Source organism: Mycetocola sp. CAN_C7 (genome assembly GCF_015752285.1).
Classification (GTDB): domain Bacteria; phylum Actinomycetota; class Actinomycetes; order Actinomycetales; family Microbacteriaceae; genus Mycetocola_A.
This window is the reverse complement of record NZ_JADOUY010000002.1, coordinates 460,337-631,302: the sequence shown is the minus strand read 5'-3', so window position 1 is coordinate 631,302 and position 170,966 is coordinate 460,337. Positions and strand designations below refer to the sequence as shown.

Below are 170,966 nucleotides of genomic sequence, written 5' to 3'. Positions count from 1 at the left end.
CGGCCGCCGCACTCGCCGCTTACCAAGACCGCCGCCACCTGGCTGCGGCATAGAAGAAAAACACATCGAACTGTCTCAAAAACTTGACGAGCGCATGGCGCTTCGGTGGTCTTGACTGCGAGCTGGTCCTCGGTCATCGATGCAGCGATCTGTGACCATTCCTGTTCTGCGGTGTCGCGGGCTGCTTTGCTTTCTCCGGTCATGCCGATTGCAGCGACACGGCGTGCGGCACGGTCAACGGCGCTCGAGAATGATGTGAGCGATTCGCCTTCGGGAAGGTCGGCGTTGGCGAGGATCTTGAGGTCGCCGGCTGTGAGCTTCCGGCCGCTTGCTGCCGACTCGATGAGGAATCGAACGGGGTGGTTCTTATCGATGTGGTTCATGATGTTGCCTTTCGGTTGTTGTTATTTGTGAGGGGTTTCTGCCACGCCTGGTGGAGCTGTTCGGTGAGCGCGAGGAACAAGAGGCGGGAGCCGTGGGGCTGTGGTCGGATGCGGCCGCGGGTGTAGTTACGTCGGGGCATTTGGTCAGTTCTCCTTCTTGATGGTTCGGTATCGTTTTCCTGCCCAGATGCCGCCCGTGGGCCGCTCGAGCTGCGCGTATGTGGCGCAGAGGTCGAACAGGGGGCAGCGCTGGCAGATATAGGCGAGGGATTCGATGGGCTGGTCGTCGAGGATGAACCGGCCGTCGTCGTGGCATTCGGGGGTGGTGGCGTGCATTGCGTTGTGCAGCGCGGTGTATGCGCTGGATGCGGCGCTCATGACGTGGCCTCGGATATCGGAGCGCGGTAGCCGTGGAGGATTGCCCAGATTTCATTTGCATGGGTGTCGAGGTCCTCGAGCAGTTCCGTGGGAAATGGCTCCCAGCTTGATCGGCGGGTGCTAAGCCCGATCTCGCGATGGTTGAACAGGATCTCGATGCCGTGCGCGGCGGCTTCTGCCATGAGCGAGAGCGCGTACCCGTGGGCGTTCATGCGGTCGCCCCGATGTCGCATAACGGGTGTGTTCCGTATACGGCTTGTGAGGCGTGGAGGGGCATTCTGCATGTGTCGCAGATGTAACCAGTTGTGGGCCAGCGGTGCCCAGATTCGTCCGTCACAACACGTTCAACACGTTTACCCAGTGATTCCTTGGAATCGGTTTCCGTGAGAAACTCTGGGTAAATCTGTTGTATGTGTTGTGAATCCCTGATCAAAGGCGATTTCGTCATTTTTGCTCGTCTCCTTTCATCCCAACGCCGACCCACGTTCGAGTCGCGCTAGACGGTTCCGACGCTTCAGACGGTTTCGACGGTCTGTTATGGAGGGGTTCGCTAACCGTCGAGAGTGAATTTCTAGACGGTTCCGACGGCTCAGACGGCTCAGACGGTTCACTTCTGGGGGTGATGCCAGACCGTCGCCACGCGATATCGAACTGTGAACGCTGGTACCCGCGCTGATCTTGCGAGTTCTTCGACGCACGCACTTTGACCTGCGCCAGGATGCGGCCCATACGCTGCACAGTGAGACTGCGACCGTATGCACTCGACACGTCCCAGTAATCGGGGTTCCGTTCGACGAGTCGCCTGACAAGTTCGTTCGAGCTGACGAATGTTTCATGATCGGGCCAGATCTTGTAAAGATCAGTGAGTATGACCATTTGCGGGGGCAGTTTCATGAGCCCTTCCTCTCGTTCCATTTCTGCCTCTTGGATGTCGCGCTCGATAAGTCGGTCGGTGATTTCCGGCCATGAACCGCCAGCAGCAGCGGCAACTCGTTTGAGTGGATTCCACTTCTCTTTCATGCGTCCTACACAGCCGTCGGGGAGCGGCGGGCGTACTGTCCGGATGTGCTCGCGTGCAGCTTCCATAGCGTTAGCCAGGGTCAGGCCCAGGTCGGCCGCATCCTCTTCGATCTCTTCCCAGTCGGAGGATTCGACTACTCCGTAAAGGTCAGGCATCAACAGCACGCGGATGCTGCGCGAGCGGGTGTCATCTGGCAGGTGTGGAGCGTTGCCAGCCATTGCCACGGGGGAGAACGTAGACATTTCGTCAACCTCCCACTCGCCACCTTTCGCCGGCACGAGAACAGGCCGTGTTGCGCCGCGCTTGTAGCCGCTGTTGAGGATCGCAATGAGATCTTCGACGCCGGGCTTCTTTGGGTCGAGGGATCTATCAACCTCATCAATCAAGATTGTTCGGATTCCCTTTGAGAGCATCCGGGCGAGTAGCGCGGGGGACGAGATCGACGCGGCCTGAACCGGGGCAAAGCACAGCCGCTGCATGTGTTCGAGAACGGTCGTTTTACCGCTTCCTGGCATTGTGGAGTCGAGTACCAGGCGAGGGGTTGAGTACGTCTCGAACGCAACATGAGTGTGTGCCGCCCAGAGTGCGAGCAAGTCGAGGTCGAGATCGTCGGGCACACTGACGAAACGTCCAAACCATGCCCGTACGACGGTTAATGCATCCCCCAATATCGAACCGTCGAAACCGTCTTGACTGTCTGAACTGTCGAGAGGTATGAGCTGTGCCCCTCTGTCTGAACCGTCGAAGCTGTCTGAACCGTCTGAACCGTCGAGCATCTCCACGGACATGAGATCCATCAGGCCGTGACCTGCCGCTACATGGTCGGCGGCATCATTTCCGGTTTTAGCGGTGAGCACCCCGGCAAACCTCACGCCAATCGTTTCGAGGTGTTCCGAGAGGCCGCGTGCACGGTCCATTCCGGCCTTGTCGTCGTCGGTCATGATAAACACGTCAGAGGTACCCACCAGGGCGCTGTAGTCGGCCTTCTGCCAGTTTCCAGCGCCTTGTGGCGCAGAAGTCGCGGTGACTCCGAGTGACTCGAGGGCGCGCACGTCCTCTTCGCCTTCACAGACGTAGATATCGTGTCCAGCGGCAACCGCTGCCCGTACCTTGCCGAGCTTGTAAAGTTCCGGTGCGGCGTCGGTGTGTGACTGGCTGAATCCCTTTTTGCCGTCCGGCTTGTAATACCGTTTCGCCACCCGCCCGTTGTCATACCGGTATTCCAGTTCGCGGGGCGAGTCGAACAGGTCAGGCATGGTCAGGTTCACCGCGGCGACAATTTCAGGCGGTTGGCATCCGGCGAAACAGTAGACGAGCGCGCGACCTTGCACGGCGGCGATGGACAGCGAGGGGCTTCCATCGTCGTGAGCGGGGCAACGGGCAATCCACTTATTTGAACCAGTCGATTTGACTGCTTCGAGCTTCTCGATAAGCCGGGTCGCGGCGACCCCCTGGATGGTCACGGTCATTCGATGGCCTCGCTCTGGTCGAGGTGGCGTGCATCGACTGGCACGAGCCGAACGAGAACGAGATCCGCCTTATCGCCGCGTGCGAGTGCTCGATTCACAGCGCGAGCAGCGGCCGGCAGGTTGAAGTAGAGGTGCCGGCGTATGGACTTCCCGCGAACGAGAACGGCGTAACTGTTGCGGAAGAATACGCCGGGGTCGGATTCCGGGAGAATGTCGCTGGTCTGCGGTACGATGGGATAAGAATTCAGCTCATCAGCGGAACTTCTGATTGCCCCGGTTTCCCAGCCGGGGTTTTCTTTACCCCTCACGCGGATGCACCGCCTGAGGGACGCAGCAATGCAGCGATTCGGTCGCGCTGTGCTGGCGTGAGTGGCGGCGCGGTAGCTACGACACGTGCGACATAGGCGGCAATATTCTCGGTGGCGAGGTTGCGGCGAGCTTTAGCGATTTCGGCAGGATCACCGCGACGGGCGGCGACCCCTAAAGCACTGCGGGCTTCGATGGGTGTTTGGGGCAAGAAAAAGCTCCCTAGCGAGTGCAGATTTCTCTGCTACTTGACTGGGAGCTCTACGCAATTTCCCCTATTGGGGCCCTCTGTTTGGCGGAATCCGAGGCAACCGCGACCATGTAATCGACACGCTACTACAACATGGGGTCTAAGTGTGGAGCTGGATGCCGGCGTGTCGGTTTTTGCTGGTAAGCGCGAGTGCCGCGAGGGTAAACATCTCCAAGTGGGTCATCTTCCGCGCCTTCATGCCCAAGTAACAATGGTGAAAAGTGTGCGGGACCGCGGCCGCTTCCTCGGTCAAAATGCGTGCATAGTCCATTGACGGTTCACCTGAGCCGCGGTCTGCAGTCGGCAGTCCATCTAGCAACGCAAGGTGCACAGCGCCGTCCCTGAGTAGGAACGCGACATACTCACCAGTTAGCTCCTTGCCGCACAGGATGGGGATCGACGGTGTGCGTTGGATGGACTTCTTCGTGCGACTCTTGACGAGTTCGATCAGCTCAGGCAGGTGCTGTAGGCGGGTCAGCTCCGCATGGTCGGTGCCTCGAGCAGCATTGAACTCTTCTTGTCGCTGGGAACGAGTCGCCACATCGCAGTCCCGAAGGGACAGCAGCAAGTGGTCCAGATCATTATCTTGCATTTGCGTTTCCAATCCTTCGGTGTTCTCGCGTGTGCCTCTGGCAAGAGTCGAACCTGCGGCCAGAAGGGTAGAAACCTTCTGCTCTGTCCGCTGAGCTACAGAGGCGGGTGGCAGGTGGCGCAATTGCGCCACCTGCTGGTGTTCTACTCGGCGCGGTCCATGGTCGCGCCGTACTGCACGAGTGCGTCGGCTGCGCTCACCAGTTCAGCAGCTAGACGCCGGAGCCCCTCGCGGTCGTAGCTTGCGTCGAGATTGATTTGCACTGACGCTCTCCCGCCCGGTTGGTCAGAGTCGGCTTCTTGCTGGACTCGTACAGCCGGGGGTTTTTCGTTCCGGCCGACATCGTTAGCAGTGAGGGCGCAGAGATCGTGCAACTCTCCCCAGTGGAATCGTTCGGTTTCCAGGTCGGCGAGGTGATCCGGGTGGTGCCCGGCGCACCAGAGGTATTCCGGGCACGGCGACTTTGCGTGGGCCGCGGCGTGGGCGATGGCCGCGAGTGACGGTGCGGTAATCTGGGTGGTGTTCATGATTTCCTCTTTCGGTGGGTTGTGAACTTCGCTCCCGGTGCTGCTCGAACAGTCCGGGGGCTTTCTTCTTTTTAGCGGTGGCCTATGACAGCCAATCAATCCCGACAGTTTCAGGGTTGAAGTTCCTGACGCCGCGCCCCGGTGGATAGAGCGTGACGGTAGCCAAGATGCCGATTACGGCTCTCTTGCGTGCAATGGTGAGTTCGTCCCATGCCGCGCGTACGTCGCCAGCGTTCACCAGAGGCCCTAGAACATCGACCCTGCCCGCGTCTGCGAGAGAAGCCTCAAGCTCCGTCAGGCGAGCGCGTAGCCGTCCTGTAGCGGTTCTAAGCTGCGATGCCGTCAGCGATCCGTCAGCAAAGTCCACCGCCAGCGTATCCAGGCGTTCCCGGATGCCGACAGCCTCATGTCGCAGTGCCGAACTGTCCGGTTTGGTGTGGTCAATGGTGAGGTCGCGGGCGTCCGGGCGAGACAGGCGACCAACAATGACGCTCTGCACATAAGTTTCGACAGGCTCTGAACGACGGGCGAAATGGCCCGCTGCGCCGCTGCATCGATATCCGGGGACACCTAAGCGAGCGTTGCCCCCGGCGTGCACAGTTGAGCCGCAGACGCCGCAGACAGCGAGGCCGGAAAGCAAGTAACGTCCACGCCGCGGAGAGCTTCGGCGTGCCGGGTTCCGAAGAACGGCGTTAACTGCCTGCCATGTGCTTTCATCCACAATCGCGGGCCATTCTGCATCCGCAATAATCTCGCCCAAGTGGGAGCGCTTCCCCATGTAACGCGGGTTGGTGAACACCTGTCGGACTGAGTACGCCTGCCACGGTGACGGTTCACCTCTGTGCGCTTCTGAGTACCGTTTCTGTCCGGTGACGTGTCCCGCACGGTTCCAACCTCGAGCAACGGCAGCGAGAGGGACGCCAGAGAGGAACTCACGGAAACCGGACTCTATGGCTGCGGCTTCATCTGGTCGGAGTGTAACGCCGTCTGGTTCGTACCCGAACGGTCGTCGGCCACCAGTACGCCTGCCCTTCTCCGCCGCCTGTAGCGTGGCGCGCTTCTGCCGTTCCCCTTTGCGTCGAGCCTCGAACCGGGCGATTCCTGCGAGCATCGTTGCTCGGAACTCACCATCTGCCGTTGTGAGGTCGATCTCACCATCTACCGTCAGCACCTTGGCCCCGGTGTCGGTGAGCGTGACGAGATCCCGCACCGTTCGCAGCAGCCGGTCGAGGTCCACCGCAATCACTACGTCAAACTTGCCATCGTTAGCATCCGCGACGAGACGAGCCCAGGCGGTTCCGCTGCCTCGTGCTTTCGACGCTGACGTGTCATTGTCTTCGTACTCGCCTACGACATCCCAGTCTTTCGCTGCGGCAAGAGCGCGGCACCGTTCGCGTTGGCGGTCAATGCCCTCCTGCACGTCGAGGGACTGGCGGAAGTAGAGCGCTGCGCGGGTCACAATGCCACCATTGCACAGGCAACGCGCGAGAGGTCGCGGTCTGTGATGCCGCACCAAATGCATGCACTTACCGGCTCGCCGTTGGTGTCGATGCGGTCTTCGTGCCAGTCGTGAGTGACTGGTTCGCCCGTTACATCATCGTGTCGGCAGATCTCACGGGTGGGAAGCGTGCCCCAGTCAGTTTCGCTCATGAGATAAGTATGTTGGTAACAAGTCCTCTGTGTGGCGTGGACCCTGTGCGATTTGAACGGGCTGGATCGCCCGGAGGCTGAACAGATCGGGCGGGCGTTGTTCCTGAGGAAGGGGATCTGAGATGACACGGATGTTTCGCGACCCGGTGTTCGGGCTCGATGCAGACGTCGTGAGGCGCAGTGTGGAGAACGTTGCCCCACCCGGTGCTGCGACCGACATCGTCGACCTGTTTGCCCGGGCGGCCTGGAGCGGTATTGCGGAGCCGGGCGACAGCACCGCCGGATTCCTGGTCTCAGCGGTGGGCGCATCCGCGGCGTTGGCCATGCTCGTCGAACGCTGGTCCGCCGACCGGATCGTTCGCGAGTCGATGGTGGATGTGGATACCGCGGCTTTCGCCACGCAGCTCGACCGCGCCCTGGTTCGCTGGTTGCCGAGGCTCGATTCTCGTTCGACGGTGCGTCAACTGACGCTCGCCGCCACCTGCCGGGCTGTCCTCGTCACGCCGGAACATCCGTCGTGGCCCGAGCGTCTCGATGATCTTGGCCCGCACGCACCGCTGGCGCTCTGGCTGCGGGGCCGCACGGATGCCCTTCGGGACACCGCACACTCCGTCGCCCTTGTGGGCGCCAGGGCGGCGACCGGATACGGAGAGCACGTGGCGATGGAGGCGGGCAGCGGTCTTGCCGACCGCGGATTTGTCATCGTCTCCGGTGCGGCATACGGCATCGACGGTATGGCACATCGCGCCGCGCTCGCCTCGCAGAGCACGACGGTCGCATTTCTCGCCGGGGGAGTTGATCGCCCGTACCCCAGTGGTCATTCGAACCTGATCGGACGGATCATCGACACTGGGGCGGTCGTATCCGAAGTGCCTTGTGGCGGCGCCCCGTCGAAATGGCGATTTCTGCAACGGAACCGGCTCATCGCCGCGGTGGGCGACGCCACGATCGTGCTCGAGGCCGGGTGGCGATCAGGATCTCTCAACACGGCAGGCCACGCGGCAGCACTCGGCCGGCCGCTGGGCGCGGTTCCCGGTCCGATCACGAGTGCAGCGTCGGCAGGGTGTCACCGGCTGATCCGCGAATACGGCGCCGTCTGCGTCACAACGGTCGATGAGATGGCTGAACTGGCCGGTATGAGTCCGGGCGAAACCAACGAAGACGCCGCCGCCCGCAGTTCGGAGGAAACCCGGGTCCTGGACGCCCTCAGCGTGAGGTCACCGCGGTCGCCTGGAGACATTGCCACGCGGTCGGGCCTGCCGGTCGGCACGGTGCAGTCCGTCCTCGGGCTTCTCGAGCTCGGGGATCTCGTCGCCGAGAAGCCCGAAGGGTGGGTCTTCGTGCCGCAGCGGCCGTGAGCTGGCGTTCGCCGCGCGTGCTGCATTCGAAGTGGCCGCTCCCTCATGGGAGTCGCGGCGACCCGTCGTTCGTCCGTCGCGAATGGTGGGTGTGGTGGGGCTTTGTCGTCGTTTGTGACGGTTGAGTTGCGGACGGTGGGTGATGCGTCTGTTCGTCCGTCGCGAATGGTGAGTGTGGCGGGGGCTAGTCGTCGTTTGTGACGGATGAACGCACACCCCGGCATTGCACTCGGCGAGACGCGGGTGAGTCTGCGGCAGAAGAGTTCGGGGATGGGGGATTCTGGGAGAGTGAAGATCCCACCGGCCGTCGCGAGCTACGTCGATCACGTCTCCGTGGAACGCCAGTACTCGGAGGCGACCACCCGCGCCTACGAATCGGATCTGGCCTCCTTCACCGTCTTCGCGGCTGAACGCGGAATCGACGATGTCGTCGACGTCGACCTCGAACTGCTGCGGGACTGGCTCTGGCAGTCGTCGCAGTCGGGACTCGGCGCAGCCACGATCGCTCGCCGATCGGCGTCCGTTCGCGGCTGGTGTGCCTGGCTGGCCCGCAACGGCCACATCGCCGTCGACACCTCCGCACGGTTGCGGTCGCCGAAAACCGGGCGGTCACTCCCACACGTCGTCCAGCGCCCCCAGATGGACGGGCTGCTCGACAGACTCAGCACCCAAGCTGCCACCGGCGACCCTCTCGCCCTCCGCGACTCGGCGCTGGTCGAGCTGCTCTACGCCAGCGGACTGCGCGTCTCGGAGCTCTGTGGACTCGACATCGACGACGTCGATCTCGACCGCCTCACCGTCCGCGTGCTCGGCAAAGGTTCGAAGGAACGGGTCGTCCCGTTCGGAGTTCCCGCCCACTCGGCGCTCGTCGATTACCTCAGAAAGGCGAGGCCGACCCTCGCCGCGCGTACGGGGTCACCGCCGCCGGCGGTCTTCCTCGGTGCCCGCGGCGGACGGCTGAACCCCCGCAGCGTGTACGACCTCGTCAGCCGGCTGCTCGGCTCGCTGCCCGGCGGATCGGCGTCAGGTCCGCACACGCTGCGACACACCGCAGCCACCCACCTTCTCGACGGGGGAGCCGACCTCCGCGCCGTGCAGGAGTTGCTCGGACACGCCTCACTCGGAACGACGCAGATCTACACCCACGTGTCGATGGAACGACTCAAAGAGAGCTACCGGACGGCGCATCCGCGGGCATAAAGTGCCGTCAGCGGCCGAGCGGCAGCAGCACCGCCCGCTCGATCTTCGACAGCAGCGCGAGCGGGTTCACATACTCTCCGTACAACCGCACCCCGAAATGCACACACCGGCTATCGCAGTGGCCGTCCCTGGCCACGACCCCGACCGGCTGACCGGCCGTGACAGCGTCGCCGGCCGAGACCCCAGGGGTCACGGGCTCGATGCTCGACACCAGCCCATCAGCATGACGGATGCTCAGCACGGGCCTGTCGACGACGACGCCCGCAAAGGACACCAGACCGTCGGCCGGCGACCGGACAGCCGTGCCCGGTGTTGCCGCAACATCGATTCCGCGGTGCCCTGCGGCGTACGGCGTCGGGGGCGCCTCGAACGGACGGAGGATCGGCCGAGGTGGTGCCGTCGGCCACTCCCAGGAGTCGATCGGGGTGACGCTGGTGACGAGCCCCGCGGCGGCGCCCGCTCGCTCGCCGGCCGCTGCAGGCGCAGGACCGAACACGAGAGTGGCGCTCAGCGCAACGAGCACCGCGACCCAGACGATCGGATGCCTCGAAAAATTCAGCGACGCTCGCACCCGCCACAGTCTCGCTGCGCGGTCACTGCACCGATCGCATCCCCGTCGACCTGTGGACACCGGCCGGAGAACACGGGGCCGGGGAGGACGATTGTTGCCTCCGCCGTCCTGTTATGATGGGGGAAGCATCCCGCGTGTCGGGATGACTACGCGTGCCCATTCGGCCAACACATCCACTCGGTCCTTCCTCTCCGGAGGCAGGCGGACGTGCGCCGGGCACCAGGACAAGCGGCCATTCGGCCGCCTGAGAAACCGATCGACGCCTGCCCGGGTAACGGGCGCGTCAGAACAGGAGAACGGCTCATGGCCGTCGTAACCATCCGCCAGCTGCTCGACAGCGGCGTGCACTTCGGGCACCAGACCCGCCGTTGGAACCCGAAGATGAAGCGCTTCATCTTCACCGAGCGTTCCGGCATCTACATCATCGACCTTCAGCAGTCGCTCGGCTTCATCGACAAGGCGTACGACTTCGTCAAGGAGACCGTCGCCCACGGTGGAACCATCCTCTTCGTCGGAACGAAGAAGCAGGCACAGGAAGCGATCGCCGAGCAGGCGACCCGAGTCGGCCAGCCCTACGTCAACCAGCGTTGGCTCGGTGGCCTCCTCACCAACTTCCAGACGGTGTCGAAGCGCCTCGCCCGCATGAAGGAGCTCGAAGAGCTCGACTTCGAGGACACCTCGAAGTCCGGCTTCACCAAGAAAGAGCTCCTCATCAAGAAGCGCGAGCTCGACAAGCTTCACAAGTCGCTCGGTGGTATCCGCAACCTCACCAAGACGCCGTCGGCGCTGTGGGTTGTCGACACCAAGAAGGAGCACCTCGCGATCGACGAGGCCAAGAAGCTCGGCATCCCGGTCATCGGCATCCTCGACACCAACTGCGACCCCGACGAGGTCACCTACCCGATCCCGGGTAACGACGACGCGATCCGTTCCGTCGGCCTGCTGACGCGTATCATCGCCGACGCCGCCGCTGAGGGCCTGATCCAGCGCCACCAGAAGCCCGAAGAGGGTTCAGCCCCCGTCGAGCCGCTCGCCGCCTGGGAAGCCGAGCTCCTCGGAGCCGAGGCCGAGAAGGTCGAAGCACCGGTCGAGCAGAACGATGCAGACGCTGAGGTTGCCGAGAAGAACGCCGCCATCGCCGAAGACGCACCCGTCGAGGTCGTCGAGGTCGAGAGCGACGAGAAGACCGAAGAGCGCCTCGAAGCCGAAGCGACCGACGCTGAGAAGCAGCCGGCCGCCGACAACAACTAACCCGAACGAGGAGTGCAACACACTATGGCAAATTTCAATCTTGCTGACGTCAAGGCTCTTCGTGAGCAGCTTGGCACCGGAATGGTCGACACCAAGAACGCCCTCGTCGAGGCCGATGGCGATCTGGAGAAGGCCACGGAGATCCTGCGTCTCAAGGGCGCGAAAGGCAACGCGAAACGTGCCGACCGCTCCACGAGCGAAGGCCTCGTTGCTGCCAAGGACAACGGTTCGACGACCACGCTGATCGAGCTCGCCTGCGAGACCGACTTCGTTGCGAAGAACGACAAGTTCGTCGTTCTGGCCGACAAGGTGCTCCAGGCTGTCGCAGCCTCAGGTGCCGCATCGGTCGACGAGGCGCTTGCGGCTCCGGCCGGCGACAAGACCGTCGCGCAGCTCGTCGACGACGAGGCCGCGATCCTCGGCGAAAAGGTCGAACTGCGTCGCGTGGCACTCGTCTCGGGCGAGAAGTTCGCCACGTACCTCCACAAGACGTCGAAGGATCTGCCCCCGCAGATCGGCGTCGTTGTGAGCTACACCGGAGATGATGCTGAGACGGCTCGCGCCATCGCGCAGCACATCGCCATGTTCGACCCGCAGTATCTCACTCGCGAAGACGTCCCGGCAGAGACCGTCGACAAGGAGCGGGAGATCGTCACCGAGATCTCGAAGAACGAGGGCAAGCCTGAGGCTGCACTGCCCAAGATCGTCGAGGGTCGTCTGACCGGCTTCTTCAAGCAGGTTGCCCTGCTCGAGCAGGACTATGCTCGCGACAGCAAGGTCCAGGTCAAGAAGGTTCTGGCCGATGCCAAGCTCGACGTGACGGGCTTCGCCCGCTTCAAGGTCGGCGCGTAGGTTCGCCAGAGGAGTCCGGATCACACTGTGATCCGGACTCCTTTTTCATGTGCGCGCCGTGTTCCATCTGCAGCATGAGCTCGCGCACAGTAGTTTGATCAGGAGTCCAGGAAAGGACGAGATACGGATGTCATCAGTCACCAAGAAGCGCAGGGTCCTTCTCAAACTGTCGGGGGAGTCATTCGGTGCCGGTTCGCTCGGTGTCAACCCGGATGTCGTCAGCCAGATCGCGCGCGAGATCGCTGAGGCCGCCCAAACGGTCGAGGTCGCGATCGTCGTCGGCGGTGGCAACTTCTTCCGCGGAGCCGAACTTTCCCAGCGGGGGATGGACCGTGGCCGTGCCGACTACATGGGCATGCTCGGAACCGTGATGAACGCGCTCGCCCTCCAGGACTTCCTGGAGCAGGCCGGAGCCGAAACTCGCGTCCAGTCGGCCATCTCGATGACCCAGGTCGCTGAGCCGTACATTCCCCGCCGCGCTGAGCGCCACCTCGAGAAGGGTCGCGTCGTGATCTTCGGTGCCGGGGCGGGACTGCCCTACTTCTCCACAGACACCGTCGCTGCCCAGCGTGCGCTCGAAATCGATGCGGAGATCGTGCTCGTGGCCAAGAACGGCGTCGACGGCGTGTACACCGCAGACCCGAAACTCGACTCGTCCGCGACGCGCATCGACCACATCACCTATCAGGAAGCCCTGCAGACCGGTCTCAAGGTGGTCGACTCGACCGCATTCAGCCTGTGCATGGACAACGGGATGCCCATGCAGGTCTTCGGTATGGAACCGGCGGGCAACGTCACCCAGGCGATCCTCGGTGCCAGCATCGGCACGCTCGTCAGTAACTGACCCTCAGCACGAGCCCACACCACCGGCCCGCCTAGAATGGGTGGGTACACCACGTAAGAAGAAGGAGTTGCCGTGATCGCGGATGTGTTGAGTGATGCCGGAAGTCGCATGGGCAAGGCCGTCGATGTGGCGAAAGAAGACTTCGCAACGGTGCGCACCGGTCGTGCGAACCCGCAGATGTTCCAGAAGATCCTGGTGAACTATTACGGAACCCCGACCCCTCTCGACCAGCTTGCGTCGCTGCAGAACAACGAGGCACGGACGATCATCGTCAGCCCGTACGACAAGACTGCGCTGAAAGACATCGAGCAGGCCATCCGCGACGTTCCCAACCTCGGTGCCAACCCGACGAACGACGGCACGATCGTGCGGGTCACCCTGCCTGAGCTCACCGCCGACCGTCGCAAGGAGTACGTCAAAATCGTTCGCAACAAGGGCGAAGACGCGAAGGTCTCGGTCCGCAACATCCGACGTAAGGCCAAGGATGACCTCGACGCGCTCAAGAGCGAGGTCGGAGACGATGACGTTGCCCGCGGTGAGAAAGAGCTCGAAGCTCTCACCAAGAGCCACATCGACGCCATCGACGACGCCCTCAAGCGCAAAGAATCCGAGCTGCTCGAGATCTAGGGCCGAACCTGTGTTCCGAGAAAGCGGGTGTGCCGGTGTCTGACACTGATGACAGCACGGGCGAGCCCGAATCGCGTCCCCGTCCACGACGCGGATCTCGCGACGACATCTCTGCTCAGTTGAAGTTCCGCCGGGCTGAGATCGAACGCCAGGTGCGTGCGACACGAGCTCAGTTCGACGAGGCGAACTCACGCATCGAAGAGCGCGCGGGCCGCAACCTCGTCAAAGCCACGCTGATCGGGCTCGGACTCGGACTGGTGATGCTGTTCAGCCTGATCGTCGTCAAGGAGATCTTCGTCCTGTTCGGCGCGGCGGTTGTCGCGTTCACCGTTTTCGAACTCGTCCACGCCTTCCGTCAGGCCGGTCGGGCGGTCGATGTCTGGCCCGCCGTCGTCTCGAGTGTGGCGATCGTCGCATCGGGGTATTTTCTCGACCCGGCAGCCCGCTGGTCTGTGCTCGTCGGAGCGATCGTTTTCATCGCCGCCTGGCGGCTGGTAGCGCAGATGGCGCATCCAGCACCCCGCCGCAAGCTCGACGTCGTCCGTGACCTCGCCGCAGCCGTCTTCGTGCAGGTCTACGTGTCGTTCCTCGCGAGCTTCGCGATGACTCTCGTCCGTCAGCCGGAGGGGGAGTGGTGGGCCCTCGCCTTCCTCATCATCGTCATCGCTGTTGATATCGGGGCATACGCCAGCGGTTTGAACTTCGGCAAACACCCGATGGCGCCGCTGATCAGCCCGAAGAAGACCTGGGAAGGTTTCGCTGGCGCCGCCCTGGCCGCGGTCGTGGCCGGCATCCTGTTGTCGGTTTTCATGCTCAACAACACCTGGTGGGTCGGCCTGATCCTCGGACTCGCCCTGCTGGGCACCGCAACGATGGGCGACCTCACCGAGTCCCTGATCAAACGCGACCTCGGGATCAAGGACATGAGTTCGTGGCTGCCCGGGCATGGCGGGTTCCTCGACAGGCTCGACTCGATTCTTCCGTCGGCTCCCATCGCCTTCGGCCTGTTTCTGCTCTTCAGCGGCGCACCGATCGCCGGCTGACGGCTGCAACGACCGCGCGCAAGCACCAGTGAAAGGATGACCGGGTGAGCACGATCTTCCCGACCGCCGAAGGACGCCTGCGCGGATACCACCGCGAACAGGTCGACACGTTCCTCGCGTCAGCTCGCGCCGCCTATGACGTCGACGACAGCGACAGCCCGACGATGACGTCGGGTGACATCCGAAGGACCTCCTTCGACCTGGCGCGCGGCGGCTATGCGACGCACGCAGTGGATGCCGCACTTGAGCGACTCGAAGACGCCTTCGCCCTCCGGGAACGCGAGCGGGCACTCGCGCAACAGGGCAAGGGCGAGTGGCTCACAGCCGCGCGGGAGACGGCACAGGTTCTTCTCAACCGACTGAACCGCGACCCCGGGCACCGGTTCTCGCGTGCGAACATTCTTGCGCAGGGGTACAACGTCGACGATGTCGACGCTCTTGCCGACCGTCTCAAGGACTATTTCGAGAAGGGAACACCGATCAGCGCTGACGCGGTGAGAACCGCGGTTTTCCGGGCTCAGCGGGGTGGTTACGCCGAGTCCCAGGTTGACCTGGTGCTCGACGCGGTGACCGAGGTCATGCTCGCAGTTCGGTGACTCCGGCGTGGGCAGACTCGCATCTGCCCCCGTTCTGGGCTAAAATCGACGAATCGTGGGTAAACATCTAGCGCAACTCGAGTCCTCTGCACCAGCTCCGAAGGTCAGAAGGGCTTTTGAGAGACCCCGATCGCGAAGCCCGTTCACGCTCTTCCTCGTGGCTTTCACCGCCGCAGTCGCGTTCGTGGCCGTGAACGTCGTCGACCCGTATTCGGGCGCGACCGCCTCGCCATACTTCCAGGTCGCTGAACGCTACGACGGGGCAGCCACCCAGGATCTCGCTGTGGCCGGCGCCTACGAGAACAGCTTCACCCGCGACGGTTACAGCGTCATCGCACCGCCGCCCCCCGTGGTCGTCGAACCCGTCGTCGAAGAGAGCGAAGAACCTGAAAGCGACGGCGGAGCAGCTTTGCCCCGAGTCAACGCAGATCCCGGTTCCGCCCAGGCCATCGCCCACGATATGGTTCTCTCCCGCGGCTGGGGCGAAGACCAATTCTCCTGCCTCGTTGCCCTGTGGAATAAGGAGTCCGGCTGGCGTGTGAACGCAGCCAACCCGTCAAGCGGTGCTTACGGGATCCCGCAGGCTCTGCCCGGAAGCAAAATGGGCAGCGCAGGCAGCGACTGGGCAACCAATCCCGCAACCCAGATCTCGTGGGGCCTCGGCTACATCAGCGGACGTTACGGCACTCCCTGCGGTGCGTGGGGCCATTCTCAGGCCGTCGGCTGGTACTGACCCACCTGATTCTTCAGCAGCGATGTCGCTGTCCGGAGCGACCGCCTGTCGTACCTGAGCTTGCCCCGCCTTCTCCGTAGGATGAAGTCATGCCCCGCAGCAACAGACCCCGTGGCAGACGGACGGGTCCGGAAGACGACGGCGGCGACCTCTCCCACTTGATGAGCGGCTGGAAACGGACCGAAACCAGACGGGGAGCCGAATGGAACGTGCAGCCGGTCAGCGCGGCCAGAGCTGTGAAGGATTACATCTGCCCCGCGTGCTCACTGACCGTACCCCAGGGAACAGCTCACCTCGTGGTCTGGCGTGCAGACGGAGTGCTCGGCGACGCTGCCGACCTCGCCGCACGTCGGCACTGGCACACCCACTGTTGGCGACTCGGTTAGGACGGATGCCATGACGCAGGAGATCAAGGGCGGGATGGAACTCCCGGCCGCTCGTGAAGAGATCGAACTCGAGACTGCTGACGGGCTCACCCTCGTTGGCGAGCTGGCAATGCCGATCTCCGCCGCACCGGCTGCGACGCTCGTCACGCTGCATCCCCTTCCGACGGCGGGCGGTTTCATGGACTCGCACATATTCCGCAAAGCGGCTGCCCGGCTCCCTGCGCTGGCCAACCTCGCTGTCCTGCGCTTCAACACGCGTGGAACGTCTTCCGCCAGGGGCACCAGCGACGGCGCATTCGGTGACGGGGTCTCCGAAGAGCATGATGTCGAGGCAGCGATGGCATTCGTCTCCGAGCGTGGACTCCCGCAGCCCTGGCTCGTCGGCTGGTCGTTCGGCACCGAACTCGCTCTCAAATACGGCCGTCAGCACTCCATCGCTGGCGCGATCCTGCTCTCTCCGCCGCTCCACCGGGCGAAGCCCTCCGACGTCGAAGCGTGGCACGGTGACGAACGCCCACTCATCGCCCTCATTCCGGAGTTCGACGACTACCTGCGCCCCGATGCCGCCGCAGAGAAGTTCGCTGCTGTTCCAGGCATGACTCTCATTCCTGTTGAGGGCGGTAAACACCTCTGGGTGGGCGAAAACCAGACGAGGCGGGTTCTCGACGAGATCGTCCGCGCTGTGAACCCGCAGGCCTTGCCGCTGCCGACCCATTGGGACGTCGAGCAGGGCACGCCCACAGGTGCCTGAGGAGCGTCCAGGCGCGGCGAAAACTTCGCTTCCGCCGTCGTGCTTCACAGCTCGTTGGCGCGCGGAATCACGACCTGCTTGATGATCAGCAGGGCGGCAGCGGCCGTCGGGATCGCGATCAGCGCACCGAGAAGACCCATGAGCGACCCTCCGGCGAGAGCGGCGATCACGACGACCGCGCCTGGGACGGCGACCGCTCGCTTCATGACATTCGGGCTGATGACGTACGCCTCGATCTGCATGTAGATCAGGTAGTAGATCCCGGCCACGAGGGCGGTGATCGGCGAACCGAGACCCGGGATGAGGCAGACCAGGGTGATGATGATCGAACCGGTGAGCGTTCCGACCAGCGGGATCATCGAGAAGAAGAACGCGACGCTCGCGAGCACCGGCGGGAACGGCGCGTCGATGATCGAGAGGAAGATGAAGGTCAGGATGCCGTTGCACGCGGCGATACTCACCTGGCCGATGACGTAGCGACCGACGGAGTCGGTGATCTGCTCGGCGAGGTCGGCGAAGCGCGCGCGCCGGGTGGCTGGCACAAGCTGGTACAGGCCTCGCTTGATCGAACCGAGCGACGCAGTGAAGTAGATCGTGAGAATGAGGATGATCAGGGCGCCGAAGAACGTCGAACCGATGGCGAGGACGATCTGGATAGCGCCGGAGCTGATGTTCGTGATGTTGTCGGTGAGGAAGTTGCCGGCATCCTCGATGATTGCTCGCACGTCGAGTCCGGGGAACTGGTCGGAGAGCACATCGACGAGCGGATAGTCCTGGAATTGCGCCTGGAGGCCGGGAATGATGCGGATCAGCTGCGAGATCTGCTCGATGATGATCGGCACGACCATCCAGACCAGACCGGCGAACAGCGTCAGAAGCCCGACGATGACCGTGATGAGAGCGGCCCAGCGAGGGAACCGCTTCTTCTCGAGCCACGACACGATCGGGTCGAGGCCGAGAGAGATGAAGATCGCAGCGCCGATATAGCTGAGAATCGTCTGCAGCGTGACGATCGAGAAGATGATGAGCAGCCCGAGACCAACGCCGAGTGTTCCGATCAGCCCGACTCGGAACGGGTTGGATATCTTCACTGCGGTCCCTCCGTCGCGCGATGTCAGCCAATCGTACTGGGCGTGGGGAGGGCTCACGGCACTCCGGGCCGTCCCCAGACGCATTAAGCGGCCTCACAGGGATTTCGACTACGCTGAAACGTCTGTCCTGTTGCTACCGACCCGAAATCGTCACGATTTCCGGGTGCACCGCCCCTGCGGTCGCAACCGAGAAGGAGATGTAGTGCGCTTCGTTTTCGCGATATTGGCGTTTGTGGTCGCCGCGACCATGATCGTGCTGGGCATCGCCCAACGCACGGTTTTTCTCGGCCCGTCCACCTACGCCGTAGAGACGACGGTGAAGGGCGAATTGCCGTACACCGTGATCAGCGGGGAGGAACTCGCCGCTCAACCCGGCCAGCAGTCGCTGACGGTCTCCGGCTCCGACGAGGTCTTCCTCGCATACGGTCGCACCGCAGACGTCCTTGCCTGGCTGGGGGAGTCGTCGTACAACGCCCTCTCGGTCGACACGGAAACGGCCAGCCTGACGGCATCCGTCGTGACGCCTGAGGCGGCCGAAGCCGATGACACCGACCCGCGCGTCGACACCGAACCGCTGACGGAGGAGGAGCAGGCTGCGGCCGATGCTCTCGCCGACCCGGCAGGCAGCGACCTCTGGCTCGCCGAATTCGCCGAGGAAAACGCGCTCATCGAAACGGTGAGCCTGCCGGAGGACGTCAGTGTGCTCATCGCTTCCAACGGCACCGACCCGGCCCCGGACACCGTTCAGGTCTCCTGGCCGTTGAACAACACCACCCCGTGGGCGGGGCCTCTCATCGTCGGTGGCCTCATCCTCCTGCTCGCCGGTCTCGTGCTCTATCTGCTCGGGATCCAGCACATGCGCAAATCACGCGGTCCCCGGCGCAAGAGCCTGTCCGCCGGCCCGGGTATGGAGAAAATGCCCAAGGTTCCGAAGCCGTCCAGATACAAGTCGGACAAGCAGCATGGCAGTGCTCCGAAACGCCCGCGCGCGTCCAAACGCTCGATGATCGCCGTCCTCCCGGTCGTCCTCGTGTCATCTCTTGCGCTGAGCGGGTGCTCCGCCGGTTTCTGGCCCGATTTCTCCGGCACAGGAACACCGACGGCGACGCCGAGCGCGACCGACATCGTTCCAGACGAAGACCAGCCGGCCCCTGCCGTGAGCGCGCCCCAGCTGGAACGCATCGTTGCCCGCATCTCCGCTGTCGCCCTCGAAGCGGATGCCGCGCTCGACGCCGATCTCGCCGCTACCCGTTTCGTGGGCCCCGCCCTCGCCGAACGCACCGCGAATTACGCCATCCGCGAGTCGATCACCGACTTCGCTCAGCCGACGCCGATCCCGGCCGCTCCCGGCGGTCTCACCCTGCCTCAGGCGACGGACACCTGGCCGCGCACCGTCATGACCGTTGTCCACGACGAAGCAGACGACACGGTGGCGCCGACGGCGATCGTGCTCGTCCAGGACAGCCCCCGCGCGAACTACGAAATCCAGTCAGCGGTGCGTCTCGAGCCTGACGCGCAGATTCCGGATGTCGCCCCGGCGACGATCGGAACAGCGCAGCTTCCTCCTGACTCGACGTTCCAGGTGCTGCAGCCCGACGAGCTGGCCGCCGCCTACACCGACGTGATCACGAACGGTGAAGAGAGCGAGTTCTTCGAACTGTTCGACGCCGACGGCGACTCGTTGCGAACCGCGATCGCTGCAGACCGCGCCGCGAAGAAGGAAGACCTGCCGACGACGGCAACGATCGAGTTCTCGACGGCGGCGGGAAAGATGGCGCCTGTTGCGCTGGCCACCAACGAATCCGGAGCGATCGTCGCCGTCGACATCGTCGAGACCGAAGTCGTCAAGCCGGTCGAGGCCGGAGCCAAGATCAAACTCGCCGGTGCCGTCGCGGCACTGAGCGGACTGACAGAAACGGAGAAGGGTGTGCAGTCGACGTACAGCGACCAGCTGTTGTTCTATGTCCCGCCAGCCGGCAGCACGGAGAAGATCCGATTGCTCGGGTTCAGCCAGGGCCTGACGAAGGCGGCGGAACTCTGATGAGCGGAATGCAGCCAGCAGCCGAGCACCTCCGTGGCGCGATCGACCTCTCCAGCCTGGTGAACCGCGGTCAGGCGGCAACGCCGGCTGCTCCAGCCGCTCCCGGAGCCGCTCCGGCCGGTTCCGCCGGCCCGATCGAGGTCCCTGCGCTCGTCGCCGAGGCAACGGATGCCACCTTCGGCACGTTCCTCGACCTGTCGACGTCCGTGCCGATCATCGTGGACCTGTGGGCGGGTTCGCCGACTCCCGGTCTCGAGGCGATCGTCGAAAGCTACGGAGGCCGGCTCCTGCTCGTCACCGTGGACGTGACGACCAATCTTCAGCTCCGCCAGGCCTTCCAGGTGCAGTCCGTTCCAGCGGCCGTCGCCCTGATCGGCGGGCGGCCGCTTCAGCTGTTCGCCGGCGCCCTCCCCGAAGACCAGATCCGCCAGGTATTCGACCAGGTCCTTCAGGCGGCTGCGCAGAGCGGTGTCACCGGCACGGTCACCGTGTCAGGGGTGCAGGCAGACGAGGCGGAGGTCGTTGAACCCCCGCTTCCCCCTCTGCACGTCGAAGCGTACGACGCGATCGAACAGGCCGACTATCCGCGCGCCATCCGTGCATACACGACGGCGATCGCACAGAACCCGGCAGACAAGATGGCCGTCGCCGGACTCGCCCAGGTCAGCCTGCTGCACCGGCTGCAGGGGAAGACGATCGAGTCGATCCGCGCGGCCGCCGCAGCGGACCCACAGGGGCTCGACGCCCAACTCGACGTCGCAGACCTCGACCTCTCCGGCGGGCATGTCGAGGACGCATTCGATCGCCTGCTGACGCTCTTCGAATCAGCGGATGTTGACGGCCGCAACACGATTCGCACGCGCATTCTCGACCTGTTCGAGGTCGTCGGCCTCGACGACCCTCGCGTCGGTCGCGCCCGTGCACGCCTCACCAACCTCCTCTACTGAGGTCGGGTCGAAACAGAACACCCGTTCCGGTCGCGAGCACCCGATGTGACGGGTGTCCTCGAGCCGGAACGGGTGTTCTCGTGTTCCTGGAAGCTAGCGACGGAGGCGCAGCCAGAGAGCGCCGAGCGGCGGAAGGGTCAGTTCGGCTGACGCCGGGCGCCCCGCCCACGGCTCGTCGACCGCGACGACGGAACCGTAGTTGCCGACTCCTGACCCGCCGAACTCACCGGCATCCGTGTTGAGCAGCTCGTCCCACTCGCCGGCCTCGGGGAGGCCGATCCGGTAAGGACCAACCGGCGCGCCGGAGAAGTTGAACAGGGCGGCGATCGTGTTGCCGTCGTTGTCTTTCCGGAGGAACGAGAGAACACTGTGAGCCGAGTCACCGCCGTCGATCAGTTCGAACCCGGCCGGCTCGTTGTCGAGTGCCCACAATGCCGGGTTCTCGGCGTAGACGCGGTTGAGCTGGCCGACGAGGTTGAACAGCCCCTGGTGGCTGGGCTGGTCGAGGATCCACCAGTCCAGACCCCTGGCCTCTGACCACTCGGACGGCTGGCCGAACTCCTGACCCATGAAGAGCAGCTGCTTGCCGGGGTGAGCCCACATGAACGCAAGGAACACGCGCATGTTGGCAAGCTTCTGCCAGTGATCGCCGGGCATGCGCGAGAGCAGCGAGCCCTTGCCGTGCACGACCTCGTCGTGACTGATCGGCAGCAGGAAGTTCTCGCTGAACGCGTAGACGAAACTGAACGTCAGTTCGCCGTGGTGGTGGGAGCGATACATCGGGTCGTGCTGGATGTACTGGAGCGAGTCATGCATCCAGCCCATGTTCCATTTGATGCCGAAACCAAGCCCGCCGCCGGACGTAGCCGCGGTGACGCCCGGCCAGCTGGTGGATTCCTCCGCGATCATGACGACGCCGGGGTTGCGCTTGTATGCGGTCGCGTTCGCCTCCTGGAGCAGGCTGATGGCGTGCAGGTTCTCACGACCGCCGTGCTCGTTCGGGACCCACTGGTCGGCTTCCCTCGAGTAGTCCAGGTACAGCATCGAGGCGACAGCATCGACGCGCAAACCATCGACGTGGAACTCCTCGAGCCAGTACAGCGCGTTGGCGACCAGAAAGTTGCGCACCTGGCTGTCGCCGAAGTTGAAGATGTACGTGCCCCAGTCCTTGTGCTCACCGAGGCGGGGGTCCGAGTGCTCGTAGAGGGCCTGCCCGTCGAAGCGGGCGAGTGCCCATTCATCTGTGGCGAAGTGGCCGGGGACCCAGTCCATGAGCACACCGATTCCGGCCTGGTGCAGTCGGTCGATGAGGTACTTCAGGTCATCCGGGTGGCCGAACCGGTTGGTCGGGGCGAAGTAGCCGGTGATCTGATAACCCCACGACCCGCCGTACGGATGCTCCGCCAGCGGCATGAACTCGACATGGGTGAATCCCAGCGCCCGCACGTATTCGATCAGCGGGTCCGCGAGATCGCGGTAGCCCAGGCCTGGACGCCACGAACCGAGGTGCATCTCGTAGATGCTCATCGCGGAATTGTGCGGGTTGGTGGCTGCGCGGTGCTCCATCCACGCGGCATCCGCCCACTCGTGGCTGGAGCTGCCGACGACGGATGCCGTCGCAGGGGGAGTCTCGGTGAAGCGGGCCATCGGGTCCGAGCGACGGACCCAGGTGCCGTCCGCGCTGAGCAGCTCGAACTTGTACAACGTGCCAGAAGGCAGTGCAGGAACGAAGAGCTCCCACACACCGGTCGGGCCCATGTTCCTCATCGCGTGCAGGCGACCGTCCCAACCGTTGAACTCGCCGATGATCCGAACCGCCTGGGCGTGAGGAGCCCACACGGTAAATGATGTGCCCGCGACGGCCTTCTCGGTCGCCGTGTGCTCGGTGAGACGGGCACCGAGAGCCTTCCACAGCTCTTCGTGCCGTCCTTCGCCGATGAGGTGGAGGTCGAGCTCGCCGATCGTCGGTCCGAAACGGTACGGGTCGTCGGTGTTCCACACCACGTCGTCACCGTACTCAGCTTCGATCGCGTAGTCGGGGAACCCGGCAGTGTGCTCGCCCTCCCAGATGCCGTTGAACAAGTGGTGGAGTTCGACCCGCTGGCCGTCGCCGAGCACCGCGGTGACGGTCCGTGCGAGTGGTCGCAGGGTCCGAAGGACCGTCACGGAACCGGACGGATGCTGGCCGAGTACGGAATGGGGGTCGTAGTACGAGCCGGTGGAGACCGCATCGAGCACGTTCTCCGGTGGGGTGTCGCGAACCGCTGGTGCGCTCGCGGTCTTCGGCTCGGCCGCGGGCACTGCGATGTTCCTGTCTGGTGTCGTCGCTTCCGTCGCTGGGGTGGACGGAGTCGATGTGGGTGTGGTGGGGTCGGTCACGATGTGGCCTCCTGAACGTGGAAGATGTGCACCGGTTCGGTGAAGGCGTCGAGACGAACGAAGTTGTGTTCGCTCCACGGCCAGCTGGCGCCAGTGACGAGGTCGGTGACCTGATACGTGGCGCCCGGTGCGATACCGAATGCAGAACTGTCGATATGGACGGTGGTCTCGCGGACGGAATGCGGGTCGACATTCGCAACGACGAGGATGGTGTCTGCGACGCCGGTCGGGGTGAACTCGGCGGCGAGGTGCTTGCTGTAGACGAGGATCGCGTCGTCGTCGCTCGAGTGCAGCCGCAGGTTGCGCAGCTGACCGAGCGCCGGGTGTTCGCGACGGATCCGATTGAGCGTGCCGAGGTAGAGCGAAAGTGACCGGCCAGCGGCATCCGCAGCGGCGAAATCACGGGGTTTGAACTCGAACTTCTCGTTGTCGATGTTCTCCTCCGCGCCCGTTCGGGCGACGTTCTCGAACAGCTCGAACCCGGAGTAGACGCCCCAGACCGGTGCTGCCGTCGCCGCAAGCGCGGCACGGATCGTGTAGGCGGCTGGGCCGCCGAACTGCAGGTACTCGGTGAGGATGTCCGGCGTGTTGACGAACAGGTTCGGGCGCAGGAAGTCAGCGGTCTCGGTGCTGATGCTCGTGAAGAACTCCTCGAGCTCTTCCTTCGTGTTGCGCCAGGTGAAGTAGGTGTAGCTCTGCTGGAATCCCACGCGGGCGAGGGCCTGCATCATGGCCGGGCGGGTGAACGCCTCGGCCAGGAAGATGACGTCAGGATCCTCGGCGTTGACGGTGCCGATCAGCCACTCCCAGAACTCCACCGTCTTCGTGTGCGGGTTGTCGACCCGGAAGATCTTCACACCGAGCGAGATCCAGTGCCGCACGATGCGGAGGACTTCGGCACGGATGCCCTCGGGATCGTTGTCGAAGTTGACCGGGTAGATGTCCTGGTACTTCTTCGGCGGGTTCTCTGCGTACGCGATGGTGCCGTCGGGGAGAGTCGTGAACCACTCAGGGTGTTCGGTGACCCAGGGGTGATCAGGCGACGCCTGCAGCGCGAGGTCGATGGCGATCTCGATGTCGTTTTTCGCGGCCTCGCCGAGGAAGTAGCGGAAGTCCGCCTCCGTCCCGAGTTCGGGGTGGATGGCGTCGTGGCCGCCGTCAGCCGAGCCGATCGCCCAGGGTGAGCCCGGGTCGTGGGGCCCGGGGGTGAGGGTGTTGTTCGGGCCCTTGCGGAAGGTCGTCCCGATCGGGTGGATCGGCGGCAGGTAGACGACGTCGAAGCCCATCGCGGCGACCGGAGCGAGCCGCTTCGCTGCCGTCCGGAAGGTACCGGACTGCCAGGACCCGTCAGCACGTTTCTTCGCTCCCTCCGAACGGGGGAAGAACTCGTACCAGGAGCCGAGGCCCGCCCGGGTGCGCTCGACCCGGATCTCGGCGACATCGGACGAACTCGAGATCGTCGTCATCGGATGCTCGTACGCGATCTGGTGCAGACGGCGATCGTCGAGGACCGCCGCGCGGGTCTCGAGGGAGGCATCCGTTGCTGCGAGCGTCGTCGCCTGCTGCTCGAGGTAGGCGCGCTCGTCTGCTGGACGGTTCGACTCGCCAGCCGCACGCTGGAGCAACTGGGCACCGATCGTGAACATCAGCTCGACGTCGATCCCAGCGGGAATCTTGATGGATGCGTTGTGGTGCCAGGTCTCGAAGTCGTCCGAGTATGCACGGACCGTGAACCGCCAGATGCCTGGCGCATCCACTTGCGCGAGTGCTTCGTAGTCGTCGAGCCCGACGGTGATGAGCGACATCGGATGCCGCGTGGTCACGCCGGCAGGCGAGGTGAGCAGAAGCTCCACCCCGATGGCGTCGTGACCCTCGCGGAACGCCGTCGCACGGAACGGGATCACCTCCCCGACAAAACCGCGCGCCGGCCATCGGCCACATGACACGATCGGCGAGAGGCCGAGAACCGGGATCCTGCCGATACCGGGGGTCGTTCGAACGATGGACTCTGCGGGGGCGGCCTTGAGAGGTCCGGCCGCCTTGCTCGTTGCTTTCTTCGCCACAAGTCCGACCGTACCGCGAATCGGGGGCAAGGGTTGCTGGCTTGACCAAACTCCCCGTAGCCAATATGCGCCCGCCGTTGGTGGCTGCAGACCGCCCTCGCCTAGGCTGAACACCGTGAAGGCGATTAGACGATTTACGGTCCGGCCAGCGCTCCCTGAGCGGCTCTCGGCGCTCGAGCACCTCGTGGGAAACCTCAGGTGGGCCTGGCACGAACCCACGCAGGACCTGTTCTCCGACATCGCCCCGGATGCGTGGCGGGATTTCCAGCACGACCCGATCAGCCTGTTCGGGCAGATCAGTCAGGAACGCATCGACGAACTCGCGGCGGACGACGCCTTCGTCGACCGGGCGAATGCGCTTCGCGACGATCTCACCCGCTATCTGAACGAGCCGCGCTGGTACCAGCAGCTGGAGGGTGAGAAGCCCGAATCCATCGCCTACTTCTCGCCGGAGTTCGGTATCGCTGCCGCGCTTCCGCAGTATTCCGGCGGTCTCGGCATCCTCGCCGGCGACCATCTCAAGAGTGCGTCAGACCTCGGCGTCCCGCTCGTGGCCGTCGGACTGTTCTACCGCTCCGGATACTTCAGCCAGGCCCTCTCACCAGACGGCTGGCAGCAGGAGACCTACCCGGTGCTCGACCCGGACGGCCTCCCACTTCGTGTTCTCCGGCAGCCGGACGGCAGCCCGGTGATCGTCACCCTGTGCCTGCCCGACGACCAGGTTCTCAGCGCGCGGATCTGGCAGGGCAGGGTCGGTCGGGTGACGCTGCTCCTTCTTGACTCCGACATCCCGGAGAACACCGATGAGCTCTGTCACGTCACCGACCGCCTGTACGGCGGTGCGGAGGAACACCGGCTGCAGCAGGAGCTCCTGCTCGGAATCGGTGGTGTCCGGGCAATCGGAGCCTGGGCCGAACGCACCGGAGTGCGGCCGCCGCGGGTGTTCCACACCAATGAAGGCCACGCCGGATTCCTCGGTGTCGAACGGATCGGCGACCTCATCCGCGACGGGCTGAGCTTCACCGAAGCGTTGCAGGTGGTCAGAGCCGGCACGGTGTTCACGACCCACACGCCCGTGCCCGCCGGCATCGACCGCTTCGAATCCGCCCTGGTCCGTCGCTATTTCGAGACCGATCTGCTGCCGGCAGTGCCGGTCGACGACGTTCTCTCGCTCGGTCGCGAAGCGGGGAGTCCACCGGACGGCGCGTTCAACATGGCCGTCATGGGGCTGCGTCTCGGCCAGCGTGCCAACGGGGTCTCCCAGTTGCACGGCGAGGTCAGCCGACGGATGTTCAGTGACCTCTGGCCCGGATTCGATACCGAAGACGTTCCCATCGGTTCCGTCACAAACGGGGTGCATCCCGCCAGCTGGACGGCACCGCAGCTGACAGCGCTTGCGGCACGCACCCTCGGCACCACGGACACGGCCAACGCCGACTGGGCTTCACCTGCGGTGTCTGATGCCGAGCTGTGGTCGGTGCGCAACGACATGCGTGCCGAACTGGTCGCAGACGCGCGCCGTCGTCTCGAACGCGCGTGGCTGCAGCAGAATCCCGGGGGAGTCGCCCCCGAGTGGCTCCACTCGCTGCTCGATCCGCGGGTGCTCACCATCGGATTCGCGCGGCGGGTTCCGACGTACAAGCGGCTCACGCTGATGCTGCACGACACCGACCGGTTGCGTGGCATCCTGCTCCACCCTGACCGCCCCGTGCAGATCGTCATCGCCGGCAAATCACATCCCGCCGATATCGAGGGCAAGCGACTGATCCAGAAGATCGTGGAGTTCGCGAAAGACCCGCGGGTACGCGAGCGCATCGTCTTCCTCCCGAACTACGACATCGCCATGGCACAGAAGCTCTACCCTGGCACCGACGTCTGGCTGAACAACCCGCTCAGGCCCCTGGAAGCGTGTGGGACGTCCGGGATGAAAGCCGCCCTGAACGGCGTCCTCAACCTCTCCATTCTCGATGGCTGGTGGAACGAGTTCTTCGACGGTGACAACGGCTGGGCGATCCCCTCGGCGGCGACAGCCGATGCCGAGGAGCGCGACCGGCTCGAGGCGGAGTCGATGTACGACCTGATCGAACACCAGATCGCGCCACGCTTTTATGCCCGGGACTCCGATGGGCTCCCGACCGACTGGCTGCGAAGCATCCGTCACACGTTGTCGACGCTGTCGCCGCGACTCAGCGCAGACCGGATGGTTCGCGAGTACACCGAATCGCTCTATCTGCCGGCATACTCGAGCACCACGGTGCTGCGTGGTGACGGATACAAGCCGGCCAGGCGCCTCGCCGAGTGGAAGGCGCGGGTCACCGCTGCGTGGCCGGACGTCGCCATCGCGCACGTCGAGTCCGGCGGCCTCGACCTGACGCCGCAGGTGGGCGACGAACTTCACCTTCGTGCGACGGTGAGGCTGGGCAGCCTGAGTCCTGACGATGTGTCCGTGCAGGTCGTGTACGGTCTCAGCGGTGCGAACGGCGACGATCTCCGCGACGTGCAGAGCGCTGAACTCGAAGCCGAGATCCCTGACCCGGATGCCGACTCCGGCGACGGCGGCGACTGGCTGTTCTCCGGAACGGTGAGCCTCGGCCGCCCCGGTGGCTTCGGCTACAGCGTGCGGGTGGTTCCGAAGAACGCGCTGCTCGCCAGTCCGGCAGAGCTCGGCCTCATCGCCGTCGCCTGACGGTCGTTCAGCGCCTGGCGATCGCGGCGAGCGTCGCGCCGGTCACGGTGATGAGGTCGAGAGGCGACAGTTCGATGTCGAGGCCTCGCCGGCCTCCGGAGACGAAGACGCTGGCCCATGTCGTCGCTGACCCGTCGATCACCGTGCGCAGCCGGCTTCTCTGCCCGATCGGACTGATTCCACCGACCACATAGCCGGTCCGGCGTTCGGCCAGTGCGGGTTCCGCCATGGCCGCGCGTTTGCCGCCGACAGCCATCGCCAGCAGTTTGAGGTCCAGTTGTGCCGTCACCGGGACGACACCGACGACGAGCGTTCCGTCGACGTCGGCAAGAAGCGTCTTGAAGACGCGGTCGGCGTCGACCCCCAGAGCTTCGGCCGCCTCAAGACCGAAGCTCGCCGCAGCGGGGTCGTGCAGGTACGGATGTGGGGTGAAGCTGATGCCCGTAGCGGTGAGAGCGACGGTCGCCGGCGTCGATGCCGCGTTCTTTCTGGCCACGGTCAGTCTGCTGAGATCGCTCGGAACAACTGCATGGAGGTGGCCGCGACCTCGATCGTGTCGCCCGGGACGAACGTGGACACAGCTGTGAGCGGGGTCTCGTCGTCGCTTCGCCACAGAAGTTCATAGTGCGTGACCCCGTCGTGCAGGGGGAGGGTGACGGTCACGTCGGCCTCGACGCCGTGAACGATGAGCAGGATGCGGTTGAAGTCCTCGACCTCTGGTGTGCTTGCTGCGACGTACTGCAGTGTGCGGTTGCGCGCACTCGTCCAGTCGTCTTCACTCATCGTCGCGCCGGACTGGTCGTACCAGTCCATCTGGCTGGCGCTCGGCACTGTCTCGCCGGATCGGCCGAACCGCACCGGCCGCAGCGCCGGGTTCTCACGCCGCAACTCGGTCAGCCTGCGGGCATGGGCGAACAGGTTGTGCTGCCATTTGTCGACCGGGAAGCTGAGCCAGGTGAGTTCGGAATCGTGGCAGTACGCGTTGTTGTTGCCCCGCTGTGTCCGACCGTATTCGTCGCCGGCGGTGAGCATCGGCACGCCTGCGGAGAGCAGAAGGGTGCCGAGCAGGTTCCTCATCGCCTTTCGCCTGGTCGCGAGGATCGTCTCATCGCTGGTCGGGCCCTCGGCGCCGTGGTTGAACGACCGGTTGTTGTCGGTCCCGTCGCGGTTCGACTCGCCGTTTCCGACGTTGTGTTTGACGTCGTAGGAGACGATGTCGGCGAGGGTGAAGCCGTCGTGCGCGGTGATGAGGTTGACGGATGCCAGCGGCCCCCGCTCACCGGAGAACGTGTTGCTCGATCCGGCGAGCCGTGTCGCGAACCCGCCGATGCCCACGGGCGCCGTGCTTGCCCGCCTGGCGTAGTCGACATCCGACAACCAGAAATTTCTGGTGCGGTCGCGGTACCTGTCGTTCCAGTCGATCCAGCCGGTTGGGAAGTTGCCGGTCTGCCAGCCATCGATCCCGACGTCCCACGGCTCGGAGATCATCTTGACCCCGGCGAGTGTCGGGTCGGACACGATGGCGGAGAGGAGCTCGTGATTGCGATCGAACTCGTGCTCCGCGTTTCTGCCGAGTGTCACTGCGAGGTCGAACCGGAAACCGTCGATCTGGACCTCATTGGCCCAGTACCGAAGGGAATCCATCACGAGGCGCCGAGCGGCAGGGTGCGAGGTATCGAGGCTGTTACCACAGCCGGTGACGTCGATGTAGTCGCCGGTGGCCGTCTGTCGGTAGTAGGCGTCGTTGTCGATGCCACGCAGGCTCGTGGTCGGGCCGCCGCGGCCTTCCTCAGCCGTGTGGTTGTAGACCACATCGAGGATGACCTCGATTCCAGCCTCATGCAACAACCGGACCATGCCCTTGAACTCCCGCAGGATGGCGGCAGGGCCGGCGGACTGCGCGGCGCGCGACGCGTATGGGGCGTGCGGGGTGAAGAAGTTGAGGGTGTTGTAACCCCAGTAGTTGGTCAGACCCTGACGGATGAGGCGCTGTTCTGAGACGAAGGCGTGAACGGGAAGCAACTCGACGGCGGTGACACCGAGATCGTGGAGGTAACTGATCGACGCATCGTGGGCCAGGCCGGCGTAGCTTCCGCGCAACGTCTCGGGCACGTGGCGGTTGAGCTTGGAGATGCCTTTGGCATGGGCTTCGTAGATGACGGTCCGGTCGAGAGGAACAGCAGGTTTGGCAACATCGCCCCAGTCGAAGTCGGTGTCGACGACGGCGGATCGGTACTGGCCTGCTCCGACACGCACGAGCCCGCGCGCGTACGGGTCGATGAGGTCGCGCGTCGGGTTGAAGGCCGATGTCGGCGACGACGACCCTGACACCCGCACCGAGTAGCGGGTTCCAACGCGGAGGCTTCGCGACCGTCCGACCCAGACGTCGTCTGCGCCCCTCTTCATCTGGACCGTTTTAGTCACCCAGTGCGGGTCGGTGTCGTCGAAGATCACGAGTTCCATCTGGTCGGCACTCGCCGACCACACGCGCAGCTCGCCGCCGTGCGAGGTGACTCGGACACCGAGGTCGTGAAGGGAGTCGGTCGGAGTCATGCGTTCTAGAGTAGTGAGTGCGCACAGGGCGCGAGTACACAGGGCGGGAGAGCGGAATGGTCGTGTATCTGGACCATGCGGCAACGACCCCGATGCTCCTCGAAGCGATCGATGCGTACGCGCACGCTCTCGGAACCGTCGGGAATCCGGCATCCATTCACTCGCAGGGACAGTCCGCGAAACGGATGCTCGAGGAAGCACGCGAGGAGATCGCTGCCACCCTCGGTTGCGACCCGATCGAGGTCGTCCTCACGTCGGGTGGGACCGAGGCAGTGAACCTTGCCGTGAAGGGCATCTGGTGGTTCAGGAACCGGGGAGCTTCGAGGCCTGTCATCCTCGCCCCCGGCGGTGAGCACCACGCCACCATCGACACCCTCGAATGGCTCGAACAGCATGAGGGGGCCATCGTCGACTGGCTCCCGCTCGACGAGGACGGGCTCGTCCGTCCTGACGACGTGAGGGCTGCGCTCGCCCGTCACGGCGACAGTGTCGCTCTCGTCACCCTGCTCTGGGCCAACAACGAAGTGGGCAGCATCCAGCCCGTCCGTGAGATCAGTGCACACGCTGCAGCCGCCGGGGTCCCCGTTCACCTCGACGCCGTCGCCGCATACGGTTACCTCGAAACCGATTTCGCTGCCGTCCGCTCCGCCTCGGGGAGCTCCGGCGGATCGGGACTCGTCGCGATGAGCGTGTCTGCGCACAAGATCGGGGGACCGGTGGGAGTCGGAGCGCTCGTGCTCTCCCGCTCCGCCATCGTCGAACCGTTGCTGCACGGCGGCGGCCAGCAGCGCCAAGTGCGGTCAGGCACCCAGGACGTGGCCGGGGCTGTTGCGTTCGCCGTCGCAGCCACCCACGCCGCCAGAAACCGGGAGGCCGAGGCCGTGAGACTGGGCGGGTTGCGCGACCGGCTCATCGACGGCATCCGATCGTCTGTTCCTGCTGCGACGCTCAACGGACCGTCTGGCGCCGGCAGGTTGCCGGGTAACGTCCATGTGGCCGTCGCCGGCTGCGAGGGGGACTCGCTCCTGTTCCTCCTCGACATGGCCGGGGTTTCCGTGTCAACAGGGTCAGCCTGTCAGGCCGGCATCCCGGAACCGTCACACGTGCTCCGCGCCATGGGCAGGAGTGAGATCGAGGCCAGGGGAGCACTGCGGGTGACGCTCGGCCACACGACGACAGACGCCGACGTCGACGCACTGCTCTCCGCCCTTCCTGGCGCGTACGCGCAGGCGGCCAGGGCCGGTTTCGCCGACCGCAGCACCAGCCTCGGCGCCTGACGCCGCCAAGGCGGCGCTCAGAAACAGGCGCGTAGACTGCTCGGGTGAAGGTTTTAGCAGCAATGTCCGGCGGGGTCGACTCCGCAGTAGCCGCAGCGCGCGCAGTCGAAGCGGGTCACGACGTGGTCGGTGTGCACCTTGCCCTCAGCCGGATGCCCGGCACCCTCCGCACCGGCAGCCGGGGTTGCTGCACCATTGAGGACTCAATGGATGCGCAGCGCGCCGCCAACATCATCGGAATCCCGTACTACGTCTGGGACTTCTCCGAGCGGTTCAAACTCGACGTCGTCGACGACTTCATCGCCGAGTACGCCGCCGGCCGCACTCCGAACCCGTGCATGCGCTGCAACGAGAAGATCAAGTTCGCAGCCCTCCTCGAGAAGGCGATCGACCTCGGCTTCGATGCGGTCTGCACCGGGCACTACGCGACGATCCTGACGGATGCAGACGGCAACCGGGAACTGCACCGTGCCAGCGCCTGGGCCAAAGACCAGAGCTATGTCCTTGGCGTGCTCACCACCGAGCAGATCGCCCACTCCATGTTCCCGCTCGGGGCGACGCCGTCGAAGGCAGAGGTGCGGGCCGAAGCGGCCGAACGCGGATTCAGCGTCGCGAACAAACCCGACAGCCACGACATCTGCTTCATCCCTGACGGCGACACCCGTGGCTGGCTGGCCGAGCGTGTTGGAGCGGAGAAGGGCGAGATCCTCGACCGGACAGGTTCCGTCGTCGGCTCCCACGAGGGCGCCGCCGCGTTCACCGTCGGGCAGCGCCGCGGCCTGAACCTGGGTGTTCCTGACCCTGACGGACGCCCACGGTTTGTTCTCGAGGTCCGGCCGAAGACCAATGAGGTCGTCGTCGGTCCGAAGGAAGCCCTCGCCATCGCCGAGATCGCCGGCTCACGGTTCACCTGGGCCGGGCTGGCACCCGATCAGCCGGACCTCGCATTCGCCTGCGACGTGCAGATTCGTGCCCACGCGGATCCGGTCCCCGCCGTCGCCGTCGTCCAGCCGAACGCTGCAACCGGCGAACCCGAGCTGATGATCCGACCGGAGACGCCGCTCGACGGTGTCGCTCCCGGGCAGACCGCCGTCGTCTACGTCGGAACGCGTGTGCTCGGTCAGTGCACGATCGACCGCACCGTCAGCGCCGTGCCCGCTACCGCCTGATTCCACCCGCCGAATCCTCGCCAGTATGGCCTCACCGGCACGGCAGCAGGTCGCGGGCACGAACAGGGGGTATCACATTCACCCCTGCGGGCTGGTTGCTCGGGTATCTTGACTGGCGTGTCCACGACGACCCACAGCTCTTCCACACTCTCCGAACCCACGAGGCGTGTGCCGTCGCGCTGGATCGCCCTCTTCGCCGCAGCCTGGCTGGGGATCTGGATGGCTCAGCTCACACCGATCCAGCTGCTGCTGCCGTTGCAGGTCGACGCCGCCGTCTCGCCGGACGACTGGATCGACAGCGTCGTGACGTTCGGCCTCATCTCCGGCGCCGCCGGGGTGTGTGCCCTTGTGGTGTTCCCCCTCACCGGAGCGCTGTCCGACCGGACGACGTCGCGCTTCGGCCGTCGACGGCCGTGGATCGCAGCGGGCACAGCCCTGTTCGCTGTGTCGCTCGCGCTGCTCAGTTTTCAGAGTGACATCGTCGCGATCGGGGTGTTCTGGTGCTGCGCACTCTCGGGATTCTGCATGATGACCTCTGCACTCACCGCTGTGATCTCCGACCAGGTCCCGGTGAACCAGCGAGGGCTGGTGTCCGGCTGGATGAGCGCCCCACAGGCGATCGGGATCATCCTCGGTGTCGCGCTCGTCACCCTCCTCGGGCTGGGGCAGGTGATCGGCTACCTGCTCGTCTCGATCGCACTCGTCGCGCTGGTTCTCCCGTTCCTCCTGATGCTGCGCGACGAACCACTACCGGCATCCGGGCGGCGATCACTGACAGTGACTGCTTTCGTTTCGGGACTCTGGATCGATCCGAGAAAGCACCCCGACTTCGGCTGGACGCTCCTGGGCCGGGTCCTCGTGAACATCGGCAATGCCCTCGGTACGACGTTGCTGCTCTACTTTCTTCAGTACGGCTTGCGGGTCGAACACCCCGAAGACGACCTGCTCCTGCTCACACTCGTGTACATGCTCTTCGTCATCCTTGCCTCCGTCTTCCTCGGTCGGTTGTCCGACAAACTCGGCCGGCGGAAGAGCTTCGTGTTCGCTGCCGCAGCGGCGCAGGGACTTGCGGCGCTTGTTCTCGCATTCGTGCCCAGTTTCGGAGCCACCCTCGTCGCGGCCGGTCTGCTCGGTTTGGGCTACGGCTGCTTCCTGTCTGTCGATCAGGCACTGGCCACACAGGTGCTCCCGGCGCAGGAAGATCGGGGCAAGGATCTGGGCATCATGAACATTGCCACAGCGGTGCCGCAGGCGTTCGCGCCGCTTCTCGGCGCGTTCACTGTTGCAGCATCCGGAGGATTCACGGCGTTATTCGTCGCGGCCGGGATCGCAGCGATCCTCGGGGCCCTGGCGGTGGTGCCGATCCGATCGGTGCGCTGACCAGTGCAGGGCCGCACAACCCGTGTTGGCGGTCGGCTGTCAATGGCTCCGGGCGCTGTCGGTCGCTGTCCCTAGACTGGGCTGGTGACAGAGAGCACCGACACGACGAGCACAGGCAACGACGGCACGACCGCCCAGAGCATGCCTGCGCAGAGCACTCCGAAAAACCTCGAGACGGCTGCGGCCGAGGCTGCAGCGCTGACCACACGCATCCTCGAACTTCGCGACGCCTACTACGAGCAGGATGCCTCGCTCGTCTCAGACGCCGAGTACGACGGCATGATGCACCGACTCGAACAGCTCGAGCATTTCTTCCCTGAACTGCAGGGCCAGGACAGCCCGACGCAGACCGTCGGCGGGCGGGCGCAGGCTTCTCTGTTCGACCCCGTCACCCATGCCGAACGCATGCTCAGCCTCGACAACGTCTTCTCCGCAGACGAGTTGCGTGCGTGGGGCGAGCGGGTGGAACGGGCGTCCGGCCGGTCGGTCCACTACCTCACCGAACTCAAGATCGACGGACTCGCCGTCAACCTGCGTTACGAGAACGGGCGCCTTGTCAGTGCGGCGACGAGGGGTGACGGTGTCGTCGGAGAAGACGTCACCGAGAACGTCGCCGCGATCAGATCGATCCCGACCCGGCTTGCCGGCGAGGGGCATCCTGCCCTCGTCGAGGTGCGTGGGGAGATCTTTTTCCCCGTCGAGGCGTTCCGCGAACTCAACGAACTCCAGCTCGCTGCCGGCGAGAAGGTCTTCGCGAACCCGCGCAACGCGGCCAGCGGCAGCCTGCGCCAGAAGGCAGAGAGCAAGAACGCCGCCCAGCTGAAGCTCATGGAGAATCGGCTCGGGCGACTGCAGATGCTCGTACACGGGGTGGGTGCCTGGCCAAATCCACCGGTGTCAGCGCAATCAGAGGTGTACGGCGTGCTGTCGGAGTGGGGGCTGCCCACCTCGACCCACTACCGCGTCTTCGACACGATCGACGGCGTCGTCGGTTTCATCGAGCACTACGGCGAGAATCGGGCGAGCGTCGAGCACGAGATCGACGGCATCGTCATCAAGGTCGATGAGCTGGCGCTCCACGACGAACTCGGCGCAACCAGCCGGGCTCCCCGCTGGGCGACGGCGTTCAAGTATCCGCCGGAGCAGGTCAACACGAAACTGCTCGACATCGTGGTGAGTGTCGGCCGGACAGGTCGAGCGACTCCGTTCGCGCAGGTGGAGCCGGTGCGCGTCGCCGGGTCGACCGTCAGCCAGGCGACGCTCCACAACCAGGACGTCGTCAAGGCCAAAGGTGTTCTGATCGGTGACACTGTTGTGCTGCGCAAGGCCGGAGACGTGATCCCCGAGATCCTCGGCCCGGTGGTCGAGTTGCGAGACGGGACGGAGCGCGCGTTCGTCATGCCCGAGGACTGCCCGTCGTGTGGCACGCCGCTGCGCCCGGCGAAGGAGGGCGACAAAGACCTGCGGTGCCCGAACTCCCGATCTTGTCCTGCACAGGTGCGGGGTCGGGTCGAACATGTCGGGTCGCGTGGAGCTCTCGACGTCGAAGGGCTCGGGGAGGTCGCGGCGGCAGCTCTCAGCCAGCCGCTCGAACCGTCGAAGGCACCGCTCGCAGACGAGAACGGCGATGTTTCAGAAGCCGGCCTCTTCGACCTGACCATCGAAGACCTCTTCCCGGTGACCGTGACGGTCTTCGACTTCGAAACCGGGCTGCCCAAGCTCGGTGACGATGGCGAGGTCAAGCGGGTCACACCGTTCAGACGCAAACGCAACCTTCGCAAAGACGGTGCTTTCGACCCGGACGTGACGGAATTCGCCGGAAACGAGGGCTCCGTCCCGTCGAAGAGCGCCCTCGAACTCCTGCAGAACCTGCAGTCGGCAAAGGAGAAGCCGTTGTGGCGCATCCTGGTCTCGCTCAACATCCGTCACGTCGGCCCCGTCGCTGCCCGTGCCCTCGCCGACTATTTCGGATCGCTGGATGCCATCCGAGCAGCCAGTCGCGAACAGCTCGCCGAGACCGACGGCGTCGGTTCGATCATCGCTGACGCCGTTATCGACTGGTTCGACGTCGACTGGCATCGCCAGATCGTCGACCGCTGGACCGCAGCCGGAGTGCAGTTCTCCACCCCAGGGCACCCGGGGCCTGGTGCGGCTGCCGCGGGTGGAGGGGTGCTCGCCGGGGTCACCGTCGTCGCCACCGGCTCGCTCGACGGTTTCACCCGCGAGGGAGCGCAGGAGGCGATTCTCGCGGCCGGTGGCAAGGCGGCATCGAGTGTTTCGAAGAAGACCGACTTCGTGGCCGCCGGGCCGGGGGCAGGGTCAAAGCTCGGCAAAGCCGAAGAACTCGGCTTGCGGATCATCGACGCCGAACAGTTCGCGCTCCTCGTGACCCGGGGGCCGCGTGCGCTCGACGACGCATCCGAACCGGCCGGAGACGCCGACGCCGGTTGACGGTCAGCGAAGGATGTCTGCCTGGCGACCGGTCTCCTTCTGCAGCAGAACATCACGGACCTGCTTGCGCAGAACCTTGCCGATGAGCGACGTCGGCAGCGCCTCGATGGCGACGATCCGTCTCGGCACCTTGTACGGCGTGAGGTTGTCGCGGGCGAACTGTCTGATCGATTCCCTGTCGAGCTTCTCTCCTGGGCGGAGAACGACGGCAGCGGTCACATCTTCACCGGAGTGGGCGCTCGGCATCCCGACCACGGCGACATCAAGGATCGCCGGGTGCTGACGCAGGGCGTTCTCGACTTCCGTGGGTGCCACGTTGAATCCGCCGGTGATGATCAGTTCCTTGATCCGGTCGACGATGCTCACGAACCCATCGGCGTCCATCGTCGCGATATCGCCGGTGCGGAACCAGCCACCGTCGACGAAGGCCTCGCTCGTCTCATCGGGTTTGAGGTAGTACTCGGAGAACACCTGCGGCCCGCGGACGATGAGTTCGCCTGGGGCGCCAGGCTCGACGTCAACGGCCGGATTCTCGGGGTTCACGATGCGGACCTCGGTGCTCGGCAGCGGCAAGCCGACGGTACCGGCCTTGCGGTTGTCGGCGACCGGGTTGGCCATGAGCACCGGCGAGCACTCGCTGAGTCCGTAGCCCTCGATGAGATAGCCCCCGGTTGCCTCCTCGAACGGAACGACCAGTTCGTGGGGAAGCGCCATCGCCCCGGAGATGCCGATCTCCAGTCCGCTCAGCGACACACCTTTCTCCTTCGCCCGGGCGAGGAGCCGGTCGGCGATCGGTGGAACGGCGGGGAGGAAGGTCGGCGGATGTTTCTTCGCGGCGGCGAGCACGAGGTCGGGGTCGAATTTGGGGAACAGCACCAGTCGCGCCGCGAGGCTCATCGCGAAGGTGAGGCAGAGGGTAAGACCGTAGGCATGAAACATCGGCAACACCGCATAGACGGTGCAGCCTGCATGCGTGATCGTTGGCGTCCACGCACGAGCCTGAACCGCGTTCGCGAGCAGGTTCGCGTGGGTGAGGACAGCACCCTTCGGTGCGCCGGTGGTCCCGGACGTGTACTGGATGATGGCGACGTCCGTCGACTCGGGCAGGGGATGGAACGGATCGATGGTGCGCGACGCGCTGATCTTCGACCAGGGGATCGTTCCGTGAGTCTTCGCCGTCAACGCCTCGCGTGATTCGCGGGCTTTGGTGATCGGGAGCGCCAGGGCGAGTCGCGTCGCCGCCGGCATCGAGCGCGTGATGTCGACCGAGATCAGCGAACGTACCGCGATGTCCTCGGGGAAGTCCTGCACGGTCGCCACCACTTTGTTCCAGACGATCGCAACCCGGGCTCCGTGATCCTCGAACTGGTGGCGGAGCTCCCGCGGTGTGTACAGCGGGTTGTGCTCGACGACGACGGCGCCGAGTCGGAGGACCGCGTAAAACGCGACGATGTGCTCAGGGCAGTTCGGCAGCACGAGAGCAACCGGATCGCCCGGGGAGACGCCGAGTTCGCGAAGGCCCTCGGCGACGCGGCGGATCGCGTGCTGGAGTTGCCGGTAGGTCGTGGTGGTCCCGAAGAACTCCAGGGCGACCTGGGAGGGATACCGAGCGGCGGATGCATCGACCAGGTCGACGAGACAGCCGCGCTGAACGGGAATGTCGGAGGGAACATCGGCGGCGTAGCTGGACAGCCAGGGACGCGGAGAGGTGTCGGTCACCCGCCAACTCTAATCGGGGCGCCGCTCGTCGTCGCGCGCGCCGGAGAGCACCGGCATCGCCCAATAGAATGGGAGCACACCCCAGTACTTATGTGACGGAGTCCCATGTCTGAAATTTCTGAGGAGCAGGTGGCGCATCTGGCGAACCTCGCCCGCATTGCCCTCACTCCCGATGAGATCTCGAGTCTCACCACCGAACTCGACCAGATCGTCGACAGCATCGCGAAGGTGCAGCAGGTAGCGACGCCCGATGTTCCAGCGACGAGCCACCCGGTTCCGCTGTCGAACGTTTTCCGCCCCGATGTGGTCGGCGAAACGCTGACCATCGAGCAGGCCCTCGCGAACGCACCGGAACAGGCTGACAACCGCTTCAAGGTGTCAGCGATTCTGGGGGAGGAGCAGTAATGACCGACATCATCCGTCTCACTGCCTCTGACCTGGCGCAGAAGCTGCAGAGCCGCGAGATCAGCGCCGTGGAAGCCACGCAGGCTCACCTCGACCGCATCGCCGACGTCGACACCGACGTTCACGCCTTTCTGCACGTGTCTGACCACGCACTCGGGACTGCGCAGCGCATCGACGAACGTCGTGCTGCCGGTGACGAATTGGGCCCACTCGCCGGTGTGCCGCTCGCCGTCAAGGACGTGCTCGTGACCACAGACATGCCGTCCACCTCGGGAAGCAAAATCCTCGAGGGCTACATGTCGCCGTTCGACGCCACGGTCGTCACCCGGGCACGCGCCGCCGGGCTCGTTCCGATCGGCAAGACCAACATGGACGAGTTCGCGATGGGGTCGTCCACCGAGCACTCGGCATACGGACCGACCCGCAACCCGTGGGACCTCGGCCGGATTCCTGGCGGATCGGGTGGAGGCTCCGCGGCGGCCGTTGCCGCGTTCGAAGCCCCCCTTGCGCTCGGCAGCGACACCGGCGGATCGATCCGCCAGCCCGCACACGTCACAGGAACCGTCGGTGTGAAGCCGACCTACGGTGCGGTGAGCAGGTACGGTGCGATCGCCCTCGCGTCGAGCCTCGACCAGGTCGGTCCCGTCACTCGAACGGTCCTCGACGCCGGACTTCTGCAGGACGTCATCGGCGGACACGACCCGTTCGACTCCACCTCGCTCACCGACGTGTGGCCATCAATGGCGGATGCCGCCCGTGACGGTGCCCGAGGCGATGTGCTCACTGGCCTCAAGGTCGGGGTCGTCCGCGAGCTCTCCGGTGAAGGCTTCCAGGCCGGGGTCCAGAGCCGGTTCGACGAAACGGTCGCCCTGCTGCAGGGGCAGGGCGCTGAAGTGGTCGAGGTCTCCGCTCCCCACTTCGAGTACGCCGTCTCGGCCTACTACCTCATCCTCCCGGCCGAAGCGTCCTCCAACCTGGCGAAATTCGACTCGGTCCGCTTCGGAATGCGAGTGCAGCCCGAGGGCGGCGGCACCGTAGAACAGGTGATGGCCGCAACGCGCGAGGCCGGTTTCGGCCCCGAGGTCAAGCGTCGTATCATCCTCGGCACGTACGCCCTGAGCGCCGGCTACTACGACGCGTATTACGGCAGCGCACAGAAGGTCCGCACGCTCATCCAGCGCGACTTCGAGACCGCGTTCGCGCAGGTCGACGTGCTCATCAGCCCGAGTGCTCCCACAACCGCGTTCAAGTTCGGCGAGAAACTCGAAGACCCGATGGCGATGTACCTCAACGACATCGCCACCATCCCGGCGAACCTCGCCGGGATCCCCGGCATCAGCGTCCCGATCGGCCTCGCGCCGGAAGACGGTCTGCCTGTGGGCATCCAGATCATGGCGCCTGTGCGTGAAGACGCCAGGCTCTACCGCGTCGGCGCAGCAATCGAAGCACTGCTCGAGCAGCAGTGGGGTCACACGTTGATCTCGCAGGCTCCGGCACTGGGAGGTAAATAATGGCGAAAGACGCCCTGATGGACTACGACAAGGCCCTGGAGCTGTTCGAGCCGGTGCTCGGCTTCGAGGTGCACGTCGAGCTCAACACGAAGACCAAGATGTTCTCCCACGCTCCGAACGAGTTCGGATCTCTCGCGAACACGAATGTCTCACCGGTGTGCCTCGGGCTTCCCGGCGCGCTCCCGGTGGTCAACGAGCAGGCTGTGCGCTACTCGATCAGCCTGGGTCTCGCGCTCGGCTGCTCGATCGCGCCGTCGTCACGGTTCGCCCGCAAGAACTACTTCTATCCTGACCTGGCGAAGAACTACCAGATCTCGCAGTTCGACGAACCGATCGCCTTCGGCGGATCCGTCGACGTCGAGCTGCCGAACGGCCGTCTCGTGACGGTGTCGATCGAGCGTGCGCACATGGAAGAGGATGCCGGAAAACTGACCCACGTCGGTGGTTCGACCGGCCGCATCCAGGGTGCCGAGTATTCACTGGTCGATTACAACCGGGCCGGTGTGCCTCTGGTCGAGATCGTCACCGACATCATCTACGGCGCCGAAGCGGATGCTCCTGAGCTGGCGAAGGCGTACGTTTCGACGATCCGCGACATCGTGGTGTCGCTGGGGATCTCGGACGCGAAAATGGAACGCGGCAACCTGCGTTGCGACGCCAACATCTCGCTCCGGCCACGCACGCCGGAGGGACAGCTACCTGCGCCTCTCGGCACCCGCACGGAGACGAAGAACGTGAACTCCCTGCGTTCCGTCGAACGCGCCATCCGTTACGAGATCCAGCGCCAGGCAGCCATCCTTGCGTCGGGCGGAACGATCACCCAGGAGACTCGTCACTGGCACGAAGACACCGGTCGCACCAGCGCCGGTCGTCCGAAGAGCGACGCAGACGACTACCGCTACTTCCCCGAGCCTGACCTGCTCCCTGTCGAGCCGAGCGCCGAGCTGATCGCGGAACTGCGCGCGGCGCTGCCCGAACCGCCCGCCGCCCGCCGACGCCGACTCAAGGCTGATTGGGGGTTCACCGATCTCGAGTTCCAGGATGTCGTCAACGGCGGACTTCTCGTAGAGATCAGCGAGACGGTCGCCGCCGGCGCCTCGCCCGCGGCCGCCCGGAAATGGTGGACGGGGGAGATCAGCCGGGTGGCGAACGCGAACGGCGTCGAAGCATCTTCTCTCGTCTCCGCCGAGAACGTCGCCGGTCTCGCTGTACTCGTCGACAACGGCACACTCACCGATAAACTCGCCCGCCAGGTTCTCGAGGGAGTCATCGCCGGTGAGGGGACCGCACAGGAGGTCGTCGACGCCCGCGGGCTCGCGGTCGTCTCGGACGATGGTGCCCTGATCGCCGCCATCGATCAGGCACTGGCCTCCCAGCCCGACGTCCTCGAGAAAATCCGCGACGGCAAAGTCCAGGCCGCCGGCGCCGTGATCGGCGCGGTCATGAAAGCCATGAAGGGCCAGGCCGACGCGGCCAGGGTCCGGGAACTCGTGCTCGAGCGCGCAAACAGCTGATCGTGGGGGAGGTGTTGTCCGATCATCCGGATGGCGCCTCTCCGCCTCTGTTGCGACCCGAAATGCGGCAGTACGATGCTGCCATGCTCGTCGAGGGTTCGATCCGATGGCAGATCACGGAGGACTGCCCCTGGGATCTGCTGCTCGCCCTCGCGTTCCGCGATCTCGGCGGCCTGACGGATGTCTGTGAGGAACAGATTCCGCCGGTCGACCCGCCACTGACACCCGTCGACATCGCAGGTCTTGATCGCGACGCTCTCGCCGCGCAGTGGCGTGGCTGGTGGGCCGGGATCGTGCGTCGTGCCACGCGCCCGTTCATCAGCCAGGTGAGACCGCCGCACTTCGAAGTGTTCGATCGCGCGCTCGAACTGCAGGAGTTGGTCTATCTGAGTTACGACCAGGCCATGATGTGGGCGGAGGAACGGCATGACGAATACCAGCGTGCGGTCGACGCGCGTGCACACCCGCTTGCCGATGCGTACGAACTCGTACAGCGGCGCCAGTTCGAGTTGCGGCGACAAACCGGCTCGTTCCGCCTGGACCTCGAAGTGCTCCCGGTGCGGGATGCCGGGGCGTGGGTCGTCGCTCCGGACACGGTGATCATCAGCGAGCGGCTTCGCGATAATCCGCGGGCGTTCAAGGAGTGGCTGACCCCGGTCGTGATCGCTCTCGTCTGAGTGGCGTCGATGGCGCCGAACGCGCTCGCCCAGCCCAGGGACATGCGTCCGGTCTAGGCTGGGAGCATGAGCACTCGTGACGCCGCCAGCGGTATCAGTACCCGTGCCTGGGTTCTCGCCGGGGTCTACTCCGCCGTGGTCCTGGGCGCCGGAATCTGGGTGACCGTCGCCACCGGGCAGTGGTTCGTTCTTCTGCTGGCGATCGGGCTGACCGCCCCCGTCGAAGTGCTCCTGCTGAGCAGGCACCGCCGTCGCGGAGTCTCGATCCGACCGCCCGCGAGCAAGCGAAACTAGCTTCGATTCCTCACCGACCCGGCAGGCTGCGGCATCGAACAGATGTCTGTATTCTGGAAGCAACGGCGGAAGATTCGAACAATGAGCAGGCAAGACGGCAGCGCGAGGCAGGTGACCACCGACCTCACGAACGATGAGGGTGCCCACATCCTGCACATCGACATGGATGCGTTCTTCGCGTCGGTCGAGTTGCTCGATCATCCTGAGTTGCGCGGAAAACCGGTGATCATCGGGCATGCCGAGGGGCGGTCTGTTGTCACCAGCGCCACATACGAGGCTCGGCGCTTCGGGGTCGGTGCCGCGATGCCGGTGTCCAAGGCGCTGCGGCTCTGCCCTCAGGCAATCGTGCTCCCTCCGCATCATGAGCGGTACACCGACTATTCCAGACGGGTGATGGCGATCTTCCGTGATGCGACACCCCTCGTCGAGCCGTTGAGCATCGACGAAGCGTTTCTCGACGTCTCGGGCGCGCGGAGGCTTCTCGGTACGCCCGCCACCGTCGGAGCGCTCATTCGTGAACGCGTCGAGCGCGAAACAGGCCTGACCTGCTCCGTTGGCGCCGCTGCGACGAAGTTTGTCGCGAAGGTCGCCTCCGGTCGGGCCAAACCCGACGGTCTCCTGGTCGTCCCCCCCGCCCAGACGCTGGAGTTCCTGCATCCGCTGTCGATCCGCGCGCTCTGGGGTGTTGGCGCGAAGACCGAAGAAGCGCTCCTGCGGATCGGTCTGCACACCGTCGGGGACGTCGCGGCAACCCCGCTCACGACGCTGCGCAAGGCGGTTGGAAATGCCACCGGTGTCAAATTGCACGAGCTCGCGCAGGGCCGCGACACCCGATCGGTTGTGACGTCGACGGCTGAGAAGAGCATCGGTCACGAGGTCACCTTCCACGAAGACATCACTGATCCCACTCGGTTGCGACTCGAACTGCTCAGACTGGCGGATCAGGTGGCTGTAAGGCTGCGCAAGGCGGGACTCTCGGCGCGTACGGTCGCGATCAAGATCCGGTTCGACGACTTCACGACCCTCACCCGTTCGCACACACTGGCCGAGCCGTCAAACGTCGGCCGACGACTCTACGAAGAAGCCAACGACCTCTTCACCGCGCTCGGGATCGAGGGTCGCCCCGTCCGCCTCGTCGGTGTGCGGGCCGAGCAGCTTCTCGACGGCGACGGGGTGATGGCGTCGCTGTGGGACCCGGATGAAGAATGGCGGGATGCCGAAACGACGATCGACTCGCTGCGCGCCCGTTTCGGGGGCACGGCGGTCCGCCGCGCATCGATGCTCGGCCGCGGGCGGGGCGAGACCGCCGGGGGAACCCGGGCACCGCGGGACTGACTTCCGGGCGCAACCCCTTTGCTCGGTCCGTGCGGCCCGATAGCGTTGCGGGTATGACAAAACTTGCACTCGAACTGGCCGATAAGTTCAAAGCTGTCGGAGTGACCTCCGTGTACGGAGACCCCGTCGACATCGACGGCGAGAAGCTCGTTCCCGTCGCTCTCGCCTGGTACGGCTTCGGTGCCGGAGAAGGAGAAGGCGAGGGAGACACCTCCTCGAAGACCGTGTCGGGAACCGGTTCGGGCTCCGGCGGTGGCGGTGGCGGGTTCGCGCTTCCGATCGGTGCCTACGTGAAGGGTCGCGAAGGGCTGCACTTCGAACCGAACCTGGTTTCGCTCGTCGCTGTCGGCATCCCGTTCATCTGGGTTGTCGGCAAGGCGCTGTCTTTCGTCATCAAAGCGCTGAAGAAGTAAACCCATCGGATAGACTGCACGCAGTAACACGGGAGTCCGGTGAACCGGGCTGAGAGGAAGATTCCATAATCTTCGACCGTCGAACCTGATCTGGGTCATGCCAGCGCAGGGAGGCAACTCATCTCACTACCCGTGCCCACAGAAGGGCGCGTATCGTGCATTCAACTCTTTCTCCAGCTCCGGCGACGACCACAACGGCGAAACCGAAGCGGAACCTCCGCTGGCGTGTCGTCGACATCGTCGTGGCCAGCGTCGTCGGCGTAGCCGCAGGTGTCATTTTCTGGGCCTGGGGTCTCGCCTGGGGCCCGCTGAGCTCGGCCCTCGCCTTCACCCCGGGTCTCGCCGGGCTGCTCGCGGGAGGCTGGCTCTTCGCCGGTGTGCTCGGCGGGCTGATCATCCGCAAGCCGGGTGCCGCTCTCTACACGGAACTCGTGGCTGCGGCGGTCTCGGCCCTGATCGGTACGGTGTGGGGCTTCGAGACCCTGATCTGGGGACTCGTGCAGGGGATCGGCGCCGAAATCATCTTCGCGTTGTTCTTCTACACCAACTGGCGGCTCGGCGTCGCCCTGCTCGCGGGTGCATCGACCGGGCTCGCCGTCGGACTGCTCGACACCACGTTCTCGAGCTACGCCGCCCTGGAGGTGAGCGTGAAGGTGACGTACGTCATCAGCGCCATCGTCTCGGGTGTCCTGATCGCCGGCCTCCTGTCGTGGCTCGCCGTCCGGGGTCTCGCGGCGACCGGCGCACTCAGCCGCTTTGCCTCGGGCAAACAGGCCAGAACGATCGCGGATGCCGGCGGTCGATGACCGGCGGCTCATTCGCCCGCCCGGTCCCTGGTGCGCAGGTGCGGATCAGGGACTGGGGCTGGCAGCACGCCGGGCGGCGGGCTCCGGCTGTGTCCTCTCTCTCTCTCGACATCGAACCGGGGGAGCGCGTGCTGCTGCTCGGAGCATCCGGAGCGGGTAAATCGACACTTCTCCAGGCTCTCGCCGGGGTGCTCGGTGGGGAGGAAGAAGGCGACGAAACCGGTTCGCTGCTCCTTGATGGCCGACGACCGTCCGACGTGCGAGGGCGGGCCGGTCTCGTGCTGCAGGACCCGGACTCGCAGATCGTGCTCGCCCGCATCGGCGATGACGTCGCGTTCTCCTGCGAGAACCTCGGGGTCCCGCGCGACGAGATCTGGAGCCGTGTGCGCTGGGCGCTCTCAGCTGTCGGACTCGACTTGCCGCTCAGCCATTCCTCATCGAGCCTGTCCGGTGGACAGAAGCAGCGACTGGCCCTCGCCGGGGTCCTCGCGATGCGACCCGGTCTGCTCCTGCTCGACGAACCGACGGCGAACCTCGACCCAGACGGTGTCCGCGACATCCGCAACGTCGTCGATCGCGCAGTGGCGGAGACCGGTGCGACACTCGTGGTCGTCGAGCACCGTGTCGCGGTGTGGCAGGACGTCGTCGATCGGGTCATCGTGCTCGACCCGGCAAGCGGGGTGCTCGCTGACGGACCGGCGGCCGCGGTCCTCGAATCCGAGGGCGCGCGTCTCGCCGCTGCCGGTGTCTGGGTTCCCGGGATCCCGCCTGTTGTCGCTCCACGCACGAACCGGCGTGCGTCCGGCCCACCGCTGCTCAGCACCCGAAAGCTGTCGGTCGGCCGAACCCCGTTCGGTTCGACATCGCCCACCGTTGCGGCATCCTCCATCGACCTCGTGCTCACTGCAGGCACGGGAACCGCGATCACCGGACCGAACGGAGCGGGGAAGTCGACACTCGCACTGACGCTGGCCGGACTCCTGAAACCCGTCGGAGGAACCGTTGCCGCAGACACGAGCCTGGCGAGAGGGTTGGGTCCCAGCCCGATCGACTGGAAATCACGGGACCTGCTGACGAGACTCGGCACGGTCTTCCAGGAGCCTGAACATCAGTTCCTCGCGTCCACTGTGCGCCGTGAACTGGCGATCGGTCCAGCCGCGTTGAAGCTCGGCGATCGCGAGGTAGGCTCACGGGTCGACGATCTGCTCGACCGGTTGCGCCTCGTCCATCTGGCCGACGCCAACCCGTTCACGCTGTCTGGTGGAGAGAAGCGTCGGCTCTCGGTCGCGACAGTGCTTGCAACCCGCCCCCGAATTCTCCTCCTTGACGAGCCGACTTTCGGGCAGGATTCCGTCACCTGGGGCGAACTCGTCTCACTGCTCGGTGAACTGGTCGATGAGGGAAGCTCAGTCGTCACCGTGACCCACGACCTTGCGCTCGTGGCGGCATTCGCCGACACGGAACGTGTTCTCGGACCCGGGTCCCAGGTGCGCGCATGAGTGCCCTTCTTCCCGAGATTCGGGATTCCGCGATCGCGAGAGTCAATCCAGTGGCCAAGCTTGCCGTCGCGGTATTTCTCAGCGTCACGCTGCTGCTCTCCATCGACGTCGTTTCGGCATCCGTGGCTCTCGTCCTGGTCGGGATTCTCCTGTTCTGGTCGGGGCTTGATGCCCGCCAGTTCTGGTTGCGCACCGCGCCGCTCTGGCTGGCAGCACCGTTCGCCGGCCTCACCACGGTGCTGTACGGCGAGGACAGCGGAGAGGTGCTCGCGTCCTGGGGCTTCGTCTCGGTCACCGAGGGTTCACTCACGCTGGGGCTCGCGATCACCCTCCGCGTGCTCGCAATCGGATTGCCGAGCATCGTGCTCTTCGCCACCACTGACCCGACCGATCTGGCTGACGGTCTGGCTCAGGTCCTCCGTCTGCCTGCACGGTTCGTTCTCGGCGGGCTCGCCGGGATGCGAATGATCGGGTTGTTCATCGATGACTGGCGCGCCCTGGGTCAGGCTCGTCGGGCGCGAGGGGTCGGCGACGCCAACATGCTGCGTCGGTTGGGAACCCAGGGATTCGCATTGCTCGTGCTCGCCATCCGCCGGGGCAGCAAGCTGGCGACGGCGATGGAAGCGCGCGGGTTCGGTTCAGACCTTCCCCGCACCTGGGCGCGACCGTCGCGGTTCGGCGTCGCTGAGGCAATTCTCATCGTCATCGGGGTCGCCATCGCCGTCCTCTCCGTCGCCGCTGCGGTCGTCGCAGGGAGCTGGAGCTTCGTCCTTGACTGATGACCGGAGTGCTTCCGCCGTCGAGGTCGACCTCGACGGAGCCGTCGCGCGTATTCTCCGCCGGTGTAGCGGCCCGGCAGACACGGTCGTCATCGACGGCCCGAGCGGCGCCGGAAAATCGACTCTTGCTGATGCGCTGATCGCTCAGTGGCCCGGTGCGGTCACGCTGGTGCGGATGGACAACATCTATCCAGGGTGGGGTGGACTCGCTGCGGCGAGCGAGCACGTGCACGAGCACCTGCTCGAGCCCCGAATGACCGGCGGCGATTCCCGTTGGCGTCGTCATGACTGGGAGAGTGGGTCCCCGGCCGAGTGGCATCCTGTGCCGGCGAATCGCGCGATGATCCTCGAGGGCTGTGGGGCGCTGAGCCGTCTCAGTGCCTCGCTGGCGACCGTGAGAATCTGGCTCGCGGCTGACGATGTTGTGCGCAAGCAGCGGGCGCTGGCGAGGGACGACGGGGGCTTCGATGCGCACTGGGACGACTGGCAGGAGCAGTTCGTGCGGTTCGTGACGGCAGAGAACCCGGAGGCCGTTGCAGATATCCGACTCCGCCTCGCCTGAGGCGGGTCGAGAGGGGAGTCAGAGCGACGCGATCAGGGCCCCGATGACCGGCACCGGGTTGGCGAGTCGCCACAGCACGCCAGGATCGTGGAGCGACGAACCGAGCTTGAGCGTCACGGAAGTCGGTTCGGCTGCGCCGTCGTCGATAAGGATGTTGCCTATCGTGGTCCCAGCTCCTGCGATGGTCACCGGATCGGCATTCACCGTCAGCTGTGGGGTGGCCTGCCCCCACCTCACCCGATCGGCGGAGAGCCCGGCGATGCCCTGTGCCGTCTGCCCCCATGCCGTGGTGACGGTGGCGACCGGTGTGCCTTCGGCGATGACCGGCACAGGAGAGACCCCGGCAACCGCGCTGTCGACGAGGGCGAGGACACCCGATTCAAGAGCAGCCCAGTCTGGCTGGCGCAGGAACGCGCCGTACACCCGGAACGGTTCCGTGGCGCCTTCGGGCTCGACGTCGATGGCGAACAACAGGCAGATTCCAGCGGCATCCGTGTAGCTCCGCGAAATTCCGGTGACTCCGCTCTCGGGCAGGTACGTCGTGGTGTTCGTGATGCCCCGTCTGCTCGGAAGCCCGGTCACCGGTTCAGCGAGAACACTCGAGATCACCGGGTTGTCAAGGGCAAGGCGGGAGAGAACGGCGAGGTCAGCGGCCGTTCCGACGCTGTCCACGCTCAGTCCTGTGGCGTCCACGACCGTCGTGTCCGGCATGCCCTGCTCGCTGAGCCAGGCGTTCGCCGCAGCGACGTAGTCGTCGACAGAACCGTAGGCCCAGCGGGCGAGCGTGTCTGCGTGGTTGTTGCTCGACCCGAGCAGGAGCGCCTGCAGCATCTCGCGCTCCGTCCACGCGTCGGCGGTGAACACCGATACGGTGCGCGTGCCTGCCTGGGAATAGTCGATATAGGAGAGGTAGTCGGCGCTGGTGATCGGCACGTTCGCGCCGGCCCCATCGGCGGCGATCGGATGCCGGTCGAGTACGACAAGAGCGGTGATCGTCTTGGTGATCGCCGCCATCGGAACTGCTGTCGCCTCGCCTGCCGTCGCGAGGGGAGCATCGCCAGCTGCGTCGATGACGGCGCTGGCACCCGTCGCAGGGAGCACAGGTGGAACCGCTGCGTCCGGCTCATCGAGGTCGATCGTCGAGACGGAGGCCGCGGGGAGCGGACCGAGGAGGGTGGCCGGCCCATACGCACCGAGTCCGAGGATCACCACGGTCCCGACGAGTATGCCGAGCCCGCGCCCTACGCCCACAGCACACCCCTTGAGATCGTCACGGCCTCAGGCTAACCCCGTCGGTGGTGTTTGACCGTCAGCCCCAGCCGAGGGAGTGCAATTCGTCATCATCGATACCGTAGAAGTGGGCGATCTCATGAACGAGGGTGACGTGGACCTGCTCGCGCAGTTCGGCTTCATCCTCGACGATCGTGAGAAGCGGTTCGCGGTAGACGCTGATCACGTCGGGCAGCTCGCCGAACCCGTACTGGTCCCTGTGTGTGAGGGCGACGCCATGATAGAGCCCGAGAAGATCGAGAGAGCCGTCTTCGGGTCGATCCTCGATGACAATGGCGACGTTCTCGAGGCCGTCGACCATGTTGTCTGGAAGGGCGTCGAACACGTCACCGACGAGGGCCTCGAACGTCTCGGCATCCATGTCGATCATGTCTGCACCGTTCTGCGTCGCGTGAGGCGAGGGAATTGCTCGGGGTGGCTATGGCACCACAACCAGGCGTTTGTACTTGGGGTGAGTAACGGGGCTTGAACCCGCGACCTCCTGGACCACAACCAGGCGCTCTACCAACTGAGCTATACCCACCATGCGCAACTCACGATCTGCACCGTGTGATTGCAACTAGAAGAGTCTATTACACACTTGGGGCGTAGTTGTGCACCACGGACGCCGCGACGGATTTTGCTTCGTCTGACGTCGGTCCTGGCTGCGGCACGAACGCGGCGGCGCGGTAATACGCAAGCTCACGAATCGACTCAAGGATGTCGGCAAGGGCGCGGTGGCCACCGTCTTTCGCTGGGGCGTTGAAGTAGATCCGCGGGTACCAGCGGCGAGCCAGCTCCTTGATCGACGAAACGTCGACGTTGCGGTAGTGCAGGTGGTTGTCGAGTCTCGGCATGAACTTCGCGAGGAACGCGCGGTCGGTGCCGATCGAGTTACCCGCCAGAGGCGCCTTCTGCTCGTCGGGGACGTGACTGAGGATGTACTCGAGAGCCTGGTACTCGGCGTCTGCGAGGGTCACGCCGTGTGGAATCTCGTCGAGAAGCCCGGATGATCGGTGCATGTTGGTGACGAACTCGCCCATGTTTTCGAGCGCGGAGGCATCAGGCTTGATGACGATGCTGATCCCCTCGTCGACCGGCTCGAGATCGAAGTCGGTGATCACGACGGCGATCTCGACGAGCTCGTCGACAGCAAGGTCGAGCCCGGTCATTTCGCAGTCGATCCAAACGAGGAGGTCGCTCACATTACTCATGCCCCCATGCTACTTGCGACCGGTGACCCTCCCGTGCGGGCGGACGGGGCGACTCGACGAGCCCGGGCGCTGCGGTAATCTGAACTAGCGCGCCTCCGTAGCTCAGGGGATAGAGCAGGAGCCTTCTAATCTCTTGGTCGCAGGTTCGAATCCTGCCGGGGGCACAGGTAACAGAGATCTCGTGGTGCTTCTCAGACCCGTATGGCACGGCTGTTCTCCAGCCTGCTCGATGAGGATGGGACGATGAACCCAGCACCGAGGCAACGCCGTCCCGTTCCGATCGCCGCAGGGCCCGGTCAGGAGTCGGTGTGGGACTACCCACGTCCGCCCCGGGTCGAATCCTCTCCTGACCGCATCACCATTCGTCTCGGCGGCGAGGTGATCGCGCAATCGAGTCGGGCGGTCCGCGTGCTCGAGACGAGTCATCCGCCGGTGTATTACGTGCCGATCGACGAGGTCGCCCCGGGCGTCCTCGAGCCGGTCGGTGGGTCGACGTGGTGTGAATTCAAAGGTGAGGCGCGGTACTTCAACCTCGCCGCCGGACGGTCCGTGGTGGATCGCGGTGCCTGGCACTACCCGTCGCCTCGCGGTGGCTTCGAGAACCTTGCCGGGATGGTTGCGGTCTACCCTGGCCTGATGGATTCCTGCCAGGTGGGCGACGAAACCGTCCAGCCGCAGGATGGTGACTTCTACGGCGGCTGGGTGACCTCGCGGATCGTGGGCCCGTTCAAGGGTGCGCCGGGAACGATGGGTTGGTGACGAGCGCCGTCGATCTCAGGGAGGGGACACATCCCCGTCATCTGACGGCGGTAGGTTAACGCCATGCGAGCGCTTCAGAAGCAGATCATTTCCGAATTGGACGTACAGCCGTCCATCGACGCGGCGGCCGAGGTATCGAAGAGGGTCGGTTTCCTTGTCGACTACCTGCGCACCACCGGGACGAAGGGACTCGTGCTCGGAATCAGCGGGGGTCAGGATTCGACCCTGGCCGGCCGGCTCTGCCAGCTCGCCGTCGAGCAACTGGCAGCGACAGGGTACGAGGCGACGTTCTTCGCCGTGCGACTGCCCTATCAGGTGCAGCGCGACGAAGACGATGCTCAGCTCGCGCTGGACTTCATCCGACCGTCACGGCTGATCACCTTCAACATCCACGAGGCGGTCGACGCGATCGAGGATGAATACGCCGACGAAGCAGGAGCCCAGCTCACCGACTTCCACAAGGGCAACGTGAAGGCCCGAACCCGCATGATCGCCCAGTACGCCATCGCCGGTGAGGAAGGTTGCCTCGTTGTCGGTACCGATCATGCCGCCGAAGCCGTCACCGGGTTCTTCACCAAATTCGGTGATGGCGGAGCCGACATTCTGCCACTGAGCGGATTATCGAAAAGGCAGGGGCGCGAGCTCCTGATCCACCTCGGGGCCCCCGAGCGTCTCTACGAGAAACAGCCGACCGCTGATCTGCTCGATCACAACCCCGGGCAGACTGACGAAGCCAACCTCGGGCTCGAGTACGAAGACATCGACGACTTCCTCGAAGGCAAACCCGTGAGTGATGAGATCGCGACGGCCATAGAGGTGCGGTTCATGGCCACCCGGCACAAGCGGGCGACCCCGGTGAGTCCGGCCGACACCTGGTGGCGCAACTGAGTCTGATCACGAACCGTTAAGCGACAGAAGCGGTGCCGCACTGCGGCACCGCTTCTGTGTCGGGAAGGAGGAAGCTCAGGCGAGTTTCTTGTCAGCCTCGTCGTCTGCAGCCGCACGCTTGACGTCCATGGCAGCGACATCATCGATCAGCTTCTGGGTGGTGGTGTCTGCACGGGAAAAAGCCGCGGGGGCCACAGCAGGCTCGCCGGGTTCGGTCGACGTGAACTGCTCGCGGTGCTGACGTGCAGCCCAGGCATCCTGATCGGCAAGAAGCGTCTTCTCTGAGGCGGTGTTCTCGAACTTCCAACGCTCGAGGTCGCTCTCGAACACCTTGCGGGTCCGGGATGGCCTGGCCTGCCACTCGACGAGCCGATCGCGGAACTCGGATACGGCTGGAGCGAGCTCGAAACCGAAGGTGGCCGAGTTGCGCTTCATCTCGGCGAGCTGGTGCGCTGCCCAGTTGGCGGCGACCGCAGCACTCTTGACGGGCAGGAGACGCAACTGGATGTCGGCCTGTCCGGCGGAGCGGTCGGCGACCGCCTGTTCCTGCGGGCTCAAAGAGTTCCACACGGCAGCTTCGGTCGACGCGTCGACGAGGGCAGCGATCGCGGATGCCTTCAGGTCGCGATCACGCTGGTCGATCAGTCGGCGAACAGCGGCTTTCGTCACGGCGGCGGCGATGAGAGCCGACACGAGGATGGAGACAGCGACGACGGCGGCCGTGAAAAGGACCGGTCGGGTGTCAGTTGCGGTTAGCCAGGCTACGAATTCATTCCACCATTCCATGTGCCGAAGATTACCCGGCAACCGCGCGAAACCGGCGGAATGCAGGCCGTGTCGCGCAATTCGGCCGAGAGCGCACCGTGCGAGGGGCGAGGCCCGCTCAGGTCGAAACGGGCTCAGGTTGAAGCGGGCTCACAGCGAGTGCAGGCAATCCATGGCGTCGTCGATCGTCCAGAATTCGCCGAGGGTGTGAAACCGCGCCTGGGCAGGGACCAATCTCTTGGCGATGAATGTTGTTCCAGCCGGATCGTCGCGGCGCTCGATGTGGCCGAGGATGCGCCCGTCGTCGATGGTCGCGCGCCAGAGGTCGCTGGTCACCGGCACGAGCCGGAGTCCGGTGGTGCGACGGATGCGACTTGACGCCTTCGGCGCCGGGCCCAGGGTGGCCGAACTCGCTATCGAGCTTCTCGATGGGCTGATCGGTGTGGACATCGGTGTGATCATTGTTCCTCCTCGCCTGCGGCCGGCCCCGGACTATCTGATGACTTCACGCTAGGCGCGACCACTGACATCCGATCACCGCATCAGCACCTCCGTGCAGCGCACGGGACGAGGCTCTACTTCAGGCCTGTGCCGTCGACCGCGAACGGCTCGATCGCCGCAAGCTCATCGTCCGAGAGAAGAGGCGCCTCGAGGGCAGCGACGTTCTGCTCGAGCTGTGCCACCGAGCTGGCACCGATCAGCGCTGAGGTGACCTGCGGGTGACGGAGCACCCAGGTGAGCGCAAGCTGGGCGAGGGTCTGCCCGCGGTCCTGCGCGATGCGGTTGAGCGCACGAGCCCGCTCGAGGTAGGTCTCGCTCAGCCGGTCCTCGGAGAGGAAGTGGCTGGTCGCCGCCCGTGAATCGCTCGGCACCGTCCCGTCGAGGTAGCGGTCGGTCAGCATTCCCTGAGCGAGCGGTGAGAAGACGATCGATCCGGCACCGACCTCGTCGAGCACGTCGAGCAGTCCATTCTCGACGTGACGGTTGAACATCGAGTAGCTGGGCTGGTGGATGAGGAGAGGGATGCGATGTTCAGCGAGAGCTGCGGCGGCCTGGCGGGTCTGCTCGGGGGAGTAGTTGGAAATTCCGGCGTACAGCGCGCGGCCAGAGGTGACGGCCGTGGCGAGCGCACCCATCGTCTCCTCGATCGGAGTGTCTGGGTCGGGGCGGTGGGAGTAGAAGATGTCGACGTAGTCGAGGCCGAGCCGACCGAGGCTTTGATCGAGCGACGAGAGGAGGGTCTTGCGTGAGCCCCACTCACCGTAGGGTCCTGGAGCCATGTCGTATCCGGCCTTCGAGGAGACCACGATCTCGTCTCGGTGTGCCGAGAGATCGTCGGCGAGGATGCGACCGAAGTTCCGTTCGGCAGAACCGGGCGGCGGGCCGTAGTTGTTGGCCAGGTCGAAATGGGTGATACCGAGGTCGAAGGCGCGGCGAACGATCGCGCGCTGGGTCTCCCAGTTGCGGCCATCACCGAAGTTGTGCCAGAAACCCAGGCTGACGCGGGGGAGGAGGAGCCCGCTCTTTCCGGTTCTCGCGTACTGCATCGTGTCGTATCGGTTCTCGGAGGCAACGTAGCTCATGAGGCAATGCTAGTGACTTCGCTCGTGACCGCGGTCGGCCAGACGCAGCCCGCCGACCGCCTCCACACCCCGTTCGATCCGCGGAGTTCTCCACCGATTCGGCGATCACTGCCTCCAACTACGGCGCCAGAGGAACACTCGTACCAGTGATCGCCGGATGCCGGCAGTCCGGCACGAGGGTCGGCGCCGGCGATCACGCGGCTGCGGCGCATTCACCCGCACTCACTCTTGAGAAACGGAGCATTCCATGACCGACACAATCACCCTGACGGGGCTCGTCGCCACAGTGCCTTACACCGTGGACCGCGAAGACAAGGTCCCATTCACCAGTTTTCGGCTGGCGTCGAGCCAGCGGTATTTCGATCGGCGCACCTCGCAGTGGGTCGCCGGAGACACGAACTGGTACACCGTCACGTCGTTCCGTGCACTCGCAACGAACACCGCCGCATCCGTTCACAAAGGCGACCGGGTTCTCGTCACCGGTCGGTTGAGGATCAGGCGCTGGGAGTCCGGTGAGAAGAACGGACTCGCGGTCGACGTCGAAGCAGACAGCATCGGTCACGACCTCGTCTGGGGCACGGCGAAGTACTCGCGAGTCCTGTCGCGCGAGGCGACCGCTTCCGAGTCCGGTCAGCAGACGGTCGCTGAGTCGTTGCCAGACGCCGTCGCTGCCGACCCCGCGCCCCCAGACGCCGGCGTTTCGTCGTCGAGCTGGCCCGTCACCGAACCGGGCAGACCTGACGCACAGTTCGCGGCACCCATCGCCGCGGGCGAGACCCCGTTCTGACGACCGCCCTCACTCATTCGTATTCGCGGTCACCTCCCTGTCGACCGGGTGGCCTACGATCGAAGCCTCCCGCCGTCGAAGCCGCCTACTATCGAAGAGGGGCGCATCGACCGGTGGCTCGGAGCAGACGGAGGAACACAGGGATGCGGACACGGTTCACCATGAGTGCCTGCGGCGCGATGACAGGTATCGCGCTCGTCGTTCTTCTCGCCGGCTGCTCGCCAACTCCAGCGGAGCCGAGCGCACCACCCACGTCGAGCACGCCGACAGCGACCCCGCCAGCGGCACCGAGCTTCGACCCGGATGCCCCGGCCGACGAGGCGATCCTGTTCTTCGACACCGTCAACACGGCGACGCTGGCGGCTAATGCCTCTGCAGACGGCCGCGCATTCATCGATGGGCTCGTCGCCGCCGGATTCGACAAGACGACGATGGAGGTGACGGCGGATGCCACGACGATCGGCAACGCTGCCGACTCCATCCAGTTCTCGGTGCGCTGGGGCGACTCCTGCCTGATCGGCCAGAATGGCGCGGCGGTCAACGGCTACCACTCGACGGTCGGCCCGCTGCTCGGAACAGGGACATGTCTCATCGGAAGCACGCGGCCGATAGACTGGTAGCAATATGGCTGAATACATTTATTCGATGGTTCGCGCCCGCAAAGCGGTCGGCGACAAGCTCATCCTCGACGACGTCACGATGTCGTTCTTTCCCGGCGCGAAGATCGGCGTCGTCGGCCCGAACGGTGCCGGAAAATCCACGATCCTCAAGATCATGGCCGGGCTCGACACTCCGAGCAACGGTGAAGCGAAGCTGACCCCCGGGTACACCGTCGGCATCCTCATGCAGGAGCCGGAACTCGACGAATCCAAGACGGTGCTGGAGAACGTCCAGGAGGGCGTCGGGCCGATCAAGGGCAAAGTCGACCGCTTCAATGAGATCTCCGCAGCGATGGCAGAGCCAGACGCCGACTTCGACGCGCTTCTCGCCGAGATGGGCACGTTGCAGGAAGAGATCGACCACGCAGACGCCTGGGACCTCGATTCTCAGCTCGAGCAGGCGATGGACGCTCTTCGCACGCCGCCAGGGGACCTGCCGGTCTCCAACCTCTCCGGAGGTGAGAAGCGCCGTGTCGCCCTCTGCAAGTTGCTGCTGCAGAAGCCGGACCTCCTGCTCCTCGATGAGCCCACGAACCACCTCGACGCCGAAAGCGTGCTGTGGCTCGAGCAGCACCTCGCCAAGTATTCCGGCGCCGTGCTCGCCGTCACTCACGACAGGTACTTCCTCGACCACGTGGCCGAGTGGATCGCCGAAGTCGACCGCGGACACCTGTACCCCTACGAGGGAAACTACTCGACCTACCTCGAGAAGAAGCAGGAACGTCTCCAGATCCAGGGCAAGAAAGACCAGAAACTGTCGAAGCGACTGGCTGAGGAGCTCGACTGGGTCCGATCGAACGCGAAGGGCCGCCAGGCCAAGTCCAAGGCCCGCCTGGCCCGATACGAAGAGATGGTCACCGAAGCCGAGCGCACCCGCAAACTCGACTTCGAGGAGATCGTCATCCCGGTCGGACCTCGTCTCGGCGCCCAGGTCATCGACGCGAAGAAGCTGCAGAAGGGTTTCGGCGAGCGTATCCTCATCGAGGATCTCAGCTTCACTCTGCCCCGCAACGGCATCGTCGGCGTGATCGGCCCTAACGGTGTCGGAAAGACCACGCTGTTCAAGTCGATCGTCGGCCTCGAGCCTCTCGACGGCGGCGAGTTGAAGATCGGTGAGACCGTCGACATCTCGTATGTCGACCAGAGTCGCGGCGGCATCGACCCGAACAAGAACCTCTGGGAGGTCGTTTCGGACGGCCAGGACTACATCCAGGTCGGCAAGACCGAGATCCCCTCACGGGCCTACGTCTCGCAGTTCGGATTCAAGGGTCCTGACCAGCAGAAGAAGGCCGGAGTGCTCTCCGGTGGAGAGCGCAACCGGCTCAACCTCGCACTCACGCTCAAACAGGGCGGAAACCTCCTCCTGCTCGACGAGCCCACCAACGACCTCGACGTCGAAACCCTGGGCAGTCTCGAGAACGCGCTCCTCGAATTCCCCGGTTGTGCTGTGGTCATCACTCACGACCGGTGGTTCCTCGACCGCATCGCAACGCACATCCTCTCCTACGAAGGCACCGAAGAGAAGCCGGGCAACTGGTACTGGTTCGAGGGCAACTTCGAGTCGTACGAAGAGAACAAGATCGAACGACTCGGCCCGGATGCCGCGAAGCCGCACCGTTCCGCCTACCGGAAGCTCACGAGGGACTGATGAGGGTCCACGTCCCGATCCACCTCCGCTGGGGCGACCTCGACGCATACAACCACGTGAACAACGTGGAGCTGATGCGACTGCTGGAAGAGGCGCGCGTCCGTGTGTTCTGGCGTGATGGCAGTGAAGGCGGAGACGTGGACTCGGGCATGGCCCTGATCGAGGCGGAAGCCGGGTCGAATACGATCACGCTCATCGCCAGGCACGAGGTCGAGTACCTCGCGCCGATCCCGTACCAGCGCCAGCCGCTCGACGTTCAGGTATGGATCGGCAACCTCGGCGGGGCGAGCCTCGAGGTCGACTACGAGGTCTACGGCCCGGCAGGAGGCGACCAGCCGCTGTACGCGCGTGCCACAAGCACGATCGTGCTCGTGGACGCCGAGACGTCACGGCCTCGCCGCATCACCGATGAGGAGCGCACCGCCTGGACACGCTACCTCGAAGATCCGGTGGCATTCGCCAAACGGCGTTAGTCCGATTCACCCTCTGAGAGGGCGGGCGGAACCCGGACCATGCCCTCCTGGGCGACGCTGGCCACGAGCTGCCCCTCCCGCGAATAGAAGCGACCCTGTGCCAGTCCGCGCCCGCCAGACGCGCTCGGCGACTCCTGCACATAGAGAAGCCATTGGTCGACCCGAACCGAGCGGTGCCACCACATCGCGTGATCGAGGCTCGCGACCTTGAGGTCCCGAGTCATCCATGGCAGGCCGTGCCGCCGCAGGATCGACTCGAGCAGCGGGTAGTCGCTCGCATACGCGAGTGCGGCGCGGTGCAGGTTTTCGTCGTCAGGGAGCTCGCCGATCGCCTTCACCCACACGGCGTTCGTGGCCGTGTGCTCGCCATCGACCGACAGGTAGATCGGGGAGGGCACGTGGCGGATGTCGAATGGCCGGTCGCCGGCCCAGGAGCGCGCAACGGGGTGGTCGACGTGAGCCAGGAACTCGGCGGTGGTCGGGAGGTCCTCCGGTTCCGGATAACCCTCAGGCATCGGGGTCTGGTGGTCGAGACCCTCGTCGACGTCCTGGAACGAGGCGATCATCGACAGGATCGGGAGACCGTTCTGGTAAGCCTGGGTGCGCCTGGTCGAGAACGACCGCCCGTCGTGGATACGATCGACGCTGAAAGTGATCGGCTGGTTCACATCACCCGGGCGCAGGAAGTAGCCGTGCATCGAATGGACGACCCGGTGTTCTTCGGTGGTGCGGGATGCCGCCATGACCGACTGCGCGAGAACCTGGCCACCGTACACACGACCGCCGGGCATCCACTGCGACGGTCCGGTGAAGATGTCCTCGCTGGTCCGTGCGCCGCTGTCCGACAGGTCGAGTGCGTGCAACAGGGACGCGAGGGGGTCTGTCATCGTTCTCCGATCGTGGAGGGCAGGGCACGGTCGGGATCGCACCGGCCCGTTAGGTAGTTTAGACAGCAGATGAATGACGTGATCACGCTGCAGGATGCCCACGCCGCGGCCGACCTCCGGGTCTACCTCGCGCGCGCCCGACTTCTCGATGACACCGCCGTGCGGGTGATCGCCGGAGGCGGGGTGCTCGCCGTGTACGCGGCTGTCCTGCATCCGCGCGGGCTGCTCGACACGAGCCCGACCATTTTGGGATTGCGGACCTTCGCCGAAGCATCCGGGGCCGTCTTCGACCGCGTGGTGGCCCCAGCAGCGCTGTCAGACAGGCTGGCGCTGCTCGGCGACGATGTGGTGAGCCCGTCGTTACCCCTCCCTCCCAACGACGTGCGGACCAGCTGGTCGGGTATCGCACCGCCGCGCGGGGAGTGGGAGGCGATCGGTACCGTGAGTTCCGTCGCCCTCGAACTCGTCGCCCGCGACGGAGCAGGCGAGGTCGCCCGTGCTGTTCCCGAGAACGCCGGAGACCTGATCGTGCAGAAGGTCAGATCAGAGGTCTGGGCGCGACCTCTCGCCGACATCGCAGCCCCGTCTGGTATCGCGTTCGCCGCGGCCAGCCTCGGGTTCCTTGTCGGCGAAGAGGAGATTCCGTTGTACGCGTCCGGTGGGTGGATCAGGGCGAGCCCGCGCCGCGGTCACGTGCTCGCTCGCGTCGGACGGGGCATCTGACGTCACGAGTCCCGCAACAGCTCCTGCAGCGTTTCGGCTCCGATCTGCCTGAGAACGGGTGCGTCGTCCGAGGCGACGAGCAATGCCGTGGACAGCACGAGTGCCCAGCCGGCCGCACGCCGCCAGGTCGTCAGGTCGGTCGGTCGGCCTGCGTCGACCGCGAGGCGGAATCGCGCGCGACCGGCGGGGTCGAAGACCAGCCATGCTGCGGCGAGGTCCGTCGCCGGGTCGCCGCTGGTGAGGTCGCCGAAATCGATCACGGAGCACAATGCCCCGTCTGCGGCGATCAGGTTCGCCGGGTGAAGGTCACCGTGTACCCAGAGCGGCGCACCGGACCATGTCGGCTGCGCGATGGCGTCGTTCCAGAGCCGCTCAGCGGCATCCGCGTGCGGGATCAGGCCGGAGCTGAGCCGTTCGCGCACGGAGGCATCCCTGGCTGCCAGGGGCACTCCGCGATACGGGTTGACGGGGGCGTCATGAGGGGCGTGCTGGCCGAGGGCGACGATGACCTGGCCGAGGGTCTCGGCGAAAGCCGACCGCTCCTCGCGCGGCACCGAGGCAACGGTCGCACCGGGGAACCACGGGGTGATGCTCCAGGACCACGGGTAGTACGAAGTCGGGATGCCGGTCCGCACCGGCGCAGGGACGGCCACAGGAACAAGGGCGGCGATGGTGGGCAGCCACCGCTGTTCACTGAGCAGGAGACCCGCCGCGAGTGAGCGGCGAGGAAGACGCACCGAGAGGGCGGAACCGAGGCGGTAGACGCTGTTGTCCCAGCCGGAGGCCTCAGGACGAAGCGGCTGGGACGCCAGGTCGGGGTGCTGATCTTCCAGCAGCCGGCGGACGAGTTCAGCGGTGATGTCGACCTCGGCGGGCGGTGTCGTGGCCATGCCTCCAGTATGGCGAACGGTCAGCTGAGCTGCGCGGCGATCGCTCGCCCGACCGTGCGACCGGTGAAGAGACATCCGCCGAGGAACGTGCCCTCGAGTGCCCGGTAGCCGTGCACGCCGCCGCCGCCGAACCCGCTCGCCTCGCCGGCCGCGTACAGGCCGGCAACCGGACTGCCGTTCTCGGCCAGTGCGCGCCCTGACAGGTCGGTTTGGATCCCGCCGAGGCTTTTACGGGTGAGGATGTGCAATTTCACGGCGATGAGCGGGCCGGCCTTCGGGTCGAGCAGCTTGTGTGGGCTGGCGACCCTGATCAGCTTGTCGCCGCGATACGAGCGGGCGCCGCGCACCGCGGTGATCTGGGCGTCCTTCGAGAAGTCGTTGTCGAGCTGGGCGTCGCGCCAGCGGATCTCGTTCTCCACCCGTTTCAGGTCGAGCGGAGCGCCCGCGGAGAGCCGTTGCATGCCGGCGAGCAGTTCGGTGAGGGTGTCGGCGACGACGAAGTCCTCACCCTTGTTCTTGAACGCCTCGACCGGCCCCGGTGCGCCCGGCGCGACGCGCTTGAGCAGGAGTTTCACATCCTTGCCGGTCAGATCCGGGTTCTGTTCGCTGCCGGACAGCGCGAACTCCTTCTCGATGATCTTCTGGGTCAGCACGAACCAGCTGTGGTCGTGACCGGTGGCCACGATGTGTTCGAGGGTCCCCAAGGTGTCGAACCCGGGGAACAGGGGAGCGGGAAGCCGAATCCCAGTGGCATCCAGCCACAACGATGACGGACCGGGGAGGATCCGGATGCCGTGCGCAGCCCAGACCGGATCCCAGTTCGTGATGCCTTCGGTGTAGTGCCACATCCTGTCGCCGTTGACGAGCCGGGCACCTGCGCGCTGGGCGATCCCGAGTCCCCGGCCGTCGACGTGCGCCGGGACGCCGGAGAGCATCGACGCAGGAGGGGTACCGAGTCGTTCCGGCCAGCTTGCCCGCACGAGGTCATGGTTGCCGCCGATCCCGCCGGTGGTGATGACGACGGCGTCGGCCGAGAGCTCGAAGTCTCCGACGACCTTTCGCGAGCTCGCCTCGCCGCGCCGGACGTTCGACGGTTCGAGGATCCTGCCGCCGACACCGGTCACCGCACCGTTTGTGAGGATCAGGTCGTCGACACGGTGGCGGGACAGAAGATGCACCCGACCGCTGCCCATGCCGGCCTGTACCCGCCGCAGGAACGGTTCGACGATGGCCGGGCCGGTTCCCCAGACGATGTGGAATCGGGGAACCGAGTTGCCGTGACCGAACGCGGTTCCCGCTCCTCGCTCGGCCCAGCCGACGACGGGGAAGAATCCGATGCCCTGTTCGCCCAGCCAGGAGCGTTTGTCTCCGGCCGCGAAGTCGACGTATGCCTCCGCCCAGCGGCGGCCCCACTCGTCTTCAGGGCGGTCGAACCCCGCTGAGCCCTCCCAGTCCTGCCAGGCGAGGGCGTGCGAATCCCGGATTCCCATCCGTCGTTGCTCTGGGGTGTCGACGAGGAACAGTCCACCGAACGACCAGTGCGCCTGGCCGCCGAGTGTCGCCTGCGGCTCCTGATCGACGATGATCACCCGTTTGCCGGCATCGGAGAGTTCCGCAGCGGCGACGAGTCCGGCGAGGCCGGCTCCGACGACGATCACGTCGGCGGAGGTAGGTGTTGGCGAGAGTGCAGGCATTGAGTGAGCTCCTTCAACCAGGGGCTCCATCGCCGGCCGGTGCACTCATGCTAGGAGAAGCGCGTGGCTGCCTGCAGCTACTCGTCGAACGTGTTGACCATCGCCTGCGCCGCCCGCTCGAGATAATCCCACAGGGTTGCCTCGTGGAGCGGCGAAAGCTCGAGGGTGTCGACGGCGGCGCGCATGTGCAGGAGCCAGCGATCACGAGCATCCGGGTTGACCTTGAACGGCATGTGCCTCATGCGGAGTCGAGGGTGGCCGCGCTGGTCGCTGTAGGTCGTCGGACCGCCCCAGTACTGTTCGAGGAACATTGTGAGCCGCTCGGCGGCCGGGCCGAGGTCCTCTTCCGGGTACATCGGTTTGAGGACCGGATCGTCCGCGACACCCTTGTAGAACTCGCGGCAGAGTTTCTCGAACGTCTGGCGTCCGCCGACCTCGGCGTAGAAGGTGCTCGAGAGAAGGTCGCTCATGATTGTTGCGGTGCTTTCTTCGCCTTGCGTGGCGCGGGCGGCGCCTCGTTGACGACCTTGACTGGCTTGGTGCGCGGAGGGCGTGCACCGGTGACGGATGCCGCACCGTCGAAGCCTTCGAGCACGACGCTTTTGAGCGATGGCAGCTGGACTCCGAGTTCGTCGGTCGCCGCCTTCAGCCGGGTGCGGAGTTCGCGGGCGACGTCATCCTTCGCCGGCGGGCGGGTCTTGATGACGAGCCGGATGACGAGGGCGTCCTCCGAGATCGACTCGATGCCCCACAGTTCGGGACGTTCGAGGATGCGGCTGCGCCACTTCGGGTCCTGGGCGAGTGCGGAAGCGGCGTCGAGCATCCGGTCCTGAACGGCCTCGACGTCGGTGTCGTATGGCACGGCGAGGTCGATGATGACCCGCGCCCAGCCCTGTGACATGTTGCCGACGCGCAGGATCTCACCGTTGCGCACGAACCACAGTGTGCCGTTGACGTCGCGGACCTGGGTGATGCGGATGCCGACCCGTTCGACGACACCGGTCGCGGGGCCGAGGTCGACGACGTCACCGACACCGAGCTGATCCTCCATCACCATGAACAGGCCGTTGAGCACGTCCTTGACGATGTTCTGAGCACCGAAACCCAGACCGGCACCGAGCGCGGCGGTGAGCAGCGCAAGCGACCCGATGATGTTCTGGTCGATCTGGTTCACGACGAGCACGATGGTGATGATCACCACGGTGACGTTGACGATGTTTCCGAGCACCGTGCCGAGAGTGCGTGTCCGCTGCACCAGGCGCACAGCGGCGAGCGGCGAGACGTTGAGAGCCTGGGTGTCTTCGGCACCCTGGTTCTTCTTCACACCAGACACGATCTGGTTGACGACGCGGCGGATGACGAAATGCATCAGCCAGGCCGCGATGAAAGCGCCGACGATGATGATGGCGATCGCAACGAGCCGGCCAAGGGGAGTCAGGAAGAAGGCGTCGACCATCGCCCAGAAGTCAGTCATGTTCATTGCCACGATTCTACTGAGGGGCTACTGGACGAATGCTGGACCTTTGTCGCGAGTTGCTGGGTTTGAGGGGGTGCAGCATGCGGCTGACCCTGTCAAACCCAGCAACTCGCGGGTGGTGATGTTACGCCTGCGCGTCCCGCTCCTGCGCCTTGATCGAGCGCTCGACACCGGCGAGGTTCTCGACGACGATGCGGCGAAGCGCAGGCGGCTCGACGTTCTTCTCGAGCCAGGCCACTGTTGCGTCGCGGAGTTCGGCGTTGGCGAGCGGCGCCGGGTACAGGCCCATGACGAGGTACTCGGCGATCTTGTAGCTGCGCGAGTCCCAGATGCGCTGCAACATCTCGAAGTAGTCCGGGATGAACGACGCGAGTACGTCCTTGTCACGAGCTCGCTGGAATCCGATACCCGTCCACTGCACGATCGCGTTCGGCGCCGCGTCGGTGTCGACGACGGATGCCCACGCGGCACGCTTCGCTTCGAGGGTCGGGATTGCCGCGCGGGCGAGGGCCGCAGCCTTCGCTCCGTTCGCCGTGTTGTCGCCGGCAAGCGCGGCATCCACATCATCACTCGACGCGGCGCCGCCAGCGGTGAGCGCCGTCAGCAGCTCCCAGTCGAGGTCGGTGTCGATCTCGAGTCCGTCGAGGCGGGTCGTCCCGGAGCGCAGCCCCCCGATGACGTCGAAGTGCGCGCCGGTCGATGCGACACCGGCGAAGAACTTCACGAACTGGAACTGGGCGTCGGAACCGGACTCAGCACCCTGCGCGAGTGTCCAGAGTGCGTCGCCGACCTCACGGACCACGCGGTCGCGTGCATCCGGGGTGACGTACTGCGTCGCCGCGAGCACGAGCTGGTTGAGCGTGGTCCTGATCGTCGTTGACTCGGTCTCGGTTGCGATGTTGCCCAGCACGAGACGAACGTAGTCCTGAGCGGCCGTCTCGGCGTCGCGGGTGGCGTCCCACGCCGCAGCCCAGACGAGAGAGCGGGCGAGCGGGTCCTCGATCGCGGAGAGCGACGAGGTGGCGACGGCCAGTGAGTCCTTGTCGAGTCGGATCTTCGCGTAGGCGAGGTCGTCGTCGTTCAGCAGGACGAGGTCCGGGCGTTTCCTGCCGACGAGTTGAGGAACATCCGTCCGCTCGCCGTCGACGTCGAGTTCGAGCCTGTCCTCACGGACCAACCTGTCGCCGACCCGGTTGTAGAAGCCGATCGCGAGACGGTGAGGTCGGATCGTCGGGTACTCGGCCACCGCGCTCTGCAGCACCGTGAAGCCGGTGATGACACCGTCGTCGTCCACAGCGATCTCGGGACGCAGCGTGTTCACGCCTGCGGTCTCGAGCCACAGCTTGCCCCAACCGCTGAGGTCACGACCGGATGCCGTCTCGAGCTCGGTGAGCAGGTCGACCAGTTCGGTGTTGCCCCACGCATGTTTCTTGAAGTAGGCGGATACTCCGGCGTAGAACGCGTCGATCCCGACCCAGGCGACGAGCTGCTTGAGCACCGAACCGCCCTTGGCATAGGTGATGCCGTCGAAGTTGACCTGGACGTCTTCGAGATCGTTGATAGTGGCGACGATGGGGTGGGTGGACGGAAGCTGGTCCTGACGGTATGCCCAGCTCTTCTCCATGGCGTTGAAGGTCGTCCAGGCCTCGGTCCACTCGGTGGCCTCGGCAACGGCGATCGTCGACGCCCACTCGGCGAACGACTCGTTGAGCCAGAGGTCGTTCCACCACTTCATCGTGACGAGGTCGCCGAACCACATGTGCGCCAGCTCGTGCAGGATCGTGACGACGCGACGCTCCTTGATGGCATCCGTCACCTTCGACCGGAAGATGTATGCCTCGGTGAACGTCACAGCACCTGCGTGTTCCATCGCTCCGGCGTTGTATTCGGGAACGAAGAGCTGGTCGTACTTGGGGAACGGGTACGGGTAGTCGAACTTCGACTCGAAGTATGTAAAGCCCTGGCGGGTCTTTTCGAAGATGTAGTCAGCGTCGAGGTACTGCGTGAGGCTCTTGCGGCAGAACACGCCGAGCGGGATGGTGCGTCCGTCGCTCGAGGTGAGTTCGCTGCGCACGGAGTCGTACGGTCCGGCGATGATCGCGGTGATGTAGCTCGACATCACGTCTGTGGGCTCGAACGCCCAGGTCTTGCTGCCAGCTGTGGCCCGCACTGCTTCAGGGCTGGGGGAGTTGGAGATGATCTCCCAGTGGTCAGGGGCGGTGACGGTGAACTGGAAGGTGGCCTTGAGGTCCGGCTGCTCGAAGACGGTGTACATCCGTCGGGAGTCCGGGACCTCGAACTGGCTGTAGAGGTACACCTCACCGTCGACCGGGTCGACGAAGCGGTGAAGTCCTTCTCCGGTGTTCATGTAGATCATGTCGGCGTCGACGGTGAGGACGTTCTCGGCCTGCAGGTCGTCGAGGGCGATGCGGATGCCGTCACTCACGACAGCAGGATCGAGGCTCGTGCCGTTGAGGGTCACCGCGTGGACCGTGCGGGTGATCGCGTCGATGAAGGTCGACGCCCCGGGAGTCGCGGTGAATCGCACGGTGGTCGTCGACCGGAACGTCTCCGGGCCTGTGGTGAGGTCGAGGGCGATCTCATAGCTCTGGGTGGAGACGAGCGAGGCTCGTTCCTGTGCTTCGGCGCGGGTGAGGTTTTCTCCAGGCAACGCGGAACTCCTTTGTGCGATGGGTGCTGATGGGTCGGATCGTGTCCGACTTGCAAGCGTAGTCCTTCGCTTCAGAGCGCAGCCGGAACCGCAACGGGGAATGCCATGGCGTCGATCCGTGATTACCTGAGAGTATGAACACCGATACCGTGACCCCCGCACCGACCGCCGTCGACTTCTGGTTCGACCCCTCCTGCCCGTGGGCATGGATGACCTCCCGGTGGGTGGACGAGGTCGCGAGAGTGCGCGACCTTGAGGTCACCTGGCACGTGATGAGCCTCGCGGTACTCAACGAAGACCAGGATGTCTCGGACGAGTACCGTGCCTTCTTCCCCCGTGCTCTTCGCTACACCCGACTCGTCGCAGCAGCTCAGGAGAAGTTCGGCCAGGCGATCGTGAAACCGCTCTACGACGCACTCGGCCTGCAGATTCACCCGGGCGAGTCCACCGACCCGGACACGGTGATCGCCCAGGCGCTCGCCGAGGTCGGGTTGCCGCCTGAGTTCGCCGAGTACTCGCTGACAGACGAGCACGACCCGCAGATGCGGGCGAGTCATTTCGACGGGATCGGGCGGGTCGGCCAGGAGGTCGGCACACCGGTGATCGCCGTGAACGGCGTCGCATTCTTCGGGCCGGTCATCTCACCGTCTCCGCAGGGTGACGAGGCCGCGCGGCTGTGGGACGGCGTCGTCGCCGTCGCCTCGTACCCCGGGTTCTTCGAGATCAAGCGCAGCCGCACCGTCGGGCCCCTCTTCGACTGAGAACGCCGGTGAGCGGCAGCGCCACAGGAAACGGCAGAATGGACGCATGCGCATCCACATCGCCACCGACCACGCCGGCCTCGACTTCAGTCAGCACCTGCAGCAGCACCTGAGCGACAGCGGCCATGAGGTCATCGATCATGGACCGGCCGACTATGACGCTCTCGATGACTACCCCGCTTTCTGCATCAATGCCGCGCAAGCCGTCGTGCACGACCAGACAGCAGGGGTCGATGCGCTCGGTGTGGTGTTCGGTGGTTCAGGGAACGGTGAGCAGATCGCCGCGAACAAGGTGCGCGGCGTCCGTGCTGCCCTGGTCTGGAACCTCAGCACGGCGAAGCTCGCCAGGGACCACAACGACGCCAACGTCATCTCGATCGGGGCCAGGCAGCATCCGGTCGGCGACGTGATCGCGTTCATCGACGCGTTTATCGCCGAACCGTTCACCGCTGAGGAGCGTCACGTCCGGCGGATCGCCCAGTTGGCCGAGTACGAGCGCACCGGCACGATCGCTGGCAAGGGCGTCGACTCCTACTCCGAGCGGGGTTAGCGTGCCAGAGGGCCACTCCGTCCACCGCATCGCGCGGCAGTTCCGGCAGAACTTCCAGGGCCACCGCGTGACGGCGTCGTCGCCGCAGGGGCGGTTCGTTGAAGGCGCGGCAATCCTCGATGGCCGGACAGTGACCGACGTGAAAGCCGTCGGCAAACAGATGTTCATCGATTTCGACGACAGTGTCTGGCTGCGTGTGCACCTCGGCATGTACGGAGCGTGGGACTTCGCCGGGCAGATCACCGAAGACGCCACGATCGCGTCGGCCAACGGCCGGATGGGACAGACCAACCAGCGCGGTACGGATCTCACCGACGCCATCCTCGACAGCGCCGGCGAGAACTCGCTGCACTCCATCGGAGCGCCCCGCCGCGCGCGGGTCCGGATGTCTGAACAGACGACCGGTCTCCCCGAATCATCGGAGGAGACGTTCCCGCCCGAACCGGTCGGCGCCGTGCGCGTGAGGCTGCTGACCGAGAACACCGTTGCGGACCTGCGCGGCCCGACGGCGTGCGAGGTGATCGATGACGCCCGTGTCAGTGAGGTGATCGCGAAGCTCGGTCCGGATCCCCTGCTCGACGACAGCCAGGCGGCATCCGATCGCTTCGCGACGCTCGTGCGCAGGAAGCCGACCCCGATCGGCCTGCTTCTCATGGATCAGAGCGTCGTCGCCGGCATCGGCAACGTCTACAGGGCCGAGCTGCTGTTCCGCGCGCGGCTCAACCCGCACACGCCAGCCAAACTGGTGCCTGAGGATGTTGTCCGCGCGATCTGGGAGGACTGGTCGCGACTGCTCCGCATCGGCGTCGAGACCGGTCAGATGATGACGATGGACGATCTCAACGGTGAGGAATACCGTAAAGCGATGGCATCCCGCGACGACCGGCACTGGGTCTACAAGCGTGAGGGCCTGCCGTGCCGGGTCTGCGGTACCCACATCCTGCTCGAAGAGATGGGTGCGCGAAAGCTGTACTGGTGCCCCAACTGCCAGCGCTGATCGTCGGAAGGACGTCATGAGACAGAATCCCAGTTTCGTGCTCGGGGACATCCCGGAGCTGCGGCGGCTGATCGCGGACAACCCATGGGTGACGCTCGTGAGCAACACGGAAAACGGCCTGGTCGCCTCGCACTACGCGGTGGTGCTCGACCCCGAACGTGACGACCTGACGATCCTCGGACACGTCGGGCGCCCGGACGAGGCGATCCTCGAACTCGGCTCCCATGATCTGCTCGTCATCGTGCAGGGCCCGCACGGGTACATCTCGCCCGGCTGGTACGACGCCAAGCCAGCCGTTCCGACCTGGAACTTCGTCGTCGCCCATTTGACCGGTGTTCCTGAGATCCTCGGTGACGAGGAAAACTTCCGGGTGCTCGGCCACCTTGTCGAACACTTCGAGGAACGGATGCCGACTCCGCGACTGATGGAGGGCACTCCGGCCAACGCCGAGTACGCGGCACGGATCAGCAGCGGGACCGTCGGCTTCCGGCTCACCCCGACCTCGGTCGTCGCGAAGCGCAAACTCAGTCAGAACCGACCAGCTGAGATCGTCGACCGGATCATCGACGAGCTCGAGAACGGGTCCGAGTACCCCAACCCTGCGCTCGCTGCCGAGATGCGTCGCGCCCGCCGATGACCGAGTTCCGGTTGCGTGCCGCTCGTCCTGGCCCTGGCATCCGTCGCACCCTCTGCGATGTGCGGCTCGCCGGTGCAGGGAGCGAATCCGTCGACGTCATTCTCGAAGACGGTGTCGTTGCGGGACTTCGACCGGCAGGAAGCGAGCGTGTCGCGGGGGAGAGGGTCAGCGCAGACGGCCGATGGCTGCTCCCCGGCCTCTGGGACTCGCATGTGCATTTCACGCAGTGGGCGTACACGTCGCGCCGTTTCGACCTGTCGCGCACGTCGACCGCTGCCGAGGTGCTTGCGGCGGTCGACGGCAACACGCCGCCAGGGGTCTACGGTCCTGCCGTCGGTTTCGGCTTCCGCGACGCCATGTGGCCGGATGCGGCCGATCTCGCCGCCTTTGACCGGGCGTCACACGGGCGGTCGGTCATCCTCATCGCCGCTGACCTCCACTGTGTCTGGCTGAACAGTGCCGCTCTCACCGAACACGGCCATGCCGGGCATCCGACCGGCCTCCTCAGGGAGGAAGACGCCTTCGCCGTGCACCGCTCGCTCGACACGGTCCAGGATGCAATCGTCGACGGCTGGGTGCACACGGCAGCGGATGCTGCGGCCGCCCGTGGGGTCGTCGGTATCGTCGATTTCGAGATGGCGTGGAACGTCGAAGCGTGGACGCGTCGGATCGCCGCAGGCACGATCGCCCTGCGCGTGCGATTCGGGATCTACCGCGCGAATCTCGATCGCGCCATCGCCGACGGGCTGCGCTCGGGCCAGATCCTCCCGCACACCCACGGTCTTCTCGAAGTGGGCGCGTTCAAGGTCATCACCGACGGCTCGCTCAACACCCGCACCGCATTCTGCGTCGACCCGTATCCGGGGTCGACGACATACGGACTGCTCAACGTGCCGCCGGACGAGCTCGGTCCGCTGATGGCGCGAGCCCGGTCTGCCGGGCTGGACTCGGCGATCCATGCGATCGGCGATCGCGCGAACAGTCATGCACTCGACGCATTCGAGGCCACCGGTGCGCGCGGGTCGATCGAACATGCCCAACTGCTCTCACCCGAGGACGTCGGCCGCTTCGCTGCGCTCGGCATCACCGCGAGTGTGCAGCCGGAGCATGCCATGGACGACCGCGACGTTGCTGAGCACCACTGGGCCGGCCGCACCGGCCGTGCGTTCACGCTGCGCAGCATCCTCGATGCCGGGGGCCGAATCGCCCTGGGGTCGGATGCGCCGGTCGCTCCTCTGGATCCGTGGCTGGCCATCGCGTCTGCGGTGGGGCGGGCGCGCGACGGGCGTGAGCCGTGGCATCCGGAGCAGTCGATCACCGTGCGCGAAGCGATCGCAGCATCTACCGGTTCAGGTGCAGCGGTGGTCGCCGCAGGACAGGTCGCCGATCTCGCACTCGTCGACCGCGACCCGTATGCCTCCAGCCCTGACGAGCTCAGACGGATGCCGGTGGCCGCCACGATTCTGAACGGGCGGGACACCTTCTCGCGACTGTGATTCCATCCGCGAATCGGACCTGCTAACAGCGACAGGGAGGGCCGCCGAATGGCGACCCTCCCTGTGCGCGACGTGTTGTGGCTTCTACCGGGCTACGTGAGCGACGAGGAACCAGCGGTCCTTCTCGAGGCCGCGCGCGATCTCGATGGCGACGTCCTGGCTGGTGAGATCGATCCCGTCGAGTTCGTCGACGGCGGTCTTGATCGAGACAAGGGCAGCGTCGATCTGGGCCACGTACTCGGCGATCGTGTTCTCTGACTGCTGGAATCCCGCGGTCAGCTCGCCGGTCGTGGTCTTCGCTGCGACGGTCGAGAGCCGGCCGTCGACGGGGAGGCCGAGAGCGACGATGCGCTCAGCGGCACTGTCTGCCCAGTCCTGGGCGTGGGCGACGATGGTGTCGAGCAACTCGTGGACTCCGACGAAGTTTGCTCCGCGGACGTGCCAGTGGGCCTGCTTGCCGTTGACGACGAGGGCTGTGAGGTCGATGACCACTGGGCTCAGGAACTGGGCGACTCCGGCTGCGACGTCGGGGCTGACGGAGGTGGATGAAACGGTCGTGATGTCTGTCATGGGGGTTCCCCTTCGTTTGCGCGTGAGTGTGGTGCGCTGGTGGGAACAACGCTACTCACGCTCAGACATTCCGCAAGCAAGACAAGGCTCGTCTTACCTCGTGTCTGCGGGGGTATTCCCCCCGGGAAAGCCGGTGGGATGCCTGATGCCGCGAGTGACGGATCCTCGCGAAGCTGGAAGGACACAGACGCCAGGCACTGCCCCGACCGAAGGAACCGATCATGAGCACAGACGCCATCGAACACCCCACTCGCACCGAGGCAGGATCTGCCACGCTGGGCTCCATGAACACGCATAAGCCCGCCCCGCAGGTACCGTCGCCCCCACCGGCGGCGCGGGGTTACGGCGGACTCTGGCGGAACGTTCCCCGTGAGCTCGGTTTTCTGCTCCTCACCCTGCCGATCGCCCTCACCGGATTCACCATCATGGTTTCCCTCTTTTCCGCCGGTCTCGGCATGATCGCCCTTGTCGTGGGCATTTTCGTTGTGGTCGCCTCGCTGTACGTCGCACGCGGGTTCGGGCTGCTCGAACTGCTGAGGCTCCGCGCAGCGGGTCATCCGAGCATCGCTGCCCCGGAGTGGCCGCGCGCTGGAGGCGACGCCGGGTTCTGGCGAACCGCCCTGGGCCCCGTGGCGAATGGCCACTACTGGACCTACCTGCTGCACGGACTGGTGATCAACCCGATCGTGAGCATCGTGTCGTGGACGGTGACCGTCACCTGGCTCGCGACAGGTGTCGGCGGGGTCAGCTACTGGTTCTGGGCCCGATTCATCCCCGAAGGAGACCCTGATCGGTTCTGGTTGAGTGGTGTCGTCTTCGAGTTCTTCTTCCCCGGGCGACTGCTCGGCGTGGACCGCTTCACCTCCGACGCCCTGTTCAACCTCGTCGCCGGCGTGATCTTCGTCGTCACCCTTCCGTTCATCACCCGGTGGCTCACACTCCTGCACCACGTCATCGCCCGTGGACTGCTGTCGCGGTGGCAGAGCGATGACCTCAGACGCGAGGTGGCGGCTCTCGACGCCTCGCGAGGTGCAGCGCTTCAGGCGGAAGACCAGTCCGTTCGTCGACTCGAGCGCGACATCCACGACGGTCCCCAACAGCGACTCGTTCGTCTCCAGATGGACCTCGCGGCAGCCGAACGCCGTCTCGACACCGAACCGGATGCCGCTCGCATCCTGATCGGCGAGGCTCGCCAGCAGGCGCAGGCCTCGCTTGAGGAACTCCGGGCGCTGTCTCGCGGATTCGCCCCACCGATCCTCGGTGACCGCGGGCTCGTGAGCGCAATCGAATCGCTGGCAACGGTGAGTTCGATCCCGGTGACCGTTCACAGCTCGCTCGCTCCCCGACTGCGGTTGCCGGCCGAGATCGAACGCAACGGCTACTTCGTCGCTGCCGAGTTGATCACCAACGCGTCCAAACACTCCGGAGCCAGCACCGTCACCGTCGACGTGTCGATGCACCCAGCAGAGTTCGGTCAGCTGCTCACGGTCACCGTGTCCGATGACGGTATCGGCGGAGCACACCTCACGAGCGGTCACGGCCTGCAGGGGCTGCGTGATCGACTTCACGGGTTGAGAGGCACACTGACAATCGACAGCCCGGCCGGTGCGGGAACGCGCGCCACGGCATCCGTCCCCTTTGCTTGAGTGCGCCGGAACCGCGCAGACGAGCAGCATCGGTACAGAACTGCAGCACCGGCGCGCACCCGACCTCCTAGGCTGGGCGGGTGAGCGAACAGGATGACACGGCAGCCACGATCCGGGTAGCGGTCGCAGACGACTCTGTTCTGCTCCGCGAGGGACTCGTGCGGTTGTTCGATGAAGCCGGATTCGTCACCGTCGGTTCGTACGGTGATGCAGACAGCCTTCTCGCCGGCCTTCTGGAGTCCCGCCCCGACGTCGTCGTGCTCGACGTGCGGATGCCGCCCGGCTACCGCGATGAGGGTGTGCGGGCGGCGGTGGAGATCCGCCGATCGCACCCAGGGATCGGAGTATTGCTGCTCAGCCAGTACGTCGAGTCGGCGTACGCCGATGAGCTCCTCGGCGCGGCGACCGGCGGCGTCGGCTATCTGCTCAAGGATCGTGTCGCGTCTCTTGCGGAACTGCAGGATGCGATCACCAGGGTAGCCTCCGGTGGAACGGTGCTCGACCCGCAGGTGGTGCAACAGCTGCTGGCGCAGAGACGCGACCCACTGGCGTCGCTCACTCCTCGCGAGGGAGACGTCCTGCAGCTCATGGCTGAGGGGATCACCAACCAGGGAATCGCGCAGAGACTCGTCGTCGGTGTCGGTGCTGTCGAGAAGAACGTCACGGCGATCTTCTCGAAACTCGGACTCGAGGCATCCGCATCCGACCATCGCCGGGTCCTCGCGGTACTGCGCTACCTGAGGCCGTGAGAACAGCTCAGCGCGTCAGCGGAGGGACGACACCCCGCGAGCCACGGCTTTGAGATCACGGATCCTGCTCTCGTAGGTTGCGGCGAGGACGATGAGGATCACGCCGCCGATCCCCGCCCAGAGCCACCATGGCACGCTCCCGTACAGCCCCGAGATCCACGGCCACAGCTGTGCGAGACCGTGGAGAACGACGACAACGGCGCCGACCAGGGTCGGCGCCTGCAGCCTCAGCGCCAACCCCAGACCCAGGACGGCGAGCGCCGCGACTCCGAGGGCGACGATGCGCCAGAGCTCATTCTCGACGGCGAAGTCGGCGACCAGTGACGGCAGCAGGAGCAACACCAGCCCGGGGCCGAGTTCGACCCAGGACCTGCGGTGGGCGTCACGCGCGAGCCGGATGCCACCGGCTGCGAGCAGCGCGATGGCGAGCGGCGCTGTCGCGAGCTCGAACGGGTCCGCCGAGCCGCTGGCGAGCAGCGCGCCTCCGAGAACAAGGGCACAGGCGAAGGCGACCCAGCGCACAGCCTGCGGGAATGCGTCGTACACGGATGCCACGAACACTGCGACGCAGACGGCCACGAGCACGAGTAGAGCGCGCCACGACTCGACCTCGGAGAAGAGAACCTGGCCGAACGTCGGCAAGGCGAGCACGACGACGGCCGCACCGACGACCACAGGGGCCAGCGGCACCGGTCGCCTCGCGCGGTGCTGCCAGAGCAGCCCGCCAGTCAGAAGAACAGCCGCTGCTCCGCCCGACCAGGCTTCGAACGGGATGCGCGCGTCAGAAGTGAGCACTGCCCGACCGAAACCGGCGACAAGCGCACCGGCTGATCCGGCCAGCCAGAGCGTGAGTCCGCCACTGATGCCCCACCGCACCGGTGGAGCGAGCGCGCCGGCGACGACCAGACCGGCAGCAGCGACGAGCACGACGACCGCACGGAACGGCTCGTTCCCGAGCGCCGTGACCGCGGACGGAAGCATGCCGACGGCGAGCGCTGCAGCAAGCAACACGGTTCGCCCGGTGGCGGGCCCCTCCGGCCGCGGGTGACGGACCAGCACAAGCACAAGGATCGCGAGGAGCAACCCGGCGACCGGGAGCGTGTAGAACTCCACGACCGTTCCGTCTGCGCGGAAGACGCCGAGCCAGAGTCCGGCAACAGCGAGCGGAAAGCCGACCCACGCGACGTGGCGTCTCGGAGAGCCGCCGGTGACGATGTCTCCATCGCCGCTCGATACGAGCATCGCCGCGACGGCGAGCAGAACGAGAGTGATCCAGCCGAGCTCGGGTCGGACGGCCACCGAGACGACGAGCGCACCGGCGGCGATGGCCAGCGAAACGTCCCAGGCGATCCTCGCAGGGTGGGATCCGGCCCCTGGCCGGCGAAAGAGGAACGGCGCACAGGCAGCCAGGACGACGGCGCCCGCTGCAACCGTGATTCCTGCCGCAGAGATCGGGTCGATCGAGACGGCCGGCGCGAAGCGTACCCACGCCACTCCGATGCCCCAGAGCACCGCTGCGGGCACGCAGGCAGCAGCGACGTAGCGTTCCGGCCAGGTCGAGACCCGATCACGGAGTTGCCAGGCGAGCGCGACAGCGCCGGTCAGCGCAAGAGCGATGACGAGTCGAATGGTCTCGCCCCCTGCCGCCAGCTCTGCCAGGCCGGTCCCTCCGGCGATGGCGGCGATCGTCGCGAGCACCGCTTCTTCCTGTCGACGGAACACACTCCGAACCCACACCGGAACGCTCACGAGAAGCAGCGCAGCGAGAGTCATCCAGAGAGCGGGCGTGCCCGTCGGGTACGTGGTGCCTGTGACGTTCTCGATCCAGGTGGGAACGAGCCGCGCACCGAGCGTGACTGCGATGACCGCCGAACCGACCGCGAAGGGGGTGAGGATTGCGGCGGTTCCGGACGCCATCGTGCGGAGAATCACCTCGCGAACAGCAACGAGCATGGCGACGGCGGCGAGAACGACGACGGGGAACGTGGCGGTGCTGCTGACACCGATCGTCCAGAACACGAGCAGCGAGACCGACAGTACGGTGCCGAGAGCGATCCGGATCGGCGGGGTCTTCACGAACGCAACAGCGGTGAGGAGCGCGGCAGACAGTAGCCCGACGAAGGCGGAGGAGCCCAGTGGCTGGCCGATCACCGCGCCGCAGGCGACGAGCGCGAAAGCGGCCAGCCCGATCGGTGCCCAGCCGATGCGTCTCACCGTCCCGAGGAGGGCGAGGCAGGCGAGGCTCAGAAGCGCCACGAGGAGTACGGCGACGGGCGCATCGGGATCGAGGGGAACGAGCGTGGCTTCCGGACTGCTGAACGCTGCGAGGCTGAGCGGTGTCGTCAGGGCTCCCCAGCTGGTGACCGCAACTGACGTGATCAGCGCCGGCGCCATCGTCAGAATGGCAAGAGTCAGCGGGATCACCGCAGCGACCCGGAGAGTAGAAGCGAGGCGTGCGAGCCGTGGAACGCGGACCAGCGCAGCGACAACGACGGCGGCGAGCGCTGTGGCGCTTGCCGGCAGCCAGAAGATCGCGTCGGCCAGCCCGCTCCGGAAGAACAGCGACAGCCCGGCACCCGAGACGGCGAGTCCGAGGCCGACCGCAGCGAGGGTTGCCCAGGCGTCCGGTCCTGGCTGCTGGGGAACCGCCGGGATCGCGCCGCCGGCATCCGTCCGGGGCGCGGGAACGATCGGTGCTGCGGGTGCCGGTGATGATGCCACCTGTGACGGTGCCGCGGAAGGCGACCGTGTGACGACGAGCACACAGAACCAGATCACGGCGAGACCGGCGAATGCCAGAGTCGCCCCGGCGCTGACGTCGGGGAAGGCACCGAACGCGGGGATGCCGGCGAACGTGAGCGCGAGCATCCCGCCGACGCGAATCAGCGTGCGTTCGGCCGAACGACGGATGCGCGTCGAGAGGAGGGACGCAGCACCGACGGCCGCGAGAGCCGTCCACGCGCGGGTCCAGGGATCGACGTCGATCAGGACACCCTGGGTGAGGGTGAAGACGGCGATCGGGGTGAGCACTGCGGCGGAGAGCGACAGGGTTCTCAGAGGCACGACCCGGAAGGCCAGCGCGAGAAGCCCGGCGAGTGCAGCGGTTGACACTCCCGTGTACAGCCAGCCGTCGACGCCGTCTGAACCGAACAGTCCGTTGGCGCGGATGATCCAGAGGTCGAGCAGGAACAACACGACCGCGAGCGCAGAGATCCCCTCTGCTGTGCCGGTCAGTCGCCGTTTGTAGAGCAGCACGGCGACCCCGAAGATGACGACGCTCGCCACCCCGGTGAGAACCGACCTGACCTCGAGGCTCGCGACCAGGTACGCGAGCAGCACAAAGAACAGCGCCATGATCGAGACGAGGATCACGCCCACCGTCAGCATGAGGATCTGGATGCCGCTCCGTCGCGGCCCGGAAGGCACAGCCGGCACCGGCGGCTGCGGGTATGCGGCCCCCGGGTAGCCCGGCTGAGGGTACGCCGGCTGAGGGTAGTGAGGGTGGGGAACGGGCGGAGGCGGCGCAAATGCCGGGGGAGCGGGCTCGACGGGCGAGAACGACGTCGGCGCAGCCGCAGGCCCGGGAACGGACGGTGCAGGGTTCGCGCGGAACGCAGCGGCTGCAGCCTCCTGTCGAACGCGTTCATCGGCGTCAACCCGCTCGCGCTGTTCCACCCGCATCAGGGCGACGAGATCCTGGCGCCTGTTCTCGGCGCTGACAACTTCGGTGCCGGCAGCGAGCAGTTCGGAGGCCGACGGTACAGACAGGTCGAGTCCGCAGGTGGCACATAGAGTTCCGCCGAGCGGACGGAAACAGGCGGGGCAGACCGCCGTGTTCATCAGGAGCGACGGTTCGGATGGCCACCAGCGGGGCTGACGCGGGTCCTGGGGATCGGGCATTGCCCTATTCTGTCTGAGCGGGGCACAGGGGGTGCTGCCCCGTTCGGGGCTGGGGATGCCGACAGCTGCCTGTGGACGGTCCGGTGCGCCGGGTAATGTGTCGCCATGACCAGTCCAGATCTGTCCTCCATCATCCGCCTCTCCGGAGTTCCCGGCCCGGTGGTGAACGACGCCTTCGTTGCCCCTGGTGCCCGTGTGATCGGCGATGTGACCCTGCACCCGTCGTCGAGCGTCTGGTACAACGCGGTCCTGCGCGGCGATTACGCGTCGATCGAACTCGGTGAGGGCAGCAACATCCAGGACGGCGTAGCCGTGCACGTGGACGCCGCATGGCCGGTGCGGATCGGTCGGAACGTCTCGGTCGGACACAACGCCGTCGTTCACGGCTGCACCATCGGTGACACGGTGCTCATCGGGATGGGATCGGTTGTGCTCTCCGGTTCCGTCATCGGCGACGAGAGCCTCGTCGCCGGGGGTGCGGTCGTGCTCGAGGGCACCATCGTGCCGCCACGCTCACTCGTCGCAGGGGTTCCGGCGAAAGTGCGACGTTCACTCACCGATGAGGAAGTCGACGGCATCCGTCGAAATGCGGAGAGATATGTGGTCAACGCCTCTCACCATGCGGAACCGGCGTGATCGGGCTACCTGTCGCGGTGCTTCCTGAGCCAGCGGCGGTGCGATGCCATCCCGGTGCCCAGGCAGAGGGCTGAGGCGGCGATGAGGAGGACACCGACACCGAATCGGCCGGTTCCGAGCGCGAACCCGCCGACGACGAACAGGAGCACTCCCGCTGTCGTCCACAGCGAGTAAGCGCGGAGGATTTTCATACTGGAGGGGCTGACGAGAATCGAACTCGCATCATCTGTTTGGAAGACAGAGGCTTTACCACTAAGCTACAGCCCCGAATCCGACGGTTTCCGCCGGGATTTCGGATTGAGTTGTGTGACGATCCCGTAGAACGAAGACCGGCACCCGAATATCGTAGTACACGTTCGAGGGTCGCTCGTGCCGCACCCCCCTGCGTCGGATATTTCGCCGCGCTCGTGCATTAGACTGTCTGAGGCCTTCCACCCGGCGCATTCTTTAGCTCTGGCGTGTGAGTCCACTGCCGGTAGGTGCTACCGGGGCGTAGCTCAGCTTGGTAGAGCGCCCGGTTTGGGACCGGGAGGTCGCAGGTTCGAATCCTGTCGCCCCGACAAGTCCGTCCTCCTCATTCGAGGAGAAAATCCACTACACAGGAGAACTCACCAACGTGAAATCCACGGTCGAAAAGCTCAGCCCCACCCGAGTCAAGCTCGCCATCTCGGTGACGCCAGAGGACCTGAAGCCGAGCATCACCCACGCATACGGCCACATCGCCGAGCAGGTCAACATCCCCGGTTTCCGTAAGGGCAAGGTTCCGCCGGCAATCATCGACCAGCGGATGGGCAAGGGCGCCGTCCTCGAACACGCGGTCAACGAAAGCCTCGACGGGTTCTATCGTGCTGCCGTCGAAGAGCACAGCATCCGTACCCTCGGACGCCCGGAGGCAGACATCGTCGAGTGGCCCAGCGACAAGGACTTCTCCGGAGACCTTCAGCTCGCCATCGAGGTCGACGTTCGTCCCGAGATCACTCTCCCGTCGTACGACGACATCACCATCGAGGTCGACGAGGCCGAGATCACCGACGCGGATGTCACGGAGGAGCTCGACAAGCTGCGCACCCGTTTCGGCACCCTGGTTACCGTCGATCGCCCGGCTACCACTGGTGACTTCGTTCAGATCGACCTGATCGCCACGATCAACGGCGACGAGGTCGACAACGCGTCGGGCATCTCATACGAGGTCGGCTCAGGCGACCTGATCGAGGGTATCGACGAGGCACTCGAATCGCTCACCGCCGGTGAGGTCACCACGTTCAGCGCTCCGCTGCTCGGTGGAGACCACGAGGGCGAGAACGCTGAGATCACCGTCACCGTCGGTGCCGTCAAGGAACGCGAAATGCCCGAGGCCGACGACGACTTCGCGCAGATCGCCAGCGAGTTCGACACCATCGCCGAGCTGACGGAAAGCCTCAAGGAGCAGGTCGCACGCCAGAAGGCCTTCGGCCAGGGCACCGCGGCTCGCACCAAGCTGCTCGACAAGCTCGTCGAGCTCGTCGAGATCCCTGTTCCGGAGAAGCTCGTCGAAGACGAGGTGCACCGTCACCTCGAGGGCGAAGGCCGTCTCGAAGACGCCGAGCACCGTGCAGAGGTCACCACCTCGAGCGAGGCCACGTTCAAGCAGCAGCTTCTCCTCGACACCATTGCTGAGGCCGAGAGCGTCCAGGTCAGCCAGGACGAGCTGACCCAGTACCTGATCCAGGGTGCAGCGCAGTACAACATGGAGCCTGGCGAGTTCATCAAGGTTCTCGACGAGAACGGTCAGATCCCGGCCATGGTCGGAGAGGTCGCCCGCAACAAGGCCCTCGCCGTCGTGCTCGCCAAGACCACCGTCGTCGACACGGCAGGCAAGGCCGTCGACCTCACCGGCTTCGTGCCCACCGAGGAAGACGAAGCCGCGACCGACGAGGCAGCGACCGACGAGGCCGCGACCGACGAAAACTCGGCCAAGAAGTAGTTTCACTTCTTCCAGACGGATGCCCCGGAGTCGACTCCGGGGCATCCGTCGTTAACCGGGAGCGGCGCGATATCTGCCCACGGCGAACAGGGCGGTTCCCGCGCGTTGGCTCCGATAGATTCGAAACACGCAACAACTGAAATGGAGCGCGACATGGCCGAACTGACACTGCCCAACAGTGTTTTTGACCGACTGCTGAAGGATCGCATCATCTGGCTCGGCGCGGAGGTCCGCGATGAGAATGCGAACGAGATCGCTGCGAAGCTGTTGCTGCTCGCGGCTGAGGATTCCAAGCGGGACATCTACCTGTACATCAACTCACCCGGTGGTTCGATCACGGCAGGCATGGCGATCTACGACACCATGCAGTTCGTTCCGAACGACATCGTGACCGTAGGCATCGGCATGGCCGCGTCGATGGGCCAGCTGCTCCTCACCGCCGGGACCAAGGGCAAGCGGTACATCACCCCGAACGCGCGGGTGCTTCTGCACCAGCCGCACGGCGGTTTCGGTGGAACCTCGAGCGACATCCAGACGCAGGCTCAGCTCATCCTCGACATGAAGCGCCGACTGGCCGAGATCACCGCTGCTCAGACGGGTAAGAGCGTCGAGCAGATCAACAAGGACGGCGACCGCGACCGCTGGTTCAGCGCGCAGGAAGCCCTCGAGTACGGCTTCGTCGACCACATCCGCGAGTCGGCCACTGACGTCGCCGGCGGCGGCGGAACCGAAGCCCTCTAGGCGTCGAGAGATCAAAAGGACAGAACACATGGAAACCCCCACTTTCCGCGCCGCGGGCAACTTCGCCCAGACGGCAGCAGCCATGCCCAACTCGCGCTACATCCTGCCGAGCTTCGAAGAGCGCACGGCATACGGGTACAAGCGCCAGGACCCGTACGCAAAGCTGTTCGAAGACCGCATCATCTTCCTGGGTGTCCAGGTCGACGACGCGTCTGCTGACGACGTCATGGCCCAGCTCCTCGTTCTCGAGAGCATGGACCCCGACCGCGACATCGTCATGTACATCAACTCACCGGGTGGCTCGTTCACCGCGATGACGGCGATCTACGACACGATGCAGTACATCCGTCCGCACATCCAGACGGTTGTTCTCGGTCAGGCAGCGTCCGCTGCCGCTGTGCTGACCGCTGCTGGCACGCCGGGCAAGCGTCTCGCCCTGCCGAACGCGCGTATCCTCATCCACCAGCCCGCCGTCGGCGAGGCCGGCCAGGGGCAGGCATCCGACATCGAGATCCAGGCCGCCGAGATCCTGCGTATGCGGGTCTGGCTCGAAGAGACCCTCGCTGCTCACTCCAACCGGAGTGCCGAGCAGGTCAACAAAGACATCGATCGCGACAAGATCCTGTCGGCGGAGCAGGCTCTCGAGTACGGCCTGATCGACCAGGTCCTCACGAGCCGCAAGCACGTGCCTACCCTGTCGACGACCGCGTCAGGTGCCATCGCCGCATCCTGACACTGATCGACGAGAACGGAGCCGGGGGAGACCCCGGCTCCGTTTTTCATCTGCGTTTGCATGATGGAAGTCGGATGCCTGCGGACTTTTCCGACACCCGGAGACGCTCTTGCGGCGTGATGTCGCCGGTTCGGGTTAGGCTCGAACTACGCAACCGGACAGCAAGAGGCCGGCCAGCAAAAGGAGTGTGGACTGATGGCTCGAATCGGTGAGAGTGCCGACCTGCTGAAGTGCTCCTTCTGCGGCAAAAGCCAGAAGCAGGTCCAGCAGCTCATTGCAGGCCCCGGGGTGTACATCTGTGACGAGTGCGTCGAGCTGTGCAACGAGATCATCGAGGAACGTCTCGCCGAGGCGGGCGAGGCCGCAGCCCCTGATTTCGAACTCCCGAAGCCGAAAGAGATCTTCAACTTCCTCGAGGAGTACGTCATCGGCCAGGAGCCCGCCAAGCGCGCCCTGTCGGTCGCCGTCTACAACCACTACAAGCGCACCCGTGCACGCACGTCCCTCGCCAGTGCCGATTCGATCTCTGACGACATCGAGATCGCCAAGAGCAACATCCTCCTGATCGGCCCGACCGGGTGCGGCAAGACCTACCTGGCCCAGACACTGGCCAAGCGGCTGAATGTGCCGTTCGCGGTTGCGGATGCCACGGCGCTCACCGAGGCCGGGTACGTCGGCGAGGACGTCGAGAACATCCTGCTGAAGCTCATCCAGGCCGCCGACTACGACGTCAAGCGCGCAGAGACCGGAATCATCTACATCGATGAGGTCGACAAGATCGCCCGCAAGGCCGAGAACCCGTCGATCACCCGCGATGTGTCCGGTGAGGGCGTGCAGCAGGCGCTGCTCAAGATTCTCGAGGGAACCGTCGCATCTGTTCCCCCACAGGGCGGGCGCAAGCATCCGCACCAGGAATTCATCCAGATCGACACGACGAACGTGCTCTTCATCGTTGCCGGAGCGTTTGCCGGTCTCGAGGAGATCATCTCGTCGCGCGCGGGCAAGAAGGGCATCGGCTTCGGCGCCCCGCTGCACTCCAAGGGCGACGACATGAACCTCTTCAGCGAGGTGCTGCCGGAAGACCTGCACAAGTTCGGGCTCATCCCTGAGTTCATCGGGCGCCTTCCCGTCGTCACGACGGTGACGCCGCTCGACCAGCACGCGCTGATGGAGATCCTCACAGTGCCGAAGAACGCGCTCGTGCGTCAGTACCAGCGCATGTTCGAGATCGATGGCGTCGAACTCGAGTTCGAGCAGAGTGCCCTCGAGGCAATCGCCGACCTGGCCGTTCTCCGCAAGACCGGTGCCCGTGGCCTCCGCGCGATCCTCGAAGAGGTGCTCGGCCCTGTCATGTTCGAGGTGCCGTCGACCGAAGAGGTCGCGCGGGTGGTCATCACGCGCGAGTCTGTACTGGAGAACGCCGCGCCGACGATTGTTCCTCACAAGCCGCGTCGCCAGGAGAAGTCGGCCTAGAGAAGTCGGCCTAGAGAAGTCCCTGCGCTCAGTCTGAGCGATGCGGTGAGGCTCGCCCTTCACAGTCCCATCGCTCGCGAGACGTCCCGAATCTCGTGGCGTGGACACTTGTGGCTCCAGTTCTCGCTTTTTCGTGACCGTTGTTGTCGGAGCGACCACAGCAACAGCCGCTAGTGATCGAGCAGTCGCACACAGCTCGCGCCTTACGACTCCAGCCCGCGCCTTGCCAGCAACGGCTCGATGCGGGCGTCGCGCCCTCGGAAGTTCCTGTAGGCCTCCAGCGGATCCTTGCTGCCACCGACACCCAGCAGCAGCGCACGGAAGCGGTCGCCGTTCTCGCGCGACAGCCCGCCATTCTCTGTGAACCACTCGACGGCATCCGCGTCGAGCACCTCGCTCCAGATGTACGAGTAGTAGCCGGCGTCGTAGCCACCCGAAAATGTATGGGCAAAATAGGTGCTGGAGTATCGGGTGGGTACCGCCGGGTTGTCGAGCCCGGCGGAGGTGAGCGCTTCCGCCTCGAAAGCGGCGACGTCGTCGACGACAGTACCGGCAGAGATGCGATGCCAGGCCTGGTCGAGCATCGCGGCGGCCAGATATTCGCTGGTGAGGAATCCCTCGTTGAACGAGGCCGACCTGAGCAGGTTGTCGACGAGATTCTGAGGCATCCGTTCGCCGGTCTCGTGGTGCACCGCGTAGTTGCTGAGCACCTCCGGCCAGAGCATCCACATCTCATTCACCTGGCTCGGGAACTCCACGAAGTCCCGGAACACGTTCGTCCCTGCGAACCGTGGGTAGGTGACCCGGGCGAGCAGGCCGTGCAGCGCATGCCCGAACTCATGGAAGAAGGTCGTGACCTCGTCGAAACTCAGCAGCGTCGGCTGACCGCGAGGAGGCTTCGGCACGTTGAGGTTGTTCACGACGACCGTCGGCTGGTCGAGGAGAGCATTCTGCGAGATGAGCGGGTTCATCCACGCGCCCCCGCGCTTGGTATCGCGCGTGTACAGGTCGAGCAGGTACAACCCGACCGGAACCCCGTCTCCCTCGGTCACTTCGAAGACCCGCACGTCGGGATGGTACGCCACGAGGTCGGCGCGCTCGGTGAAACGGATGCCGTACAACCGTTCGGCGGCAAAGAAGATACCGTCAGCGAGCACCCGCTCCGCTTCGAGGAAAGGACGCATGGCAGCGGTGTCGACGGCGAACCGTTTCGTCCGGAGCTGCTCGGTGAGGTACGCCCAGTCCCAGCTCTCGACGACGTGCGGGCTCTCGCCCTCATCGGCGAGCGACTGCAGGTCCGCCTGTTCCCGACGGGCGTTGCGAGCGGCGGCCGGGGCGAGGGACTCCATCATCGCCGCGACGTTCTCAGGAAGCCTCGCGGTCTGGTCGGCGGTCACGAATGCAGCATGGGACTCGAAACCCAGGAGCGACGCACGCTCGGCCCGCAGGCGGCTGATGTCGCGAACGAGCTGACGGTTGTCGTGATGCCCGCCGCGGATGCCGCGTGACCGCGACGCGCGCATGAGCCGCTCCCGAACGTCACGCCGGGTCAGGCTGGCCAGCGCCGGATGTCCGGTCGGAAGCACGAGGGTGAGGAGGTAGCACCCCTCGAGTCCGCGGTCCCAGGCCGCCTCGGCGGCTGCGGAGATCTCATCCGGCGCGAGGCCGTCGAGCTCGGCTACATCGTCGATCACGACGGCCAGCTCATTGGTGTCGGCGAGGAGATTCTTCTCGAACCGTGTCGTGAGCGTCGACAGGGCACTGTTCAGCCCGCGCAGGAGGTCCTTGTCTGCGTTGTTCAGTCCGGCTCCTGCGAGTGTGAACTCGGTTCGGTAGCGCTCGAGGAGGTACCGGGATTCGTCATCCAGGCCGAGCTCGTCGATGCGAGTGTACAGAGCGTCGATCCGGGCGTAGAGGTCGGCGTCGAGGCGGATCGCATCTGAATGGGCAGCGAGAAGCGGAGCGATCTCCTCCTCCAGCTCGGTGGTCGCCGGGCTCGAGTCCGCCGAACTCTTGTTGAAGAAGACGGAACTGACCCGGTCGAGCAGCTGTCCTGAACGTTCGAGCGGCAACAGGGTGTTCGCGAAGGTCGGGGCGTCGATGTTCGCAGTGATGGTTCTCACCTCGGCGAGCTGCTCAGCCATTCCCTGCAGGAAGGCCGGCCGGAAATGATCGTCGACGATGTCGGCGAATGGAGGCAGCTGGTACGGCAGCGTGCTCGGCGCGGAAAACGGATTCGACGTGTCAGGCATTCACCCACCATAGGGCTGACACATGGCACTGGCCGGTGTCGGCGCACACATAGGCTTGATCCATGGCATCATCCGAGCGTTACACCCTCGGGCACCACGCGAGTGTGCTCCGTACCCACAGTTGGCGAACCGTCGACAACTCCGCCGCCTATCTTGCGCCCTACCTCACACCGGGCGTCAGTGTGCTGGACGTGGGCAGCGGCCCGGGAACGATCACCATCGACATCGCGACGCGGGTGAATCCTGGCGCCGTCGTCGGAATGGATGCATCGGCTGAGGTCAGCATTCAGGCATCGACGCTCGCCAGGGACAGCGAGATCCTCAACGTCGACTTCATGGCGGGGGATGCGTACGCTCTCGACTTCGCCGACGACACGTTCGACATCGTCCACGCGCACCAGGTGCTTCAGCACGTGGCAGACCCCATCGCCGTTCTCCGGGAGATGCGCCGGGTGGTGAAGCCAGGCGGAATCGTCGCGGCGCGCGACGTGATCTATGGTGCAGCGTCGTGGTATCCGCTGCTGCCTGGTCTCGACACCTGGATGAGGGTCTACCAGTCCGTTGCACGGTCCAACACCGGCGAACCGAACGCCGGACGCTCGCTCAAGGCGTGGGCGATGGAAGCCGGGTTCACCGAGGTGGAGAGCTCGGCGTCGATCTGGTGCTTCTCCGACGAGGACGACAGGGACTGGTGGGGAAGTGCCTGGGCGGAACGCGCGCTCAAGTCGAGCTTCGCCCCCCAGTCGCTGGAGACGGGCGCTGCCACTCAGGCCGACCTCGAGGAAATCTCGGCGGCGTGGACCGAGTGGGTCAGCGATGAGCGCAGCTGGTATGCCATGCCCCACGGCGAGATTCTCGCGCGCAAGTAGCCCGAAATCCGCCGAGCACCTGACGTCAGTCGTCGTCTGTCGGTGCCTCGTCTGCATCATGCTGACGGATGGTCGCGGTGTCGGAGACCGGGTTGTAGGTGATAACGGTCCCATCGTCGAGCTCGATCACCGGGCGGCGTTCGAGCCAGGTGAGAGTCCAGCGCCAGTCCCGCGTATCGACGTCTTCGGCGGCGAGCTCATCCTCGGCGGTGCGCACGGCTGCGACGACGACGTCGGGGAGTCCGACCGGCGGCGAGTCGCCGACCGTCCACCGCGTGCCCAGCTGCATGATCGTCTCCGTCAGACGGTGAGGTCGTATGTGATCCACGACGTACGCTCAGCGAGCTTGTCGTAGAGCACCTGCGCCTCGTCGTTGTCTGGAGCAGTGACCCAGCGGACGATCCCTGCATGCTGACTGGCTGCGATCTCGGTGACCCGGCCGATCAGCGCCGTCCCGATACCGTTGCCGCGGTCGTCGGCGTTCACGAAAAGATCGTCGAGGTAGAGACCGGTACCACCGGCAAGCGGCCGGGCGAAGGTGCGATAGTGGGCGAGCCCCACGAGGGCGCCGTCGTCGTTCTGAGCGACCAGGCCGGAGACGCCGTGAGTGCCAGAGGTGAGCCAGCTCCAGACGAGGAGGGCCTTCTCGTCGGGAACCGGGGTGCCGTAGAAGTTCCCGTAGGAAGCGAACAGCGGCAGCCAGTTAAAGAAGTCGCCGTCGCGGACAGGGCGGATGTCGAACGTCATTGTTGTGCTCCTCAACTCGGGTTCGACGTGGGAACGTCGACCGGGGCGAATTCCACGTCACTCACGGCGAACTCGTCTCCGGGAGTGAACCTGAGTCTAACGATACGTCCGACCGCGGTGAGATCCCCTTGCGCGAGGGTCAGAAGAGCGATCTGATCCGGGGTTCCCGTGATGGTCGCCTCGGTCAGGGTCGCCTTTTGCGACGCCTTCGCATCGGTCTTCGCCCGGCGGATGCTTGTGAGAGCCTGGCCGGTGAGAACGAGCAGCGCCGGGTCACCCGCACCATCGAGCTCGTCGATCGTCGGCCAGGCCGCTGAGTGAACCGATCCGTCGTTCCACCATGACCACGCCTCGTCCGTCGCGAACGGGATGAACGGGGCGAACAGGCGCAGAAGAATGCTGAGTGCCTTCCGGAGAGCCGCGACGGCCGACGCCTGCCCGGGGTGTGCGGGGTCGTATGCGCGCTCCTTCACCAGCTCGAGGTAGTCGTCGCAGAAGGTCCAGAAGAATGACTCGGTGGTCTCGAGCGCCCGGGCGTGGTCGTAGGACCCGAACGCCGTGGTCGCATCCGCCACCACGGTGCGCAGGGTCGCCAGCATGCTGAGGTCGATCGCCTCGGTCACCGACGCATCCGCTGCTGACTCGAAGCTGAGAATGAACTTCGAGGCGTTGAGGACCTTGATAGCGAGACGGCGCCCGATTTTGATCTGGGTCGGGTTCTGCGGGTCGAACCCGGCGTCGGTCCCCAGACGGCTCGATGCCGCCCAGTAGCGCACCGCGTCTGAACCGTGCTTTTCGAGGATGTCGGCCGGGGTGATGACGTTGCCCTTCGACTTCGACATCTTCTTGCGGTCGGGGTCGAGGATCCAGCCCGAGAGTCCGGCGTGCTCCCACGGCTTGTCGTTGTATTCGAGAACGGAGCGGAGCATCGTGGAGAACAGCCAGGTCCTGATGATGTCCTGGCCCTGTGGCCGCAGTGAGTACGGGAACACGAGGTTCCAGAGCTCAGGGTCACGCTCCCACCCACCTGCGAGCTGCGGGGTGAGAGACGAGGTCGCCCAGGTGTCCATGATGTCGAGTTCGCCCACGAATCCGCCGGGCACGTTGCGCTGTGATTCGTCGTACCCGGGAGCGGTGTCGCTCGAGGGGTCGACGGGCAGTGTGGCGGCATCCGCCACGATCGGTGTGTCGTGTACCGGGTTGCCGTCGTCGTCGAGGGGGTACCAGATCGGGATCGGCACGCCGAAGAATCGCTGGCGCGAGATGAGCCAGTCACCGGTGAGGCCGCTCACCCAGTTTTCGTAGCGGACCCGCATGAAGTCGGGGTGCCACTGCAGCTCGTTGCCGAGTTCGAGCAGTCGGGCACGGAGGTCTTCGTCGCGCGCGCCGTTCTTGATGTACCACTGGCGCGTGGAGACGATCTCGAGTGGCTTGTCGCCCTTCTCGTAGAACTTCACCTGATGCGTGATGGGCGTGGGGTCGCCGAGGAGGTCGCCGGATTCGGCGAGCAGCTTCACGACGGCCTGCTTGGCACTGAAGACGGTCTTGCCTGCGAGCTCGGCGTATGCGGCCTGACCGGACTCCGACGTGATGACATCCGGCGCCTCGGAGATGATGCGACCGTCGCGTCCCATGATGGTTCGGTTCGGAAGGTCGAGTTCGCGCCACCAGACAACGTCGGTCACATCGCCGAATGTGCAGATCATCGCGATGCCGGCGCCCTTGTTTGGCTGAGCCAGGTGGTGGGCGAGCACCGGGACATCGACGCCGAAGACCGGGGTCGTCACCGTGGTGCCGAAGTACGGCTGGTAGCGCTCGTCATCCGGGTGGGCGACGAGCGCAACGCACGCCGGGAGGAGTTCAGGGCGGGTGGTCTCGATCTCGATCGTTCCGCCGTCTGGCTTATGGAAGGAGAGCCGGTGGTAGGCGGCCGGCTGTTCCTTGTCTTCGAGCTCGGCCTGGGCGACGGCGGTACGGAAGGTCACGTCCCACAGGGTCGGTGCCATGGCCTGGTAGGCCTCGCCACGCTCGACGTTCCTCACGAAGGCGAGCTGGCTCGATCGGATCGAATCGTCACCGATGGTGCGGTAGGTCTGGGCCCAGTCGACCGACAGGCCGAGGGTGCGCCAGAGTGCTTCGAACTGCTTCTCGTCCTCAGCGGTGAGTCTTTCGCACAGTTCGATGAAGTTGCGGCGTGAGATCGGCTTCTGATCGGCGGCCTTTGAGCTCTTGCCCTCTCCACCTTCGAACGGCGGCACGAAGCCGGCGTCGTACGGCAGGGTGGGGTCGCAGCGCACGCCGTAGTAGTTCTGCACGCGGCGTTCGGTCGGCAGCCCGTTGTCGTCCCAACCCATCGGGTAGAAGACCTGCTTGCCGATCATCCGCTGGAAGCGCGCGATGACATCCGTGTGCGTGTAACTGAAGACGTGGCCGATGTGCAGCGAGCCGGATGCCGTTGGCGGCGGGGTGTCGATGGAGTACACACAGTCGGAACCGGCTTCGACAGCTGCAGCCCGGTTGAACCGGTACGTGCCCTGGTCTTCCCAGACCGGCCCCCACTTGGCTTCGAGGCCTTCGAGCACTGGTTTGTCTGGAACGTGCGCGGTCATGGGGAACTCCGGTTTCGATATAGGCGGCACCGTGTGAACGTGCCTGAGTGTGTCTGGTCCGTTTTCCATCGTACTGGAGCACCGGAACCGCCACGGTGCCCCGGCGGAGGAGGGTCAGACGCTCAGCGTCGGGGTGTCGCGCACCAGCTGGGCGGTGTACGGATGCTGCGGGTCGTCGAGAACCGATGCCGTCGGACCGGACTCCACGATGCGCCCACGCTGCATCACAGCGATCCGGTCGCTCATGTGCCTGATCACACCCAGGTCGTGCGAGATGAACAGGTAGCCGAGCCCGCGTTCGCGTTGCAGCCCGTCGAGGAGGTCGAGGACCTGCGCCTGGATCGTCACGTCGAGCGCAGACACCGGCTCATCGCAGATCAGGACCTCTGGTGCCGCGGCCAGAGCCCGGGCGATCGCCACCCGCTGCCGCTGGCCTCCTGAGAGATGGAGAGGGCGTGATCCGGCGATGTCGCGGGGGAGTCCTACCGAGTCGAGAAGCTGGTCGACGCTTTCCCGGTGTTCTGGAGGTGCCTGCCCGATCGCATCCTCGAGGATCCGCCCGACCCTGAACCGTGGGTCGAATGAGCTCAGCGCGTCCTGGTAGATCGCCCCGATGCGCCGCCGGAGCGGGCGCCTCTCTCTTTCAGGCGCATCCAGCCAGTTCACTCCGTCCAGCGTCACCGTGCCTGCGTCCGCCGCGGTCAGAGCGAGAGCGAGGCGGGCGACGGTGGTCTTGCCTGACCCCGACTCTCCGACGAGGCCGAGGGTTTCGCCCCGGCGGATCTCGAACGAGACGTCATCGACCGCACGGAATCGGCCGGCAGGAGACGGGTAGGTCTTCACGAGTGACGTTCCGCGCAGCACTGGTGCCTGTTCGGCGGGGAAAGGTGCGCTGAGGACGGACGCCGCCCGGGAGGCGGCCTCTGTCCCCGGGTCGAGCAGGGCAACGCCGCGCGGTCGCCCGGACGGCACAGCGGCGATCAGTTCGCGCGTGTAGTCAGTGGCAGGGGAGGTGAGAACGGTCGAGGTCAGCCCGGACTCGACCACCCGTCCGTTGCGCAGCACGATCACGCGATCAGCGATCGCGCTGACGACGGCGAGGTCGTGGCTGATCAGCAGGATGCCGGTTCCTGACCGCTTCAGTTGCGTCATGAGGGCGAGGATACGAGCCTGGATGCTGACGTCGAGCGCGGTCGTCGGTTCGTCAGCGATGAGGAGCGGTGGGTCGAGGGCGATGGCGGAGGCGATGAGAGCCCGCTGGCGCAGACCTCCGCTGAGTTCACCGGCTCTCTGTCGGGCTGCGCGCGCCGGGTCGGGCATGCCGACCCGCTCGAGAAGTTCGTGCACGTGGGTGGTCGCCGCCGCAGCGGTCATCCGCCGGTGGAGTCGCAGGGTGTCGGCGATCTCCCTGCCGATCGGGCGAAGCGGGTCGAGGGACACCAGGGCGTCCTGCAGCACGAGCCCGACGTCGCGCCCGCGCACGCGGCGCCACTCCCGCTCGGTGCTGATCGATCGATCCTGACCCGCGATCCTCAGGCGGTCGGCATTCACCGTCGCCGTGCGTCCGGCCAGGCCGAGGAGCGACCGTGCTGTGACACTCTTTCCCGACCCGGATTCCCCGACGATCGCCACGCATTCGCCTCTGCCGATGCCCAGCGAGAGGTCATGGACGACCGTTGTGGACGCATCGGCCGCCCCGAACGCGACCTGCAGCCCTGCGACATCGAGAAGTTCGGTCATCTCAGGCCTCCCTGGATCGCGTCGCGAGGCTACGACCGAGCACCGTCGATGCGATGGTGGTGAGCACGATCATCAGACCGGGGAACACGGTCAGCCACCAGGCCGAGCCGATGTAGGTGCGACCGGCTGAGAGCATCGCGCCCCATTCCGCGGCCGGCGGCTGAGCGCCGAGACCGAGGTAGCTGAGTGCTGCTGCCCATACGACGGCCTGGCCGACGCCGAGCGTGGCCAGGACGAACAACGGTGCAAGGGCGTTCGGCAGGATGTGCCTGCGGAGAATCCGGGTCGGCGAATGCCCGAGGACCCGAGCGGATTCCACCCACGCTGACGAGCGGATACCGACGAGCTGACCCCGGATGATTCGAGCATATCCGGGGGCGGTCGAGAGTCCGACGGCGATGGTGGCCGTCACCGGGCCGGGGCCGGCGATGACGATCACCAGTAGGGCGAGCAGCAGGCCGGGGAAGGCGAACAGCACCTCGACCACGCGGTTGACGGTGAAGTCGAGGACCCGGCCACCGAAACCCGCGATCACCCCGAGGACCAGTCCCAGGGACAGACCGATGGCCGTGGCCGAGACTCCGATGAGAAGGGAGGTCCCGGTGCCGGCGACGACGCGGCTGTAGACATCCCGACCTGATTCGTCTGTACCGAACCAGTGGCTCGTGCTCGGTGTGCTGAACGCCGCCCGGGCGTCGATCGCGTTCGGGTCGGCCGTGCTGACCAGCCCGGGTACGAGAGTCGCTGCCAGCAGAAACAGGACGAAAAGCAGAGCGAGCAGTTCGCCGATCCCGATCCGGCGCCGCCGTCTGGCAGCGGTCGCGGTGACGGTACGGACCTCGAGTTCACTCATCGTGTCTCCTCGAGTCGCAAGCGAGGATCGGCGAGCCGGGACGCGGCATCCGTCACGACGGTCATCAGGATATAGACAACCGCGACGACGATGACGACGCCGGTGACGACGGGGACATCACGCAGGGTCACCGCCTGGAGCAGGGTTCGCCCGAGACCTGGCCTCGCGAAGATCGTCTCAACGACGACGGCTCCCGAAATGAGGTACCCGAGCGCCCAGCCCGACAAACTGATTCCGGGTATCGCCGCGTGCCGGAGTGCGTGGCGCAGGCGGATGCCGATCTCGCCCTCCCCGCGTGCGCGTGCGGACAGGATGAACGGAGAGTCGAGGGTGTCGAGCAGCGTCCCGCGCATCACCTGGGCGAGGAACCCGGAGAGTGGAAGGGCAAGGGTGACCACGGGGAGGATGAGGCCCCTGAGGTCGCCCGTCGACACCGGGGGAAACCAGCCGAGCTGTGTGCTGAACACGGCGATGAGAACCGTGGCGAGCCAGAAGTGGGGGAGTGCGGCGCTCGTGAGTTCGATGCCCTGCCCCACCGAGGCGGCGACCCGTCCGCCCGTGGTCGACCAGAGAGACAAACCGATGGCGATCAGCCACGCGAGTGCCAGCGCGACGACGGCGAGGAGGATGGTTCCACCGAGTTGTGCAGCGAGAAGTTCGCCGACGGGCACTTTGAGGGCATAGGACGACCCGAGATCGCCGGTGGCCAGTCGACCGAGGGACTGCAGATACTGCGCAACGAGCGGCTGGTCGAGGCCATAATCTCGCCTGACCTGTTCGAGGGTCTCCTCCGAGGCCTGCGACCCGGGTCCGCCGAGGACGGCCTCGGCCGGGTCGCCCGGGATGAGTCTGATCGCGAAGAAGGTGAGGGTCGCGACGGCCCACAGCACGAAGACGGATCCTGCCAGGCGGCTCAGGAGCCAGCGCGAGACGCGCCGGCTCCCCAGCGCCAGGCGGCCGGACTCAGTCCGTGAGCCAGGCGTCATAGAACGTCGGGGTGGATACCGTCGGCAGTGCACGGGTACCGGAGACGGCCGGGCCGATAAGGAAGTGGTTCTGCTGGTCGTAGAGAGGCAGAACGTAGTAACCCTCGAGGATCAGGCGCTGCGCGTCGGCGTAGAGCTCGTCTCGCTCGGTCTCATCCGTCACTTCGGATGCGCGGGTCAGCAGTTCGTCCAGTGTCGGGATGCTGACCTGTGCGTGGTTGGCGAAGTAACCACTCGGGGCAGGGGTGATCCCTGACGAGTGGAAGAGGATCCGGAGTACGTCCGGGCCGAGTTTCGTGTACGGCGCACTGACGATGTCATACTCGTTGGCGCCGAGCGCGGTGTACCAGCCGGAGAGGTCGAGCAGGCTGATCGAGACCTCGAATCCCGCGTCCTTCGCCGTTGCCTGGATCTGTTCGAACAGGGACTGCTCGGCCGGGATCGACTGGTTCGTCGAGACCGGGAAGTCGAGTGTGAGGCGCTCGCCGTCTTTCACTCGGTAACCGTCGGCATCCCGTTCGCTCCATCCCGCCTCATCGAGGAGTTCGTTCGCGCGATCAAGGTCGACGTCGAACAGGGAATCGTCGGAGTATGCGGCGACTTCGACGCTCGAGAGAGGCGAGTACGACCGGGTCGCGCTGCCGAAGAAGAGGGAGTCGATGCCGTCGTTGATGTCGACGGCGCGAACGAACGCTTCGCGCACGCGGACGTCATCGAATGGTGCCTTGCCCGAGTTGAGTTCGATCCGATTGGATGCTCCGGGGCGTGGGGCGTCGAGTTCGGTCAGGGTCCCGGCTTCCTCGGCCGCGGCGAGCGTGTCCGGCTGGGCATTGTCGATGACGTCGACCTGGCCGCTCTGGAGCGCGGCGTACCGCGAGGCGGAGTCAGGGATGAAACGCCAGTCGATGCCATCGAGGTACGCGGCACCTTCGTGTGAGGCGTCTGCCGGTGGTGAGACGTAGTCGTCGTTGCGGACGAGGCTCACGTGGTCCTGCTTGACCCACTCGTCGATCACGAACGGTCCGGTTCCGATGGGGGATTCGCAGTTCTCTTCCATCCCGCGCGCGATTCCGGCGGGTGATTCGATGCCGAGCCACGGCTGGGCAAGGGATTCGAGCAGGGCACTGTCCGGCTGGGTGAGCTCGAAGCGCGCAACGGTCTCGGAAACCGCCTCGACCGCACTCACCTTGCCGAGCGCAAGGTACCCCGTGGAGGATTCGGTCGCCGGATCCTGGAGATGGTTCATGTTCACCACAACGGCCTCGGCGTTGAACGGCGTCCCGTCGGTGAAGGTGACGTCGTCGCGGAGGGTGAACTCCCAGCTCAGCCCGTCTTCTGCCACCTCCCACGCTGTGGCGAGCCAGGGAATGATCTCTCCGTCTGCGTTGCGCGAGACGAGGGAGTCGAACACCTGGGTGGCGAGGAGGGCCTGCGGGTAGTTTCCGCCGACGTGCGGGTCGAGGCAGGTCGGCTCGGCGTCGCCGCTCGCGTAGGTCAGCGTCCCGCCGGAGGTCGGGGTGTCACTCGGGGGAGTCGGCGTCGCCTGACAGCCGGTCAGGACGAGCGCGGCAGCCGCGAGGGCGCCGACCGCGGCGAGGCCGCGGCGCGAGCGAGGGGGGAGAGCTGAATGCATGGGGGGTGTTCTTCCGGAGAATCGAGACATTATCTGGGCTCAGTCTACTAACCCGGAAGTGGCCGACCGAATTCCCGCGCGTCCGGGCAAGGCTCGCTGTGACATCCGGTGTCGATACCATTCTGTGGACAGGAATGAGCAGACATGAGTGAAGGGGTCGGCGCGGTCGGGCGCCCGAGACGATCGTCTCAGCGCATCCTCGAGGAGGCCGCAGCGGAGCTCTTCCTCGAGCAGACCTATGCAGGAACGACGATCGACCAGATCGCCGCGCGCGCCGGAGTGAGCAGAAACACCTTCTTCAACTACTTTCCGTCGAAGGGCGATCTGCTGTGGGTCGACTTCGATCAGACGATGTCCGGGCTGGCGGCGGCACTGTCAGAGGTCGACCCAGACCGGCCCCCGATGGATGCCGTGCGTGCTGCGATCACCGCGGTGGCCGCATCGCATCCTGCCGACAGCGTGCCGTGGGCGCTCACCCAGTACGAACTCATGGGCACCCAGGACGAACTCCAGGCGTCAGGACTGGCTCGTTTCATGAAACAGGCGGCTGTCCTCGACCGATATCTCGTGGAACGCCTGGGAACGTCCGTCGAGTCGACACAGGCGATCGCATTCGCCGTGCTCGCGGCCGCAGCAGCAGCTGCAGGAGTCTGGGCCAGGGCCGGGGTCCGACGTCGCCCCCTCGCCGACTACGTCGACGCGGCCATCGCGCCCATCTGCGACGGGTTCACCCGCGCGTTATGACAGTGGTCAGTCGAGCAGGTGGCGCAGGTAACGGTCTGGAGCGTCGAGGTATGTCTTCCAGTGCGACACGATGTCGAGGTCGCGCCACTCGGACCGACGGATGCCATGCTCGCCGAGTTCGTAGATCGTCGCCCCCGGCAGCGATGCCAGGACGGGGGAGTGCGTCGCGCAGAGCACCTGTGACCCGTTGGCGGCGAGGTCGGCAAGCACTCTCATCATGGCGAGCGTTGAGCTGAACGACAGGGCCGCCTCCGGTTCATCGAGGCAATAGAACCCTGGACTGGTCAGGTAGGACTCGGCGATCGCCAGGAACGATTCCCCGTGGCTCATGCTGTGGAAGTCGTTGCCGCCCGCCAGCTCTTTCTGGAACGTGTAATAGCCGTGCATGGTCTCGGCCCTGAGAAAGAAGCCCCAGGTTCGAGCGCCGGGGCGGCGAACGAGGCTGATCCAGTCAGCGAGCGGCGACTCGGTCGGTGTGGTCGTGTGCGCGGAGTGGATTGTTCCGCCCTCAGGTCCGAGCCCGTATGCGGCTGCGGCGGCTTCGATGATGGTGGATTTGCCGCTGCCGTTCTCGCCGATGAGAAAAGTGACGCCCTCGCCGAGGTGGAGTCCGGATTCCAGCAGCGCTCCGACAGCGGGAATGGATGCCGGCCACTCGCCGCCCGACATGATTGCATCACTCGAGCGTCGGATCTCGCGCACCAGGCGTTGGTCGGCGAAGGGTTCCTGGTTGTCCATTCCGACAGTGTCGCAGCCGCGCCTGACAGGGGTCGATCCCTACTTGTTCTAGAGGAACTAGAACTATGAAATCGAGCCATGCTCCTTCGCATCGACCCAGGCTCCGCGGTTCCGCTGTTCGATCAGCTGGCCGGCAGTATCCGGGGCGCCGTTCTCTCTGGCGGGGTGAAGGCCGGCGAGCGGCTGCCGACCGCTCGCGACCTCGCCGGATCCCTCGACATCAACGTTCACACCGTGTTCCGCGCGTATCAGCTGCTGCGCGATGAGGGACTTGTCGAACTCCGCAGGGGCCGGGGAGCAATCATCACCGACAGCGCCCAGCGCTACAGCCAGCTCAGCGCCGCGATCGACACGGTCGTCACCGAGGCTCGAAACCTCGGCATCGGCCCAGAGACCGTCAATTCACTGCTCCGGGAGACATTCAGATGACCGACGACCAGCGCACGATTCGCGGCCGCAAACGGCACCTGATCATCGGCGCCGTCCTTCCGATGCTCATCGCACTCTGCGGAGCCCTCCTCGCCATCACCTGGCTGCCCGAGCTTCCGGATCCTGTCGCGATCCACTGGGGCGGCAAGGGTGCTGACGGCTTTGGGAGCGCCTGGACGCTGATCCTCCTTCCGATCGGGATCACCCTCGTCTTCACCATTTTCACCGAGCTCGCTCTCAGCAGCGCACGTCGGCGGGGCCGTCTCACGGCGAACGACAAGATCCTCTTCGTTGGACGCCACTTCCTGAGCGTTCTGCTCACCGTGGGGACCATCGGTTCGCTCGCTGCCCAGCGAAGTCTCGACGATGCGGCCGATGCCCCCGACATCGCCGGTCCGATGCTCGCCGGCGTTCTCGGGGGACTTCTCTTGGCTACCCTTGTGTGGTTCGTCCTCCCGAAAGCGGTTTCGCCGAGCTTCGACGAAGAGGCTGAGGCCCAGCCGATCGAGCTCGCCCCGGACGAGCGGGTGTTCTGGCAACGCACCGTCCGCATCTCCGGTGCGGTGGTCGCCCTGATCGTCGGGGTCCTCGTGTTCGCGGGGGGAGCCGGCATCCTCGCTTCCCTGGGTTCTGCGAGCGGTCTGCCGTTCGCCATCGGAATCTCCGTGTGTGTGATCCTGACCTACACGGGCATGTCGTTCTGGCGGGTGAGGGCGGACCGCCGTGGATTTCTCGTGCGGGGCGCCCTCGGATGGCCGCGGATCAGCATCCCGAACGCCGAGATCGCCGAGGTTCGTGTGATCGAGGTGAACCCCACGGCCGACTTCGGCGGCTGGGGTTGGCGGATGGCGTCCGGTCGCCGATCCGGGATCATCATGCGCAAAGGACCCGCAATCGAGATCACCCGGACGGATGGCCGCCGTCTCGTCGTCACGGTCGACGATGCCGAGGTCGGGGCGGGAGTTCTCACCTCCCTGACCCGATCGTCATGACCGCGAGTTGCTGACTTTGGGGTGGTGCGGCTGTCTGCTCACCCCCACAAACCCGGCAACTCGCGTGAGAGGTCGACCGACCCGCTATCCTTGAAGCAACGACTGCGAACCGGCCATCACCGGGGAGTCTCCGGAAGAACAGCGGCATGCACCATCGCCGCCCAGTAGAACCGGGCGGGTCTGGCCCGTCACAGCCAATGAACGAGCGGCCGACATGCGCGGCAAGCGAGGTGGTACCGCGGATCGATCCTGATCCGCCCTCGCAGGTGAAAATCGAAACCTGCCGGGAGAAAAATGCCGTACCCCAAGTTCCACGACGAAACGCCTCGATCAGGGGCCGCATTCGGCGTGACGCCGTCGCCGAGCTTCCCCGAGATCGAGCAGGACGTCCTCGCCTTCTGGAAGAGCGACGCAACATTCGAGGCATCCGTCGACCAGCGTGAAGGCAACGACGAGTGGGTCTTCTACGACGGTCCGCCATTCGCGAACGGCCTTCCGCACTACGGTCATCTACTCACCGGGTACGCGAAGGATGTCTTTCCGCGGTTCCAGACGATGCGAGGCAAACAAGTGCACCGCCGCTTCGGCTGGGACACCCACGGGCTCCCCGCCGAGCTCGAGGCCGAGCGTCAGCTCGGAATCACCGATAAGAGCCAGATCGAAGAGATGGGCATCGCGGCCTTCAACCAGGCGGCGAAAGACTCCGTCCTGACGTACACCGAGGACTGGGAACGCTATGTCACCCGCCAGGCGCGGTGGGTCGACTTCGAGAACGACTACAAAACGCTCGACATCACCTTCATGGAGAGCGTCATCTGGGCGTTCAAGCAGCTGCACTCGAAGGGCCTCGCCTATGAGGGCTACCGGGTGCTGCCGTACTGCTGGCGCGACCAGACCCCGCTCTCCAACCACGAGCTGCGGATGGACGACGACGTCTACAAGATGCGCCAGGACCAGACGGTCACCGTCACCTTCCCGCTCGTCGGCATGAAGGCCGAGTCGCTCGGCCTCACCGGTGTCCGAGCGCTGGCCTGGACGACGACCCCGTGGACCTTGCCGACGAACTTCGCCCTCGCGGTCGGTCCGGACATCGAGTACGCGGTCGTTCCCGCCGGCCCCAATGGAACCCCGGATGCCACGGTGTTGCGCGAAAAGCACGAGAACGGCGGCACCACAGAGGTGCTCGGCGGCGAATACCTGCTCGCAACCGCCCTCGTCGGCAACTACGCCAAGGACCTCGGCTACGAGTCCGCCGCTGACGCCGTCGCCGCAATCTCCCGAAGCGTCGTCGGTTCCGAGCTGCAGGACGTCACCTACGATCGGCTGTTCGACTACTACTCCGACGTCGACGAGTTCGGACTGCAGGATGCCTGGCGCATCCTCGTGGCCGACTACGTCACCGTCGAAGACGGAACCGGCATCGTGCACCAGGCTCCCGCATACGGTGAAGAAGACCAGAAGATCTGCGAGGCGGCAGGAATCCCCGTCGTCATCTCACTCGACGACGGCGGCCGTTTCCTTCCCGAGGTCACAGACGTTGCCGGTCAGCTCTGGTCAGACGCCAACAAGCCGCTTACTCAGCTGATCAAAGCGGAGGGCCGCCTTCTCCGGCAGGCCAGCTACGAACACAGCTACCCGCATTGCTGGCGTTGCCGCAACCCGCTGATCTACAAGGCGGTGTCGAGCTGGTTCATCCGCGTGCCCGAGTTCCGCGACCGGATGGTCGACCTCAACGAACAGATCAACTGGGTGCCTGAGAACGTCAAGCACGGCCAGTTCGGCAAGTGGATCGGCAACGCCCGCGACTGGTCGATCAGCCGCAACCGGTACTGGGGCTCCCCGATCCCGGTCTGGAAGAGCGACAACCCCGACTACCCGCGGGTCGACGTCTATGGTTCCCTCGACGAGCTCGAGCAGGACTTCGGTGTGCGACCGACCGACCTTCACCGTCCGTTCATCGACGAGCTGACCCGGCCGAACCCCGACGACCCCACCGGTCAGTCGACGATGCGGCGCATCACCGATGTTCTCGATGTCTGGTTCGACTCCGGATCGATGCCGTTCGCGCAGGTGCACTACCCGTTCGAGAACCGCGAATGGTTCGACTCTCACAACCCGGCGGACTTCATCGTCGAGTACATCGGCCAGACCCGCGGCTGGTTCTACACGCTGCACGTGCTCTCCACTGCACTGTTCGACCGCCCCGCGTACAAGAACGTGGTCAGCCACGGCATCGTGCTCGGCAGCGACGGTCAGAAGATGTCGAAGTCGCTCCGCAACTACCCCGACGTCAACGAGGTCTTCGACCGTGACGGGTCGGATGCCATGCGCTGGTTCCTCATGTCGAGTTCCGTTCTGCGCGGCGGCAACCTCGTCGTCACCGAGGAAGGCATCCGTGAGGGTGTTCGCCAGATGCTCTTACCTCTCTGGAACACCTGGTACTTCTTCAGCCTCTACGCCAACTCCGCGCGCGATGGCGGCTATGACGCCCAACGACGCACCGATTCAACCGACGTGCTCGACCGGTACATCCTCGCCAAGAGCCGGGTGATGCTCACCGAGGTCACCGAACATCTCGAGGGCCTGGATTCCACCATGGCAGCTGCAACGCTCAGGGATTTTGCCGACGTTCTCACCAACTGGTACGTGCGCCGTTCGCGCGACCGCTTCTGGGCCGGCGTGAGCGACGACGGCACGGGCAGCGAAGCTTTCGACACTCTGTACACCGTGCTCGAGACGCTGACCCGCGCCGCTGCACCGCTCCTGCCTCTCGTCTCCGAAAAAATCTGGAAGGATCTCACCGGAGGGCGGAGCATCCACCTCGCCGACTGGCCGGATGCTTCTGAGCTGCCAGAAGACGACGTCCTCGTCACCGCGATGGACTCGATCCGGGTGATCAGTTCGACTGTGCTGTCTCTGCGTAAGCAGGCAGGACGCCGCGTGCGGTTGCCGCTCGGCAGCCTGACCGTCGTCGCACCGGACCCCGCAGCCCTTGCGCCGTTCGACGACATCCTCCGCGACGAACTCAACGTCAAGGAGGTGCGATTCGTCCAGCTCTCCGATTCGAGCGCTGCGGACTACGGCATCACCTCCAGGCTCACTGTCAAAGCCCGCGCGGCAGGACCGCGTCTCGGCAAGAACGTGCAGACCGTGATCAAGGCAGCGCGAGCGGGAGACTGGTCTGAATCCGACGGCGTCGTCAAAGCGGGCGGAATCGCCCTCGAAGCAGGAGAGTACGACCTCGTGCTCGAGACCGGGTCGAGCGAGGGCGGCTCAGACAACGCACTCGCACTTCTCGCAGGTGGAGGCTTCGTGCTTCTCGACACCGCCCTCACCCCGGCGCTCGAAGCCGAGGGACTCGCGCGCGACGTCGTGCGGTCGGTGCAGGACACCCGCAAGGCCGCCGGATTCGATGTCAGCGACCGGATCAGGCTCGGCCTGGTCTTCGCAGACCCCAGAGACGCGGATGCCATCTCGTTCGTCACCGGCGTCGACATCGCCGCCGAGACCCTCGCCCCGTCATCCACCATCCACGTCCTCGACGAAGTCCCGGAGGCATCCCGAGCCGGAACCCCGGCGGAGTGGCTGCCTGGGCTTCTCGGCGGCCCCGTCGAGTTCTACCAGGAGTTCGCCGCAGGCGCGTTTGCGAACGCCGGATCATTCACCGTGGCTGTGAGCCGCGCGGTCAGGAGCATCAATGTCTGAGATCGACGACGAATTCAGTGAGCAGGGTCGCGCCGTCTATGAAGCGCTGCTGAGCCGCACCGGTGAGGGAGCGCCGCAGCCACGGCTTGAGCCGACGCGTCGTGCGCTGGATCTGCTCGGAGACCCGCAGCGGGCATTCCCGATCATCCAGCTCGCCGGAACCAACGGCAAGACGAGCACCAGCCGCATGATCGAGGGCATCCTTCGGGCGTACGGGCTGCGCACCGGTCTGTTCACCAGCCCCCACCTCGTGCATTTCAACGAACGGATCGTCGTCGACGGCGAGCCGGTCTCCAACGAGACGCTCGTGCGCAACTGGGATGACATCCAGCCCTACGTCAACATGGTGGATCTCGAACTGGAGGAGGCGGGCGAACCGACCCTGACCTTCTTCGAAGTGCTCACCGTGCTCGGCTTCGCAATCTTTGCGGATGCCCCCATCGATGTCGCCGTCGTCGAGGTGGGTATGGGCGGTGAGTGGGATTCCACGAACGTCGCTGATGCCCAGATCGCCGTCTTCACGCCGATCGATCTCGACCACACCAACCGTCTGGGCACGACGGTCGCCGAGATCGCACGGACGAAGGCCGGGATCATCAAGCCGGCGGCCACCGTGGTGACCGCGGCGCAGCATCCGGATGCCATGGCTCAGATCGTGAACGCCGCCGAGCTGTCCGAGGCGCCCGTGATCGCCCAGGACGTTGACTTCGCGCTCACCGGCGACGTCGTCGCCGTCGGCGGCCAGGTGATCAGCGTGCGCGGGCGTGCCGGGGAATACACGGATCTGTACCTGCCGCTCTACGGCGACCACCAGGGTCAGAACGCCGCCGTCGCCATCGCTGCCGTCGAGACCTTTCTCGGCAATGGTCTGCAGCGTCTCTCGACCGATCCGCTCACGGAGGGGCTCACCGAAGTGGAGTCGCCCGGCAGGCTGCAGCTCGTCGGAATCGAGCCGACCATCCTCGTCGACGCGGCTCACAATCCGCACGGCGCACGGTCGCTCGCGGCTGCACTCGACAAGTACTTCGACTTCCGTGACGTCGTCTTCGTGCTCGGCGTGCTCGGCGACAAGGATGCCGAGGGCATACTCGCCGTCCTGGCCCCGCTCGCGCAGCGCATCCACCTGACCACATCGAGCTCGTCACGATCGGTTCCGGTCGACGAGCTCGCAGACCGTGCCAGGGCAACCGTTCCCCCAGGACTCATTCATGCATACGACACCCTCGAGGACGCCATCTTCGAGGCCCGCGACTGGGCCAACGAGGGCGAGAGCAGGCTCGTCGTCGTGACCGGTTCGGTTGTGCTCGCAGGTGAAGCCATCGAACTCGCCGAAGAGAACGGATGGAAGGAATGAGGGGCTCCCACCGCGGGGTCCGCCAGTCGCTGGCGTCGATCGTGCTCGCGTTCGAGGTCATCGTGGTGTTCCTCGCCGCGCTGGTCGCGTTCGGGCTGAAGGTCCTGCCGGGGCCGGTCGCATTGGTCGGCGGGGGAGTGATCGTTTTCGCGCTGCTCCTGACCCTCGCCCTGCTGCGCTACGAGTGGAGCTTCTGGCTCGGCTGGGTACTGCAAGGCGTTATCGTTGCCACGGGCATCTTCGTCCCGGTGATGTGGGTCATCGGCCTCGCTTTCCTCGGCATGTGGATCTACTGCATGGTCGTCGGTGGGCGGATCGATCGCCAGAAAGCTGCTTCGGCAGGAGAGATGGGAAACTAGGACACATGGTTGAAGAAACACTCGTACTGATCAAGCCTGATGGCGTCGCCCGCAACCTGACCGGCGAGGTCCTTCGGCGTATTGAGGCGAAGGGATACTCGCTCGTCGACATCCGCCTCGTACAGCCGGACCGCTCGGTCCTGGCCGAGCACTACGCCGAGCACGAGGGCAAGCCGTTCTACGAGCCGCTCATGGAGTTCATGCTCTCCGGTTCGGTCGTCGCGATCCGTGTCGCGGGCAACCGTGTCATCGAGGGTTTCCGTGCCCTCGCCGGTACGACAGACCCGACGCTCGCCGCTCCTGGCACCATCCGTGGCGACTTCGGCCGCGACTGGGGCCTGAAGGTTCAGCAGAACCTGGTGCACGGATCCGACAGCCCCGAGTCTGCTGAGCGAGAGCTGGCGCTCTGGTTCGCGTAGACCTGTTGTAGCGAAGCGGCGGTATCCCCTGGGTGCCGCCGCTTGCGCGTTGGGGCGAGTGATCTGTCGTGGCGGCATCCGGTCGTCTGACAGAAAGGGTTACTTCGGGCGCCCGAGTGCGACCCTTTGTGTCGTGTGAACTGTCATCGTCCCGTTCATCGGACAGCAAGGGTCGTTCCTGGCGCCTGGTTGTGACCTTTTGTGTCGTATGAGCGTTCTCTGACCGGATGCCGCCACGAACGACGGATGCGTCGACTCCGGTCAGAGTGTCGCGAGCACGTCGAGCCGCAGCTGCGCGATCACGGCGACAATGACGTAGCAGGCCAGCGTGACGATGACGATCCAGCCGTACAGCCCGGCGGCGACGCGCCTGATGCCGGCGGGAACCGGGATGACGCCGGTCGAGAGGTTACGGAGTGTGACGGCCCAGAAGACCGGAATCGTCACAGACCAGGTCACCATGCACCAGGGGCAGAGCGTCCCGAGAACGAAGATGCTCTGCGTGATCAGCCAGATGACGAACACCATCGCGAACGCCACCCCGGCGTGAAAGAGCAGCCAGAACCACCGGTCGAATCTCGCACCGGCGAGAAGCGCAGCGCCAACCACGATCGGCGCCACCCAGCCGGTGAGACCGAGTATGGGATTGGGAAAGCCGAAGACCGATCCTTGCCACGACGAGAGATTCGCACCACACTGCACGAGCAGGCTGAAGTCGCATGAGAGCACGGCGTCGGGCGATTCGAGGAGATGAAACTTCTCGACGGTCAGCGCGAACGCGGCCACCCAGCCGATGATGCCGGCCACGATCAGGAAGATCCCGAGACCCAGCGGACGGGGGCGCGTTTCTCGAGAAGTCACTCCCGGATTATCCCACGGAGCCGATCAGGTCTGGCGCGTGGTCGCGTCTGCACGGCCGGACCATGCGATAATGGCAGGACGAGTTCAGGGCCGCGCCCTGCGCTTGTGACAACTGAAGGCTTATCGGCACCGTGCTCGTAACGAAACAGCACGGAACCGGTGTTCGATGGAAACAGAGTTTCGTCGGTCAGAACGATCGACACAGAAGATGTGGGGCGAGAGCCAGAGGGCCAGCCACTCACATACAGGATTTGCGGGAGGAACGCGCAAGCGGTCACCCGCTCGATAATTCCCGGAAGGGCGGCGCGGTCGCCCCGCCGGATGAGGAGTCCACCAGAAATGGTGAATAAAAATTCAGACAGCATCAATGACCATCAGTCAGACGCAACGGAGCAGGTGAACCCCGGAGACGAGAGTGCAGCCCTCGACACCACCGGTGAGACCGCTCCCGACGCAACATCGAGCGACTCGGAGCAGAGCCCGGCGCAGCCCGAAGCTGACGCACCCGCAGTCGACGCCGAAACGGATGCCGCACCGGTAACGGATGCCGTCACTCCCGACGACGAGCAGGCAGCTCTGGCCCTTCCGGTCTTCACCGGCGCTCCGACCACCGCGCTCTTCTTCCAGGCGCCCGACGTCAAGCCGCTTCCGCCTCGCGAGAACCGCGAAGACGACGACGACGACGAGGATGACGACGACGACGAGGACCGGTCGACCGTTCGTCGCCGCGCCCGCCGCCGCTCCAACGACGACCGCCGCTCCAACCAGAACGATCCAGCCAACACGGTGGTCAAGGTTCGCCAGCCGCGGGAGCCCCGCGAGGCCGAACTGATCACTGAACCGCAGCGCATCAAGGGTTCCACTCGTCTCGAGGCCAAGAAACAGCGTCGCCGTGACGGTCGCGACGCCGGCCGCCGTCGCCCCGTGGTGACCGAAGCAGAATTCCTGGCCCGCCGCGAGTCCGTTGATCGCAAGATGGTCGTCCGCTCCAAGAACGGCCGCATCCAGATCGGTGTTCTCGAAGATGGTGTGCTCGTCGAGCACTACGTCGCTCGCAACCAGGAAGCGTCGCTCATCGGCAACGTCTACCTCGGCCGGGTTCAGAACGTGCTTCCGAGCATGGAAGCCGCCTTCGTCGACATCGGCCGCGGCCGCAACGCCGTGCTCTACTCCGGCGAAGTGGACTGGGATGCCGTCGAGACCGGCAACCAGCCGCGACGCATCGAGCTCGCTCTGAAGCCCGGCGACCGGGTTCTCGTTCAGGTCACCAAGGACCCCATCGGGCACAAGGGTGCCCGTCTCACCAGCCAGGTGTCGCTTCCTGGCCGGTACCTCGTCTACGTGCCGAACGGTTCGATGAACGGCATCTCACGCAAGCTTCCTGACACCGAGCGTGCGCGACTCAAGAAGATCCTCAAAGAGGTACTCCCAGACAACGTCGGCGTCATCGTGCGGACCGCGGCCGAGGGTGCGACCGAAGAGCAGCTGACGCTCGATGTGAACCGACTCATCAACCAGTGGGCAGACATCAGCAAGCAGGTCGAGAGCGTTCAGGCGCCGGCGCTCCTGCACAGTGAGCCGGACCTTCTGATCAAGATCGTCCGTGATGTCTTCAACGAGGACTTCCAGAAGATGCTGATCGCCGGTGACGAAGCACAGGAAGTCATCGAAAGCTACCTCCGCAGCGTCGCCCCCGATCTCCTCGAACGGGTCGAACGCTACGAGGGCACCCGTGACGCGTTCGACGAGTACCGCATCACCGAGCAGATCGAAAAGGCACTCGACCGCAAGGTCTGGCTGCCGTCCGGTGGATCGCTCGTCATCGACCGCACCGAGGCGATGACCGTCGTCGACGTCAACACCGGCAAGTTCGTCGGTTCAGGCGGCAACCTCGAAGAGACCGTCACCAAGAACAACCTCGAATCCGCCGAAGAGATCGTCCGTCAGTTGCGCCTGCGCGACATCGGCGGCATCATCGTCGTCGACTTCATCGACATGGTGCTCGAGTCGAACCGCGACCTCGTGTTGCGTCGCCTGATCGAGTGCCTCAGCCGTGACCGCACCAAGCACCAGGTTGCCGAAGTCACCTCGCTCGGCCTCGTCCAGATGACGAGGAAGAAGCTCGGCCTCGGCCTGCTCGAGTCCTTCAGCGAACCATGCGAGGTCTGCGCTGGTCGGGGTGTCGTCATCCACCATGACCCCGTCGTCAAGCACCGCCAGAGCCCGCAGCCCGAGACCAAGCGTCGCGGCAAGGGTTCGGGGAGCAACGATTCACGCGGCAACGAACCGCGGAACGGCTCCTCTAACGGCAACGGTTCGAACGCAAACGGCTCAGCGTCGAAGGCACCGACACACGCCATCACCGACGACGCGAAGAACGCGCTGGCGAAGATCGCCGCGTCGACGATCGCGCACCACACCGATGACGATGCGCAGGCCCAGCCCGATGCCGAACAGGCCACCGAAGGCCGCGACGAGCGCAACAACGACCGTGGAACCGACCGCAACAACGGCCGAAGCGACAAGAACGAACGCAGCGATCGGAGTGACCGCAACGAGCGTCGCAACGACCGCCGTCGGTCGCAGAAGTCACAGCAGCAGTCCGCCGAAGCGCCTGCGCAGCAGTCTCAGCCTGCACAGGACGCCCCTCAGCCGGATGCCGCGTCGCTCGCGATCCTCGACATCCCGATCGAACCAGCTCGCCAGCCGCAGCAGCGGGTGGACACCCGAGCGGCCGAGGACCTCCTCGGCTCCGTGCTCGATGCGTTGCCTGAGCCCAAGCAGCCGGGCAAGGGGCGGGCGCGCCGTCGTCGTGTGACGACCGCAGCCCTCACCGGTACACCGGTGGCGCACGACGCAGACGCAGCTCACTCGCAGAGCGACTGATTCACTCGGAGAACGGCGGCGGGCCTCTGAAGGCCTGTCGCCGTTCGTCGTTTCAGGAGTGCTGCTGCCCGAGAGCCCGACGCTGGCGCGCCGTGACGCGCAGGCCGCTGCCGATCAACCGGCGAACGAGTTCGTGCCCGTCGACGGGCACTGCGCCGCCCGCGACGAGCGCGTCATAGCGGGCGGCCGGAACGTCGTAGTGATCACGGTCGAAACTGCGGGGAGGGAGCCCGGCGGCTGCCGCGAATTCATGGAGTTCGTCGATCGATGTGTCGCTGACCAGGTGGCTCCAGAGCGTGTCATGGGCCGGCCAGCGCGGCGGGTCGATGAGCACGGTCATGAGAGAATCTTAGAAAGGCGCGACACGGCAACCGCCGCATTTGTGGGATTGGGTGCGATGAAGTAAAGTTTCCTGTTGGTGCACGTTGGCTTATCCCGCGTTTTGCCCATGGTTTTCTGTCAGCTTGACCTCCCTTCCCGCTGGGGTCTACCGCACAGTGAATTTTCCTTGACAGATTGAGCTCGGAGCGAGAGCTCCCCAGAGAAGTAGGTACGAGAAGTGGTTTACGCAGTAGTGCGCGCCGGTGGTCGGCAGGAAAAGGTTGAGGTCGGCACCATCGTGACGATGGACCGGGTCAAGAACATCAAGGACGGCAAGGTCCAGCTGGCAGCCGTCCTCCTCGTCGACGGTGAGAACATCACCACAGACGCTGAGAAGCTTGCCAAGGTCACGGTCACCGCTGAGTTCATCGAGAACCTGCGCGGCCCCAAGATCCACATCCAGAAGTTCAAGAACAAGACCGGTTACAAGAAGCGTCAGGGGCACCGTCAGGAGCTCACGCGCGTCAAGATCACCGGCATCAAGTAGAGCCTGAGGGAGAACAGACATGGCACACAAAAAGGGCGCGAGTTCCACTCGCAACGGTCGCGACTCGAACGCACAGCGCCTCGGCGTGAAGCGCTTCGGTGGTCAGGTTGTCTCTGCGGGCGAGATCATCGTCCGTCAGCGTGGCACTCACTTCCACCCCGGCGTCAACGTCGGACGTGGCGGCGACGACACCCTGTTCGCCCTCTCGGCCGGTTCGGTCGAGTTCGGCGCCAAGGGCGGCCGTAAGGTCATCAACATTGTGACGGCAGCTGCCGAATAGGCATCCGTTGGTTTCAACTCAGGGGCGAGCTTCGGCTCGCCCCTGAGTTGTTTGTGAAGCAGCGCTGTCTGTTACGCAAACTTTTTTCGTGAAATACAAGCTATCTGGAGGGCTCTCGTGGCCACATTCGTCGATCAGGTGACACTGCACCTGCGTGCCGGGAACGGCGGTAACGGATGCGTGTCTGTGCGTCGTGAGAAGTTCAAGCCGCTCGCAGGACCCGACGGAGGCAACGGCGGAAACGGTGGCGACATCGTTCTCGTCTCGGATCCCCAGGTCACGACACTGCTCAACTACCACCGCTCGCCGCACCGCACCTCGCAGAACGGTGGCCCAGGCATGGGCGACCACCGCAGTGGAACGCTGGGCGAAGAGCTCGAACTCCCGGTACCGGTCGGAACCGTCGTCAAGGACGTCGACGGCAACGAACTCATCGACTTCGCCGAACCAGGGGTCCGCTACGTGGTCGCTCAGGCCGGCCAGGGTGGTCTCGGCAACGCCGCGTTGTCGACCACCAAGCGCAAGGCACCCGGTTTCGCCCTCCTCGGTACTCTCGGCTGGGCCGGCGACGTCACCCTCGAGCTCAAGGTTGTTGCCGACGTCGCGCTTGTCGGGTACCCGTCAGCCGGCAAGTCGAGCCTGATTGCCGCGATGAGCGCAGCGAAGCCGAAGATCGCCGACTACCCGTTCACGACCCTTCACCCGAACCTCGGTGTCGTGCAGGCCGGTGACAACCGCTACACCGTTGCAGATGTCCCCGGCCTGATCGAGGGCGCAAGCGAGGGCAAGGGACTCGGCCTCGAGTTCCTCCGCCACGTGGAGCGTTGTTCAGCGCTGGTGCACGTACTCGACTGCGCAACCCTCGAACCCGGCCGTGACCCGATCACCGATCTCGACATCATCCTCGGAGAGCTCGGCGCGTATCCGGTCCCCGAAGGCCAGCTGCCACTCCTCGAACGGCCCCAGTTCATCGCTCTGAACAAGATCGACGTTCCCGAGGGACGCGAGCTCGCCGACCTGGTGAAGCCCGACCTCGAGGCCCGCGGATATCGCGTGTTCGAGATCTCGACGGTGAGCCACGAAGGGCTCCGTCAACTTTCGTACGCGCTCGGAGACCTCGTCGCGATCGAACGCGAAGCGAAACGGATCGAGGCCGCCGAGAAGCCGCGCATCGTCATCCGTCCGAAGGCCGTCGACGAGTCCAAGTTCACGGTCTCGGTCGAGGGTGGAAGCTTCGGCAACATCTACCGTGTGCTCGGTGCGAAGCCGGAGCGTTGGGTGCAGCAGACGGACTTCACCAACGAAGAGGCCATCGGCTTCCTCGCCGACCGGCTCGCCAAGCTCGGCGTCGAGGATGGTCTGTTCAAGGCCGGAGCCGTCGGCGGCTCGACGGTCATCATCGGTCGCGACAACGGCGTTGTCTTCGACTGGGAGCCCACGCTCACGTCATCTGCTGAACTCATCACGACGCCGCGAGGACTCGACGCACGACTCGATGCCAACAACCGGCCGACCCGTAACCAGCGCCGCGAAGAGTACTTCGAGCGGATGGATGCCAAGACCGAAGCACGAGCGGAACTCATTCGCGAACGCGAAGCGGGCCTGTGGCGCGACCAGTACGAGGCGGACGAGCAGGCCGCTGCCGCGGCAGCATCTGGCGCTGACGAGGACAAGTAGGACATGGCGCTCACCGGTCGCGATGGCATCCGTTCAGCCCGTCGTGTCGTCGTCAAAGTGGGTTCGTCGTCGATCAGCGGAAAGAACGCGGGACAGATCACGCACCTCGTCGATGCACTCGCTGAGTCGCACGGTCGCGGTACCGAGATCATCCTCGTGTCGTCGGGTGCGATCGCGATCGGGATGCCGTACCTCCAGCTGACCTCACGACCGGTCGATCTCGCCACCCAGCAGGCGGCTGCTGCTGTCGGCCAGAACGTGCTGATCTACCGGTACCAGGACAGCCTCGACCGCTTCGACATCGTCGCAGGCCAGGTGTTGCTCACCGCAGGCGATCTGGAGATCCCCGCGCATCGCAGTAATGCGCAGCGCGCGATGGAGAGATTGCTGAGTCTGCGCATCCTCCCGATCGTCAACGAGAACGACACCGTCGCAACGCACGAGATCCGCTTCGGAGACAACGACCGGCTCGCCGCCCTCGTCTCCGTGCTCATCGGTGCCGATGCACTGGTGTTGCTGAGCGACGTCGACGCGCTGTACACGCGGCCTCCGTCCGAGCCAGACGCCGAACTGATTGCGACGGTCACGGTCGGCGACCCGCTCACACAGGTCACCTTCGGCGACATCGGCGCCGCAGGGGTGGGAACCGGGGGAGCCTCGACCAAGGTGTCTGCGGCCCGTCTTGCTGCCGAATCAGGCGCAGGGGTGCTCATCACCTCCACCGCACAGGTGTCGCAGGCGCTCAACGGAGAAGACGTCGGCACCTGGTTCGAACCGATGCAGCGCGGCTGACCGGTCACCTGCACGCCCTCACCTCGCTAAAATCGATGACATGAGCATCGCAACGCCGACAGCGCCTCCGTCTTCCGTCCCGAGCGACACTGTCGCCGAGGGTGTTCGCGACCGACTCATGCGCGCCCGCGAGGCATCCCGCGCCCTCGCCACCGCGACAGGGGAAACCAAGAACAGAGCCCTCGAAGCGCTAGCGGTCGGGGTCGTCGACGCGACGACCCGGGTTCTCGCCGCCAACACGGTCGATCTCGAGAACGGGGCCGGCGCAGGACTGGCTTCGGGGCTGCTCGACCGGTTGCGCCTCGACGAGGCGCGGGTGACCGCGCTGGCAGCAGCCGTCCGGGAGATCGCGGCACTGACCGACCCGATCGGACAGACCGTGCGTGGGTCGCGGCTTCCGAACGGCGTGAAGATCGACCAGGTCCGCGTACCATTCGGCGTCGTCGGGGCGATCTATGAGGCGCGCCCGAACGTCACGATCGACATCGCCGCCCTCGCCCTGAAAAGCGGCAACGCCGTCGTTCTCCGTGGCGGCACCGCGGCCGAGAACACGAACCGTGAACTCATCTCGGTCATTCGGGATGCCCTCGACTCCGTCGGGCTCCCCTCCGACGCCGTGCAGACCGTCGACGACTTCGGACGCGACGGTGCGACTCAGCTGATGCAGGCGCGCGGGCTCGTCGACGTGCTGGTGCCACGGGGGAGCGCATCGCTCATCCAGGCCGTCGTGACCGAATCCCGCGTGCCCGTCATCGAGACCGGTGCCGGCGTCGTCCACATCTATCTCGACGAGACGGCACGCCTCGACTGGGCGACAGAGATCGTGCACAACGCCAAGGTCCAGCGGCCCAGCGTCTGTAACGCCGTGGAGACGGTGCTGGTCCATCGCGCGGCCGCCGAGCGCCTGCTGCCGTCCGTTCTTGGGCGGCTGACGGCATCCGGTGTCACGATCCACGCCGATGAGAACGTCGCCAGACTCGTGCCCGGCACCGTACCCGCGACCGACGACGACTGGGCGACCGAGCATATGAGCCTCGATATCTCGGTGCGGATCGTCGATGACCTCGACGCGGCGCTCGATCACATCCGCCGCTATTCGACCGGTCACACCGAGTCGATTCTCACCGACGACGTCGTCTCAGCAGAACGATTCCTCGCCGAGGTCGACTCAGCCGTCGTGATGGTCAACGCGTCGACACGATTCACCGATGGCGGGGAGTTCGGTTTCGGTGCGGAGGTCGGCATCTCGACTCAGAAACTCCACGCCCGTGGTCCGATGGGGGTTTCCGAGCTGACCAGCACGAAGTGGACCGTTCGGGGTACAGGCCAGGTGCGTGCATAGTCGGTAGACTGAACGCGGCGCGACGAGCGCAGAGAACCGAATGGAGTACACATGTCGTTTGCGACAGCCCTGATCGCCGAAGCGGCGCACCACACGGAACTGCCGATGCCGGCCTGGATGTACGGCGTCGTCGCCCTCATCATCTTCCTCTTCCTGGGCATCGCGACGTTCAGCTACCGTGACGTCGCCAACCGCCACGGCGGACGTGTCGCTGCTCGCGAACGCACCGGCTCCACCCGGGGACCCGGCCACTAGCGCCCGATGGCGGATCTGCCACGCCCACCTCGGGTGGGAGTGATGGGCGGCACGTTCGACCCCATCCACCACGGTCACCTCGTCGCTGCCAGCGAAGTGGCCCAGTCATTCGATCTCGATGAAGTGCTGTTCGTTCCGACGGGACAGCCCTGGCACAAGAACGTCGTCACCTCTGCAGAACATCGGTACCTGATGACCGTCATAGCCACGGCATCCAATCCGCGGTTCACGGTGAGCAGGGTCGACGTCGACCGGCAGGGGACGACATTCACGATCGACACGCTGCGCGATCTTCATCAGGCGCGACCGGACGCCGAACTCTTCTTCATCACCGGAGCTGACGCCATCGAGCAGATTCTCAACTGGAAAGACGTCGACGAGTTGTGGTCGCTTGCTCATTTCGTGGCTGTGAGTCGTCCGGGACACGCTCTCAGCGTTTCGGGTTTGCCGAAGCAGGACGTAAGCTTGTTGGAAGTTCCGGCGCTGGCGATTTCTTCCACTGACTGTCGGAGCCGGGTGAGCCGGGGATTCCCGGTCTGGTATTTGGTTCCCGACGGTGTCGTTCAGTACATCACCAAACATCACCTATATCGGAGTAATGCATGACCCCGCTGCCCGACGAGCAACCGCTCTCTCGTCGCCAGCTGCGAGAGCAGCAGCGAACGACCGAGCCCACTGCGCCCACCGAACCACGTTCACGACGGGTGTCGACGACGTCGCCCGTAGCCGGTGGAGACATCCCCGAGGTGAACCCGACGCCCGCTGAACCGAATCTGACGACTGACGAGGTCACGGTTCTCGAAGAGGCACAGGCATCAGGACGGCCGCTCACACGCCGTCAGTCGCGCGACCTCGAGCGCGTCCGGACGGCATCGTTGTCCGTCGTCACCCCTGAGCCAACGGATGCTCCGGGCAGCGTCGTCGAGGACGCACCGGCAGACGGCGTGCAGGCAGTAGGCGCAGTCCCCGCAGTGGTCGAGCGGGACAGCGTCCCCGCGACGAAGAAGAATGGCAAGCGCGATCAGCAGGCGGGCAACCGGATCCCCTCATTCGTGCCGTCGTCTGCTCGCGTCGCTGAGCCGGACGTCGTCGACGCTGAGATCGTGCAAGACGAGCCAGACGCCGAAGCCGAGTCACGGCAGTCCGCATTCGAACTCATCACGTCGCCACACCCGGAGTCGCCGTTCGGCCCTGCTGCGACCGTCCAGGCGGGGAACGGCGATGACGAGGCTTCACGTCTCGCCGACGATTTCGGTCGGTCCGTGATCGACACCGGCCTGCCCGTGGAGGCTCCGACGGTTTCGGCTGACGAGCCCTTCGACCAGATCATCGCCCGCGGCCTCGAGGAGGCGGGCAATGGCGTGAGCACCAGCTCGATCATCCTGCCGATCATGCCGAACGCCCACCCGCTGACCGGACCGCTCTCTGCGAACGGAAATGTGGTCGTCACCGGTTCGATCGATCTGCCGTCGTCGATGGGTGCGAGCGGCAACGCCGACCAGTTCGACAAGTCCGACATCGACGCCATGTTCGATGCCGAGGACGAGGCACGACCCGCCACGGCAGGAACACCCGTCTCGGCCAGCAAAGCCGTCAGCACCCACACCGCCACTCGGGATGTCATCACCCCGCCGGCCCCCGCCCGCAGCAACCGGCTGCTCCTCATTCTGGCCATCACGGCCGGCGTTCTCGCCGTCGCCGTGTTGTCCGTCATCATCGTCGGTATCGCGGCCGGCGCTTTCCAGTCGCGATAGTCCCCGAAAGGTAAACCAGCACGTGACAGCACGAGAATCCACCATCGAGCAGCTCAACATCGCTGCAGCAGCAGCAAACGACAAAGGCGCCGAAGACCTCGTCGCCCTCGACGTGTCTGGACCTCTGCCTTTCGTCGACATCTTCCTGATCGCGACCGGACGCAGCGAGCGCAACGTCGTTGCCGTCGCCGGTGAGATCGAAGACAAGTTGAACGAGTCGGGGCACAAGACCCTCCGTCGAGAAGGCCGGTCCGAAGGACGCTGGATTCTTCTCGACTTCGGCGACCTCGTCGTGCACGTCTTCCATGAGGAAGAACGCCTGTACTACTCCCTCGAGCGACTGTGGAAGGACTGCCCGGTCGTTCCGATCGCTGTTTCGGCCGCAGCACCCGTCGAATAGGTTCGCTGTTCGCGTCTGCCGTCTCGATTCGTGACGCCGCAGATTTTGTAGTAATCTAAACAGGTTGCTCCGAGAGATCAGAGCAACCGAATGGGTCTGTGGCGCAGCTGGTAGCGCACCTGCATGGCATGCAGGGGGTCAGGGGTTCGAATCCCCTCAGATCCACCGAAACCCCTGATGAACGCAAGGTTCTCAGGGGTTCTTTTCGTTAAGGAAGGGCCGCTAAGTCCCTCGGGCCCTTTCTCAAGTAGCCCCGCGTTCCACAGCGATCCACAACGGATCGCGTCATACAGCGAAGAACCAGGGTCTGTGCCGCACTTATCAGGAGTGTGAGCGCATCCGTTCCGACCAGGACGGTTCAGCGTGCGGGGGTGCGTGCGGGGCCGGTTTTCCTTGTGATCCACCAGGCGGCGGCGGTGATGAGGATCAGTGCGGCGCTGGGGATGAGGTTGGCGATCGAGCCGGAGATGTGTTCGCGACTGTTGAGTGCGCCGCCGAGGTCGACGTGCAGAGCCGTGCCGAGCACGAGGGCCGTGACGTTGTAGACGGCGTGGAGGACGACGGCGGTCTCGAGTCCTCCAGTGCGCCAGGTGATGATCGCCAGCGACCCGAAGAGCACGAGGTATGAGGTCAGGATGTAGGGGTCGAGCGACCCGTGGAAGAGAGAAAAGAGGACGGTGGGGATGATGATGCCGAGCACGGCGCCGGGGCGCGCCCCACGTGTCCATCCGCCGACGACGCGGAACATGAGGCCGCGGAATCCGTACTCTTCTCCGGCCGCAGCGAGCGGTGTCAGCAGCATTCCGATCACGAAGTAGGCAACGAGATCGACCGTCGTCCAGGGGATCCGATCAGCAGGTGCCAGGAGGAACCCGCCGGCGATGACGATGAGCAGGACGGGGCCGAAGGCGAGGAGCGATCGGCCGAAGACACCGTATCGGAAGCGTCCGGCTACGGAGTGCAGCGAGCCGGCGGGGACTCCGTAGAGCAGTCGTTGCAACAGCATGCAGTAGGGGATGAGCGCGGCGAGGGAGAGTGCGCCGGCGGCCTGCTGGAGCGGGGTGAAGCCGGCGCGTCCAAGAATCTCCGTGTCGATGAGGCGGGCGCCGAGCAGGAACAATTGACCGAATCCGATGAGTCCGGCGAACACAAGCACGATCGCGAGGATGCCGCGGATAATTCTGCGTTTCCCGCCCGCGTAGACGCGGTGGTACTCGACGGCGGCCGGAGCGCGGGGAGTCGGAGCTGGGTCGTCGGGCTGGAGGAGCCAGTTGGGGGCGGTGTTTGACATGTTTGTGTCCTTTCGTTGGTTCAGCTCGCGAGTTCGTCGATCCAGCTCGATCGCATCCGCAAGGCTCGTTCGGTGCGGCCGATGACGGCCGCCAGCCCGATGAGCAGGTTGACCTGGAGCGGAAGTCGGACGGGAGAGGTGAAGGTTCCGATCGATTCGGCGATGGGCGGGATGTGAGAGATCGATTCGATGATCTGCGGCACAGTGACACTCAGGCCGACGAGCACGAGCGTCGTCGAGACGACGCCGATGAGCCGGCTCAGACCGGGATGTCTGTGGTGCAGTCGGGCGCGGCGCCCTTCTACAGAGGCGGGGTCGGGACTCAGTTGCATCGCACTGCCGTCTGCGTGCACAAAGTGGCAGCGTTTGAGTCCGAAGCCGTTGATGCCGACCTCGATGTGACCGCCGTGCACCGGGAAGCGGGTCGGCATCTTCGAGTACGAGCGCAGTGATCCGTTCACGAAGAGACGCGCCCGTACCTCGCCGTCAGTCATGTCGCCGGCATGACGAACATCCACCGTGTAGGCGGATGCTGTGCCATCGGGAGCCGGGAGTGTGATCGTGCGTAACGACCGCCCGAACGTCTGCCACCAGCGGAAGCGCTGCAGCGGTTCGCCGGATCCGGTACGCACCAGGCGGTTGCGCCCATGTTTGATTCCCATCTTCTCCACCTCGACGTCAAACTAGTACAGCGTGATAGGTGCTGAGAGGGCTAAGCTAGCACACTGTGATAGCTACTTGTCACGAGAAGGGCTGACATGAGCGTTAAATCGAAGGACCCGGGAACGCGCGACAAGATCCTGATTGCTGCGGCGACCATGCTCGGTGAGAACCCGACCGCCCGCTTGAGTGTTCGGGCGGTCGCCGCTCGCGCCCACGTAAGCACGGGCTCGCTGCGGCACTTCTTTCCCACGCAGCGTGCCCTCATCGACACTGTCGTCGCCGGGATATACGACGTCGAAATTCCTGACGATCCCATCCACGATCACGCACTGGCGCCGACCGAACGCCTTATCGCGTGCTTGCGACTGATCCTCGCGCAAGTGGGTGCCGGCGGCCGTGCCCGAGAGCAATGGGGCGCTCTGTACGAGACGTACGTGGCATCCACACCTTCCGACGACGAGGCGGCCACCTACCTCGCGCTCGAGCGGATGGGTCGCCACCGCGTCGAGCGGTGGTTGACCACGCTCATCGAGGAAGGCGCGATTCCCGCGGGCGAGGTCGAGCAGCGGGCGCGGTTCCTCGCGACGGTTATCAGCGGGCTCATGACGGAGCGCGCTCTGCCCGCCGAGGCGGTGCGGGTCGAGACCGAGACGGAGACGCTCCGCCTCGCCGTCCACGCCGTCACGACGGCATGGAGCGCGGCATGAATCATCTCCACTCTGAGGCTGCACTGCAGGTCGTTCCGCTCTGGCTCATCGCCCGAACCGACGATCGTGTTCCGCTCAACAGGAACCACTGAACCCGACGCACGTTCGACAGGCGATTGTGCGCTCTTTTGAGAGTCGGCACCTGTCGAGCGTGCGCGCCCCGGTGACGCATAATGGCGGTGTGCCACCTGCTGCGATCGCCGACCCGGACCGATGCCCCTGCCTCAGCGGGGAGACTTACGGCAACTGCTGCGCCCCCCTCCACCGCAGTGATATGACGGCCCCGACGGCCGAGCGCCTCATGCGATCTCGGTTCACGGCGTTCGCGGTGAACGACGCCGGCTATCTGCTCGACTCCTGGCATCCGACAACCCGTCCGGCCACTCTGGAACTCGACCCTGACCTCGTCTGGTACCGACTCGACATCCTCTCGACGAACGGGGGCGGCCCGCTCGGGGTCGACGGGACCGTCGAGTTTCGTGCGTACTACCGCTCAGCCGATGGGCGAGGCGACCAGCATGAGGTCAGCCGGTTCGTGCGCGAACGACAGTCCTGGTTCTACCTCGGCGCCGTCTGATCGTCGCCCAGCTGAGAGACCGTCACGCCGGCGGGTCGACGTGTGACTCACCGGTACCTGCCCGGCGGCGGAATCGCCGACGCATGTCACTCAGCAGGCGCGGACGGGGGATCCGAACCTCAGTGGGAAGGGTCCAGCCGAACCGCCTGGCGAGCAGCGAGAGCAGCGCCCCGCTCGCAAGTGCCACAGCCGAGCCGAGAGTCGGCATCCCGAGCGAACTGAGCAGGACCATCGCGACGCTCGAGACCAGGGCACTGGTCGCGTAGAGGGTGTTTCCACCGAAGATACGCGGGATCCTCAGCAGCATGACGTCGCGGACGGCACCTCCACCGACCGCGGTCACGATGCCCATGGCTACAGCCGCGAGCCATCCCAGCCCGGCGTCGAGAGATTTCTGCGCACCGACCGCTGCCCAGCACCCGATCGCGAGCGCATCGATGAGGATCAGGGATCGCTGTGACCATCGCCCACGGAACGGAACGAAGAAGGCGATGACGGCGCCGGCGATGGCCAGGGCGAGATACGCGGGGTCGGTGAGCGCAACGGGGGTGCCCTGCTGCAGCAGAGTGTCACGGATGAGGCCACCGCCGAGCCCGCTCATCACCGCGAGAATCACGAATCCGACGATGTCGAGGCGGGCAGACCGTGCGGCGATCCCACCGAGAATGGCGTTCGTCAGCACACCGGCGAGGTCGACGAATCGGAGGATCTGGCTGAAGGTCTCTGCCGTCTGGTCCATTGCCGCTCCTGGGTGTCACACGGTTCGACCTACCACCGTTCGCGCCTCCCAGCGTATCGGAGGCGATGCGCCGACATGCTGGGGGATACTGGGCTGATGCGTGCCGTCCTCTACGAGTCCTTTGGCTCGGTTCCCCGTATCGCCGACGTACCCCGCCCTGACCCGGGGAACGGCGGAGTGCTGATCCAGGTGCTCGCCACCGGGTTGTGCCGCAGCGACGTTCATGCCTGGGCCGGCCACGACTCCGGCATTCGACTCCCACACGTTCCCGGGCACGAGCTCGTCGGCCGGATCCACGAGATCGGCGCAGGGGTCAGCGGGCTTCGTATCGGTCAGCGGGTCACCGTCCCGTTCGTCTGCGCTTGTGGAAACTGCCCGGAGTGCGAGAGCGGGAACGGGCAGGTCTGCCGCAACCAGACCCAACCCGGGTTCACTCACTGGGGGTCCTTCGCCGAGTACGTCGCCATCCGCAACGCCGTCGTCAACGTCATCCCGGTTCCCGATGCCCTCGATGCCGGCGCGGCTGCCATCCTCGGCTGCCGGTTCGCCACCTCGTTCCGTGGCCTCGTCGGCCAGGCGAAGGTCCGTGAAGACGAATGGGTCGTCGTCGTCGGTTGCGGGGGAGTCGGTCTCAGCGCGGTGATGATCGCGACGGCGCTCGGCGCGCGGGTCATCGGAGTCGACATCGATCCCACCGCTCTCGAATTGGCGACGGCGGCTGGAGCCGCGCACGTCATCGATTCCAGCCGGCTGAGCGACGCCGACGTGGTCGACGCCGTTCGCGATCTCGCCTCCGGTGGCGCCGCCGTTTCGGTCGAGGCGCTCGGTCGTGAGAGCACGACGGCGATCGCGATCCGCTCACTCGCCCGACGCGGGCGGCACGTGCAGATCGGCCTGTTCACCGGGAACCCGCGGGTCCCGATGAGCGAGATCATCGCAGGCGAACTCACCGTGCTCGGAAGTCACGGTATGGATGCGCGCCACTACCCAGCGATGCTCGACATCGTCGCGTCGGGGCGCCTGCGTCCTGAAGAGCTCATCACCCGCCGAATTCCGCTCGACGATGCCCCGGCAGCGATGATCGATCTGGCCAACGGGCGTGGGGGCGCCGGAGTGACACTGATCGTTCCCTGAGCGCAGGCGCCCGCGACGTAGGCTGGACGGATGACCCGAAACCGTTTCGCCCCGAGACGTCTGCTGATGTCTGTGGCGACTCTCGCGCTCGCGACGATGGTTCTTTCCGGGTGTACCACGCCCCGAAGCACCTCCACACCGACACCGGTGCCGACGCCGACCCAGGAGACAGCGATGCCTGCACCGACGCCAGCAGAGGCGGCCGCCCGGACCGAACTCGAGTCGATGACGCGCGAGGAGAAAATCGCCAGCCTCCTCATGCTTCACATTCCCGGCACCGATGCCACGGCCATGCGCACGTTCGTCGACACCTACCAGCCGGGTGGGTTGATCTTCATGGGCGACAACATCGCCGGCGGTGCAGAGGACACCGCAGCTCTCGCCCACGCCGCGAGTCCCGACGCCCGTTTTCCGCTGCTCATCGGGATCGATCAGGAAGGCGGAGACGTCCGACGCATCCGTTCGGACGACTGGCCGTCGTCGCTGACTCTCAAGAGCCGCCCGGTCGAGGAGACGGAGCGTGCGTTCGGCCTGAGAGCTCGCCTGCTCGCCCAGTCGGGGATCTCGGTGAACTTCGGCATCGTGGCCGACGTCACCGACGACCCCGGTTCGTTCATCTTCCGTCGCGCGCTCGGCACCACGCCCGAAGCCGCCGGTGAACGGGTCGCCGCTGCGGTGGACGGCGAGAAGCGCATGATCCTGTCGACACTCAAGCACTTCCCTGGGCACGGGGCTGCTCCAGGAGACTCGCACACAACCGTTCCAGCGACGGCGGAGTCGCTGGAGGAATGGTCAGGAACGGATGCCGTGCCGTTCGCGGCTGGAATCGCCGCAGGCGCTCCGATCGTGATGTTCGGTCACCTGGCGTATACGGCGGTCGACGACCAGCCGGCATCGCTGTCGCCGACCTGGCACATCATCCTTCGCGACACCCTCGGTTTCGATGGAATCACGATCACCGACGACATGCTCATGCTGCGCAACACCGGTCTCGCCGAATACCAGGACCCGTCCGAGAACGCGATCCGTGCGCTGGCAGCAGGCACTACCATGCTTCTCTTCGTGCTGGGCTCGTCACCGGCGGTCGACGGTGTCGATCCCACGCAGCTGGTCGCCGACATCGGTGCCGCCGTCGAGAGTGGACGCATCACCGAGGAGCAGGTGGACGAGGCCGCACTCAAGCTTCTCGTCGCCCGCAACGAGGCGGCCAGGCGAAGCCAACCGTTCAACTGACGGCCATCGTCGACCCGGCGTTCAGAATGCGGGAATAGAATTCCTGGAACATGCGTTTGCATGTATCACGGCGCACGAGCGCCGATCTCTGACCTGCCCCAGAAGGAGCACACTCTATGAGCACTCTGACCGCGACATCGATCCCCGGCTACAAAGCAGGAACCTGGACCGTCGACCCCACCCACAGCGAGGTCGGCTTCAGCATCCGCCACATCATGATCAGCAAGGTGAAAGGCACGTTCGAGAAGTTCTCGGCCACATTCGTCACCGGTGAGAACCCGCTCGACTCCAGCGTCACGGCATCCGCCGAGGTCGCCTCGATCAACACCAACGAGGCCAACCGCGACGGTCACCTCCGCACCGGAGACTTCTTCGACGCTCCCACGTACCCCACCATCGACTTCGTGTCGACCGGTGTCCGCCAGGAAGGCGACGACTTCAAGGTCGATGGCAACCTCACCATCAAGGGCGTCACCAAGGCCGTCACCTTCGACTTCGAGTTCGGCGGCTTCGGCCAGGACCCGTACGGCAACTACAAGGGTGGAGCAACGGCCAAGGCCGTCATCAACCGCGAAGACTTCGGCCTGAACTACAACGCCGCCCTCGAGACCGGCGGCGTGCTGCTCGGTGACAAGGTCACCATCACGCTCGAACTGCAGGCGGTCTACTCGGGCGAGTAAGAGCCGGCACCACGACATCGAGAGATCGTCGGAGACCTCAGTCTCCGACGATCTCTTCGTGTATGCGGCGCAGGTCCTCCATCAGCGATCCGATGAGGAGCCAGTGTTCCGGGTGCGGACGGGCGATCGTCAGCGGGGCGGTCAGCACCGGGATCTCTGCGGTCCGAAGCGGCTCAGCACCGGGAACCTCGGCGTGGTCTCCGAACGGAGTCCGGGGGAGCAGCCGCAGATCATGGGCAGCGCGACCCAGCTCGGAAGCTATCGAATGCAGAGCCGGTTCCTCGTGGAGTGACGGGTCGTAGTGGTCATGCAGAGCCCGAGTCATCCCGATCACCCGGGTGACGATGGGCGAGAGCCGCGCGAGCAACTGTGAGGTGTGCTCGAGGCGTCTGCGGTGGGCGCTCTGCCGCGGATTGAGGGTGAGAGATTCTTCGCCCTGTCGTACGGATGCCTCCGCTGACTCCCGCATCGGACGGAGCAATCGTGCTTCGATCATGAGTCCGTCCAGCTGCTGACGGGACTGCCGTGTCGTGAGAGACCTCGCGAGCCGCTCGAGGCTGGCGGCGAGTTCCTGCGCAAGCAGGTTGACGTCACGTTCCGCTGGAGCCAGAACAACCGGAGGCACGATGAGCACGTTGACGATGACGCCAAGCGCAGCTCCGATCAGGGTCTCGATGATCCGGTCGATGGCGTAACCGGGTGTGGCCGCCCCGATCGCCAGCACGAGCATGGCGCTGATCGGAATCTGATTCGCCGAGCCCGGGGTCAACCGGAACAGCCAGCCGAAGAAGATCGAGACGACGATCGCAAGCAGGATCACCCAGGACTGGTTGTTGAAGACCAGGCCGATCAGGGAGGCGATCAGGACGCCGGCGATGACCCCGACGCTGCGTTCGATGGCTTTGCCGAACGACTGGTTCACGCTCGGCTGGACGACGAGAAGAGCGGCGATCGCCGCGAAGATCGGTAATTCAGACGGCAAAACCAGGACGGCGACGAACCATGCGGCGACGGTGGCGACCGAGGTCTTCACCACCTGCAGCAACGGCACGCGGCTGGGCGCACGGAGCGAAGCCGGCAGTCGCAGTTCGCGGAGGCGTCTCACGCGTGCAACGCTACAGCGTGGCGGATGCTCCCGTGCCGTCAGCGGTACCTGGCGCGTCGATGAGGATCCGCTTTCCCCGAAATCGGCCGTAGCGGTCGAGGGCGCGCTCGAGGGCCGCACGATGCCCGGTGCCGAGCGGCCAAAAGGGCTCCACGCCGATCCGGATCGTCGACGCCGTCTCACGTCTGGACCACGTTCCGGCAACCCGGCCGCCGAGAACGATGCTTGACCGGAACACCCCGTTGTTGCCGGGGACGATGGCCTGGGAGTTTTCGGCGGCCAGGGTCGCGCTGCGGTCGGTGTAGCCGAGCAGGTGTTCGTCGAACCCGGGAAGGACGTGAACATCGCGAGGCCCAGGTGCGGCAGCTGAATTGCCCAGAAGGGCCGGGTCGGCGAGATACACCGTCGAGTTCCTGGGGATGCGAGCGAGGTGACGGTCGACCCGACCGATGGCGGCGCGCACGTCGCGGAGCGTGAGATTCGCCCACCAGGCGAAATCCGCTTCGGTCGCCGGCCCGTGGCTGACGAAGTACCGCAGGGCCAGATCGGCGATGGCCTTGTCGCGATCCGGTGGTGGCCCGATCGGTGGTGCCCACTGATCGAGGACCACGAATGCCTGTTCGCGCCCGGAGAACGGTCCGAGGCAGATCAGTCCGGCGTGAGCGATCGCCCCGATGAGGTGGCTGCCGCGCTGCCCGGACGTCGTCTGGCCGACCGACTCGAACACGGCAAACAGCTCTTTGCGTACTCTCGGGCCGACCTGAAGCGCAGCGAGAGCTGCTTCTGTGGCCACGGCGACATCCGCCTCAGTGATGCCGAGCTCGGAGCGTCGTGTGGCTAATGACGTCGCGAGTCGGCTCCGCGACAGCGGGAGGATCAGGCGAAGGTCAGCAGGCGTTGTGACGTGCAGCGTGCCGCGCATGGGCCAGCTGCGCACGATCTCGCCGCGGTCGAATGCCGCTTTCACCCCGGTCTCGGTGATCCCCGGGCTACGCAGCCCGATGGACCAGAGCACGCCGGGCAGGTCCTGGCCCTGCATCGCCACCAGATGCCGCACAGTCTCGAGAGGGCTTCGCGGCTCCGGACGATGGACCCCTTGTGCGAGCAGCCGAAGACGGGCGATGTCGATGGAGCGCTGCCCTGCCATGGTGCCAGTCTGCCGTGAACGACCGACAGCGCGATGTCACCTGCCGAATTCTTTTCCTGACGATGTCTGCCGTCTGCGGCAGGATGAGGGTATGTGCGGACGATTTGCGATGGACAAGGAAACCGACGACCTCATCCGGGAGTTCATGGCAGAGACGGGTGGGGAAGCATCCGAATGGACGCCGTCCTGGAACGTGGCCCCGACCGACCAGGTGCCGGTGGTGCGTGAGCACGATGGGGTCCGGCGGATCGACTCGGTTCGGTGGGGCATCGTGTCGCCGAGGTCACCGACGTTCGGAGGCGGAAAACCGATCATCAATGCGCGAATCGAGACCGTCACGAGCAACGGTCTCTTCAAGGGTGCGTTCACGTCATCACGGTGCATCGTCAGCGCCGCCGGCTATTACGAGTGGCAGCGCACCGAGCAGGGGAAGCAGCCGTACTTCATCCACCATCCCGATGCCGACATCGCCATGGCCGGCATCGTGCGGGCGTGGGCAGACCCGTCCATGGGCGCTGACGACCCTGGGCGGTGGCGCCTGTCGATGGCGATCATCACGCGCGACGCCCATGTTGCGCCGGGTGAGGTGCACGACCGCATGCCGGCGTGCCTCGCCCCCGACGTCTTCGACAGCTGGCTCGGCTCCGATCTGTCACCGGGCGATGCGCTCGACCTGCTCGACTCGTCGTCGTTCGAGGTCGCCCACGACTTCGCCTTCTACCCGGTCTCGAAGTCCGTCAACAGCGTGAAGAACAACGGGCCACAGCTTCTCGACTCGATCGACCTGGGTCAGCAGAAGCCGGGCACGCTTGACTTCGGCTCACTCGACCCGTCCGGCCGGGGCTCGTCCCTCGGTTGAGGTCAGGCCAGCCCGAGCGCCTCGAGTTGTTCCAACAGACCGGCGCCGTCGGCGGCATAGATCCACGGGGCGGTCTCACGACCGTGGTTTTCAGCCTTCGAGCGACCACCGGCGAGCACCGCTTCACCCGGTGACAGCTGGCGGATCGCCACAGCGGCGACCCGGTCGGGAAACTCGTCGGCGTATTCGCCGTAGATCTCCTCGTCGTGCTGACCGTCATCGCCCACGAGAATCCATCGCACATCGGGGAACTCAGCGGCCAGTCGGCGGAGATTGTCCGCCTTGTGCTTGCGCCCGCTCCGGAAGAGGCGGTCATGAGTCGGCCCCCAGTCGGTGAGCAGCAGGGCTCCGGCGGGGTAGAGATGACGAGAGAGGAAACGCGAGAGAGTCGGAGCGACATTCCAGGCACCGGTCGACAGGTAGATCATGGGCGAGCCCGGATGCTTCCTCGCGAGTCGCTCGAGCAGCACCGCCATACCGGGAACCGGAGTCCTGGCGTGCTCGTCGAGAACGAAGGTGTTCCACGCCGCGAGAAAGGGGCGGGGGAGCAGGGTGACCATCACGGTGTCGTCGATGTCGGAGAGCATGCCGACCGTGACGGCGGGGTCAGCGATGAAGATGTTCGACACCACCGGCCGTGAGTTTTCGCTCTGCAGGGTGATCTGCTGCCAGCCGGGCTCCAGCGCCACGGAGATGTCCGCATCGATGACACCACCGCGGTCCGCCTTCACGACGTGGGTTTCACCGCCGACCGTGACCGAGACGTCTGCACTCACGACGGGGATGCTCGTGAAACTGCGCCAGCCACGCACCCGCTGTACGGGGGCGGCCGCAGGCGTGGCATCCGGGCGGGTGAGGAGAACGCGGGCAAGAACGCGGACGAGCGTGGTGGAGCCGTAACCGGTATACGGGATGACAGTCGGGATCATGCCACGCTTGCGGCCACGTCGAGCGCGCCAGTCGAGGAACGCGTCGTCGATCCGTGCGGCGCGATGCAGTGTGAGGGCCTTTTTTGACGCTCCTGGGCCCGGTTGCTCGCGAGTTCGCATGCCGACAGTCTGGCATGCTCACATCACCGCGACGGCATCCCGTCATCGTCGACGGTGTTCGCGTCGCCATCCCCGGCCTGATTCATGTGGCGTTCCTGAGTGCGGTTCAGCACCTTTTTGACGATGAAAATGACGACCAGGAACGCTGCGATGATTCCCACGAAGATGTATCCGGCATAGTGCAGGCGGTCAGCGAGTTCCCGGTAGGTTCCCGCCGCGGCCGAGCCGACCGAGACGTAGGTGATGGCCCAGAGAAGGCAGGCCGGGACGGTCCAGGAGATGAACTTGCGGTAGCTCATGGTGCTCATGCCGACCGTCAGGGGGATCAGGGAATGTAGGACCGGCAGAAACCGTGAGATGAAGACCGCGATGCCTCCGCGGCGATCAAGGTAGTTCTCGGCCCGCTGCCAGTGCCTGTCGCCGATCTTTCGACCGAGCCTGCTGCCGCGGATGCGTGGTCCGAAGAATCGTCCGAGTGCGAATCCGATGCTTTCGCCGACCAGCGCGCCGACGACGACGACGATCACGAGTGAGACGAACTCGACAGGGCCGTCCACGGCGGTACTCGCCACGATGACGACGGTGTCTCCCGGGACGATCAGCCCGACGAGGACGGATGTCTCGAGCATGATGGCGATCCCGGCCAGTGCCGTTCGAAGAACGGGGTCGACACTCTGAACGAGGTCAAGGATCCAGCTCAATATCTCGTTCACCAGACACAGCCTAGGCGAATCAGATGAGGACCAACAGCACGGTCGGTGCGAGCAGCAGGAGCGTCGCCGCGGCGAAGACAGAGGCTCGCGCAGCCGCGGAAAGCGGTTCCTGGTGGTCGACCAGGCGCTTGACACGTTGACTGGCGAATCCGGTTGCCGTGTCTCCGGCGTGGAGCCCCTCGAGGGTGGAGCCTTCCGGGCGGTCGGCGCCCTCGGATGCCACGAGCGCGATCGCGGTGGCGAGGGTAGCGTCACCGACGACCCGTCTGGCCTGATCGTCCGCGAGCATTTCGACGAGGAGCCCGACGGCGGTTTCTGCACGGTTCGCGATCGGGAACCACGGCAGGGCGGTGTGCCAAGACTTGAACGCCACGAGGACGAGGTGGTGACGCTGGCGGAGGTGCGCGCGTTCGTGGGCGATGACGGCCTGCAGTTGATCGGCGTCGAGCAGCGTGACGAGCCCTTCGGAGAGAACGGTCACCGAGCGCGACATCCCTGGCAGGCAGTAGGCGACCGGTGCCGGATGATCGAGTACCCGGGTGCCCGGCCGGTCAGGCATGGGTGCGCTGAGCAGGTTGATGAGGGAGAGGTGTCTCGAGCGCTGGCGTTCTGTCCGCACCAGTGTGAGGCCGAGGTTGAGGAGGAGGTGGCCGGCCAGGAGCACGGCGAGACACAGCGCGAAGATGTGCGCCAGATTCGCAGCAGGTGGCAGGGTGCCGGCGAAGAAGTAGTGGACGAGCTGCGAGAGCCCCTCGAAGATCGTCGAGCCGAACGGGATGAGGCCGTAGGTGACGAGCGAGCCGATCATCGACAGCCCTCCCGCAAGTGCGACTGCTTGCCAGAGCACCAGTGCGGTGCCAGGCGCACGACTCGGCCAGCTCGCCCTGGCCACGACCAGGGGTACGGGCCATGCCAGGAGCACGGCGAGGGCGGCAAGCGCCACCGAGGCGAACAACATCACTCTCGGAGCCTACCGGGGTGTTCGATCAGCGTTCGTTCGGCGACATCGAGCCAAGCAGGGTACGCAGCGTCTCGGCTTCTGCCGGCGTGACCTGGCCGATGAACCGTGCCAGGGCGGCGTCTCGGTCGGGGGCTGTGCCGAGGACCTCGTGCATCAGGCCGGCGGTGTGATCGGCCCGCGTGGTGACGGAGCGATAGAGGTGCGGTCTGCTGGCACGGTCTCGCGAGACGAACCCCTTGGTCTCGAGCCGCGAGAGAACAGTGAGAACCGTCGTCACGGCGACGTCACGGGCCGAGCCGTCTTCTGCGGCGTCAAGGCGGTCCCTGAGATCGTTTGCGCTCACGGCTTCGTCTGTGTTCCACAGCACGTCCATCACTGCGCGTTCGAGTTCTCCGAGAGTTGCCATATGACGAGAATACCGCGATGTCGAAGTAATTTCTACGAAAGGTAGAAAAACGTTCTACAGAGCGTAGAAATGCGCCGTAGACTCGGTGGCAGACGCTTCTACACGCTGTAGAAATCCGTCGGGAGGTGACGTGAACGAGCTACTCGACCCGCTGCTGCTCTCTCGCTGGCAGTTCGGACTGACGACGATCTACCATTTTCTTTTCGTACCGATCACGATCGGGATGGCGCTCACCGTGGCGATTTTCCAGACCGCCTGGGTTCGGACAGGAAAGCCCCACTACCTCCAGCTCACCCATTTCTTTGGCAAGATCTTCCTCATCAACTTTGCGATGGGCGTTGTCACCGGGATCGTCCAGGAGTTCCAGTTCGGCATGAACTGGTCCGACTACTCCCGCTTCGTCGGTGATGTCTTCGGCGCTCCCCTCGCGTTCGAGGGGCTGCTCGCCTTCTTCCTCGAGGCGACCTTCATCGGTCTGTGGATCTTCGGTTGGAACAAGTTGCCGGAGAAGCTGCACCTCGCGACGATCTGGGTCGTGGCGACCGGCAGCATCCTCTCGGCCTACTTCATCATCGCGGCGAACGCGTTCATGCAGAACCCGGTGGCGTTTCGAATCAATGAGGAGAAGGGCCGCGCCGAGCTGACCAGCATCGTCGAACTTCTCACGAACCCGGTCGCTCTCGCCGCGTTCCCGCATACGATCTTCGCCTGCTTCATGGTGTCGTCTGGCCTCATCATCACCGTCGCGGCCTGGCACCTGTCACGCAACCAGCACCTCGAGACCATGCGGCCTGCGCTCAAATTCGGTCTGTGGGGCATGATCGTCTCCGGCGGGCTCACCGTGCTCGCCGGTGACCAGTTGAGCCTCGCCATGGTCGCGACCCAGCCGATGAAGATGGCGGCGGCTGAGGCGATGTACGACACGGCAAGTGGTGCGGATGCTTCGTTCTCGATCTTCACGCTCGGCACCCCTGACGGCGTGCACGAGCTGTTCTCCATCCGGATCCCATACCTGTTGTCGTTCCTCTCCACTCACACCTTCGACGGGACCGTCGAAGGCATCAACAACCTGCAGGAGCAATACGTCACGCTGTACGGTCCAGGCGACTACACCCCGATCGTCTGGGTGACCTACTGGTCGTTCCGTTGGATGATCGGTCTAGGACTGCTGCACATCTTCGTCGCGGTCGTCGGTCTCTGGCTCACCCGCAAAGGCCGCATGCCGACGAACAAGTGGATCTGGAAAGCAGCCGTCTGGTCGTTCCCGCTGTCGCTCGGAGCGATGATCGTCGGTTGGATCTTCACCGAGATGGGCAGGCAACCCTGGCTCGTGTTCGGCCTGCTGAAGACGGAGGACGGGGTGTCACCGGGAGTCACCGGCGTCGAAGTCCTGATCTCACTCGTCGTCTTCACGCTCCTCTACGGCTCGCTCGCCGTCGTCGAGTTCGGCCTCATCAAGAAAGCCGCGCAGAAGGGTCCGGACGACGTGCCCGAGACCGACGAAGAAACCGGCAAGCCCCTCGTCCACTCGACGGTCTATTAGGAGTCCGACATGGATCTCGCAGTCCTCTGGTTCTTTCTCATCGCCTTCCTCTTCGTCGGCTACTTCGTTCTCGACGGGTTCGATTTCGGCGTCGGCATGAGCCTGCCGTTCCTGTCGAAGGACGACACAGACCGGCGCGTGCTCATCAACACGATCGGTCCGGTGTGGGATCTCAACGAGACCTGGCTGATCGTCGCGGGTGCCTCACTGTTCGCGGCGTTCCCCGAGTGGTACGCCACGCTGTTCAGCGGCTTCTACCTGCCACTCCTGCTGATCCTGGTCGCGTTGATCATCCGGGGGGTGTCGTTCGAGTACCGGCACCAGCGCCCGGAACGCACCTGGAAGCTCCGCTTCGACCGGATGATCGTGATCGGCTCAGCCGTGCCCGCTCTGCTCTGGGGCGTCGCGTTCGCGAACATCGTTCAGGGTGTCCCGCTCGACGAGGGACACAACTACATCGGAACGTTCTTCGACCTGCTCAACCCTTACGCTCTCCTCGGCGGGGTGACGACCCTGCTGCTCTTCTTCACCCACGGCGCTCTTTTCGTCGCCCTCAAGACCGACGGTGAGATCCGTGAAAGGGCACGGCTGCTCGCGTTCCGCGCCGGGCTGATCACAGTCGTCGTCGCAGCCGGGTTCCTGGCCTGGACGGTCCTCGCGTTCGGCACCGTACCCGCTGCGGTTCTCGCCGTTCTGGCCGCCGTCGCCCTCGTGGCATCCGTTCTCGCGAACATGCGGGGGAGAGAGGGGATCGCTTTCGGGCTCATGGCTGCGACCATCGCCTTCGCCGTCCTGACCTTGTTCGCGGCGCTCTTTCCCGGAGTCATGCCAGCGAGCAACGATCCAGCGAACAGCCTCACAATCGCCAACGCCTCGTCGAGCCCGTACACGCTCGAGGTGATGAGCTGGACAGCGCTGGTCTTCCTGCCGCTGATCCTCGCCTATCAGGGCTGGACCTACTGGATCTTCCGCAAGCGGATTACCCGCAGCACCGTCGAGGTCGGCGCCGGTGCCGCGCACTAGCCTGTAAACGTGCGCCCCCTCGACCCACGCCTCCTTCGTTACGCGGTCAGTGCGCGGTGGTTGCTCGCCGGCGGCCTCGCCGTCGGAGTCGCGACGACAGTGACCATTGTGACCTTCGCCTGGCTGCTGACCGCCTGCATCACCGGGGCGGTCGCCGGCGACAGTCTCGAATCGCTCCTGCCACAGGTCGGAGCCCTTGCGGTCGTCGGAGCCGTGAGGGCCGCGCTGCTCTACGCCCAGGATCTTCTCTCCGCCCACGGTGCCGCCCGGGTGAAGAGCGAGCTCAGGGTGCGCGTACTCGCGGCGGTACGGCGGCTCGGGCCCGCGTGGCTGTCGACGTCGAGCGACGGCAGGGTGACAACTCTTCTCGGCCGGGGCATGGATGCGCTCGACGACTATTTTGCGAAGTATCTTCCGCAACTCCTGCTGACCGTCGTCGTCACTCCGGTGATCGTGGCGATCATCTTCTTCCAGGACCTCGTCTCAGCGATCTTCATCCTCGTGACACTTCCTCTCATCCCGGTCTTCATGGTTCTCATCGGGTGGGCGACCCAGTCTGTGCAGCGGCGCCAGTGGGACGTGCTCGGGAACTTGTCCACGAACTTCATCGACATGCTCGGGGGTCTCGCGACGCTCAAGATCTTCGGCAGACAGCACCGCCAGATCGAACGGATGCGATCAATCACTCGGGACTACCGGGTCGAGACCATGCGCGTGCTGCGGGTGGCCTTCCTCTCGGGCTTCGTACTCGAACTCGCGGCCAGCCTGTCGGTAGCGCTCGTGGCGGTCTCGGTCGGACTTCGACTCGTCGATGGCTCGATGGATCTGTCCGTTGGACTGTTCGTTCTGCTCCTGGCACCCGAAGCATTTCTGCCGCTGCGGCAGGTCGGCGCCAACTTCCACGCGGCCGCAGAGGGAGTCGCAGCGGCCGAGGATGCGTTCTCGATCCTCGACGAGGACCGGCAGGCAGAGTTCGACGAGGTGGCTCCTGTCGCCTCCCGGGCTCCTGCCGACGGGGGTGGGACGCTCACGCTTGAGCGGGTCGGCGTCGACTACGGCAGTGGTCCCGTCCTTGAGCCGGTGTCCGGGTCGTTCACACCGGGCACTGTCACCGTTCTCACCGGGCCGAGCGGAGCAGGCAAGTCGACTCTCCTTGCGGCAATGACCGGATTCGCGCGGCACGAGGGTTCGATCACGCTGGGCGGCGGTCTGATCGATTCGAGGAGTACAGAACGGCCGTGGCTCGCCTGGACCGGGCAGCGCCCATCGCTCGTCTCCGGGACAGTGGCAAGCAACGTCTCACTCGGCTCCGGAGAGCCGCAACCCGAGCTGATCAGGCGTGCGCTCGACCTGGCCGCTGCGCACGACGTTTCCGCTGACGCCGTGGTCGGTCCAGGAGGGGCGGGGCTCTCCGGAGGCCAGGCGCAGCGGGTTGCTGTTGCCCGTGCGATTCATCGCACCCTCGAGCGTGGATGCCAGGTTCTCCTGCTCGACGAACCGAGCTCGGCGCTCGACCATGACACCGAGCGACGGCTCCTCTCCGGTTTGCGCCTGCTGGCCGACGACGGTGTCACGGTGCTCATTGTGAGCCATCGGGTGGCAATCATTTCCGCAGCGGATGCGGTCGTCCCGGTCGTTCCGATCCGACAGACGGTCAGGTCGTGATGCGGGTGCAGTCAGGTGCCCGAGCGGTCCTGCGCACGGCCCAGCCCCGGACAGCGAGCTGGTTCGCTGGTATGGCCTTCGGCATCCTCGCGGCGTTCTCGACGGTCGCTCTGCTGGCGACAAGCGCGTTCCTCATCACCCGCGCAGCCGAACAACCACCGATCCTCTTCCTGTCGATGGCCGTGGTCGGGGTGAGGGCGTTCGCTCTCGGACGCGCGGTGTTCCGGTACCTCGAACGGCTCGCCAGTCACGACGCCGCCTTCCGCCAGCTGGAAGTCGTGAGGGTCGACCTGCTGCGCCGCCTGATCCCGCTCGCCCCTGACGGGCTGGGGCGCCGCCGACGCGGCTCGCTGCTCTCGGCCCTCGTGTCCGACGTCGACGAGCTTCAGAACCTCCCGCTCCGGGTCGTGCAGCCCCTCGTCACGTCTCTCGGTATTGCGGCGATCGCCGTCTGGGCTGTTGCCCTGTTGTCTCCGGCAGCGGCCGGTGGACTGGCGCTCTGCCTGATCGCCGCGTTCGTGCTGGGGACCCTTGCGTCGTCGTCGGTGGCGGCATCAGCAGAGCGATCGATCGCCCCACATCGATCGGCACTCGCAGACGCACTGCTCGACTATCTCGGCGGCCTGGATGTGCTCATCGCCTACGGTGCCGAACCGGAAGCGCGGGCGCGGGTGATCGCCGCAGACAGAGCACTCACCCGCGCGCTGACACGACGAGCAGGGGGAGCAGGTCTCGCAGCCGCTGTTCTCTCCCTGTTTTCCGGCTTGGCCGTCGTGTGGGCGCTCATTGCCGGAATCCCGGCAGTCGGCGTGGCCGGGGGTATCTCAGGGCCGGCTCTCGCGGTGATCGCCCTGGTTCCCCTCGCCGTCTTCGAGATTCTCGCGGCCGTCCCCCTCGCCGTGGGGGCCTGGCGCCAGGTGAAATCGAGTGCATCACGGGTCTCAGATGTTGCTCCCTCGATCGCGCCGCCCGAGGTACCAGCAGACACCGGCGACCAGGTCGTGCGCCCTGACTCGGCCGCCCCGGTCATCCAGCTTCGCGACGTGGCTGTGCGCTGGCCCGGACGGCCTGATCCGGCCCTTGTCGTGCCGAGGCTTCGGGTGCAGCGCGGAGAGCGGATCCTGGTCGAGGGACCGAGCGGGTCAGGCAAGACGACATTCGCTCACCTGCTCGTCCGTTTCCTCGACCACGACGGTCTCTACGAGCTGAGCGGCCAGGACGTCAGGCGAGTCGGCAGTGACGCCGTGCGGATGGCGGTCGGACTGTGCGAGCAGACCCCGTACTTGTTCGACGAAAGCGTGAGGCAGAACCTGCTGTTCGCGCGGGATACGGCCACTGACGACGAGCTGCTCGACGTACTCGAACGGGTCGGTCTGGCTGACTGGCTGGAATCGAGGGGCGGGCTCGACGCCCGCGTGGGCGAGCGAGGGGCGCTGGTCTCCGGGGGCCAGGCCCAGCGGATCGCTCTGGCCAGGGCGCTCCTGCACGATTTTCCTGTTCTCGTGTTCGACGAGCCGACGGCGAATGTGGAGGCCGATCTCGCCGATACTCTGCTGCGCGACCTGCTGCGAGCCGGCGGGCGTGAGGAACGGACAATCGTCCTCATCTCCCACGCAGACGTCCCTCCCGGGCTGGTGGATCGACGCCTGCGCGTGAGGGACGGCATCCTCACCGAATCGGCCCGCCGATCGGCAGAGTGATTTCTCCGCCAGTGCAGCCGGGTGCGGTAGAAAGAAGGATGACAATCGACACGGAGCGCCCGGACGGTCTGAGGGCCCGCAAGCGAGCGGCAACCCGATCGTCGATCGAACATGCGGCGGTCGCGCTAGGCCTGGAACTCGGCTACGAGAACGTCACTGTTGAGATGATCTGCGACGCGACGGGGGTGTCGCCGAGGACGTTCTTCAATTACTTCGGCGTGAAGGAACATGCGTTCCTCGGCGCGGCACCCGCGCCGTTGACCGAGTCCGCGACCCTCAGGTTCATCGAGGGCGGAGGCGAGGACGTCGTGGGCGAACTCGCTGCCCTCATCGCTGCTCCGTTTCTGGACATCCCACAGGATGCCGCTCTGCTGCGATCCCGGTTTCGCCTGGTCACCCGTACGCCGGAACTTCTCGGGCGGCAACTGGAATGGATGACCGCTCAGGAGCGGAACCTGGCCGATCTCGTCGTCGACCGGTTCCGGGCGGCGGGGCGGCCGACGGACGGGCTGCGCGATGAAGCCGAGATGGTTGTCGCCCTGGCATACACCGTGATCCGATTCGCTCTGCAGCGGACGTACGCCGAGTTCTCCGAGAACTCCGATGTGAGCCTGTGGCTTGCCCGCGCGCGAGAACTGCTCAGGGTGGCAGCGGGTCGGTCATGACTGTGACGACTCAGTCGGTCTCACGAACGACGGGGTCGCAGATCACCACCGGGATGTCGCGGTCTGTCCTCCGCTGGTACCCGGCATATCCCGGGTAGGCGGCGACGATCTGCGGCCAGAGCTGCGCCTTCTCTTCCGCCGACGCGGTCCGCGTGGTGAACAGACGGGTCGAGCCACGGATCGTCAACTCGACCTCGGGGGAGGCGCAGAGGTTCGAGTACCACGCAGGGTTCCTGTCGTCACCGCCCTTCGACGCAACGAGAACGTACCTGCCGTCCTTCTGCACGGGCGACGTGAGCATCGTCGAACGGCGGACGCCCGTCGAGCGTCCTGTCGTATGCAGTTCGACGACGACGAGGCGTCCGATCTGCCAGCCGAGCCGGCCGCGGCTGACGACCAGGATCGCTCGATGCACCGCGTTCATGGCGCGCATGCCGGTATCGGTCATCACTGTGATCAGGCCCATGAGCGCACTGTACCCACCGGGGCTGGGCAGATGCCCGCGCGATCTACACTGGACGACGTGGATGCCAGCGTGCCGTCGAGGAGACTGACGGCGTGGGTGGACCCGCAATCCGCGTTCCTCGCGCTCTTTGCCGAGTCGGACCGCGCGTTCTGGCTCGACAGCGGCGTCGCGGCGACATCCGGGTTCAGCTACCTGGGCGATGGAGTCGATCTGCTTACGGCATCCGTCGACGACCTGACCGTCGGCTTCTCCCGGAGCGGCGGGTCGGCGAGCCGTTCGCCCGGCACCATCTTCGATGCGCTCCGCCAGGAGATCGCCGGCCAACAGGCGCGGGTGCCTGCCGGCCAGTTCTCACCGGGTTGGGTGGGGTGGATCGGGTACGAAGCCGGCGCCAGGTCGACGGGGACCCCGTCGCATCCGTCCCGGTACCCGGACGCCGCGTTCATCCGGCCGGCCAGGATGCTCGTGTTCGACCACGCCGCCCGCACCGTCACTGCACTCGAAACAGCGCACAGCAGCCCTGGCCCCTCGGTTTCCCGGCCGTTCGGCTGGCTGTCGGCGCTGGCCGGCCTGCCCGACCCTGACGACGGTGCCGCCCGGCTGCCGGAGAAGCACGTCGCCCGGTGGCGTCATTCGCCGACCGACTATGCGACGCTCATCGACGAGGCTCAGGCCGAGATCCGCGCCGGCAACGCGTACCAGCTGTGCCTCACCAACGAGGTCGTCGTCGACGGCGAATTCGACCCGGTCGAGGTGTACCTCCGGCTGCGGCAGGCGAGCCCCAGTCACCACGGCGGCCTTCTCCGCTGCGACGGCGTCGCCCTGGTGAGTTCGTCGCCAGAGCAGTTCCTCACGGTCAGCCCTGACGGCGCCGTCACCACGCGGCCGATCAAGGGGACCAGGCCTCGCGGATCGACACCCGAGGCGGACTCGGCGCTGGAGGCGGAGCTGCTCGGTAGTGAGAAGGAGCGCGCCGAGAACCTCATGATCGTCGACCTGATGCGAAACGATCTCGGCCGCGTCGCCGTGACCGGGAGTGTCAGTGTCACACAGCTCCTCGCGGTCGAGAGCTATGCACAGGTCCACCAGCTGGTCAGCACGGTGACCGCTTCACTGGCTCCCGGTATCAGCGGGGTGGATGCCGTCGAATCCGCATTCCCGGCAGGGTCGATGACCGGGGCGCCCAAGCTCTCGGCGATGACCATCCTCGATCGCCTCGAGGCCGGCCCGCGCGGCGTGTATTCGGGGGCGTTCGGCTACCTCGGTGCTGACGGCGCCGTCGATCTCGCCATGGTCATCCGCAGCATCCTGATCGACGGGACGGGAGCATCCGTCGGCACGGGCGGAGGCATCACTGCTCTCTCGGTTGCCGCGGAAGAGATCGAGGAAACGCGGATCAAGGCGGCCGCACTTCTCGCCGCGCTGGGCGTCGTGGAACAGTGAGTAGGCTAGATCCTTGGACCTCGGGTGGCTCGGAAAGCGCCCCACCTGTCTTCCCCCTGATGAATGAGAGTCACGTGTCGAACGAGCAGAACCAGGCCGGTCAGAAGTACGATTTCGCCGCCATCCAGGAGAAGTGGCTGCCGGTCTGGGACCGGATGAAGCCGTTCGCGACGAGCGACCAGGCCGACAAACGCCCCCGCAAGTACGTGCTCGACATGTTCCCTTATCCGTCGGGCGACCTGCACATGGGGCACGCTGAGGCGTTCGGTCTCGGTGACGTCGTTGCGCGATACTGGCGCCAGCAGGGCTTCAACGTGCTCCACCCGATCGGCTGGGATTCGTTCGGTCTGCCGGCCGAGAACGCAGCCATCAAGCGCGGTGTCGACCCTCGTGGCTGGACCTACGACAACATCGCCCAGCAGAAGTCCAGCTTTCGGACCTATGCGCCGTCGTTCGACTGGGACCGTGAGATCCACACCTCCGACCCGGAGTATTACCGCTGGACCCAGTGGCTGTTCCTCCAGCTGTTCGAGAAGGGCCTCGCCTACCGCAAGGCCAGTGCCGTCAACTGGTGTCCGTTCGACCAGACAGTGCTCGCGAACGAGCAGGTTGTCGACGGTCATTGTGAGCGCTGCGGCAACCTCGTCACCAAGAAGAAGTTGACGCAGTGGTACTTCCGGATCACCGATTACGCCGACCGGCTCATCGACGACCTCAAACAGCTCGAAGGCGCCTGGCCGACCAAGGTCGTGAGTATGCAGCGCAACTGGGTCGGGCGCTCGACGGGTGCTGACGTCAACTTCGTCATCGAGGGCAGGGCGGAACCGGTTCCCGTGTACACGACGCGCCCTGACACGCTGTACGGCGTGACGTTCATGGTCGTCGCCGCCGACTCCGAGCTGGCGGCCGAGCTCGTCGAGGACACGTCGGACGAGATCAAGGCGGCGTTCACCGAGTACCTCGACCGGGTCAAGGGTGAGACCGACATGGACCGGCTGAGCACCGAACGCGAGAAGACCGGTGTATTCCTCGGTCGCTACGCGACCAACCCGCTCAACGGCGAACGCCTCCCGATCTGGGTCTCCGACTACGTTCTCGCCGATTACGGGCACGGCGCGATCATGGCAGTGCCTGCGCACGACCAGCGCGACCTCGACTTCGCCCGGGCATTCGATCTTCCTGTGCGTGTGGTGGTCGACACCAACCAGCCGGTGACCGGTGCCATCCCGGTCCTCGTCGACGGCGAACTGCCAGACGACCTGCCACTCACCAACCCCGCAGACACCGGCGAGGCACTGGTCGGACCCGGCCGTCTGATCAATTCAGGGCCGTTCAACGGGCTGAGCAAGAACACGGCGATCGCGAAGATCACCGATGCGCTGAAAGCATCCGGATTCGGCACGCCTGCCAAGAACTACCGCCTGCGCGACTGGCTGATCTCACGGCAGCGTTACTGGGGCGCCCCGATTCCGATCATCCACTGCACCGTGTGCGGCGAAGTTCCTGTGCCAGAGGACCAGCTCCCCGTTCAGCTGCCGCCGGCTGATGGCCTCGACCTGCAGCCGAAGGGGACCAGCCCGCTCGGAGCCGCCGAGGACTGGATCAACGTGCCGTGCCCGCGCTGCGGGGCGGCGGCGAAGCGCGACTCCGACACGATGGACACCTTCGTCGACAGCTCCTGGTACTACCTGCGGTACCTGAACCCGCAGTCCGACACCATGGCGTTCGACCCGCGCCAGGCCGACAAATGGGCTCCGGTCGACCAGTACGTCGGCGGTGTCGAGCACGCCATCCTGCACCTGCTCTATTCGCGCTTCATCACCAAGGTGCTCTACGACCTCGGTCACCTCGGTTTCACCGAACCGTTCACCTCCTTGCTCAACCAGGGCATGGTGCTCATGGACGGTTCGAAGATGTCGAAGAGCCGGGGCAACCTCGTCGAGTTCGCCAGCGAGCTCGAGCAGTACGGTGCGGACGCGCTTCGGGTCACGCTGGTCTTCGCCGGACCGCCCGAAGACGATATCGACTGGGCAGATGTGTCCCCGGCCGGGTCCGCGAAATTCCTCGCACGAGCCTGGCGCGTCGCCCACGATGTCACGAGCGCCCCTGACGTGGTGTGGAAGACCGGGGATGCTGCGCTGCGCCGGGCCACGCACCGATTCCTCGCCGATGCACCCGGCCTGGTCGAATCGTTCAAGTTCAATGTCGTCATCGCCCGGCTGATGGAACTCGTGAACACCACGAGAAAGGTCATCGACACCGGTGCAGGGCCTGCGGATGCTGCGGTGCGCGAGGCAGCGGAAGTCACCGCAGTCGCCCTCAACCTGTTCGCGCCGTACACGGCTGAAGACATGTGGCACCAGCTCGGTTACGAGCCCACCGTTGCGCACGTGCTCTGGCGCAAGGCGGACCCGACACTCCTCGTGGAGGAATCAGTGACCTGTGTCGTGCAGGTCGACGGCAAGGTACGCGACCGGCTCGAGGTTTCGCCGAAGATCGGATCAGACGAACTCGAAGCACTCGCCCGCGCATCCGCCGCCGTCCAGCGGACGATCGGGGACCGGTCGGTCGTCAACGTCGTCGTGCGTCCCCCACGGGTCGTGAGTATCGCAACGAAGCCGTAACATCCAGCGTGACGCCGGCGCCCGTCCCTGCACAGGGGCGGGCGCTTCGTGCGCTCTCCCCAGTTCGACGCCCCACCGCTCGGCGGGCCCTTCTGAACGGTTAGCTGGGCGACATGGCCAGGCATGCCCCTGCGCGGTCGCCCGGAAGCCGTGTCGCCGAGCGTCTGCCTTTCGCGTCGCGCCGTTCGTCCGGCATCCGTCTCGGCGTCGGAGCGCTCGTGCTGCTGCTTCTCGGCGGACTCGTCGCCGCTGTGGTCGTGACCCTCTCCGGAGGGGCAGGACAGGTGACCACCCTGCCTGATTCAGGAACACCGACCGCCACGGCGAGTGCACCATCGGGTGCCGTCGTGTACATCCATGTCCTTGGTGCCGTCTCGAGTCCAGGGGTCTACCGGTTCCGGGACGGTGATCGCGTGGTCGACGCCATCGCCGCTGCGGGGGGATACACCGCTGAAGCCGACCCTCAGGCCGTGAACCTGGCGCGATTTCTCAGCGACGGCGAACAGATTCTTGTCCCTGTCCGTGGTGCCGCGCCTCCGCCCGGCGAGGCCGCTCCTGGCGGCGAAGGGGCACAGGTGAATCTCAACACGGCGACCAGCTCAGAACTCGAGACTCTTCCGCGGATCGGTCCGGCCATGGCCGAGCGCATCATCGCCTGGCGAGATGAAAACGGGGGTTTCACGAGTGTCGACGATCTCCTCGGGGTGGCGGGTATTGGCGACAAGACCTTCGAAGGCCTCCGCGACCTGGTCACGGTATGACACCCGCGCTCCGGATCGTACTTTCGGCCGGATCAGCATGGCTGACAGCTGTCGTGCTGGTCGGCATTCCAGGTGCTGCGGCTGGTACCGCGGTGGCGGCGTTCTTCGCGGCGGCTGCGTGTACCGGCGTCGTGGTGCTCCGACAGCGGTCGAGCCGGCGCGATGATCCGAGTGCCGAAGTGAGCTCACTCCGCCTGGCCCTCGTCGCTCTGGCGCTTCTCGGGACCGCGCTCGCTGCGACGGCCGTCGCCGCCAGGGCGGATGCCCGCACACCGCATCCGCTCGTCGAGGCGTCAGACGCGGGGCGGACCGTGACGGTGATCCTGGACGTGACCGAGAAGTCGGTGATCGAGGAACGGGGCGGTCGTTCGGTATGGGACCGGTCCGGCGGCGCCGGGGAAAACGACGAGGACGGCACTGCCCAACGAATTCGCGGGACTCTCACCACCCTGAGCATCGGGGAGCAACGGTGGCGCACGGCGGTACCCGCACTCGTTTTCGCGACGGTCGACGACGAGCGACCGGTGGCCATCGGCAGTGCCGTCGAGGTAGTGGCCGTTCCTCGACTGACCGACCCCGGCGACGGCGCCGCCGTGCTTCTCTTCGCCAGTCGACCGGTATCCGTGCTGTCAGGCCCCCCGTGCTATCTGGCCTGGGCGCGGGACCTGCGGGCAGGTTTCGTCTCGGCGGCGGCCTCCCTGCCGGGGAACGGCGGCTCGCTGATACCCGGCCTCGCAGTCGGTGACACCACTGCGGTGAGTGCCTCACTCGACGATGCCATGAAATCGAGTTCGTTGAGCCACCTCACCGCAGTGTCCGGGGCGAACTGTGCGGTCATCGTGGCGGTGCTCGTCGGCCTGCTGTCGGTGTGCGGAGCATCCCGGGCGGCACGGATCAGCGGCGCCCTGGTCGGTCTCGGACTGTTCGTCGTGCTGGTCACACCGGAGCCGAGCGTGGTTCGGGCCGCACTCATGGCCCTCGCCGTGCTGATCGCGCTCGGCGCCGGCCGACCTCACGCCGGGCTGCCCGTTCTGAGCCTGGTCGTCCTCGTGGTCGTGGTCGCCGACCCGTGGCTGTCACGCAGCTACGGCTTCGTGCTCTCTGCCCTCGCCACCGCCGGGCTGCTGCTACTCACCCGCCCGCTGACCCGCTTGCTCTCCGCTGTGCTGCCCCGCTGGTTGGCTGCGGCATTCGCCCTGCCGATGGCGGCGCAGATCGCCTGCCAGCCGGTGCTCATCCTCCTCAACCCGGCGCTCCCGGTCTTCGGCGTCCCCGCGAATCTGCTGGCGGCGCCAGCGGCCCCGCTCGCGACGCTCCTGGGACTCGCGGGGTGCATCCTGCTTCCCGTCAGCGGACCATTGGCCGGGCTTCTGCTGTGGCTCGGCTGGCTCCCGGCCAGCTGGATCGCCGGAATCGCCACAACGGTGCACTCGCTACCGAACCCGTCCCTGCCGTGGCTTCCCGGAGCAGCAGGGGCGATCAGCCTCGCCGCGCTCACCGTGGTCGCCGTCGCCGGGGGCGTTGCCCTGAAACGCGGGAAGCGGTTCCTCGCCGGGTGCTGCCTGGCCGGGCTGGTGCTCGCGACAGGCGGCTACGCGGGAACTCTCGCCGCACAGCGCATCGGGCCGTCTCTGGCGATGCCGGACGACTGGAGCCTTGCCGCCTGCGATGTCGGCCAGGGCGATGCGATCGTGGTGCGGAGCGCAGGGGCGGTTGCGCTCATCGACACCGGCGCGGAGCCTGCCCCGGTCGCGGAGTGCCTGGAGCTGCTGTCGATCGACCGGCTCGACCTGCTCGTGCTCACCCACTTCGATCTCGACCACGTCGGAGGGGTGCGAGCCGTGATCGGCCGCGCAGCCGAGGTACTCACCGGCCCGCCACAAAACGCCGCAGACGAACGGATGCTCGCCGAGCTGGCTGCTGGCGGTGCCGTCGTCCGAGGAGTCAGTTCCGGCGATGAGGGCCGGTTGGGCGCCGCGGGCTGGCGGGTGCTCTGGCCGCCGCCGCGATCCGCTTCGCTCTGGGAGGGGAACGCGGCGAGCGTGACACTCGTTATCGAACCGGACCACCCCGATGGCATCCGCGGTCTCTTCCTCGGCGATCTCGGCGGACGGGAACAGGCCCGCATCGTCGCCGGCCACCGGCTCGGTGGTCCTGTCGATCTCGTGAAGGTCGCCCACCACGGGTCCGCCGATCAAAGTCCGGGTATCTACGAGGCTGCTGCCGCCCGGATCGGGATCGTGTCGGTCGGGGCAGAGAACGGGTACGGGCATCCGACCCCTTCGATCCTTGCCGTGCTCGCCGAGGTGGGCACCACGCCCTTCAGGACCGACCGGTGCGGGCTCGTCGTGGTCGGAGGAACCGCATCGGAACCGGCTGTCTGGACGGAACGGGCCTGCTGAGGAGGGTCGGAGGTCACCGGTAGTCTTGTCGAGGAAGGTAGGTGAACCGTGGCAGCTGCGCGTGGTACGACCACCGCGAAGGCGGCGTCGAAGGTCGCTATTCCCCAACTGGGCTGGAACTCCGTTCGCCCGGCCCCCGTCGTCCTCGTCTCGGGCACCCAGGGTTTCCTCGCCGACCGGGCCATCCGGTTGCTCCGCGACTACCTCAAAGCCGAAGATCCCAGCCTCGAGGTGAACGACATCGAAGCCGACAGCTATGCACCCGGCGAGCTGATCACCCTCGCAAGCCCCTCTCTGTTCGGCGAGCCGCGGCTGATCCGGGTGACCAACGTCGAGAAGTGCTCCGATTCATTCATGGCCGAAGCGCTCGCCTACCTGGAGTCGCCTGCCGAGGGCGCATACGTCGTTCTGCGGCATGCCGGGGGAGTCCGGGGCAAGAAGCTCCTCGATGCGGTCCGGGCCAGCAAGGCATCCGCCATAGAGGTGGTCTGCGCCGAGTTGAAGAAGGAGTCCGAGAAGTACGATTTCGCGGCGGCCGAGTTCAAGACAGCGGGCAAGCCGATCCGGCCGGCGGCACTTCGCGCGGTGGTTTCGGCCTTCGCAGACGATCTCGCTGAGCTCGCCGGCGCCTGCGCCCAGCTCATCGCCGACAGCGGTTCAGAAATCACCGAAGCCACGGTCGACCGCTACTACGGCGGGCGGGTGGAGACCAACGCTTTCGCGGTGGCGGACGCCGCGATCGCCGGCCGGTACGCCGAAGCCCTTGTCGGACTGCGCCACGCCCTCGACTCGGGAGCAGACCCGGTGCCGATCGTCGCCGCGTTCGCGAGCAAACTCCGGACGATGGCGAAGATCCAGGGCGGGCGCGGGTCGTCCGGTGACCTCGCACGGCAGTTCGGTCTGGCACCCTGGCAGGTGGACCGCGCACGCCGTGATCTTTCGGGCTGGACCGATCAGGGCCTCGGGCGGTGCATCCAGATGCTCGCTGAAACCGACGCGAACGTCAAGGGTGGCGGGCGCGACCCGGTTTACGCTCTGGAGCGAATGATCCACACCGTGGCCGGGCGCGGTCGCTGATCGAAACGGTGCCGTCGGCATCGGCCGTCGAGGGAGCATCGGGGTACACAAAAGGCCCCGCAGTAGCGGAGCCCTGTGTGAAAAGACGTGCTGCTTAGAGTGCAGCGACCTTCTTGGCGAGAGCCGACTTGCGGTTCGCTGCCTGGTTCTGGTGGATGACGCCCTTGCTCACGGCCTTGTCGAGCTTCTTCGCGGCGGTCTTGAGAGTTGCCTCTGCCTTGACCTTGTCGCCGGCGACGATGGCCTCGCGGGCCTGGCGGACGACGGTGCGGAGCTGGCTCTTGATCGCCTTGTTGCGCTCCGTTGCCTTCTTGTTGGTGCCGATTCGCTTGATCTGCGACTTAATGTTTGCCACGTTTATACGCTTCCGTTGTGTTCGAATGGGAGTGCCGCTGGGCGAGAGAGGGCGCTTTGCGGCGAAAATCGTGCGGGGCGACCCACACGCAAGTCAAGGAGCAACGATACCAGCCTCTGGGGCATTCTCTGAAATCTGTCGCGAGCGAACCGCGAACTGCGGCTGGGGGTGGTTCGGATGCCGCCCGACTCGCGGCCCCTTCATCCGTCACAAGCTGCGGCTATGCGCCCACACCGCCCTCGTTCGGGACGGATGAACGGATGTACGGCATCCGTTGCCTGCACCGCAGGATCACCTCACTTGCGGTTCGTGGGACAATAGGGAGTTAGTCCATTCCCATCGAGCAACAAACCCTGAGGAACGCGTGAGCCCCAAAGCTGCGAAGGCACTCGAGCCTGCCGCTACCGACCCATCGTTCATCCGCAACTTCTGCATCATCGCGCACATCGACCACGGCAAGTCGACGCTCGCCGACCGGATGCTCTCCGTCACGGGGGCCGTCTCCGATCGCGACATGCGCGCGCAGTATCTCGACCGGATGGACATCGAACGCGAACGCGGCATCACCATCAAGAGCCAGGCCGTGCGGATGCCGTGGGAGCTCGATGGCCAGACCTACGCGCTCAACATGATCGACACCCCCGGCCACGTCGACTTCACCTACGAGGTGTCCCGATCGCTCGCCGCGTGTGAGGGCGCGATCCTCCTTGTCGACGCCGCCCAGGGGATCGAAGCGCAGACGCTCGCGAACCTGTACCTGGCGATGGAGAACGACCTGGAGATCATCCCCGTCCTCAACAAGATCGACCTTCCGGCCGCCGACCCGGAGAAGTACGCCAAGGAACTGGCGAATCTCATCGGCGGTCGACCCGAAGACGTTCTGAAGGTGTCGGGGAAGACCGGCGTCGGCGTCGAGGAGCTCCTCGACCGCGTCGTGCAGAAGATTCCGAACCCGGTCGGCGACCCCAACGCACCGACGCGCGCCATGATCTTCGACTCGGTCTACGACACCTACCGGGGCGTCATCACCTACGTCCGGATGATCGACGGCCACCTCAGCCCGCGCGAACGCATCCAGATGATGTCGACACGGGCCGTTCACGAATTGCTCGAAATCGGGGTCAGCTCGCCTGAGCCCGCCCCGACGAAAGGCCTCGGTGTCGGCGAGGTCGGGTACCTCATCACCGGGGTGAAGGACGTGCGCCAGTCGAAGGTCGGAGACACGGTCACCACCGCGACGAAGCCGTCGACCCAGGCGCTTCCCGGTTACACCGACCCGAAACCGATGGTGTTCTCCGGTCTGTACCCGATCGACGGCAGCGACTACCCGGTGCTCCGCGACGCCCTCGACAAGCTCAAGTTGTCTGACGCGTCGCTCAACTACGAGCCGGAGACATCCGTCGCCCTCGGGTTCGGGTTCCGGTGCGGCTTCCTCGGACTTCTGCACCTCGAGATCGTCACCGAACGTCTCGAGCGCGAATTCAACCTCGACCTCATCGCCACGGCACCGAGCGTCACCTACGAAGTCACCACCGACGACAAGAAGATCATCACGGTGACGAACCCGAGCGAGTTCCCCGGCGGCAAGATCGCGTCGGTTGAGGAGCCGATGGTGAAGGTCGGCATCCTCTCGCCGAAGGATTACGTCGGCACGATCATGGAACTCTGCCAGGGCAGGCGAGGAACCCTGCTCGGCATGGAATACTTCGGTGAAGACCGGGTCGAGCTGCGCTACACGATGCCTCTCGGCGAGATCGTCTTCGACTTCTTCGATCATCTCAAGAGCCGCACCCAGGGTTACGCATCACTCGACTACGAGCCGTCCGGTTCGCAGAGCGCCGACCTCGTCAAGGTCGACATCCTGTTGCAGGGTGAACAGGTCGACGCGTTCAGTGCGATCGTGCACCGCGAAAAAGCCTATGCATACGGCCTGCTGATGACCGAACGTCTGAAGAAACTCATCCCTCGGCAGCAGTTCGAGGTGCCGATCCAGGCTGCCATCGGGGCCAGGATCATCGCCAGGGAATCGGTCCGCGCCATGCGCAAGGACGTTCTCGCCAAGTGCTACGGCGGCGACATCAGCCGCAAGCGCAAACTGCTCGAGAAGCAGAAAGAGGGCAAGAAGCGTATGAAGATGGTCGGCAGGGTCGAGGTCCCCCAGGAGGCGTTCATCGCCGCACTGTCCGGGGAGACCGAGACGAAAGACAAGAAGTAAGCGGATGCGCCGGAGCAACTTCGAAGACCAGCCCGTCGACTATGCGGCGGTCGGGGCGACACAGGCCCACGACCTGATGACCTACCCGCCGCGCGGCTTCACACCGTATGAGGCGTCCATCAGGCTCGGCAGCGGGGTCGAGCGTTTCGAGTCGGCGACCGCATCCCTGCTGAGCTGGGACGTGCTTCGCGGTGCAGGACTCGACGTTCTCGAGGTCAAGGCCGAGGCCGGACAGCGATACGGCGGGATCCGATACGCCGAAGACGGAACAGCCCTCGAACCCATCGCCGTGTCCGGCGAGCAACGGTTCGCGGCCGACGGCACGCCATATGTGGCGTCGGGGTCCACGGCCCGTCTCCGCGGGCATGTCGGGGCGTTCCGGATGGACGAACGGGTGCGGATCGTCTACGTCGTCGAGGAACCCACATCGGTGTCCTTCGCGTACGGGACCGTCGGCGCCCACCGCGTGAGCGGCGAGGAGTCGTTCCGGGTCGAGCGACGCGACGACGACTCCGTCTGGTTCGAGGTGCGCTCGTTCACGCGATCCGTCTCCCTGCTCTACCGCCTCGTCCCGCCACTGGTGAAGGCCAGGCGCAAGAAATTCACCACCGCATTCCTGCGCTCCCTCTCGCCGCTGTGGTCGACCCCGACGGCCTGACGTGAACCGCATCCCCTTCCGGTCTCCCTGATGGCCGGGCCCCAGCCCATCGCCGACCCGGCGCCCCTCGATGGCGCCCTTCCGGCATCCGTACTCGACGGCGCATCGGATCGGATGCTGTCGGTCTATCTGCACGTTCCTTTCTGCCGGGTGCGGTGCGGCTACTGCGATTTCAACACCTACACGGCCACCGAGCTGCGTGGGGCGAAACAGTCGGATTACGCGTCGGAGGCCGCAGCCGAGGTCGCTTTCGCCGGTGCCACCCTCCGCGCCACCGGGTTCTCCGACCGACCCGCAGGCACCGTGTTCTTCGGCGGAGGCACCCCGACCCTCCTGCCGGCGACCGACCTGGTGCGGATGCTCGATTCCGTTCGCGACTCGATCGGCATCGCCGCGGGAGCCGAAGTCACCACGGAGGCGAACCCGGACTCCGTCGACGCCGAGTACTTGGCGACCCTCGCGGACGCAGGATTCACGCGTGTCTCGTTCGGGATGCAGTCAGCCGTTCCCCACGTGCTCGCCACTCTCGAACGCACCCACGATCCCGATCGGGTGCCTCTCGTCGTCGACTGGGCACGGCGGGCAGGACTACAGGTCAGTGTCGACCTGATCTACGGAACACCGGGGGAGAGCATCGACGACTGGTCGGCATCCGTCGATGCGGCGCTCAGCACCCATCCCGACCATCTGTCGGCGTACTCGCTCATCGTCGAGGACGGCACGAAACTGGCACGTCAGATCCGGTCAGGCCTCGTCGCCCGACCGGATGAAGACCTGCAGGCCGATATGTACGAGCTCGTCGACGCACGGCTCGCGGCCGCAGGGTTCGACTGGTACGAGGTCAGCAACTGGGCGAAGGGGGCCGAGTTCCGTTCGCGTCACAACCTCGCCTACTGGCGTAGCCAGGACTGGTGGGGAATCGGGCCTGGGGCGCACAGCCACATCGGGGGTGTGCGGTGGTGGAACGTGAAGCATCCGGCTGCGTATGCCGCCAGGATGAGCGAGGGCCTGTCACCCGGAGCCGGACGTGAGACGCTCGATGCCTCGACCAGGGAACTCGAACGGGTTCTCCTCGAGGCCAGGACGCGGGAGGGGATCGCAATCCCATCGCTCGCCGCAGAAGCCAGGACGGCTGTGGCGGGACTGATCGCAGACGAGCTCGTGAACGCCGAAGCCGCCCTGCGCGGAACAGTGGAACTGACCCTGCGCGGGCGGCTTCTCGCGGACGCGGTCGTCCGCAGGCTGACCGAATGAACCGGTCGGTTGCTTACTTCACCATCCGGAAGGCGAAGAAGTAGCGGTACGCCTCGCCGTTGTTGACCTTGACGCCGCCGATGATGCCGAAGATGATTCCGAGTACTCCGACGATCCAGGCCAGCGGGTAGAGCAGGAAGCCGATGAGCACGAAGGCGAGGATCGTGCCGACGATGTAGAGTCCGACAACGAAGATCGTCACGGTGAGCTGGAAGTTCAGGGATTCCTTCGCCTCCTGGCGAGTGAACGGTCCGCGGTCCTTGAACACCAGGAAAATGATGAGCGGAGCGATCCACCCAGCGGTTCCGGCGCCGAGGAACGCACCGAGTGCGCCACCGAAGTGAGCGAACGACGCCCACTGCTTGTCTTCTGCCTGCGTGAGCGGTGCTCCTGCCTGCTGCTGCCCCTGGTAGCCGTACTGGGGAGGCTGCTGGCCGGGCTGAGGCTGTTGGCCATACTGCTGCTGGCCATAGGGCGGCTGCTGCCCCTGGTAGGGAGCCTGTTGGCCCTGGTGCGGCTGCTGACCGCCATAGGGCTGCTGCGGCTGCTGACCGCCATACGGCTGCTGCGGCTGGCCACCGTATGGCTGCTGCGGTGCCTGGGGCTGCTGCGGTGGCTGGGGCGCCTGCTGCGGCTGGTTCTGGGCGGGATCAACCGGGGGTTGCGCGTTGGGGTCGGTCATGGCCAAGCCTTTCGATCGGTGGCGCTGATGCACTGTGCGCCCGTCCATACGCGTTCCTGCTGAGGAACTGTCGTGGCGGGCTTGAGCTAAAAGTACTGCTGTTCAGGGCGTTCGGCAATTACCTCCCCCGCGAGGCGCGCGCTAGAATTGGCACTCAGGGTCTTGGAGTGCCAAAGGTTCGAGGCCGGTTCAGCGGGAGGAGGGGCACATGGTTTCCGAGAGAAGCCTCGAAGTCCTCCGCGTTATCGTGCAGGACTATGTCGCCAGCCGTGAGCCCGTCGGGTCGAAAGCCATCGTCGAGCGGCATTCATTCGGCGTCTCCGCCGCGACGATCCGCAACGACATGGCGCAGCTCGAAGAGGAAGAACTCATCTCTGCTCCTCACACGTCGTCCGGACGGGTGCCGACAGACAAGGGCTACCGCCTCTTCGTCGATCAGCTCGCCGATCGCAAACCACTGTCGCCGGCGCAGCGGGAAGCCATCGAAACGTTCCTCGGCCAGTCGGTCGGACTGGATGACGTTCTCCTGCGAACCGTGCGTCTGCTGTCGCAGATCACGAACCAGGTGGCGATCGTGCAGTATCCCTCCTTCGCCCGGGCGCAGGTTCGTCATGTCGAGCTCGTCGGCCTGACCGAACACCGTCTGCTGACCGTGCTCATCACCGACACCGGGCGGGTGGAGCAGCGCGTTGTCGAGATCGAACATCCGGTCGACGCCCCACGCCTGGAGCGCTTGAAGGGTCGGCTCAATGCGAGACTGGGTGGAACGAACGTCGACGCATCTTCGGCGATCCTCGACGCCATTCGCACCGAATCCGAGCAGGAAGACGAACTGCTCGTCGCCCGAGTCACCCACGCCCTGGCCGAACAGTTCGACGAGTACCGGCACGACAAACTCGTCATGGCCGGAGCCGCAAACCTCGCCCGCACGGAGGACGACTTCACCGGAAGCATCTACCCGGTGCTCGAGGCCCTCGAACAACAGGTGGTGCTTCTGCGGTTGTTCGGCGAGATGGCGGTCGATCTGAACGGGGTATCGGCGTCGATCGGCCGGGAGAACGCGTCGTTCGGGCTCGGGGAAACCTCGATCATCGCGAGCAACTATCGTTCCTCTGCTGGCGAACTTGCCAGACTCGGCGTGCTCGGACCGACGAGAATGGATTACTCCAACAATCTTGCAGCCGTCCGAGCGGTCGCGCGATACCTGTCGCACCAGCTCGGCGACAACTGACCTGCTGGACTCGGCACAGCTCACCATCCCCCCGGTCGTTTCCCGAGCACAACGACGACCCCACGACGAAAGGCCTTGAGTGGCTGACCATTATGAAGTTCTCGGAGTGTCGCGCGAAGCGACCACAGACGAGATCAAGAAGGCGTATCGACGCCTCGCGCGCGAGCTGCACCCCGATGTGAATCCCGGTGCAGAGGCATCCGAACGGTTCAAGGAAGTCACCCACGCATACGACGTGCTCAGCGACGCCAAACAGCGCCAGCAGTACGACATGGGCGGATCCGGCGGAATGGGCGGCGGGTTCGGCGGGTTCGGCGACATCTTCGACACCTTCTTCGGCGGTCAGCAGCAACGCGGACCCAAATCGCGTCGTGAACGCGGCCAGGACGCGCTCCTGCGGGTCGAGGTGGACCTCGCCGAAGTCATCTTCGGCACCCATCGCGACCTCGAGGTCGACACCGCGGTTCTCTGTGACACCTGCCAGGGATCCTGCTGCCAGCCGGGCACCTCGCCGATCACGTGCGACATCTGCCGCGGTACCGGCTCGATCCAGCGCGCCGTCCGCTCGCTTCTCGGCAACGTCATGACCTCGACCCCGTGCGGCACCTGCCGCGGGTACGGGACGGTCATCCCCAACCCGTGCGTCACCTGCCAGGGTCAGGGGCGCGTGCGCGATCGCCGTACGGTTCCCGTCGATATCCCGGCGGGAGTCGACACCGGACTCCGCCTGCAGATGCCGGGCAGCGGCGAGATCGGTCCGGCCGGCGGCCCGCACGGCGACCTCTACCTCGAGATCAAGGTGCGCAGCGACGATCGGTTCAGCCGCAACGGCGACGATCTGCTCTGCACCCTCGACGTGCCGATGACGGATGCCATCCTCGGCGTCACGACAACCATCAACGCCCTCGACGGTGACGTCGACGTCGAGTTGAAGCCGGGTGTTCAGAGCTCCGAGGTGCTCACCGTCAAGGGGCGGGGAGTCACGAAGTTGCGCGGTAACGGGCGAGGAGATCTTCGGATCGGCGTGCAGGTGGTCACCCCCACCCGCCTCGACCACCGTGAGCGCGAACTGATCAAGACCTTCGCCGCGGGGCGCGATCAGAAGGGTGCCCAGCTCGGTTCATTCCAGCAGGGACTGTTCTCGAAGCTGCGCGACCGCTTCCTCGGCTGACATGAGCAGCCTCTACCTGCGGGAGGACCTCGACGGCACCACCGTCGGGGCTCTCGTCGACCTCACCGGTGCCGAGGCGAAGCACGCAGTGACCGTGAACCGGTCGCGCGTCGGTGACGAGATCCTGATCGGCAACGGCCGGGGACTGATCGCGACGGGCAGGATCGAATCCACCGAACCGGGAACGGTCGGCGTTCGGATCTCCTCCGTCGAGAGCGAGCCGGAGCCCACGCCCCGTCTCGTGCTCGTGCAGGCTCTCGCGAAGGGTGATCGCGACGAGATGGCCGTGCAGGCCGCAACCGAACTCGGAGTGTCAGCGATCCTCCCGTGGGCAGCCTCTCGCAGCGTCTCCCGTTGGGAGGGTGCCAAGAAAGAGAAGGGCCGTTCCCGGTGGGAGACCATCGTGCGGGAAGCGTCCAAGCAGTCGATCCGCTTCTACGTCCCCGAGGTCGGTCCACTCGCGACGAGCGCGGACCTTGAAAGGCTGGCCGCGACATCCCGGGTTCTTCTCCTCGACCCGACAGCAACGGATCGGCTCAGTGCGCTCGCCCCGGACCCGGACGGCAAGGACCTGCTGCTCGTGGTCGGCCCTGAGGGTGGGATCAGTGGCCATGAACTCGACGCGCTCTCCGCCGCGGGCGCCGAACGGGTACGGCTCGGAAACACGATCCTCCGCACGTCCTCAGCGGGACCTGCTGCGATCGCGGTGCTCAACGCGGCCCTCGGACGCTGGTGAGCGGCTTCCCGGCACCCGCGCGTCGCCGGGGCTTCGTAGGATAGGACCATGTCGACGACCGAACCCAGCATCTTCAGCCGAATCATCGCGCGCGAGATTCCCGCCACCATCGTCGGTGAGACCGACCGGCTCATCGCGATCAACGACATCGCGCCGAAAGCCCCGGTCCACATCCTCGTCATCCCCAAGACCGGGAAGTTCGCCACCGTCGCCGAGCTGGCCGCGGGTGATCCGGCCCTGCTGGCCGAGCTCATCGCTTTCGCCCAGGAGCTTGCAGACCCACACGGCGGGCAGTTCCGTCTCATCTTCAACACCGGCGAACGCGCAGGACAAACCGTTTTCCACGTTCATGCTCACGTACTCATCGGCGACCTCGGAGAGGATCCACGTGCCGAAAATGAATGATCCGCTACTTCCCGCCGATGACCAGGACATCCGTCCGGATATCGCTGAGGCAAAGCTGCATGTCGACGGCGTCGCGATGGTGCGACTCCTCGGGGCGCAGGATCGTCTCCTGACGACCATCGAAAAGCAGTACCCGTCTGTCTCGCTCCACGTCCGGGGAAACGACATCACCCTCACCGGTGACGCAGCGCAGGTCCGCGCGGCCGAGAGTCTGATCGCCGAACTGATCGACATGGTCAGGCAGGGCCAGGATCTGGAGCCTGTGGAGGTTCTCTCGTCAGCACGCATCCTCGAAGACGGTTCGGGCAAACCGGCCGACCTTCTCGGGCAGGCCATCCTGACGTCGCGTGGCAAAAGCATCCGTCCGAAGACGCTCGGCCAGAAGGAATACGTCGACGCGATCGATGAGAACACCATCGTGTTCGGGATCGGCCCGGCCGGAACCGGCAAGACCTACCTCGCCATGGCCAAGGCCGTGCAGGCGCTCCAGCGCAAAGAGGTCGAACGGATCATTCTCACGCGTCCAGCCGTGGAGGCGGGGGAGAGGCTCGGGTTCCTCCCTGGCACTCTGACCGACAAGATCGACCCCTACCTGCGCCCGCTCTTCGACGCGCTCAACGAAATGATGGATCCCGAACTGGTGCCGAAGCTTCTCGCCGCAGGCACGGTCGAGGTCGCGCCGCTCGCCTACATGCGTGGCCGCACGCTCAACAACGCCTTCATCGTTCTCGATGAGGCGCAGAACACGTCACCCGAGCAGATGAAGATGTTCCTCACCCGGCTCGGCTTCGGCTCGAAGATCGTCGTGACCGGCGACATCACCCAGATCGACCTGCCAGAGGGCGCATCGGGGCTCCGTCTCGTGACGCGCGTGCTGTCAGACGTCGACGACATCCACTTCGCCCGCCTGACCAGCGACGACGTGGTGCGTCACAGCCTCGTCGCGAAGATCGTCGACGCCTATAGCGAATACGACGCTGTGAAGCAGGCCGAGCGGTTCGAACGCGGGCAGGCCAAGGAATTCGCGAACCGCGCCGAGCGGCGGGGAGCATCTCCCCGGGATCGGATGCCTCGGAGGGGCACGAGTTCATGAGTATCGAGATCAACAACGAATCCACCATCCCCGTCGATGAGGCCGCGCTTCTGCGGCTCGCCGACTACGCTCTTGGCGCCATGCACGTCAGCCAGGAGGCAGACCTCAACATCGTTCTCGTCGATGAAGCCGCGATGGAACAGCTCCATGTGCAGTGGATGGATGAGCCAGGCCCCACCGACGTCCTCAGCTTCCCGATGGACGAGCTGCGACCAGGGACGGAGGACTCCCCGACAGCCGCAGGACTTCTTGGCGACATCGTGCTGTGTCCCCAGGTCGCCGAAGGCCAGGCCGAGACAGCCGGTCATTCGACGCTGCAGGAGCTGCTGCTCCTCACGACACACGGCATCCTCCACCTGCTGGGTTTCGACCACGCGGAACCAGCCGAGGAACGCGAGATGTTCGGCATCCAGCGTGACATCCTGCTCGGGTTCTCCGTGCAGGAACGTTCATCCCGCTGATGTTCCTGTACTGGTTCATCGGGATCGCGCTCGTCCTCGTCGCCTTCGGCGGACTCATGGCGGCGGCAGACGCGGCCATCGGAGTGACGTCGCGAGCCGTCATGGCCGAGCTGGCCGAGAGATCGCGACGTCCCAGGTACCTCAGGGCCATCGCTGACGAGCCCGGCGCCCATCTCAACGCCATCAATTTCATCCGTGTGCTCGCTGAGACGACTGCGGCGGTTCTCGTCACGCTGGCTTTCGCCTTCTCGATCGACTCGCCGTGGCTTGTGTTGCTGCTCTCGGCCCTGATCATGACTGCCGTGTCGTTCGTCCTGGTCGGCGCGAGTCCGCGCAGTTTCGGCAAGTCGCATTCGGACGTCATACTTCTGGTCACTGCACCCATCATTCGGACGGTCCGCGTTCTGCTCGGCCCCCTGGCGAACGCCCTCGTCGCGTTCGGCAACCGGGTCACCCCTGGAGTCGCACGCGAAGCGTCGTTCTCTTCCGAGGAACAGCTGCTCAACATGGTCGACGAGGCAACCGAACTCGATGTGCTCGAAGAGGATGACCGGGAACTTATCCACTCGATCTTCGAGTTCAACGAAACCGTGGTGCGCGAGGTCATGATTCCCCGCACGGACATGGTCACCGTCGACGCAAGCGTCACAGTGCAGCAGGCGATGAGCCTGTTCCTGCGCACCGGTGTTTCGCGGATCCCGGTCACCGACGGTGAGGTCGACGAGGTCGCAGGCATTCTCTACCTCAAGGACGTCGTCCGTCTCATCCATGAGGGGGATGCTGCTGCGAACAGCGTCAGCGTCCGGGCACTCGCCCGCCCCGCACTCTTCGTGCCCGAATCGAAGAAGGCGGACTCGCTGCTGCAGCAGATGCAGCTCGAATCCAACCACCTGGCGATGGTCGTCGACGAGTACGGCGGAATCGCCGGCCTCGTCACACTCGAAGACCTGCTGGAGGAACTCGTCGGCGAGATCTCCGACGAATACGACACCGACTCACCTGACGTCGAGAAACTCGACGACAACCGCTACCGCGTGAGTGCCCGGCTTCCGGTCGACGAGCTCGGTGAGCTGTTCGATCTCGAACTCGACGACGACGAGGTCGACACCGTCGGCGGGCTGCTGACGAAGGTGCTCGGCCGGCTTCCGGTTTCCGGTTCGGTCGCTGAGACCGACGGGCTCCGGCTGACCGCCGAACGGACAGAGGGTCGGCGCAAGCGGGTGAGCACCGTGATCGTGACGCGGAGTGCTGCCTTGCGCGACGTGCAGAGATCATTCGAATCGATAGAGGAGTAGTCATGACACATGACGATCAGAACACCGAAGAACCCACAGACGTCAGCGCGCCGACCGAGCCGCAGCAGCCGCAGCGGGAGGTCCTCCCCGACACCGGGTACCGTGCGGGATTCGTCTCGTTCGTCGGCCGACCCAATGTCGGCAAATCGACGCTGACCAACGCCCTGGTGGGCGAGAAGGTCGCGATCACCAGTTCGAAACCTCAGACAACCCGTAAGGCGATCCGTGGCATCGTGCACGATGAGGTGGGCCAGCTGATCATCGTCGACACCCCGGGTATCCATCGCCCGCGCACGCTCCTCGGTCAACGACTCAACGACCTCGTGCAGTCGACCCTCAACGATGTCGACGTCATCGGGCTCTGCATCCCGGCCAACGAGAAGATCGGCCCTGGTGACAAGTTCATCAACGAACAGCTCGACCAGTACCCGAGGGCGAAGAAGGTCGCGATCGTCACCAAGATCGACGCGGCTGCCCGCCCAGTCACCGCTGAACAGCTGATGGAGGTGCAGGAGTTGCGGTCATGGGACCTCATCATCCCGGTGTCGGCGACCAACAGCATCCAGCTCGACACCCTCGTCACCGAGCTCATCGCCCTCATGCCGACGTCGGCGGAGCCCCTCTACCCTGCGGATGCCATTACCGACGAGAACGATGAAGACCGGATCGCCGAATACATCCGTGAGGCCGCCCTCGAGGGCGTCCACGATGAGCTCCCGCACTCCCTTGCTGTCACCATCGACGACATGATCGAACGCGAAGACAAGGACCTCCTCGAGATCTTCGCCAACGTATTCGTCGAACGTGACAGCCAGAAGGCGATCATCATCGGCAAGGGCGGTTCACGGCTGCGCGACGTCGGTCAGCGGGCGCGGGTTCCGATCGAGAAGCTCGTCGGCAAGCAGGTCTTTCTCTCGATCAGGGTCAAGGTGGCCAAGGACTGGCAGCGCGACCCGAAACTCCTCGGCCGCCTCGGCTTCTGACGCATACATCCCGAGGATGATCTTCGCCCCTGAACGCCCGAATCCGGGGCGTGCGGTGCGCTGACGAACTACCGTTGAAGGATGTTCCGTCGCCTCACGCCCGTCCAGGTCGCCATCGACCTCGTCGTCGCGTGCGTCTTCGCGTTGGTCGTCGCCGGTCTCGAGCTGCCCGCGTCAGACGGCATGAGCCCGGTCGTCGTCATCCTCGGAATGACCGGAGCGCTCGCCCTGCGGCGACTCTCGCCAGGTCTCGCCCTCGCTGTGGCATGGATCACCGTCGCCATCCAGCTCGGAAGCGGGATGCAGGCCGTGCCGTCGAACATGGCCATTGTCTGTGTGCTGTACGCGACCGCGTGCTACGGCGGCACCTGGGTCAAGTGGGCCGGACTCGTCTCCGCCATCGGGGGCGGGGTCATCGCTGCCACCTATACGACGTTCACTCTCTACGGCGGCACCAGCCCGTTCTCCATCGGCAGCATGCCCCAGGTGGTCTTCACGTCGCTGGTCGGTTCGATCGCCGCGATCTTCGTCTTCGGCCTGTCCTGGACCGTCGGCCTGCTCGTCCGAACCTCGAGGGCAGCCCGCGAGGAAGGAGCCCGCAGGTACCAGGCGCAGCAGGAGCGTCGCCTCGCTGAACAGGCTGTCGTCGTCGAGCAGGAACGCAACAAGATCGCACGTGACATGCACGACGTCGTCGCGCACTCACTGGCCGTGGTCATCGCCCAGGCCGACGGTGCGCGGTACGCGTATCGAGGCGATGCCGACGCTATGGACGGCACGCTCGGAACGATCGCCGAGACGGCTCGCAGCGCACTCGGTGACGTCCGGATGCTTCTCGCCGAACTCAGACACCGGCAGGGTGAGGGCCCCCAGCCGCTCCTGACCGACCTCGACGCACTGTTCGACCAGATGCGCGGTGCCGGGCTCCGGCTCGAACTCACCCGGTCGGGGCCGGAGCATCCGTTACCGGTCGGCCACCAGATCGCCGTGTACCGCATTCTTCAGGAGGCGCTCACCAACGCGCTCAGGCATGGTGCCCCTGACATGCCGGTTCTCGTCGACCTGGCCTGGCGCCAGGGCGGGCTCACCGTGCGGGTGGAGAATGTCTCAGCGCCCGCCGTCACCCGAGAGCCGTTCGGCCACGGCATCCCCGGGATGCGCGAGCGCGCCAATCTTGTGGGAGGGGCTCTCACCGCGGAAGCCACAGCAGCAGGTGGATTCGTCGTCACCGCATTCGTTCCTGTGCCCCAGCCCGTCAGTCAGGGAGAGTTTCGATGACCGACAACCCCATCCGCGTCGCGCTCGTCGACGACCAGCAGCTTTTCCGGGCAGGCATCCGCATGCTCATCGATTCGCAGCCCGACCTCGAGTTCGTCGGAGAGGCGGCCGATGGACGAGCCGGGTTCGAGCTCGCTCGCAGCACCCGGCCCGACGTCATGCTGATGGACGTCCGGATGCCGGTCATGGACGGTATCGCTTCGACCATCGCGATCCTCGAGGCAGCGGATGCCGAGAGCCGGCCCGCCCCGCGGATCATCGTGCTCACCACGTTCGACCTCGACGAGGGGGCCGCATCGGCGCTCCGGAAGGGTGCCAGCGGGTTCCTCCTGAAAGACACACAGCCGGATTTTCTTCTCGCAGCGATCCGGACCGTTCACTCAGGAAATTCCGTCATCGCACCGGGCGCGACGCACGCCCTGTTCGCGCATTTCAGGGCACCGGCATCCGTCCCCGTCGTGCCGGCCACATTCGAGACCCTCACCAGCAGGGAACGCGGAATCTTCGCCTTCGCTGCCCGCGGGATGAGCAACTCCGAGATCGCAGCGCAGGAATACCTGAGCGAGGCGACCGTGAAGACCCACATCTCACGGGTGCTGGGCAAGCTCGGACTTCGCGACCGTGTGCAGCTGGTGATCTTCGCCTACGAGCACGGGCTGAACGTCGGTGATCATCCGGGAGGATGACCCGGGTTCAGCCCACAGGCCGACGCGGCCGCCGGCGTTGTCTTCTTACGGTGGAGTCATGAAAATTTCTCCATCGGACATCGGCCTCGCCGCTCGTGTCGTTCACATCAGCAAGAGCTTCGGAGTCGGCCAGGGAGCCGTCGTCGCGCTCTCAGACCTGTCCATCGGTATCCGCCGTGGCCAGTTCACCGCAATCATGGGTCCGTCCGGCTCGGGCAAGTCGACCCTCATGCACGTCATGGCCGGGCTCGACCAGCCGACGTCGGGGGAGGCGTGGCTCGGAGACACCGAAATCACCCGGCTCGACGACACGGCGCTGACCAAACTTCGGCGTCGCCGGATCGGGTTCGTCTTCCAGTCCTTCAATCTCGTGCCCACCCTGACGGCACGAGACAATATCCTGCTCCCGTTCGAACTGGACGGCCGTACCCCCACTCTCGATGAGCAGGGCTGGATCAACACCCTCTGCGACACACTCGGTCTCACCGACCGGATGACCCACCGGCCGCACGAACTGAGTGGAGGCCAGCAGCAGAGGGTGGCCATCGCCCGGGCGCTTGCGACCCGCCCCGACCTTGTCTTCGCCGACGAGCCGACCGGCAACCTCGACTCCCGGACCGGTCGTGAGGTCCTCACCCTGCTCGCTGAGGCGTGCAGCCGGTTCGGTCAGTCGATCGCGATGGTCACTCACGACCCGGTCGCCGCCAGCTACGCCGATCGGACGGTGATCCTCGCCGACGGTCGCATCGTGCATGTACTCGACAGGTCGACTCCTGAGGAGATCTCCGGGTTCATGCTCGCCATGGACCGGGCATCATGAGGATGCGTCTGCGGGACTACACCGCGTCCGTTCTCGTGACCATGCTGTCCGCCGCATTCGGAGTGCTTCTGCTGCAGGGCACCGCGGTGCTCACCACCCTGATCGCCGGCGACACCATCGGGGAGAAGGAGTCGGTGCAGGTCGCACTCAGCCTTGTTGCTGCCGTCTTCTTCACCATTGCCGTCTACGTCGGCGGGGTGGTCACAGCGAACACCGTCGGCACGGTGATTGCGGGTCGAACCCGGGTGATCGCGTTGTATCGTCTCGTCGGTGCAACCGCAACGAGCCTCAGGCGCGCGGTCGCCGTCGATGGACTGATCGTGGGAGTGGTCGGTTCGATCCTCGGTCTGGGAGTCGCCAGCCTGATCAGTTCGGTCTCGGTCTCCGTCGGGGTGTCGACCGGCGCGATCCCGGCTCTGTCCTACGAGATCTTCTCGCCGCAACTCGTCGCTCCTGTCATCGCCGTTGTTCTCGTGACCTGGCTGGCCAGCTGGGTCGGATCGAAGCGCATCCTCGAGGTCACCCCGATCCAGGCGGGTGCGGCGGCGGTGGAGCCATCCCAGGAGGAGACGGCGTCACGTGCGGTTCGGAACGCCACGGCGTTCACCCTGATCGGGATCGGGGGCGTTCTGCTCGCGGGTGGGGTGCTTCTCGGCCAGGTCAGCATGCTCGGCGTCCTCGTCGGCCTGCTCGGGGGCATCCTGTCGTTCAGCGGGATCATCCTCGGAGCACCGCTGTTCATGCCGCCGATCCTGCGGTTGGTCGGACGGATGCTCGGCCGCGGGCCAGCGGGACGGATCGCGGCAGCGAATGCGATCCGGAACCCGGCGCGGAGTACGCGGGCGACGATCGGCCTCGTGATCGGTGTCACGCTGGTCACGATGTTCGCGGTCGCTGCGCAGAGTTACGTCGACATCATCAACGCCAGCAGGGAGGCCTATCCGGCCGACTACGGGGATTCCGACCAGGTCCTTGCCCTGACCATCACGGTGTTCGCCGTCCTGTTCGGATTCTCGGCTCTCATCGCCGCGGTGGGGATGGTCAACAACCTCTCGCTCAGCGTGCTGCAGCGAACGCGCGAACTCGGTCTCCTCCGGGCGCTGGGCTTCACTCGCGGTCAGATCCGCCGCATGATCCTCGCTGAGAGCATCCAGATGAGTGTCGCTGCGGTCGGTTTCGGACTCGTGCTCGGCATCATCTACGGCTGGGCAGGCGCCATGTCGCTGCTCGGTTCGATTCTCGGCAGTGACTTCTCCCTGCCATCGGTTCCGTGGCTCGTGGTTGTGCTCGCTGTCGTCGCAGCCGGCGTGCTGTCGACAGCGGCATCGGTCGCGCCGTCACGGCGCGCCACTCGCATCTCGCCCGTTGCCGCGCTGGCTGTGGAGTAGCTACCGAGCATTTCTTTGCGATGACGGCTGTTGCGCTGACAAAATGCACCAAAACAGCGCAGGGGCAGGCGAAACGGTGTTAGCCTGTTCCTGTGTTGTTTGGCGTTCTGCTCCTTAGCTGCCGCGACGAGGCTTCCTTCTAAGCCCTCTCGTCGCGGAGATTGTCGTGGCTTTCCACTTTCGCGAGGAGAATAGACCAATGAGAAACAACCAGACGGCTTCGGCCATGCCGGTCCACAAGTACCGTCCGTATTCCGAGCAGATCACCGTCGAGCTGCCCGACCGCACCTGGCCGACGAAGAGGATCACCGAAGCACCGCGCTGGTGCGCTGTCGACCTGCGCGACGGGAACCAGGCGCTCATCGACCCGATGAGCCCTGAGCGCAAGCGAATCATGTTCGATCTTCTGGTACGGATCGGCTACAAGGAGATCGAAGTCGGTTTTCCGAGTGCGAGCCAGACCGACTTCGACTTCGTGCGTAGCCTCATCGAAGAGAACGCGATCCCGGATGACGTCACGATCCAGGTGCTGACCCAGGCCCGTGACCACTTGATCAAGCGCACCTACGAATCGATCGCCGGCGCGAAACAGGCCATCGTGCACCTCTACAACTCGACGAGCGTGCTGCAGCGTGAGGTCGTCTTCCGCTCCGACAAGCAGGGCATCATCGACATCGCTCTCCATGGCGCGCGCGTCTGCCGCGAGATGGAAAAACTGATCCCCGAGACAACCGTGTACTACGAGTACTCCCCAGAGAGCTACACCGGCACCGAGCTCGAGTACGCGGCCGACGTCTGCAACCAGGTTCTCGAGATCTTTGAGCCGACGCCGGAGCGCAAGGTCATCATCAACCTGCCGTCCACCGTCGAGATGGCGACGCCGAACGTCTACGCCGACTCCATCGAATGGATGTCCCGCCACCTCAACCACCGCGAGAACGTGATCATCTCGCTCCACCCGCACAATGACAGGGGAACGGCCGTCGCCGCTGCAGAGCTCGGTTACCTGGCGGGTGCCGACCGGATCGAAGGATGTCTGTTCGGCAACGGAGAGCGCACCGGGAACGTCGACCTGGTCGCCCTCGGCATCAACCTCTTCACCCAGGGCATCGACCCGCAGATCGACTTCAGCGACGTCGACGAGATCAAACGCACTGCCGAGTACTGCAACCAGCTGCCGGTTCACGAGCGCAGCCCGTGGGCCGGCGACCTCGTTTTCACGGCGTTCAGCGGATCGCACCAGGACGCCATCAAGAAGGGTTTCGAGGCCATGGCTGCGGATGCCGCGGCGCAGGGCAAAGACGTCGACGAACTCCTGTGGGCGGTTCCGTACCTGCCGGTGGACCCCAAAGATCTCGGTCGCAGTTACGAGGCCGTGATCAGGGTCAACTCGCAGTCGGGCAAGGGCGGCGTCGCCTACCTGCTCAAGGCCGACCACGCCATCGACCTGCCGCGCAAGCTGCAGATCGAGTTCTCCGGGGTCGTGCAGGCGAAGACCGACGAACAGGGCGGTGAATTCACCAGTGAGGCGATCTGGGGCATCTTCCAGGACGAGTACCTCCCATCGGCGACCGAGACCGAGAAATGGGGCCGCTTCGAACTGCAGGCCACCCGCTCATCGAGTCGCATGGCCGGCGTCGATCTCACCGTCGACCTGCGCGACGGTGACGAGGTCACCGAGGCGGCAGCATCCGGAAACGGCCCGATCGCCGCGTTCCTCAGCATCCTGCGCGAGCGGGGGATCGAGGTCACCCTGTACGACTACGTCGAGCACACGCTCGGTGCGAGTGGCGACGCCCAGGCGGCTGCCTATGTCGAGCTGCAGGTCGGCGATCGGCGTCTCTGGGGCGTCGGGATCGACGGTGACATTTCGACGGCATCCCTCAAGGCGGTCGTCTCAGCGGTCAACCGGGCCATCCGGACCACGACCCCGGACCGCGCGCTGGCATCGGTGTAGGCGAGGCGTCCGTCCGGTTCCCGTATCCGCGGGATACTGGACTGTGCCTGTTTACCGTGATGAAGGCGTCGTGCTGCGCACCCACAAGTTGGGCGAAGCCGACCGGATCGTGACGCTTCTGACGCGGCAGCACGGTAAGGTGCGGGCTGTCGCCAAGGGCGTTCGGCGCACCGGTTCCAAGTTCGGCGCTCGACTGGAGCCGTTCATGGTCGCAGACCTGCAGCTGTACGAAGGCCGATCGCTCGACGTCATCAACCAGGCGGAGACGCTCGCCTCGTACGGGGCGCTGATCGCCGCGGATTACAGCGCGTACACCGCGGCGACCGTCATGGTCGAAACAGCAGACAAGCTCACCGAGTCGGAAGGGTCGTTGCAGCAATACCTGCTCCTCGTCGGCGCGTTGCGCTCCCTGTCGCGGCACGACCACGACTCGTCACTGATTCTCGACTCGTATCTGCTTCGCGCGCTCTCGCTTGCTGGGTGGGCGCCGAGCTTCTTCGACTGTGCCAGGTGCCAGGCGCCCGGGCCGCACAGTCACGCGGTCGTCCAGCTCGGCGGTGTGGTGTGCGACCAGTGCGCGCCTCCCGGGAGCCCGCGACTCGACACCGAGACGATCGCTCTGCTGTCGTCACTGTTGACCGGGGACTGGGATCACGCCGACGCCTCGACCGACGACACCCGCTCCCGTGCCAGCGGGGTCGCCGCCGCATACACCCAGTGGCACCTCGAGCGGGGTCTCAAATCCCTGGTCCACGTTTCCCGAGAGCGAGCCGACAGTTGACACCGAAACCCTTCACCCATCGCGACGCCGTCGAGTTCCGCCCTCTCGACTGGACCGGGATTTACCCGCCGACGGTGCCGGCACGCGCTGTCCCCGAACATGTCGCGATCGTGATGGACGGCAACGGACGATGGGCGAACCGTCAGGGCCTCCCCCGGGTGGAGGGTCACCGCGCGGGCGAGGCAGCTCTGCTCGACGTCGTCGCCGGGGCCATCCAGATCGGTGTGAAGCACCTCTCGGTGTACGCGTTCTCGACCGAGAACTGGCGGCGTTCACCAGACGAGGTCCGGTTTCTCATGGGCTTCAACCGCGATGTGCTCCACCGGAGGCGGGATCAGCTCAATGAGTGGGGCGTGCGCGTGCGGTGGGCCGGCCGTAAGCCGCGACTCTGGGCATCCGTCATCAAAGAACTGCAGTTCGCCGAGAAGCTCACGGAAACGAACAACACCCTCACCCTCACGATGTGCGTGAACTACGGAGGCAGGACCGAGATCACGGATGCCGTGAAGCAGCTCGCCGAGGAGGTCGCAGCCGGCAGACTCAAACCGTCCGGCATCACGGAGAAGTCGATCCAGCGTCACCTGTACACGCCGGAACTGCCCGATGTGGACCTCTTCGTGCGGAGCTCGGGCGAGCAGCGCACAAGCAATTTCCTGCTCTGGCAGAGCGCGTACGCCGAAATGGTGTTTCTCAACACCCTGTGGCCGGACTTCTCGCGCGAAGACCTCTGGGAGGCGATCGGGCTTTACATCGACCGTGACCGTCGGTTCGGGGGAGCGGTCGACACACCCGGCACAGCCTGAGCAGGTCGCGGGAGGTGAGGGCGGGTGACGGCCACCCGCAGCGCCTCATCCGTCGCATGCGCGCGGTTCTGGTTGCGATTGTCGCCCGACGCGACGGATGAACGGATGCCGAACCGCCGCCAACCCATGCACGGCCGGGAATACACAGCGGGCGACCGGGTTACACCTCTCGTGAGTGAACCCATCAAAATCGACATCTGGTCAGACATCGCGTGCCCCTGGTGCTACATCGGCAAGCGCAAATTCGAGAATGGCGTCACGACTTTTGCCGGTCAGCTCGGCAGCGACGCCCCCGACGTGGTCATCGAATACCACAGCTTCGAACTCGCACCGGATACCCCCGTCGACTTCGACGGCAGCGAGATCGACTTCCTCGCCACGCACAAGGGCATCCCGGCCGACCAGGTCACCCAGATGCTCGACCGTGTCACGGGCATCGCCGCACAGGCCGGACTCGACTACGACTTCGACGCACTCAGGCACACGAACACGGTGAAAGCGCACCAGCTGCTCCACTTCGCCAAGGCTCACGGCAAGCAGCTCGAAGCCAAGGAGCGTCTCCTCAGTGCCTACTTCACCGAGGGTCGACACGTCGGACGCAGTGCAGACCTTGCCGACCTGGCAGCCGAGATCGGCCTCGACCGGGAGGCTGCCCTCCGCGCCCTCGCGACGGACGCCTACCTCGACGACGTTCGCGCTGACCAGGCTCTCGGCCAGGAATACGGCATCCAGGGCGTCCCGTTCTTCGTCATCGACGGAAAGTATGGAGTGTCAGGCGCCCAGGAGGCCGACACCTTCGCCGGCGTCCTCAGCCAGGTCTGGACCGAACGAGAAGGAGCATCCGCATGACCGACACCAGGAACCGACCAGCCCTCACCGTGCTCGGTGCGACAGACGCCGTCAGCTGCGAGGGCGACGCGTGTGCGATCCCCACACTGGCTGAGGTCACCGCGGCCGTCGAGAAAGCCTTCACCCGGGGGTTGTGACCTCGGGCTCGGTGATGTCGGCGACCGTTGCGTCGTAAGCCGTGATGAGTGCGTCAACATCGACGAACGCGCTGTAGCCGTGCTCGCCCGCTCCGAGCGCCACCCGGCATCCGGCGACCGAAACGTCGACGAAGACCGGCCAAGCGGTGGTGCTGCCGATCGGCGTGATCGTGCCGCGTCCATAACCGGTCGCCTCCAACGCAGCATCCGCCGGGGGAAGTGACAGCTTGTTCACTCCGACGAGGGTGCGGAGCTTCGCCCAGGAGATCTTGCGCCCACCGGGCACGAGTGCGAACACGAAATCACCGTCGTGGCGTTTCACGACGAGGGTCTTCACGATCTCGCGCAGCTCGATACCGAGCAGGGCGGCGGCTTCCTCGAGGCTCGAGGCTTGAGGCCGCGGAACGACCTCGACGGCCAGCCCGCGTGCGAGGGCATCTGCCCGCATCCGGTCGAGTCCACCGGTCGAAGCCTGCTCGGTCATGATTTCGTCAGCTTTCTGGGAGAATTGATGGACATGTCTGCCATCCCCACGATAAGCCACGCCCCGGCGCTGTCGATCGGCTCGCTCGAGCTCGACGTACCGGTGGTCCTCGCGCCCATGGCCGGGATCACGAACACCGCTTTCCGTCGGCTCTGCCGCGAATTCGGGGTCGGTCTCTACGTCAGCGAAATGATCACCTCCCGAGCGCTCGTCGAGCGCAACAAGGAAACCATGCGGCTGATCACGCACCACGAGTCGGAGACGACGCGCAGCATCCAGTTGTACGGGGTAGACCCGAAGACGGTGTCTGAGGCCGTCACGATCCTCGTGGCTGAGGATCGCGCCGACCACATCGACCTCAACTTCGGCTGCCCGGTTCCCAAGGTCACTCGCAAGGGCGGCGGATCCGCGCTGCCGTGGAAGCAGGATCTGTTCCGCGACATCGTCGAAGGTGCTGTGAAGGCCGCAGGCGACGTTCCTCTCACCGTGAAGATGCGCAAGGGAATCGACGCGGGCCACCTCACCTACCTCGAAGCGGGCAAGGCCGCGGAGGGAGCCGGCGTCGCCAGCATCGCCTTGCACGCCAGGACGGCGTCGGAGTTCTACTCCGGCCAGGCCGACTGGTCGGCCATCACGAAGCTCAAGGAGACCGTCACCAGCGTGCCCGTGCTCGGCAACGGCGACATCTGGTCGGGTGAAGACGCCCTGCGGATGATGAGCGAGACCGGCTGCGACGGTGTCGTCGTCGGCCGCGGCTGCCTCGGGCGGCCGTGGCTGTTCGGCGACCTCGCCGCCGCATTCACCGGCTCAGAAACCAGGTTCACGCCGAGTCTCGGCCAGGTGGCCGAGACGTTCCGTCGGCATGCCGAACTGCTCGCCGAGTTCTTCGAAAGCGAGGAACGCGGATGCCGTGACATTCGCAAGCACGTCGCCTGGTACTTCAAGGGATACCCGGTCGGTGGCGACCTGCGCTCCCGGCTGGCAACGGTGGAATCGCTGGCCCAGCTCGACGATCTGCTCGGCACACTCGACTGGGACGAGCCGTACCCGGGAGAGGCCGCAGAAGGCCAGCGTGGTCGCGCCGGCTCGCCGAAGCGCACCGTGCTGCCTGATGGCTGGCTCGACTCACGCAGCATCAACGTCACCGATCGCGGAACGCTCACCGAGACGGAAGCAGACACCAGTGGGGGATAGCGGGGGGTATTCGGTGCACGACAACGAGCGTGCCCTGCCCGAACAGCATTCGTCCCGCCGCACCGATTTCGCGAGGGACCGCGCCCGCCTCCTCCACTCGAGCGCCCTCCGCCGCCTCGCCGCAAAGACGCAGGTGCTCAGCCCGACCGCCGGACTCGACTTCGCCCGCAACCGGCTGACCCACTCCCTCGAGGTGGCACAGGTGGGCCGAGAACTCGCCACCAGCCTCGGTCTCGAACCAGACGTCGTCGACACCGCCTGCCTCGCACACGACCTGGGCCACCCGCCGTTCGGGCATAACGGTGAGAAGGCGCTGAACACCTGGGCCGACGACATCGGCGGGTTCGAGGGCAACGCCCAGACACTGCGCATCCTCACCCGCCTGGAGCCGAAGGTCTTCGGCGCAGACGGCCGGTCGTACGGGCTCAACCTCACCCGCGCCAGCCTCGACGCGAGTTGCAAATACCCGTGGCCGGCAGCTCAGGCCGTCAGCGATCCGGGCGGACGGGCCAAGTTCGGTTTCTTCGACGACGACAGTGACGCATTCGTCTGGTTGCGCGCCGGAGCACCGCCCCGCCAGCGTTGCATCGAAGCCGAAGTGATGGACCTCTCTGACGACATCGCCTACTCGGTTCACGACTTCGAAGACGCCATCGTCAACGAGTACATCGATCCCGCATTCCTCAGCGCCCGCGCCGGCCATGACTCCCTGATCAGGGCCGTGCAGGCGTGGGCCGGTGACAGCTTCACCCTCGACGACATGTCTGCTGCGTTCGACCGCCTCGCCGGCTACGACGTCTGGATGACGAGCTGGGATGCTTCCAGGCGCGACCTCGGCAAACTCAAGAACTTCACCAGCCAGATGATCGGTCACTTCTCGCAGTCCGCCACACAGGCGACGCGCGAGGCTTACCCGCAGTCGAGCCTCATCCGGTTCGGCGCGAGCGTTCTCGTCCCGCACGAGGTGCAGGCCGAGATCGCCGTGCTCAAGGGGGTCGTCGCCGCGTTCGTGATGGCGAGCGACGCCCGGCAGCCGATCTACCGCCAGCAGCGCGACATCCTCACCGACCTCGCCGAGGGCCTGTATGCGGGCGGCCCCGAGTCGCTCGACCGTGGCTTCGCCGATGACTGGTCCTGTGCGCCCGATGACGCCGCCCGCAAGCGTGTCGTCGTCGACCAGGTGGCCAGCCTCACCGACCAGTCGGCACTTGCCTGGCACGAGCGCCTGACACGTCGCGCCTGAGCTCCCTCCCTGGAGGCGGGGCCGTCTCCGCGCCGATCCTCGGTAGGATGGGACGATGGCCGGCCGCATTCGCTCAAGCGACATAGACGAGGTCAAGTCACGTACCAACATCGCCGACATCGTCGGGGACTTCGTCAGCCTGAAGTCGGCGGGCGTGGGTTCGATGAAGGGCCTCTGCCCCTTCCATGACGAGCGCAGCCCCAGCTTCCATGTGCGCCCTCAGCTCGGCTTCTACCACTGCTTCGGTTGTGGCGAATCCGGCGACGCCATCTCGTTCCTTCAGAAAATGGACCACGTCACGTTCACGGATGCCGTCGAGCGGCTCGCCGCTCGCGCCGGCTTCCAGCTGACCTACGAAGACGGCGAGGGCGCCACCGACCACAGCAACCGGGCCAGGCTGCTCGCGGCGAACGCCGCTGCCGAGACGTTCTTCCAGGAACAGCTGGGAACCCCCGGCGCGGACCCCGGGCGCCGCTTCCTCGGCGAACGCGGTTTCGACCAGATCGCAGCCGAGCGCTTCGGTGTCGGCTTCGCACCGAAGAGCTGGGATGCCCTCACCAGCTTCCTCCGCGGCAAAGGATTCAGCGTCGAGGAGATCACCGCTTCCGGGCTCGTCTCGCAGGGCGACCGAGGCATCTACGACCGGTTCAGAGGGCGACTCGTCTGGCCGATCCGCGACGTCACCGGGCAGACCGTCGGCTTCGGTGCGCGCAAGCTCCTCGATGACGACAAAGGCCCGAAGTACCTCAACACTCCCGAGACCGCCGTGTACCACAAGGCACAGGTGCTCTACGGCCTCGACCTCGCGAAGCGCGACGTCTCGCGGAGCGGTCGAGTCGTCGTCGTCGAGGGCTACACCGACGTCATGGCCTGCCATCTCGCCGGCGTCACCACGGCGGTCGCGACCTGCGGCACCTCTTTCGGCGTCGACCACATCAAGACCCTTCGGCGCGTGATGGGCGACGACTCCGGCAAGGGTGAGGTCATTTTCACCTTCGACCCCGACGCCGCGGGCCAGAAAGCCGCAATGCGAGCGTTCGCCGAGGAACAGCGATTCTCGGCACAGACATACGTCGCCGTGGCGCCTGACGGCCTCGACCCCTGCGACCTGCGGCTCAATCGTGGCGACGACGCCGTCCGCCGGCTCATCGACGCGAAAGAGCCGATGTTCGAGTTCGTCATCAGGCAGACACTCGCCGCCTGGGACCTCGAGACTGTCGAGGGGCGGGTTGGCGCGCTCAAAGCATCCGCCCCCGTCATCGCCGACATTCGTGACCCGTCTCTGCGCCCCGGCTACACGCGGGTGCTGGCCCGTCACCTCGGTATGGACCTCGCCGAAGTGCAGGCCGCCATCGGGCGCGCGGGGAAAGCGGGAAGCCGACAGACCGGGCCTCGTTCTCCTGGATCGACGACCGAAGGCGAATTTCCGGCCGAGCGGCCCGCATCGCTCCGGGATCTGCCGAGCGACCCGACCACTCGTCTCGAGCGCGATGCGCTGATGGCGATCCTCCAGCATCCGGAACTCGCTGGGCGTGAACTGGTGCAGCGCGCGGTCTTCACCGGCTTCGGCAACGCAACCCTTGCCGTGGTCCGAGACGCCATCGCCGCGACCCTCGACAGCTTCGGCACGCCGAACTGGTTCGCGCGGGTCAGCGAGACCGTGCCGACGCCGCTTGCCGGCCTGGTGCAGCAGCTCGCGGTCGCCCCGATCCCCGAGCGGGCCGACAGTGAGCTCACCGGATACGTCCGCGAGATCACCGTCGCACTCATCGATCGAGACCTGCTCAGGCAATCGCATGACATGCTCGGACGGCTTCAGCGCATCGACCCGAAGGAGCGCGAGAGCTACCGGGCGCTGCAGGGCGAACTGATGGCGCTCGAAGTGGAACGCCGTCGACTTCGTGAGGGCTGACCGGCGCGGATCGGCGGTTGTGTGCCCCTTCTAGGGCAGGATGGGTGTCATGAGTGCTTCGGAAGGATCCGGCCCGGCCGTCCGCATCGACGACCTTGCTGTCGAGTATCCGGCGCGGAGGTCGAGACCCGCCCACCGAGCACTCGACGGCGTGAGCTTCGACATCGAGGCGAACGAAGTCCTCGGGATCGTGGGGGAGTCAGGGTCGGGCAAGTCCACTCTCGCACGTGTGCTCGCCGGGAACGTGCTCGCGCCGAAAGGAACGGATGCGCCGCCGACGGTCGTGGGGGGAGACGCGACGGTGCTCGGTTACCGGCTGAGGGGCATCCGACGTCGTGACCTCACACGGCTGACCTTCAACGTCGCCTTCCTGCCGCAGGATGCCGCCACACGGCTTCCGCCGGAACTCACGGTGGCCGAGGTCATCGGTCAGCCCATCCTGCAGCGCGACAAGCACTACAACCGCAAGGCCGTCGGGTTGCGCGTCGCCACGATGCTCGACGCCGTCCAGCTGCCCCTCGCCGTCCTCGAGCAGTACCCATTCGAACTCTCCGGCGGGCAGCGCCAGCGGGTCGCGATCGCACGCTCACTCGTTCTCGGGCCGCGGCTCTGGGTCGCCGACGAGCCGACGGCCGGAATCGACGTCACCGTGCGCTCGTCCATCAACGATCTGGTCGCCCGGTTGCAGGATGAAGGCGACTTCTCGGCGGTTCTGGTCAGTCACGACCTGCCGCTTCTGCGGCACGCGACGAGCAGGGTCGCCGCTCTCCATCAGGGCCGGATGGTCGGACTCGCGCCGATCGACGACCTGCTCACCGACGGGCGGCATCCGTTCCTCGTCGGACTCGCGGAATCGGATCATCGGGTTCCTGCCGACGCCGAATAGGCCGGATCGCGCGCTCGATTTGGAGTCTGCAATTCCTTTGGTAAAGTAAATGCGCAACACATAATCCTCGATAGCTCAATTGGCAGAGCAATCGGCTGTTAACCGGTAGGTTCTTGGTTCGAGTCCAAGTCGAGGAGCTGAGAAGACCACAAGGGCTCCACCCCTGTGGTCTTTTCTTTTTCCCGGGATGCCGTCAGCCGTCGAGGTCGTCTTCTCCAGGCATCCAGCTCACTCCGGGAACACCCCAGCCCATC

Annotated in this window: 162 protein-coding genes, 7 tRNA genes and 1 riboswitch (1 of these 170 cut by a window edge); of the genes, 110 read left to right on the top strand and 59 right to left on the bottom strand. The window is 65.4% G+C overall.

Annotated features, from left to right (window positions below; genetic code table 11):
- The 10 genes from IWX78_RS06705 to IWX78_RS06660 all read right to left on the bottom strand — a co-directional run.
- Window positions 1-383, bottom strand: a 383-nt coding sequence (locus IWX78_RS06705) for a hypothetical protein (RefSeq protein WP_196832700.1), incomplete at its 3' end; no start/stop codon positions are given.
- Between the two features lie 144 nt (window positions 384-527).
- Entirely contained in the window at window positions 528-761 is a 234-nt protein-coding gene (locus tag IWX78_RS06700; protein WP_196832699.1) for a WhiB family transcriptional regulator, read from the bottom strand.
- Window positions 758-973: a hypothetical protein gene (locus IWX78_RS06695; RefSeq protein ID WP_196832698.1), complete on the bottom strand. Its 216-nt coding sequence runs from the start codon at window positions 971-973 to the stop codon at window positions 758-760. The genes IWX78_RS06700 and IWX78_RS06695 overlap by 4 nt, the downstream gene beginning before the upstream one ends.
- A gap of 232 nt (window positions 974-1,205) precedes the next feature.
- Complete coding sequence (locus IWX78_RS06690) at window positions 1,206-3,251, bottom strand: DUF3631 domain-containing protein (RefSeq protein ID WP_334684597.1); 2,046 nt, start codon at window positions 3,249-3,251, stop codon at window positions 1,206-1,208.
- Window positions 3,248-3,559 (bottom strand): hypothetical protein, encoded by a 312-nt coding sequence (locus IWX78_RS06685; RefSeq protein ID WP_196832697.1) that lies wholly within the window; start codon window positions 3,557-3,559, stop codon window positions 3,248-3,250. The genes IWX78_RS06690 and IWX78_RS06685 overlap by 4 nt, the downstream gene beginning before the upstream one ends.
- Window positions 3,560-3,907: 348 nt before the next feature.
- Window positions 3,908-4,399: a hypothetical protein gene (locus IWX78_RS06680; protein WP_196832696.1), complete on the bottom strand. Its 492-nt coding sequence runs from the start codon at window positions 4,397-4,399 to the stop codon at window positions 3,908-3,910.
- 32 nt (window positions 4,400-4,431) lie between these two features.
- Window positions 4,432-4,504: transfer RNA gene (locus IWX78_RS06675), tRNA-Arg, on the bottom strand.
- Window positions 4,505-4,542: 38 nt separating this feature from the next.
- On the bottom strand, window positions 4,543-4,926 hold the full coding sequence (locus IWX78_RS06670; RefSeq protein WP_196832695.1) for a DUF6907 domain-containing protein: 384 nt from the start codon (window positions 4,924-4,926) through the stop codon (window positions 4,543-4,545).
- An 82-nt stretch (window positions 4,927-5,008) separates the two neighbouring features.
- A complete protein-coding gene (locus tag IWX78_RS06665; RefSeq protein ID WP_196832694.1) occupies window positions 5,009-6,385 on the bottom strand; it encodes a recombinase family protein in 1,377 nt (458 codons plus the stop codon).
- Window positions 6,382-6,576, bottom strand: a complete 195-nt coding sequence (locus IWX78_RS06660) for a hypothetical protein (RefSeq protein ID WP_196832693.1) — start codon at window positions 6,574-6,576, stop codon at window positions 6,382-6,384. Before IWX78_RS06660 ends, IWX78_RS06665 begins: the two co-directional genes overlap by 4 nt.
- A 122-nt stretch (window positions 6,577-6,698) precedes the next feature.
- On the opposite strand from IWX78_RS06660, the gene dprA reads away from it, so the two are divergent.
- Both dprA and IWX78_RS06650 read left to right on the top strand, forming a co-directional pair.
- Complete coding sequence (gene dprA / locus IWX78_RS06655) at window positions 6,699-7,934, top strand: DNA-processing protein DprA (RefSeq protein ID WP_334684596.1); 1,236 nt, start codon at window positions 6,699-6,701, stop codon at window positions 7,932-7,934.
- Window positions 7,935-8,222: 288 nt separating this feature from the next.
- The gene (locus IWX78_RS06650) at window positions 8,223-9,134 is read left to right on the top strand and encodes a tyrosine recombinase XerC (RefSeq protein WP_334684595.1); all 912 of its coding nucleotides are present in this window, start codon (window positions 8,223-8,225) and stop codon (window positions 9,132-9,134) included.
- A 7-nt stretch (window positions 9,135-9,141) separates the two neighbouring features.
- Here IWX78_RS06650 and IWX78_RS06645 read toward each other — a convergent pair whose 3' ends face one another.
- Window positions 9,142-9,705, bottom strand: coding sequence for a murein hydrolase activator EnvC family protein (locus IWX78_RS06645; RefSeq protein WP_334684594.1), 564 nt, complete (start codon window positions 9,703-9,705; stop codon window positions 9,142-9,144).
- A 303-nt stretch (window positions 9,706-10,008) separates the two neighbouring features.
- Between IWX78_RS06645 and rpsB the strand changes: the two genes are divergently transcribed.
- The 9 genes from rpsB to IWX78_RS06600 all read left to right on the top strand — a co-directional run bounded on the left by rpsB (window position 10,009) and on the right by IWX78_RS06600 (window position 16,788).
- Window positions 10,009-10,956 carry a 30S ribosomal protein S2 gene (gene rpsB / locus IWX78_RS06640; RefSeq protein ID WP_196832691.1) on the top strand — a complete coding sequence of 316 codons (948 nt, stop codon included), beginning with the start codon at window positions 10,009-10,011 and terminating at the stop codon, window positions 10,954-10,956.
- A gap of 24 nt (window positions 10,957-10,980) precedes the next feature.
- Window positions 10,981-11,808, top strand: coding sequence for a translation elongation factor Ts (gene tsf, locus IWX78_RS06635; protein ID WP_196832690.1), 828 nt, complete (start codon window positions 10,981-10,983; stop codon window positions 11,806-11,808).
- A 127-nt stretch (window positions 11,809-11,935) separates the two neighbouring features.
- On the top strand, window positions 11,936-12,652 hold the full coding sequence (pyrH, locus tag IWX78_RS06630) for a UMP kinase (protein ID WP_196832689.1): 717 nt from the start codon (window positions 11,936-11,938) through the stop codon (window positions 12,650-12,652).
- Between the two features lie 72 nt (window positions 12,653-12,724).
- The gene (gene frr, locus IWX78_RS06625; protein ID WP_196832688.1) at window positions 12,725-13,279 is read left to right on the top strand and encodes a ribosome recycling factor; all 555 of its coding nucleotides are present in this window, start codon (window positions 12,725-12,727) and stop codon (window positions 13,277-13,279) included.
- Window positions 13,280-13,314: 35 nt separating this feature from the next.
- A complete protein-coding gene (locus IWX78_RS06620) occupies window positions 13,315-14,322 on the top strand; it encodes a phosphatidate cytidylyltransferase (RefSeq protein WP_334684593.1) in 1,008 nt (335 codons plus the stop codon).
- A gap of 44 nt (window positions 14,323-14,366) precedes the next feature.
- The gene (locus IWX78_RS06615; RefSeq protein ID WP_196832687.1) at window positions 14,367-14,918 is read left to right on the top strand and encodes a DivIVA domain-containing protein; all 552 of its coding nucleotides are present in this window, start codon (window positions 14,367-14,369) and stop codon (window positions 14,916-14,918) included.
- Between the two features lie 157 nt (window positions 14,919-15,075).
- On the top strand, window positions 15,076-15,651 hold the full coding sequence (locus IWX78_RS16355) for a lytic transglycosylase domain-containing protein (protein ID WP_334684592.1): 576 nt from the start codon (window positions 15,076-15,078) through the stop codon (window positions 15,649-15,651).
- A gap of 89 nt (window positions 15,652-15,740) precedes the next feature.
- Entirely contained in the window at window positions 15,741-16,037 is a 297-nt protein-coding gene (locus IWX78_RS06605; protein WP_196832686.1) for a hypothetical protein, read from the top strand.
- A 10-nt stretch (window positions 16,038-16,047) separates the two neighbouring features.
- Complete coding sequence (locus IWX78_RS06600) at window positions 16,048-16,788, top strand: alpha/beta hydrolase (protein ID WP_196832685.1); 741 nt, start codon at window positions 16,048-16,050, stop codon at window positions 16,786-16,788.
- 44 nt (window positions 16,789-16,832) lie between these two features.
- Here the strand turns inward: IWX78_RS06600 and IWX78_RS06595 are convergent, their stop codons facing one another.
- Window positions 16,833-17,879 carry an AI-2E family transporter gene (locus IWX78_RS06595; RefSeq protein WP_196832684.1) on the bottom strand — a complete coding sequence of 349 codons (1,047 nt, stop codon included), beginning with the start codon at window positions 17,877-17,879 and terminating at the stop codon, window positions 16,833-16,835.
- Between the two features lie 202 nt (window positions 17,880-18,081).
- Here IWX78_RS06595 and IWX78_RS06590 point away from each other — a divergent pair, with 202 nt between their 5' ends.
- Together IWX78_RS06590 and IWX78_RS06585 are read left to right on the top strand one after the other, a co-directional pair.
- On the top strand, window positions 18,082-19,920 hold the full coding sequence (locus IWX78_RS06590; protein ID WP_196832683.1) for a hypothetical protein: 1,839 nt from the start codon (window positions 18,082-18,084) through the stop codon (window positions 19,918-19,920).
- Window positions 19,920-20,867: a tetratricopeptide repeat protein gene (locus IWX78_RS06585; protein ID WP_196832682.1), complete on the top strand. Its 948-nt coding sequence runs from the start codon at window positions 19,920-19,922 to the stop codon at window positions 20,865-20,867. The genes IWX78_RS06590 and IWX78_RS06585 overlap by 1 nt, the downstream gene beginning before the upstream one ends.
- 93 nt (window positions 20,868-20,960) lie before the next feature.
- Here IWX78_RS06585 and glgB read toward each other — a convergent pair whose 3' ends face one another.
- Together glgB and IWX78_RS06575 are read right to left on the bottom strand one after the other, a co-directional pair.
- A complete protein-coding gene (glgB, locus tag IWX78_RS06580) occupies window positions 20,961-23,105 on the bottom strand; it encodes a 1,4-alpha-glucan branching protein GlgB (RefSeq protein ID WP_442929219.1) in 2,145 nt (714 codons plus the stop codon).
- A gap of 137 nt (window positions 23,106-23,242) precedes the next feature.
- Window positions 23,243-25,309 carry an alpha-1,4-glucan--maltose-1-phosphate maltosyltransferase gene (locus IWX78_RS06575; RefSeq protein WP_196832680.1) on the bottom strand — a complete coding sequence of 689 codons (2,067 nt, stop codon included), beginning with the start codon at window positions 25,307-25,309 and terminating at the stop codon, window positions 23,243-23,245.
- A 115-nt stretch (window positions 25,310-25,424) separates the two neighbouring features.
- Here IWX78_RS06575 and glgP point away from each other — a divergent pair, with 115 nt between their 5' ends.
- A complete protein-coding gene (gene glgP / locus IWX78_RS06570) occupies window positions 25,425-27,995 on the top strand; it encodes an alpha-glucan family phosphorylase (protein ID WP_196832679.1) in 2,571 nt (856 codons plus the stop codon).
- A gap of 7 nt (window positions 27,996-28,002) precedes the next feature.
- Here the strand turns inward: glgP and ybaK are convergent, their stop codons facing one another.
- Together ybaK and glgX are read right to left on the bottom strand one after the other, a co-directional pair.
- Window positions 28,003-28,491 (bottom strand): Cys-tRNA(Pro) deacylase, encoded by a 489-nt coding sequence (gene ybaK / locus IWX78_RS06565; protein ID WP_196832678.1) that lies wholly within the window; start codon window positions 28,489-28,491, stop codon window positions 28,003-28,005.
- Window positions 28,492-28,493: 2 nt separating this feature from the next.
- The gene (gene glgX / locus IWX78_RS06560; protein ID WP_196832677.1) at window positions 28,494-30,548 is read right to left on the bottom strand and encodes a glycogen debranching protein GlgX; all 2,055 of its coding nucleotides are present in this window, start codon (window positions 30,546-30,548) and stop codon (window positions 28,494-28,496) included.
- A gap of 56 nt (window positions 30,549-30,604) precedes the next feature.
- On the opposite strand from glgX, the gene IWX78_RS06555 reads away from it, so the two are divergent.
- The 4 genes from IWX78_RS06555 to ligA all read left to right on the top strand — a co-directional run bounded on the left by IWX78_RS06555 (window position 30,605) and on the right by ligA (window position 36,825).
- Window positions 30,605-31,825, top strand: coding sequence for a cysteine desulfurase family protein (locus IWX78_RS06555; RefSeq protein WP_196832676.1), 1,221 nt, complete (start codon window positions 30,605-30,607; stop codon window positions 31,823-31,825).
- A 44-nt stretch (window positions 31,826-31,869) separates the two neighbouring features.
- Window positions 31,870-32,994, top strand: coding sequence for a tRNA 2-thiouridine(34) synthase MnmA (mnmA, locus tag IWX78_RS06550; protein WP_196832675.1), 1,125 nt, complete (start codon window positions 31,870-31,872; stop codon window positions 32,992-32,994).
- Window positions 32,995-33,111: 117 nt separating this feature from the next.
- Window positions 33,112-34,374, top strand: a complete 1,263-nt coding sequence (locus tag IWX78_RS06545) for an MFS transporter (RefSeq protein WP_334684590.1) — start codon at window positions 33,112-33,114, stop codon at window positions 34,372-34,374.
- 141 nt (window positions 34,375-34,515) lie between these two features.
- Entirely contained in the window at window positions 34,516-36,825 is a 2,310-nt protein-coding gene (gene ligA, locus IWX78_RS06540) for an NAD-dependent DNA ligase LigA (RefSeq protein ID WP_196832756.1), read from the top strand.
- Window positions 36,826-36,828: 3 nt separating this feature from the next.
- Here the strand turns inward: ligA and IWX78_RS06535 are convergent, their stop codons facing one another.
- A complete protein-coding gene (locus IWX78_RS06535) occupies window positions 36,829-38,544 on the bottom strand; it encodes a long-chain-fatty-acid--CoA ligase (RefSeq protein ID WP_196832674.1) in 1,716 nt (571 codons plus the stop codon).
- Between the two features lie 105 nt (window positions 38,545-38,649).
- Here IWX78_RS06535 and gatC point away from each other — a divergent pair, with 105 nt between their 5' ends.
- The 11 genes from gatC (at window position 38,650) to IWX78_RS06480 (ending at window position 48,339) form a co-directional block, all read left to right on the top strand.
- Complete coding sequence (gatC, locus tag IWX78_RS06530) at window positions 38,650-38,949, top strand: Asp-tRNA(Asn)/Glu-tRNA(Gln) amidotransferase subunit GatC (RefSeq protein ID WP_196832673.1); 300 nt, start codon at window positions 38,650-38,652, stop codon at window positions 38,947-38,949.
- Complete coding sequence (gene gatA / locus IWX78_RS06525; RefSeq protein WP_196832672.1) at window positions 38,949-40,460, top strand: Asp-tRNA(Asn)/Glu-tRNA(Gln) amidotransferase subunit GatA; 1,512 nt, start codon at window positions 38,949-38,951, stop codon at window positions 40,458-40,460. The genes gatC and gatA overlap by 1 nt, the downstream gene beginning before the upstream one ends.
- The gene (gene gatB, locus IWX78_RS06520; protein ID WP_196832671.1) at window positions 40,460-41,974 is read left to right on the top strand and encodes an Asp-tRNA(Asn)/Glu-tRNA(Gln) amidotransferase subunit GatB; all 1,515 of its coding nucleotides are present in this window, start codon (window positions 40,460-40,462) and stop codon (window positions 41,972-41,974) included. The genes gatA and gatB overlap by 1 nt, the downstream gene beginning before the upstream one ends.
- A 62-nt stretch (window positions 41,975-42,036) precedes the next feature.
- A complete protein-coding gene (locus IWX78_RS06515; protein WP_196832670.1) occupies window positions 42,037-42,651 on the top strand; it encodes a hypothetical protein in 615 nt (204 codons plus the stop codon).
- A gap of 66 nt (window positions 42,652-42,717) precedes the next feature.
- Window positions 42,718-42,945, top strand: a complete 228-nt coding sequence (locus IWX78_RS06510) for a hypothetical protein (RefSeq protein WP_196832669.1) — start codon at window positions 42,718-42,720, stop codon at window positions 42,943-42,945.
- An 81-nt stretch (window positions 42,946-43,026) separates the two neighbouring features.
- Window positions 43,027-44,280, top strand: a complete 1,254-nt coding sequence (locus tag IWX78_RS06505) for a DNA polymerase IV (protein WP_196832668.1) — start codon at window positions 43,027-43,029, stop codon at window positions 44,278-44,280.
- Window positions 44,281-44,333: 53 nt separating this feature from the next.
- Window positions 44,334-44,693 carry a hypothetical protein gene (locus IWX78_RS06500; protein ID WP_196832667.1) on the top strand — a complete coding sequence of 120 codons (360 nt, stop codon included), beginning with the start codon at window positions 44,334-44,336 and terminating at the stop codon, window positions 44,691-44,693.
- An 18-nt stretch (window positions 44,694-44,711) separates the two neighbouring features.
- Window positions 44,712-44,823: riboswitch (TPP riboswitch) on the top strand.
- Between the two features lie 25 nt (window positions 44,824-44,848).
- Window positions 44,849-45,499 (top strand): ECF transporter S component, encoded by a 651-nt coding sequence (locus IWX78_RS06495; protein WP_196832666.1) that lies wholly within the window; start codon window positions 44,849-44,851, stop codon window positions 45,497-45,499.
- Window positions 45,496-46,998 carry an ABC transporter ATP-binding protein gene (locus IWX78_RS06490; RefSeq protein WP_196832665.1) on the top strand — a complete coding sequence of 501 codons (1,503 nt, stop codon included), beginning with the start codon at window positions 45,496-45,498 and terminating at the stop codon, window positions 46,996-46,998. Before IWX78_RS06495 ends, IWX78_RS06490 begins: the two co-directional genes overlap by 4 nt.
- Entirely contained in the window at window positions 46,995-47,777 is a 783-nt protein-coding gene (locus IWX78_RS06485; RefSeq protein ID WP_196832664.1) for an energy-coupling factor transporter transmembrane component T family protein, read from the top strand. The genes IWX78_RS06490 and IWX78_RS06485 overlap by 4 nt, the downstream gene beginning before the upstream one ends.
- A complete protein-coding gene (locus IWX78_RS06480) occupies window positions 47,770-48,339 on the top strand; it encodes an ATP-binding protein (RefSeq protein ID WP_334684589.1) in 570 nt (189 codons plus the stop codon). Before IWX78_RS06485 ends, IWX78_RS06480 begins: the two co-directional genes overlap by 8 nt.
- Window positions 48,340-48,357: 18 nt before the next feature.
- Here IWX78_RS06480 and IWX78_RS06475 read toward each other — a convergent pair whose 3' ends face one another.
- The 4 genes from IWX78_RS06475 to orn form a co-directional block, all read right to left on the bottom strand.
- Window positions 48,358-49,590 carry a D-alanyl-D-alanine carboxypeptidase family protein gene (locus tag IWX78_RS06475; RefSeq protein WP_196832663.1) on the bottom strand — a complete coding sequence of 411 codons (1,233 nt, stop codon included), beginning with the start codon at window positions 49,588-49,590 and terminating at the stop codon, window positions 48,358-48,360.
- Between the two features lie 58 nt (window positions 49,591-49,648).
- Window positions 49,649-49,999 carry a metallopeptidase family protein gene (locus IWX78_RS06470; protein ID WP_196832662.1) on the bottom strand — a complete coding sequence of 117 codons (351 nt, stop codon included), beginning with the start codon at window positions 49,997-49,999 and terminating at the stop codon, window positions 49,649-49,651.
- Window positions 50,000-50,076: 77 nt separating this feature from the next.
- Window positions 50,077-50,152: transfer RNA gene (locus tag IWX78_RS06465), tRNA-His, on the bottom strand.
- 49 nt (window positions 50,153-50,201) lie between these two features.
- Window positions 50,202-50,822 carry an oligoribonuclease gene (gene orn, locus IWX78_RS06460; protein ID WP_196832661.1) on the bottom strand — a complete coding sequence of 207 codons (621 nt, stop codon included), beginning with the start codon at window positions 50,820-50,822 and terminating at the stop codon, window positions 50,202-50,204.
- A 91-nt stretch (window positions 50,823-50,913) separates the two neighbouring features.
- On the opposite strand from orn, the gene IWX78_RS06455 reads away from it, so the two are divergent.
- The 3 genes from IWX78_RS06455 to nadE all read left to right on the top strand — a co-directional run bounded on the left by IWX78_RS06455 (window position 50,914) and on the right by nadE (window position 52,469).
- Window positions 50,914-50,986 (top strand) — tRNA-Arg (locus IWX78_RS06455).
- A 79-nt stretch (window positions 50,987-51,065) separates the two neighbouring features.
- Entirely contained in the window at window positions 51,066-51,581 is a 516-nt protein-coding gene (locus IWX78_RS06450) for a DUF427 domain-containing protein (protein WP_196832660.1), read from the top strand.
- A 63-nt stretch (window positions 51,582-51,644) separates the two neighbouring features.
- Window positions 51,645-52,469 carry an ammonia-dependent NAD(+) synthetase gene (gene nadE / locus IWX78_RS06445; RefSeq protein WP_196832659.1) on the top strand — a complete coding sequence of 275 codons (825 nt, stop codon included), beginning with the start codon at window positions 51,645-51,647 and terminating at the stop codon, window positions 52,467-52,469.
- Window positions 52,470-52,544: 75 nt separating this feature from the next.
- Here the strand turns inward: nadE and IWX78_RS06440 are convergent, their stop codons facing one another.
- From IWX78_RS06440 to IWX78_RS06430, 3 genes are all read right to left on the bottom strand, one after another.
- Window positions 52,545-53,255, bottom strand: a complete 711-nt coding sequence (locus IWX78_RS06440; protein ID WP_196832658.1) for a hypothetical protein — start codon at window positions 53,253-53,255, stop codon at window positions 52,545-52,547.
- 129 nt (window positions 53,256-53,384) lie between these two features.
- The gene (locus tag IWX78_RS06435; protein ID WP_196832657.1) at window positions 53,385-53,696 is read right to left on the bottom strand and encodes a hypothetical protein; all 312 of its coding nucleotides are present in this window, start codon (window positions 53,694-53,696) and stop codon (window positions 53,385-53,387) included.
- 113 nt (window positions 53,697-53,809) lie between these two features.
- Window positions 53,810-54,817 carry an aldo/keto reductase gene (locus IWX78_RS06430; RefSeq protein ID WP_196832656.1) on the bottom strand — a complete coding sequence of 336 codons (1,008 nt, stop codon included), beginning with the start codon at window positions 54,815-54,817 and terminating at the stop codon, window positions 53,810-53,812.
- Between the two features lie 247 nt (window positions 54,818-55,064).
- Between IWX78_RS06430 and IWX78_RS06425 the strand changes: the two genes are divergently transcribed.
- The 4 genes from IWX78_RS06425 to IWX78_RS06410 all read left to right on the top strand — a co-directional run bounded on the left by IWX78_RS06425 (window position 55,065) and on the right by IWX78_RS06410 (window position 58,384).
- Complete coding sequence (locus tag IWX78_RS06425) at window positions 55,065-55,604, top strand: single-stranded DNA-binding protein (protein WP_196832655.1); 540 nt, start codon at window positions 55,065-55,067, stop codon at window positions 55,602-55,604.
- A gap of 161 nt (window positions 55,605-55,765) precedes the next feature.
- Complete coding sequence (locus IWX78_RS06420) at window positions 55,766-56,224, top strand: DUF6993 domain-containing protein (protein WP_334684588.1); 459 nt, start codon at window positions 55,766-55,768, stop codon at window positions 56,222-56,224.
- A 4-nt stretch (window positions 56,225-56,228) separates the two neighbouring features.
- Window positions 56,229-57,911 (top strand): energy-dependent translational throttle protein EttA, encoded by a 1,683-nt coding sequence (gene ettA / locus IWX78_RS06415; RefSeq protein ID WP_196832653.1) that lies wholly within the window; start codon window positions 56,229-56,231, stop codon window positions 57,909-57,911.
- Window positions 57,911-58,384, top strand: a complete 474-nt coding sequence (locus tag IWX78_RS06410; RefSeq protein WP_196832652.1) for an acyl-CoA thioesterase — start codon at window positions 57,911-57,913, stop codon at window positions 58,382-58,384. Before ettA ends, IWX78_RS06410 begins: the two co-directional genes overlap by 1 nt.
- On the opposite strand, the gene IWX78_RS06405 is transcribed toward IWX78_RS06410, so the two are convergent.
- Window positions 58,381-59,271: an acyl-CoA thioesterase gene (locus IWX78_RS06405; protein WP_196832651.1), complete on the bottom strand. Its 891-nt coding sequence runs from the start codon at window positions 59,269-59,271 to the stop codon at window positions 58,381-58,383. The two genes, IWX78_RS06410 and IWX78_RS06405, sit on opposite strands and share 4 nt — an antisense overlap.
- Window positions 59,272-59,340: 69 nt before the next feature.
- On the opposite strand from IWX78_RS06405, the gene IWX78_RS06400 reads away from it, so the two are divergent.
- Window positions 59,341-59,994 carry a hypothetical protein gene (locus tag IWX78_RS06400; protein WP_196832650.1) on the top strand — a complete coding sequence of 218 codons (654 nt, stop codon included), beginning with the start codon at window positions 59,341-59,343 and terminating at the stop codon, window positions 59,992-59,994.
- Window positions 59,995-59,996: 2 nt separating this feature from the next.
- Here IWX78_RS06400 and IWX78_RS06395 read toward each other — a convergent pair whose 3' ends face one another.
- From IWX78_RS06395 to pepN, 5 genes are all read right to left on the bottom strand, one after another.
- Window positions 59,997-60,884 (bottom strand): aminoglycoside phosphotransferase family protein, encoded by an 888-nt coding sequence (locus IWX78_RS06395; RefSeq protein ID WP_196832649.1) that lies wholly within the window; start codon window positions 60,882-60,884, stop codon window positions 59,997-59,999.
- Window positions 60,885-60,904: 20 nt separating this feature from the next.
- Entirely contained in the window at window positions 60,905-62,578 is a 1,674-nt protein-coding gene (locus IWX78_RS06390) for an FAD-binding dehydrogenase (protein ID WP_196832648.1), read from the bottom strand.
- A gap of 77 nt (window positions 62,579-62,655) precedes the next feature.
- A complete protein-coding gene (locus tag IWX78_RS06385; RefSeq protein WP_196832647.1) occupies window positions 62,656-63,048 on the bottom strand; it encodes a globin in 393 nt (130 codons plus the stop codon).
- On the bottom strand, window positions 63,045-64,058 hold the full coding sequence (locus IWX78_RS06380) for a mechanosensitive ion channel family protein (RefSeq protein ID WP_442929215.1): 1,014 nt from the start codon (window positions 64,056-64,058) through the stop codon (window positions 63,045-63,047). The genes IWX78_RS06385 and IWX78_RS06380 overlap by 4 nt, the downstream gene beginning before the upstream one ends.
- Window positions 64,059-64,179: 121 nt before the next feature.
- Window positions 64,180-66,726 (bottom strand): aminopeptidase N, encoded by a 2,547-nt coding sequence (gene pepN, locus IWX78_RS06375; protein WP_196832646.1) that lies wholly within the window; start codon window positions 66,724-66,726, stop codon window positions 64,180-64,182.
- Between the two features lie 134 nt (window positions 66,727-66,860).
- Between pepN and IWX78_RS06370 the strand changes: the two genes are divergently transcribed.
- Genes IWX78_RS06370 through IWX78_RS06350 form a run of 5 tightly spaced genes read left to right on the top strand, consistent with a single transcriptional unit; the run spans window position 66,861 to window position 71,167 of the window.
- Window positions 66,861-67,487: a mycothiol-dependent nitroreductase Rv2466c family protein gene (locus IWX78_RS06370; RefSeq protein WP_196832645.1), complete on the top strand. Its 627-nt coding sequence runs from the start codon at window positions 66,861-66,863 to the stop codon at window positions 67,485-67,487.
- A gap of 46 nt (window positions 67,488-67,533) precedes the next feature.
- Window positions 67,534-68,037, top strand: coding sequence for a ribose-5-phosphate isomerase (locus tag IWX78_RS06365; protein WP_196832644.1), 504 nt, complete (start codon window positions 67,534-67,536; stop codon window positions 68,035-68,037).
- A 1-nt stretch (window position 68,038) separates the two neighbouring features.
- A complete protein-coding gene (locus tag IWX78_RS06360) occupies window positions 68,039-69,034 on the top strand; it encodes an Fpg/Nei family DNA glycosylase (protein WP_196832643.1) in 996 nt (331 codons plus the stop codon).
- Window positions 69,035-69,050: 16 nt separating this feature from the next.
- Window positions 69,051-69,671, top strand: a complete 621-nt coding sequence (locus IWX78_RS06355; protein ID WP_196832642.1) for an FMN-binding negative transcriptional regulator — start codon at window positions 69,051-69,053, stop codon at window positions 69,669-69,671.
- Window positions 69,668-71,167: an amidohydrolase gene (locus tag IWX78_RS06350; RefSeq protein WP_196832641.1), complete on the top strand. Its 1,500-nt coding sequence runs from the start codon at window positions 69,668-69,670 to the stop codon at window positions 71,165-71,167. The genes IWX78_RS06355 and IWX78_RS06350 overlap by 4 nt, the downstream gene beginning before the upstream one ends.
- An 84-nt stretch (window positions 71,168-71,251) precedes the next feature.
- On the opposite strand, the gene IWX78_RS06345 is transcribed toward IWX78_RS06350, so the two are convergent.
- A complete protein-coding gene (locus IWX78_RS06345; RefSeq protein WP_196832640.1) occupies window positions 71,252-71,737 on the bottom strand; it encodes a Dps family protein in 486 nt (161 codons plus the stop codon).
- A gap of 221 nt (window positions 71,738-71,958) precedes the next feature.
- Between IWX78_RS06345 and IWX78_RS06340 the strand changes: the two genes are divergently transcribed.
- Together IWX78_RS06340 and IWX78_RS06335 are read left to right on the top strand one after the other, a co-directional pair.
- On the top strand, window positions 71,959-73,383 hold the full coding sequence (locus IWX78_RS06340; RefSeq protein ID WP_334684587.1) for a sensor histidine kinase: 1,425 nt from the start codon (window positions 71,959-71,961) through the stop codon (window positions 73,381-73,383).
- 80 nt (window positions 73,384-73,463) lie between these two features.
- The gene (locus tag IWX78_RS06335) at window positions 73,464-74,132 is read left to right on the top strand and encodes a response regulator transcription factor (protein WP_334684586.1); all 669 of its coding nucleotides are present in this window, start codon (window positions 73,464-73,466) and stop codon (window positions 74,130-74,132) included.
- A gap of 15 nt (window positions 74,133-74,147) precedes the next feature.
- Here the strand turns inward: IWX78_RS06335 and IWX78_RS06330 are convergent, their stop codons facing one another.
- Complete coding sequence (locus tag IWX78_RS06330; protein WP_196832639.1) at window positions 74,148-78,032, bottom strand: SCO7613 C-terminal domain-containing membrane protein; 3,885 nt, start codon at window positions 78,030-78,032, stop codon at window positions 74,148-74,150.
- 105 nt (window positions 78,033-78,137) lie between these two features.
- Here IWX78_RS06330 and IWX78_RS06325 point away from each other — a divergent pair, with 105 nt between their 5' ends.
- Window positions 78,138-78,668 carry a gamma carbonic anhydrase family protein gene (locus IWX78_RS06325; protein WP_196832638.1) on the top strand — a complete coding sequence of 177 codons (531 nt, stop codon included), beginning with the start codon at window positions 78,138-78,140 and terminating at the stop codon, window positions 78,666-78,668.
- Window positions 78,669-78,673: 5 nt separating this feature from the next.
- Here the strand turns inward: IWX78_RS06325 and IWX78_RS06320 are convergent, their stop codons facing one another.
- Window positions 78,674-78,859, bottom strand: coding sequence for a hypothetical protein (locus tag IWX78_RS06320; RefSeq protein ID WP_196832637.1), 186 nt, complete (start codon window positions 78,857-78,859; stop codon window positions 78,674-78,676).
- Between the two features lie 2 nt (window positions 78,860-78,861).
- Window positions 78,862-78,935: transfer RNA gene (locus IWX78_RS06315), tRNA-Gly, on the bottom strand.
- A 219-nt stretch (window positions 78,936-79,154) separates the two neighbouring features.
- On the opposite strand from IWX78_RS06315, the gene IWX78_RS06310 reads away from it, so the two are divergent.
- The 5 genes from IWX78_RS06310 to clpX all read left to right on the top strand — a co-directional run bounded on the left by IWX78_RS06310 (window position 79,155) and on the right by clpX (window position 83,578).
- A tRNA-Pro gene (locus IWX78_RS06310) sits at window positions 79,155-79,228 on the top strand.
- A gap of 56 nt (window positions 79,229-79,284) precedes the next feature.
- Window positions 79,285-80,631: a trigger factor gene (gene tig, locus IWX78_RS06305; protein ID WP_196832636.1), complete on the top strand. Its 1,347-nt coding sequence runs from the start codon at window positions 79,285-79,287 to the stop codon at window positions 80,629-80,631.
- A 114-nt stretch (window positions 80,632-80,745) separates the two neighbouring features.
- Window positions 80,746-81,372, top strand: a complete 627-nt coding sequence (locus IWX78_RS06300) for an ATP-dependent Clp protease proteolytic subunit (RefSeq protein ID WP_334684604.1) — start codon at window positions 80,746-80,748, stop codon at window positions 81,370-81,372.
- Between the two features lie 28 nt (window positions 81,373-81,400).
- A complete protein-coding gene (locus IWX78_RS06295; RefSeq protein ID WP_334684585.1) occupies window positions 81,401-82,105 on the top strand; it encodes an ATP-dependent Clp protease proteolytic subunit in 705 nt (234 codons plus the stop codon).
- Window positions 82,106-82,300: 195 nt separating this feature from the next.
- The gene (gene clpX, locus IWX78_RS06290; RefSeq protein ID WP_196832634.1) at window positions 82,301-83,578 is read left to right on the top strand and encodes an ATP-dependent Clp protease ATP-binding subunit ClpX; all 1,278 of its coding nucleotides are present in this window, start codon (window positions 82,301-82,303) and stop codon (window positions 83,576-83,578) included.
- 203 nt (window positions 83,579-83,781) lie between these two features.
- Here the strand turns inward: clpX and IWX78_RS06285 are convergent, their stop codons facing one another.
- Window positions 83,782-85,830: a M3 family metallopeptidase gene (locus IWX78_RS06285; RefSeq protein ID WP_196832633.1), complete on the bottom strand. Its 2,049-nt coding sequence runs from the start codon at window positions 85,828-85,830 to the stop codon at window positions 83,782-83,784.
- A 62-nt stretch (window positions 85,831-85,892) separates the two neighbouring features.
- On the opposite strand from IWX78_RS06285, the gene IWX78_RS06280 reads away from it, so the two are divergent.
- Window positions 85,893-86,699, top strand: a complete 807-nt coding sequence (locus IWX78_RS06280; RefSeq protein ID WP_196832632.1) for a methyltransferase domain-containing protein — start codon at window positions 85,893-85,895, stop codon at window positions 86,697-86,699.
- 25 nt (window positions 86,700-86,724) lie between these two features.
- Here IWX78_RS06280 and IWX78_RS06275 read toward each other — a convergent pair whose 3' ends face one another.
- The 7 genes from IWX78_RS06275 to IWX78_RS06245 form a co-directional block, all read right to left on the bottom strand.
- Window positions 86,725-86,988 carry a hypothetical protein gene (locus IWX78_RS06275; RefSeq protein ID WP_196832631.1) on the bottom strand — a complete coding sequence of 88 codons (264 nt, stop codon included), beginning with the start codon at window positions 86,986-86,988 and terminating at the stop codon, window positions 86,725-86,727.
- A gap of 11 nt (window positions 86,989-86,999) precedes the next feature.
- A complete protein-coding gene (locus IWX78_RS06270) occupies window positions 87,000-87,446 on the bottom strand; it encodes a GNAT family N-acetyltransferase (protein WP_196832630.1) in 447 nt (148 codons plus the stop codon).
- Window positions 87,447-87,457: 11 nt separating this feature from the next.
- The gene (valS, locus tag IWX78_RS06265; protein WP_196832629.1) at window positions 87,458-90,055 is read right to left on the bottom strand and encodes a valine--tRNA ligase; all 2,598 of its coding nucleotides are present in this window, start codon (window positions 90,053-90,055) and stop codon (window positions 87,458-87,460) included.
- A 114-nt stretch (window positions 90,056-90,169) separates the two neighbouring features.
- Window positions 90,170-91,795, bottom strand: a complete 1,626-nt coding sequence (locus IWX78_RS06260) for a dipeptide ABC transporter ATP-binding protein (RefSeq protein WP_196832628.1) — start codon at window positions 91,793-91,795, stop codon at window positions 90,170-90,172.
- Between the two features lies 1 nt (window position 91,796).
- Entirely contained in the window at window positions 91,797-92,648 is an 852-nt protein-coding gene (locus IWX78_RS06255) for an ABC transporter permease (protein WP_196832627.1), read from the bottom strand.
- On the bottom strand, window positions 92,645-93,634 hold the full coding sequence (locus IWX78_RS06250; RefSeq protein ID WP_196832626.1) for an ABC transporter permease: 990 nt from the start codon (window positions 93,632-93,634) through the stop codon (window positions 92,645-92,647). Before IWX78_RS06250 ends, IWX78_RS06255 begins: the two co-directional genes overlap by 4 nt.
- Window positions 93,612-95,267, bottom strand: a complete 1,656-nt coding sequence (locus IWX78_RS06245; RefSeq protein ID WP_196832625.1) for an ABC transporter substrate-binding protein — start codon at window positions 95,265-95,267, stop codon at window positions 93,612-93,614. The genes IWX78_RS06250 and IWX78_RS06245 overlap by 23 nt, the downstream gene beginning before the upstream one ends.
- A gap of 144 nt (window positions 95,268-95,411) precedes the next feature.
- Here IWX78_RS06245 and IWX78_RS06240 point away from each other — a divergent pair, with 144 nt between their 5' ends.
- Entirely contained in the window at window positions 95,412-96,011 is a 600-nt protein-coding gene (locus tag IWX78_RS06240; RefSeq protein WP_196832624.1) for a TetR family transcriptional regulator, read from the top strand.
- Window positions 96,012-96,017: 6 nt separating this feature from the next.
- Here IWX78_RS06240 and IWX78_RS06235 read toward each other — a convergent pair whose 3' ends face one another.
- Window positions 96,018-96,749, bottom strand: a complete 732-nt coding sequence (locus tag IWX78_RS06235; protein WP_196832623.1) for an AAA family ATPase — start codon at window positions 96,747-96,749, stop codon at window positions 96,018-96,020.
- Window positions 96,750-96,827: 78 nt separating this feature from the next.
- Between IWX78_RS06235 and IWX78_RS06230 the strand changes: the two genes are divergently transcribed.
- From IWX78_RS06230 to ndk, 6 genes are all read left to right on the top strand, one after another.
- Window positions 96,828-97,178 (top strand): GntR family transcriptional regulator, encoded by a 351-nt coding sequence (locus IWX78_RS06230; RefSeq protein WP_196832622.1) that lies wholly within the window; start codon window positions 96,828-96,830, stop codon window positions 97,176-97,178.
- A complete protein-coding gene (locus IWX78_RS06225) occupies window positions 97,175-98,170 on the top strand; it encodes a DUF1648 domain-containing protein (RefSeq protein ID WP_196832621.1) in 996 nt (331 codons plus the stop codon). The genes IWX78_RS06230 and IWX78_RS06225 overlap by 4 nt, the downstream gene beginning before the upstream one ends.
- Before the next feature lie 294 nt (window positions 98,171-98,464).
- On the top strand, window positions 98,465-101,875 hold the full coding sequence (gene ileS / locus IWX78_RS06220; RefSeq protein WP_196832620.1) for an isoleucine--tRNA ligase: 3,411 nt from the start codon (window positions 98,465-98,467) through the stop codon (window positions 101,873-101,875).
- Window positions 101,868-103,229, top strand: a complete 1,362-nt coding sequence (locus tag IWX78_RS06215) for a bifunctional folylpolyglutamate synthase/dihydrofolate synthase (RefSeq protein WP_196832619.1) — start codon at window positions 101,868-101,870, stop codon at window positions 103,227-103,229. The genes ileS and IWX78_RS06215 overlap by 8 nt, the downstream gene beginning before the upstream one ends.
- Window positions 103,226-103,588 carry a DUF4233 domain-containing protein gene (locus IWX78_RS06210; protein ID WP_196832618.1) on the top strand — a complete coding sequence of 121 codons (363 nt, stop codon included), beginning with the start codon at window positions 103,226-103,228 and terminating at the stop codon, window positions 103,586-103,588. The genes IWX78_RS06215 and IWX78_RS06210 overlap by 4 nt, the downstream gene beginning before the upstream one ends.
- A 5-nt stretch (window positions 103,589-103,593) precedes the next feature.
- Window positions 103,594-104,007 (top strand): nucleoside-diphosphate kinase, encoded by a 414-nt coding sequence (gene ndk / locus IWX78_RS06205; RefSeq protein ID WP_196832617.1) that lies wholly within the window; start codon window positions 103,594-103,596, stop codon window positions 104,005-104,007.
- A gap of 261 nt (window positions 104,008-104,268) precedes the next feature.
- Here ndk and IWX78_RS06200 read toward each other — a convergent pair whose 3' ends face one another.
- Window positions 104,269-104,868: a vitamin K epoxide reductase family protein gene (locus IWX78_RS06200; RefSeq protein WP_196832616.1), complete on the bottom strand. Its 600-nt coding sequence runs from the start codon at window positions 104,866-104,868 to the stop codon at window positions 104,269-104,271.
- A 321-nt stretch (window positions 104,869-105,189) separates the two neighbouring features.
- Here IWX78_RS06200 and IWX78_RS06195 point away from each other — a divergent pair, with 321 nt between their 5' ends.
- Window positions 105,190-107,754: an Rne/Rng family ribonuclease gene (locus IWX78_RS06195; RefSeq protein ID WP_442929214.1), complete on the top strand. Its 2,565-nt coding sequence runs from the start codon at window positions 105,190-105,192 to the stop codon at window positions 107,752-107,754.
- A gap of 52 nt (window positions 107,755-107,806) precedes the next feature.
- Here the strand turns inward: IWX78_RS06195 and IWX78_RS06190 are convergent, their stop codons facing one another.
- Window positions 107,807-108,094 (bottom strand): DUF4031 domain-containing protein, encoded by a 288-nt coding sequence (locus IWX78_RS06190; protein ID WP_196832614.1) that lies wholly within the window; start codon window positions 108,092-108,094, stop codon window positions 107,807-107,809.
- 219 nt (window positions 108,095-108,313) lie between these two features.
- Here IWX78_RS06190 and rplU point away from each other — a divergent pair, with 219 nt between their 5' ends.
- From rplU to IWX78_RS06140, 10 genes are all read left to right on the top strand, one after another.
- Window positions 108,314-108,622, top strand: a complete 309-nt coding sequence (gene rplU / locus IWX78_RS06185) for a 50S ribosomal protein L21 (RefSeq protein WP_196832613.1) — start codon at window positions 108,314-108,316, stop codon at window positions 108,620-108,622.
- A gap of 19 nt (window positions 108,623-108,641) precedes the next feature.
- A complete protein-coding gene (gene rpmA / locus IWX78_RS06180; RefSeq protein WP_121672712.1) occupies window positions 108,642-108,902 on the top strand; it encodes a 50S ribosomal protein L27 in 261 nt (86 codons plus the stop codon).
- A 117-nt stretch (window positions 108,903-109,019) separates the two neighbouring features.
- Entirely contained in the window at window positions 109,020-110,579 is a 1,560-nt protein-coding gene (gene obgE / locus IWX78_RS06175; protein ID WP_196832612.1) for a GTPase ObgE, read from the top strand.
- A 3-nt stretch (window positions 110,580-110,582) separates the two neighbouring features.
- Entirely contained in the window at window positions 110,583-111,371 is a 789-nt protein-coding gene (proB, locus tag IWX78_RS06170; RefSeq protein ID WP_196832611.1) for a glutamate 5-kinase, read from the top strand.
- 40 nt (window positions 111,372-111,411) lie between these two features.
- Window positions 111,412-112,713 carry a glutamate-5-semialdehyde dehydrogenase gene (locus tag IWX78_RS06165; protein ID WP_196832610.1) on the top strand — a complete coding sequence of 434 codons (1,302 nt, stop codon included), beginning with the start codon at window positions 111,412-111,414 and terminating at the stop codon, window positions 112,711-112,713.
- A 51-nt stretch (window positions 112,714-112,764) separates the two neighbouring features.
- A complete protein-coding gene (locus IWX78_RS06160) occupies window positions 112,765-112,968 on the top strand; it encodes a hypothetical protein (protein WP_196832609.1) in 204 nt (67 codons plus the stop codon).
- Window positions 112,969-112,974: 6 nt separating this feature from the next.
- Entirely contained in the window at window positions 112,975-113,574 is a 600-nt protein-coding gene (gene nadD, locus IWX78_RS06155; protein WP_196832608.1) for a nicotinate-nucleotide adenylyltransferase, read from the top strand.
- A complete protein-coding gene (locus IWX78_RS06150; protein ID WP_196832607.1) occupies window positions 113,571-114,722 on the top strand; it encodes a hypothetical protein in 1,152 nt (383 codons plus the stop codon). The genes nadD and IWX78_RS06150 overlap by 4 nt, the downstream gene beginning before the upstream one ends.
- A 22-nt stretch (window positions 114,723-114,744) precedes the next feature.
- Complete coding sequence (gene rsfS / locus IWX78_RS06145; protein ID WP_196832606.1) at window positions 114,745-115,122, top strand: ribosome silencing factor; 378 nt, start codon at window positions 114,745-114,747, stop codon at window positions 115,120-115,122.
- 92 nt (window positions 115,123-115,214) lie between these two features.
- Window positions 115,215-115,287 (top strand) — tRNA-Ala (locus IWX78_RS06140).
- A 193-nt stretch (window positions 115,288-115,480) separates the two neighbouring features.
- Here IWX78_RS06140 and IWX78_RS06135 read toward each other — a convergent pair.
- Window positions 115,481-116,413 (bottom strand): CPBP family intramembrane glutamic endopeptidase, encoded by a 933-nt coding sequence (locus IWX78_RS06135; RefSeq protein WP_196832605.1) that lies wholly within the window; start codon window positions 116,411-116,413, stop codon window positions 115,481-115,483.
- A gap of 20 nt (window positions 116,414-116,433) precedes the next feature.
- Window positions 116,434-117,075: a hypothetical protein gene (locus IWX78_RS06130; protein ID WP_196832604.1), complete on the bottom strand. Its 642-nt coding sequence runs from the start codon at window positions 117,073-117,075 to the stop codon at window positions 116,434-116,436.
- A 96-nt stretch (window positions 117,076-117,171) separates the two neighbouring features.
- Between IWX78_RS06130 and IWX78_RS06125 the strand changes: the two genes are divergently transcribed.
- On the top strand, window positions 117,172-117,783 hold the full coding sequence (locus tag IWX78_RS06125) for a TetR/AcrR family transcriptional regulator (protein WP_196832603.1): 612 nt from the start codon (window positions 117,172-117,174) through the stop codon (window positions 117,781-117,783).
- Window positions 117,784-117,979: 196 nt separating this feature from the next.
- Window positions 117,980-118,360, top strand: coding sequence for a YchJ family protein (locus IWX78_RS06120; protein WP_196832750.1), 381 nt, complete (start codon window positions 117,980-117,982; stop codon window positions 118,358-118,360).
- A 22-nt stretch (window positions 118,361-118,382) separates the two neighbouring features.
- On the opposite strand, the gene IWX78_RS06115 is transcribed toward IWX78_RS06120, so the two are convergent.
- Window positions 118,383-119,099: a trimeric intracellular cation channel family protein gene (locus IWX78_RS06115; protein WP_196832602.1), complete on the bottom strand. Its 717-nt coding sequence runs from the start codon at window positions 119,097-119,099 to the stop codon at window positions 118,383-118,385.
- A 96-nt stretch (window positions 119,100-119,195) separates the two neighbouring features.
- Between IWX78_RS06115 and IWX78_RS06110 the strand changes: the two genes are divergently transcribed.
- The 3 genes from IWX78_RS06110 to IWX78_RS06100 all read left to right on the top strand — a co-directional run bounded on the left by IWX78_RS06110 (window position 119,196) and on the right by IWX78_RS06100 (window position 122,146).
- The gene (locus IWX78_RS06110) at window positions 119,196-120,233 is read left to right on the top strand and encodes a zinc-binding dehydrogenase (RefSeq protein ID WP_196832601.1); all 1,038 of its coding nucleotides are present in this window, start codon (window positions 119,196-119,198) and stop codon (window positions 120,231-120,233) included.
- A gap of 30 nt (window positions 120,234-120,263) precedes the next feature.
- Window positions 120,264-121,466: a glycoside hydrolase family 3 protein gene (locus IWX78_RS06105; protein WP_196832600.1), complete on the top strand. Its 1,203-nt coding sequence runs from the start codon at window positions 120,264-120,266 to the stop codon at window positions 121,464-121,466.
- 116 nt (window positions 121,467-121,582) lie between these two features.
- Entirely contained in the window at window positions 121,583-122,146 is a 564-nt protein-coding gene (locus tag IWX78_RS06100) for a YceI family protein (protein WP_196832599.1), read from the top strand.
- 37 nt (window positions 122,147-122,183) lie between these two features.
- On the opposite strand, the gene IWX78_RS06095 is transcribed toward IWX78_RS06100, so the two are convergent.
- Together IWX78_RS06095 and IWX78_RS06090 are read right to left on the bottom strand one after the other, a co-directional pair.
- Entirely contained in the window at window positions 122,184-123,233 is a 1,050-nt protein-coding gene (locus IWX78_RS06095; RefSeq protein WP_196832749.1) for an FUSC family protein, read from the bottom strand.
- A gap of 28 nt (window positions 123,234-123,261) precedes the next feature.
- Window positions 123,262-124,398 (bottom strand): winged helix DNA-binding domain-containing protein, encoded by a 1,137-nt coding sequence (locus IWX78_RS06090; RefSeq protein ID WP_196832598.1) that lies wholly within the window; start codon window positions 124,396-124,398, stop codon window positions 123,262-123,264.
- 91 nt (window positions 124,399-124,489) lie between these two features.
- Here IWX78_RS06090 and IWX78_RS06085 point away from each other — a divergent pair, with 91 nt between their 5' ends.
- Window positions 124,490-125,257 carry an SOS response-associated peptidase gene (locus tag IWX78_RS06085; protein WP_196832597.1) on the top strand — a complete coding sequence of 256 codons (768 nt, stop codon included), beginning with the start codon at window positions 124,490-124,492 and terminating at the stop codon, window positions 125,255-125,257.
- A 2-nt stretch (window positions 125,258-125,259) separates the two neighbouring features.
- Here IWX78_RS06085 and IWX78_RS06080 read toward each other — a convergent pair whose 3' ends face one another.
- From IWX78_RS06080 to IWX78_RS06065, 4 genes are read right to left on the bottom strand one after another with little or no spacing between them, the layout of a single operon-like run.
- Window positions 125,260-126,306, bottom strand: a complete 1,047-nt coding sequence (locus IWX78_RS06080) for an App1 family protein (protein ID WP_196832596.1) — start codon at window positions 126,304-126,306, stop codon at window positions 125,260-125,262.
- A gap of 23 nt (window positions 126,307-126,329) precedes the next feature.
- Entirely contained in the window at window positions 126,330-127,019 is a 690-nt protein-coding gene (locus tag IWX78_RS06075) for a DedA family protein (protein ID WP_196832595.1), read from the bottom strand.
- Window positions 127,020-127,038: 19 nt separating this feature from the next.
- Window positions 127,039-127,977: a M56 family metallopeptidase gene (locus tag IWX78_RS06070; RefSeq protein ID WP_196832748.1), complete on the bottom strand. Its 939-nt coding sequence runs from the start codon at window positions 127,975-127,977 to the stop codon at window positions 127,039-127,041.
- A 28-nt stretch (window positions 127,978-128,005) separates the two neighbouring features.
- Window positions 128,006-128,386 (bottom strand): BlaI/MecI/CopY family transcriptional regulator, encoded by a 381-nt coding sequence (locus IWX78_RS06065; RefSeq protein ID WP_196832594.1) that lies wholly within the window; start codon window positions 128,384-128,386, stop codon window positions 128,006-128,008.
- Window positions 128,387-128,516: 130 nt separating this feature from the next.
- Here IWX78_RS06065 and IWX78_RS06060 point away from each other — a divergent pair, with 130 nt between their 5' ends.
- From IWX78_RS06060 to IWX78_RS06040, 5 genes are read left to right on the top strand one after another with little or no spacing between them, the layout of a single operon-like run.
- On the top strand, window positions 128,517-129,929 hold the full coding sequence (locus tag IWX78_RS06060) for a cytochrome ubiquinol oxidase subunit I (protein WP_196832593.1): 1,413 nt from the start codon (window positions 128,517-128,519) through the stop codon (window positions 129,927-129,929).
- A 9-nt stretch (window positions 129,930-129,938) separates the two neighbouring features.
- Entirely contained in the window at window positions 129,939-130,952 is a 1,014-nt protein-coding gene (cydB, locus tag IWX78_RS06055) for a cytochrome d ubiquinol oxidase subunit II (protein WP_196832592.1), read from the top strand.
- A 9-nt stretch (window positions 130,953-130,961) separates the two neighbouring features.
- Window positions 130,962-132,617 (top strand): thiol reductant ABC exporter subunit CydD, encoded by a 1,656-nt coding sequence (cydD, locus tag IWX78_RS06050; RefSeq protein WP_196832591.1) that lies wholly within the window; start codon window positions 130,962-130,964, stop codon window positions 132,615-132,617.
- Window positions 132,617-134,317 (top strand): thiol reductant ABC exporter subunit CydC, encoded by a 1,701-nt coding sequence (cydC, locus tag IWX78_RS06045; protein WP_196832747.1) that lies wholly within the window; start codon window positions 132,617-132,619, stop codon window positions 134,315-134,317. Before cydD ends, cydC begins: the two co-directional genes overlap by 1 nt.
- A 38-nt stretch (window positions 134,318-134,355) precedes the next feature.
- Window positions 134,356-134,982: a TetR/AcrR family transcriptional regulator gene (locus tag IWX78_RS06040; RefSeq protein WP_196832590.1), complete on the top strand. Its 627-nt coding sequence runs from the start codon at window positions 134,356-134,358 to the stop codon at window positions 134,980-134,982.
- Window positions 134,983-134,992: 10 nt separating this feature from the next.
- On the opposite strand, the gene IWX78_RS06035 is transcribed toward IWX78_RS06040, so the two are convergent.
- Complete coding sequence (locus IWX78_RS06035) at window positions 134,993-135,448, bottom strand: nitroreductase/quinone reductase family protein (protein WP_196832589.1); 456 nt, start codon at window positions 135,446-135,448, stop codon at window positions 134,993-134,995.
- 57 nt (window positions 135,449-135,505) lie between these two features.
- Here IWX78_RS06035 and IWX78_RS06030 point away from each other — a divergent pair, with 57 nt between their 5' ends.
- The 5 genes from IWX78_RS06030 (at window position 135,506) to holA (ending at window position 143,755) form a co-directional block, all read left to right on the top strand.
- Window positions 135,506-136,891 (top strand): anthranilate synthase component I family protein, encoded by a 1,386-nt coding sequence (locus IWX78_RS06030; RefSeq protein WP_334684583.1) that lies wholly within the window; start codon window positions 135,506-135,508, stop codon window positions 136,889-136,891.
- Between the two features lie 59 nt (window positions 136,892-136,950).
- Window positions 136,951-139,515 carry a leucine--tRNA ligase gene (gene leuS, locus IWX78_RS06025; RefSeq protein ID WP_442929213.1) on the top strand — a complete coding sequence of 855 codons (2,565 nt, stop codon included), beginning with the start codon at window positions 136,951-136,953 and terminating at the stop codon, window positions 139,513-139,515.
- Window positions 139,516-139,628: 113 nt separating this feature from the next.
- Window positions 139,629-140,276 carry a helix-hairpin-helix domain-containing protein gene (locus IWX78_RS06020; RefSeq protein ID WP_196832586.1) on the top strand — a complete coding sequence of 216 codons (648 nt, stop codon included), beginning with the start codon at window positions 139,629-139,631 and terminating at the stop codon, window positions 140,274-140,276.
- Window positions 140,277-140,455: 179 nt separating this feature from the next.
- Window positions 140,456-142,678, top strand: a complete 2,223-nt coding sequence (locus IWX78_RS06015; RefSeq protein ID WP_196832585.1) for a ComEC/Rec2 family competence protein — start codon at window positions 140,456-140,458, stop codon at window positions 142,676-142,678.
- Between the two features lie 48 nt (window positions 142,679-142,726).
- Complete coding sequence (gene holA / locus IWX78_RS06010; RefSeq protein ID WP_196832584.1) at window positions 142,727-143,755, top strand: DNA polymerase III subunit delta; 1,029 nt, start codon at window positions 142,727-142,729, stop codon at window positions 143,753-143,755.
- Between the two features lie 94 nt (window positions 143,756-143,849).
- Here holA and rpsT read toward each other — a convergent pair whose 3' ends face one another.
- On the bottom strand, window positions 143,850-144,110 hold the full coding sequence (gene rpsT, locus IWX78_RS06005) for a 30S ribosomal protein S20 (RefSeq protein WP_196832583.1): 261 nt from the start codon (window positions 144,108-144,110) through the stop codon (window positions 143,850-143,852).
- A 364-nt stretch (window positions 144,111-144,474) separates the two neighbouring features.
- Between rpsT and lepA the strand changes: the two genes are divergently transcribed.
- The 3 genes from lepA to hemW are packed head-to-tail and all read left to right on the top strand — an operon-like array spanning window position 144,475 to window position 148,237.
- Entirely contained in the window at window positions 144,475-146,325 is a 1,851-nt protein-coding gene (gene lepA, locus IWX78_RS06000; RefSeq protein ID WP_196832582.1) for a translation elongation factor 4, read from the top strand.
- 4 nt (window positions 146,326-146,329) lie between these two features.
- Window positions 146,330-146,983, top strand: a complete 654-nt coding sequence (locus tag IWX78_RS05995; protein ID WP_196832581.1) for a DUF1990 family protein — start codon at window positions 146,330-146,332, stop codon at window positions 146,981-146,983.
- 30 nt (window positions 146,984-147,013) lie between these two features.
- Entirely contained in the window at window positions 147,014-148,237 is a 1,224-nt protein-coding gene (gene hemW / locus IWX78_RS05990; RefSeq protein ID WP_196832580.1) for a radical SAM family heme chaperone HemW, read from the top strand.
- Between the two features lie 13 nt (window positions 148,238-148,250).
- On the opposite strand, the gene IWX78_RS05985 is transcribed toward hemW, so the two are convergent.
- On the bottom strand, window positions 148,251-148,919 hold the full coding sequence (locus IWX78_RS05985) for a DUF4870 domain-containing protein (protein WP_196832579.1): 669 nt from the start codon (window positions 148,917-148,919) through the stop codon (window positions 148,251-148,253).
- 208 nt (window positions 148,920-149,127) lie between these two features.
- Here IWX78_RS05985 and hrcA point away from each other — a divergent pair, with 208 nt between their 5' ends.
- From hrcA to IWX78_RS05900, 17 genes are all read left to right on the top strand, one after another.
- A complete protein-coding gene (gene hrcA, locus IWX78_RS05980) occupies window positions 149,128-150,150 on the top strand; it encodes a heat-inducible transcriptional repressor HrcA (RefSeq protein WP_196832578.1) in 1,023 nt (340 codons plus the stop codon).
- Window positions 150,151-150,229: 79 nt separating this feature from the next.
- Window positions 150,230-151,321: a molecular chaperone DnaJ gene (gene dnaJ / locus IWX78_RS05975; RefSeq protein ID WP_196832577.1), complete on the top strand. Its 1,092-nt coding sequence runs from the start codon at window positions 150,230-150,232 to the stop codon at window positions 151,319-151,321.
- Between the two features lies 1 nt (window position 151,322).
- Window positions 151,323-152,057: a 16S rRNA (uracil(1498)-N(3))-methyltransferase gene (locus tag IWX78_RS05970; protein WP_196832576.1), complete on the top strand. Its 735-nt coding sequence runs from the start codon at window positions 151,323-151,325 to the stop codon at window positions 152,055-152,057.
- A gap of 48 nt (window positions 152,058-152,105) precedes the next feature.
- Complete coding sequence (locus IWX78_RS05965) at window positions 152,106-152,462, top strand: HIT domain-containing protein (RefSeq protein ID WP_196832575.1); 357 nt, start codon at window positions 152,106-152,108, stop codon at window positions 152,460-152,462.
- A complete protein-coding gene (locus tag IWX78_RS05960; protein WP_196832574.1) occupies window positions 152,455-153,555 on the top strand; it encodes a PhoH family protein in 1,101 nt (366 codons plus the stop codon). Before IWX78_RS05965 ends, IWX78_RS05960 begins: the two co-directional genes overlap by 8 nt.
- Window positions 153,552-154,016 (top strand): rRNA maturation RNase YbeY, encoded by a 465-nt coding sequence (gene ybeY, locus IWX78_RS05955; protein ID WP_196832573.1) that lies wholly within the window; start codon window positions 153,552-153,554, stop codon window positions 154,014-154,016. Before IWX78_RS05960 ends, ybeY begins: the two co-directional genes overlap by 4 nt.
- Complete coding sequence (locus IWX78_RS05950; protein WP_196832572.1) at window positions 154,016-155,311, top strand: hemolysin family protein; 1,296 nt, start codon at window positions 154,016-154,018, stop codon at window positions 155,309-155,311. Before ybeY ends, IWX78_RS05950 begins: the two co-directional genes overlap by 1 nt.
- Before the next feature lie 2 nt (window positions 155,312-155,313).
- Entirely contained in the window at window positions 155,314-156,294 is a 981-nt protein-coding gene (gene era / locus IWX78_RS05945; protein ID WP_196832571.1) for a GTPase Era, read from the top strand.
- A gap of 81 nt (window positions 156,295-156,375) precedes the next feature.
- A complete protein-coding gene (locus IWX78_RS05940) occupies window positions 156,376-157,572 on the top strand; it encodes a sensor histidine kinase (protein ID WP_196832570.1) in 1,197 nt (398 codons plus the stop codon).
- Window positions 157,569-158,258 (top strand): response regulator, encoded by a 690-nt coding sequence (locus IWX78_RS05935; protein ID WP_196832569.1) that lies wholly within the window; start codon window positions 157,569-157,571, stop codon window positions 158,256-158,258. Before IWX78_RS05940 ends, IWX78_RS05935 begins: the two co-directional genes overlap by 4 nt.
- A gap of 58 nt (window positions 158,259-158,316) precedes the next feature.
- The gene (locus IWX78_RS05930; RefSeq protein ID WP_196832568.1) at window positions 158,317-159,078 is read left to right on the top strand and encodes an ABC transporter ATP-binding protein; all 762 of its coding nucleotides are present in this window, start codon (window positions 158,317-158,319) and stop codon (window positions 159,076-159,078) included.
- Window positions 159,075-160,466: an ABC transporter permease gene (locus IWX78_RS05925; protein WP_196832567.1), complete on the top strand. Its 1,392-nt coding sequence runs from the start codon at window positions 159,075-159,077 to the stop codon at window positions 160,464-160,466. The genes IWX78_RS05930 and IWX78_RS05925 overlap by 4 nt, the downstream gene beginning before the upstream one ends.
- Before the next feature lie 199 nt (window positions 160,467-160,665).
- A complete protein-coding gene (gene leuA / locus IWX78_RS05920) occupies window positions 160,666-162,423 on the top strand; it encodes a 2-isopropylmalate synthase (RefSeq protein WP_196832566.1) in 1,758 nt (585 codons plus the stop codon).
- Between the two features lie 43 nt (window positions 162,424-162,466).
- Window positions 162,467-163,204 carry a DNA repair protein RecO gene (gene recO, locus IWX78_RS05915; protein WP_196832565.1) on the top strand — a complete coding sequence of 246 codons (738 nt, stop codon included), beginning with the start codon at window positions 162,467-162,469 and terminating at the stop codon, window positions 163,202-163,204.
- Window positions 163,201-164,007 carry an isoprenyl transferase gene (locus tag IWX78_RS05910; protein ID WP_196832564.1) on the top strand — a complete coding sequence of 269 codons (807 nt, stop codon included), beginning with the start codon at window positions 163,201-163,203 and terminating at the stop codon, window positions 164,005-164,007. The genes recO and IWX78_RS05910 overlap by 4 nt, the downstream gene beginning before the upstream one ends.
- A gap of 171 nt (window positions 164,008-164,178) precedes the next feature.
- Window positions 164,179-164,856 carry a DsbA family oxidoreductase gene (locus IWX78_RS05905; RefSeq protein WP_196832563.1) on the top strand — a complete coding sequence of 226 codons (678 nt, stop codon included), beginning with the start codon at window positions 164,179-164,181 and terminating at the stop codon, window positions 164,854-164,856.
- The gene (locus IWX78_RS05900; RefSeq protein WP_196832562.1) at window positions 164,853-164,993 is read left to right on the top strand and encodes a hypothetical protein; all 141 of its coding nucleotides are present in this window, start codon (window positions 164,853-164,855) and stop codon (window positions 164,991-164,993) included. Before IWX78_RS05905 ends, IWX78_RS05900 begins: the two co-directional genes overlap by 4 nt.
- Here IWX78_RS05900 and IWX78_RS05895 read toward each other — a convergent pair.
- Complete coding sequence (locus IWX78_RS05895) at window positions 164,977-165,477, bottom strand: aminoacyl-tRNA deacylase (RefSeq protein ID WP_196832561.1); 501 nt, start codon at window positions 165,475-165,477, stop codon at window positions 164,977-164,979. The two genes, IWX78_RS05900 and IWX78_RS05895, sit on opposite strands and share 17 nt — an antisense overlap.
- 33 nt (window positions 165,478-165,510) lie before the next feature.
- Here IWX78_RS05895 and dusB point away from each other — a divergent pair, with 33 nt between their 5' ends.
- From dusB to IWX78_RS05870, 5 genes are all read left to right on the top strand, one after another.
- A complete protein-coding gene (gene dusB / locus IWX78_RS05890) occupies window positions 165,511-166,671 on the top strand; it encodes a tRNA dihydrouridine synthase DusB (protein WP_196832560.1) in 1,161 nt (386 codons plus the stop codon).
- Complete coding sequence (locus IWX78_RS05885) at window positions 166,661-167,914, top strand: deoxyguanosinetriphosphate triphosphohydrolase (protein ID WP_334684582.1); 1,254 nt, start codon at window positions 166,661-166,663, stop codon at window positions 167,912-167,914. The genes dusB and IWX78_RS05885 overlap by 11 nt, the downstream gene beginning before the upstream one ends.
- A gap of 55 nt (window positions 167,915-167,969) precedes the next feature.
- The gene (gene dnaG / locus IWX78_RS05880; protein ID WP_196832558.1) at window positions 167,970-169,826 is read left to right on the top strand and encodes a DNA primase; all 1,857 of its coding nucleotides are present in this window, start codon (window positions 167,970-167,972) and stop codon (window positions 169,824-169,826) included.
- A gap of 49 nt (window positions 169,827-169,875) precedes the next feature.
- A complete protein-coding gene (locus IWX78_RS05875) occupies window positions 169,876-170,712 on the top strand; it encodes an ATP-binding cassette domain-containing protein (protein WP_196832557.1) in 837 nt (278 codons plus the stop codon).
- A gap of 64 nt (window positions 170,713-170,776) precedes the next feature.
- A tRNA-Asn gene (locus IWX78_RS05870) sits at window positions 170,777-170,849 on the top strand.
- A gap of 56 nt (window positions 170,850-170,905) precedes the next feature.
- On the opposite strand, the gene def is transcribed toward IWX78_RS05870, so the two are convergent.
- A protein-coding gene (gene def / locus IWX78_RS05865) for a peptide deformylase (protein WP_196832556.1) crosses the window boundary here: on the bottom strand, window positions 170,906-170,966 show its 3' portion. 506 nt of this gene lie beyond the right edge of the window; 61 of the gene's 567 nt are visible here — the last part of the coding sequence; its start codon lies beyond the right edge, outside the window — the gene reads right to left on this strand; the stop codon is at window positions 170,906-170,908.

What these genes read in the sequence shown, in the direction of transcription:
- IWX78_RS06380 (WP_442929215.1), bottom strand. Translation starts at nt 64,058, where the DNA reads ATGAACATGACTGACTTCTGGGCGATGGTCGACGCCTTCTTCCTGACT.
- proB (WP_196832611.1), top strand. Translation starts at nt 110,583, where the DNA reads ATGGCGCTCACCGGTCGCGATGGCATCCGTTCAGCCCGTCGTGTCGTC.
- IWX78_RS06370 (WP_196832645.1), top strand. Translation starts at nt 66,861, where the DNA reads ATGAACACCGATACCGTGACCCCCGCACCGACCGCCGTCGACTTCTGG.
- IWX78_RS06485 (WP_196832664.1), top strand. Translation starts at nt 46,995, where the DNA reads ATGAGTGCCCTTCTTCCCGAGATTCGGGATTCCGCGATCGCGAGAGTC.
- IWX78_RS06225 (WP_196832621.1), top strand. Translation starts at nt 97,175, where the DNA reads ATGACCGACGACCAGCGCACGATTCGCGGCCGCAAACGGCACCTGATC.
- IWX78_RS06690 (WP_334684597.1), bottom strand. Translation starts at nt 3,251, where the DNA reads ATGACCGTGACCATCCAGGGGGTCGCCGCGACCCGGCTTATCGAGAAG.
- IWX78_RS06065 (WP_196832594.1), bottom strand. Translation starts at nt 128,386, where the DNA reads ATGGCAACTCTCGGAGAACTCGAACGCGCAGTGATGGACGTGCTGTGG.
- orn (WP_196832661.1), bottom strand. Translation starts at nt 50,822, where the DNA reads ATGAGTAATGTGAGCGACCTCCTCGTTTGGATCGACTGCGAAATGACC.
- IWX78_RS06240 (WP_196832624.1), top strand. Translation starts at nt 95,412, where the DNA reads ATGAGTGAAGGGGTCGGCGCGGTCGGGCGCCCGAGACGATCGTCTCAG.
- IWX78_RS06275 (WP_196832631.1), bottom strand. Translation starts at nt 86,988, where the DNA reads ATGCAGCTGGGCACGCGGTGGACGGTCGGCGACTCGCCGCCGGTCGGA.
- IWX78_RS06510 (WP_196832669.1), top strand. Translation starts at nt 42,718, where the DNA reads ATGAGCACTCGTGACGCCGCCAGCGGTATCAGTACCCGTGCCTGGGTT.
- pyrH (WP_196832689.1), top strand. Translation starts at nt 11,936, where the DNA reads ATGTCATCAGTCACCAAGAAGCGCAGGGTCCTTCTCAAACTGTCGGGG.
- IWX78_RS05925 (WP_196832567.1), top strand. Translation starts at nt 159,075, where the DNA reads ATGAGGATGCGTCTGCGGGACTACACCGCGTCCGTTCTCGTGACCATG.
- IWX78_RS06585 (WP_196832682.1), top strand. Translation starts at nt 19,920, where the DNA reads ATGAGCGGAATGCAGCCAGCAGCCGAGCACCTCCGTGGCGCGATCGAC.
- IWX78_RS06235 (WP_196832623.1), bottom strand. Translation starts at nt 96,749, where the DNA reads ATGGACAACCAGGAACCCTTCGCCGACCAACGCCTGGTGCGCGAGATC.
- IWX78_RS06135 (WP_196832605.1), bottom strand. Translation starts at nt 116,413, where the DNA reads ATGTCAAACACCGCCCCCAACTGGCTCCTCCAGCCCGACGACCCAGCT.
- IWX78_RS06255 (WP_196832627.1), bottom strand. Translation starts at nt 92,648, where the DNA reads ATGAGTGAACTCGAGGTCCGTACCGTCACCGCGACCGCTGCCAGACGG.
- IWX78_RS06355 (WP_196832642.1), top strand. Translation starts at nt 69,051, where the DNA reads ATGAGACAGAATCCCAGTTTCGTGCTCGGGGACATCCCGGAGCTGCGG.
- IWX78_RS06425 (WP_196832655.1), top strand. Translation starts at nt 55,065, where the DNA reads ATGACCGACACAATCACCCTGACGGGGCTCGTCGCCACAGTGCCTTAC.
- nadD (WP_196832608.1), top strand. Translation starts at nt 112,975, where the DNA reads ATGGCGGATCTGCCACGCCCACCTCGGGTGGGAGTGATGGGCGGCACG.
- IWX78_RS06325 (WP_196832638.1), top strand. Translation starts at nt 78,138, where the DNA reads ATGACCAGTCCAGATCTGTCCTCCATCATCCGCCTCTCCGGAGTTCCC.
- IWX78_RS05995 (WP_196832581.1), top strand. Translation starts at nt 146,330, where the DNA reads ATGCGCCGGAGCAACTTCGAAGACCAGCCCGTCGACTATGCGGCGGTC.
- IWX78_RS06350 (WP_196832641.1), top strand. Translation starts at nt 69,668, where the DNA reads ATGACCGAGTTCCGGTTGCGTGCCGCTCGTCCTGGCCCTGGCATCCGT.
- IWX78_RS06320 (WP_196832637.1), bottom strand. Translation starts at nt 78,859, where the DNA reads ATGAAAATCCTCCGCGCTTACTCGCTGTGGACGACAGCGGGAGTGCTC.
- IWX78_RS06130 (WP_196832604.1), bottom strand. Translation starts at nt 117,075, where the DNA reads ATGGGAATCAAACATGGGCGCAACCGCCTGGTGCGTACCGGATCCGGC.
- IWX78_RS06165 (WP_196832610.1), top strand. Translation starts at nt 111,412, where the DNA reads ATGAGCATCGCAACGCCGACAGCGCCTCCGTCTTCCGTCCCGAGCGAC.
- IWX78_RS06365 (WP_196832644.1), top strand. Translation starts at nt 67,534, where the DNA reads ATGCGCATCCACATCGCCACCGACCACGCCGGCCTCGACTTCAGTCAG.
- dusB (WP_196832560.1), top strand. Translation starts at nt 165,511, where the DNA reads ATGTCTGCCATCCCCACGATAAGCCACGCCCCGGCGCTGTCGATCGGC.
- IWX78_RS06670 (WP_196832695.1), bottom strand. Translation starts at nt 4,926, where the DNA reads ATGAACACCACCCAGATTACCGCACCGTCACTCGCGGCCATCGCCCAC.
- IWX78_RS06100 (WP_196832599.1), top strand. Translation starts at nt 121,583, where the DNA reads ATGAGCACTCTGACCGCGACATCGATCCCCGGCTACAAAGCAGGAACC.
- IWX78_RS06035 (WP_196832589.1), bottom strand. Translation starts at nt 135,448, where the DNA reads ATGGGCCTGATCACAGTGATGACCGATACCGGCATGCGCGCCATGAAC.
- IWX78_RS06080 (WP_196832596.1), bottom strand. Translation starts at nt 126,306, where the DNA reads ATGCGAACTCGCGAGCAACCGGGCCCAGGAGCGTCAAAAAAGGCCCTC.
- cydC (WP_196832747.1), top strand. Translation starts at nt 132,617, where the DNA reads ATGCGGGTGCAGTCAGGTGCCCGAGCGGTCCTGCGCACGGCCCAGCCC.
- IWX78_RS06395 (WP_196832649.1), bottom strand. Translation starts at nt 60,884, where the DNA reads ATGGCCACGACACCGCCCGCCGAGGTCGACATCACCGCTGAACTCGTC.
- IWX78_RS06440 (WP_196832658.1), bottom strand. Translation starts at nt 53,255, where the DNA reads ATGGAATGGTGGAATGAATTCGTAGCCTGGCTAACCGCAACTGACACC.
- IWX78_RS06660 (WP_196832693.1), bottom strand. Translation starts at nt 6,576, where the DNA reads ATGAGCGAAACTGACTGGGGCACGCTTCCCACCCGTGAGATCTGCCGA.
- IWX78_RS06500 (WP_196832667.1), top strand. Translation starts at nt 44,334, where the DNA reads ATGACAAAACTTGCACTCGAACTGGCCGATAAGTTCAAAGCTGTCGGA.
- ndk (WP_196832617.1), top strand. Translation starts at nt 103,594, where the DNA reads ATGGTTGAAGAAACACTCGTACTGATCAAGCCTGATGGCGTCGCCCGC.
- IWX78_RS06450 (WP_196832660.1), top strand. Translation starts at nt 51,066, where the DNA reads ATGAACCCAGCACCGAGGCAACGCCGTCCCGTTCCGATCGCCGCAGGG.
- IWX78_RS06700 (WP_196832699.1), bottom strand. Translation starts at nt 761, where the DNA reads ATGAGCGCCGCATCCAGCGCATACACCGCGCTGCACAACGCAATGCAC.
- dnaG (WP_196832558.1), top strand. Translation starts at nt 167,970, where the DNA reads ATGGCCGGCCGCATTCGCTCAAGCGACATAGACGAGGTCAAGTCACGT.
- IWX78_RS05930 (WP_196832568.1), top strand. Translation starts at nt 158,317, where the DNA reads ATGAAAATTTCTCCATCGGACATCGGCCTCGCCGCTCGTGTCGTTCAC.
- IWX78_RS06105 (WP_196832600.1), top strand. Translation starts at nt 120,264, where the DNA reads ATGACCCGAAACCGTTTCGCCCCGAGACGTCTGCTGATGTCTGTGGCG.
- IWX78_RS06280 (WP_196832632.1), top strand. Translation starts at nt 85,893, where the DNA reads ATGGCATCATCCGAGCGTTACACCCTCGGGCACCACGCGAGTGTGCTC.
- IWX78_RS06345 (WP_196832640.1), bottom strand. Translation starts at nt 71,737, where the DNA reads ATGACAGACATCACGACCGTTTCATCCACCTCCGTCAGCCCCGACGTC.
- IWX78_RS06330 (WP_196832639.1), bottom strand. Translation starts at nt 78,032, where the DNA reads ATGCCCGATCCCCAGGACCCGCGTCAGCCCCGCTGGTGGCCATCCGAA.
- IWX78_RS06555 (WP_196832676.1), top strand. Translation starts at nt 30,605, where the DNA reads ATGGTCGTGTATCTGGACCATGCGGCAACGACCCCGATGCTCCTCGAA.
- gatC (WP_196832673.1), top strand. Translation starts at nt 38,650, where the DNA reads ATGTCTGAAATTTCTGAGGAGCAGGTGGCGCATCTGGCGAACCTCGCC.
- gatB (WP_196832671.1), top strand. Translation starts at nt 40,460, where the DNA reads ATGGCGAAAGACGCCCTGATGGACTACGACAAGGCCCTGGAGCTGTTC.
- IWX78_RS05950 (WP_196832572.1), top strand. Translation starts at nt 154,016, where the DNA reads ATGTTCCTGTACTGGTTCATCGGGATCGCGCTCGTCCTCGTCGCCTTC.
- clpX (WP_196832634.1), top strand. Translation starts at nt 82,301, where the DNA reads ATGGCTCGAATCGGTGAGAGTGCCGACCTGCTGAAGTGCTCCTTCTGC.
- IWX78_RS06125 (WP_196832603.1), top strand. Translation starts at nt 117,172, where the DNA reads ATGAGCGTTAAATCGAAGGACCCGGGAACGCGCGACAAGATCCTGATT.
- ileS (WP_196832620.1), top strand. Translation starts at nt 98,465, where the DNA reads ATGCCGTACCCCAAGTTCCACGACGAAACGCCTCGATCAGGGGCCGCA.
- IWX78_RS06400 (WP_196832650.1), top strand. Translation starts at nt 59,341, where the DNA reads ATGAATGACGTGATCACGCTGCAGGATGCCCACGCCGCGGCCGACCTC.
- IWX78_RS06410 (WP_196832652.1), top strand. Translation starts at nt 57,911, where the DNA reads ATGAGGGTCCACGTCCCGATCCACCTCCGCTGGGGCGACCTCGACGCA.
- ettA (WP_196832653.1), top strand. Translation starts at nt 56,229, where the DNA reads ATGGCTGAATACATTTATTCGATGGTTCGCGCCCGCAAAGCGGTCGGC.
- IWX78_RS05970 (WP_196832576.1), top strand. Translation starts at nt 151,323, where the DNA reads ATGAGCAGCCTCTACCTGCGGGAGGACCTCGACGGCACCACCGTCGGG.
- IWX78_RS06115 (WP_196832602.1), bottom strand. Translation starts at nt 119,099, where the DNA reads ATGGACCAGACGGCAGAGACCTTCAGCCAGATCCTCCGATTCGTCGAC.
- hrcA (WP_196832578.1), top strand. Translation starts at nt 149,128, where the DNA reads ATGGTTTCCGAGAGAAGCCTCGAAGTCCTCCGCGTTATCGTGCAGGAC.
- IWX78_RS06490 (WP_196832665.1), top strand. Translation starts at nt 45,496, where the DNA reads ATGACCGGCGGCTCATTCGCCCGCCCGGTCCCTGGTGCGCAGGTGCGG.
- IWX78_RS06110 (WP_196832601.1), top strand. Translation starts at nt 119,196, where the DNA reads ATGCGTGCCGTCCTCTACGAGTCCTTTGGCTCGGTTCCCCGTATCGCC.
- IWX78_RS06215 (WP_196832619.1), top strand. Translation starts at nt 101,868, where the DNA reads ATGTCTGAGATCGACGACGAATTCAGTGAGCAGGGTCGCGCCGTCTAT.
- cydB (WP_196832592.1), top strand. Translation starts at nt 129,939, where the DNA reads ATGGATCTCGCAGTCCTCTGGTTCTTTCTCATCGCCTTCCTCTTCGTC.
- dprA (WP_334684596.1), top strand. Translation starts at nt 6,699, where the DNA reads ATGACACGGATGTTTCGCGACCCGGTGTTCGGGCTCGATGCAGACGTC.
- rpsB (WP_196832691.1), top strand. Translation starts at nt 10,009, where the DNA reads ATGGCCGTCGTAACCATCCGCCAGCTGCTCGACAGCGGCGTGCACTTC.
- IWX78_RS06090 (WP_196832598.1), bottom strand. Translation starts at nt 124,398, where the DNA reads ATGGCAGGGCAGCGCTCCATCGACATCGCCCGTCTTCGGCTGCTCGCA.
- IWX78_RS05985 (WP_196832579.1), bottom strand. Translation starts at nt 148,919, where the DNA reads ATGACCGACCCCAACGCGCAACCCCCGGTTGATCCCGCCCAGAACCAG.
- IWX78_RS05895 (WP_196832561.1), bottom strand. Translation starts at nt 165,477, where the DNA reads ATGACCGAGCAGGCTTCGACCGGTGGACTCGACCGGATGCGGGCAGAT.
- valS (WP_196832629.1), bottom strand. Translation starts at nt 90,055, where the DNA reads ATGACCGCGCACGTTCCAGACAAACCAGTGCTCGAAGGCCTCGAAGCC.
- IWX78_RS05940 (WP_196832570.1), top strand. Translation starts at nt 156,376, where the DNA reads ATGTTCCGTCGCCTCACGCCCGTCCAGGTCGCCATCGACCTCGTCGTC.
- IWX78_RS06260 (WP_196832628.1), bottom strand. Translation starts at nt 91,795, where the DNA reads ATGACCGAACTTCTCGATGTCGCAGGGCTGCAGGTCGCGTTCGGGGCG.
- IWX78_RS06195 (WP_442929214.1), top strand. Translation starts at nt 105,190, where the DNA reads ATGAGGAGTCCACCAGAAATGGTGAATAAAAATTCAGACAGCATCAAT.
- IWX78_RS06020 (WP_196832586.1), top strand. Translation starts at nt 139,629, where the DNA reads ATGGCCAGGCATGCCCCTGCGCGGTCGCCCGGAAGCCGTGTCGCCGAG.
- gatA (WP_196832672.1), top strand. Translation starts at nt 38,949, where the DNA reads ATGACCGACATCATCCGTCTCACTGCCTCTGACCTGGCGCAGAAGCTG.
- IWX78_RS06605 (WP_196832686.1), top strand. Translation starts at nt 15,741, where the DNA reads ATGCCCCGCAGCAACAGACCCCGTGGCAGACGGACGGGTCCGGAAGAC.
- IWX78_RS06245 (WP_196832625.1), bottom strand. Translation starts at nt 95,267, where the DNA reads ATGCATTCAGCTCTCCCCCCTCGCTCGCGCCGCGGCCTCGCCGCGGTC.
- IWX78_RS06150 (WP_196832607.1), top strand. Translation starts at nt 113,571, where the DNA reads ATGACCCCGCTGCCCGACGAGCAACCGCTCTCTCGTCGCCAGCTGCGA.
- era (WP_196832571.1), top strand. Translation starts at nt 155,314, where the DNA reads ATGACACATGACGATCAGAACACCGAAGAACCCACAGACGTCAGCGCG.
- IWX78_RS06230 (WP_196832622.1), top strand. Translation starts at nt 96,828, where the DNA reads ATGCTCCTTCGCATCGACCCAGGCTCCGCGGTTCCGCTGTTCGATCAG.
- IWX78_RS06070 (WP_196832748.1), bottom strand. Translation starts at nt 127,977, where the DNA reads ATGTTGTTCGCCTCGGTGGCGCTTGCCGCCCTCGCCGTGCTCCTGGCA.
- IWX78_RS06385 (WP_196832647.1), bottom strand. Translation starts at nt 63,048, where the DNA reads ATGAGCGACCTTCTCTCGAGCACCTTCTACGCCGAGGTCGGCGGACGC.
- ligA (WP_196832756.1), top strand. Translation starts at nt 34,516, where the DNA reads ATGCCTGCGCAGAGCACTCCGAAAAACCTCGAGACGGCTGCGGCCGAG.
- IWX78_RS06420 (WP_334684588.1), top strand. Translation starts at nt 55,766, where the DNA reads ATGAGTGCCTGCGGCGCGATGACAGGTATCGCGCTCGTCGTTCTTCTC.
- IWX78_RS06430 (WP_196832656.1), bottom strand. Translation starts at nt 54,817, where the DNA reads ATGAGCTACGTTGCCTCCGAGAACCGATACGACACGATGCAGTACGCG.
- IWX78_RS05935 (WP_196832569.1), top strand. Translation starts at nt 157,569, where the DNA reads ATGACCGACAACCCCATCCGCGTCGCGCTCGTCGACGACCAGCAGCTT.
- nadE (WP_196832659.1), top strand. Translation starts at nt 51,645, where the DNA reads ATGCGAGCGCTTCAGAAGCAGATCATTTCCGAATTGGACGTACAGCCG.
- IWX78_RS06160 (WP_196832609.1), top strand. Translation starts at nt 112,765, where the DNA reads ATGTCGTTTGCGACAGCCCTGATCGCCGAAGCGGCGCACCACACGGAA.
- IWX78_RS06515 (WP_196832670.1), top strand. Translation starts at nt 42,037, where the DNA reads ATGCGGCAGTACGATGCTGCCATGCTCGTCGAGGGTTCGATCCGATGG.
- IWX78_RS05875 (WP_196832557.1), top strand. Translation starts at nt 169,876, where the DNA reads ATGAGTGCTTCGGAAGGATCCGGCCCGGCCGTCCGCATCGACGACCTT.
- IWX78_RS06600 (WP_196832685.1), top strand. Translation starts at nt 16,048, where the DNA reads ATGACGCAGGAGATCAAGGGCGGGATGGAACTCCCGGCCGCTCGTGAA.
- IWX78_RS06680 (WP_196832696.1), bottom strand. Translation starts at nt 4,399, where the DNA reads ATGCAAGATAATGATCTGGACCACTTGCTGCTGTCCCTTCGGGACTGC.
- IWX78_RS06695 (WP_196832698.1), bottom strand. Translation starts at nt 973, where the DNA reads ATGAACGCCCACGGGTACGCGCTCTCGCTCATGGCAGAAGCCGCCGCG.
- IWX78_RS05960 (WP_196832574.1), top strand. Translation starts at nt 152,455, where the DNA reads ATGAATGATCCGCTACTTCCCGCCGATGACCAGGACATCCGTCCGGAT.
- IWX78_RS06405 (WP_196832651.1), bottom strand. Translation starts at nt 59,271, where the DNA reads ATGACAGACCCCCTCGCGTCCCTGTTGCACGCACTCGACCTGTCGGAC.
- IWX78_RS06285 (WP_196832633.1), bottom strand. Translation starts at nt 85,830, where the DNA reads ATGCCTGACACGTCGAATCCGTTTTCCGCGCCGAGCACGCTGCCGTAC.
- IWX78_RS06295 (WP_334684585.1), top strand. Translation starts at nt 81,401, where the DNA reads ATGGAAACCCCCACTTTCCGCGCCGCGGGCAACTTCGCCCAGACGGCA.
- IWX78_RS06210 (WP_196832618.1), top strand. Translation starts at nt 103,226, where the DNA reads ATGAGGGGCTCCCACCGCGGGGTCCGCCAGTCGCTGGCGTCGATCGTG.
- rpmA (WP_121672712.1), top strand. Translation starts at nt 108,642, where the DNA reads ATGGCACACAAAAAGGGCGCGAGTTCCACTCGCAACGGTCGCGACTCG.
- IWX78_RS05900 (WP_196832562.1), top strand. Translation starts at nt 164,853, where the DNA reads ATGACCGACACCAGGAACCGACCAGCCCTCACCGTGCTCGGTGCGACA.
- IWX78_RS06390 (WP_196832648.1), bottom strand. Translation starts at nt 62,578, where the DNA reads ATGCCTGCACTCTCGCCAACACCTACCTCCGCCGACGTGATCGTCGTC.
- IWX78_RS06505 (WP_196832668.1), top strand. Translation starts at nt 43,027, where the DNA reads ATGAGCAGGCAAGACGGCAGCGCGAGGCAGGTGACCACCGACCTCACG.
- glgX (WP_196832677.1), bottom strand. Translation starts at nt 30,548, where the DNA reads ATGACTCCGACCGACTCCCTTCACGACCTCGGTGTCCGAGTCACCTCG.
- IWX78_RS06040 (WP_196832590.1), top strand. Translation starts at nt 134,356, where the DNA reads ATGACAATCGACACGGAGCGCCCGGACGGTCTGAGGGCCCGCAAGCGA.
- tsf (WP_196832690.1), top strand. Translation starts at nt 10,981, where the DNA reads ATGGCAAATTTCAATCTTGCTGACGTCAAGGCTCTTCGTGAGCAGCTT.
- leuA (WP_196832566.1), top strand. Translation starts at nt 160,666, where the DNA reads ATGAGAAACAACCAGACGGCTTCGGCCATGCCGGTCCACAAGTACCGT.
- ybeY (WP_196832573.1), top strand. Translation starts at nt 153,552, where the DNA reads ATGAGTATCGAGATCAACAACGAATCCACCATCCCCGTCGATGAGGCC.
- IWX78_RS06085 (WP_196832597.1), top strand. Translation starts at nt 124,490, where the DNA reads ATGTGCGGACGATTTGCGATGGACAAGGAAACCGACGACCTCATCCGG.
- IWX78_RS06190 (WP_196832614.1), bottom strand. Translation starts at nt 108,094, where the DNA reads ATGACCGTGCTCATCGACCCGCCGCGCTGGCCGGCCCATGACACGCTC.
- IWX78_RS05965 (WP_196832575.1), top strand. Translation starts at nt 152,106, where the DNA reads ATGTCGACGACCGAACCCAGCATCTTCAGCCGAATCATCGCGCGCGAG.
- IWX78_RS06435 (WP_196832657.1), bottom strand. Translation starts at nt 53,696, where the DNA reads ATGATCACACCGATGTCCACACCGATCAGCCCATCGAGAAGCTCGATA.
- IWX78_RS06470 (WP_196832662.1), bottom strand. Translation starts at nt 49,999, where the DNA reads ATGATCGACATGGATGCCGAGACGTTCGAGGCCCTCGTCGGTGACGTG.
- IWX78_RS06340 (WP_334684587.1), top strand. Translation starts at nt 71,959, where the DNA reads ATGAGCACAGACGCCATCGAACACCCCACTCGCACCGAGGCAGGATCT.
- hemW (WP_196832580.1), top strand. Translation starts at nt 147,014, where the DNA reads ATGGCCGGGCCCCAGCCCATCGCCGACCCGGCGCCCCTCGATGGCGCC.
- IWX78_RS06250 (WP_196832626.1), bottom strand. Translation starts at nt 93,634, where the DNA reads ATGACGCCTGGCTCACGGACTGAGTCCGGCCGCCTGGCGCTGGGGAGC.
- IWX78_RS06270 (WP_196832630.1), bottom strand. Translation starts at nt 87,446, where the DNA reads ATGACGTTCGACATCCGCCCTGTCCGCGACGGCGACTTCTTTAACTGG.
- leuS (WP_442929213.1), top strand. Translation starts at nt 136,951, where the DNA reads ATGAATGAGAGTCACGTGTCGAACGAGCAGAACCAGGCCGGTCAGAAG.